We start from the raw sequence: 227,985 nt of genomic DNA on the forward strand, positions 1-227,985 counted from the left end.
CCGGTGGCGCCGCCGGGGGCCAGCCAGGCTTCGGCCTCGGCGGTGGCCGGGGCGGCGCCGGGGGCGGTGGCGGTGAGGGTCAGGGCCACCCGGTCGAGGGCGGGCGCGTCGGGCCAGGGTTCGCTCAGCCGGGCCCGCCGGCCGGGCAGCAGCTCGACGGGCAGGGCGCGGGCGGGCCGGCCGGCCGGCTCGTGCAGGGCGGCCTCGGCGCGCAGGGCGAGTGCGGGGGTGAGGGTCACGTTGCCCCGGTTGACCAGGGTGTAGTCCACCGTGGTGGCCGGGCCGTGACCGCGTACGGAGACGTCCTCGACGGTGAGGGCGGCCACGGCCGGGCCATCGACGCGCAGGTGGATCCGTACGCCCGTCTCCCGGCCGGGCCCGCCTGCGACGACGGCGGCGGGGTGGTCGCCGGGCGGGGCCGCGGCCGGCACGGTGACGGTGAAGGGGACCACCGCGCGGGTCCGGGGCGGGAGCCTGACGGTGGCGGAGCCGCCGAAGCTGATCCACGATCCCGCGCCGGAGGCCCCCGGCGCGGCGGGGCGCACGGCGAGGGCGCCGTCCGGGGCGTTGTCGGCGTCGGCCCCGCGCAGGGTGACGGTGTACTCGCGGTCGCCGGGGTTGTCGAGGGCGAGGCGGTCCTCCAGGACGGTGCCGGCGGGCCCCGCGAGGTAGAAGTACGGCCGCGCCGCACCGGGCCGGGCGGTAGCGGGCGCGGCGGTCCAGCCGGGCCCGGCAGGCTCAGCGGGTGCGGCGGGCCCGGCGGCGGTAGCGGGCCCGGCGGACACGGCCGCGGCCGGGGCGGCGTGGAGGGTGGCCGCGGCGAGGAGGGCGGCGGCGAGCAGCCTGCGGCCGCGTCGTGCGGGGATGGGGGGCACGGGCGGGCGCCTCCGTTCAGGGCCGGGTGCGCTGGGGCTGCCGGCCGCGCCGGGTCAGCCAGAGCACCCCGGCGGCGCCGGAGAGGAGGACGGTGGCGCCGAGGGTGCCGAGGGCGAGGGCGGAGTCGGCGGGGCCGGTCTGCGGGAGGGTGTCCCCGCCACCGCCACCGCCGTCGCCGCCGGTCTGCGGGGCGCCGCCGCCGGCGGCGGTGACGTCCGTCTCCAGGGACGGCTTGGGGCTGTTGCCCGGGTTGCAGGTGGTGGTGGTCCCCATGGCCTTGATGGTGAGGACGCCCGCGGTGAAGGTGACCTTGCCGCTCTTCTTCGGGGTGTAGGTGCCCGACAGGTCGGTGATCCTGATGGGGGTGTTGGCGGGCACGGCCTCGGGGTTGGGCGGGCCGGAGACCGGCACGGAGACCTTCTCGGCGCCGTCGGTCATGATCACGGCGCTGGGGTTCATCGCGCCCTTGCCGAGCTCGATGGGGCTGGAGGAGACGCCCTTCTGGAAGGACATCGTCAGCTTGTAGCCGTCGCCCTCCTTGACGGCCTTGATGTCGATGGGCGAGACCGCCGACTTGTCCCCGATCGGGGTCTGGCACTTGTACTCGACGTCGACCACGTCGGCGTGGGCCGCGGGGGCGGCGAGCAGGACCGCGGACCCGGCGAGCGCGAGCGCGAGCGCCGGCGCGAGTGCGGTGGAGCGTTTCCGGTCGGACACCTTCGTCTTCCCCTCGGGCCACAAGTTACTGACGACACATCAGATCGGTGGCACAAGGTACGCCCGGGACCTCACGGAGGGAAGACAAAGGGCGAACGGCACTTCGGGCGGTCCGGCGGCCGGCGTTCCGGCCGCCGCTCAGGCGGCGCGGACCCCCCGCTGCCAGACGGCGGAGACCAGCGGCACGCCCGGGCGGTAGGCGAGGTGGACGTGGCTCGGGGCGTCGAGGAGCGCCAGGTCCGCGCGGGCGCCGGGCGCCAGCCGGCCGATGTCGTTCCGGCGCAGCGCGCGGGCCCCGCCGGCGGTGGCGGCCCACAGCGCCTCGTCGGGGGTCATGCCCATGTCCCGGACGGCGAGCGCGATGCAGAACGGCATGGAACTCGTGTACGAGGACCCGGGGTTGCAGTCGGTGGACAGGGCGACCGTGGCGCCCGCGTCGAGCAGCCGGCGGGCGTCGGGCCACTGGGCGCGGGTGGAGAACTCGGCGCCGGGCAGCAGGGTGGCGACGGTGGTCCCGGCGGCCTGGGCGAGGGCGTCCACGTCGGCGTCGGTGAGGTGGGTGCAGTGGTCGGCGGAGGCCGCCTCGAGCTCCACGGCGAGCTGCACGCCGGGCCCGTACGAGAGCTGGTTGGCGTGCACGCGCGGGATCAGCCCGGCGGCGGCGCCGGCGGTCAGGATCGCGCGGGCCTGGTCGCCGTCGAAGGCGCCCTTCTCGCAGAAGACGTCCACCCAGCGGGCGTACGGGGCGCAGGCGGCCAGCATCTCGCCGGTGACGAGGCCGACGTAGCCGGCCGGGTCGTCGGCGTAGTCCGGGGAGACGATGTGCGCGCCGAGGTAGGTGACCTCCTCGGTGTGCTGGGAGGCGATGCGCAGGGCGCGGGCCTCGTCGGCGACGGTGAGGCCGTAGCCGGACTTGGTCTCGAAGGTGGTGGTGCCCTGGCGGCGGGCCTCGTCGAGGTGGCGCAGCAGGTTGGCCTCCAGCTCCGCGTCGGTGGCGGCGCGGGTGGCGGCGACGGTGGTGCGGATGCCGCCGGCGGAGTAGCTGCGGCCGGACATCCGGGCGTTGAACTCGGCGGTGCGGTCGCCGGCGAAGACGAGGTGGCTGTGCGAGTCGACGAACCCGGGGATGACGGCGCGGCCCTGCGCGTCGAAGGACGCGTCGGCGGCGGGGGCCGAGGCGGCGGGGCCGGTCCAGACGACGGTGTCGCCGTCGATGACGAGGGCGGCGTCCTCGATCAGGCCGAGGGGGGTGCCGTCGCCCTGGGCGGGGTCGTTGGTGACGAGGCTGCCGATGCGGGTGATCAGGGTGGTGGACACGGGGTTCCTCTCGGGGGGGGTCCGGCGTCAGTCGCGGACGGCGGCGATGGCGGCGGCCAGGGCCCCGGCCACGTCCCCGACCAGGGTGTGGTGACCGTCGCGGACCACGTGGCGGCCGGCGACCACCGTGTGGCGGACGTCGGCGGCCGAGGCCGCGAAGACGGCCGTCTCCGCGCCGAGCCGCGGCGGCGGGCCGGCGGTGCGTACGGAGTCCAGCGCGACGGTGGTGAAGTCGGCCAGGGCGCCCGTCTCCAGGCGGCCCGCGTCCGGGAGCCCGAGCGCGGCGTGGCCGTCCTCGGTGGCGGCGCGGAGCAGGGCGTTCGCCGTCCAGTGGCCCCGGGTGCGGCTGGCGAGGCGCTCGTTGAGCTCCATCGCGCGGGCCTCCTCCAGCAGGTCGATCACGGCGTGGCTGTCGCTGCCCAGCGACAGCGGGCTGCCCGCCCGCTGGAGCAGGCCGGCCGGGCCGATGCCGTCGGCGAGGTCGCGTTCGGTGGTGGGGCACATGCAGGTGCCGGTCGTGGTCCCGCCGAGGAGGGCGATGTCCGCGTCCGTCAGGTGCGTGTTGTGCACGCCGGTGGTGCGCGGGCCGAGGACGCCGTGGTCGGCGAGCAGCTGCGTGGGCGTGCGCCCGTGGGCGGCCTGGCAGGCGTCGTTCTCCGCGGTCTGCTCGGACAGGTGGACGTGCAGCGGGGCCCGCCGGTCCTGCGCCCAGCCGGCGACCGTGGCGAGCTGTCCGGCCGGGACGGCCCGTACGGAGTGGACCGCCGCGCCGATCAGCGCGTGTTCGCGGGGCTTGAGGGCGGAGACCCGTTCGGCCCAGGCGTCGGCGGTGCCGTCGGAGAACCGCTTCTGGTGCTCGTTCGGGGCCTCGCCGAAGCCGGAGGAGAGGTACGCGGTGTCGAGGAGGGTGATGCGGATGCCCGCCGCGGCGGCGGCCTCGATGAGGGCCTCGCCCATGGCGTTGGGGTCGGCGTACGGGGTGCCGCCCGGCGCGTGGTGGACGTAGTGGAACTCGCCGACGTTGGTGATGCCGGCCAGGGCCATCTCCGCGTACACGGCGCGGGCCAGGTCGTGGTAGCTCTCGGGGGTGAGGTTCTGGGCGACCTTGTACATGACGTCGCGCCAGGTCCAGAAGGTGCCCGAGCCGACCTGCACGGCGGAGCGCAGTGCCCGGTGGAAGGCGTGGCTGTGGGCGTTGGCGAGGCCCGGGAGGGTCAGGCCGCGCAGGACCTCCGCGCCGGGGGGCGGGGTGTCGGTCCCGGTGCGCAGGGCGGCGATGCGCCCGTCGGCGGAGACCTCCAGGGTGACGCCCGGCTCGACGGCTGCGCCGAGCCAGGCGTGCTCCAGCCAGTACGTCTTCAGCGGCATGCCAGGCCTTCCAGTACGTCGGCGAGTGCGAGGACTCCGGCGACGCAGTCGTCCTCGGCCGCGAACTCCCGCGGCGAGTGGGAGACGCCGGTGGGGTTGCGTACGAACAGCATCGCGGTCGGGACGGACGCGGAGAGGATCCCGGCGTCGTGTCCCGCGCCCGTGCCGAGGACGGGGACGGATCCGCCGAGGATCCGGTTGAGCTCGTCGCGCAGGGCGTGCTCGAACTCGACGACGGGGGTGAAGGACTCCCGTACGACGTTCAGGTCGATGCCGTCGCGGTCGGCGTGCTCGCGGGCGGCCTTCTCGACGGCCGTGACGACCGTGTCGAGGGTGGCCTGGTCGGCGGCGCGGGAGTCGAGCCAGCCCCGGACGAGCGAGGGGATGGCGTTGACGCCGTTCGGCTCGACGGAGATCTTGCCGAAGGTGGCGACGGCGCCGGCGAGGGCCGCCTCCCGGCGGGCGGCCAGGACGGTCTCCGCGTAGGTGAGCATCGGGTCGCGGCGGTCCACGAGGCGGGTGGTGCCCGCGTGGTTGGCCTCGCCGTGGAAGTCGAACCGCCAGCGGCCGTGCGGCCAGATCGCGGAGGCGATGCCGACGCGGTCGCCGGACAGGTCGAGGGCGCGGCCCTGTTCGACGTGGAGTTCGACGAAGGCGCCGATGCGGGAGAGGCGTTCGGGGTCGGCGCCGATGGAGCCGGGGTCGTACCCGGCGGCCTCCATGGCCTGCGGCAGGCTGACGCCGTCGGCGTCGCGCAGTTCGTACGCCTTCTCCTTGGTCAGCTGTCCGGCGGCGAGCCGGGAGCCGACGCAGGCCAGCCCGAAGCGGGCGCCCTCCTCGTCACCGAAGTTGGTGATGGCCAGGGGCCGGGTGAGGGCGGTGCCGCGGGCGCGGAGCTCGTCGAGGGCGGCGAAGGAGGAGACCACGCCGAGGGGGCCGTCGAAGGCCCCGCCGTCGGGGACGGAGTCCAGGTGGGAGCCGGTGACCACGGCGTCGCCCGCGAGGGGGTCGCCGAGCCAGGCCCACTGGTTGCCGTTGCGGTCCACCTCGTACGCGAGCCCGCGCGCCTCGGCCTGCCCCCGGAACCAGGCCCGGCAGTCGGTGTCGGCGCCGGTCCAGGCGTACCTGCGGTACCCGCCGCTGCCGCTGTCGCGGCCGATGGGCCGCAGCTCGTCCCACATGGCGTGGAAGGAGCCCCCGGCCCCGGCGGCCGGGCCCCCCGGGGCGGAGCCCCGGGGGGCGGGGGCGGAGCCCCCGGTTCGAGCGGAGCCCTCGGTCACGCGGAGTCACCCTCGCGCATCGGGACGCGGACGCCGCGCTCGTCGGCGACGTCCTCGGCGATGTCGTAGCCGGCGTCGACGTGGCGGATGACGCCCATGCCGGGGTCGTTGGTGAGGACGCGGCGGATCTTCTCGCCGGCCAGCGGGGTGCCGTCGGCGACGGTGACCTGGCCGGCGTGGATGGAGCGGCCCATGCCGACGCCGCCGCCGTGGTGGATGGAGACCCAGGAGGCGCCGGAGGCCACGTTGACCATGGCGTTCAGCAGCGGCCAGTCGGCGATGGCGTCGGAGCCGTCGAGCATGGCCTCGGTCTCGCGGTACGGGGAGGCGACGGAGCCGCAGTCGAGGTGGTCGCGGCCGATGGCCAGCGGGGCGGCCAGCTCGCCGCTCGCGACCATGTCGTTGAAGCGCTCGCCGGCCCGGTCGCGCTCGCCGTAGCCGAGCCAGCAGATGCGCGCCGGCAGGCCCTGGAAGTGGACGCGCTCGCCGGCCATCTTGAGCCAGCGGTGCAGGGACTCGTTCTCCGGGAAGAGCTCCAGCATCGCCTTGTCGGTCTTGGCGATGTCCGAGGCCTCGCCGGACAGGGCGGCCCAGCGGAAGGGGCCCTTGCCCTCGCAGAAGAGGGGGCGGATGTAGGCGGGGACGAAACCAGGGAAGGCGAAGGCGCGGTCGTAGCCGGCCAGCTGGGCCTCGCCGCGGATGGAGTTGCCGTAGTCGAAGACCTCGGCGCCGGCGTCCATGAAGCCGACCATGGCCTCGACGTGCCGGGCCATGGACTCGCGGGCGCGGGTGGTGAAGCCGGCCGGGTCCTTGGCGGCGGCGTCGGCCATGTCCTCGAAGTCGACGCCGACCGGCAGGTAGGACAGCGGGTCGTGGGCGCTCGTCTGGTCGGTGACGATGTCGATCGGCGCGCCCTCGGCCAGCATCTGCGGGAGCAGCTCGGCGGCGTTGCCGAGGAGGCCGATGGACAGCGGGCGGCGGGCGTCGCGGGCCTCGGTGGCCAGCTGGAGGGCGTGGGCGAGGCTGTCGGCCTTCACGTCCAGGTAGCGGTGCTCGATGCGGCGCTCGATGGCGCGCGGGTCGACGTCGATGCAGATCGCGACGCCGTCGTTCATCGTCACGGCCAGCGGCTGGGCGCCGCCCATGCCGCCGAGGCCGGCGGTGAGGGTGATGGTGCCGGCGAGGGTGCCGCCGAACTTCTTGGCGGCGACGGCCGCGAAGGTCTCGTACGTGCCCTGGAGGATGCCCTGGGTGCCGATGTAGATCCAGGAGCCGGCGGTCATCTGGCCGTACATGGTCAGGCCGAGGTGCTCCAGGCGGCGGAACTCCTCCCAGTTGGCCCAGTCGCCGACCAGGTTGGAGTTGGCGAGCAGGACGCGCGGCGCCCATTCGTGGGTCTGCATCACGCCGACCGGGCGGCCGGACTGGACCAGCATGGTCTCGTCCTGCTTGAGGGTGCGCAGGGTGCGGACCATGGCGTCGAAGGAGCGCCAGTCGCGGGCGGCCTTGCCGGTGCCGCCGTAGACGACGAGCTTGTCGGGGTGTTCCGCGACCTCGGGGTCGAGGTTGTTCTGCAGCATCCGGAGGGCGGCCTCCTGCTGCCATCCCAGGGTGCTGAGCTCGGTGCCTCGCGCGGCCCGTACGGGGCGGGGTCCTGACATGGCTGGTGCCTCCTCCGATGTTGGTCAATCCATTCACATCCTCGCCGCATGAATAGTTCCAGTCAACAGCTGCGGGCGGGTCGGCCTGATGATGGGATGGCGCCATGGCCGCAGACACGCACGCGCAGGGCGCCGCGCAGCGCCGCGACCGGGCCGTACGGGCCGCCGTGGAGCAGGGGCTGCTGGACCGCGAGCCGGTGGTCTGCCTGCTCGACGTGGCCGGTATCCGCGCCTCCGCCGCCGCCCTGACGGAGGCCTTCGCGGCCGCGGTGGCTCCCGGGACGCCCGTCCTGCACACCTTCGCCGTGAAGGCCGCCCCGCTGGTGCCCGTGCTGCGGCTGCTCGACGGCTGCGGGCTGGGCTGCGAGGCGGCCAGCCCCGGCGAGCTGGCGCTGGTGCGGGCGGCCGGGGTCCCGGCGGAGCGGACGGTGCTGGACTCCCCCGCGAAGACGGCGGCCGAGCTGCGCGGGGCGCTGGCCCTGGGGATCGCCGTCAACGCCGACAACCACCAGGAGCTGGAACGCCTCGACGCCCTGGTGGCGGCGGCCCCCACCCGCTCCCCCGTCGGGCTGCGGATCAACCCGCAGACCGGCGCCGGGTCCATCGGCGCCCTGTCCACGGCCACCGCCACCTCCAAGTTCGGCTTCGCGCTGCGCGATCCGGGGGCGCGCGAGCGGCTCGTACGGGCCTACGCGGAGCGGCCGTGGCTGACCCGCCTGCACATCCACTCGGGCTCGCAGGGCGTACCGCTGGAGCTGATCGCCGAGGGGGTGCGGGAGCTGCACGGGCTGGCCGGGGAGATCAACGCGGCGGCCGGGGAGCGCCGCGTCGACACCCTCGACATCGGCGGCGGGCTGCCGGTGGACTTCACCTCGGACGCGCACGCGCCCTCGTACGCGGAGTACGTGGCAGCCCTGCGCGCCGCCGTCCCGGCGCTCTTCGACGGCTCGTACGGGCTGGTCACCGAGTTCGGGCGGTCGCTGCTGGCCAAGCACGGGCTGGTGCTGGCGCGGGTCGAGTACACGAAGACCACCGGCGGCCGCCGCATCGCCCTGACCCACGCGGGCGTCCAGCTGGCCACCCGCACCGTGTACGCCCCGGCCGCCTGGCCGCTGCGGATCCTGGCGTACGACGCCCAGGGCGCCCCCAGGACCGGGCCGCCGCTCACCCAGGACGTCGCGGGCCCGGCCTGCTTCGCGGGGGACCTGCTGGCCGCCGCCCGGGAGCTGCCGGAACTCTTCCCGGGCGACGTGATCGCCGTCCCGGACACGGGCGCGTACGCCTTCACGGCCCACTACGGCTACAACAGCCTCCCCCGCCCGGCGGTCCACGGCTTCACGACCGACGGCCCGGGCGGCGGCCTCCGCTTCACCCTGGCCCGCCGGGCCCAGTCCCCGTCCGAGATCGTCGCGGAGGCGGGCGGAGACCACGCCGACGCCCTGCTGTAGGAACCCGGCCCGACGGCGTCCGGGACGCGGGGGCCCGGGGCGGCGCCCCCGGGGACGGGGGCCGAGGCGGAGCCCCGGGGAACGGGCGAAGGGTGGGTAGGGGACCCCGGGCCCGCGCAGCGGCCCCCGCCCCGCCCAGCCGCCCGGGAGGGCCACGGCCTACTCCACGAACAGCCCCCGCGCAGCGGCCCGCGCGTCGAAGTCCTCCAGCCGCGCCTGCGCGTCCGGAAGGGCGTCCGCCATCGCCTCCAGCAGCACCCGCCCCAGCAGCATCGGCGCGCACGCCGTGTCGAAGGCCAGCCCGGTGCCGACCGGTGCCGGGATCAGCAGGTCCGAGTGCCGGGCGACGGGCGCGAAGGCCGAGTCGGCGACCGTCACCGCCGTCAGCCCCGCCGCCCGCGCGTGCTCCAGGGCCTCCACCACCTCGCGCGGGTGCCGCGGCAGCGCGAAGCACAGCAGCGCCGAGGCCCCGGCCGCGGCGGCCGCGTCGATCCGGTCGGCGAGCATGGAGCCGCCCTCGTCGAGGAGGCGTACGTCCGGGTGCACCTTGGCCGCGAAGTACGCGAACCCGCGCGCCTGCGAGGACGCCGCCCGCAGCCCGAGCACCGGCAGCGGCGCCGAGGCCGCGAGCACCCGGCCCGCCTCCTCGACCGGGGCCGGGTCCGCGAGCATCGCCGAGAGCCGCTGGAGGTTCTCGATCTCGCCCTGCACGGCCTGCTGGTACTCGTTGTACTCGCCCTCGCGCGCCGGCTCGGGACGCCCGGCGGGCGCGACCTCGCGCAGGTGCCGGCGCAGCGCCGGGTACCCGTCGAAACCGAGGGCCACGGCGAACCGGGTCACCGAGGGCTGGCTCACCCCGGCCAGCTCGGCGAGTTCCACGCTCGACAGGAAGGGCACCTCCGCCGCGCCGCGCACCATGCAGTGCGCGATGCGCCGCTGGGTCGGCGTCAGCCGGTGTCCCTCGAACAGCCGTTGCAGCCGTGCGGCCGGGCTGTCGTTCATCGCCGCCCCCTCCGTCCCGTCCCCGGTGAGATATTCAGTCACCCTGCACTCTGCATGTGTCTATGCAGCTGGGCAAGCCGGTGCCCGCGATCCGGATACGGGGGCTACCCCCAGTGCGGGCCGCGGCGGCCCTTCCTACGGTGGCGGCATGACAGAGCTCAAGAAGGAACTCGCCGCGACGCTGGAGGCCCGGCGGGAGCTCGGGCCCGAGTACGAGGCCGCGCTCGTGGACTCCTTCGTGGACAAGGTCGACACCCAGGTCCGGCGCCGCCTCGCCGAGGAGCGGCTGCTCCAGGTGCGCGGCGGGACGGCCGGGCAGGGCCCCGCCGGATCGGTGAGCGCCTTCGGGGAGCGCTTCGGCTTCGCGATCGTCACGCTGGTGCTGGCGGTCCCGCTGTCGGCCATCGGCGTCACCCAGGGCATCGGCGGCCTGGTGGCCACCTGGGCGGGCATCGTGGGCGTCAACCTCGCCCACGCCGGCCGCCTGCGCCGCCCCGGCCGCGACCCGCGCGCCTGAAAGGTGACGGCCGGCCCGCCGACGCGCCCTTCGCGCAAACGGTACGGGGGCGACACGTGACGGCAGCACCCGCTTAACACGGCTGCGCCACAGTGGTGTCCGTCGGCAGGGGAGCCCGGGAGACCGGGAAGGCAGCGCACCCGGCCGGCACCTCGCACGGCGCCCGCGCGCCTCCGGAGCGGCTCCCGGAACGCGCCGGCGCCACGGACGCGGACGGCCCTGACCCGGCCCGTGTCCCGGGCGGGGACCGCCGTCGTCCCGCCCCCCGGTCCGCCGGGGGTGCGGCGGTCCCCGCCTTCTGCGCGACCGCGGGGAGGCGGCGGCCCCGTGGCCCGCCGCCTCCCCGACCGCGTACGCGGGGACCCCCGCCCGGTTCCTACTTGGCCGTCTTGGCCAGGAACGCCAGCAGGTCCTGACGGCTCACCACGCCGGTGGGCTTGCCCTCGACCAGCACGATCGCCGCGTCGGCCTCGCCGAGCACCGCCATCAGCTCGGACACCGGCTCACCGGAGCCGACCTGCGGCAGCGGGGCGCTCATGTGCTTCTCCAGCGGGTCGCCGAGCGAGGCCCGCTGCGCGAACAGCGCCGCGAGGAGCTCCTTCTCCACGACCGAGCCGATGACCTCGGCGGCCATCACGTCGGGGTGGCCCGCACCCGGCTTGACGATCGGCATCTGCGAGACGCCGTACTCGCGCAGCACCTCGATGGCCTGGCCGACGGTCTCCTCGGGGTGCATGTGGACGAGCGACGGGATGCCGCCCTCCTTGTCCGCGAGGACGTCGCCGATGCGCGCGGCGGGACCGGCCTCCTCCAGGAAGCCGTGCCCGGCCATCCACTCGTCCGAGAAGATCTTGCTGAGGTAGCCGCGGCCGCTGTCCGGCAGCAGGACGACGACCACGTCGTCCGGGCCCAGGCCCTCGGCGGCGCGCAGCGCGGCGACGACCGCCATGCCGCAGGAGCCGCCGACCAGCAGGCCCTCCTCCTTCGCCAGGCGGCGGGTCATCTGGAAGGAGTCCTTGTCGGACACCGCGATGATCTCGTCGGTGACGTTCGGGTCGTAGGCCGTCGGCCAGAAGTCCTCGCCGACGCCCTCGACGAGGTACGGACGGCCGCTGCCGCCGGAGTAGACGGAGCCCTCCGGGTCCGCGCCGATGACCTTGACCTTCCCGCCGCTGACCTCCTTGAGGTAGTTGCCGGTGCCGGAGATCGTGCCGCCCGTGCCGACGCCGGCCACGAAGTGCGTGATCTTCCCCTCGGTCTGCTCCCACAGTTCGGGACCGGTGGTCTCGTAGTGCGAACGGGGGTTGTTCGGGTTGCTGTACTGGTCGGGCTTCCAGGCGCCGGGCTCGCGCGCGAGGCGGTCGGACACGTTGTAGTAAGAGTCCGGGTGCTCGGGGTCGACGGCGGTGGGGCAGACCACGACCTCCGCGCCGTACGCGCGCATCACGTTGATCTTGTCCATGGACACCTTGTCAGGGCAGACGAAGATGCACTTGTAGCCCTTCTGCTGGGCCACGATGGCGAGTCCGACGCCGGTGTTGCCGCTGGTGGGCTCCACGATGGTGCCACCGGGCTTGAGGGCACCGCTCTGCTCGGCGGCCTCGATCATCCGGACGGCGATGCGGTCCTTGACCGAACCGCCGGGGTTGAAGTACTCGACCTTGGCCAGCACGGTGGCCTGCAGGCCTTCGGTCACGCGGTTGAGCTTCACCAGCGGGGTGTTGCCGACGAGGCTGATCATCGAGTCGTGGAATTGCACCATGTTCTCCAAGAAGGGGACTCCACGGGTTCTCCGGGAGGTCCGGCCAGAGTATGCGGAAAGGGATTGGCCGACCGGCAGTACGGGGCAGGTAGGTCAACACGACACAGGAGGTGGCTCCAACGGTGTCCAGGGCGAGGACGGCCCGCCGGATCGCGGCGGGGGCAGCGTACGGCGGTGGCGGTCTGGGGCTGGTCGGGGTCGCCGCGTTCGGGCTGGTGCTGGCGGAGGTGCAGTTCGCGAAGCGCACGGTGGGCAACGGGCTGGGTGATCCGCCGCGCGCGGACGGCCTGTACGGGAGCGAGTTCAACGGGCCGGAGATGAGCCCGGGCCCGCTGCGGATGGGCATGCTCGGCGACTCCACGGCGGCCGGGCTGGGCGTCCACCGGGCCCGCCAGACGCCGGCGGCGCTGCTGGCGTCCGGCCTGGCGGCGGTGGCCGAGCGGCCGGTGGAGCTGCGGAACGTGGCCCTGTCGGGGGCCATGTCGGACGACCTGGACCGTCAGGTGAGCCTGCTGCTGGACGGGCGCGGCCCGGCGCCGGACGTGTGCGTGATCATCATCGGCGCGAACGACGTCACCAAGCGGATGCCGCTGACGCAGTCGGTGCGGCTGCTGACCTCAGCGGTACGAAGACTGCGGCTCGCGGGCTCGGAGGTGGTGGTCGGGACCTGCCCCGACCTGGGCACGATCGAGCCGGTGTACCAGCCGCTGCGGTGGATGGCCCGCCGGGTGTCACGGCAGCTGGCGGCGGCGCAGACGATCGGGGTGGTCGCGCTGGGGGCGCGCACGATCTCGATGGGGGACCTGCTGGGCCCGGAGTTCGCGGCGAACCCCCGCGAGATGTTCGGCCCGGACTCGTACCACCCCTCGGCGGAGGGGTACGCGACGGCGGCGATGGCGATACTGCCGACGCTGTGCGCGGCGCTGGGGCTGTGGCCGGGGTCGGACCGGCTGGACGTGTCGCGGGACGAGGACATGCTGCTGGTGGCCAAGGCCGCCTCGGCGGCGGCGGGCGAGCCGGGCACGGAGGTCATCCCGGCCCGCGGGCCGTGGGCCCTCCTGAAACACCGCCGCCGCCGGCGCCTCCCGGAACCCGAGTCCCCCCAGCCGGCCCCCACCGCCGGGGCCCCCGCCGTCCAGGACGACCACCCCGCGTAACCCCTCCGGGGGCCGACCGGCCCTTGAGCGGGGCCCTGCCGCCGGACGAGGGCCGCTGCCGGCGGTGTCCCGCTGCGCGGGGCCGTCCCCTACCCGCCCTTCGCCCGTTCCCCGGGCTGCGCCCGGACCCCTCCTGGGGGCTCCGCCCCCAGACCCCCGCGCCTCAAACGCCGGCGGGGCTATGGATAGCCCCGCCGGCGTTTGAGGCGACGGGCGCGCAGCGCCCGTACGGGGTCAGGGGCGGAGCCCCTGGGAACGGTGGAAGGGCGGGTAGGGGACCCAGCCCCGCGCAACGGCCAACGACCCGCACCCGACCCACCGGCACCCGCCACCCGAACCGACCCCGCCCAGCGGGCCGCCGGACGGAGTCCGGCGCGGCGGCGCGAAGCCGGGGAGGCCGCCTGCGGCCGAGCCGTGCGAGCGGCGCGTGAAAAAGGCGACCGGCGTCACACGCCGAGGGCGGTGACCCCGACCGTACGGGGCGGTAACTTCGCTTGCGGTCCCGCAACGACGCACACCCCCTTGGAGCCCCGATGCCCGAAGCCGTCATCGTTTCCACCGCCCGCTCCCCCATCGGGCGCGCCGGCAAGGGTTCGCTCAAGGACGTGCGCCCGGACGACCTCACCGCCACGATCATCCAGGCCGCCCTCGCGAAGGTCCCCGAGCTGGACCCGCGCCAGATCGACGACCTGATGCTCGGCTGCGGCCTCCCCGGCGGCGAGCAGGGCCACAACCTCGCCCGTATCGTCGCCGTGCAGATGGGCATGGACTACCTGCCCGGCACCACGATCACGCGCTACTGTTCCTCCTCCCTCCAGACCTCCCGCATGGCGCTGCACGCCATCAAGGCGGGCGAGGGCGACGTCTTCATCTCCGCCGGCGTCGAGACGGTCTCCCGGTTCGCGAAGGGCTCCTCCGACGGCCTGCCGGATACCCACAACCCGCTCTTCGCCGACGCCGAGGCCCGTACCGCCGCCGTCGCGCAGAGCGAGGGCAGCAGCTGGCACGACCCGCGCGAGGACGGCCTGATCCCCGACGCGTACATCTCCATGGGGCAGACCGCCGAGAACCTGGCCCGTCTCAAGGGCGTGACCCGCCGGGACATGGACGAGTTCGGCGTGCGGTCGCAGAACCTCGCCGAGGAAGCCATCAAGAACGGCTTCTGGGCCCGCGAGATCACCCCCGTCACGACCCCGGACGGCACCGTCGTCAGCAAGGACGACGGCCCGCGCGCCGGCGTCACGCTGGAGGGCGTGGAGGGCCTCAAGCCCGTCTTCCGCCCCGACGGCCTGGTCACGGCCGGCAACTGCTGCCCGCTCAACGACGGCGCCGCCGCGCTCGTCATCATGAGCGACACGAAGGCGCGGGAGCTGGGCCTGACCCCGCTGGCCCGGATCGTCTCCACCGGCGTCACCGCCCTGTCCCCCGAGATCATGGGCCTGGGCCCGGTCGAGGCGTCCAAGCAGGCCCTGAAGCGGGCCGGGCTGACCGTCGGCGACATCGACCTCTTCGAGATCAACGAGGCCTTCGCGGCCCAGGTCATCCCGTCCTACCGCGACCTGGAGATCCCGCTCGACAAGCTGAACGTCAACGGCGGGGCCATCGCCGTCGGTCACCCGTTCGGGATGACCGGTGCCCGCATCACCGGCACCCTGATCAACAGCCTCCAGTTCCACGACAAGCAGTTCGGCCTGGAGACGATGTGCGTCGGCGGCGGCCAGGGCATGGCCATGGTGATCGAGCGACTGTCGTAGTCCCCGGCGGCCCCGGCGGTCACCGGATCGAGCGGGGCCCCCAGGCCCCGCAAGGGATCCTCCAGGTCAGTGCGCTCTACTGACGGCAGATCCAACCCCGTCGCGGCCGAGCTGTGACCGAATCTCCCCCAGGATGTGACCTTTGTCCTGGGGGATCGGCATTTGCCCAGGTCAGGAGCCATCCCCCTTGGTCCGCAAGGACGAAAGACCTGTCCATTTCATGACGTAATGCACTGCACGCCATTCACAGCACAGGACAAGCTGATGTAGGAAGTCGGGGGATCGAATCAACCAGGAGTTAGTCAGTGAGCGCCATGTCTCTTGCCCTGCTGCTGACCACGGCCGCTGCCACGGCCGTGGGCGCTGCTGCGCTGCACGCCGTCCACGGACTGCGCAAGCAGGTCACCGCCCTGCGCGGTGAGCTTGCGGTGCCGGCCCACCCGCGCGCCGCGACCGTCCCGCACGCCCGCGCCGCGGTGCAGTCCCCCGCCGCCGAGATACGAGCCGCCGTCGCCGAGGCCCTGGCCGAGGAGCGCGAGCGCGAGCTGGCCGAGGCGCGGGCCTTCTGGGCCGCGCAGGAGGCACGTGACGCGGCCGACGCCCCCTCGCTGCTGGGCGGCCTGCCCGGCCTCGGCGAGGACGGCCCGGTCTTCCTGCCCCGGCAGGCGGACATGGTCGGCCTCGAGCCCGTCCTGGGCGACGACCTCGCCGACGAGTACCCCGAGGATTCCGCCGAGCTGGCCGCGGCCCGCCGCCGCCACCCCTCGCACCCCGACTTCGTCCCGGTCCAGCCGAACCCCGGCGCCGACCACGAGCGCACCGTCAGCCGCCTGGAGGAGCTCGCGGAGGCCCGTACGGCCCTCGCGGACGTCCGCCCGGGCCCCCTGGGCACCCTGGACGTGTACGTGTTCACCGACGGCACCACGCTCTGCATGACCCCGGGCCACCGGGAGACCGCGGAGCGCCTCGCCGAGGCCCTGCGCTCGGGCACCGCACCGGTCCTGCTGGGCGGCTCCGGCATCTCCGGCGCCTACGCGCTGACCTTCTCCTGCGGTGACGGCGAGGACCCCGACAGCAACGTCTACATCCTCGCGGACCGGGTCATCGCATCGCTCTGACTTCCGCCCGCTCCACCAGCGCCACGGCCTCGTCCAGCATCTCGGACGGGGCCTTCGCGCCGTCCGGGCCCGCCGCGGGGTCGGCCGCGCGCAGCGCCTCGGCGAGGTCGAGGCCGGCCACCGCCACCTGGTCCCCCACGGTGAAGGGGCCCGCGTCGGGCATCACGCGCGCCGGAGCCGCCCCCTCGGGGTCCTCCAGCCGCTGGGCGCGCCGCGCGAGCTCACGGGCCAGCTCCAGGCCCTCCGCGGCCGCACCCCGCTGGAGCCGGCTCTGCGGGGCGGCGCGCAGCCGGTCGGCGAAGCGTTCCACGGCGGCGTTCAGGGCTGAGGTATCGAGCACCCGGGCGACCTTACGCGCCGTACCGGCACCATTGCCAACAGGCGAACTCTGCGGCACGGTGACGTGAAGAGAACAGCACGGCGACACCCCCCGGAGGCGCCCATGTCCGTAGAGTTCTCCGAGAAGACCCACCGCAACATGATCGAAAGAATCCCCCAGACCACCGGTCGTGAGATCTCCGACTGGCTCCGCACCGTGGACGAAGGCCCCTCCCTCGTCCGGTTCGAGGAGAAGGTCAGCTGGCTGCTCGGCGCGCACGAGCTGTCGTACGGCCAGGCCAAGGCGATCATCCACGAGTACGGCCTGCGCAGAGCCGCCCGCAGGTTCGGCTGACCGCACCGGCGAGCACCGTCCACCCCCTCACGGGCCCACCGGAGCCGATGGAACCCCGGACGCGGGAAGGCCCCGCGAGCGGACCGCTCGCGGGGCCTTCCCCTTTCGCTGCTGCCGGTACGACTAGTCGTCGCCGGAGAGGATCTGGAACAGGCGCAGCAGCTCCAGGTAGATCCACACCAGGGTCAGCGTGAGGCCGAAGGCCGCCAGCCAGGCCTCCTCGCGCGGGGCGCCGTACGTCACGCCGTCCTCGACCTGCTTGAAGTCCATGGCGAGGAAGCAGGCGCCGAGGACGACGCCCACGATGCCGAAGACGATGCCGAGCGGACCGCTGCGGAAGCCGAGGCCGTCACCGCCGCCGAACAGCATGAACAGCGAGTTCGCCAGCATGAGCAGGACGAAGCCGAGGGCCGCGGCCATCACGAAGCCCGTGAAGCGGCGGGTGACGCGGATCCAGCGCATCTTGTAGGCGACGAGCACCGCCGCGAAGACGCACATCGTGCCGAGCACGGCCTGGACGACCACGCCGGGGCTGATGTAGGTGCTGGCGACCATGGAGATCACGCCGAGGAACACGCCCTCGAACGCCGCGTAGCCGATGATCAGCGCGGGCGTCGGCTTGCGCTTGAAGCTCTGGACCATGGCCAGCACGAACGCGACGAGCGCCGAGCCGACGGCGACGCCGTACGACTTGCTCACGTTGGCCGGGTCGACGGGAAGGGCGATCCACGCGAGGGTCGCGGTGACGATCAGGGTGCCGAGCGTCATGGCCGTACGGGTCACGACGTCGTCGATGGTCATCGCGCTGCCGCGGACCGGGGCCGCCGGCATGCCGGTGGTCGGGTCGGTGGCGTAAGGATTCGTCGCGTACGGGTTGGTCGCGGTCCCGGCCTGCGCGTGCTGCGCCTCGAAGCCCGCGTAGCCGCCGTTGTCGCGGCTGAACCCCCGTCGCGAGAAGACCGGGTTACTGCTCCTCATCTCACTCCTCCATGGCCACCGTGCGCGGCCTTGCGTCAAGAGTAATGCGCTCGCAAAAAAAGCACCCTACTGCTGGAGGAGGATCTTAGGAGAAGGCGCGGCGGACCGCCGCCGATAAACGGAAGAGCCGCATGTGTGCCCGGAGCCGGACTTGAACCGGCACGGCCCGAGAGCCAGCGAGGTTTAAGCTCGCCGTGTCTGCCATTCCACCATCCGGGCAAGGCGCGGCGGGCCCCGTGGAAAATGCCTTGAACGCAGTGATGAGCCTATCCGGAACACCCCTGCCACCTGGGGGCTCTCTATCCGATGTTGTCTGATTTTATTGGCGATTGAGTGGCCGTCAGACCCGATAAGTCGCGGTCGGCCCCCTTCCGGAGGATGCGCCGCCCCGCCCCGGGATTGACCTGATTCCGCTGCCTCCGCGCCACCCCGGGCCACCCCCCGCGCCGGACCCGCGTGGACCGCCGCACCGTCCCCCTCGACGGCGTCCCCGTCATACCAGAGGAGGAGACGGCGCCGCCCGCGGTCAGACTCCAGTGGGCCGTCGAACGGGCACCTCGGCTGATCCCCGGCGGGGGTGCCCCCGGTGAGGATGGAACGGTCCCGCCCCACCGCAGAACCGTTCGACAGGAGCACCCACGTGACCGCCATGAACTACGCCCGGCAGCACACCGCACAGGCCGTGGCGGCCCGCGCCACGCAGCTCTCCAAGGTGTACGGCCAGGGCGAGACCCAGGTGGTCGCGCTGGACAACGTCTCCGTCGACTTCGCCCAGGGCCAGTTCACCGCGATCATGGGCCCCTCCGGCTCCGGCAAGTCCACCCTGATGCACTGCGTCGCCGGCCTGGACACCTTCTCCTCCGGCTCCGTCCGCATCGGCGACACCGAGCTCGGCTCCCTCAAGGACAAGCAGCTGACCCAGCTGCGCCGCGACAAGATCGGCTTCATCTTCCAGGCCTTCAACCTGCTGCCGACCCTGACCGCCCTGGAGAACATCACCCTCCCCATGGACATCGCCGGCCGCAAGCCCGACAAGCAGTGGCTGGACACCGTGGTGGACATGGTCGGCCTCTCCGGCCGCCTCTCCCACCGCCCCACCCAGCTCTCCGGCGGCCAGCAGCAGCGCGTCGCCGTCGCCCGCGCCCTCGCCGCCCGCCCCGAGATCATCTTCGGTGACGAGCCGACCGGAAACCTCGACTCCCGCTCCGGCGCCGAGGTCCTCGGCTTCCTGCGCAACTCGGTCCGCGAGCTCGGCCAGACCGTCGTGATGGTCACCCACGACGCCGTCGCCGCCTCCTACGCCGACCGCGTCATCTTCCTCGCCGACGGCCGCATCGTCGACGAGATGTACGCGCCCACCGCCGACGGCGTGCTCGACCGGATGAAGGCCTTCGACGCCAAGGGCCGCACCAGCTGACCCGGAGCGTGACCGCCCCGCTCCGCGGAGCCCCCGCAGCCCTCCTCACAGACCTCCAGCCCCAGGACTGAGATCCCCATGTTCCGTACCGCCCTGCGCAACGTGCTCGCGCACAAGGCGAGGCTGCTGATGACGGTGCTCGCCGTCACCCTCGGCGTAGCCTTCGTCTCCGGCACCCTCGTCTTCACCGACACCCTCGGCAAGTCCCTGTCCGGCCAGTCCGCCAAGAGCTACCGCGGCGTCGCCGTCTCCGTCACCTCGTACGGGCAGGCCCGCTCCGAGGACGGCCAGAAGGAGGGCGACCCCGGCATCAGCCAGCAGACCCTGGACAAGGTCAGGGCCGTCAAGGGCGTCGGCTCGGTCTCCGGCCGCGTCTCCGGCTTCGCCGGCGTCGGCGACGAGAACGGCAAGCTGATCGGCACCGGCTGGGCCAACAAGGGCTCCAATTACGCCCCCGTCAAGGACGGCAAGGACCCCCGCTACACGTTCACCGACGGCACCGGCCCGGTCAAGGACGACCAGGTCGCCCTCGACAAGGAGACCGCGGCCAAGGGCGGCTACAAGACCGGCGACAAGGTCCGCGTCGCCACCAACGGACCGGTCCGCGAGTTCACCCTCACCGGCGTCTTCACCACCGAGGACGGCGCCGTCAACGCCGGCGGCAGCCTGGTCCTCTTCGACACCAAGGTCGCCCAGGAGCTCTACCTCCAGCCCGGCTTCTACGACGAGCTCTCCGTCGCCGCCGCCCCCGACGCCTCCGCCGACCAGCTGCTCGCCGACATCAAGCCGCTCGTCGACGGCAAGACCACCAAGGCCCAGACCGGCGCCGCGCTCGCCGCCCAGCAGGCCAAGGACATCGAGAAGGGGATGAGCAGCATGAGCAACATGCTGCTCGCCTTCGCCGGCATCTCCCTCTTCGTCGGCATCTTCCTGATCTACAACACCTTCACCATGCTGGTCGCCCAGCGCACCAAGGAGCTGGCCCTGCTGCGCGCCGTCGGCGCCAACCGCGGCCAGGTCATGCGCTCGGTGCTCGCCGAGGCCCTCGTCGTCGGCGCCCTCTCGGCCGCCATCGGCCTGGCCGCCGGCGTCGGACTGGCGGCCGGCATGCGCTCCCTGATGGACACCATCGGCGCCAAGATCCCCGCCGGGGACCTGGTCATCGCCCCGGGCACGGTCATCGCCGCCCTGGTCATCGGCGTCCTCGTCACCACCGCCGCCGCCCTGCTGCCCGCCTGGCGCACCGGCCGGATCGCCCCGGTCGCCGCCATGGGCAGCGCCCACCTGCCGGCCTCCGCCAAGTCCCTCGTGGTCCGCAACGTCATCGGCTCCGTGATCAGCCTCGCGGGCGTCGGCGTCGTCTTCCTCGGCGTCTCGATGGGCGGCGACGGCCGCATGGTCATCGGCGGCGGCGCGGCCTTCCTGCTCATCGGCATGATCGTGCTGCTCCCGCTGCTCTCCCGGCCGGTCATCGCGGCCGTCCGCCCGGCCCTGCAGAAGGTCTTCGGCGTCCCCGGCAAGCTGGCCGCCCAGAACGCCGTGCGCAACCCGCGCCGCACCGCCGTCACCGCCGCCTCCCTGGCGATCGGCCTCACCCTCGTCACCACCATGTCCGTGCTCGGCGTCACCATGGGCAAGGCCATCGACCGGATGAGCACCGACAAGCTCAAGGCCGACTACAAGGTCACCATGTCCGGCGGCATCGGCGGCCTCGACAAGTCGGTCGTCGACGCCCTGGCCAAGGCCCCCGGCGTCAAGGCGGTCTCCCCGCAGGCCGCCGGCTACTTCAAGACCGGCGACACCTTCCGCGCCGCGTCCGGCGTCAACCCGGCCGCCATCGGCCAGGTCCTGAACATCAAGGTCCTCAGCGGCTCCCTGGACAGCCTCGGCAAGGGCGAGGTCGCCGTCGCCGAGAAGACCGCGAAGAAGCAGGACCTGACCGTCGGCTCCACCCTCCAGGCACAGTTCGAGGACGGCCAGAAGGCCAACCTGAAGGTCGGCGCCGTCTACGAGGACCTCGACGGGCTGCTGTCCCCCTTCGTCCTCGACAACAAGATCCTCGCGGCGCACACCGACCAGCAGCACATCCCCGAGGTCTACGTCAACACCGCCGGCGGCCAGTCCGCGGCGAGCCAGCAGGCCGTCATCGACGCCCTCGGCAAGAACCCGGCGATGACCGTCGCCACCCAGCAGGACATGCGCAACGAGATGGGCGGCATCATCAACACGATGCTCAACATCATGTACGGCCTGCTCGGCATGGCGCTGATCATCTCCGTGCTCGGCGTGGTCAACACCCTGGCGATGTCCGTCTTCGAGCGGACCCAGGAGATCGGCATGCTGCGGGCGATCGGCCTCGACCGGGCCCGGGTGAAGAACATGATCCGCCTGGAGTCCGTGGTGATCTCGCTCTTCGGCGCGGTCCTCGGCATCGGCATCGGCCTCTTCCTCGCCTGGGCTGTCGGCTCCACCCTGTCCAAGGCGGTGCCGAACTACGAACTGGTCCTGCCCTACGACCGGATCGGCGTCTTCCTCCTGCTGGCCGCCGTCGTCGGCGTCCTGGCCGCCATGTGGCCGGCCCGCAGCGCCGCCCGGCTGAACATGCTGACCGCCATCAAGACCGAGTAGCGGTACGGGCGTACGCGCCGCGCGGGACGCGCACGGGACGCCGTACGCAAGGGCCCCGGGGCAACACGCCCCGGGGCCCTTCCCGTTGCCCGGCCGCCGCTGTCCCCGGCGGCCGTACGGCGCTACGCGGGGCCCGTGCCCCACACGCGCGTCCGCAGCGGCATCCCCGAGGCACCCGCGCCCCCGGGGCGCACCGCCAGCACCTGGTTGACCCCCAGCCGGCCGTGCTCGAAGCCCAGCGCGGACGCCGCCATGTACAGCAGCCACACGCGGGCCCTGCCGGGCGAGGTGAGCCGGACGGCCTCGTCCCAGTGCCGTTCCAGGCGCGCCACCCAGGCCCGCAGGGTCAGCGCGTAGTGCTCGCGCAGCGCCTCCACGTCGCGGACCTCGAAGCCGGCCCGCTCCAGCTCGCCGACGGTGGTGCCGATCGGGGAGAGCTCCCCGTCCGGGAACACGTACGCGTCGATGAACTCGTCGATCTCGTACGCCTGCTCGTCCTGCTCGGGGGGCCGGCCGATCTGGTGGTTGAGCAGCCGGCCGCCGGGGGCCAGCAGGGCGTGCAGTATCCCGGCGTACTCGCGGTAGCGGGCGGAGCCCACGTGCTCGGCCATGCCGATCGAGGAAATGGCGTCGTACGGGCCGTCCTTGACGTCCCGGTAGTCCTGCACCCGGATCTCCACCCGGTCGGTCAGGCCCTCCTCGGCGATCCGCTTGCGGGCGTACGCGGCCTGCTCGCGCGAGAGCGTGATGCCGGTGACGCGCACCCCGTACTCGCGGGCGGCGTGCAGGGCCATGGAGCCCCAGCCGCAGCCGACGTCCAGGAGGCGCCGGCCCGGCTCCAGGGCGAGTTTGCGGCAGACCAGGTCGAGCTTGTCCCGCTGGGCGTCCTCCAGGGTGCCCTCCGCGGTCCAGTAGGCGCAGGAGTACACCATGGAGGGCCCCAGGACCCGCTCGTAGAAGTCGTTTCCCACGTCGTAGTGGTGGCTGATCGCCTCGCTGTCGCGCCGCTTGGAGTGGCGCGGCCCGCCGCCGCGGACGGCCTCCTCCGGCGGCGGCGCGGGCGCCGTCCACGGACGCGCCAGGGCCACGAGGTCGCGTACGGCGGCCCGTGCGGCCGGGTCGCGCAGCAACGCGGCGGTCCCGGCGGGGCCGGAACCGAGCCCGGGCAGGTACGGGCGCAGGGCCGCGAGCTTGCCCAGCCCCGAACGGGCCGGGACGGGGACGGGGGCGGGGCCCCGCCGCTCCCGCTCCCACAGCAGGCCGCCCACCCGGTCGAGCAGTTCGAACAGGTCGCCCTCGACGGTCAGGTCACCGGCGACCCAGGCGCGGGCGAGCCCCAGTTCGCCCGGCTTCCACAGGATCCGGCGCAGGGCGCGACGGTGTGCGATCACCAGCACCGGGCCGGTGGCCGGGCCGGCCTCGCTGCCGTCCCAGGCCCGTATCCGCACGGGCAGGGGGGCGCCCAGCAGGGTTTCGGCAACGGCTGCCAGCCGCGGCGCGGCGTCGGTCATCTCAGGCACCTCCAGGAGTTCCGTGGAACGACTTCCCACTTCCCCTCTGGGGCAATCACGGCCGGTTTGCCCGCTGGAGCGCCCCTCGACCGGGGCTCCAGCCGGCCGTGCACCTCCCCGGGCACGCCGAAGGGGCCGCCCGCACCACGGATGGCGGGCGGCCCCTTCGGGGTCGTGCTCGGTTTCCTGCCGGACCGGCCGGGGTCAGGAGGCCTTGGCCTTCTGCGCCGGTGCAGCGGCGGCGGCCGGAGCCGGCGCCGGCTTGGCGGCCTCGTAGAACTCCTCGCGGGGGGTCTCCAGGGCTCCGAGGGAGACGACCTCGCGCTTGAGGAACATGCCGAGGGTCCAGTCGGCGAAGACGCGGATCTTGCGGTTCCAGGTCGGCATGGCCATGCCGTGGTAGCCACGGTGCATGTACCAGGCGAGCCGGCCCTTGAGCTTGATCTTCATCTTGCCCATGACGATCATCGCGACGCCCTTGTGGAGGCCGAGGCCCGCCACCGCACCCTTGTTGGAGTGCGAGTACTCCTTCTGCGGGAAGCCCCGCATGCCGGAGACCACGTTGTCGCCGAGGACCTTGGCCTGGCGCAGCGCGTGCTGGGCGTTCGGCGGGCACCAGGCGTTCTCGACCCCGGCCTTGCGGGCGGCGACGTCCGGGACCTGGGCGTTGTCGCCCGCGGCCCAGATGTAGTCCGTGCCCTGGACCTGGAGGGTCGGGGCGGTGTCCACGTGGCCGCGCGGGCCCAGCGGCAGGCCGTAGCGGGCCAGCGCCGGGTTCGGCTTGACGCCCGCGGTCCACACGATGGTGCTGGAGTCGACCTCGAGGCCGTTCTTCAGCACCACGTGGCCGTCCACGCAGGAGTCCATGGAGGTGCTGAGGTAGATCTCGATGCCGCGGGACTCGAGGTGCTCCTTGCCCCAGGTGCCGAGCTTCGGCCCGACCTCGGGAAGGATCTTGTCCGCAGCGTCGACCAGGATGAAGCGCATGTCCTCGCGCTTGATCGTGGAGTAGTACTTCACGGCGTCGCGGGCCATGTCCTCGACCTCGCCGATCGTCTCGGCGCCGGCGAAGCCGCCGCCGACGAAGACGAAGGTGAGGGCCTTGCGGCGGACGTTCTCGTCCGTCGTGGACTCCGCCTTGTCGAGCTGCTCGAGGACGTGGTTGCGCAGGCCGATGCCCTCTTCGACGCCCTTCATGCCGATGCCCTGTTCGGCCAGGCCGGGGATCGGGAAGGTGCGGGAGACGGCGCCGAGCGCGATCACCAGGTAGTCGAAGGGCAGCTCGTACGCCTCGCCGACCAGCGGCGTGACGACGGCGACCTTGCGGTCCTGGTCGATGGTGGTGACCCGGCCGGTGAGAACCTCAGCCTTGGGCAGCACGCGTCGCAGCGGGACGACAACGTGCCGAGGCGAGATGTTGCCTGCGGCCACTTCGGGGAGGAAGGGCTGGTAGGTCATGTACGACCGCGGGTCGACGACCGTGACGGTCGCCTCGCCGTAGCGCATCTTCTTCATGATGCGCTTGGCCGCGTACAGACCTACGTACCCACCTCCTACTACGAGGATCCTGGGACGCTCCGTGGTGCTCATGGAATGAGTATCCAGCACCCCAAGGGGTGACGCTCGTGAGCCCCTTCACAAGGTGCCACAAGGTCTCTGCTACACTGCGCGGCCCGCGTGACCCAGATCATGAGGCGCAACGGGAACCAACGTATACGCGGAGTCGTTGTTCACCCGGTCTGAACTGGCCTCCAAGGCCCCAACCGGACTGGACCACTGGGTTTCGTCCTTACCTCTGATACGAAACCCGTCGCGGCCGCGCATCGCACAAACAGGTGCCGAAACGGCCCTGCGACCCCCGGAACGGCACCGAAGGGCCCCCTCGTTGACCCGGCAGGCCCTTTTTCCTTGTGAAGAACTTCACGAACCTCGTTCCCGGAGGGGCACTTCCGGCCGCCCCAGGGGCCCCCTGGCGCCCCCGCACTGCCGCCGCACCGGCCCCCCTCCCCCCGCCCACCAGCCACTCGTCGGGCGGAACACGATGTTCAGCCGCACGAGCGCACGACGCCCGCTGCACGGCCGCCGGGGAACCGGTCGAGGCGCCGGGAGGCGGGCGGGAACGCCGAGGGCCCCCGCGGTCCGCGGGGGCCCTCGTGGTCAGCGGGCTCAGGCCGCGGACCAGGCGATGCCGTCCAGGATGTCGTGCTCGGAGACCACGACCTCGGTGGCGCCGACGCGCTCCATGATCGCGAGCAGGACCAGGGCGCCCGCGCCGATCACGTCGACCCGCCCCGGGTGCATCACGGGGATGGCGGCGCGCTCGTCGTGGGTGGCGCTCAGCATGCGCTCGCTGATCTCGCGCACCTGCTCGTAGGAGATCCGGGAGTGGTGGATCGCCGACCAGTCGTACGCGTCCAGGCCGAGCGCGATCGCGGCGACCGTGGTCACCGAGCCCGCGAGGCCCACCAGGGTGCGCGCCTCGGCCAGCGGGACCGTCTCGGCGGCCAGGTCCAGGGCCGCCTCGATGTCGGCCCGTATGGCGGCGATCTGCGCCGCGGTCGGCGGGTCGGTGACCTCGCCGTCCACCACCAGGTGGCGCTCGGTCATCCGGACGCAGCCCACGTCGACCGAGCGGGCCGCCCGTACGCGGTCCTCCCCGACGACGAACTCGGTCGAACCGCCGCCGATGTCCACCACCAGGAACGGCCGTTCCAGGTGCTCGTGCGCGACGAGCTCCTTGGTGGCGCCGGTGAAGGAGAACTCCGCCTCCTGCTCGCCGGAGATCACCTCGGGCTCGACGCCGAGGATGTCCAGCACGCCGCGGACGAACTCGTCCCGGTTCTCCGCGTCGCGCGAGGCCGAGGTGGCCACGAAACGCACCCGCTCCGCCCCGAACTCCTTGATCACCCCGGCGTACTCTCGGCAGGCCGCGAAGGTGCGCTCCAGCGCCTCCGGGGCCAGCCGGCCGGTCTTGTCCACGCCCTGGCCGAGCCGGACGATCGTCATCCGCCGGTCGAGCTCGACGAGCTCGCCGGTGGCCGGGTCGCAGTCGGCGACCAGGAGGCGGATGGAGTTGGTACCGCAGTCGATGCCCGCGACCCGGGTCACGCGGCCCCCTCCCCGGGCTCCTCTTCCGTCTTCTCCCCGCACGGGGTGACGCAGGCGCCCTTGGCCCACCACTCCGGCAGCATGGCCAGCGCCTCGTCGCCGAACGGGTTCACGCCGGGGCCGGCGGCCAGCGAGTGGCCCACCAGCACGTGCAGGCACTTGACCCGGTCCGGCATGCCGCCGGCGCTCGGGAAGCCCTGGAGCACCTCGATGGCGTCGCGGCGCCGGATGTAGTCCTCGTGCGCCTTCTGGTAGGCGGCGGCGAGCTCCGGGTCCTCGGCGAGCCGGGCCTGCATCTCCTTCATGACGCCGTTGGCCTCCAGCGTGCCGATCGCGGAGGCCGCGCGCGGGCACGTCAGGTAGTACAGCGTGGGGAAGGGGGTGCCGTCGGGCAGCCGGGGTGCGGTCTCGACGACGTCCGGCTGGCCGCAGGGGCAGCGGTGCGCGATGGCGCGCAGCCCGCGCGGCGGGCGGCCGAGCTGCTGCTCGAACGCCTCGATGTCCGCGTCGGTCGGCTCGGTGCGGTCGGTCTGGGGCGGGGGCGTCTGCATGCCTGGAGGAAGTCTCTTCGTTCGGTCGTGCGTGATGGGTGGGTCAGTGGTTCATTCACCGGGGCGGTCGGCCTTGTCGACGCCGTCCCAGACGTTGGAGTACCAGGGGCGGTCGGAACCGTCCTGGCCGCCGCGGCGGTGCTCCGGGGCCGCGGCCCCGGGGTCGGTCATGATGTAGCCGATCTCCCCCGGGCGCAGGAAGTGCAGGTGCCTGCGCGCCTGCTGCTCCGCGTAGGCGGGGTCCTGCCAGCGGGCCTTTTCGTCGCGGAGCTGTTCGAGGCGCTTGCGCGCGGTGTCGGCGGCCCGCTGCTGGTCCGTGATCTCCGAGCGCTGGGACACGTACTGGCGCATCGGATACGCGAGGGCGACGACCAGCGTACAGAGGACGAGGACCAGCAGTGCCGCGCGGCCGGTGAGCCGGCTGCGGCGGATGTGCCGGCGGGACTGCGAGCGGTAGACGTGGGCCGCGGTCCGCTCGCCGAGCTGCTTGAGCCGGGTCGCCGTCGAGAAGGTGGAGAACCGATCCCGGTTCCCGGCCATGGCCCCGCCTCCCCTGTGCGCGCACTACGCAATACGTCCCCGCACACGGTACGGGACCGAGTGCGGGGACGTACGGAGGCTGCGACCCCAGGGGTGTCCCCCCGGGAGGTGCCGCCCTGAGGCGGTGTCAGCCCTTGAAGCGCGGGAAGGCGCTGCGGCCGGCGTACACGGCGGCGTCGTCGAGGATCTCCTCGATGCGCAGCAGCTGGTTGTACTTGGCGACGCGGTCCGAGCGGGCCGGGGCGCCGGTCTTGATCTGACCGCAGTTCACGGCGACGGCGAGGTCGGCGATGGTGACGTCCTCGGTCTCGCCGGAGCGGTGCGACATCATGCACTTGAAGCCGTTGCGCTGGGCCATCTCGACGGCGTCGAGGGTCTCGGTCAGGGAGCCGATCTGGTTCACCTTCACGAGCAGGGCGTTCGCGGAGCCCTCCTCGATGCCGCGGGCGAGGCGCTCGGGGTTGGTGACGAAGAGGTCGTCGCCGACGATCTGGACCTTGGAGCCCAGGCGGTCGGTGATGGTCTTCCAGCCGGCCCAGTCGTCCTCGAACAGCGGGTCCTCGATGGAGACGAGCGGGTACGCCTCGACGAGCTCGGCGTAGTAGTCGGTCATCTCGGCGGCCGAGCGGGACTGGCCCTCGAACTCGTACTTGCCGTCCTTGTAGAACTCGGACGCGGCGACGTCGAGCGCGAGCGCGATGTCCTTGCCCGGGGTGTAGCCGGCCTGCTTGATGGCCTCGATGATGAGGTCGAGCGCGGCGCGGTTGGACTCCAGGTTCGGGGCGAAGCCGCCCTCGTCGCCCAGGCCGGTGGAGAGGCCCTTGGTGTGCAGGACCTTCTTGAGGGTGTGGTAGACCTCGGCACCCCAGCGCAGCGCCTCGGAGAAGGACTCCGCGCCGATCGGGGCGATCATGAACTCCTGGATGTCGACGTTGGAGTCGGCGTGCGACCCACCGTTGAGGATGTTCATCATCGGAACGGGCAGCAGGTGCGCGTTCGGGCCGCCGAGGTAGCGGAACAGCGGCAGGTCCGAGGCCTCGGACGCGGCGTGCGCGACGGCGAGGGAGACGCCGAGGATGGCGTTGGCGCCGAGCGAGCCCTTGTTGTCGGTGGCGTCGAGGTCGAACATGGCCTGGTCGATCAGGCGCTGCTCGGTGGCGTCGTAGCCGACGAGCTCCGGCCCGATCTGCTCGATGACGGCGAGGACGGCCTTCTCCACGCCCTTGCCCATGTAACGGTTGGGGTCACCGTCGCGGAGCTCGATGGCCTCGAAGGCACCGGTGGAGGCGCCGGACGGAACGGCAGCACGGCCGGTGCTGCCGTCGTCGAGGCCCACCTCGACCTCGACCGTGGGGTTGCCTCGGGAGTCCAGGATTTCCCGGGCTACGACGACGTCGATGGACGGCACGAGCATCTCCTTCTGGGATGTGACGCTGGGTGTGCGGTGGCGTGTGGGCCGTGGGACGGCCTTGCCGACTAGAGCCTAACCGGCTCCGGGGTGTGGGCTGCCCGACCGCCCGGCTCCTGGGACGAAAAAGGGTCCGAATACCCGTCTTCCGGGACATAGGACCCTTGATTTCACGTGCTTGCCGGGGGAACGGGCAGCGGAAGCCGGTGTTCCGGTTCCGCAATGCGGTGACCGGCGGACGACACGCCGCCGCCCGGCGCGTGGGGGGATACGCGCCGGGCGGTGGGGATGCTGCGGGGTGCCGCGAGAGTTACGCGGACGTTCAGGCGAGCTTCAGCTTCTGACCCGGGAAGATCAGGTCGGCGTCGGACACGGTGTCCTTGTTGAGCTCGAAGAGCTTCTCCCAGCCGCCCTTGACCTTGTTGGCGTCGGCGATGGTGCCGAGGGTGTCGCCTTCCTTGACCGTGTAGGTGCCGTTGCCCGTCTGCGGGGTCTCGGCCTTCGGGGTCGACGGCTTGGCCGGGGTCCAGTTGCCGGAGCCGGCGCCGGAGCCCTTGGTCTCGGTCTCGGTCTTCGGCGCGGACGGCTTGGCCGGGGCGGGCTTCGCCGGGGCCGGCTTGGCCGGAGCGGGCTTGGCCGGGGCCGGCTTGGTCTCGGGCTTCGGCTTGGCCGGGGTGGTCGAACCGCCGCCGTTGTACGAGGAGTTGGACAGGCCGACGCCGCAGTGCGGCCACGCGCCCTTGCCCTGGCCCTTGAGGACCTTCTCGGCGATGGCTATCTGCTGGCCCTTGGTGGCCTGGTTGGCCTGCGCGGCGTACGACTTGCCGCCGTACGCGGCCCAGGTGGAGGCGGAGAACTGCAGGCCGCCGTAGTAGCCGTTGCCGGTGTTGATGGACCAGTTGCCGCCGGACTCGCAGGCGGCGACCTTGTCCCACTCGGCCGCGGTGGCGGCGCTGGCGGTACCGGCGGCCATCAGCGGGGCCGCGACGGCGACACCGGCGACACCGGCGAGCGTGACGATGCGGACGGCCTTGGAGCCGCGGCGGTGCTTGCCCTTGCCGGAAAGCAGCATGGATTTCTCCTCACCGACGCCTTCGAGGTGAGCTGTCGGGTTCGGGCGGATGAGTTGCCCGGTCACGCGGCGCGGCGCGTGTCTTCACCCCTAGCCGGTACGCGGGCCGTCTCTCAACGGCCCTTCCCGGCGCCTACCTTGGTTCCCCCGCTCCTGCCTTCGGCGCTTGCGCGACGACTGTTCCCTCCGTCCGCCGGCAGGATTCGGCGATGCGGTCGAAGGAGCCCGCGGTGGCGAGCGATTCAGAAGGTAGACAGGTCTCTCCCCGATGTTCAACGTGTGATTTTGGGGAGAAACCGGCCTACTTGCCTTCCTGAAGAGCACGTTTGTGCAGGTGAGAAGGGGGTTTGCAACAGTTCCGGAACGAGACACGCCAGTTGTCCGGAAGAGATGCATGTCTCATTTGGCGATAACGGACATTCAACTCTTAATGGATGTCCGAACTGCCCACTATTTCTTGGTTAGATCCAGGTTCTGTCCGGGCTTGATGAGGTCCGCGTCCCCACCGATGACCTGCTCGTTGGCCTTGTAGAGCTCGTCCCAACCGCCCTTGACGCCCTTGGCCTTCGCGATGTCCGAAAGGCTGTCGCCCGGCTTCACGGTGTAGACGGGCTCCGCGGCGGGTACTGACGCCGCGCCAGGCGCCCCCTGCACCTCGATGGCGGCCGGGCCGCGGTGCTTGCCCGAGCCGTCCGACGCCGCGCCGGACGGGGTGCCCGCCGTGGCGCCCGGGGTGGCCGGAGCGGTGGGCGTGGCGCCCGGGGCGGGAGTCGCACCCGGGGTGGCCGGAGCCGTCGGGGTGGCGCCCGGGGCCGTCGGGGTGCCCGGGGCCGTGGGCGTGCCCGGGGTGGGCGTGCCGGGGGTGGGCGTGCCCGGCGTCGGCGTGGGCGTGCCGGGCGTCGTGGGCTGGACCGTGTAGTCCGGCTCGGGCATGACGGGCAGTCCGCTGGAGGGGCCCAGCGGGTAGTCCGGCAGCCCGCTCGGGTTGGACGGGGTGCCCGGCGCCGGGGTCGGGGCCCCGAAGTCCGTGGAGGGCTTGCCCTTGCCCGCGTTCGGCACCGAACCGTCGGGGCGGCCCTTGGTGGGCGCGACGGGCGCGGGCTCCAGCTTGTCACCGGGGTCCACGTCGGGCGCGGGGCCCTGCTGGGTCAGCCCGGCCGAGGCGGAGCACAGCGGCCACGCCTGGGGGCCCTGGGAGGCCAGCACGCGCTCGGCGACCGCGATCTGCTGGGAGCGGCTGGCGAGGTCGGGGCGCTCCGCGTACGCGAGGCCGCCGGCGTTGCGCCACTGTTCCAGGGTGAACTGCAGGCCGCCGTAGGCGCCGCTGCCGGAGTTCGCGCTCCAGGTGCCGCCGCTCTCGCAGTCGGCGACCTTGTCCCACGTGGCGGTGTCGGCCGCGTTCGCACCTGTGGCGGCGAGCAGCGGCATGGCCAGCGCGGAGCCGGTGACTCCTGCGGTGACGACGATCGCGGGTACCTGGCGGGGGCGTCTGTGGCGGCCGTTCCCGGGAAGCATGAGGCTGCACCTTTCGCATAACGGCGGGGTAACGGCAGAACCTAGCCGCCTTCGAACGGATGTCACAAGTTCGGCGGTGGAACGGTGCGGAACTGACTTCCGGTCAGTCCGGCGGCCCCCCGCGCCCTCAACCGTTCGGGACTGTGAAGCGGACGGGGAGGGTGCGCAGCCCCCGCATGATGAGTCCGCCGCGCCAGCGCAGGTCCGTAGGGGGAATCGCAAGTTCCAGATCCGGCAGACGCTTCAGCAAAGTTCCGAGCGCCGTCTGCCCCTCGAGACGGGCCAGCGGAGCGCCGAGGCAGTAGTGGATCCCGTGGCCGTATCCGAGGTGTTGGTTGTCACTCCGGGAGAGGTCCAGGGTGTCCGGGTCGGCGAACCGCTCCGGGTCGCGGTCGGCCGCCGCGAGGACCACCAGCACGGGGTCCCCCGCCGCGATGTCCTGCCCGCCCAGGACCAGCGGCCGGGTGGCGAACCGCCAGGTGGCCAGCTCCACGGGGCCGTCGTAGCGCAGCAGTTCCTCGACACCGGTCTCCAGCAGCGCGCTCTCCCCGGCCGCGAGGGAGGCCTGGAGGCGCTCGCGCTGGTCCGGGTTCATGAAGAGGGAGTGGATGCCGTTGCCGATGAGGTTCACGGTCGTCTCGAAGCCGGCGAAGAGCAGGATGAAGGCCATCGCCGTGGCCTCCGCCTCCGTCAGATGGTCTCCGTGGTCACTTGCCCGGATCAGATCGGAGATGAGGTCATTGCCCAGATCGTCCCGCTTGCGGTGGATCAGTTCCCCGAGATAGGCCCGCATCTGCTTCACCGAGCGCGCGACCCCTCCGCGCGGCCCGCCGCCGTGCCGGATCATCATCCCGGCCCAGTCGCGGAAGTCGTCCTGGTCCTCCCGCGGTACGCCGAGCATCTCGCAGATGGCGTAGATGGGGAGCGGGAACGCGAACTCGTGGATGAGGTCCGCCTCCCCCCTGCCCGCGAACCGGTCGATCAGGCCGTCGGTCAGCTCCTGCACGCGCGGAGTGAACTCGGCCACACGCCGCGGGGTGAACGCCTTCGACACCAGCCGCCGCAGCCGGGTGTGGTCCGGCGGGTCGATATTCAGCAGGTGCGTCATCAGCTCCGCCTTGCGCTCCCCCGGGATCCCGGTCTTGCCCTTGGCGTGCGCCGGCTCCGCGTGGTGCGCCGGGTTCTTGCTCAGCCGCTGGTCCGCGAGGGCCTGGCGGGCGTCGGCGTACCGCGTCACCAGCCAGGCCTCCACCCCGCTGGGCAGCCGGGTGCGGTGCACCGGGGAGTTCTCGCGCAGCCAGGCGTAGGCCGGGTACGGGTCGGTGGCGAACTCCCAGTCGAAGAGCGTCGGCATCTCCGTACGGGACGGATCGGGCTGGGCGGCGGAGGTCTGATCGTGCACCCGTCGACCGTATCCCGGCTCGCCACCGGCCATCCCTTATGGCCGCTTCATCGCGGCTGTCCGCAGATCGGACATCACTTGACGTCAGGTTCTGCGACATTCCTACTTTCGGTTCTGTGGACGTGAGGATCTTGAAGAGCAGTTTCGCGGTGGTGGAGAGAAGGGCCGAACACGCGGTCAAGTACTTCTACTCCCACCTCTTCTGGCACAACCCCGGACTCCGCGAACTCTTCCCCTCCTCCGCCGAGGACATGGAACGCCAGCGCGACCGGCTCTTCGCCGCGCTCACCCACGTCGTCACCCACCTGGAGAGCGGGACCCTCGTCCCCTACCTACGCGACCTCGGACGCGACCACCGCAAGTTCCTCGTCGGCCCCGAGCACTACGCGGCCGTCGGCACCAGCCTGATCGCCGCCCTCGCCCAGACCTCCGGCGACGCCTGGACCCCGGCCGTCGAGAAGGCCTGGTACGAGGCCTACCAGGTCATCGCCGACACCATGACCGCCGGCGCCGCCGACAGCGACGAACCACCCTGGTGGGAGGCCGAGGTGGTACGCCACCTCCAGTACGGACAGGACATCGGCGTACTGACCCTCGCCCCGCGCACCCCGCTGCCCTACCGCCCCGGCCAGTACGTCAGCGTGAGCAGCACCCGCGTCCCCACCACCTGGCGCACCTACTCCCTCGCCAACGCCCCCCGCCCCGACGGCACCGTCGACCTGCACGTCAGCCGCATCGAAGGCGGCCGCCTGAGCACCGCCCTGGTCCGCGACGTCCTGCCCGGCGAGGTCCTGCGGCTCGGCGCCCCCGGCGGCCGGCTCACCCTGCGCCGCGAGGACCGCCCCCTCACCCTCATCGCCGCCGGCACCGGGTGGGCTCCCGTACGCGCCCTGCTGGAGGAACTCCTCCAGCACCCTCCCGACCACGACGTACGCCTCTTCGTCGTCGCCCGGGACGCCGCGCACCTCTACGACCGGCCCCTGATCGACCGGCACGCAGCCGCCTGCCGCTGGCTCGGCGTCACCTACATCACGCCCGCCCCCGGGCAGCACCGCAACCAGGCCACCGACCGGCTGGCGACGGCCCTCGGCAACCGCGCCCTTTGGCGGGAACAGGACGTCTACCTCAGCGGGCCGGCCCTGTTCGTCGAGGAGACCTCCCACCTCCTCCAGGAACTCGGAGCCCGCCCCGACCGCCTCTTCCACGACGCCGTCCCCGTCGCCGGCTCACAGCGCCCCCGCCCGCTGGGCTTCGGCGAGTGGTTCCTGCACCGGCCGTCCCCGCAGTGGCACAACCCCTCGGCCCGCGCCCCGCGCGACTAAACCGCGTCCTCGACACCCTCGGCCGCCCGGATCGCGTCCCGGTAGACGCGGGCCGCCGCGCGCAGCGCCGTCTCCGGGTCGGTCCCCGACGCCTCGGCGCGGGCCGCCAGCTCCAGCAGCTCGTACCCGATGCCCTCGCCCCGGGGCAGCTCCACCGCCACCCCGCCCGCACGCGCCCGCCCGGCGAGCTTGGCCGCCAGCGCCAGGCCCGGCTGGCCCAGCGGGATCCCGTCGGTGACCGACTCCCGCTGCTTCTCCACCGCCTTGGTGGCCTGCCAGTGGGCGCTGACGTCCTCCGGGGAGTCGGCCGTGGCGTCCCCGAACACGTGGGGGTGGCGCCGGATCAGCTTGTCGACCAGGTCACCCGCGACGTCGTCGATGGAGAAGGCCTGTGCCCCGTCCTCACCGCCGCCCGCCTCCTCGGCGATCCGCGCGTGGAAGACCACCTGGAGCAGCACGTCGCCCAGCTCCTCGCGCAGCGCGTCCCGGTCGCCGTCCTCGATCGCCTCCACCAGCTCGTACGCCTCCTCGATGGCGTACTTCACCAGCCCCTCGTGGGTCTGCCGCGAGGTCCAGGGGCACTCCCGCCGCACCCGGTCCATGACCTGCACCAGGTCCAGCAGCCGCGCCCCCGGCAGGTCGTACGAGCCGGGCAGCAGCTCCAGGTCGGGCATGGCGACCCGGCCCGACCCGGCCAGCCGGGCCAGACCGTCCGTCAGCCGCTGGTCGCCCTCCCCGGACGGCAGCACCACGACCGTCCGGCCCCCGGCACACGCCGCGACGAGCTCGTGCGCGTCCGGGCCCTCCAGCTCCACCTCGACCCCCGCCTCGCGCAGGTACGGCAGCTGCGGGTGGCCCGGGTCGGAGCACAGCACCCGGTCCGCGGCGTGCAGCACCTGCCAGGCCGGCCAGGACAGCAGCCCCGGGGCGACCCGGTGGCTGGCGGTCAGCAGGACGATCCGGCCCGTGGGCTCGGCGGGAGCGGCGGCGGAGGCGGAGGTGTCGTTCACCCCCCGAACCTACCTCCGCCCGCCCGCCTCAGGCTCCGGCGGGGGCCGCCTGCTCCGGACGGGTCCGCTGGGTGATCCACGGCGTCTCCTGGTCCCCGAGCAGGATCTGCTGCGCGTCCCAGTGCCCGTACCGCGGGTTGACCTCGATGTGCAGCGCCTTCGCCGCCTCCCCCAGCTTGGCCAGCGCCTTGTCCTGGCTGCCGTAGTGCGCGAAGAGCTTGTCCCGCAACAGCTTGAAGCGGGTGTCCGCCTCGATCTGCCCCGGCGCCAGCTGCGCCTGCTGCAGCGCGGCGTCCCGCAGCGCCTTCTCCCCGCCCAGCTGCTCCAGCTGCGCCTTGCGGACGTCCTGGACCTCCTTTGGGCTCACGCTCAGCCCGGCGTCCTCGGCGGCCCGCTCGAGGACGGCGCTCTGGATCATCTTGTTCAGCTTCAGCCGCTCCAGCCCGGCGGTCGCGCCGATCAGCTGCGCACCCTGCTCGGACGTGCTCTGCGCGGCGCGCACGTCGCCGACCTGGGCCTGGAGCGCCGAGGTGGTGATGCGCTCACCCCCGACGACGGCGGCGGTACCGGGCCGGGTCTCCCCGGAACACGCGGTCAGCAGGGGGGCCGCCGCGAGCAGGACGGCGGAGACGGAGAGCGCAGTGCGACGGTGCAAAGGAGCCTCCAGGGCCGGGAGATTGTGCTTCGGTGCACAAGGGCCTTGCGGTGATCGATGGTATGCAGTCAGGGTGGCCCGAGCCACCGGTTCGACCAACGATTCCGGTGGTGTTGGGGTACGAGTTCACCGTTCCTGGTGCCGTCGGCCGTCGTTCTCCCGGTCCCGGTGGGCCGGGCCGGCCGACTGCTTCCCCGAACAGTCTTGGGAAGCGGGGATCAGCACCGGGCGATCGCTCCGGCCCCAGCAGGTCTTCCGCCCTCGACGGGCATGCCTGTGGTCCTCGGCGGGCCGGCGGTCCCGCGCACCCTCGGCCAGGACGCGGTCTGGCCGGTAGCTCTCCGCCGCACGATCCTCCGGTCGTGTGCGGTCACACCTTGCCGACGCCGTATCCCGTGTCCGAGGGCGCGCCTGCCGATCGCCGCCGCGGCCGCGTGATGGCCGGTGACGACGGTGGTCTTCGACTGCTGCTGGAGCGGAGCCTTCCAGTACTGGCCGCCCCAGCGGGAGGTGTAGGCCGGATCGACCGCGACGACAACCAGTCCGGCGTGGTGGGCCATGCCCCGAAGCCGTTCGCGGAACCGGGCGGTTGGCAAGCCTGCGACGGTGCGGCGGAAGGCCTTGCCGCGTTTGCCCCGTCCCATTGTTTCGCGCCCGGTGGCCCAGGTCGCGCCGAAACCGAGGTTCTCGATGGCCAGGCCCGCACAGCCGTGGTCCCTGGCGAGTCCGATCAGTGTGCTGATCGCTGAGCGGAGCCCGTCACGCCGGGAGGCTGGTCCCGTGAGATCGGTGGGCACGCTGACGGGGGTGCCGACCGGGTTGCCGTGCACGTCCACGACACAGACCGCGAGGTGGCCGGCATTGAGGTCCACGGCCAGCAGCCGGGCGCTCCTGGCGGCCAGTTCGACGGGGGTGGGCAAGGCAGCCTTCGGGGCGGACCAGGAGGCGTCGAGGTACCAGCGGCCGCGTCCGGGGTCACGCACGATGTCGTAACGAACGGCCCGGTCGGCCGTGACGCGGTCGAGCCATTCGTCCCGGCGATGGCTGAACCTGACGGTGCAGGCGAGCCGGTAGCGGCCGCGCGGCGCGTTCGCCAGGTGCCTCCGCGGTTCGGGCAGGACGACGGCGACCGCACCGCCCGCCGGGTCGACGCTGATCGTGTAGTTGCCGTGCGGCTTTCCGGACTCGCCGTCGGCGGTCAGGAACATGCGCCGAGCTGTCCAGCGCTCCCGCCACTCGTTCTCGGTGAGACCCTCATCGACGAGGCCGTGCCGCGCCTTGGCCAGACGACGGCCGCCCACCACGATCGCCGGCCGCCCGGCCCCGATGCGCCGCTCCGCCTCGGCCAGGCGCGACGTGAGAACCTGCAAACGCCGCTGCTTCTGCGCGCGCTCCGCCTGGCTGGGATAGCCGCGGACTCCGTCCACCTTGCGCCCGCACGGCACTGCCAGACGGCTGCGGATCTTCGCGACCGCCCGGAGTAGGGCCGACCGTTCGTCCGCCAGGCGCCGCGAGGAGAGGCGGTACTGGTCCTCGCTGACGCGGGTGATGGACCCTGCCCATCGGGACGACGAGACCCTCGTCAACGCGCGCTTGCTTTCGGTCCGCCGGGTGTCCTTTCCCGACACGGACCCGATCCGCAGGCGGTGGGCCAGGTCCGCCCGCGCGTACCGGCCCAGATGGTCGCCCACGGCCAGCAGCACCTCCACATCGCGGGCTGACGGACGCAGACGGTCCCGGATGCGTGCACCCGCGGGTGCCGGCACCGTGAACGGATCGGCCAACGCCCGCAGCCGGTGTCTCTGCCGCCTCTCACCGCCGGCCACTTCCCCCTCCCCTCTCCGACGCCGCGTCCCGCACACGCCCTCCGGCCACAATGGCCTCTCCGGCCGGGTCCGGGCGGCCGTGCGTGCGCCGTTCACCCGTACGAGGCACCCGGCGCTCACGGGCCGAGAGGGCCGGATCAGCAGTCGGCCACCCGTCGGCCACCCCTCCGTCAACCGTTGCTGCGAGGATCTGACCACCATGTCGACATCGCAGCTCGCCCCGCGCCAGGTTCCCGGGCGTCCCGCCGACCGGCCCGTACGACGTTCCGGCCGGAAGGATTCACTCCTCGGGGCGGTGTTCGCCTCGCTCGTCACGGCCGTTGCCGTGTGCGGTGGGGACGCCGTCGCGCGGGTGTTCCCGTACGGGGGGCGCCATCGCAGCGTCAACGACCTCGGCAACCAGTTCGTGCCGTTCCACGCGCACCTGTGGGACCTGCTGCACGGGCGGGCCCGGGGCGGGCTGCTGTTCAACTGGCAGTCCGGGTACGGGACCAGCTTCCTGCCCGATCTCGGGACCTACCTGACGAGCCCCTTCGCCGTACTGGTGGCGCTGTTCCCGCGCGAGGACATCGACCTCGCGGTGTACGTGGTGACCGTGCTGAAGATGGCGGCCGCCGCGGCCGCGATGGCCTGGCTGCTGCGGACCCAGCGGCGCGGGCCGTGGTGGGCGGCGGGGCTGCTGGGGGCCTCGTACGCGCTGTGCGGGTGGTCGGTGATCGAGGCCGCCTACAACCCGATGTGGCTGGACGGGCTCATCGCCTTCCCGCTGCTGTGCCTGACCGGCGAGTGGGCGCTGCGCGGGCGGCGGCCGGTGCTCGGGGTGCTGGTCGTCGCGGTGGGCTGGACCGCCAACTTCTACACCGCGTACATGGCCACGCTCGGCGCGGCGCTGGTGCTGGTCGTGCGGGTGGTGCTGACCCGGCGGGAGGTGCGCGAGCGGGCCCTGGTGGTCGGGCGGGCGGCGGTGACGACGCTGCTGGGGATCGGGCTGTCGGCGCCGGTGCTGGTGCCGCTGTTCCTCAGCACGAAGCAGGCCTACCCGGGCTGGTCCAAGGAGTTCGGGCCGGTGCCGTGGTCCGACTTCTTCGCCCGCCTGCTGCCGGCCACCTACTCCTTCAACTCCCCCGCCGTGTTCGTCGGCACCGGGACCCTGCTGCTGGTGGCGGCGCTGCCGTTCCACCGGGCGCTGCCGGTCCGTACCCGCTGCTGGTGGGCGGGGCTGGTGGTGGCGGTGGCGCTGTCCCTGCAGTGGGAGCCGACCCATCTGCTGTGGCACCTCTTCGCCACCCCGAACGGCAGCGCGTACCGGCAGACGTTCGTGCTGGCCGGCATCGCGGTGATCGCCGCCTGGACGGGCCTCGCCGCGGGCGTGCCCGGGGTGCGGGCGCTCGCGGCGGGCGGCGGTCTGCTGACGGCGGCCGCGCTGTGGGCGGGTGGCAGCGCCCTGGTGACGGCGTGGGGGTACGCGCTGTTCGCGGGCGGGCTGCTGCTGGGCGTCGCCGCGTGGCGGGCGCTGGGCCGGCGCCGGCTGCGGCCGGCGGCCGCGGGGCTGCTCGCGGCGGTGCTGGTGGCGCAGGCCGCGGCGGCGACGGCGTACGGGCACAAGGGCAAGCTGGCCGGGCTGGACGACTACCCGTCCTGGGGCCGGGCGCACACCGCGCGCGCCCGCGCCCTGGCCGGGGCGGAGGGCTGGCCGGCGTACCGGACGGACGCGGGCCGGCCGGCGCTGTCGGGCAACGACCCGCTGCTGCTGGGCGGTGAGGGCGGCGCGTACTACAGCAGCCACACCCCGGACGTGTTCACGCGCACGATGACGGCGCTCGGCGCGGGCTCCACCTCGCGCGGGCGCAGCGTGCAGAGCCTGGACAATCCGGTGACGGACGCGCTGTTCGCGGTGGGCGCCCGGCTGAAGCCCGACGGCTCGGTCGCCCGGCCGGAGGCCCTGCCGCTGGTCACCGTCCAGCCGGCGGAGGCGGCCGGGGCGTACGGGGAGTCGCCGTTCGCCAACCAGGAGCTGCTGCTGGGCGCGAAGGTGTACGAGGACCCGGTCGCGCCCGGGGTGTGCCGGGCGGGGACGGAGGCGTTCCTGTGGGCGCCGGAGTACAACGCGACGGCCCGGCTGGCGGGCGGGCGCCCCTTCAAGCTGAACGGGAACCCGCCGAAGAACCGGGCGGCGCTCCAGTCGCTGGGGCTCTCGCGCGGGCCCGCCTCGAAGCTCGTCTTCGACCGCCCGGCCCCCGCCCGGTGGGCGCTGTCCTGCCTGGACGGCACCCGGCTGGGCGCGGCGGTGGCCGCGCTGCGGGCGAGGGCGGCCACCGGCGTGCGGGTCACCCCGTCGGGGCTGACCGCCACCCTGCCCCCGGGCAGCACGGGCACGGCGGTGGTGTCGGTGCCGGCCATCGCGGGCTGGAGCTGCGACGGCCGCCCGGGGCGATCCCGCCTCGGCCTGCTCGCCGTCCCGCTGGACGGCCGCACCACCACGGTGACCTGCGAGTTCAGCCCGCCGGGGCTGCCGGCCGGGGTGGCCGTGGCGGGGGTGTCCGTACTCGTGGCGGCCGGGGCGGCGCTGCGCCGCCGGCAGCGGGGCGCGGGCGCGGTGGTGTAGGGGTCCCCGGCGCGGCGGCCGGCGCGGCCGGCGCGGTCAGCGCACCTGGCCCAGCCATTGCAGGGTGCGCCGGATCTCCACCGGGAGGGGGTGCGCGGGGCCGTGGACGCGGTCGGCGTCGTAGAGGAGGCGGACCAGGGTGTCGTGGGCGGCGGGGCGGTCGCCGAGGGAGAGCAGCAGGTGCGCTATCCGCCGGCGGACCTCCAGCGGCAGGCCGGGGTCGGGGTTGGCGTAGTGGTTCTCGAACAGGGGCAGCAGCGAGCGGTACTCCGCGAGGGCCGCAGCGGGTTCGCCGAGCTGCTCCAGGCACTGGGCGGCGTCGTAGCGGAAGCGCAGCGACTGGGGGTCCCCGGCGGGGAACTGGTCGGCGAGGCGGCGCAGTTCGGGGAGGGCGCGGCGGTACTGGCCGTCGTCCATGAGGGTGGCGGCGTACTGCTTGCGCAGGCTGCGGACGACCGGGGAGTGCTCGCCGTGCTCGGCGGCGGCCGCGGGGAGGATGTTGCCGAGGATGTCCACGGCCTGGGTGAGCCGGCCCTGGTCCAGGAGCTTCCGGGCCTCGTCGACGGCGCCGGGGATGTCGGGGCGGGGCGGCGCCGGGGGCGCGGTCGGACGCGGGGGCACGGCGGCGGCCCGGTCGGGCCAGGGTGCCTGGGGGCGCAGGAAGGGCCGGGTCGGGTCGAGCGGGCCGGCCGGGTGGCGGCTGCCGGGGGCGGGGAGGAGCGGTACGAGGGCTTCGTAGACCTCCTGGGCGGAGCCGGGGCGGTCCTGGGGGTCCTTGGCGAGGAGGCGCAGCAGGACGGCCTCCAGTTCCGGGGGGATCTCCGGGCGCAGGGGGCGGACCGGGGCCGGGGGTTCGTAGAGGTGGCGGTGGAGGACGCCGAGGGCGGTGGTGCCGGCGAAGGGCACGCCGCCGCTGAGGAGTTCGTACAGCAGCACGCCGAGGGCGTACAGGTCGGTGTAGGGGCCGACGGCGCCGCCCATGGCCTGTTCGGGGGCCATGTAGGCGGGGCTGCCGATGGGTGAGCCGGTGCTGGTGAGGCGGGTGGTGTCGGTGTCCATCACGGAGGCGACGCCGAGGTCGAGGACGAGGACGGTCCCGTCGGGGCGGATCATCACGTTCCGCGGCTTGAGGTCGCGGTGGACGATCGGTACCGCGTGCACGGCGGAGAGCACCGCGCACAGCTGTGCCACGACGGCGACGGCCCAGGGCCAGGGGTAGGGGTCGTGCTCGGCGAGGTGGTCGGCGAGGTCGGAGCCCTCGACGTAGCCCATGACGAGGTACAGCTCGTCGCCGTCGCTGCCGGCGTCGTGGACGGTGACGAGGCCGGGGTGGTCGACCTGGGCGGTGACGCGGCATTCGCGTACGAAGCGGCGGCGCAGCTCCTCGGCGACGGTGCCGGGGCCGGCGACCTTGTCGGGGCGCAGCAGCTTGACGGCGACGCGGCGGTCGAGGCGGCGGTCGTAGGCGGTCCACACCTGGCCCATGCCGCCCTGGCCGAGGATGGTGGCGAGCTGGTAGCGCTCACCGATGAGGCGTTCGGGTTCGGTCACCGCTGCGGGTCCTGGAACGCCGTGCTGTTCGGGTCCTGGTAGGGGCCGCCGGGCTGCGGGGGCCGCGGCGGGTTCTGCTGGCGCAGGAGTTCGCTGAGCTCGTCGAGTTCGGCGCGGACCTGGCCGAGGCGCGGGGGTGTGGCGGGCTGCTGCGGGGGCACGGGCGGCTGGGCGCCCTGCTGTCCGGCCGGCGGGTAGCCGTAGCCGGGGGTGGTCTGGTGCGGGGGCTGCGGCTGGTGGGGGCCGGGCTGCTGGTGCTGGGCGTACGGGGCCTGCGGCGCGGACGGGTACCAGGGTGCGGGTGCCGGGGCGAGGGCCTTGGACTCGTGGTGCCTGATGTCGGCGACGAGGTAGTAGACGCAGATCGCGAAGCCGGTGAAGATCGAGCCACCGGCGCCGAGGTTGCCCTGCCAGCCGTCCGTCTTCTCGGTCGGGTCGAGCCCGATGAAGACGATCCACACGACGGACAGGACCAGGCTCAGCACGAGCAGGGCCCAGTCCAGGGACTTGCGGGTGAGGACGGCGAGCCGCAGCATCGAGCCCCAGGCGAAGAAACCGCAGCTGAGGACGGGCAGCGCCGTGAAGAGCACGCGCAGCGTCATCGCGGCCCCGGAGAGGGGCCGGTGGCCGTGGGGGCCTTGCTGCGGCGGGATGCCGGGGCCGTGCATCGGTGCTCCTGACGGGCCGTGCGGAAAGGTGACGGCTCGAAGCGTATACAGCGTTTCCGGCCGTTCGTGAGGGGATGGACCCAACCGTTGCAGGGTCGCAGCACGGTCACTGGGGTGTGACGCTGCCGTCCGAGAGTCCGTCGTAGAGGCCTTGTACGAGCTGCTCCCCCAGGCGTCCCGCCAGCCTCAGCGCGTCCTCGAACTCGGCGAGGGCCCGGAAGCGGGCTCCGTAGCGCCGCTGTTCGGCGGGGGGCAGCCGGGGCAGCTGGAGCCGGCGCACGTCGAGGCGGGTGGCGGTGGAGGCGTGGCTGCTGGCGCGGCGGGTGTTGGCGGTGCCGCGCAGGAACCCGGCGAGGAACCAGGGGTCGAGGGCGGCCGGGTCGGGGCGCAGCAGCTGGAGGTTGCGGCCGATGACGGCGCCGGCTCCGCTGGCGGGGTCCTCGGTGACGACGCGGGCGGCGGAGAGGGCGCCGACGACGGGGACGACGACGTCGCCGGGTTCGGCGAGGAGGGTCTCGGCGGTGTCGGGGCCGGGGGTGGCGGCGGTGCCGGAGGGGGCGGTTCCGGCGTAGACGTCGTACTCGGTGAGGACGGGCAGTCCGTCGGTGCCGGTGCCGGTTCCGGCGCGCAGCAGCAGGGCTCCGGCGCGGGCGAGTTCGCCGACGGTGGTCTGTGAGGGGGAGGCGGCCGCGGGCTGGGCGGGGGCCGGGCCGGTGCCGGCGGGGGTCGCGGGCGGCGGGGTGAGCCGGGCGGCGCGGGCGAGGGTGGCGTCGAGGCGGTCGCGTACGGCGGCCAGCTCGGCGAGGCCGCCGCCGGCGGCGGGCGGGGGCAGGTGGCGGGCGGGGGTGAGGTCGACGTCGTCGTCGAGGAGTTCGATGACGGGTACGACGCGGCTGACGCCGGGGGTCTCGGGGGTGGCGCCGGTGCGGTCGTACGCGGTCCAGGCGGCGAGGACGGCGTCGCGCACGTCGGGCCAGGGGGCCCGCGCCTGGGCCGGCCCGTCGGGGTCGAGACCGGCGGTGTCGAGGAGCAGCAGTCCGGCGGGGACGGCGGCGCCGGGGGCGGGCTTGCGCAGCACCCACAGCTGGAGCGGGATCCCGTACGGGGGTGCGGCGCCGGCGGGGAGGGAGACGACGGCCCGCAGGGCGCCGCGGCGCAGCAGGTCGGCGCGGATGCGGCGGCCGGAGCGGCGGGCGGCGGCGGCGGGCGGCATGAGCAGCACGGCGGTGCCGCCCTCGCGCAGGCGGGCCAGGGCGTGCTGGATCCAGGCGAGTTCGGATTCGGTGCGGGCGGGGAAGCCGTACTCCCAGCGGGGGTCGTAGGCGAGTTCCTCGTGGCCCCAGTTGCGTTCGTTGAACGGGGGGTGGCAGAGCACGGCGTCGACGGCGGCGTCGGGGAAGGCGTCGGCGCGCAGGCTGTCGGCGGCGGCCGCGCGGACCTGGGCGGAGCCGTGCAGGGCGAGGCGGAGCGCGGCGAGCGCGGCCAGTTCGGGGGAGGCGTCCTGGGCGTGCAGGACGGTGGCGCCGGCGAGGGCGCGCAGCGGGCTGCCGGTGCCGCAGGCGGGGTCGAGGGCGGTGCGGACGCCGGGTCCGGCGAGGCCGGCCATGAGGTCGGCGCAGCCTTCGGGGGTCAGGGTGTACTGGCGGGGGTTGGCCTCCAGGTGGCGGCCGAGGAGGAATTCGAAGGCCTGGCGGGCGCCGAGTCCGGCGGCGAGTTCGGCGACGGCCCGCAGCAGGGTGACGGCTCCGGCGGCGGGGCGCACGGTCACGGGGTGGCCGGCTCCGAGCCGGGCGGTGAGCGCTTCGTCCCGTACGGCGGGCAGCCGTTCGGCGAGCCGGTCGTCGGGGAGGGCGGCGAGCTCCAGCCACCGCGCGGGGCGGTCCCGTACGACGAGCAGTGCGGCGCCGGCTTCGACGAGGGCGGCGACGGCGCCGCCGGGGTGGGCGGTGACCTGCTGCCAGACGCGTTCGCGCAGGGGGACCTCGGCGAGCTTGCCCTGGGCCCGCAGCCACGCTTCGACTTCGGGCAGCGCGAAGGAGGGGCTGGTCTCGGTGCCGCCGACGGGCTTGGGGAAGCCGGGGTGGCGGCGTCGCCAGTTGCTCACGGCGGCCCGGCCGACCCCTGCGAGGCGGGCGATCTCGGCGGCGGTGACCTCGGGGACGTTCTCCTCCAGCATGCCGGGAGCATACCGGTGCACAGCCGGGAATCCACTTCACAGCGTGAATCCAATCCATGGTGTGAATCGTGTTGACTCGGTTCACAGCCTCTGTTGTGATGTTCCCGTCAACAAGCGGAGCACGCCGGCCGCCCCGAGAGATCCGAGACAGGAGCACACCCATGTCCCAGTCCTCCACCCCGCGCCCGCGCCACGGCCGAAGCGCCCGCCACCGCGTCCTCACGGGCGCCGGCGCGCTCGTCGCCCTCGTCGCACTCGCCGCCTGCACCGGGGGCGGCGGCACGAGCGGCTCCAAGGACACCGGCCCGAAGAAGCCGACCGCGGCCGGCAACAGCCCCAAGGCGGGCGGCGGCCAGACGGCCGGCGGCAAGACGAGCGCGAAGCCGTCCGAGCCGAAGAAGGACGGCAAGAAGGCGGCGATGCGCGGCAGCGGCACCTTCCAGGCCGGCTCGGACCTCCAGCCCGGCACCTACCGCACCACCGGCAACAAGGGCCTGGGCTGCTACTGGGAGCGCGCCAAGGACGCCTCGGGCGAGGTCGAGTCGATCATCGCCAACGACAACGTCACCGGCACCAGCTACGTGACCATCGAGGCGGGCGACAAGCTCTTCAAGTCCAACGGCTGCAACGACTGGGAGACCATCGACCCGAAGGCCGTCTCCGACGCCCCGAAGACCGAAGCCGCGGGCGACGGCGGCATGTTCAAGGTGGGCCTCGACCTCGCCCCCGGCACCTACAAGTCGAGCGGCCCCGCCGCGGGCTCGGCCGGCTGCTACTGGGAGCGCGCCAAGAACGCCTCCCACGACGTCGACTCCATCGCCGCCAACGACAACCCCACCGGCCCGGCCGTCGTGACCGTCTCCGCGCAGGACGGCTACTTCAAGACCACGGGCTGCGCGACGTGGAAGAAGTCCTGACTCCAGCGACGCCGGACACCCGCCGGATACCCTCCGGATCCTGAACGATCCCAGGGGGGGACCAGCTCATGCGCACCACCACCATGCCCGCGGCCGTGTCCGCGGCCGCGACCGCACTCGCCCTCGCGGCCCTGCTGACCGCCACCGGCTGCGGCCCGGCGGCCGGCCCGGCAGCGCGGTCGTCCGCGGCGTCCGCGAAGCCGGATCCGCTCGCGGGCAGGGACCCGGCCGCCGTCCTGCGCGCCGCGTACGAGGAGACGGCGAAGGCCGAGAGGAAGAACGCGGCCATCACGCGCACCATCGGCGACCGCGAGATCAGCGCGGCCCTGACCTTCGAGGGCGAAAGCGGCTGCTGGGGCAAGGTCACGGTCGCGCGCGCCGGAACCGGGGAGATCCTGATGGAGGACGGCCGGCTCTCCTTCAAGGGCGACGAGGGCTTCCTCAGGGACCACTTCAGGGACCCGACCGCCTCGTACCCCGACAGCGGCCAGGCGGCCTGGATCGACGCCAGGACCTCGGACCCCTCGGTCGCACACCTGCGCACCCTGTGCGCGGCGGCCCGGCCCGACCGGGCCTACCCGGCCGAGCCCACCGGCGTCCGCCGCGAGCCGGACGCCCGCCAGAACGGCAAGCCGGTGGCGGTGTTCAGGTCGAAGGCCCCCGACGGCGGCGAGATCACCGACCACGTCCTGCTGGACGCGGTGCCGTACCTGGTCAAGCACGCGCAACAGGGGCCGGACGCCGGCTCGGTCGAGTACACCGGCGTGCGCGGACCCGCCGGGACGGTGTCACAGACACCCCCTAGTCTCGGATCCTGAGTCGTAGTCACCGGTCCACGGGGGAATCCAGATGCGCAGCCGTACGAAGACCACCACGTCGGCACTGGCCGCCGCGGCCCTGATCGGCGGCGGCCTGGCGGCGTGCGTGCCCGCCGACGGCCGGGCCTCCGACGTCGGCGACCGGGCCCGCGCCTCCCAGTCGCCCGGAGCGTCCGCCTCCGGGCCCGCCTCGCCGTCGGCCACCTCGGACGCCAAGGGCGAGCGGGCACTGGCCGACCTGTCGGGGGCGGAGATCCTCACCCGGGCCGGCGAGGCCACCCGCAAGGCGCAGTCCCTGCACGTCACGGCCACCGTGGAGTACGAGGCCAAGCCGATGCGGATCGACCTCTCCCTCGACAAGAAGGGCAACTGCAACGGCGCCGTCCGCCTCGACGGCATGGGGAAGATGGACATCATCAAGTCCCCCGACCTCGTCCACTTCCGCGGCGACGCCGACTACTGGCGGGGCGCCGCCAAGCAGAAGCACGCCTCGCAGAAGCAGACGGACCAGATGGTCGCCGTGCTCGCGGACCGCTGGGTCAAGCTCCCCGCCACCGACCCGCGCGCCGCCCCGATGACCGGCAGCTGCAACCTCGGAAAGCTGACGGACGACCTCGGCAAGGGCAGCCCGCTCGCCCGCAAGGGGGAGACGGGCAGCGTCGACGGCACACCGGCGCTGTCCGTCACCTCCCCCGCCCGGCAGGGCACCCAGACCGACTGGGTCGCGACGCGGGGCACGCCGTACATCCTGAAGTCGTCGATCAGCGGCGACACGACCGGCGCCCTCACGTTCTCGGCCTTCGACGTCCCGGTCGACACCGCCTCCCCGAAGGACTCCGACGTCCTGGACCTCTCCAAGACGGGCGGCGCGGTGGGCGAATCGGTCTGACCCGCCCTCCCGCTCAGCCGCCTCCGGCCCGCCGGACGTGCAGGTGACCGCTGAGCGGGAACTCCGGCGGCGCCGCGGGAAGAACGGCGCGGAAGAGGTAGCCGCTCTTCTCCGCCACCCGGCAGGAGGCCCCGTTGTCCTCCTGGTGCAGCAGGTCGAGGCGTTCCAGCCCGGAGCCGGCGAAGGTCTCGAACGCCCAGACCGTCAGCGCCTCCAGGGCGCGCGGGGCGACGCCCCGGCCCCGCGCCGCGGCGGCCGTCCAGTAGCCGACCTCGGCCGAAGCGCCGTCCGGCACGGGCCGCTTGAGGACCGCACCGCCCACCAGCCGGCCCGGCCCGCCCCCGGGCCCGGCCTCCAGCACCGCGAAGGCGAACCGCAGGCCCGCCTCCCGGTCCCGCCGCTGCCGCGCCACCCAGCGCAGCCCGCCGGCCGCGTCGTCCAGGGGCTCGGCGGTCCAGCGCCGCAGGAACGGATCGGCGTACGCCTCCACCAGCGCGGGGACGTCGTCCTCGCGCCAGGGCCGCAGCGACAGGGCCGGGAAGTCCGCCGTCGCGGCGGACTCCAGGGTCGTCGACGTGTTCATCGGCCGATGATACGCACGGGCGCGCGCTACGAGCCGAGGATCGTGGTGAGGAACTCGCCCGTCCAGGCCAGCAGTTCGCGGCCGACCAGCGGCTTGCCGCCGACCTTCGCCGTCTTCGGCCGAGGCACCAGCACCTGGGAGGTGGCCGGCTTGAGGACCGTCCCCGGGTACAGGCGCTTGAGGCGCAGCTCCTGCGACTCGCGCAACTCCACCGGCCCGAAGCGGATGTTCGGCCCCTGGAGGGTGATGTCCCCGACCCCGCAGGCCCGCGCCAGCATCCGCAGCCCCGCCACCAGCAGCAGGTTCTCCACCGGCTCCGGGAGCTTGCCGTAGCGGTCCGTCAGCTCCTCCCGCACGGCCTTGATGTCGGCCTCGGAGTTCGCCGCCGCGATGGACCGGTACGCCTGCAGGCGCAGCCGCTCGCCGGGCGCGTAGTCGTGCGGGACGTGCGCGTCGACCGGCAGCTCGATCTTCACCTCCAGCGGCGGCTCCTCCTGCGCCCCGCCGCCCTCGACGGCGGCCCGGTAGTCGGCCACGGCCTCGCCGACCATCCGGATGTACAGGTCGAAGCCGACGCCCGCGATGTGCCCGGACTGCTCGCCGCCCAGCAGGTTGCCCGCGCCGCGGATCTCCAGGTCCTTCATCGCCACGTACATGCCGGCGCCCATCTCGGTGTGCTGGGCGATGGTGGCCAGCCGCTCGTGCGCGGTCTCCGTCAGCGGCTTCTCCGGCGGGTACAGGAAGTACGCGTACCCGCGCTCGCGGCCGCGCCCGACGCGGCCGCGCAGCTGGTGCAGCTGGCTCAGGCCGAAGTTGTCGCCGCGCTCCACGATCAGGGTGTTGGCGTTGGAGATGTCGATGCCGGACTCGACGATGGTCGTGGAGACGAGGACGTCGAACTTCTTCTCCCAGAAGTCGACCACGACCTGCTCCAGGGCCTGTTCCGACATCTGGCCGTGGGCCGTCGCGATCCGCGCCTCGGGCACGATCTCGCGCAGCTTCGCGGCCGCCCGGTCGATGGACTCGACCCGGTTGTGGATGTAGAAGCACTGGCCCTCGCGCAGCAGCTCGCGCCGGATCGCGGCGCCGATCTGCTTCTCCTCGTACGGGCCGACGAAGGTGAGCACCGGGTGGCGCTCCTCCGGCGGGGTGGTGATCGTCGACATCTCGCGGATGCCGGTCACCGCCATCTCCAGGGTGCGCGGGATCGGGGTCGCCGACATGGTCAGCACGTCGACGTTGGCGCGGAGCTTCTTCAGCTGCTCCTTGTGCTCGACGCCGAAGCGCTGCTCCTCGTCGACGATGACCAGGCCCAGGTCCTTGAACTTCGTCTCCTGCGAGAACAGCCGGTGGGTGCCGATGACCACGTCCACCGAGCCCTCCTTGAGGCCCTCCAGGGTGGCCTTGGACTCGGTGTCGGTCTGGAAGCGGGACAGCGCCTTCACGTTGACCGGGAACTGGCTGTAGCGCTCGGAGAAGGTCCCGAAGTGCTGCTGGACGAGGAGGGTCGTGGGGACCAGGACGGCCACCTGCTTGCCGTCCTGCACCGCCTTGAAGGCGGCCCGCACCGCGATCTCCGTCTTGCCGTAGCCGACGTCGCCGCAGATCAGCCGGTCCATCGGGACCGACTTCTCCATGTCCTCCTTGACCTCGGCGATGGTGGTGAGCTGGTCGGGCGTCTCCGCGTACGGGAAGGCGTCCTCCAGCTCGCGCTGCCAGGGGGTGTCCGGGCCGAAGGTGTGGCCGGGGGCCGCCATGCGCGCGCTGTACAGCTTGATCAGGTCGGCGGCGATCTCCTTGACGGCCTTCTTCGCCCGCGCCTTGGTCTTCGTCCAGTCGGCGCCGCCGAGCCGGTGCAGGGTCGGGGCCTCTCCGCCCACGTACTTGGTGACCTGCTCCAGCTGGTCGGTGGGGATGTACAGGCGGTCGCCGGGCTGGCCTCGCTTGGCCGGCGCGTACTCGACGAGGAGGTACTCGCGGGTGGCGCCCTGCACGGTGCGCTGCACCATCTCGACGTAGCGGCCGACACCGTGCTGCTCGTGCACGATGTAGTCGCCGACCTCCAGGGTGAGCGGGTCGATGGACTTGCGGCGCCGGGTCGGCATCCGGCCGAGGTCCTTGGTGGCGGTGCGCTGCCCGGTCAGGTCGGTCTCGGTGAGGACGGCCAGCTTCAGCGCCGGGTCCACGAAGCCGTTGTCGATCGAACCGCAGGCGACGTGGACGATGGAGGGCTCGAGCGCCTCCAGCCGGGGCTCCAGCCGGGCGGCGATGCCCTCGCCGCCGAGCACCTCGACGGTGCGGGCGGCCGGGCCGTGGCCCTCGGTGAGGTAGACGGTGTGCCAGCCGTCGGCGATCCAGCCCTTGGTGTCGGCGAGGGCGCGGGCGGTGTCGCCCCGGTAGGCCTCGGGGGCGTGCATGCCGAGCTTCAGCACGTCGCCGCCCGCCATGTCCTCGTCGCCTGCCGCGAAGGGGGACACCGACCACCACATCATGCCGATCTCGCCGGCGTGCTCGCGTACGTCCGCGATCCCGCGCAGCGAGGCGGCGCCGACGTCGATGGGTGCCTCGCCGCCGCCGGCGGTGGCCGCCCACGAGGCCATCAGGAACTCCTGCGAGGTCGCCACCAGGTCGGCGGCGCGGGTGCGGACCCGCTCCGGGTCGCAGACGACGGCCATCGCCCCGGCCGGCAGGACGTCGATGAGCAGCTCCATGTCGTCGACGAGGACCGGGGCGAGGGACTCCATGCCCTCGACCGCGATCCCCTCGGCGATCTTGTTGAGCAGTTCACCGAGTTCGGGGTGCTCCTCGGCGAGCGCCGCTGCCCGCTCGCGGACCTCGTCCGTGAGCAGCAGTTCGCGGCAGGGCGGGGCCCACAGGCCGTGCTCGGCGATCTCCAGCGAGCGCTGGTCGGCGACCTTGAAGTAACGGATCTCCTCGACCTCGTCGCCCCAGAACTCCACGCGCAGCGGGTGCTCCTCGGTGGGCGGGAAGACGTCGAGGATGCCGCCGCGCACGGCGAACTCGCCGCGCTTCTCGACCAGCTCGACGCGGGAGTACGCGGCCGCCGCCAGGGCCTCGGTGATCACGCCGAGGTCGGTGGTGTCACCCTGCCGCAGGCTCACCGGAAGCAGGTCCCCGAGCCCCTTGACCTGCGGCTGGAGCACGGAGCGGATGGGGGCGACGACCACCGAGACGGGCCCGGCCGCCGGGTCGTCCTTGCTCGGGTGCGCGAGCCGGCGCAGCACGGCGATCCGGCGGCCGACGGTGTCGCTGCGCGGGCTGAGCCGTTCGTGCGGCAGCGTCTCCCAGGCCGGGTAGTCGACCACCTCGTCGGGGGGCAGCAGGGAGCGCAGCGCGGCGGCGAGGTCCTCCGCCTCGCGGCCGGTGGCGGTGACCGCGAGGACGGTCCGGCCGGTGCGGGCGGCCAGCGCGGCGATGGCGAAGGGCCGGGCGGCGGGCGGGCCGACGAGGTCCACGTGCATGCGGTTGCCGTCCCCGGCCGCGGTGACCGCCTCGGCGAGGGCGGGATCCCGGGTGACGGCGTCGAGCAGTCCGTGCAGGCTCATGAGACAGGCTTTCCATCCGGTGAGGGGCGAGGGGTGCCGGGGGCAACGCGAAGGGCCCGACACGTGAACGGGCCGGGGGTTCCCACCCTATGACGCCGCTCCCCCGGCCGCGCGGGGCATTGCGGTCCCGCGGGGGCGTGGCGGGGACCGGGCGTCGTCCGCGGCGGGGGCCCGGGGCCGTCCCCGGCGGGGAACAGGGGGGCGGAGGGAGGCATTCCGGTCAGGGGTGAGAATCTGTCCGGATGCCGATATCCGGAAGCCCCCCGAGCACCGGCGACCGCATCACGGGCGACCGCGCCGGGCGGGCCGCGCGCCGGGCACCGTACGCACTCGCCGCCGCGCTGTTCCTCGCGTACGCGGTGCTCTCGGTGACCCGGTACCGGCGGATGGAGGAGGGCTCCTGGGACCTCGGGATCTTCGAGCAGGCGGTCAGGGCCTACGCCTGGCTCCGGCCGCCCCTGGTCGACCTGAAGGGGCCGGGCTTCAACATCCTCGGCGACCACTTCAGCCCGGTCATCGCCCTGATCGCCCCGCTCTACCGGGTCTTCCCGACCCCCGTCACCCTCCTGGTGGTGCAGGCGGCCCTGATCGCGCTGTCCGCGCTGCCCGTCACCCGCGCCTCGGCGAAGCTCCTCGGGCAGGCCCGGGGGCTCGCGCTCGGGGCGGCATACGGGCTGTCCTGGGGGATCCAGCGGGCCGTGGAGTTCGACTTCCACGAGATCTGCTTCGCCGTACCGCTGCTGGCCTTCGCCCTGGAGGCGCTGCTCGCGCGCCGCTGGCGGGCCGCCCTGGGCTGGGGGCTGCCGCTGCTGCTGGTCAAGGAGGACCTCGGGCTCACCCTGGCCGCCCTGGCCCTCGTCACCGCCTGGCGGGCCCGGCGCGCCGACCCGCGGGCCGCACGGCTCGCGGCGGCCGTCGCCGTGGCCGGGGCGGCCGCCGCGGCACTGGTGTTCACCGTGGTGATCCCCGCCTTCGCCGCCGACGGCTACGCCTACTGGGAGAAGCTCGGCGGGGGCGAGGGCGGGGCCGGCGGCGGCCCGCTGAGCGGCCTCGGCACGAAGCTGACCACCCTCGGCTGGGTGCTCGTCCCCACCACCGGGCTCCTGGCGCTGCGCTCCCCGCTGCTGCTGGTGGCCGTGCCGACGCTGGGCTGGCGGTTCCTGTCGGGTGACCCGCACTACTGGTCCACCGACTACCACTACAGCGCCGTCCTGATGCCGGTCGTCGCCCTGGCCCTGGCCGACGCCCTCGACACCGCCCGGCGCAGCCCCCGGCCGCGGGTGCGGGCGTACGCCCACCAGCTGCCCGGCGCCGTGCTCGCCGCCGCCCTCGCGCTGAGCGCGACCAGCCTGCCGCTGGCCCGGCTCGGCGAGCGGTCCGCGTACGCGAAGCCCGCGCGGGTGGCCGCCGTCGAACGGCTGCTGGCGCAGATCCCGGACGGGGTGCGGGTGGAGGCCGGCCACGGGCCGCTGACCCGGCTGACCTCGCGCTGCCAGGTGTACTGGATCGGCGGCACCGAGGGGGTGCTGCCGGCCTTCCTGGTCTACGACGCCTCCGACGGCGGGGCCGGCGACCCCGTCGCCTTCGCCGAGCGGCTGCACCCGGGGTCGCGCTTCGCGCTGATGGGCGAGGCGGGCGGGTACGTCCTGCTCCAGCGGATGCTGTGAGCGCCCGGGCCGCCGGGGCCCTGGTCTGCCGGCCCCTCGGCCCCTGGGCAGCTGAGCCGCCGGGCCGCCGGCGGACGACGCCGGCCCCGGGCCGTCCCTGCGGACGGTCCGGGGCCGGCGCGTTCCCCCGTGCTTCCCCCGTACGACCGCCCCGCTACTCGCTGGCGATCGCGTTCAGGACGTTCATCCGCCCCGCCCGGAAGGCCGGGACCAGTGCGGCGAACAGGCCCACCAGGGCCGAGCCGGCGAAGACGCCGATGATGGTCGGCCACGGGATCTCCAGCACCTTCAGCCCCTGGAGGGCGAGGAGCTGCTGGGCGGTGGCACCCCAGCCCATGCCCAGGCCGAGGCCCAGCAGGGCGCCGAAGAGGGCGATGACCACCGACTCCAGGCGGATCATGCGGCGCAGCTGCCGGCGGGAGAGGCCGATGGCGCGCATCAGGCCGATCTCGCGGGTCCGCTCGACCACCGAGAGGGCCAGGGTGTTCACGACACCCAGCACCGCGACGATGATCGCGAGGGCGAGGAGCCCGTAGACCATGTTGAGCAGCTGCCCGACCTGGTCCTTGAGGTCCTGCTTGTAGTCGGTCTGGTTGAGCACCTTGTACTGCGGGTACTCGGCCATGGCCGCCTTGAGCGCCGTGTACGCGCTGTCGGCCTGCCCCTTCTCGGCCTTGGCCAGCAGCATGAACGGGCGGGCCAGCCGGTCGGCCGGGACGTTGGCCTCGGCGGTCGCGGTGCTGATGTACTTCACGCCCTTGTCGAGGTTGCCCTCGTCCGAGGTGATCGCGGCGACCTTCAGCCTGGTGGTCTTGCCGCCGTTGAAGGCGACCGTCAGCTCGTCGCCGACCTTGACGTGGTGCTTGTCGGCGTAGAGGGAGCCCACCGCCATGGAGCCGGCCGCGTACGCGTCCTGGTGCGCGCCCGCGACCATCTTGCGGCGCACGTCCTGCGCGTACGTCGGGTCGGTGACGCTGAGCTGGTCCTGGGCGGACGTGCCGTCCGGGGCGGTGATCTTCGCCTCGACCTCGCGGTACGCGGTGACGTGGTCCAGGCCCTTGGTGGACCGCATGGCCTGCTCGGCCTGCGGCATCATCGGCTGACCGCCCTGCGAGGCGACGATGTAGTCCGCGCCGACGCTGCGGTCGAGCTCGTCGGTGGCGGAGGCCACCATGGAGGAGCCGACCACCGACAGGCAGGCGACCAGCGCCAGTCCGATCATCAGCGCGGCGGCCGTGGCACCGGTGCGGCGCGGGTTGCGCAGCGCGTTGCGCTCGGCGAGCCGGCCGACGGAGCCGAAGGGCCGCAGCACCGGGGCGGCGAGCACCCGGACCACGACGCCGGCCAGCAGCGGGCCGATCACGATGAAGCCGATCAGGCTGAACAGCACGCCGACGGCCAGCCACAGCGAGCCCGCGGAGGCCTTGTCGGCGGCCGCGGCGAGGAACAGGGCCGCCCCGCCGATGCCCGTGAGCAGCAGGCCGAGGGCCGCGCGGACCCTGCCGGCCTTCTTGTCGCCGGGGGTTCCGGCGTCGCGCAGGGCGGCCATCGGGGACACCTTGCCGGCCCGGCGGGCCGGGACGTAGGCGGCGACGACGGTGACGACGATGCCCAGGACCAGGCCGACGGCCGGGGTCGTCCACTTGACCGTCAGGTCGGCGGTGGACAGCCGCATGCCCATCTGGCCCATCAGCTTCATCAGCCCGACGGCCAGGCCCACGCCCGCCGCGACTCCCGCGAGGGAGCCGACGACGCCGAGCAGGAACGCCTCGATGAGGACCGAGCGGTTGATCTGGCCCCGGTCGGAGCCGATGGCGCGCATCAGGCCGATCTCGCGGGTGCGCTGGGCGACCAGCATCGAGAAGGTGTTGAAGATCAGGAAGATGCCGACGAGGAAGGCGATGCCGGCGAAGCCGAGCATCACGTACTTCATGACGTCGAGGAAGCCCATGTCCTTCTTGTTGGCGGCCGCGGCTTCCTTGGCGGTCTGGACCTTGTACGTGTCCGCGCCGACCGCGGCCGCCACGTTCTTCTTCAGCTGCTCGTGCGTCACGCCGTCCTTGGCGGTGACGTTGACGTGGGTGAACGTGCCCGGGGCGCCGAGCAGCTTCTCCTGGGCGGTGGCGGTGTCGAAGTAGACGATGGCCGCGCCCGGGTTGGTCACGGTGAAGGAGGCGATACCGCTGATCTTCGCCCGGACGTCACCGGTGACGGCGATGGTGCGCAGCTCGTCGCCGAGCCTCAGCTTGTGCTTGTCGGCGGTGTCGGCGTCGACCATCACCTCGGTGGGGCCGCGCGGGGCGTGGCCGGAGGTGATCTTCATCGACTTGAGCTCGTTGTCGTTCCAGTTGCCCGCGATGGTCGGGGCTCCGGTGGTCGACCCCATGTTCTCGTTCTTGGAGTTGACGACGGTGACGGCCATCGAGACGACGCCGCCCTCGGCGGACTTCACGCCCTCGGCGGCACGGACCTTCTCCACGACCGAGCCGGGCAGGGACTCCGGCCTGCCGCGGGCCGAGACCTCCTCGCCCTCCTCGGCTTCCTTGGGGCTGACGGTGACGTCGGAGCTGGTGACGGCGAACAGCTTGTCGAAGGTGGTGTTCATGGTGTCCGTGAACACCAGGGTCCCGCAGACGAAGGCGACCGACAGCAGCACGGCGACCGCGGAGAGCGCCATCCTGCCCTTGTGCGCGAGGAAGTTGCGCCGCGCGGTCTTCATCACGGTCACGAGGTCCGCCCGCGCGCGTCGAAGTCCTTCATCCGGTCGAGCACCTGGTCGGCGGTGGGCCCGTACATCTCGTCGACGATGCGGCCGTCGGCGAGGAAGATGACGCGGTCCGCGTAGGAGGCGGCGACCGGGTCGTGGGTGACCATCACGATGGTCTGGCCCAGCTGGTCGACGGACTGGCGCAGGAAGCCGAGGACCTCGGCGCCGGCCCGGGAGTCCAGGTTCCCGGTCGGCTCGTCGCCGAAGATGATCGCCGGGCGGGCCGCGAGGGCGCGGGCGACCGCCACGCGCTGCTGCTGTCCGCCGGACAGCTCGGTCGGGCGGTGCTTGAGGCGGCCCGCGAGACCGACCGTCTGGACGACCCGGTCCAGCCACTGCTGGTCCGGCTTGCGGCCCGCGATGTCCATGGGGAGGGTGATGTTCTCCAGGGCGTTGAGCGTCGGCAGCAGGTTGAACGCCTGGAAGATGAAGCCGATCTTGTCCCGGCGCAGCTGGGTGAGCTTCTTGTCCTTCAGGCCGGTGATCTCGGTGTCCTCCAGGTGGATCTGCCCGCCCGTCACCGTGTCCAGCCCGGCCAGGCAGTGCATCAGCGTGGACTTGCCGGAGCCGGAGGGGCCCATGATCGCGGTGAACTGGCCGCGGTGGATGTCCACGTCCACGTGGTCGAGGGCGACGACGCGGGTCTCCCCGGAGCCGTAGGCCTTGACGACCTGGCGCGCCCGGGCCGCGACGGAGTTCTGTCCCCCGCCGCTCCCGTGCCTGGTCTCGGTCATCGCCGTTGTCACGGTGCTGTCTCCCCTGTTGGTGTGCCTGTGCTCGTGCTCGTGCTCGTGCTTGTGCTTGTGCTGCCGGTGCGGCCGGCGCGTACGTGGCCGGTATGTGCGTGGCCGATATCCGTACGGCCGCCGTCGAAGTCTGCGGTGCGGGGGGTGCCGGGCGCGCTGGTGCCCATCGCCGTATCCACCGGGGGGTTAACCCCACCCCCACCCACCGGCGGACCCGCTCGTATGAACCAGTTAAGGACCTCGCGGGCCTTTCGGCCTCCTCCGCCGGGACGAACGTCCCCTGGGCCCAAATGCTGAGCCACCCCTAGGGGTTGTCCGCCCTGCGACGGACCTGGGGTAGGGGACACGGAGGGCCCGGGCGTCCGTGAGACGGGGATTCCGCCCGGAGCGGCCCGGTGAGATGGTGTTCCCCGCAGACGAGGGGAACACCGTGGAAGCAGGAGAAAACCGGGCGAAAGGCTCCACGGAAGCTTCCGCGGAGGGCACGGCGGACCCCGTCGGCCACCCCGGAGGAAGCCCGGGGGTCCCGGAGTCCGGCCCCGAGGCCGTGCCGGGTCCGGCCGGCCCCGGACGGCCGCCCACCCGGGTCGTGGTGGCGCTGATGCTGAACATGGCCCTGGTCGCGCTCGACAGCACGATCGTCTCCACCGCCGTCCCGCAGATCGTCGGGGACCTCGGCGGGTTCGCCGTCTTCTCCTGGCTGTTCTCCGGCTACCTCCTCGCCGTCACCGTCACCCTGCCCCTCTACGGCAAGCTCAGCGACACCTTCGGCCGCAAGCCCGTCCTCCTCTTCGGCACCACCCTCTTCCTGGCCGGCTCCCTGCTGTGCGCGTCCGCCTGGAACATGGCCGCGCTCATCGCCTTCCGCGTCGTCCAGGGGCTGGGCGGCGGAGCCCTGCAGAGCACCGTGCAGACCCTGGCCGCCGACCTCTACCCGCTGCGCGAACGCCCCCGCATACAGGCCCGGATGACCACCGTGTGGGCGAGCTCCGCCCTGCTCGGCCCGGCCCTCGGCGGGGTGCTGGCCGGGTACGCGGGCTGGCGCTGGACGTTCCTGATCAGCGTGCCGCTGGCCGGGCTGGCCCTCGGGCTGACCGCCCGCCACCTCGTGGAACCCGTACGCTCCCCAGGCCGCCGGGGCCCCGTGGACTGGGCCGGGGCCCTCGCCGTCTTCGCCTGCGGCGGGCTGCTGCTCTTCGCCCTGGTCCAGGGCGGCGTGGCCTGGCCCTGGCTGTCGGCGCCCTCGCTGGCGCTGCTGGGCGCGAGCGTGGTCCTGGCGGCGGTGGTCGTCCGGGTGGAGCGCCGGGCCGCGGAGCCGATCCTGCCCGGCTGGGTGTGGCGCCGGCGCACCATCGCCGCCGTGAACCTGGCGATGGCGGCGCTCGGGCTGCTGATGGTCGCCCCGATGGTGTTCATGCCGATGTACGCCCAGTCCGTGCTCGGGCTCGGGCCGGTCGGAGCCGGGCTGCTGACCGCCCTGATGACGCTGAGCTGGCCGCTGTCGGCCGCCCTCTGCCAGCACGTGTACCGGCGCATCGGCTTCCGCGACACCGCCGCCCTGGGCGTCGGGCTGGGCTCGGCGGTGCTGTTCGCCTTCACCCTGCTGCCGTACCCGGCGCGGCCGTGGCAGCCCGCGCTGGTGATGCTGCTGCTGGGCGCCGCCCTCGGGCTGTTCCAGCTGCCGCTGGTGGTCGGGGTGCAGTCCACGGTGGGCTGGGCCGAGCGGGGCACCACGACGGCCTCGGTGCTGTTCTGCCGCACCGTCGGGCAGAGCGTGGGGGCCGCGCTGCTGGGGGCGGTGGCCAACGCGACCGTCGCCGCCCGGCTGGCGGGGGCGCCGCTGCCGGGGCTGCCGGAGCGCCTCGACGACGTGTCGCGGGCCCTGGCGGAGCCGGGCGGGCTGTCGCCGGCCGCCGCCGAGCACCTGCGGGCCGCGGTGGCGGCCGCGGTGGAGCACATCTTCCTCGGCGCGACGGCCGCCGGGGTGGCGGCGGTGCTGGTGCTGCTGCTGGTGGCGCCGCGCAGGTTCCCGGTGCTGCCGGAGCACGACTAGCCGAGGTGCGCACACCCCGACCCGCGCGTCGGGTTGTCATGTTCGGGCCCAGTGGGTGACCCTCTTGCCCAGGACCGCATCCGGGGGGACGTATGGCATCCGCACTCTTCGCGCTCGCGTTACTGGCCGCCCTGGCCGGGCCGGTGGCCCTGCGCCTGCGCCGCAGGCCGGGCTTCGTCACCGGCCGCGACGGCCGGCTCTCCACCTCCACCACCCTGGCGCTGGCCTGGACGGTGCTCCTGGTCTGGCTGCTGCTCGCGATCCTCGCGTACGGGCTCACGGCGGGCGGCGGCGTCTCCTACTTCCGCGGCACCGGCTCCGGCTCCGACGGCCCGCTGTCGTCCCTGACCTCGGTGTACCTGCCGCTGCTCGGGGGCCCGTACGCGGCCCTGATCGCGGCGAAGGCGGTCGTCGGCTTCCGCCTGGAGAGCGGCAGCATGGCCAAGCCGGCCCCCAAGCCCACCCCCGGCGGCCGCCGCCCGCTGCGGGAGCTGATCGCGAACGACAGCGGCCGGACCGACCTGGTGGACCTCCAGTACGTGGCCCTGAGCGCGGTCACGATGCTCTACGTCGTCCTCTTCTTCCTCTCCGACGTGGGCGGCGGGCTCCCCCGGCTGCCCGGCGAGATCTGGGCGCTGACCGGCGCTCCGGCCGGGGCCTACCTGCTCAACAAGATGGCCACCCGCCCCAACCCGGTGATCACCGACGTCACCCTCACTCCCGAGGGGCTGCTGCGGGTGGAGGGCGGCGGTTTCACCGAGCCCCGCCTCACGGTGGACGGCACCCCGGTCGAGGCGACGCCGGATCCGGCGACGGGCGCCCTGACGGCCCGGCTGCCGCAGCCGGCGAAGCCGCCGTTCACGGTGGTGGTCGTCGCGCGCGGGCTGCGCAGCGACCCGTACCGCTACGAGGGCGCCCCGGCCCCCGCACCCGCACCGGCGGTGCCGGCGGCCCCCGCGCCCACACCCGTGGCACCGGCCCCCGCACCCGCGACACCGACGCCGACGCCGACGCCGACGCCGACGCCGACGGCATGACGGGGGCCCGGCACCCCCGGGTGCCGGGCCCCTCGTCCGTTCGTCAAGCCAAGATCAGCCGATCGTGCGGAACGGGGAGTCGAAGTAGTCGGACTCCTCCTCGGCGCTGTCGGAGGCGTCGCTGTCGGCCGGCTGCTGCACGGGGGCCTGGGCGGCGTCCTCGCGCTTGTCCTTCTCGCCCGGCTCGGCGGGCTTCGCCTGCTGGTCGGATTCGAAGGCGACGGCGGAGGCCTCGAAGTCGCCCGCCTTCTCACCCGGGCCCGCGGCCGCGACCGGCTCGCCCTCGCAGTTCTTGTTGTCGAAGAACAGGGCCACCTTGTCGGTCTCGTTGACGGCTTCCTCGATCGGGGCGTCGGTCACGGCCAGCGCGTGGCACTTGTCCTCGGCCAGGTCGCTCACCTGCCCGGTCTTGCTTTCGCCGTTCTGCTGGAAGCTGTAGCTGAGGGCCTTGCCGTCGTCCGCGAGGGCGGTGGCGGCGGCCGGCAGGACGAGGGTGAGGGCTCCGGCGAGGGCTACGGCGGTGGTGCGAAGACGCATGAGGGGGGTTCCGTTCTTCTCTTCCGCGGGCGGATGCCGGTCCGGTGGCATCCGGGAGGGAGCGTAGGAGCGCGACGCGTTGGAGAAACCTTTCCTCGAGGGGAGCGCGCCCCGAGGTTCACCCACCCTGCCCCCCCACGGGCTCAGCCCGCCTCCCCATCCGGGGGGATCCGGTTCACCCGCCATCCCTCGGGGGTCTCGGTCAGCGTCAGGGTCCCGATCCAGTCCATCCCGCCCTCGGGGTACTCCCATTCGGCCGGGTCCGCCAGCACCTCCGGCAGCGCCTCGCGCGGCACCACCCCACCCGGCTGGAAGCCCGGAGTGCCGTCGGGCGCGGCCCACGGGACCACCCGGCGCACCTCGATCCACCCCCGGTCGACGAGGTCGAGCAGGATCGGGGCCAGCTCGGCGGCCGACAGCTCCTTGTCCTCCTCGGCCAGGTCGCCCCAGACGCCGGGCAGGATGTCGATCTCGAAGGCGTTGATCATGAAGGCCCGCTGGCTCTCGGTCAGCGACTCCCACTCGCGGCTCACGCGCCCTCCCCCTTGTGCCGGGCGTAGTAGCGCGCCACCCGGGCCCGGTTGCCGCAGGCCGACGCCACGCACCAGCGGCGGCGCGGGTGCGCCGGCAGGAACAGCAGCACGCAGTCGGACGCCTCGCACTCGCGCACCGCCATCACCCGGGGGTCCGTCACCAGCTCCACCACGGCCTCCGCGAGCTCGGCGGCGAGCCGCTGCGCGGGGGCGGCCTCCCGGTACGGGGCCGCCGTCATGCCGGTCAGCGCGGTCCAGGCCAGCTCGGTGCGGGCCGGGGCGGCGGCGAGGACCTCGTTGAGCGCGGCCAGCGCACCGGACGGGGGCCGCTCACCGCGCCGGGCGGCGGCCAGCAGCGGCCCGGCCGCCTCCCGCACGGCGTGCGCGGCGGCCACCTCGGCCTCCCCGACCTCGGCGACGCGGCTCAGCCGCCCGGGCTCCTCGGCCAGCCAGGCGGCGAGTCCCGCCCGGTCGGCGATGAGGTCGCCGGCCCCGGCGGGCCGGGTGTTCAGCAGGTCGAGGGCGAGGGGCTCGCCCAGCAGCGGGAACAGGTTCACGCCGCTAATGCTAGCAACACCACTTGACCCATTAGCCGCAGCTGCCGCAGACTAATGCCACCGAAGCCCAAGGAGGCATGTGATGATCGCTCACCACACCGTCGACGTGGACGGCGTGACCGTCGCCTACCGCGAGAGCGGCCCGGCCGACGGCCCGGTCCTGCTGCTCCTGCACGGCTTCCCCACCGCCTCGCACCAGTTCACCCGCCTCATGGACGCGCTCGCCGGCACCCCGTACCGGCTGATCGCCCCCGACTACCCCGGCTTCGGCCGCACCACCGCCCCGCACGGGTTCACGTACACCTTCGACCGGCTCGCCGACATCGTGGAGGGCTTCACCGACGCCCTCGCCCTCGACCGCTTCGCCCTGTACGTCTTCGACTTCGGCGCCCCCGTCGGACTGCGGCTCGCCACCCGCCGCCCCGACCGCGTCACCCACCTGATCGTCCAGAACGGGAACGCGTACGACGAGGGCCTCTCCGACGCCGCCCGTGAGTTCGCCGGCCTGCGCCGCGAGGTCCCCGGCAACGAGGAGCGCGTCCGCGCCCTGTTCACCGAGGAGGGCACCCGCTTCCAGTACGAGACCGGCGTCGCGGACCCCGCCCTGATCTCCCCCGACAACTGGACCCTCGACGTCCACTACCTCGGGCTGCCCGGCCGCGCCGACGCCCAGGCCGACCTCGCCTTCGACTACGCCTCGAACTTCGCCCACTACCCCGCATGGCAGACCTGGCTCCGCACGGCCGCCGTCCCGGTCCTCGTCGCCTGGGGCGCCGGAGACCCCTTCTTCACCCCGGCAGGCGCCAAGGCCTACCTCCGCGACGCACCCCACGCCGAGGTCCACGTCTTCGAGGGCGCCGGCCACTTCGCCCTGGAGACCCACCTCGCCGAGATCGCCCCGCTGATCCGCGACTTCCTCACCCCCACAGCCGCCGCCCGGTGACGCCCCCGGGGTCGCGCACCGCGTACACCCCGGCCCCGCCCCCGTACGACGCGGCGACGACGGCGACACCGCCGTCCAGGGTCAGCGCCGTGAAGTCCGGGCGGCCGGCCCCGGCCCCGGCCCCGGCCCCGGCCCCGAGAACCGTTTCCGCACCGGCCCCCATGAGGTCCCACTCCGCCGACAACCGCACCCGCCGCCAGCCGCCCTCCCCACCCGGCGGCATCAACAGGAACGCACCGCCCTCCCCGAACAGCCCCTCGGCCACCGCGAGCCGGTACCAGCACTCGTTGAGCGACTCCACCAGCCGCGGATCCGCGTACCGGACGTAGACACCCCCGAAGACCTCCGCCGAGCCGTACCCGGCGACCGCCGCGACCACCCCCTCCGGCACCCCACCGGGCACCGCCGCGCCCCCGGCCCGCGTCCACACCCCGCTCACCGCTAGGACCGGAACCCCACGATCCCGAACCCCGGCCGCGCCTCGACCTGCCGCAGCCACCCCAGCACGTCCCCCACGGCCTCGGACACCTCGCTGTCCAGCAGCGGAACCTCCCCCCGCCGCTTGGTCTCCTCGAACTGCTCCAGCGCCTTCACGCAGTCCTCGTACGTCCACTCGCCGCAACCCGGCGTGTACGTCGACGGCAGGCCGCCCGGCAGGTCCGAGAAGTCGAAGTCCTCGACCGAAACGGCATCGATCTTCAAAGCGCGCAGCCCCGCGTCGACCATCCCCAGCCAGTCGCCCCGGTACGGGGAGAAGGAGGAGTTGTCGAGGAAGGACCCCGTCAGGTCACAGAGCCGCTTGTACGCGTACGCGTACTGGAAGGCGTGCTCCCGGTCCTCACTGAACGGCCCGCCGTGCACCACCGCGCGCAGCGCCTCGTACGCCGTCGGCGCGCCGCCCTCGATCTCCGAGTCGAACCAGTCGTCGTCATGCGCGAGATCGGCGGCGAACCGCTCCCGGACCACCTCCAGGAGCGCGTCGTCACGCGAGCCGACCAGCGCGTGGACGGCCTTCAGATCGAGCAGGTACACACTCAGCGAAGAACTCATACCGCGAGGCTAACGGCGCCCACTGACAACCCACTTGGCGGTGCCCCTCCCGCCCCGCGCCGACCCGGCGCGGCCGGCCCGCCACCGCGCGGAGCAGCCCCTACCCCTCCGCCGGCGCCCGGCCCGTCAGCGCCGCAAGGCTGGAGCGGACGTGGCTCATGTGGGCCCGCATCTCCTCCTGCGCCTCCTGGTGCTCCCGCAGGATCCGCTCCGTCTCGCGCACCGTCCGTTCCTCCCGGACCCGCGCCTGCGCCACCAGTTCCTCCGCCCGCGCCTGCGCGTCCTCCTGGCCGTGCCGGGCCGTCTCCTCCGCCTCGGCGTACCCGCGCCTGGCCTCGGCCAGCCGCGCCTCGGCGTACCGCTCCAGCTCCGCGTACCGCGCTTCCTGCTCGTCCGCCCGCGCCGCGAGCTCCCGTCCCGACGCGTCCCACCGCTCGACCTGCTCCTGCTCCCGCTCCGCGAGCAGCGCCCGCGCCCGGCGCCCCGCCTCCGCCAGTGCGGCCTGCGCCTCCGACCGCCAGGCCGCCGCGTCCTCGCGCGCCTCCGCCCGCAGCCCGTCCGCCTCCCGCTGCGCCCGCAGCAGCCCCTGCCGCGCCCGTACCTCGGTCTGTTCGCGCACCGCCTCCGCGTCGTGCCGCGCGAGCTCGGCCACCCGGTCGGCGTGCGCCTCGGCCGCACCCGCCGCCTCCGCCGCGTCCGCCCGCGCCTCCTCCCGCAGGACCTCCGCCTCCTCCTGCGCCAGTTGCAGGATCCGCCGCGCCCGCTCGCTCAGCTCGTCGTACGTCTGCGGGGCCAGCGCGGCCACCGCCGCCCGCAACCGCTCGGCCTCCGCCTCCATCTGACGGGCCAGCACGGTCAGCCGCGCCACCCGCTCCCAGGCCTCGTCCCGGCTGCCGGACAGCCGCGCGAGATACCGGTCGACTTCGTCCGTCCGGTAGCCACGACCGCGCACAGTCGCAAAGGGTGCAGTCATCCTGGGAGCGCCTCTCTCGCGGGGATTGCTGTCAAGGATGCGTCATTTGCTCGCAGAAGCCGGAATGGCCGGGCCGGGTCCCCCACACGAGGAGACCCGGCCCGGCCACACGCACGCTCACCGCGTCAGAGCAGTCCGTCCCACATCTGCTCCAGCAGCACCGACCACCAGCTCTCCGGCGAAGCCAGCGCCGCACTGTCCAGACCGGCCAGGTTCGCCTGGAAATCGACGGTCCAGCGCCCGGCCTGCTCCGGCGTCAGATGCTGGCGCAGCCGCCACATGTGACCCAGCATCGCCAGCGAACGCGCGAACTGCGGCAGGCTCGAGTTCACGAATTGCGGCGGCACCGGGGCCCCGCCGGGTCCGGCCTCCACCGGCACCGCCACTATGTGCGCCGTCCCGTACTGCACGCACAGCGCCTTGCCGAAGTCACTGCCGACGACCAGGTACGAGCCCGCGTCCGACGCCGGCTGCACCCCGCGCTGCGCCGCCAGCTCGGCCAGCGTCGGCACCGGCTGGCCCGGCACGGCCTGCGCCCAGAAGAACGGCCCGAAATCGACCGGCAGACCCGCCCACATCAGGGTCTGCGCCACGATCTCCGGCACGCCCTGGCGCGACACCGCCCGCTGGTCGAAACGGAACACCCCCTGCGGCCCGAAGGCACCCGCCAGCTCCTGCGCGATGGCGTCCATCGGGATCGCCGGCTGGAGCGGAACCTGCGGCAGCGGCGCCCGGACCGGCGCGGGGCGCGCCGGGCCGTCCGCCACCTGGTGCAGCTCACCCTGATGGGTGAGGAGGTGGCGCATGCCCTGCTGACGGCCCGCGTGGTCGGTCCCGTACGGGGCCACGCTCGTGATCCGCACCTGCGGCCAGGTCTCCCGGATCATCCGGGCGCAGTAGCCGCCGGGCAGCTCACAGGACGCCAGCTCGGTGTGCAGCTCCAGCACCTGCTGCGGCGGCACGTTCATCGCGCGCAGCTCGTACAGGATCTGCCACTCCGGGTGCGGCGTACCGGGCGCCGAGCGGCGGATCAGCTGCTGCTCGGAGCCGTCGGGCGCACGGTAGCGCAGCACCGCCTGGTAGCCGGGGCCGACCGTGGGCGCGCCGGACGGGGCCTGCGGCGGCTGTCCCGCTGGCCCGGGCGGCGGGCCGGGGGGCGTGCCGGGCGGGCCGGGCGGCTGCACCGCACCGGGACCGGCCAGCATGGTCGCGGCGTGGTGCGCACCGGCCCCGGGAGCGCCGGGAGCCCCAGGGGCGCCAGGGGCACCGGGAGCCCCGGGCGGACCCGGGGGCGCCGGCGGCTGCACGACGGCGGGACCGGCGAGCATCGTCGCGGCGTGGTCCAGCCCCCCGCCCGGCGAACCGGGAGCACCGGGAGCGCCGGGAGCGCCGGGAGCGCCGGGCGGTCCAGGAGGCGTCGGCGCACCGGGAGGCCCGGGCGGCTGCACCACACCGGGCGCCGCCAGCATGGTCGCGGCGTGGTGCGCACCGGCCCCGGGAGCGCCGGGAGCCCCAGGGGCAGCGGGCGCACCGGGAGGCGCGGGCGGAGCCGGAGGACCGGGAGGCGCCGGAGGACCGGGCGGCGCCGGCGGACCGGGCGGCTGCACGACGGCCGGGCCGGCGAGCATCGTCGCGGCGTGGTCCAGCCCCCCGCCCAGCGAACCGGACGCGCCGGGAGCACCGGGCGGCCCAGGCGGCGCCGGCGGCGCACCCGGAGTCCCCGGCGCACCCGGCGTCGTGCCAGGCGCGGCCAGCATCGTGGCGGCGTACGCCCCGCCACCGGGCGCCCCGGGCGCACCCGGAGCCCCGGGCGCACCAGCCGGCGGCACCGGCGGCGCCTGCGGGACACCGCCCGGCGGGGACACACGGGCCCGGCTCGTCGGCGCGTCGGCGATGGACCCGGCGTCCGCCGGAACCGCCACCGCCGGAGCCACGGTCGTCCTGGGCAGCTGGCTGCCACCCGCCATCAGCGTGGTCTTGGCCTCCGGGGCCACCCCCGAGGCGGAGGGCGCGTCGTCCAGGTCGGAGCCGGCCAGCGGCGGCGCGAACACCGTGGCGGGCAGCGGAACGGAGCCGTCCTCGGCACCGGAGTTCACGTCCGTCCCGGCCCACGGCGTGGAGCCGGCCGGCACCCCGTCGGTCGCGGCCGGCTCGTACGGAACCTCGCCCCCGCGCCCGAGCGGAACCGGACCCCCCGCACCGGAAGCGGCACCCGAACCCGCAGCGCCGACACCGGCACCGGCACCCGAGCCGGAAGACCCAGCCCCGGACCCAGAGCCCGCACCCGCGGCACCCGCCGGCGGGATCCCCGCCCGGTCCGCCGCCTCCTGCAGCCACTGCGGCGGCGTCAGCATGAACGACGTCTGCTCCGAGTCGATCCGCGGCGGCGGAACCGAAGCCTCGGCAGCCGCCGACGCGGCAGCGGCCCCGTACTCCTCCTCGTACCGCCGGATCACCTCACCCACCGGCAGCCCCGGCCACAAGGTCACCTCACCGCTGTCCCGCGCGATGACCAGCCGCTGCCGGCCGCCACCGGACACCGGACCGGCCACCCGGTCCTCGGCCCACACCACGAATCCGAGCCCGAACTCCCGCACCCGCACCTCACGGTGCTGGTACGCGGGCACGTCCCCGTTGATCCACTCCTCGGCGCGCTCCTGCGCCTGCGCGAACGTCACCACGACGCCGTCACCCCTCACCCATGCCGGCACCGGACACTGCAACCGAACGCGCGAATCCGCCGTCCACCATCAGACCGGCCACCGTCTCCAGCTCCGGCGGGTTACCCGCCAACCGCTCCAGGAAGGCATCGAAATCGGCACCGCACGGCAGCAACAGACGCTCCACCCGCTCCTGCACCGTCCAGCCGTCCCGGTCGCGCGCGTCGTCGTAGGGGGAGAACCAGACGGAGCCCACGCCCTCGCCCCTCACCTTCACCGCGAGCAGGCCGCCCTGTACGAACGCCACGCACAGGTAGTCCTTCGTCAGGTGGTCCCGCAGGCACTTGTTCACGTACACCAGGTCGTTGACCGCGGCCTCCTCACGCACCGTGAAGAACGGCTGGTCCACCAGCAGCCCCAGCTCCACCAGCAGTCCCGCGCCGACCGGCGCACAGCCGCCCGCCGCCTTCAGGAACGAGCGGTACGCCTCCGGCAGCCGGTAGCCGAGGTCCTCCTCGACGCCCTGCACCTGCGTCTCCGACACCGACACCAGGGCCTTCGGCAGCCCCAGGTGCGCCGGACGCGCCTCCTGCAGCGGCCGGGCCCCGCGCTTGTCGTGGTCCACGGGGGCCGTCGCCAGTCCGGCGTGGTGCCGCAGCAGCGCCTTCACCTCGACCGGGACCAGCTCCATCCGCCGCGAGCCCGCGACGTGGTGCCAGGTCCAGCCGTGCGGGGTCGCCACCGGACCGACCGTGTCCCACAGCGGGTGGCCGGCGGCGCGCATCGCCGCGTTGGCGGACACGAAGTCCGTCAGGCGCAGCTCGTCCACGCCGAAGCCCTCCGGGGGCTCGGCGATCTCCACGGCCGCGCGCGCGTAGCGCGAGAAGTCGGGATGACCGTTGCCGTCCATCCGCACCCCGTGGGGATGCCGCGCAGCCCGGACGGGGTCCGGGAAGTGCACGACCTGCCCCGAGTAAGCGGCGTTGGGTGGCGCGGCCTGCTGCCCGAGCCGACCTGTCGTCATGGCGGTAGCCCCCTGCTGGATCTGGCTGGTTCACCACAGCCTATGTGCTCCGGCAAGACCCTCCCCCGCCCCCGACCCACGGGTGCGCAGACGGGGCGGGAACATCCGAATTGATACGAATATTCGACCCCGCTTCCGCGCGACAGGTGACATTTGACAGGCTGTCCCGCAGCACGGGGGCGTGCGCGACAGCGACCACCACCGCCGCCACGGGAGGGAAGAGCAACCATGCAGACCGCGACCACACGGACCGTGACCACACAGACCGCGACCACACACGACGTGGCACCGCGCCCGGGCCGCCCGCAGCCGGCCGACACCGGCGCCGCCGGGGACCCCCGGCTGCGCTGGAGCGGCACCGGAGCCGCCCAGACCACGCCCGTGCTCCGCTTCCGCCGCGACGGCATCCTGCCCACCGTCGCCGCCGCCCTCTCCGTCCGCGGCGAGACCCTCACCGGCACCGCCGGCAAGGGCGACCAGCCGCCCGCCCTGCACCCGCTCGTCCAGGACTTCCACGACACCCTCACCAGCGGCCAGCGCGAACGCTTCACCGGCCGGTGTCCCGAGGCGATCCTGCTCTCCCGCCACCTCACCGCCGTCGAGGGCGCCCGCAGCAAGCGCGCCTCGCGCAAGCCGCTCTCCGCGAGCGAGGCGCGCCGCTCCCTCAAGCACGCCCGCATAACCGCCCGCCACATCCGCGAGGACGGCGACCCCCTGCACGGCACCTACGCGCCGCCCTGCCGCTCCTGCGACGCGCTCCTCAACCACTTCGGCGTTCGCCCCGTCGACCTCACCCACCCCGAGTAGCCACCATGACCGCGTCCTCCGCCTCCTACGACCGCTCCTCGGCCACCCGCTTCCCCGGACCCGTGGACTCCGCCCTGCGCACCGCCGGCTGGGAACCCGGCCGCTGGGACATCAAGCAGGCCGAATACTGGGCCGACGCCCTGCGCGACCACACCACCCCCGCCGGCCACCGGCACACGGTGTTCCCCGCCGCCGTCGAGGCCTGGGCCGAATTCGGCGGGCTCACCCTCCGCGCGCCCGGCCCGGGCCGCCAGATAGCCCCCACGGCCGTACGCGTCGACCCGCTGACGGGCCTCCACCTCGCCCGCACCTTCGCCGACCTCGGGCGCGCCCTCTCCACCCAGCTCAGCCCGCTCGGCGCCGGCACCGACGGCGGCTCCCACCTCGCCATCGACCTCGAAGGCCGCGTCTACCTCGTCGACCACACCGGCGACTGGTACCTCGGCTCCGGACTCGACGAGGCCCTCACCCTGCTGCTCACCGGCCTCCAGCCCGCCCGCCTCACCACCGGCTGACGGGCCCCGCCGTACCTACCGGGCCGGCAGCACCGCGGACACCTTGAACCCGCCGCCGTCCGTCGGCCCGGACACGAACACCCCGCCCAGTCCCACCACCCGCTCGCGCATCCCGAGCAGCCCGTTGCCCCCGCTGGGCAGATCGGCACCCCGCGCCTCCCCCTCGCACGGGCCGTTCTCCACCTGCATGGCCACCTCGCCCTCCCGGTGCGCCAGCCGTACGACGACCCGCGCGCCCGGAGCGTGCTTGTGGCAGTTGGTCAGGGCCTCCTGCACCACCCGGTACGCCGTCTGCTCGACCTCCGGCCGGTAGCCGCCGCCGTCGCCCTGCACCAGCACCTCCACGGCCATCCCGGCCGCCCGCGACTGCCCCACCAGCGCCTCCAGCTCCGCGAGCGTCGGCCCCTCCTCCAGCGCCACCGGCGCCGACACCCGCCGCACCGCCGGCTGCTTCTCCGGAGCCCGCAGCACCCCCAGCATCTCCCGCAGCTCGGTCAACGCCTGGCGCCCCATGTCACCCACCAGCGCCGCGTTCCGCACCGCCTTCACCGGGTCCTTCGCGGCCACCGCCTGCAGCGCCGCCGCGTGCACCACCATGAGCGACACCCGGTGCGCCACCACGTCGTGCATCTCCCGCGCGATGCGCGTCCGCTCCTCCTGACGGGCCCACTCCGCGCGCTCCTCCGCCCGGTCCGCCAGCAGCGACAGTTCCCGCTCCAGCGAGTCCGCCCGCTCCTGCAGGCTCTCCATCAGCCGGCGCCGCGCGCCCACGTACAGCCCGAGCAGCACCGGCGGCACGGTCAGCGCCACCGCCATGAACACGGACAGCACGATCACGAGCGTGCCGTCGGCCTCGACGTCCCCGCGGGTCTGCACGTACGTCACCACGAACGTCCCGGCCAGCGACATCGCGGCCAGCGTGGCCAGGATCCGGCGGGGCACCTCGCACGCCGCCAACGTGTACAGCCCCACCACCCCGAGGAGGAAGCCCATCGTGGCCGGCGTAACGGCGATCCCGACGAGCACCACCGCCACCGGCCGGCGCCGGCGCAGCACCAGGGTGGACCCCACCAGCGCCCCGAAGAGCACCCCGGCCCACACCGGCACCCCGGCCTCGCGCGCGGTCGGCACCCCCTCGAAGGCGCACTCGACGGCCGAGGCCGCCCCGAGCCCCACGTCGAGCACGGCCGCCCGCCGCCGCTCCCACCACCAGGGCCCGTCCCGGCCCGTCCCCTCGCGCCCATCCCCCGTACTGGTCATGCCGTCCAGCGTACGCAGCGGGCCCGGCACGGGGGCGGGCCGAAATCCCGTGAACCGGCCGAGGCCGAAAGGCACGCCCCGCACCGCCGCTCAGACCGTCGCGTCGAGGGGGCAGGGTGCGGCATAGTAGGAGCGATCAACTTGGACCGGGACGACCAGTTGTCCCTTTCGAGTTGATTGGCCATCCCCTGTGGTGTAATTGGCAGCACTGAGGCTTTTGGTGCCTTATGTCCGGGTTCGAGTCCTGGCGGGGGAGCTTGGCACACGCGGGTCCCGGCTTCACGGTCGGGACCCGGCCTCGTTTTCGGACTGTGACCCCCCGCTATCCTTCACGGGTCCACCCCCGAAGCCGAAGGGCCCACCCGTGAGCGCAACCCGCCCGGCAGCCGTCGTCGTACTCGCAGCGGGTGAGGGCACCCGCATGAAGTCGGCCACACCCAAGGTTCTGCACGAGATCTGCGGGCGCACGCTCGTCGGTCACGTGGTCGCGGCCTCCCGCGAGCTGGACCCGACCCATCTCGTGGTCGTCGTGGGCCACGCCCGCGAGCAGGTCGCCGCGCACCTCGCCGACGTCGACGCCGGCGTCCGCACCGCCGTCCAGTACGAGCAGAACGGCACCGGCCACGCCGTCCGCATGGCCCTGGAGGAGCTCGGCGACGACCGGCCGGCCGGCACCGTGATCGTCGTCTGCGGCGACACCCCGCTGCTCACCGGCGAGACCCTGCGCGCCCTCGCGGCCACCCACGAGGCCGACGGCAACGCCGTCACCGTGCTCACCGCCGAGGTCCCCGACTCCACCGGCTACGGCCGCATCGTCCGCGACCCGGCCACCGGCGCCGTGACCGCCATCGTCGAGCACAAGGACGCCACCGACGCGCAGCGCGCGATCCGGGAGATCAACTCCGGGGTCTTCGCCTTCGACGGCGAGCTGCTCGCGGACGCGCTCGGCAAGGTGCGCACGGACAACAGCCAGGGCGAGGAGTACCTCACCGACGTGCTCGGGATCCTGCGCGAGGCGGGCCACCGCGTCGGCGCGGCGGTCGGCAGCGACCACCGCCAGATCCTCGGGATCAACAACCGGGTGCAGCTGGCCGAGGCGCGCGCGCTGCTGAACGCGCGGCTGCTGGAGCGGGCGATGCTGGCCGGCGTGACGGTGGTGGACCCGGCGAGCGTGTTCGTGGACGTGACGGTCACCTTCGGGCAGGACGCGGTGATCCACCCCGGTACGCAGCTGCTCGGTGCGACGCACATCGGCGAGGGCGCCGAGGTCGGCCCCAACACCCGCCTGAAGGACACCCGCGTGGGCGCCGGCGCCCGCGTGGACAACGCGGTCGCGGACTCGGCGGTGATCGGGGACCTGGCTTCGGTGGGTCCGTTCGCGTACCTGCGCCCGGGGACGAACCTGGGCGTGAAGTCGAAGGCCGGCACGTACGTCGAGATGAAGAACGCGACGATCGGCGAGGGCACGAAGGTGCCGCACCTGTCGTACGTGGGTGACGCGACGATCGGTGAGTTCACGAACATCGGTGCGGCGAGCGTGTTCGTCAACTACGACGGCGAGCACAAGCACCACACCACGGTCGGCTCACACTGCAAGACGGGTTCGGACAACATGTTTGTGGCTCCCGTCACCATCGGGGACGGCGCCTACACGGCCGCCGGCTCGGTGATCACGAAGGACGTGCCGCCCGGCGCGCTGGCCGTGGCCCGTGGCCAGCAGCGGAATATCGAGGGTTGGGTGGCCCGCAAGCGTCCCGGCAGTGCGGCCGCGACGGCCGCGCAGTCGTCGGCGGAGAAGGACTCCGGCAGCCATTGAGGTGAACTGACCGGAAACAGGTACGCCCAGGACGGCGTACCGTGATAGGTGCACGCAATTCGGCTGGCTCACCGTGTGCGGGACGGACGCACACGGGGGCGAGCAGCTTTCACACGTCTGAGGAGACAGTGCTGTGACCGGGATCAAGACGACCGGCGAGAAGAAGCTGATGCTCTTCTCCGGCCGCGCCCACCCCGAGCTGGCCGAGGAGGTCGCGCACCAGCTCGGTGTCGGCCTCGTGCCGACCAAGGCTTTCGACTTCGCGAACGGCGAGATCTACGTCCGCTTCCAGGAGTCGGCTCGCGGCGCGGACTGCTTCCTGATCCAGAGCCACACGGCTCCGATCAACAAGTGGATCATGGAGCAGCTGATCATGATCGACGCGCTGAAGCGCGCGTCGGCCCGCTCCATCACCGTGATCATCCCGTCCTACGGCTACGCCCGCCAGGACAAGAAGCACAAGGGCCGCGAGCCGATCTCGGCCCGCCTGGTCGCGGACCTGCTGAAGACCTCGGGTGCCGACCGCATCCTGACGGTCGACCTGCACACCGACCAGATCCAGGGCTTCTTCGACGGTCCCGTGGACCACCTGTCGGCCCTGAACGTCCTCGCGGACTACGTGGGCGCGAAGGTGGACCGCACCAAGCTGACGGTCGTCTCCCCGGACGCCGGCCGCGTCCGCGTGGCCGACCGCTGGTGCGACCGCCTGGACGCGCCGCTGGCGATCGTGCACAAGCGCCGCGACAAGGACGTCGCCAACCAGGTGACCGTCCACGAGGTCGTGGGTGAGGTCAAGGGCCGCGTCTGCGTCCTGGTCGACGACATGATCGACACGGGTGGCACGATCTGCGCCGCCGCCGAGGCGCTGTTCGCGCACGGCGCGGAGGACGTCATCGTGACGGCCACGCACGGCATCCTGTCGGGTCCGGCGGCCGACCGCCTGAAGAACTCGAAGGTCAGCGAGTTCATCTTCACCAACACCCTGCCCGACCCGTCGGACCTGGAGCTCGACAAGATCACGGTCCTGTCGATCGCCCCGATGATCGCCCGCGCGGTCCGCGAGGTCTTCGAGGACGGTTCGGTGACGAGCCTGTTCGAGGAACAGCAGTAGGGCTCACTGCCGCACGGGTAGATCCTTTTGGGCGCGGCCTCCCCGCCGGGTACACTCGACGAGTTGCTCGGCGAGGGAGGCCGTACCTGTTTTCCGGTACGGATGCTCCGTTATCGACGCGCTCTTCGTAGCAGGCCGTTCCGGCCGGGTGACCTCTGTCCGTCTTTCGTCACCCCACGAGGAGTGAACATGTCCGAGATCAAGCTTTCCGCGAAGCTCCGCGACACCTTCGGCAAGGGCTCCGCCCGCCAGTCCCGTCGTGACGCCCTGACCCCGGGTGTCATCTACGGCCACGGCACCACCCCGAAGCACGTCGGCGTCGAGGCGCACGCCCTGATGATGGCGCTGAAGACCCCGAACGCGCTGCTCTCCCTGGACATCGAGGGTGACGGCACCGAGCTCGTCATCCCCAAGGCCGTCCAGCGCCACCCGCTGAAGCGCAACATCCAGCACGTCGACTTCCTGATCGTCCAGAAGGGCGAGAAGGTCACGGTCGAGGTTCCGGTCGTGACCGAGGGCGACCTGGCCGCCGGCGGCAACCTGCTGGAGACCCTGCTGGCGACCGTCGCCGTCGAGGCCGAGGCCACGCACATCCCGACCGAGGTCAAGGTCTCCATCGAGGGCCTGGAGGCCGGTGCCTCCATCCACGCCAAGGACCTGGTCCTGCCGGCCGGCACCACGCTGGCCGTCGACGGTGAGACCGCCGTCCTGCAGGTCGTCGCCCCGCAGGCCGAGGAGCCGGCCGCGGCCGCCGAGGGCGACGAGGCCTGAGCCTCGCCCCACCTCAGCAGTTGCTGACCGACCGCCGTCCGGCTCCACTGGAGCGGGACGGCGGTCGTTCTCGTTCACCGGCTTGTTCACGGGTTTAAGGAGCTTTTGATGTCGGACGACGCGGCGCCGTGGCTGATCGTCGGTCTCGGTAACCCGGGGGCGGAGTACGCCGGCAACCGCCACAACATCGGTTTCATGGTGGCGGACCTGCTGGCGGAGCGGATCGGCGGGAAGTTCAAGGCGCACAAGGCGCGCGCGCAGGTGGTCGAGGGCCGGATGGGCCCGCCGGGACCGCTGAACCGCCGGGTGGTCCTCGCGAAGCCGATGTCGTTCATGAACCTGTCGGGCGGCCCGGTGACGGCGCTGCGGGACTTCTACAAGGTTCCGCTGGAGCGGATCGTGGCCGTCCACGACGAGCTGGACATCGACTACGCGACGCTGCGGCTGAAGCTGGGCGGCGGCGACAACGGCCACAACGGGCTGAAGTCGATGACGAAGTCGATGGGCGCGGACTACCACCGGGTGCGGTGCGGCATCGGCCGTCCGCCGGGCCGGATGCAGGTCGCGGACTTCGTGCTGAAGGACTTCTCCTCCACGGAGCGCAAGGAGCTGGACTGGTTCGTGGACCGGTCGGCGGACGCGGTGGAGTGCCTGGTCCAGGAGGGCCTGGAGCGCGCCCAGTCGGCGTACAACTCCTGACCCCGGCGCGGGAACGAGAGGGGACACGGGGAAGCCCCCGCCGGACGGCGGGGGCTTCCTTCGTTCACGGGCCCGCGTACGGGCCCTCGTACGGGCCCGCGTCAGCCGGTGTTGCGCAGGCCGGCGGCGACACCGTTGACGGTGAGCAGCAGGGCCCGGGCCAGCAGCGGGTCGGGTTCCTCGCCGCGGGCGGCGGCCTGGCGCTGGCGGGCCAGGAGGGAGACCTGGAGGTAGGAGATCGGGTCCAGGTAGGCGTCGCGGACGGCGAAGGTCTGCTGGAGGGCGGGCTGGGAGTCGAGGAGCTGCTCCCCGCCGGTGATGCGCAGGACCTCGCGGACGGTGAGTTCGTGTTCGGCCCGGATGCGGTCGAAGACGTGCTTCAGCTCGTCCGGGACGAGGGTGTCGACGTAGTGGCGGGCGATCCGCAGGTCGGTCTTGGCCAGCGTCATCTCGACGTTGGACAGGAAGTTGCGGAAGAAGTGCCAGCGCTCGCCCATCTCCGCGAGGACGGTGTCCTGGCCGGCCTCGCGCAGGGCCTTGAGACCGGAGCCGACGCCGTACCAGCCGGGGACGATCTGGCGGGACTGGGTCCAGCCGAACACCCACGGGATGGCGCGCAGGCCGTCGAGGCCGGCGCCGGAGTCGGGGCGGCGGGAGGGCCGGGAGCCGAGGTGGAGGTCGGCCAGCTGGTCGACGGGGGTGGCCGCGAAGAAGTAGGCGGGGAGGTCGGGGTCCTCGACGAGTTCGCGGTAGGCGCCGTGGGCGGCGTCCGAGACGATCTCCATGGCCGCGTCCCAGCGGGTGAGGGCGTCGTCGGACTGGCGGGGGGCCGTGTGCAGGGCGGAGGCCTGGAGGGTGGCCGCGACGGTCAGCTCCAGGTTCTCGCGGGCCAGGGAGGGGACGAGGTACTTGTCGGAGATGACCTCGCCCTGCTCGGTGACCTTGATCTCGCCCTCGAGCGTGCCCCAGGGCTGGGCGAGGATCGCGTCGTGCGAGGGGCCGCCGCCGCGGCCGACGGTGCCGCCGCGGCCGTGGAAGAGGCGCAGGCGGACGCCGTGGCGGTGGGCCACGTCGCGCAGGCGCCGCTGGGCGCGGTGGATCTCCCACTGGCTGGTGGTGATGCCGCCGAACTTGCTGGAGTCGGAGTAGCCGAGCATGACCTCCTGGACGTCGCCGCGCAGGGACACCAGGCGGCGGTAGGAGGGGTCGGCGAGCATCTCGTCGAGGATGACGTCCGCGGCGCGCAGCTCGTCGGTGGTCTCCAGGAGCGGGACGATGCCGATCTTGGCCCAGCCGGCGTGGAGGTCGAGGAGGCCGGCCTCGCGGGCGAGGACGGCGGCGGCGAAGACGTCGTCGGCGCCCTGGCACATCGAGATGATGTAGGACTCGATGACCTCGGGGCCGAACTTCTCGAAGGCGTCCTTGACGGCGAAGAAGACGCCCAGGGTCTTCTGCCCGGCCGCGTCGAGGGGGGCCGGGGTGGGCGCGAGGGGGCGGCGGGAGCGGAGTTCCTTGGCGAGGAGCTTCTGCCGGTAGTCGCGCGGCATGTCGGCGTAGCGCCAGGACTCCTCGCCGAGCCGGTCGAAGAGCTGGCCGAGGGCGTGGTGGTGGGCGTCGGCGTGCTCGCGTACGTCCATGGTGGCGAGCTGGAGGCCGAACGCGGCCAGGGTGCGGATGGTGCGGTCCATGCGGCCGTCGGCGAACAGGGCGCCGCGGTGTTCGCGCAGGGAGGTCTGGATGAGGGTGAGGTCGGCGAGGAGCTCGGCGGTGCCGAGGTAGTCGCGGCCCTCCTCGTGGGGGGTGCCCTTGGCGAGGCGCTCGCGGGTGTTGAGGAGCTTCTGCCGGACGCAGGTCGCCTTCAGGCGGTAGGGCTCCTCGGCGTTCAGCCGCTTGTAGCGCGGGCTGATCTCGGGGAGGCGTTCCAGGTCGGCCTGGAGGGAGGCGAGGAGTTCCTCGGTGGCGCCGGCGATGCGGATGGAGTTGGAGAGCAGGCCGCGCAGGAAGTCGACGAGTTCGAGGGCGTCGGTGATGCCGTGCTCGTGCTGGAGGATCAGGACGTCACGGGTGACCTGCGGGGTGACGTTGGGGTTGCCGTCGCGGTCGCCGCCGATCCAGGTGCCGAAGGTGAGGGGGCGGGTGCCGGCGGGCAGCTCGACGCCGACGCGCTGGAGTTCGGCGGCCAGGTCCTCCAGGACGTCGCCGACGGCACCGGCGTGGAGTTCGTCGAGGTAGTAGATGGCGTTGCGGGCCTCGTCGGCGGGCTCGGGGCGTACGACGCGCAGTTCGTCGGTCTGCCAGACGAGGTCGATGTTCTCGGCGAGGCGCAGGTCGTGGCGGCGGCGGTCGCCGGCGCCGGAGACGGGCTCCTCGAGGAGGGCCGCGATGCGGCGCAGCTTGTTCAGGACGCTGCGGCGGGCCGCCTCGGTGGGGTGGGCGGTGAAGACGGGGCGGACGTTGAGGTTCTTGACCGTCTCGCGCAGGTGCTCGGGGTCGGCGTCCTTGAGCATGTCGGCGGTCCGGGCGAGGAGCCCGCCCTCGGCGGCCCGGTGGGCGCGCAGCTCCTTGCCGCGGTGCACCTGCTCGGTGACGTTGGCGAGGTGGAAGTAGGTGGAGAAGGCGCGCACCAGCTTGGCGGCGGTCTCCAGGTCGATGTCGCCGAGGAGGGCCGCGGCGGCTTCGCCGTCGGTGCGGGTCAGGGCGCGGACCCGTTCGACGAGGTCGAGGAGTTCCTGGCCTTCCTGGCGGACGAGGGTCTCGCCGAGGAGGTCGCCGAGGCGGCGGATGTCCGCGCGCAGCTCCGCGTTCGCCGTCTGCGCCGTCCGCGTGGGGGCGGAGGGGTCGGCGGGCTGGGTGACGGGGGCCTGGGCGGCCTGGTCAGCACTGCTCACAGGTGCGGCTCCTTGCAGTGTTCGAGCGCTACTGGGCTGTGGGCTCCCGGGGGGTGTGCGGCCGTGCCGGTGGCCGGTCGTGCTGCGCAGCCCGGGCTGCCCGTGCGGACCGCGCTGTCCGACGACACCAGGATAGGTGGATCGCCCCTGTGCCCCGGCAGAGCGCCCGCCCTTTGGACTCGGTTCGCGCGGGTGGCGTCGTCCTCGCATCGCCGTCGCGTCGTCCTCGCGGCGCCCCCGCGTCGTCACTGTTGCCGCGGGGGCCGTCTTTGCCATACTTACGCTGCCGTAGGTTACGGATCCGTAGGTCCGTGGCCCGGCGCCTGCCGGCTTCTCACCCCCCAGGGGAACCCCACCATGACCATGAGTCCCGGACTGATCGAGGAATCCTCGGCCGTTTCCGTGCCCTCCGCGACACGCGGTGGCGAGCAGAAGCGCTCCGTGGAGCAGATCGCGCTGCTGCTGTTCATCACCGTGCCGTTCCTGGCGCTGCTGGCGGCGGTGCCGCTGGTCTGGGGCTGGGGGGTGACCTGGCTGGACCTCGGCCTGATGGTGTTCATGTACTTCCTGGCGTGCCACGGGATCACCATCGGCTTCCACCGCTACTTCACGCACGGTTCCTTCAAGGCGAAGCGGCCGCTCAGGATCGCGCTGGCGGTCATGGGGTCGATGGCGGTGGAGGGGCCGCTGGTGCGGTGGGTGGCGGATCACCGCAAGCACCACAAGTACTCCGACCACGAGGGCGACCCGCATTCGCCGTGGCGGTTCGGGGACACGCTGCCGGCGCTGATGAAGGGCCTGTGGTGGGCCCACATCGGCTGGCTGTTCGACGAGGAGCAGACCGACCAGCAGAAGTACGCCCCGGACCTGGTCAAGGACCCGGCGATCCGGCGGATCAGCCGTGACTTCGTGTTCTGGACGGTGCTGTCGCTGGCGATCCCGCCGCTGGTGGGGGGTCTGGTGACGATGTCCTGGTGGGGCGCGTTCACGGCGTTCTTCTGGGGTTCCCTGGTGCGCGTGGCGTTGCTGCACCACGTGACGTGGTCGATCAACTCGATCTGTCACGCGGTGGGCAAGCGGCCGTTCAAGTCGCGGGACCGGTCGGGCAACGTGTGGTGGCTGGCGGTGCTGTCGTGCGGTGAGTCGTGGCACAACCTGCACCACGCGGACCCGACGTCGGCGCGGCACGGGGTGCTGCGCGGGCAGGTGGATTCCAGCGCCCGGCTGATCCGCTGGTTCGAGCTGCTGGGGTGGGCCTGGGACGTGCGCTGGCCGTCCGGGGCGAGGATCGACGCCCGGCGCAGGGAAAACACCCCGAACGCGGCATGATGGGGGACGTGGCGATCGACGGCAGCAGTACCAGCAGCGACAAGCCCAGGCGGGGACGCCGGGTCCGGATGACGGGCGCCGAACGTCGCCAGCAACTGCTGGACATCGGCCGCGCCCTGTTCGCGGAGAAGGGCTTCGAGGGCACTTCGGTGGAGGAGATCGCGGCCAAGGCCGGGGTGTCCAAGCCGGTGGTCTACGAGCACTTCGGCGGCAAGGAGGGCCTGTACGCGGTGGTCGTGGACCGCGAGATGCGGCAGCTGCTGGACGGGGTGACGGGCGCGCTGACGGCCGGGCATCCGCGGGAGCTGCTGGAGCAGGCCGCGTTCGCGCTGCTGGACTACATCGAGAGCTACACGGACGGTTTCCGGATCCTGGTGCGGGATTCGCCGGTGGCGCAGTCGACGGGCACGTTCGCGTCGCTGATCAGCGACATCGCCACGCAGGTGGAGGACATCCTGGGGCTGGAGTTCAAGGCGCGGGGCTTCGATCCGAAGCTGGCGCCGCTGTACGCGCAGGCGCTGGTGGGGATGGTGGCACTGACGGGCCAGTGGTGGCTGGAGACGCGGCGCCCGAAGAAGGCGGAGGTGGCGGCGCACCTGGTGAACCTGGCCTGGCACGGGCTGGAGAACCTGGAGGCGCGGCCGCGGCTGGTGGGCCACCGCAAGAGCTGAGGTCCGCGGAAGGCCGCGGGCACGACGGCGCCCCGTCACCGGGAGGTGTTTCTCCGGTGGCGGGGCGCCGTCGTACGGGGGCGGGCGGGCCGGGCGACCGGCCGGCCCTCGGTCCGTCAGCCGTCCGTGGGGCCGCCGGCGCCGGGGGCGTGGGGCTCCAGGAACTCGAGCCGGTTGCCCACGGGGTCGTGGGAGTAGAAGCGCCGGTGGCCCGGCAGGCCGTCGTCCCAGACGACGTCGGCGCCGCGTTCGCGGAGTCTGTCCGCGTACGCCTCGATGCCGGTCACCCGCAGCCCGGGGTGCGCCTTGCGGGCCGGCCGGAAGTCCTCTTCCACGCCCAGGTGCAGCTGTACGCCTCCGGCGGTGAACCAGCAGCCCCCGCGCGCGGCGAGGACCGGGGGTTTGGAGATCTCCCGCATGCCCAGGACGTCTTGGTAGTAGGCGCGCAGCTTGTCCTCCGATCCGGGGGGCGCGGCGAGTTGGACGTGGTCGACTGCGGTCAGCACGGTCATGCCTCCTTGTGGGCGACGGCGAAGATGCGGCGGAACGGGAAGACCGTGCCCCGGGGGCCGGGCGGGTAGGCGGCGCGCAGCGCCTCGCGGTATTCGGCGAGGAAGCGGTCGGCGGCCTCGCGGTCGTCGCCGAGGGCGGTGAGGACGGGCCGCAGGGCGGTGCCCTTGACCCAGTCGAGGACGGGGTCGGTGCCCTGGAGGAGCTGGGAGTAGGTGGTCTCCCAGACGTCGACGGCGCAGCCGAGTTCGGTGAAGCGGGCGAGGTACTCGGCGGGTTCGAGGATGTGGATGTAGCGGGCGCCGTGTCCGGCGAGGCGGTCGCGCCAGCGCGGGGTGTCGCAGAGTTCGGCGAGGAGCCGGTGGCTGGGGGCGGTGAAGTTGCCGGGGATCTGGAAGGCGAAGGTGCCGCCGGGGCGCAGGCCGTTGATCCAGGCGGCGAAGGAGCCGGGGTGGCTGGGCACCCACTGCAGGGCCGCGTTGGAGACGATCAGGTCGTAGGTCTCCTCGGGCATCCAGTCGGCGATGTCGGCGTGGCGGAAGTCGATCCGGCCGCCGCCGGGGGTGGGTCCGCCGTGTTCGTCGGTGGCGCGCTGGAGCATCTGCGGGGAGAGGTCGAAGCCGGTGATGCGGGCGTCGGGCCAGCGCTCGGTGAGGAGCGCGGTGACGTTGCCGGGGCCGCAGCCGAGGTCGGCGATGCGGGCGGGGCCGGTGGGGAGCTCGGGTATGCGGTTCAGCAGGTCGAGGAACGGGCGGGTGCGGTGACCGGCGTGGCGGAGGTACTGCTGGGGGTCCCAGACGGGTGCGGAGCCGTCCAGGGAGTGGTGGCGCACGGCCGGCGCGATATCGGAATGCATGTTCGAGCCTCCCTACTGGTGGGGCGGTCGGAAGCGGAAGCCGTTCCGGCCCCCTCCATGCCCCATGCTCGGCCAGAATATATCTCGATGTCAAGATTCTCGATTTGAAGAGACTTCATGTCGACAGACCCCTTACACTGATCGGCATGGAGGACGAGGTCGACCGACTGGTCGCGGCATGGCGGCGAGAGCGCCCTGACCTCGACGTGGAACCGCTCGAAGTGCTCAGCCGCGTCAGCCGGCTCGCGCGCCACCTCGACCGCGCCCGCAGGCTCGCCTTCTCCGAGCACGGCCTGGAGCCGTGGGAGTTCGACGTCCTGACCTCGCTGCGGCGCGCGGGCGCGCCCTACCAGCTCTCCCCCGGACAGTTGCTGACGCAGACGCTCGTCACCTCCGGCACGATGACCAACCGCATCGACCGGCTGGCCAAGAAGGGCCTCGTCGAGCGACTGCCCGACCCCAGCGACCGGCGCGGGGTGCTGGTCCGGCTGACGCCCGAGGGGCGCGACCGCGCCGACCAGTCCCTGGCGGGACTGCTGGCCCAGGAACGCGCGATCCTGGCCCAGCTCTCCACCACGCAGCGCGGCGAGCTCGCCGGGCTGCTACGCCAGTTGACCGCTCCGTTCGACAACATCCCCGGCTAGCTCCGCGGGGCGTACGCCGGCCCGCCGGGCCAGCGCCACCGCTGCCAGGGTGGAGTGCACCCCGAGCTTGCCCAGCACGTTCTGCATGTGCGTGCGGACGGTGTGCGGGGACAGGAACAGCCGCGCCGCGACGTCCTTGCGGCCCAGCCCCGCCACCATGCAGCGCAGCACCTCGTGCTCGCGCGGGGTGAGGGACTCCACGAGCCGCTCGCTGTCGCTGCGGTGCTTGCGGGCGGCGGTCAGCTCCCGCAGCACCCCGGTGAGCAGCGCGGGCGGCAGGTGGGTCTCCTCGCGCAGCACCCCGCGGATGACGGCCAGCAGCCGGGAGAGCGAGCAGTCCTTGGCCACCCAGCCCGAGGCGCCCGCCTGGAGGGCGAGCGCGGCCCGGCGCGGGTCGTCGCGCTCGGCAAGGACCACGGTGCGCACGCCGGGGTGCGCCACCCGGACGCCCGCGACGAGGGCGATCCCGTCGGCCGGCGGCGGGGCCGGGCCGGAACCCGCTTCCCGCTGGCCGGGCACGGCGCCCGACGCGGCCGCGCCGGCGCCGAGGTCGGCGTCGACGAGCAGCACGTCGTAGCGGCGGCCTTCCGCCACCGCGCGCTCCAGGCAGCGCGAGGCCGCGGGACCGCTGCCGGCCGCGGACACGTCCACGTCCGGCTCGGCCGCGAGCGCGGCTGCCAGAGACTCGGCGAAGATGCGGTGGCCGTCGACCACCAGGACCCGGATACGAACCACAGAACCCCCAAGGGTCGGGGAACGGACGACTACGGGTACGACGTCCGGCCAGGTGGCCCACAGCCGCCGCGGCCGCCGCCGCGACATCTGTGCACTACCCCGGACCGGACGCCGTACCCGGCGTGTCTCGACCCCTGAATCAACACCGGCCCCCACCGGTGTCACGCTCAGCGTAGAGCGGGCGGGGTCCCGCGGTTGGCCGAATAGCAGAAGTTTTTCGAGCGGTTTTCCGGTGGGACGGTCCGCAACGGCCTTGGTGATGGCTTGTTTTCAACCCTCCGGGCGGCACCGGCGGCGGAATTCCGACCGGCGCGTGCCGCAGGCAGTTGCACGGGGGGCATTTCACCCGGCGTACGCACGCCGGGCGCCCGCGCGCGGCGCCTGCCCGCCGCGCCCGGCCCTCACGCGCGCGCCCCCCGCACCGGTCGGTGCGGGGGGCGCGCGGCGGGGTCCGGCAGGGGACCGGGGGTCAGGAGCGGCGCTCGCGGGCGAAGTTCCAGGCGTCCGTCACGATGTTGGTGAGGTCCGAGCGGGTCGGGGTCCAGCCGAGGCGCTCGTGCGCCCTGCGGGCCGAGGCGACGAGGACCGCCGGGTCCCCGGCGCGGCGCGGGGCGACGACCTCGGGGATCTCCCGGCCGGTGACCTTGCGGACCGTCTCGATGACCTCGCGGACCGAGAAGCCGCTGCCGTTGCCGAGGTTGCACACCAGGTGCTCGCCCTCGGCGGCGACGCGCAGCGCGGAAAGGTGGGCCTCGGCGAGGTCGGCGACGTGGATGTAGTCGCGGACGCAGGTGCCGTCGGGGGTCGGGTAGTCGTCGCCGAACACCGAGATGGACTCGCGCTGGCCGAGCGCGACCTGGAGCACCAGCGGGATCAGGTGCGTCTCGGGGTCGTGGCGCTCGCCGAACTCGCGGTAGGCGCCGGCCACGTTGAAGTAGCGCAGCGAGACGGCGGCCAGGCCGTGGGCGGCGCACTCCCCCGCGATCATGTGGTCGACGGCCAGCTTCGAGGCGCCGTACGGGTTGGTCGGCGCGGTCACCGAGGTCTCCGTCAGCGCGCCTTCGGCCGGCTCGCCGTAGGTCGCGGCGGTGGAGGAGAAGACGAGCCGGCGCACGCCGGCCTCCCGCATCGCGGTCAGCAGGGCGAGGGTGCCGCCGACGTTGTTGTCCCAGTACTTGCCGGGGTTCACGACGGACTCGCCGACCTGCGAGGAGGCGGCGAAGTGCAGCACGGCGTCGTAGGACGGGTCCAGGTGGTCGGCGGCGTCCTGGATCCGGCCGTCGATCAGCGTGGCGCCGGCGGGGACGCCCTCGGCGAAGCCGGTGGAGAGGTTGTCGAGGATGGTCACCTCGTGCCCGGCCTCCAGCAGATGGGCGGCCACGACGCTGCCCACGTATCCGGCACCGCCGGTCACCAGGTACTTGCTCACTCGCACTCCTCTGTATCGCGTCCGTCGCGCAGGCACGCCGATGCGCGTGCTCTGGTGACTGGCTTACCGGATTCCGCGCTTCCGAGGAAATCGCGGCCCTCCGGCACGGTACCCGCCCGCGCGGACGGGTACCGCCGCCGCCGTCCGGCGGCCGGGACGCGGGCCTGGACGCGGGCCGGGACCGGTGTGCGCGTCAGGCCCCGGCCGGCCCGCCCGCGAAGTCCTGCGGCCGCTCCCGCACGGGCGGGGCAGCCCGGTCCAGCAGCCCGGTGCGCGCGGCCAGCGCGGCGGCCTCCAGCCGCGACCCCACGCCGAGCTTCATCAGTACCCGCTGCACATGCGTACGGGCCGTGCTCGGCGCGATGGCCATGCCGGCCGCGATCATCCGGGTGTCCTCGCCCTCCGCGACCCGGACCAGCACCTCGACCTCCCGCGGCGTCAGCAGCCGCAGCAGCCGGCTGCCCTCGTCGTCGGGCTGCGCCGAGGGGTTCAGCAGCTCCGCGAAGGCCCCCTGGAGCAGCTGCGGGGCGATGGCGACCTCTCCCGCCCGGGCCTTGGCCAGGGCCCGTTCGACGCCCTCGATGCGCTCGTCCTGGCGTACGTACCCCGAGGCGCCCGCCGCGAAGGCCGCGGCTATCCCGCGCGGGCTCGGTACGGGGCCCAGCACCACCACGGCGATCTGCGGGCGTTCCCGCTTGATCCGCACCACCGGTTCGAAGACGCCGGGCTCCGCCGGGGCGGCGGTGCCGAACAGGCACACCTCCGGGGCGCGGCCGATGACCAGTTCGGCGGCTCCGGCCGCCGGCGCGGCCGCCGCGAGCACGCGGTGCCCGCGCAGCTTCAGGGCCGAGGCGAGCGCCTCGGCCAGCAGACGGTGCTCGTCGACCACCATGACCCGTACGCCCATCAAGGCTCCCACCCCAGATCCTTCTGACCCGGCAAGCTACACGCTTGTTCGACGGGGCGTGCCGGTTACCGCGCGAAAGCCCCCGATCGGTGGGGACCGTCCGGGGGCTTTCGGCGTCGGGGCCGGGCGGGCGTCAGCTCGCCGCGAAGGAGACGAAGAGGAACTCGGGGTCGGCCTTCTCCGAGTAGGGCTTGCGCACCGTGGTCCGGGAGATGAACAGGCGCCCGTTGTGGTAGCGGAACTCCGAGTGGTCCAGCGAGAACGCCGTCTCCAGGCGCTGGCTGGTCTTGTCGACCGGGTTCTGCATGAGCACGGTCTCCTTCATCGTCTTGCCGTCGATGCTGACGACCTGGCCGCCGCCGTCGTACGGGGGGACCTTGTAGGCGATGATGTTGGGCCCGTCCATGCGCAGCGGGTACATGGTGTACTTCTCGCCCGCGTCGGCGCGGTCACTGGTGGCCTTGCCGGTCTCCAGGTCGAAGGAGACGATCTCGTTGGTGCGGCCGACGGAGGACGTGCCCTGGTGCTCGTACGTCGGCAGGTAGACCTTGCCGTTGCCGACGACCATCTTCGAGCACTGCTCGACCTCGGTGGCGGGGCACTTGGGGGCGTAGCTGCCGGAGGAGAGGCCGATGCGGGTCTTGAGCTGGCCGGCGTCGTCGAGGACGAACAGGTCGCTGACGTTGGTGGCGTTCTTGGCGGTGTTGCCGACGTTGGCGGCGACGATGAGCGGCTTGGTGGAGATGATGCCGGCCCACTCGATGCCCGCGGACAGCTTGTACTGGTACTTCGGCGCGCCGGTGGCGGGGTCGAGGGCCTGCGCGTACAGCGTCGGGCTGGAGCCGCGGCCGCACTTGCGCAGGACGGCGAGGGCCTCGCCGCCGGCGTAGCCCATGTCGTAGCAGCCTTCGCCGTCGGTCTTCGGGGTCCACAGGGACTTGCCGTCGGCGAGGTTCCAGGCGGCGCCGCCGTAGAGGCCGCCCGCGGCGACGGTCTGGCCGCTGATGGTGACCTCGCTGAAGGCGACCGGCTTGTCGCCGCCGGTGGCGGACTTGGCGTTGGCGGACCAGAGGAGCTTTCCGGTGTTCAGGTCGATGACGCCGACCTGCGTGCACTGGGGGTACTTCTTCTCGTTGGTCGCCATGCCCTCCTCGAAGAGGATGGCGGTCTTGTTGTCGCTGATGTGCTTGGTGGCGCCGCAGACGTTGGCGGGGAGCGGGAGCTCCCACTTCTTGCCGCCGTCGACGAGGTTGTAGCCGACGACCTTGGCCAGGTCGGACTTGGCGTAGGTGGTGTCGGTCAGCCAGGAGCCGTCGACGGAGACCACGTCGGCCGGGGCCGGGCTGGGCACGTTGACCAGCGTCTTCGACTTGGGGTTGGACGGGACCTTCTCGCTGCCGGGGGTGCCGGCGGGGGCCTTGTCGCCGTCGGGGGAGCCGCTGGCGCCGCTGGCGGCCGGCTTCCCTGAGCCGCCCTCGTCGCCGGAGACGTACCAGAAGCCGCCGCCGATGATGAGCGCCATGGCCACGACGGCCGCGCCGACGATCGCCAGCTGGTTGCGCTTGTCGTTGCCGCCGCCACCGGCGGGGGCGGCGGGCTGCGCCGGGGCCTGGAGGGTGCTGGGCTGCTGCGGGTAGCCGTAGCCGGGCTGCGTCTGGGGCTGCGGGGAGCCGTAGCCGGCCTGGGGGGACGGCACGGTGGGCGGCTGGGCGGGGGGCTGCGGGGGGCCGGCCGGCGGCGGGCCGCCGAAACCGCCGGAGGGCGGCTGGCTGGGGGGCGGCGGGGTACTCATCGCGTGCTACTGCCTCTCGGTGGGGCGCTCGGTGGGACGCTCGGTGGACTCGTTCACTTGCCGAAGACCATCAGGAGACGCTCCTCCGTGTTGTTGCCGTTCAGCCTGGTGGCGGAGGTGAAGTACCGGCCGTCCTCGAAGGCCCGGACCTGGAAGGTGACCATCCCGCTCTCGATGTTCGCGGAGGGGCCGGAGGGCATGCGCAGCAGCGTCTTGGGCTGGCCGCCCGCGGCCGGCAGGGAGACGATCTCGCCGGGTTCGCGCAGGGCGCCGGCGCGGTAGGCGATGAGCTGGCCGTTGGCCGCCTTGACCGGGTACCAGTTGCGCTTGTCGCCCGCCTTCTGGCGCCACTTGGCCTTGCCGGTGGCGAGGTCGAAGGCGACGACCTCGTTGTCGGTGCCCTTGCCGGTGGTGGTGCGCAGGTAGAGGGTGTCGCCGTCGACGACGGAGTTGCCGCAGCCCTGGAGGCTGTCGGCGGTGCTTGCGTTGCAGTTGGTCTCGAAGGAGCCTTCGGCGGACATGCTGGCGCGCTTCTTGCCGTCGGGCGTCAGGGAGATGATGGCCCGCTTGCTGGTGTCCGCGTTCTCGAGGTCCTTGTTGCTGATGTCGAGGACGATCGGGGAGACGGACAGGACGCTGGTGACGCGGAAGCCCTTGGGGAGCCGGTAGGACCAGGTCTTCTTGCCGGTGACCGGGTCGGCGTCCTGGATCTCGATGGTCTTGTCGTCGTCCATGCACAGGGCGACGGCGAGCAGCTTGCCGTTGCCGGCGGCGTAGTGGCTCGGCTGGCAGCCCTCGGGGGTGTTGCCGGAGAAGAGCTTGTCGCCGGTGGAGAGCTTGTGGACGGTGGTGTTGGCCATCCGGTTGACGACGAAGACGTCGCCGGTGAGGTTGATGGAGACGGAGGCGCCGCCGTCGAAGAGGTTCTCCTTGGCGAGCTCCTTGGTCCATCCCTCCTTGCCGGCCTTCAGGTCGAAGAGCTTCATCTGGTTGCAGGTGGCGTTGGAGCCCTCGCCGTCCTTGACGGCGAGGACGGTCTTGCCGTCGGCGGTGGTCTGGTCGGCCCAGCCGCAGATCTCCGTCTGGAAGTCGACCTTCCACTTCTCCTTGCCGTCGGTGACGGCGTAGGCGACGACGGACTTGCCGACGGTCTTGACGACGCTGTCGCCGACCACCCACATCGCCGGGGCGGGGATGCCCGTGTCGCCGCCGGCCAGGAGCTTGGCCGTCTTGAGCCACAGCGCCTTGTCCTCGCCGGGCTTGCGGCCCGCGTTGAGGTCGGTCTGCTCGCCCATGCCGTTGCCGCTGCCGTCGCCCTTGTCCACGGACGGGGAGCCGGCCGGCTTGGGGTCGGCGGGCCCCGAGGCCTGCGCGGCGGGCTTCTTGGGATCCCCGTCGCCGCTCAGGAAGGCGAACCAGGCGCCGGTGCCGAGTACGAGGACGCCCGCGACGGCCGCCGCGACGACGACCGCCCCCTTGCGCCGGCCGCCCGGTCCGCCGGGGGCCGGGGCGCCGGGGAGCGTGCCGGGCCCGGACGGCGGGTAGGCGTACCCGCCCTGCGGGACGGCGTGCTGCGGCACCGTCGGCGGCTGCTGCGCGTACGGGTTGGGTCCCTGCGGCGGGTACCCGTAGCCCTGCGGCGGAGGGCCGGGCAGGTGCCCGTAACCGGAAGGGGACGGCGGCTGGTTCGGCGGCTGGGGCGGCTCGGTCATCAGCGCATACCTTCGGGGTCGGGCGGTGCGGGCGGTCCGGGAGATCGAAAAGAACCGACTCTTTCTATCACTCGTGGCCGGTACGCACCGGGCCGGTCGCACCCCTGTTCCCAAGGGAGGACCGGCCCGTGACACGGCCGTTATGCGCCCGGCCGGTGTGTTCCGGGGCCCTTTCGGGCCTCCTGGCCTCAGGCCTCTTCGGCCAGTTCCAGCCAGCGCATCTCCAAGTCGTCGCGCTCGGCGATCAGTTCCCGCAGCTCCGCGTCGAGCTTGGCGACCTTGTCGTAGTCGGTGGAGTGCTCGGCGATCTGGGCGTGCAGGTTCGTCTCGCGGTCCGACATCTTGTTGAGCTGGCGCTCGATCTTCTGGAGCTCCTTCTTCGCGGCCCGCGAGTCCCCGGAGGACGTCGACTTGGCGGCGGCGGCCGGGGCCGGCGCCGGGGCGGCGGCCTCGATCATCCGCCGGCGGCGCTCCAGGTACTCGTCCAGGCCGCGCGGCAGCATCCGCAGGCTCGCGTCGCCGAGGAGGGCCATCACCGTGTCGGTGGTGCGCTCGATGAAGAACCGGTCGTGGGAGATCACGATCATCGAGCCGGGCCAGCCGTCGAGGAGGTCCTCCAGCTGGGTGAGGGTCTCGATGTCGAGGTCGTTGGTGGGCTCGTCGAGGAAGAGGACGTTGGGCTCGTCCATCAGCAGGCGCAGGATCTGCAGCCGGCGCCGCTCGCCGCCGGAGAGGTCGCCGACCGGCGTCCACTGCTTCTCCTTGGTGAACCCGAACTGCTCGCACAGCTGGCCGGCCGTCATCTCGCGGCCCTTGCCGAGGTCGACGCGGTCCCGGACGCGCTGGACGGCCTCCAGGACGCGCAGCGAGGGGTCGAGTTCGCCGACCTCCTGGGAGAGGTAGGCCAGGCGCACGGTCTTGCCGACGGTGACGGAGCCCTCGGCGGGCTGGGCCTCGCCCTGGGTGCGGGCGGCCTCGGCGAGGGCCCGCAGCAGGGAGGTCTTGCCGGCGCCGTTGACGCCGACGAGGCCGACGCGGTCGCCGGGGCCCAGGTGCCAGGTGAGGTGCTTGAGCAGGGTCTTGGGGCCGGCCTGGACGGTGACGTTCTCCAGGTCGAAGACGGTCTTGCCGAGGCGGGCGTTGGCGAAGCGCATCAGCTCGGACTTGTCGCGCGGCTCGGGCACGTCGGCGATCAGCTCGTTGGCCGCCTCGATGCGGTAGCGGGGCTTGGAGGTGCGGGCGGGGGCGCCGCGGCGCAGCCAGGCCAGCTCCTTGCGCATCAGGTTCTGCCGCTTGGCCTCTTCGGTGGCGGCGATCCGCTCGCGCTCGGCGCGGGCGAAGACGTAGTCGCTGTAGCCGCCCTCGTACTCGAAGACGTCACCGCGCTGCACGTCCCACATGCGGGTGCAGACCTGGTCGAGGAACCAGCGGTCGTGGGTGACGCAGACGAGGGCGGAGCGGCGGGCCTGGAGGTGGCCGGCCAGCCAGGAGATGCCCTCGACGTCGAGGTGGTTGGTGGGCTCGTCGAGGACGAGGAGGTCCTGGTCGGCCATGAGCAGCTTGGCGAGCGCGATGCGGCGGCGCTCGCCGCCGGACAGCGGGCCGATGACGGTGTCCAGGCCCTGGCCGAAACCGGGCAGGTCCAGGCCGCCGAAGAGACCGGTGAGGACGTCGCGGATCTTGGCGTTGCCGGCCCATTCGTGGTCGGCCATGTCGCCGATGATCTCGTGCCGGATGGTGGCGGCCGGGTCGAGGGAGTCGTGCTGGGTGAGCACCCCCATCCGCAGGCCGCCGCTCTGCGTGACACGGCCGGAGTCGGGCTCCTCCAGCTTGGCGAGCAGCCGGATCAGGGTGGTCTTGCCGTCGCCGTTGCGGCCGACGACGCCGATCCGGTCTCCCTCGGACACGCCGAGGGAGATGCCGTCGAGCAGGGTACGGGTGCCGTACACCTTGCTGACTGCCTCGACATTGACCAGATTGACGGCCATCAGACGCGCTCCAGGGAAAGGGTGTGGATCAGCCCCTCAGCCTAACCCTCCGGGCCGACGCGGAACGTTCCACCAGCCAGGCGCCCCCCACTGCCATGCCGATGGCGGCGGGCGCGGTCACCGGGAAGGCGATCAGGACGGCGGTGTGACCCTCCAGCAGGCCGCCGAGGCCGGTCATGGACAGGCCGAGGATCCCCAGCAGGCACAGGGTGGTGCCGAGGGCGGCGGCGGCCCCGCTGCCGCGGGCGCCCTCCGCGGTCCGGGCCCGGGCGGCGGGCGGGGCGGCGGGCGCGGCGGCGGTCACGGGGCGGGGCGCCTCGAAGCGGCGGAAGCAGGCCACGAGCGCGGCGGTGAGGGCGGCGGCGAGCAGGATCCGCGGCGGCACCTGCGCCCACCAGGCGGCGGTGGCCGGCTCGGGCAGCGCCAGGCCGGCGGCGAGCTGGGCGGCGTACACGCCGAGCATGGCGGTGAGGTGCCACAGGAACGCGGTCATGGCGACCCCGTTGGCGGTGACGACCCCGCGCCACACGCGCGGCCGGGCCAGCCAGGCCGTCGCGGGCCGCGCGAGCAGCTGGACGGCGCCGACCAGCCACATGCCGTGGCAGAGCAGGGCGAGGGTGGGCGGGGCCATGTTGGAGACCTTCTCCCCCGGCATCCCGACCATGGACAGCGGGTACGGACCGGCCGCCACCAGCAGCACGGCCCCGGCGAGCCCGGCGGCGCCGAGGAGCGCGGGACGGGTGATGCGGCCGTCGGCGCGCAGGAAGCCGAGCTGGTGCACGGCGAGCCAGACGAACGCGAAGTTCAGGAACTCCGCGTAGGGCACGCCGAGCGCGAAGCGCAGTACGTCGACCAGGGCGGCGGCGCCGGCCAGGGCCGCGAAGGCGCCCCAGCCCCAGCGGGCGTGCAGCCGCAGCAGCGGCGGGGTGAGGGCCACCATCGCCAGGTAGATCCCGATGAACCACAGCGGCTGCGTCACCATCCGCAGCGCGGCACCGGCCAGCCGGCCGCCGTCCGCCCCGGCGAGCTGCACGAGCAGGGCGAGCGCCGCCCAGACCAGGACGAAGACCAGGGTGGGCCGCAGCAGCCGCTGGAGGCGGGCGCGCAGGAAGGCCGCGTAGACGGGCCGGCCCTCGCCGCGGCGTTCCAGCGACCGGTACGACAGGGCGTGCGAGAACCCGCCGACGAAGAAGAACACCGGCATGACCTGGAGCCCCCAGGTGAGCACCTGGAGCGGGGGCACCAGCGCGAGCAGGTTCCCTATGCCGTCGGTGCTGACGGCGGCCATCAGCCAGTGCCCGCACACGACGGTGGCGAGCGAGGCGACCCGGAGCAGGTCCACGTACCGGTCGCGGGAGGCGGGCGTGGCGGCGGCCATGGCGCGTGCGCTGACTGTCATGCCCCTACGGTCGCGGCCGCGCCCGGTGCGCCGACAGGGCGCGGGTACTCATCCCCGCCCTAGGTACCCGGCGCCCTTCCCGCGCCGGGCGGCCCCGGGGCCCGGGCCGACGGGCGGGCCTCAGGAGACGGCCGTGGCCCCCGGTGCCGGGGAGGAGGTGACGCGCGTGGCGCGGCAGGTGCCGGAGGCCTCCAGGGCGGCGGCGACCGTCGCCGCGGACTCCGCGTCCCGGACCAGGAACGCCGTCGTCGGACCCGACCCGGAGACCAGCCCGGCCAGCGCCCCCGCGTCGGCGCCCGCCGCGAGGGTGGCGGCCAGCTGCGGGCGCAGCGACAGCGCGGCGGCCTGCAAGCCGTTCGAGCCGGGCAGTACGGCGGCCAGCGCGTCGGCGTCACCCGAGGCGAGGGCCGCGAGCAGCGCCGGGGAGGCCTCGGGCGCGGGCACGTCCGTACCGGCGGTCAGCCGGTCGAACTCCCGGAACACCGCCGGGGTGGACAGGCCGCCCTCGGCGACCGCGAACACCCAGTGGAACCGGCCGGCGTCCACGGGGGTCAGGAACTCGCCGCGGCCGGTGCCGAGCGCGGCGCCGCCCACGAGGCTGAAGGGGACGTCGCTGCCCAGTTCCGCGCAGATCCCCAGGAGCTCCTCGCGCGGGGTGTCCAGCTTCCACAGCAGGTCGCACGCCAGCAGCGCGCCGGCGCCGTCGGCGCTGCCCCCGGCCATGCCGCCGGCGACGGGGATGTTCTTCGCGATGTGGAGGTGGACGGCCGGCTCGATGCCGGCCCGGGCCGCCAGCAGCTCGGCGGCGCGGGCCGCCAGGTTGCTGCGGTCCAGGGGCACCTGGTCGGCGTCGGGGCCCTCGCAGGTCACCGTCAGCGCGTCGGCGGGGGTCGCGGTGACCTCGTCGAACAGGGAGACGGCCAGGAAGACGTTGGCCAGGTCGTGGAAGCCGTCGGGGCGGGCGGCGCCCACCGCCAGCTGGACGTTGACCTTCGCGGGGACGCGTACCGTCACGCTCACAGCGCGGGCCTCGGGGCGGCGGGCTTGTGCTCGGCGATCGCGGCGAACTGCTCCACGGTCAGGGACTCGCCGCGCGCCAGCGGGGAGACGCCGGCGCCGGCCAGCGCCTGCTCGGCGGCGGCGGCCGAACCGGCCCAGCCGGCGAGCGCGGCGCGCAGGCCCTTGCGGCGCTGCGCGAACGCGGCGTCGACGACCGCGAACACCTCGGCCTTCGAGGCGGTGGTCTTCACGGGCTCGGCGCGCCGGACGAGGGAGACGAGTCCGGAGTCGACGTTCGGCGCGGGCCAGAAGACGTTGCGGCCGATGGCTCCCGCGCGCTTGACGTCCGCGTACCAGGCGGCCTTGACGGAGGGGACCCCGTACACCTTGTTGCCGGGGCGGGCGGCGAGCCGGTCGGCGACCTCGGACTGCACCATGACGAGGGTCCGCTCGATGCTCGGGAAGCGGTCGAGCATCGTCAGCAGGACCGGCACGGCCACGTTGTAGGGGAGGTTCGCGACGAGCGCGGTCGGCGCCGGGCCGGGCAGCTCGGTGACGAGCATCGCGTCGGAGTGGACCAGCGCGAAGCGGTCCTTCTTGTGCGGCATCCGCGCCTCGATGGTGGCGGGCAGCGCGGCGGCGAGGATGTCGTCGATCTCGACGGCGGTCACCCGGTCCGCGGCCTCCAGCAGGGCGAGCGTCAGCGAGCCCAGGCCCGGCCCGACCTCCACGACCACGTCGTCCGGCCGCACCTCGGCGGTGCGCACGATCCGGCGCACCGTGTTGGCGTCGATGACGAAGTTCTGGCCCTTCTGCTTCGTCGGACGGACGCCGAGGACGGCGGCCAGCTCTCGGATGTCGGCCGGCCCGAGGAGGGCGTCGGAAGGGACCTGGGAGGTCTCGTGGGGCTGCTGCTCTGCGGTGCTCACCGCTCAAGCCTACGGCCGCAGTGCGGCCACGGACTCGCCCCCCGCTGCACGTAGAGCTTCTTCGCCCGGTACGTCTGCTCCGAGGCGGACGCGTCCTGCGGGCGGCCGCTGCCGCCGAGGGCCTGCCAGGTGCTCACGTCGAACTGGTAGAGGCCGCCGTAGGTGCCCGAGGGGTCGGTGGCGGAGGGGCGGCCGCCGGACTCGCACTGGGCCAGCGCGGACCAGTTGAGGCCGTCGGCGCCGGCCACGGAGGTGGGCAGCGGCTTCGTGCCGACCAGGACGCGCTGGCTGACGGGCTCCCGCACGACCTCCTCGGCGATCTTCCGGGGCTGCTGGCGGACCCCGTTGACGGTGCGCAGGGCGTAGGTGACCCGGCGCGCCCCGGGGCGGCCGACGCGGTCGACGACCTCGGTGCCGGCGAAGAGGCCGGGGTCCTCGACGCGTTCGGTCTCGTACGGGATGCGTTCCTCGCGGACCTCGCGGGTGCCGGTGATGCGCAGCACGGTGACGGTCTGGCCGTCGCGGGGGAAGGAGTCCGGGGGGACGGAGGTGGTGTCCTGGCCGTGGAGGGTGATGCCGGCCTGGTCGAGGGCCTCCTTGACGGTGGCGGCGTTGGTGCGGATGGTGCGTTCGCGGCCGTCGGCCATGAAGGTGACGCCGCGTTCGGTGCGCACGCCCAGGGTGAGGCCGGAGCGGGGGACGGTGGCGGTGCGGGGGGTGGAGAGGTAGGCGCCCTCGACGCGGACGCCGAGCTGGCGCAGGGCGCCGTCGACGGTGCGTGCGGTGGTCCACAGCTGGCGGGTGGTGCCGTCGAGGGTGAGGCGCAGGGGCCGGCCGTAGCGGACGACGACCTGTTCGCCGTCGTCGAGGGCGGAGCCGGGCGCGGGGGCGACGAGGTCGTGGGGGCCGACGCCGAGGCCTTCGGACGCGAGGAGTTCGTCGACGCTCCCGGCGAAGGTGTGGAGGGTGCGGGGCACTCCGTCGACGGTGAGCCGGACGGCCTTGTCGGCGGCGACGAAGGCGGTGGTGCCGCCGGCCAGGAAGGCGACGACGAGGGCCTGCGGGACGATGCGCCGCCAGCTGCCGCGGGCGGGGGCCGGGGCGGCGGCGCGGCCGGCCGGGGCGGGGGCCGGGGCGGGGGCCGGGGCGGGGGCCGGGGCGGCGGCGGGGGCCGAGCGCCTGCGGCGGCCGGATCCGGCGCCGGGCGGGCGGCCGGGGGCGGGGTCGGTGCCGGGGGCCAGGGCGGGCGGTGGCGGGGGTTCCGCGGTGGTGGCGCGGCGGCGGCCGCCGGAGGGGGCGGCGGCGCGGCGGCGGGCGGCCCGGCGGCCCTCGCCGCGGGGGCCGGGGACCTGCGGCTCGGGGGCGGCGGCGCCGTACGGGGCGGCGTACGCGTCGGCGTACGGCTCCTCGTGGGGCGGCGCGTCGTACGGGGCGTCGTACGGGTCCGCGTACGGGGCTTCGCGCGGGTCCGGGCCGGGTGGGGTGTCCGGCCACGGGGCACGGCGGTGACTGCCCTGCGTTTCGCTCACGTCGCTCGCTCCACTGGTCCGGCCCCCGGCTGCTCGGGCACGGCACCCTAGCGGCAGGGGGCGTCACGCACCAAAGCCGTTCGACCACCCAGCGTGTCGGGCGAACGCCTGCGCGAAGGAGGGTGTGAAGCGGGGGCGGAGCGGGGGCCGGCGGCCGGTCAGTAGTCGAAGGCGCGCGCGGTGTTGGCGGCGAGGGCGGTGGCCATGGCGTCCTCGTCGATGCCGCGGACCGCGGCCATGGCGCGGACCGTCAGCGGAATGAGGTACGGGGCGTTGGGCCGTCCGCGGTAGGGCGCGGGGGTGAGGTACGGGGCGTCGGTCTCCACCAGCACCAGTTCCAGCGGCGCCACCGCGAGGGCCTCGCGCAGCGGCGCGGCGTTCTTGAAGGTGACGGTCCCGGCGAAGGACATGTAGTAGCCGGCGGCCGCGCACTCGCGGGCCATCTCGGCGTCGCCGGAGTAGCAGTGGAAGACGGTGCGCTCGGGGGCGCCCTCCTCGCGCAGCACGCGCAGGACGTCGGCGTGGGCGTCACGGTCGTGGATGACCAGGGCCTTGCCCTGCCGCTTGGCGATCTCGATGTGGGCGCGGAAGGAACGCTCCTGCGCGGCCATGCCCTCGGGGCCGGTGCGGAAGTAATCGAGGCCGGTCTCGCCGACCGCCTTGACGTGGTCCAGCGCGGCCAGCGCCTCGATCTCGGCGAGCGCGTCGTCGAGCGCGGACTGGCCGCCCCCGGGGCGGGCGCCCTGGCGGGACCGACCTCCCCCAGCCCTAGGGGGCTGGGAGGTGCCCCCAGGGTCCCCGTGGACGATCCGGGGGGCCTCGTTCGGGTGGAGGGCGACGGCCGCGTGGACGTTGGCGTACGCGGCCGCCGTCTCGGCGGCCCAGCGCGAGCCCTTCACGTCGCAGCCCACCTGGACGACGGTGGTCACGCCCACGGACGCGGCCTTCGCGAGACCCTCCTCGACGGTGCCGGACTGCATGTCGAGGTGGGTGTGCGAGTCGGCGACAGCCACCCGCAGCGGCTCCGGCAGCGGGGGCGGTACGTCCTTCGACGCGGCCTTGGCGGCGGGGGCCGGAGAGGAGGGGGAAGGGCTGGGGCTCATGAGCCGATCTTATGACCGCTCGCGCGGCCGCACCCAAGCCCTTTCCCGCGCCCTGCCCGGTGGCCCTTCCCGCGGGCTACGGCCCTACGACCGCTTGAAGAAGGCGCGGAGGCGCGACAGCGGCCCGCGGCGCCCCTCGGACGCGTCCACGGCCACCGGCCCCGGCGAGTCGTGCGACGGCGTCCGGCGCTGCTTCGGCGGGCGGGGGGCGTTCTCGCCGGCCGGGACGGGGCCGGCGATCCCGGGGGCGATGCGGTGGTGGTAGAGCCGGTCGATCGTGCCGAGCACCGTGGAGACCTGGCCCGCGCGCATGATGCGTACGACGTGTCCGCCGCAGTTGAGGCAGGTCGGGTTCGACAGCGGGGAGGGCACCCGCTCCCCGTTCACCGTGTACATGATGAACGGCTCGCCCTTGCCGTCGACGTGGTGCTCTATCGCGTACGCCTGCTCCCAGCCGTAGCCGCACTTCATGCACGCGAACGAGTAGGCCTCGTGCACGGTCGGTACGCCGGAGGTGGGAACGGGTGCCGGTGCCGCGGCCGTGACGGGTACCGGGGTGTCTGCGATCTCACTCATGCCAGCTCCTCTGGTTCCACTGGTGCCATTGCCAGTGGACGCCTCTTCGGGCGGGAGCGCATCAGGCCATGTCCAGTAATGGACGGTCCTTGGCCGAGTCATGCCCAAAGGGGCCGGTGCGCGGTCTGAGCTTTGCTTTTCAGATTAGCTCTTTACCGTCTTACGGCATCTTTTGTGTCGCGTTCTTTGCCGCGACGACCGCGTCGAAGACCTCGCGCTTGGGTACGCCGGCCTCGGCCGCGACCGCCGCGATGGCCTCCTTGCGACGCTCCCCCGCCTCCTCGCGCACGCGTACCCGGCGCACCAGCTCCTCGTCGTCGACGTCACCGGGCGCGGCGGCGGGGGCGCCCTCCACCACGACGGTGATCTCGCCGCGCACGCCCTCGGCCGCCCACGCGGCCAGGTCGCCGAGCCCGCCGCGCTTGACCTCCTCGTACGTCTTGGTCAGCTCGCGGCACACGGCGGCCCGCCGGCCGGCGCCGAACACCTCGGCCATGGCCGCCAGGGTGTCGTCCAGCCGGTGCGGGGCCTCGAAGTAGACGAGGGTGCGCCGCTCGCCCTCCACCTCGCGGAGCCGGCCCAGGCGCTCGCCCGCCTTGCGCGGCAGGAAGCCCTCGAAGCAGAAGCGGTCCACCGGCAGCCCGGACAGCGCGAGCGCGGTGAGCACGGCGGACGGCCCGGGCACGGCCGTGACCTTGATGTCCTTCTCGACGGCGGCGGCGACCAGCCGGTAGCCGGGGTCGGAGACGGAGGGCATCCCGGCGTCGGTCACCAGCAGCACCCGCCGGCCGGCCTCCAGGGCCTCGACCAGTTCGGGGGTGCGGGCGGACTCGTTGCCCTCGAAGTACGACAGGACGCGCCCGGTGGTGTGCACGCCGAGCCCCTGCGTGAGCCGGCGCAGCCGCCGGGTGTCCTCGGCGGCGATCACGTCGGCCCGCTCCAGCTCGGCCGCGAGCCGGGGCGGGGCGTCGGCGAGATCGCCGATGGGGGTCCCGGCGAGGACGAGTACGCCGTGGGAGGAGGGGGCTTCGGCACCGCGGGGCTGTTCAGCTGTCACCGGCCCATCCTCTCATTGGGGCTCGTGGGGGCTGGGGCTCCACAGGGGCGTTCCCTACGATGATCCGGTGACCAGTACCGCGACGCCGCCGCCCAGCCCCGCGGGGGCCCCGCCCGTCCGGCCGGGCGGAGGCGACTCCGACTACGAGCCGCCCGTGTGGCTGCGCCGCCTGCGCGGGTTCGGCTACGCGCCGGCCGCACCGGTGACCGACGTCCGCACCCGCCTCGTGCCCCCGTACGCACGGCCGTCCGCGCAGCTGTGGACGGCGCTCGGCGTCCCCGAGCCGGCCCGGCGGACCTGGCAGCGGGTGATGGCCTGGGCGGGACCGCTGCTGGTCACGCTGGTGGCGGGGGTGCTGCGGTTCACGCACCTGGGCAGCCCCAAGGCGGTGATATTCGACGAGACGTACTACGCCAAGGACGCGTGGGCCACCATCAGGCAGGGCTACGAAGCCAGCTGGCCCAAGGATGTCGACAAGTCGATCCTGTCGAATCCCGACGCGGTACCGCTCCCCCTGGACCCCGGCTACGTCGTACACCCGCCCGTCGGCAAATGGGTGATCGGCCTCGGCGAGTGGATGTTCGGCTTCACCCCCTTCGGCTGGCGGTTCATGACCGCCGTGCTCGGCACCCTGTCGGTACTGATCGTCTGCCGCGTCGGCCGCCGTCTCTTCCGCTCCACCTTCCTCGGCTGCCTGGCCGGCGCGCTGCTGGCGGTCGACGGACTGCACCTGGTGATGAGCCGGACCGCCCTGCTCGACCTGGTCCTGATGTTCTTCGTCCTGGCGGCCTTCGGGGCGCTGGTCATCGACCGGGACAAGGCGCGCGCCCGGCTCGCCGCCGCCCTGCCCGTCGACGAGGAGGGCCGCGCCCGCCCCGACGTCACGGTCGCGGAGACCCTGAAGCTGGGCTGGCGCCCGTACCGGCTGCTGGCCGGCGTCTGCCTCGGCCTGGCCTTCGGCACCAAGTGGAACGGCCTCGTCGTCCTGGCCTTCTTCGGGATCCTCACCGTCCTGTGGGACGCGGCCGCGCGCCGCACCGCCGGCGCGGGCGCCCCGTACGCGGCGATGCTGCGCCGCGACGCGCTGCCCGGATTCCTGTCGACGGTGCCGGTGGCGATCGCCGTGTACCTGGCCTCCTGGACGGGCTGGATCCTCAGTCCGGACAACGGCAAGGGCGGCTACTTCCGCGACTGGGCCGCCAAGTACGACCAGGGCAGCGCGCTGTCCTTCCTCCCCGAGTGGCTGCGCAGCCTGTGGCACTACGAGACGGAGGTCTACAAGTTCCACGTGGGCCTGACCTCCGGCCACACCTACGAGTCGAACCCGTGGAGCTGGCTGGTCCTGGGCCGGCCGGTCTCCTACTTCTACGAGTCCCCCTCGCCCGGCACCGACGGCTGCCCGGCGTCCGAGGCCGGCAAGTGCGCCCGCGAGGTGCTGGCCCTCGGCACACCGCTGCTGTGGTGGGCGGGCTGCTTCGCGCTGCTGTACGTGCTGTGGCGGTGGTTCTTCCGCCGCGACTGGCGGGCGGGCGCCATCGCGTGCGCGCTGGGCGCGGGCCTGCTGCCCTGGTTCAACTACCAGGAGCGGACCATCTTCTACTTCTACGCGGTGGTCTTTGTCCCCTACCTCTGCCTGGCGGTGGCGATGCTGGTCGGCGCCCTGCTGGGACCGGCGGGCTCCTCGGAGCGGCGGCGCGCGGTGGGCGCCATCGGCGCGGGCGTACTCGTCCTCCTGATCATCTGGAACTTCATCTATTTCTGGCCGATCTACACCGGCCAGACCCTGCCCATGGACTCGTGGCGTGGCCGGATGTGGCTGGACACCTGGATCTGACCCGTTACTGAGAGGTAAGGTCTCCTCACAGGTTCTTTGAACATGTTCAGAGAACGGGGGCTCCTGGGGAGGGGACGCAGTGAACGGGGCGGCGAAGGGTGCCATCGTCGGCGGGGTGTTCCTCGCGATGGCCGGCGGTACCGCGTACGGGGTGTACGCGCTGGTCGGGGACGCCGGCGACGGCGGCGCGGGCGACCGCGCCACGACGAACAGGACGGCGACCGCCGCCAAGGGGGGAAGCGGGCCGGTCACCGAGAAGGAGGCCGCCGCCACCGCGAAGGCCTTCCTCGCGGCGTGGGCGGCCGGCGACGACGCCACGGCCGCCGCGCTGACCAACAACACCCAGGCCGCGCAGACCACGGTGGCCGACTACCGCGCCAAGGCGATGGTGTCCAAGGCCGTCATCACCCCCGGCGCGGCGGAGGGCGCCTCGGTGCCGTTCAAGGTCGAGGCCGAAGTCAGCCACCAGGGCACGGCCAAGCCCCTCGTCTACGACTCCCGCCTGACCGTCGTCCGCGGCACCGAGAGCGGCAAGCCGCTCGTCGACTGGCAGCCCTCGGTGATCCACCCGCAGCTCCAGAAGGACGAGAAGCTGCGCACGGGCACCCCGGCGAGCCCGCCGGTCAAGGCCGTCGACCGCAACGGCAAGGAGCTGACGCCCGAGCAGTACCCGTCGCTGCGGCCGGTGCTGGACTCGCTGCGCAAGACCTACGGGGAGAAGACCGGCGGCACGGCCGGCGTCGAGCTGTGGATCGAACCGGCCACCCAGGACGCGCCGAAGCGGAGCCTGCTGACGCTGGTGGAGGGCAAGCCGGGGGAGATCCGGACCGTCCTGGACGCCGACGTGCAGGCGGCGGCGGAGAAGGCCGTCGCCCAGCACCCGGAGGCGTCCGTGGTCGCCGTCCAGCCGAGCACCGGCGACATCCTGGCGGTGGCGAACCACCGCAGGGACGGCTTCAACGCGGCGATGCAGGGCCGGCGGGCGCCCGGCTCGACGATGAAGATCGTCACGGCGGCGATGCTGCTGGAGAAGGGCCTGGTGGCGGCCGACCGCCCGGCGGACTGCCCGCAGAGCGTCTCGTGGGACGGCAAGGTCTTCCACAACCTGAACAACTTCTCGCTGAAGGGCCAGCCCTTCTCGACCAGCTTCGCCAAGTCCTGCAACACGGCCTTCATCGGCCTGATCGACGAGGTGCGCGACAACGGGGCACTGCCGAGGGTGGCCAAGGAGGCCTTCGGGATCGGGCTGGACTGGAAGACCGGCATCCCGTCCCAGGACGGCAGCGTGCCGGTGACCTCCGGCCCGTCGGCGGCCGCGGAGTACATCGGCCAGGGCGCCATCCAGATGAACCCGCTGAACGTCGCGTCGATCACGGCGACCGCCCGGACCGGGGTGTTCCGCCAGCCGGTGCTGGTCAAGGCCTCGCTGGACGGGCGCACCCTGGCCACCGCCCCGCGCGCGCTGGCACCGGGGGTGTCGGCGCAGCTGGTGAAGATGATGAAGCAGGCCGCCGGCCCCGGCGGCACGGCGGCGGGCGCCATGTCCTCCGTGGGCGGCTCCGACAAGGGCGCGAAGACCGGCTCGGCGGAGGTCGACGGCGCGGCGGCCCCGGACAGCTGGTTCACGGGCTTCCGGGGTGATGTGGCGGCGGCCGCCATGGTCGAAGGCGGCGGTCACGGCGGCGACTCGGCGGGCCCCATCGTCGCCACGGTCCTGAACGCCTCCTGACGGGGGCCCGCACCGCACGAGGCCGCCGCCGGCGGGGCCGCGGCCCCGAGCCGGAGGACCACCGGCCCCGTCCCACTACCGCCCCCGGCCGCGCGGTACCCGACCACCCGGCCACCCGGCCCCGGAGGCCCGGCACACGGCCGCCGGAACAGCCCGCCGGGGGCGGAGCGGGGGCGGCCGGGGCGGGCGCGGCCGGGGCCAGGGCCGAGACGGCCGGGGCGGGCGCGGCCGTGTCGGGAGCGCGACGGCCGGGGCGGGCGCGGCTTGGGCGGAACCGGGACGGCCGAAGCCAGGGCCGGCGCGGCGGATGCCAGCGCCGGGGGCCGAAACGGCACACGCGGGCCGGCCGCGCGCGGGGAACGACCGGCGGGGCGGCACACCTGAGAGCTCCGGCCGCAGCCGGAACGGGGGATGCCGACGCCCGACCTCCCCGGGCCGGGGACGGGAGCCCGATGGCGGGGCCCGGGGTAAACGCGTGGCCCCGGCCCCCGCACAGCGCTAGCGTCCCGGCATGACGACCAGCACCCCGCACCCCCTCTTCGCCCGGGCCCTCACCGAGCTGGGCCTCGACCTCGACGTCCGCGCCTTCCCCGAAGGGACCCGTACGGCCGCCGACGCCGCCGCGGCGATCGGCTGCGAACTCAGCCAGATCGTGAAGTCACTGATCTTCGCGGCGGACGGGGTACCGGTCCTGGTCCTCATGGACGGCGCCTCCCGGGTCGACGTCGAGGCCGTGCGGCGTCAACTCGGCGCCGCGAAAGTCACCCGCGCCGACGCCGCGCTCGTCCGCGAGACCACCGGCTACGCCATCGGCGGCGTCCCGCCCTTCGGCCACCGCACCCGCACCCGGGTGCTGGCCGACCGCTCGCTGCTGGAGCACGACGTGGTCTGGGCCGCCGCCGGCACCCCGCACACCGTCTTCCCCATGGCCCCGAAGGAGCTCATCGAGCACGCCGCGGCCGCACTGGCCGACGTACGCGAAGGGACCTGATCAAGACGGGAGCCGCAGCCGCCGGTTCCGGCCGCCCCGCCCCCGCCCGCTGCCGTACGGCGTCAAAGGCAGGACCGCAGCGCCCGCACCAGCGCCTGCGCGCGCGGGTCGGCGGTGACCGACTTGGCGTGCGCGTTGGTGACGTAGCCGAAGCCGATCCCCGCCTCCGGGTCCGCGAAGGCCAGGGACCCGCCCCGCCCCGGGTGGCCGAAGGAGGCCGGCGACAGCAGCGGGGACGCCGCCCCGTGCAGCATGTAGCCCGGGCCGAAACGGGTGTTCACGACCAGCACCCGGTCCGGCCCGGACGCGAACTCCGTGCCGGCCAGCGCCGTGGTGGCGGGGGTGAAGATCCGCGCCCCGTCCTCCACCACGCCGATGGTCGCCCCGTAGAAGCGGGCCAGGGCGCGCGCCGTGCCGATGCCGGCGGAACCGGGGAGCTCGGCCCCCTGGTAGACGGGGTCGTTCTCGTCCGGCGCGGGGTCGATGGCCGCGAAGGCGCGCCGGGTGAGGGAGTCCGGGTCGGCGTACGCCTCGGAAACGTTTCTCCTCGGCCGGGTCTTCAACAGCCCCGCGCTCGCCGGCGGCTCCACCGGCGCCACCCGGCCCACCCGCGGCGCCTCGCTCTCCGGCAGGCCTATCCAGAAGTCCAGCCCCAGCGGCTCGGCGATCTCCTCCGCGAGGATCCCGCCGACGGTGCGGCCCGTCGCCCGCAGCACCAGCTCGGAGACCAGCCAGCTGAAGGTCTGCGCGTGGTAGCCGTGCTCGGCGCCCGGCTCCCAGAAGGCCCGCTGCGCGGCGACCGCGCGCGCCCCGCTCACCCCGTCGGCGGCCTGCGCCGTGGTGAGCCCCCGGTCCAGCGCGGGCACGCCGGCCTGGTGGGCGAGGAGGTGACGGACCAGGGTCTTCTCCTTGCCGCCGGCCTTGAACTCGGGCCAGTACGAGCCCACCGGCGCGTCCAGGTCCAGCAGTCCGCGCTGATGCAGGAGGAGCGGGACGGCGGCGGCCACACCCTTGGTGGCGGAGCGCACGATCGTCACGGTGTCCTCGGCCCAGGGCCCGGCGGCGTCGCCGTCGGCGTCCTTCGTGCCAGCCCACAGGTCGACGACCTTGCGGCCGTCCCGGTACACGGCCACGGCCGCGCCCCGGTCCCCGAGGACCTCGAAGTTGCGCGCGAAGGCGTCTCTGACGGGCTCGAAGCCCTCGGTCACCACACCCTGGATGTTCACGAGCAGGCCAACAACCAGCGGCCGCCCCTTATGCCGCGGACCGCGCCCGGCCGGCCCGCACCACACCCCGACACCACCAGCTAATGCCACACGGCAACGCGGCGGCATTAGCCGCCACGTCACGTCACCACCTGGCGAGCCGCCCTACGCCGCCGCCACCGACCGCGGGTCGAAGCCGAACGGCAGCTCCAGCCGGTGCTCCCGCATCAGCGCCTCGTCGCACAGCAGGTCGCGGGTGCGCCCGTCGGCGGCGATCACGCCCTCGCTCAGGATCACCGAGCGCGGGCAGAGTTCCAGCGCGTACGGCAGGTCGTGGGTCACCATCAGCACCGTCACGTCCAGCGACCGCAGGATGTCGGCGAGCTCGCGCCGCGAGGCCGGGTCCAGGTTGGAGGAGGGCTCGTCCAGGACGAGGATCTCCGGCCGCATCGCCAGTACGGTCGCCACCGCCACCCGCCGGCGCTGGCCGAAGGACAGGTGGTGCGGCGGCCGGTCGGCGAAGCCGGCCATGCCGACCAGTTCGAGCGCCTCGCGGACCCGATCCTCCAGTTCCGCGCCCCGCAGGCCGGCCGCCGCCGGGCCGAAGGCCACGTCCTCCCGCACGGTCGGCATGAACAGCTGGTCGTCGGGGTCCTGGAAGACGATGCCCACCCGTCGCCGGATCTCGGCGAGGTTCCGCTTCTCCACGGGCAGCCCGGCCACGCTCACCGAGCCGACCCCGCCGCCGAGGATGCCGTTGAGGTGCAGCACGAGAGTGGTCTTCCCCGCGCCGTTGGGGCCGAGCAGTGCGACCCGCTCCCCGCGGCCGACGGTGAGGTCGACCCCGAAGAGGGCCTGGTGCCCGTCGGGGTAGGCGTAGGCAACCCCGGACACCTCCAGGGAGGGCTCGGACGCAGCGGCGGAGGAGGAGGAAGGAGAAGGAGAAGGAGAAGGAGACGTCACAGCGTCCATCCCATCAGACAGACGGCCAGCGCCGTCACGGGCAGCACGGCCGAGTACGCCCACTGGGCGCGGGTGGCCGTGACGTCGTCGATCACCGGCATGGAGCCGGCGTAGCCGCGGCTGACCATGGCGAGGTAGACCCGCTCGCCGCGTTCGTAGGAGCGGATGAAGAGGGCGCCGGCCGTCTTGGCGAGCACCCCCCAGTGCCGGACGCCGCGCGCCTCGAACCCGCGCGAGCGGCGGGCGATGGACATGCGGCGCAGCTCGTCGGTGATGACGTCGCCGTACCGGATCATGAAGGAGGCGATCTGGACGAGCAGCGGCGGCAGCTTCAGCCGCTGGAGTCCCAGCAGCAGGGCGCGTAGTTCTGTGGTGGAGGCGAGCAGTACGGAGGCGGCCACGCCGAGGGTGCCCTTGGCCAGGACGTTCCAGGCGCCCCAGAGGCCGGAGACGCTCAGGGACATGCCGAGGACCTCCACGCGTTCGCCCTGGGACACGAAGGGCATGAGCACGGCGAAGAGGACGAACGGCACCTCGATCAGCATCCGCCGCAGCAGGAAGCCCGCGGGGATCCGGGCGGCCGCCGCGACGGCGGCGATGAGGACGGCGTACCCGGCGAAGGCCCACATGGCCTCGCGCGGGGTGGACACGACGACGACCACGAAGGCGAACGTAGCGGCGATCTTGCAGTGTGGCGGCAGCTCGTGCACGGGCGAGTGCCCGTGCCGGTAGAGCTTGTGCGCGTGGCCGGCTCCCATGTCAGCCGGCTGTCGGGGCGGCCGTGGACGTCGCGGTCAGGTCCTGCGCGCGACGGCGGCGCACGGCCCAGAACACGCCGGTGCCGACGGCGACGGTCGCGCCGACGCCGATGACGCCCGCGAGGCCGCCGGACAGCCGGGCGTCGGAAACGTCCTTGACGCTGTAGTCGGCGAGCGGGGAGTCCGCGGCGGCGTGTTCCTCGACCTTGGTGTCGATGCCCTTGTCGGCGGCGACCTTCTCCAGGCCGTCGGGGCTGGCGGAGGCGTAGAAGGAGACGAAGCCGGCCAGTACGAGGGCGGTGGCCAGGCCGGTCAGCCAGAGCTTGCGGGTGGAGCGGGCGGCGGCCGGCACCGGGGTGGCGGCGGGGGCGGGGGCGTCGACCAGTTCGCCGCCGACGCGCAGCTTCAGCGGGGCGGTCAGCCGGCGCGCGCCGTGCACCAGGTCGGGGCGTACGGCGATCACGGCGCCGACGGTCGCGGCGGTGATGGCGGCTTCGCCGATGCCGATGAGGACGTGGACGCCGACCATGGCGGTGATGACCTTGCCGATCGGGACGTCGGTGGTGCCGCCGAGGGCGTAGAGGGCGGTGAAGGCGGCGGCCGCGGCGGGCACGGAGAGGAGGGCGCCGGCGAAGGCGGCGACGGTGACCGAGCGGCGGCCGGCGGGCAGCAGCTTGAGGAGGCCGCGGAAGACGGCGTAGGCGACGACCACGGTCACCACGGCCATGTTGAGGACGTTGACGCCGAGGGCGGTGAGGCCGCCGTCGGCGAAGAGGATGCCCTGCATCAGCAGGACGACGGACACGCAGAGCACGCCGGTGTACGGGCCGACGAGTATGGCGGCGAGGGCCCCTCCGAGGAGGTGGCCGCTGGTGCCCGCGGCGACCGGGAAGTTGAGCATCTGCACGGCGAAGATGAAGGCGGCGACGAGGCCGGCCAGCGGGGCGGTGCGCTCGTCGAGCTCGCGGCGGGCCCCGCGCAGGCTGACCGCGACAGCGGTGGCGGCCGCTACTCCTGCGGCCACCGAGACGGGTGTGTTGATGAATCCGTCGGGCACATGCATGGAGTAGCTCCGCATCCTCTTTCTCGCACAAGTCTTTAACCGTTCAAGAGTAGTGCCCAGTTGCAAACCGTTGGCAAGAGCAGCCAGGTCACAAATAGATCCGTGCGGTTTCGTCGGAATGTGCGAGGCTGGACGGACAAACGGACTGAAATGTTCCGATTAGAGGAGTCTTGTCGATGTCAGCGACCGCCGAGAATCCAGCAGCCACCGCCACACCGACCGCCGTCGAGGAGCGGGTGCGTGCCCGCGTCATCACCGACGAGCCCCTCTACCGGGCCATTCCGGTGGCCCTGCGCTTCACCCCCGCCGAGCCGCTGGCCGTGCGCGTCGTCTTCCCCGCCGAACTGTCCCCCGAGGACACCGACAACGAGTGGGTCTTCCCCCTGGCCCTCCTGGAGGCCGGCCTGCTGGCCCCGTCGGGGAGCGGAGACGTACGCGTCTGGCCGTGCGGGCGCGTCCAGGTGGTGATCGAGTTCCACTCGCCCGAGGGAGTCGCCGTCCTCCAGTTCGACAGCGCCGCGCTGCGCCGCTTCCTGCGCCGCACGTACGCCACCACCCGGACGGCGTAGCGCAACGCCACCGGCCCCGCACCTGGGCTTCCAGGTACGGGGCCGGCGTTCGGCAGGTGTGACTTTCCGGGCCCAGGGTTGACGCCCGGCGTTGACGCGGGGCGTTGGCCAGAACCGGCGGTCCGGACCGCGGCCCGGCCGAGGCCGGGCCCGCGGTCCTCGCCCGCGGATCAGGCGTTGACGAGCGCGCGCTCCTTGTCGGGGTCCTCCGGCGAACCGGCGTCGGAGGCGGACTCGCCGAGGTGCTTGCGCAGGCTCTCGCCCTCCACGTCCACGTTGGGCAGGATCCGGTCGAGCCACTTCGGCAGCCACCAGGCCTTGTGACCGAGCAGCGCCAGCACCGCCGGCACGATGGCCATGCGGACCACGAAGGCGTCGAAGAGGACGGCGACCGCCAGGCCGAAGCCGATCATCTTGACCATCGAGTCGCTGGCGCCGAGGAAGCCGGAGAACACGGCGATCATGATGACGGCGGCGGCCACGACCACGCGGGCGCTGTACTGGAAGCCGGTCACCACGGCCTGGCCCGGCCGCTCGCCGTGGACGTACGCCTCACGCATGCGGGTGACCAGGAAGACCTCGTAGTCCATCGCCAGGCCGAAGACCACGCCCACCATGAAGATCGGCATCATCGACATGATCGGACCGGTCTGCTCCACGCCGAAGAGCGAGCCGAGCCAGCCCCACTGGAAGACCGCGACGACCGCGCCGAGGGCCGCCACCACCGACAGCAGGAAGCCGAGCGCCGCCTTGAGCGGGACCAGGATCGAGCGGAAGACCAGCATCAGCAGCAGGAAGGCGAGGCCGACGACGAGCGCCAGGTAGGGCAGCAGCGCGTCGTTCATCTTCTGCGAGAAGTCGATGTTCATCGCGGTCTGGCCGCTGACGAACACGTCCTTGCCGTTGCCCTCGCGGATCTTGTGGACCAGGTCCTCGGTCTCGGTGGAGGACGGCCGGTCCTTCGGGATCACGCTGACGATCGCGGCGTCCTTGGCCTCGTTCTGGAGCGGCGGCATCACCGCCGCCACCCCGTCCAGGCCCTTGATCCGGTCGGCGGTGCTGTCGGCCAGCGCCTTGTCACCGTCGACGACCACCATCAGCGGACCGTTGAAGCCGGGGCCGAAGCCCTCGGACAGCATGTCGTACGCCTTGCGCTGGCTGGTGGAGACCGGCTTGGAGCCGTCGTCCGGCAGGCCCATCTCCAGCTTGCTCGCGGGGATCGCGATCACGCCGAGGCCGATCACACCGGCCAGCAGCACCACGACCGGGCGGCGCAGCACGAAGCGCGCCCAGCGGGTGCCGCCGTTGGCCTTGGGCTCGGCGCCGGCCGGGCGGCCCTTGCCGAACAGCTTGCTCTTCTGGCCGGCGGGCAGCACCTTCCTGCCCGCGAAGCCGAGGATCGCGGGGACCAGCGTCAGGGCGACGAGCACCGCGATGACCACCGTTCCGGCGGCGGCGACACCCATCTTCGTCAGCATCGGGATGTTGACGACGGCCAGGCCCACCAGGGCGATGACCACGGTCAGACCGGCGAAGACCACGGCGGAGCCGGCGGTTCCGGCGGCGCGGCCGGCGGCCTCGTCGCGCTCGCGGCCCTCGGCGAGCTCCACGCGGTAGCGGGAGACGATGAAGAGCGCGTAGTCGATGCCGACCGCCAGGCCGATCATCATCGCGAGGGTGGAGGTGGTGGAGCCGAGGTCCAGGACGTTGGCGAGCGCGGTGATCGAGGACACGCCGATGCCGACGCCGATCAGCGCGGTCAGCAGCGGCAGCCCGGCGGCGACCAGCGAGCCGAAGGTGATGACGAGGACGATGCCGGCGATCAGGATGCCGATGGCCTCGCCGGAGCCCGTCTCCGGGGCCTCCATCAGCGCGTCGCCGCCGATCTCCACCTGGAGGCCGGCCTTCTGGGCCGCGTGGCCCGAGTCCTTGAGCGCCTCCCGGGTGTCGTCCTTCAGCTCCATGCCGCTGACCTTGTACTTCACGCTGACGTAGGTGGTGGAGCCGTCCTGGCTCACCGCCTTCGTCTGGTACGGGTCGTCGACGGTGGCGATCTGGGCGGCGCCGTCGCCGCTCTTCAGCCCGGAGATGAGCTTCTCGACCTCGGCCTTGGGGCCCGGGTCGGTGACCTTGGCGCCCGCCGGGGCCTTGACGACGATGCGGGCGGTCGCGCCGTCGGCGGACATGCCCGGGAACTTCTCGTCCAGCAGGTCGAAGGCCTTCTGGGCCTCCGTGCCGGGTATCGAGAACGAGCCGGAGGTGGGCGCGGAGGCCGTCGCGGCGCCGAAGCCCGCGGCGACGAGCAGCGCCACCCATACGAGGGCGACCAGGCCGCGGCGCCTGAAGGCGCCACGGCCGAGCCGGTAGAGGAAGGTGGCCACGTCGTGGTTCTCCCGTTTCAGGTCGTGGGATGGATCCGGGACGGATCTGGGCGTGGAAAGCCGGCCCGACGACGAGAGCGGCGTGTCAGGAGCAGCAGGAAGGACGTTCTGTACTTCTGGGGAGCTGTGCTCCGCGCGTTCGTGCGGCCGGGGAGCCGGCCGCGGGCGGAGCACCCGGGCGGGACGTCAGACGCCGAGGGCGGGGAAGACCACGGCGTCGATGAACTGGCCGAGGAAAGCCCGGTCGACGGACCGGTCCTCGATCAGCGGCAGTGCGATGAACGCCCCGATGAGCATGTGCGGCACGAAGTCCAGGGCCGGGCAGTCCGGCCGGATCTCGCCCCGCTCGACGGCGCGCCGCAGCATCGCCTGGAGACCGTTGATCTCCGGGTCGACGAGCAGGTCGCGCAGTGCCCGGTGCAGCTCCGGGCTCTCGTGGACGGCATGGGCCAGGCCCCGCATCAGCGCGGTGTCCTTGGCCATCTGCGCGTCGTCGGAGCGCTCGACCATCATCGCGAAGTCCCCGCGCAGGGTGCCCGTGTCGATCTCCCTCAGGGAGACCGGCTGGGTGCATCGCAGGGCCTTGGCGACCAGCTCAGGCTTGCTCCCCCACTGGCGGTAGAGGGTGGCCTTGCTGGACTTCGTACGGGCGGCGACGGCGTCCATGGTCAGCGCCTCGTAGCCGACCTCGCGCAGGAGGTCGAGGACCGCCCCGTGGAGTTCGGCTTCCCGTTCGGGGGTGATCCGGCTGCGTCGGGCCGACATGACGTCGGTCACCCGGCAACTCGCCTTCATCGCGACCTCCTCCGAACGAAACGGTTCCGTACTCTTCAGAGCCTACCTCCCCGCCTAACGAAACGAAACCGTTCCGTTTCGCTAGTGGGGTGGCGTGGGTCACGCGGCCGGCACACGCATGCGTCACCCACACGGGCGCCACACGGTCACCTGTACGAGTTGCCGGGCCCCTCCGGCACGGAAAGCATTGGGGGGTGAGTCACGACGTCGCGTACCTCCGCTTCCCGCACCTCCACGACGACCTGCTGTGTTTCGCCACCGAAGACGACCTCTGGGTCGCCCCCCTGGTCCCCGAGGGCCAGACCCCCGGCCGCGCCTGGCGCATCACCGTCGACCGCACCCGCGTCGGCCACCCGCGCTTCTCCCCCGACGGACGGCACATCGCCTTCACCACCTGGCGCAGCCTCGACCCGGAGATCCACCTCGCCCCCGTCGACGGCGGCCCCGCCCGCCGGCTCAGCCACTGGGGCTCCACCGACACCCGGGTCTGCGGCTGGGACCCGGACGGCAACATCCTGGCCGTCTCCTCGCACGGGCAGCCCTTCTCGTACTACTCGTGGGCCTACAAGCTGCCCACCGACGGCAGCCCCGGCGGCCGCCTCCCCTGGGGCCCGGTCTCCGACATCCAGGTCGCCGACGTCGACGGCGAGCACCGCAGCCTGCTGCTGACCGGCAAGCCCCCGCACGAACCCGCCTCCTGGAAGCGCTACCGGGGCGGCGCCACCGGCCGGCTCTGGCTGCACGGGCGACGGCTCCTGGAGGACATCGAGGGACACCTCGAATCCCCGATGTTCGTCGACGGCCGGATCGCCTTCCTCTCCGACCACGAGGGCATCGGCAACCTCTACTCCTGCCTGCCCGACGGCACCGGCCTGCGCCGCCACACCGACCACGACGAGTTCTACGCCCGGCACGCCTCCAGCGACGGCTCCCGCGTGGTCTACCAGTGCGCGGGCGACATCTGGCTCGTGGACTCCCTCGCCGAAGGGGCCTCGCCGCGCAAGCTGCCGGTCCGCCTCGGCGGCCCGCGCGCGGGGCGGCGTACGTACCAGGTGCCGGCCGCCAGCAACGTCGACTCGCTGTCCGTGGACACCACCGGCCGGGCCAGCGCCGTCGTCGTGCGCGGCAGCCTGTACTGGCTCACCCACCGCGACGGCCCCGCCCGCACCATCGCCGACACCCCCGGCGTGCGGGTCCGGCTGCCCGAGATGCTCGGCAGCGGCGGGCAGGTCGCGTACGTCACCGACGCCGAGGGCGAGGACGCGATCGAGATCGCCTACCTGCCCCGCGCCTCCGGCGACCGCGAGCCGCGCCGGCTGGCCTCGGGCGAGCTGGGCCGCGTCACCGAACTGCTGTCCGACCCCGACGGCGAGCGGCTCGCCATCGCCTCCCACGACGGACGGCTGCTGCTGCTCGACGCGACGGAGGAGTCCAGAGGAGAGGTCACCGAACTCATCCGGTCGATCAACGGCCCCGTCACCGACCTCGCCTTCTCCCCCGACGGCTGCTGGCTGACCTGGTCACACCCGGGCATCGGACGCTCCCTGCGGCAGATCAAGATGGCGAAGATCTCCGGCCCCGGCGCACCCGTCGTCGTCGACGTCACCAACGGCCGCTTCGAGGACGAGAACCCGGTCTTCACACGGGACGGCCGCTACCTCGCCTTCCTGTCCTGGCGCGGTTTCGACCCGGTGTACGACGTCCACACCGGCGACCTGTCCTTCCCGCTGGGCTGCCGCCCCTACCTGGTGCCGCTGTCCTCGGCCACCCCCTCCCCCTTCGCCTTCTCCCCCGACGGCCGGCCCGCCGCCGGCGGACTCGACCCCGTCGAGGGCGAACCGGACGAGGGCGACGGCACCGTCACGGTGGAAGTGGAGGGCCTGGAGAACCGGGTCACCCCCTTCCCCGTCTCCGCGTCGAAGTACTCGGCCCTCCACCCGGTGCACGGCGGCGGACTGGTCTGGCTGCGCTGGCCGATCTCCGGCGCGCTCGGCGAGACCTTCGCCAACCCGGCCGACACCAGCGGCAAGCCGACGCTGGAGCACTTCGACATGACCAAGGCGCGCAAGACGGAACTGGCGTCGGGGCTGGACTGGTTCGCGGTCAGCGGCGACGGCACCCGGCTCGTCGTCAACGACGACGGTGACCTGCGCGCCGTGCCGGCCACCGAATCGGGTGACGGCGACTCCACCGTCTACCTCGACCTGCGGCGCATCCTGCACGAGGTGGACCCGGCGGCCGAGTGGCGCCAGGCCTTCGAGGAGGCCGGCCGGCTCATCCGGGCGTACTTCTGGGAGCCGAAGATGTGCGGCATCGACTGGGACGGCGTGCTGCGCCAGTACCGGCCGCTCGTCGAACGCGTCGCCTCCCCGGACGAGTTCGCCGACCTGCTGCGCGAGGTCCTCGGCGAACTCGGCACCTCGCACGCCTACGTCTCCCCCGCCCGCCGCAACGAGGGCCCGCCCCACTACCAGCGGGCCATCGGGCTGCTCGGCGCCAACCTCGTGCACCGGGAGGAGGGCTGGGTGGTCAAGCGGATCCTGCCCGGCGAGTCCTCCGACTCCAAGGCCCGCTCCCCGCTCGCGGGCACCGGCATCCGCGACGGCGCCGTCCTCACCCACGTCGACGGCCGGTCCGTGGACCCGGTCGCCGGCCCCTACCCGCTGCTGTCCGCGGCCGGCGGCACCACCGTCGAGCTCACCTTCCGGCCCGCCGAGGGCGAGGGCCGCGCCCGGCGCGTCGCGGTCGTACCGCTGATCGACGAACGTCCGCTGCGCTACCAGGACTGGGTCTCCAAACGCCGCGCCGTGGTCCGCGAGCTCAGCGGCGGCCGCTGCGGCTACCTGCACATCCCCGACATGGGCGGCTCCGGCTGGGCGCAGTTCAACCGCGACCTGCGCATGGAGATGTCCCGGCCCGCCCTGATCGTGGACGTACGCGGCAACGCGGGCGGCCACATCAGTGAACTCGTCGTGGAGAAACTCACCCGTTCGATCCTCGGCTGGGACCTGACGCGCGACGCGCAGCCGGTCTCGTACGCCTCGAACGCGCCCCGGGGCCCGATCGTGGCACTGGCCGACGAGGCGACCTCCTCCGACGGGGACATGATCACCGCCGCGTTCAAGCTGCTGGGCCTGGGACCGGTGGTGGGCCAGCGCACCTGGGGCGGGGTGGTCGGGATGACCGGCCGGCACACCCTGGGCGACGGGACGGTCATCACCGTGCCGATGAACGCCGCCTGGTTCCCGGAGTACGGCTGGTCGGTGGAGAACCACGGCGTGGAGCCGGACCTCGCGATCCTGCGCACCCCGCTCGACTGGGCGGAGGGGCGGCACGCGCAGCTGGACGACGCCGTGCACCTGGCGCTGGAGCTGCTGGAGCAGGACCCGGCGGCCGTGCCGCCCGGCTACACCGACGTACCGGACCGCCGCCGTCCGAAGCTGCCGCCGCGGGAGTAGGCGTACGGGCCGCGGGAGTAGGCGTACGGGCGGCCCGTACAAGCGGCAGCGGCACGGCGGCGGTGCACGCGGAGCGGAACACGGCGGCGGTACACGCGGAAGGGGCGCGATCCGGACCTCCTCGGTCGGACCGCGCCCCTCGGCGCGTGCTGGGCCGTCGTTCCAGGACTCAGGTCCGGTCGTCGAGCTCGCCCCTGATGTCGTCGGCCGGCCGCTGGGACCTGGACCTCATGTCCTTCTTCTGCTGCTTGGCCTTCGCGGTGCGCTCGGACATCTCGCCCTCGGCTCCCTGCTTGGCCTGTTCGGCGCGTTCCTTGATCTCGTTGGCCTTGTCCTGGAACTGGTCCTTGATACCCATGCTTCTCACTCCGTACGGGGTGTCGGTGGTTGGGCCTCGACCAGACTGACATGCAGCGACAAAGCACGCATTTCGATCAGCGGTTGGCCGATCGCTCCTGTTCGTCGGCCGCCCCGCCCGCTCCCACGAGCCCCTTGGGGACCTCGGCGAGCCTCGGTTCGAAGCGCTTCATCTCGCGCTTGCCGCCCGCCGCGATGACCGCCGGCAGGTAGCCGCGGACGCCCTGCATGCCGCGCAGCCACCACTGCGCGTACACGTGCGCCGAGCGCCGCTCGATGCCGGCCACGATCCGGTCGACCGCAGGACCCAGCGGGTAGGTGCGGTTGGCGGGCCAGGGCAGCCGCCCGCGCAGCTCGCGCATGACCGCGTCCTGGTCGGCGCCGCGCACCATGTCGGTGTCGGTCCAGGAGAGGTAGCCGACGCCGACCCTGACGCCCTTGTAGCCGACTTCGGCGCGCAGGCAGTGCGCGAAGGCCTCGACGCCGGACTTGGACGCGCAGTACGCCGTCATCATCGGCGCCGGGGTGATCGCGGCGAGCGAGGCGATCTGGAGGAAGTAGCCGCGGCTCTCCATGAGGACGGGCAGGAAGGCGCGGGCGGTGACGGCCCCGCCGATCAGGTTGACCTCGATGACGCGGCGCCAGGCCTCGGGGTCGGACTCCCCGAACGGACCGCCGGCGGCGACGCCCGCGTTGGCGACGACGATGTCGACTTTTCCGAAGCGCTCCTTGACCTCCCGCGCGACCCGGGCCATGGCCACGTGGTCGGTGACGTCGGCGTGCCAGTGGTCGCTGTCGGTGTGCAGCCGTCCGGAGACCTCCTTGAGCGCCTCCGGCTCCAGGCCCACCAGGGCGATCCTGGCGCCGCGCGCGGACAGCTTGCGGGCGAGCAGTTCGCCGACCCCGCGGGCGGCGCCGGTGACGACGGCGACCTGGCCTTCCAGACTCCTGCGAGCGCTCACGCGGTCTTCTCCTTCTCTGCGTCGGATGCGGCGGCCACGACGGATACGGCGGATGGGGCGGATGGGGCGGATGGGGCGGATGGGGCGGATGGGGCGGATGGGGCAGTTGGGGCTGGTGCGGCGGACGGGGCGCGGAGGTAGCGGCCCGTCAGCTCGCGGACGGCACGGGTGACGGCCTCGGGGGCCTCGACGGGGGTCATGTGACCCATGCCGGTGAGTTCGGTCAGGCCCACGCAGTTCGGCAGCGCCACCGCCAGCCGCCGCGCGTGCACGACGGGGGTGAGCCGGTCGTCCCGGCCGGCGATGACCGCGGTCGGCACGGTCAGCCGGGCCAGTTCGGCGTCCAGGTCCAGCCCCGCCAGCACTTCGGACCAGGCGTGGCGTACGCCCGCCGGGCAGGCGTGCACGATGCGGGCGCAGGCCTCCACCCGGTCCGGGGCGGACCCGGGGCCCATGGTGGCGTACTTGAGCACCGTGCGGGCCACGGGCGTGACCGGCCCGAGGGGGGCGCGCGAGCCCAGCACGGCGCGGGTCGTACGGGTCCTCGCGCGCCCGGCGCGCAGCGGCAGGACGGTCGCCTCCGCGACCAGCCGCGAGCTGCCGGTGCTGCACAGCAGGGCGGCCGCGACGTGCTCGGCGAACTCGGGGCGGGCGGCGGCGGCCATGACGGTCATGCCGCCCATCGAGTGCCCGGCGACCACGGCGCGTTCGCCGGGGGCGAGGGTCGCCTTCAGCACGGCGGCCAGGTCGTCGGCGAGGGCGGTGGTGCCGTAGGTGGCGGCCGCCGGGCTGCGGCCGTGGCCGCGCTGGTCGTAGGCGACGACCCGGTGGTCGCGGGCCAGGTCGCGGATCTGCGCCGCCCAGAAGGCGGTGGAGCAGGTCCAGCCGTGGGAGAGCACGACGGCCGGGGCCCCTTCCGCGCCGTGCACCTCCACGTGCAGCCGGGATCCGTCGGCGGATACGGCGACCAGTTCGCGGGCCGCGGCCGGCGGCGCGTACCGGCCGGCGGTGACGTGGCCGGGGCGCCTCACGCGGCCCCCTCCTCGGCGGGGGCGGTGGCCGGGCCCGACACGGTGGCCGCGGAGGCGGCGGCGGGGGCGGCCGCGGCGGCGGGGGCCGGGACCCGGTCGCGCTCGCGGTCGCGTACGCGTAGGACCTCGTACTCGGCCAGGTCGACCGTCAACGTGGCGCGCCGGAACTCACCCGTCGTGCCCGGCCACACGGTGGTGTTGCGGCCCTGGGCGTCCAGGTACCAGCTGGTGCAGCCGCCGGTGTTCCACACCGTCCGCTCCATCCGCGTCTGGACGCGCCGGTTCCACTGGTTGACGGCGGACGGCCGGACCGCGAGCGCCGTGCGCCCGCCCGGGCCGCCGCCGTCGAGGAGGGAGAGCTGGCGCAGGTAGTCGGCCATGTAGTTCAGCTGGGACTCGATCATCAGGATCATCGAGCTGTTCCCGAGGCCGGTGTTCGGTCCGATGATCGTCATCCAGTTGGGGAAGCCGGCCGCGGTCGCCCCGCGCAGCGCCTGCATCCCGTCCTTCCACGCGTCCGCGAGGGTCTGTCCGTCGGCGCCCACCACCCGTTCGGCGATCGGCATGTCCGTGACGTGGAAGCCGGTGCCGAAGATGATCGCGTCCACCTCGGTCTCGGTCCCGTCGGCGGCGACGAGCACCGAGCCCCTGATCTCCTTGAGCCCGGAGGCGACCACGTCCACGTCGGGCCGGGCCAGCGCCGGGTAGTACTCGCTGGAGAGCAGGATCCGCTTGCAGCCGATCCGGTACGAGGGCGTGAGCTTGGCCCGCAGCTGCGGGTCCTTGATGGAGCGTGCCATGTTGGCCTTGGCCAGGGTTTCGATCAGCCCGAGCTGGTTGGGCCGTTTGGTGAACGCGCTGACCTGGAGCTCGCGGATCCCCCACAGCAGTCCGCGGCGGGCCGACTGGGTGAAGGGCAGCTGCCGGTGCAGCCAGCGCTCGGCGGTGCTGATGGCGCGGTCCGTGCGCGGCATGACCCACGGCGGGGTCCGCTGGAAGAGCGTCAGGCGGGCCGTCCGGGGGGCGATGGCCGGCACGATCTGGATCGCGGAGGCGCCCGTACCGACCACGGCGACGCGCTTGCCGCCGAGGTCGTAGTCGTGGTCCCAGCGGGCGGAGTGGAACACCTTCCCGGGGAACTCCGCGAGCCCGGGGATCTCGGGCGTCTTCGGGTCGGACAGCGGTCCGGTCGCCGACACCACGACATCGGCGGTCAGGGAGCCGGCCGAGGTCTCGATCTCCCAGCGCAGTTCCCGCTCGTCCCAGCGCATCATCAGGACCTCGTGGCCGAGCCGGATGTGCGGGCGCAGCCCGAAGGTGTCGGCGACCCGCTCCAGGTAGGCGCGGATGGCGGGCTGCCCGGAGAAGGTGCGCGGCCAGTCGGGGTTGGGGGCGAAGGAGAAGGAGTACAGGTGCGAGGGCACGTCGCAGGCGCACCCGGGGTAGCTGTTGTCGCGCCAGGTGCCGCCGACGGAGTCGGCCCGTTCCAGGACGACGAAGTCCGTGATCCCCTCGCGCCGCAGCCGGACGGCCGCGCCGAGCCCGCCGAAGCCGGACCCCACCACCGCCACCCGTACGTGCTCGCGCGCGCCCTTGCCGACCTTCCTGCCCCTGCCGACCGTGCTGCCGCCCATGCCCGCCGCCTTCCGCACCGCAATCCGAACCGCAACGTTGCCAGCAATCACTGGCACAATCGGGAGAGTAGAGCAGCTCCGTACCCATGGGTAGGGGTCGCGCCGGGAAAGTTACCGCGAGTACTCCTTACGGACGCCCCGCGGACCGGCCCCGGCATGATCCACAGGGCACCCCCTAGGCTGCGGGGGTGGACAGACCGGCGACGAGAGGGGCGCGGCCCGCCGTGGAAACCGTGGAGCCAGTGGAGCGCGAGGGCGGGCGCGAGTACCGGACGGAGGAGCTGGCCGAGGCGGCCGGCATCCCGGTGCGCACGCTGCGCTTCTACCGCGAGCGCAAGCTGCTCCCGCCACCACGCCGCGAGGGCCGCATCGCCTGGTACGACGAACGCCACCTGGCCCGGCTGCGCACCATCGCCGCCCTGCTGGACCGCGGCCACACCCTCGGCGGCATCGCCGAACTGACCGCCGCCTTCGAGAAGGGCCGCGACGTCGGCCAGCTCGGCGAACTGCTCGGCATCGGCGGTTCGGAGGAGACCCCGGTCCGGCTCTCGCCGGAGCTACTGGCCGACTACTTCGAGGGCGAGGTCACCCCGGAGAACCTGGCGGCCGCACTCGACCTCGGTTACGTCGCCACCGACGGCGAGGCGATCGTGCACGTCAGCCGGCGCCTGCTGGACGTCTCCTCCGCGCTGGTACGCGAAGGCGTGCCGCTGTCGGCGGTGCTGGAGACGGGCCGACGGGTCCGCGAACACGCCGACGCGCTGGCGGAGCTGTTCACCGGGCTGATCTCCGCCCACCTCGGGGAGGAGGCCGTCACCCGGCTGCGCCCGCTGGCCAAGAGCGTGGTCGAGGCGGAGCTCACCATGGCGATGGACCGCCTGCACCAGCGGCCGTAGCCGCCACGGGAACCGCCGGCTTGGGCACCGCCGGCTTGGGGCACCGCCGGCCGACGCCAGCACCGTGGCCGCCCGGCCGGCGCGCCCCTCAGACGCCCAGCTCGTAGACCACCGTCACCGGTGCGTGGTCCGACCAGCGCTCCGGGTGCGTCTCGGCACGCTCGACGAAGGCCTTCACGGCCTTCGCCGCCAGCCCCGGGCTCGCGACCTGGAGGTCGATGCGCCAGCCCGCGTCGTTGTCGAAGGCCCGGCCCCGGTAGGACCACCAGGAGTACGGCCCCTCCGTGTCCGGGTGCAGCCCGCGCACGACGTCGACGTACCCGGCCTCCGCGTACACCTTCCCCAGCCACTCCCGCTCCTCGGGCAGGAAGCCGGCGTTCTTGCGGTTGGTCTTCCAGTTCTTGAGGTCCGCCTCCTGGTGGCAGATGTTCCAGTCGCCGCACACCACGACCTCCCGCCCGTCGGCGGCGGCCCGCACCCTCAGCGCCCCGAGGTAGCCGAGGAACTCCTCCATGAACCGGTACTTCTCGTCCTGCTTCGCGGTGCCCGCCTCCCCCGAGGGCAGGTACAGGCTCGCCACGGTGACGCCGGGCAGGTCGACCTCGATGTAGCGCCCCGACGCGTCGAACTCGTCGCTGCCGAAGCCCACCCGTACGGCCTCGGGCGCGCGCCGCGTGTACAGGGCGACACCGGCCCGGCCCTTGACGGCGGCCGGCGCGAACACGGTGTGCCAGCCCTCGGGCTCCCGGGCCTCCGCGGGAATCTGCGCCTCCTCGGCGCGCACCTCCTGGAGGCACACGACGTCGGCGTCGGATCCGGCGAGCCACTCCACGAACCCCTTCTTGGCGGCGGCGCGGATCCCATTCACATTCACGGAGGTCACGGTGAGCATCCCTGCACCATAGCGGGAGGGATCCGTACGATATTCGAATGTCTCACGGTATAAACATCCGCGCCGTGCCGTACGACCACCCGGACGCGGCGGCGCTCGACGCGCAGGTCCAGGTCGAGTACCAGCAGCGCTACGACGGCGAGGGCGACGCCACCCACCTCGACCCGGCGATGTTCCTCCCGCCGAACGGCCTCTACCTGCTCGCCTACGACGACGCCGGCCACCCCGTGGCCAGCGGCGCCTGGCGCCGCCAGGAGAAGAACGACGAGGGCTACTCGGACGGCGACGCCGAGATCAAGCGCATGTACGTCGTCCCGCGGGCGCGCGGCCTGGGCCTGGCCCGCCGCATCCTCGCCGAGCTGGAGGCCGACGCACTCGCTGCGGGCCGCACCCGCATGGTCCTGGAGACCGGCGACAAGCAGCCCGAGGCCATCGCCCTCTACCTCTCCTCGGGCTACGCCCTGTCCGAGAAGTTCGGCTACTACCGCGACTACCCCTCCAGCCGCTGCATGGCCAAGCCGCTGCACGCCACCGCAAACGCCTGACCGACGCCGCCGGGCCCGGCGGCGCCGCCCGCGCCCGTCGGCCTCCGACCGCGCCCGTCGGCCTCCGACCGCGCCCGTCGGCCTCCGACCGCGCCGGCCCCGCGTCCGACCGCGCCGGCCCGGCCGCCGACCGGCACCGCCCGGCGTGCGGCGGGCGCCGCCGGGCCCCCGCGGGGCCGTTCCGCCGGTTCAGCGGCCGAGCCAGCCGGCCCCGTCCGCGCCCCACCGGGACGGCCCCCGCCCCCAGTCCCCGAACGGGCTCGCGGCGTACCGCAGCACCCCGTACCCGGAGTCCGCCTCGCGCAGCCACGGCTCCGGCGCGTACCCCGGCACCGCCGCCCCCGCGGCCGGCACCTCCCGCACCAGCCACGACGCCGTCCCGGCGAGGGAGAACCGCAGCGCCCGGCCGCCGCCCTCCGCGAGCGCCCGCAGCACGCCCGCGGCCAGCAGGTACCCCGTGCCGTGGTCCAGCGCCTGCGCCGGCAGCACCCCCGGCTTCCCGTCCTCGCCCGCGCACCGCGCGGCGATCCCGTACCCCGCCTGCACCAGCGAGTCGAAGCCCCGGCGCCCCGCCCAGGGCCCGGTCCAGCCCCACGCGCACAGCTGCGCCACCACCAGCCGCGGGAACCGCTCCAGCAGCTCCCGCGCGCCCAGCCCGAACCGCTCCAGCGCGCCCGGCCGGTATCCCGTCACCACCACGTCGGCGGTGGCCAGGAGGCGGTCCAGCTCCGCCCGGCCGGCCGCGTCCCCGAGGTCCAGCAGCGCGGATCGCTTCCCGAAGCCGGTGTCCGCGTGCGCGTCGTCCGCCTCGCGCAGTGACGGGGAGTCGATCCGCAGCACGTCGGCGCCCAGCAGTCCCAGCGTCCGCGTCGCGACGGGCCCGGCGATGACCCGGGTCAGGTCCAGCACCCGCACCCCGGACGCGGGCAGCGCGCCCGGCCCCGGTGGGCGGCCGCCGCCCGGGCCCCGCACCCACTCCACCAGCGGCCGCGGCTCCCCGTACTCCGGCGCCACCGCGACGGCGAGCCCGCCCTCCGCGTAGACGGCCTCCTGCGCCTCGACGGCGCTCCGGCCCGCGAGGGCCTCCCGCACCGCTTCCGGGGTCGCGGGCACACGGAGCGCCCGTACCAGGGCCGCCTGGTGGTGCGGGTAGTTGGCGTGGGTCCGCACCCAGCCGTCGGCCGCCCGCCAGAACCCGGACAGCGGCGCGAAGCTCACCGGCGCCCGGCCCTCGACCCGCAGGTGCCGCTCGCTGACGAACGCCGTGGCCACGGCGCCCTCGTCCACCGTGACCGCGGCCGCGTCCAGCGCCGTGCCCCCGGCCCGTACGGCGGCCAGCTCGGCCGCCGCCAGCCCGCACACCCCGACGCAGGCCCGCGCCAATTCCCGTACAGGCAGTGGACCCTCCAGCCCGCTCGGCCCCGTGAATCCGACCCGTCCCGCCAACTCGCCGTGCCCGCCCAGCGCTTCCCACGCCTGGGCGACGGCCCCGTCCCCGTTCACCATGCGGACCATTGTCGCGATGCCGTACGCCGCCCAACCAGCGGATTCCCGACGGATTTCGGCGGCGGCGCGGAAAGCAGGGGCCGGAAAACAAGGGCCGGGGAAACACGGACCCGGAAACGCCGAGATCCCGCCCGGTCTTTCGACCGGACGGGATCTCGTGACGATTCCCGGTAGCTATCCGAGAACTGTCGTCTGTGGACCTGTGGGGATTTGAACCCCAGACCCCCTCGATGCGAACGAGGTGCGCTACCAGACTGCGCCACAGGCCCTTGCGACGTGTGAAACATTAGCATCCCCGCGCGGGTGCTCCAAAACGCGTTGTCGGGAGGGTCCGCGCAGGTCACCCGTCACTCGTTGGCGGCGCGCGGCCGGTCGTCACTCTCGTACTGGTCGAAGAGCGGCGTACGGCCGAGGTCGCGGCCCCGGGGGCGGGGCGGGGCGGGCTGCACGACCGGACCCGGTTCCGCCGGCTTCGGTACGGCCGGCTGGGCGCGCAGGCGGGGGTCGGTCGGTTCGGCGGCGCTGGAGCGGGCCGCGCTCCACCCGTCCGGGTTGACCGGGCCGGTGGCGCGGGGGGCGACCGGGGCCGTCACGTACGTCGGCAGGGGGACCGGTACGGGCTCCCAGCTGTCGCCGCGGGCGGGGCCGCGCTCGCGCTCGCGTTGCTGGTCCACCCACTCGGCGTGGTCGGTCTGCTCGACGAGCGCCCGGCGCCCGGCCTCCTGCGGGGAGACCGGCGGGGCGGGGTCCGGTTCGGCGCCGCCGTCGGGTGCGGCGGGCTCGGGCTGCTGCCGGTGACGCTGGGGGCGGTTCTCGCGCAGGCTGCGGGCGGCCGCCTCGGCGCGCCGCCGGTCCATCGTGAACTCGTAGCGGCGCCGCTCCTGGACCCGCAGGTGCACGATGTAGGCGCTCAGCAGCAGGGCGGGGACGGCGGGGGCCCACAGGTAGCGGATCCCGCCGACGGCCGCGGCGACCGCGCCGCCGCTGAACGCGAGGAAGAGGAGTGCCGTGGTGCGCCGACGGCGGGCGAGCACCTGGAGGCGCTGCTGCCGGCGGACCCGTTCGGCCTCAACGGATCTCGGCTCGGCCCTGGTCGGAGGCACGCCGAAGGCCCGGGCGTCGGCGTCCACGGAGTTCACCGTTTCCGTCGCCGCTTCCGGGTCCGCGTGGGGCTGGGCCTCCGCCTGATCCTCACCGCGCTCACGCAGCCCCTTGGCGTAACGGCGCTCCATTCCCGCCCGGCCGGAAAGCAGCCGGATGGCAGTGGAGAAGCGTTCCGTCGGACGCGCTTCGTTCAGCTCGTCCTGCCTCCGGAGCCACATGGGCACCAAGTAGGCGGCCCAGGCCCCGACGATGACTGCGTAGATGAGGCCGCTGCTGCTCACACCTCACACCGTAGAGGGGCGCGCCCGGGAGGATCAGCCAATTGGGCCGGTGTGTCGCACGATCCGGCTGATATCACCGACTTTTTTTGTGATTCTTCGGATCAGGTTATGGGCGAATCGCTCAACAATTCGAACGCTTTTGCGATTACCTGCTTACGGGGTGGGTGTCGGCGGGGGACTTTCCCGCCTGCGCGTGCGGTGCCAGCGGCGCAGCAGCCCCTGCGGGACCTCCTCCGCCGTCAGCGCGAAGACCAGGTGGTCGCGCCACGCCCCGTCGATATGTAGATAACGCGGCCGCAGCCCCTCCTCGCGGAAGCCGAGCTTCTCCACGACCCGGCGGCTGGGACCGTTCTCGGGCCGGATGCACACCTCGATGCGGTGCAGCCCCACCTTCTGGAAGCAGTGGTCCACCGCGAGCGCGACCGCCGTCGGCATCACCCCGCGGCCGGCCACGTCCCGGTCCACCCAGTAGCCGACGTGGGCGGCGCACATCGAGCCCCAGGTGATCCCGGCGACCGTCAGCTGACCGACCAGCCGCCCCCGGTACTCGATGACGAAGGGCAGCATCCGGCCCGCGTTCGCCTCGGCCCGCAGGTGGCGGACCATCTGTCGATATGTCGGCCTGTGGATGACGGGCCCCCACGGCGCGGGCGGCGGGATCGTCGCCTCCCACGGCCGCAGCCAGTCGCGGTTGCGCTGGTTGACCTCGCGCCAGGCACGCTGGTCCCGCAGCTTTATCGGCCGGAGCGTGACATCGCCGTCCGCCAGCACCACCGGCCAGGAGGGGCCGTTCAGCTCGGGCTCCCGGGCGCCGCGTCAGGTCTGGGGTGGTCCCCGCCCCGGAGCTGGTCGACGGCGTGCGGCAGGATCCGCGACAGCACCGCGAGGCCGTCCTTCACCCCGCCCGTGGAACCGGGCAGGTTCACGATCAGGGTGCGGCCGGCCACGCCCGCCAGGCCCCGCGACAGGGCGGCGGTGGGTACCTTGGCCAGCCCCTCCGCGCGGATGGCCTGCGGGATGCCGGGCACCTCGTAGTCCAGTACGCGGGCGGTCGCGTCCGGGGTCCGGTCGGTCGGCGAGATGCCGGTGCCGCCGGTGGTCAGGATGACGTCGTAGCCGCCGGCCACTCCCTCGCGCAGCGCCTGCTCGACGGGGTCGCCGTCCGGCACCACGCGCGGGCCGTCGACCGTGAAGCCCAGCCCCTCCAGCGCCTCGGCCAGCAGCGGGCCGCCCTTGTCCGCGTACACGCCCTGCGAGGCGCGGTTCGAGGCGGTGACGACCAGGGCGCGCCCCGCCGTGGGCCGCGGGGCCGCGCCCGCCGGATCCGGCGCCGTGACCGCTCCGTGGCTGTGGCTGTGGCTGTGGACCTCGCCGCCGCGCGGGGGGTTCACGATCGGGTCCAGTCGCCGGACTTGCCGCCGGTCTTCTCCTCCACCCGCACGTCGGTGATGACCGCGCCCTTGTCGACGGCCTTCACCATGTCGATCACGGTGAGGCCGGCGACCGCGACCGCGGTCAGCGCCTCCATCTCGACGCCCGTACGGTCGGCGGTCTTGACCGTGGCGAGGATCTCGACGGCGTCGTCGGCGACCTTCAGGTCCACCTTCACCCCGGAGACCGCCAGCGGGTGGCACAGCGGGATCAGGTCGGGGGTCTTCTTCGCCCCCATGATCCCGGCGATCCGTGCGGTGGCGAGGGCGTCACCCTTGGGCACGCCCTCGCCGCGCAGCAGCTCGATCACCCGCGGCGAGACGAGGACGCGTCCGCTGGCGCGCGCCGTCCTGGTGGTGACGTCCTTCTCGGAGACGTCGACCATCCGGGCCGCGCCGGCCTCGTCGATGTGCGTCAGCCTGCTCTGCGTACTCATGTCTGCGTGCCGCTCCCGCTCCGGGCCCCCTGGAGCCTGGGGCCTGTGTGATGCAACACGCTACCCGCACCGGCGGCCGCTCAGCCGAGCAGGATCACTTCCAGCTCGGCCCCGGGCTCCACCGAGGTGACGTCCTCCGGTACGACCATCAGCGAGTCGGCGTGCGCGAGCGCGGCGATCAGGTGTGAGCCCGATCCGCCGACCGGGGTGACGGTGCCGGCCTCGGCGTCGTACTTCCCGCGCAGGAACTGGCGGCGGGCGGCCGGGGAGCGGAGCGGCTCGTCGGCCTTGAGCACAGCGCGCACACCGGGCCGGGACACCTCGGACTCCGGCAGACCCATGAGCGTCCGGATCGCGGGGCGCACGAACAGCTCGAAGGAGACGTACGAGGACACCGGGTTGCCGGGCAGCGCCAGCAGCGGGGTGTGGTCGGGGCCGATGGTGCCGAAGCCCTGCGGCTTGCCGGGCTGCATGGCGAGCTTGCGGAAGTCGACGCCGCCGCCGGCGGGCTCGTCGCCCTCGCCGGACCCGGCGGCGGTCAGAGCCTCCTTGACCACGTCGTACGCGCCGACGGAGACCCCGCCGGTGGTGACGAGCAGGTCGGCCCGGATCAGCTGGTCCTCGATGGCGGAGCGCAGGGTCTCGGCGTCGTCGGCGACCGCACCGACGCGGTAGGCGATGGCGCCGGCGTCGCGGGCGGCGGCGGCCAGCGCGAAGCTGTTCGAGTCGTAGATCGTCCCGGGGGTCAGCGCCTCACCCGGCTGGACCAGCTCGCTGCCGGTGGACAGGACGACCACGCGCGGGCGGGGCCGGACCCGCACGGTGCCGCGCCCGATCGCGGCCAGCAGTGCGATCTGCGGCGGGCCGAGGACGGTGCCGGCGGCGAGCGCGAGGTCGCCGGCCTGTACGTCGCTGCCGCGCGAGCGGACGTGCGCCCGGGCCTCGGCCGCGCGGTGGACGCGTACCTCGCCGGCCGCGCCCTCGGGTGCGGCGCTGGCCGGGGTCATCCCGGAGGCGGCGCCGCCGCCCGTGCCGCCGTCGGTCCACTCGACCGGGACGACGGCTTCCGCGCCGGGCGGCAGGGGGGCGCCGGTCATGATGCGGGCGGCCTGGCCGGGGCCGACGGTGGGCAGCTCGCCGCTGCCCGCCGCCACGTCGCCGATGACGGCGAGCACCGCGGGGAACTCCTCGCTCGCACCCTGGACGTCGGCCGTGCGGACGGCGTACCCGTCCATCGAGCTGTTGTCGAAGGGCGGCAGGGCGACGGGCACGGTGACGTCCTCGACCAGGACACAGCCCTGGGCGTCCAGCAGCTGGAGCTCGATGGGCTCCAGCGGCCGGACGGCGGCGAGTACGTCCGCGAGGTGCTCGTCCACCGACCACAGACGGTGCCGGCCGGTGTCCTGCGGTGCGGAACTGCTCAAGGTGCTACATCTCCTCCGTGACGTAACGGTGAAGCCAGGTGCGGAACTCCGGGCCCAGGTCCTCACGTTCGCACGCGAGTCGGACGATGGCCCGCAGGTAGTCACCCCGGTCCCCGGTGTCGTAGCGGCGGCCGCGGAAGACCACGCCGTGCACCGGGCCGCCCACGCTCTCGTCGGCGGCCAGCTTCTGCAGGGCGTCGGTGAGCTGGATCTCCCCACCGCGGCCCGGCTCGGTCTCCCGCAGTATGCCGAAGATCGCCGGGTCGAGGACATAGCGTCCGATGACCGCGTAGTTGCTGGGCGCCTCGGCGGGCTCCGGCTTCTCGACGAGGCCGGTGATCCGGACGACGCCGTCCTCGGCGGTCGGCTCGACGGCGGCGCAGCCGTAGAGGTGGACGCTGGACGGGTCGACCTCCATCAGCGCGATGACGGTGCCGCCGGTGCGGGCGTGGACGTCGACCATCTGCCGCAGCAGCGGGTCGCGCGGGTCGATCAGGTCGTCGCCGAGGAGGACGGCGAAGGGCTCGTCGCCCACGTGCGGCTCGGCGCACAGGACGGCGTGGCCGAGGCCGCGGGGGTCGCCCTGGCGGACGTAGTGCATGGTGGCCAGGTCGCTCGACTCCTGGACCTTCTTCAGCCGGTCGTCGTCACCCTTGGCGATCAGAGCCGATTCGAGCTCGTAGTTCCGGTCGAAGTGGTCCTCCAGGGCCCGCTTGTTACGACCGGTGATCATCAGGACGTCGTCCAGCCCGGCGGATACGGCTTCCTCGACGACGTACTGGATGGCCGGCTTGTCCACGACCGGGAGCATTTCCTTGGGGGTCGCCTTGGTCGCCGGGAGGAACCGAGTGCCGAGCCCCGCAGCCGGGATGACGGCCTTCTTGATCACTGGGTGCGACTGAGTCATGGGCAGAACGATAGTGGGTCGTACAGGAGACCCAGCGGGGTTCCAGTGAATATGCCCGACTTGATTCATATGTGAAAGGAATTGTGACGAGACTGTGGTAGAAAACCCGCCCGGGAACCACCCCTTCGTACCCGAAAAGGCCTCCCTGCGCCGGGAACTCCTGGCCGCCCGCCGCGCCTTGCCCCCCGAGGCCCGCGACGCGGCGGCCCGGGCCCTGTCCCGCTCCGCCCTCACCCTGCCCGAACTCGACGGCGCCCACACCGTCGCCGCGTACGTCTCCGTCGGCGCCGAGCCCGGCACCCGCGAACTGCTCGACGCGCTGCGCGCGGCCGGCAAGCGGGTGCTGCTGCCCCTGCTGCTCCCGGACAACGACCTCGACTGGGCAGCGTACGACGGCCCGGACAGCCTCGCCGAAGCCGCCCACCCGGGGAAGATGCGGCTGCTGGAGCCCTCCGGCACACCGCTCGGCCCGGACGCCGTGACCGGCGCCGACGCCGTGCTGCTGCCCGGGCTCGCCGTCGACGGGCGCGGCATGCGGCTCGGCCGCGGCGGGGGCTCGTACGACCGGGTGCTCGCCCGGCTGGAGCGGGCCGGCGCGCATCCCGCGCTGGTGGTGCTCCTGTACGACGAAGAGGTGGTCGCGCGGGTCCCGGAGGAACCGCACGACCACCCCGTCCAGGCGGTGGCCACCCCGTCGGGGGTGGTGCGCTTTACCGCGTGAGCGGCCGGGCGGCCGTCGCCGCGCTCACGGCTTGAGCGTCAGGGTGTCCACTGTCGACTTGTCGACGGCGCCCTTCGCGAACGGCCAGTCCAGCAGTTCACCCTTGGCCCACATGGACGTCTGGTCCGTGTACGTGCCGGCGTACGCGTGACCCGAGGCGCCGGTCAGGTTGATCCAGCGGGACTTGTCCAGGTCGCCGAGGTTGACGACCATCCGCATCGACGGCACCCAGGTGACCTCGTAGCCGCTGGAGGCGTTCCAGCCGGTCGCGTTGACGGTGGCCTCGCCGCCGCCCACATTCCACGGGCCGCGGTTGAGGAGCCACTGCATGAAGCCCGGGCCCTCCTTGCCGATCGTCTGGTTCTTCAGCGTCAGCTGGTGCAGCCGGCCCCAGCTCCACGTCGACTGGTCCTTGCCGAGCTTGGCGGTCAGCTCCCAGCGGGCGTCCTCCATGGCCCGGGCGAACAGCTCGTCGCGGGTCTTGATCGGCTTGTCGTGGACGGTCTTCGGGGTGGCGGTCCACCACGGCGACTTCTCGTCCTTGACCAGCCGGCGGACCACCTCGAACCAGCGGTCGCCGCCGTCCGGCTGCGCCGAGTCGGGGCCGCGCGTACCGCACTCGCGGACCGTCTTGGTGAGGTCGTCGTTCGGGCCGGTGCTCTCCTCGCTGACGTTCATGCAGCTGCCCTCGACCCGCAGCTCCTTCGGCATCTTGTCGCCGAAGGCCAGCTTGAGGATGTTGCGCCAGACCGCGTTGAAGTACGCGGCCGCCGCGGAGTCGGACTCCTGCGTGTAGTTCCAGCCTTCGAGCAGCTTCTGCGCCGAGCGCACGTCCGGGTCGGAGACCTGGATCTTGGCCAGCATCGGGGTCAGCAGCGCGGCGATCTCGCTGCTGTTGTCCATCTGCATGGTGCGCATGTCATCGGTGGAGATCTTGCCGCTGTCCTTGGTCTTCGCCTCGATGAGGTCGTTGATCCGCTGGCTCCGGGCGCCGTAGCCCCAGTCCGTGGTCAGGACGTACGGGTACTTGCCGGCGGCGGCGTTCGCAGCGCCGCCGCTGCCGCTGCCGGGGGCGGCGGCGCCGGCGGGGGCGGACTCGGTGACGGCCTGGTTGGCGGTGACGATGTAGCCGCGCGCCGGGTTGAGCTCCCAGGGCATCTCGTTCTGCGGGATGTAGCCGGCGTTGCCGTCCCGGCCGCCCTTCCAGGCGTACTTGGGGTCCCAGCCGGGCGCCGGCAGGCGGCCGTCGCCCTGGTTGCGGATCGGGATCCGGCCGGGGGCCTGGTAGCCGATGTTGCCGTTGGCGCCCTTGTTGTCGGCGTAGATCAGGTTCTGCGAGGGGACCTCGAAGTCGGCCGCGGCGGCGCGGAAGCTGTTGAAGTCCTTGGCCCGGTTCAGCTTGAACACGGCGTCCATCGACTTGCCCGGGTCCAGGGCGGTCCAGCGCAGGGCGACGGCGTAGCCGTCACCGCGGTCGGGGGCCGAGCTGGGAACGGGGGCGCGGGAGCCGACGGTCTCCAGGTCGTCGCTGCGGTCGGAGATCAGCGGCCCGTTGTTGGTGGTGCGGACGGTGATCTTCTTGCTCTTGCCGCCCGCGACCTTGATCTCCTCTTCACGGGTGGTGAAGGGGACGACCTTGTTGTCGTAGACGTAGCCCTCGGGACGGACCTGCTCCAGGTAGAGGTCGGTCACGTCGGCGCCGAGGTTGGTCATGCCCCAGGCGATGTCGGCGTTGTGGCCGATGACCACGCCGGGCATGCCGGAGAAGGTGTAGCCGGCCACGTCGTACTGGCACTGGGGCGAGGCGGCGCGGCAGTGCAGGCCCATCTGGTACCAGACCGAGGGCAGCTGCGGGGAGAGGTGCGGGTCGTTCGCGAGGAGCGGCTTGCCGGTGGTCGTGTACTGGCCCGAGACGACCCAGGAGTTCGATCCGATGCCGCTGCCGTTGGGGCCGAGGATGGCCGGGATCTCGTCCAGGGTCCTGGCGAGGGAGCCGAGCTGCGTGCGCAGGCCGGCGCTCGCACCCTGGGCGGTGGCGTTGTCGGCGAGGCCGGTGGGGCCCGTCGCCCCGTTGGGGGTGGCCTGCGAGCCGGCGCCGGGGGTGGTGCCGCCCGTGCCGGTACCGGTGCCGGTGCCGGTGCCGGTGGTGCCGTTGCCCGTGCCGCTGGTACCCGTGCCGGTGCCCCTGCCCGTGCCGGTCGAGCCGGAGCCCGGGGTGCCCTGGGGGGCGTACTTGCCGCCGGAGACGGTGCCGCCCTCGACGATCGGCTTGTTCCGGTCGAAGGGGTACGGCGGGTAGAGCTCGTCGATCTGCGCCTGCGAGAGCTTGTTCGTCATCAGCGAGCGGTCGATCTCGTCCTGCATGTTGCCGCGCAGGTCCCAGGCCATCGCCTTGAGCCAGGCCACCGAGTCCACCGGCGTCCACTGCTCCGGCTTGTAGTCGTCGGTCAGCTTGAGGGCGGCGTGCTCGACGGAGAGGTCCTTGCCGGACTTCCCCTTCAGGTAGGCGTTGACCCCGTCGGCGTAGGCCTGGAGGTACTTCTTCGTCTCCGGCGAGAGCTTCTTGTCGTACTCCTCCTGCGCCACGTGGCGCCAGCCGAGGGTGCGCAGGAAGGCGTCCGTCTCGACCTGGCCGGAGCCGAACATCTCCGACAGCCGGCCGGCGGTCATGTGGCGGCGGACGTCCATCTCCCAGAACCGGTCCTGGGCGTGCACGAAGCCCTGTGCGCGGAAGAGGTCCTCGTCGTTGTCTGCGTAGAGCTGCGGAATGCCGTGCTCGTCGCGCTTCACATCAACCGACCCGGTCAGGCCTGGGACCTTGAGGGAGCCGGTCGTCTGCGGGAAGGAGGCGCGCACGGTGTCCACGCTCCAGTACGCGCCGTAGCCGAGGCCCGCCAAGAGCGCCAGGACCATGACGAGCACGAGCAGGCGTGCGCGTCGTCCCTTCTTCTTGACGGAAGGTCCGGATTCATTGGCGGGCATCGCTGTCCTTAGAGGGGCAGGGTGGTCCTGGGATTGCTGGGAGCAACCATAGGCGCAGGACCGCCTCCGTTGATCCGCCAGGGGTCGAGGTCCGTAGGACAGGCGGCAACGGGCGTTTCACAATGTGGTTATCGCGTAAAGAGTCCGTCAAAGATTAGGTAAGGTAACGAAGTACTTGCCGAATGCGCCGCCGGGGGAACGATCCGCCAGGCGCGCTCTGAGGAAAGGGCCGCCCGCTGACTGTCCACACGCTCAATGAGCTCCTGCTGGTCTGTTCGCTCGTGCTGCTCGTCGCGGTGGCGGCGGTGCGCATCTCCTCGCGCAGCGGACTTCCCAGCCTGCTCATCTACCTCGGCATAGGCATCGCGATAGGCCAGGACGGCATAGGCAACGTCGTATTCGACAACGCCGAGCTGACCCAGGTCATCGGTTACGCGGCGCTCGTCGTCATCCTCGCCGAGGGCGGTCTGGGCACCAAGTGGAAAGAGATCAGACCGGCCCTGCCGGCGGCGGTGGTCCTGTCGCTGCTCGGCGTGGCGGTCAGCGTCGGGGTCACGGCGGCGGGCGCGCACTACCTGGTGGGCCTGGAGTGGCGCCAGGCGCTGCTGATCGGCGCGGTGGTCTCCTCGACCGACGCGGCGGCCGTCTTCTCCGTACTGCGCAAGGTCCCGCTGCCGTCGCGGGTGACGGGCGTGCTGGAGGCCGAGTCCGGCTTCAACGACGCCCCCGTCGTGATCCTGGTCGTCGCCTTCGCGGCGGTCGGACCGGTGGACGAGTGGTACGTGCTGCTCGGCAAGATCGCGCTGGAGCTCGCGATCGGCGCGGCGATCGGCCTGGCGGTCGGTTTCCTGGGGGCGTACGGGCTGCGGCACGTGGCACTGCCCGCCTCCGGCCTGTACCCGATCGCGGTGATGGCGATCGCCGTGACCGCGTACGCGGCCGGCGCGATGGCGCACGGCTCCGGATTCCTCGCGGTGTACCTGGCGGCGATGGTGCTGGGGAACGCGAAGCTGCCGCACTGGCCGGCCACGCGCGGGTTCGCGGACGGGCTCGGCTGGATCGCCCAGATCGGCATGTTCGTGCTGCTGGGCCTGCTGGTCACCCCGCACGAGCTGGTGCACGACTTCTGGCCCGCGGTGATCATCGGACTGGTGCTGACCATGGTGGCGCGGCCGCTGGAGGTCTTCCTCAGCCTGCTGCCCTTCCGGATTCCCTGGCAGGAGCAGGCCCTGATGTCGTGGGCCGGCCTGCGCGGCGCCGTGCCCATCATCCTGGCGACGATCCCGCTGGTGACCGGGATCGAGGGCAGCGACCGCGTCTTCAACATCGTCTTCGTGCTCGTGGTGGTCTACACGCTGGTGCAGGGGCCGACGCTGCCGTGGCTGGCGCGCAAGCTGAACCTGCGCGACAGCGACGAGGCGGCCTCCGACCTCGGGATCGAGTCGGCGCCGCTGGAGAAGCTGCGCGGGCACCTGCTGTCCTTCGCGATTCCGGCCGCCTCGCGGATGCACGGGGTGGAGGTCGGCGAGCTGCGGCTGCCCGCGGGGGCGTCGGTGACGCTGGTGGTCCGGGACGCGAAGAGCTTCGTGCCGGCGCCGTCGACGGTGCTGCGGCGCGGGGACGAGCTGCTGGTCGTGGCCACGGATCCGGTGCGGGACGCGGCGGAGGCGCGGCTGCGGGCGGTGGCGCGCGGCGGCAAGCTCGCGGGCTGGCTGGGGACCGGTGGCGGAACGTCACTCTAGGTGGCGGAGGGTGTCCGGCGCGCCGCTCGAGCGATCGTTTTTCGTTAGAGCGGCGTTCTAATTCGGCCGATTTCGCTGGCTTGTGACCGGGCATGCACCCATTTCATGGGGCGCGGAATGCGAAGTTCCAGTTAATCGCAGGTGAAGTCATGCCTTGTCACCGTAATCACAGGGCGTGGTAGTGGATTCCCCTGTACGATGAAGGCACACCACATCGAACCAACTCTGCCTGACGCAGAGCTGGCGCGACCGCAAAGCGGCCGTGGCTCCCTCCCGCAGTGGGCGCCCAGGTATCACTCGGTTCTGCGCAAGAGGACAGCTCTCGGGGCTCCCACATGTACGGGTGCGGTCGCTCACAAAGCGGCCCGCCGTCCGCAGACGGGGACGCTCTACCAGGCAGCGGAAAGGCCAGGCCGTGACATCCGCGGTCACGACCGACAAGTCCGTCCGACCCGGCTACGGGCAGCTGCTGCGCACGCCCGGTGCCCTCTCCTTCGTCCTCCCCGGCTTCGCCGCCCGCCTGCCGTTCGGCATGCTGACCATCAGCATCCTGCTGCTCGTCCAGCACGCCACCGGCTCCTACGGCGACGCGGGCATCGTCGCCGCCGTCACCGGCGTCTCCATGGCCCTCTTCGCGCCGGTCATGGGCAAGTTCACCGACCGCCGCGGCCAGAGCGCCGTCCTCGTGCCGGTCGTCCTCCTCCACGCCGCCGCAGTCTCCGCCCTGACCGCGCTGGCGCTCCTCGGCGCCCCGCTGTGGGCACTCGCGCTGGCCGCCGTCCCGGCCGGCGCCTCCGTCCCGCAGGTCGGCCCGATGGTCCGGTCCCGCTGGGCGGCCAAGCTGGAGGGCTCGCCGCTGCTGCCGACCGCCGCCGCGTTCGAGTCCGTCACCGACGAGTTCACCTTCGTCGTCGGCCCGGTGCTCGCCACCGCGCTGTGCACCGGCGTCCACCCGGCCGCCGGTCTGGCGACCGAGGCGGCCCTGACCCTGCTCGGCGGCCTGTTCTTCGCCGCGCAGCGCGCCACCGAGCCGAAGGTCGCCCCGCTCTCGGAGTCCGGCGGCGAGCACCAGTCCGCGCTGTCCTTCCCGGGCCTGCGCGTCCTGATCGTTGCCTTCATCGGCATCGGCGCCGTCTTCGGCGGCATGCAGGTCTCGCTCGCCGCCTTCTCCAACGAGATCGGCAACCCGGGCGCCAACGGCGTGCTCTACGGCATCTTCGCGGCCGGCAACATGATCGCCGGCATCACCATGGGCGCCGTCGCCTGGAAGATCGGCCCGCGCCGCCGCCTGATCCTCGGCTACATGGGCCTGACCGCCGCCGCCTCGGTGCTGTGGGCCGCGCACTCGATGATCCTGCTGGGCGCGCTCGGCCTGGTCGTCGGCCTGTGCATCGCCCCCGCGCTGATCACCGGCTACACGATGATCGAGCAGCTGGTCCCGGCCGCCTCGCGGACCGAGGCCTTCACCTGGCTGACCGGAGCGGTCGCGTTCGGGCAGGCCGCCGCCGTGACCCTGGCCGGCCGACTGACGGACGCGCACGGGTCCTCGTACGGCTTCCTGGTGCCGCTGGTGGCCACGGCCCTGGCCCTGGTCACGCTGGTGGCGCTGCGCGGGAAGCTGGCGCCGAAGGCGCCGAGCCGGATCGTGAACTCGTCCGCGCCGGCCGCCGCATCGGGCGCCCGCAACGCGGCGAACGAGCGTGGGATCGGTCACCGCACGCCTGTGACGGTGGACTGATCCGCCGGAATACGTCACCATGGAGCGTCGTTAGCACTCATTGAGTGAGAGTGCCAGGAGGAAATTCGTGCCGACCTACCAGTACCAGTGCACCGAGTGCGGTGAGGGCCTTGAGGCCGTGCAGAAGTTCACCGATGAAGCACTGACCGTGTGCCCGAACTGCGACGGACGCCTGAAGAAGGTGTTCTCCGCGGTCGGCATCGTCTTCAAGGGCTCCGGTTTCTACCGGAACGACAGCCGTGGTGCCTCGTCGAGCAGCACCCCTGCCTCGAAGCCGTCCTCGTCGTCCACGACGACGTCGACCGCTGCCGCCGCCCCTGCCGCTTCGACCTCCTCGGCGACTTCGAGCACGGGCAGCAGCTCCACCTCGGCTGCCTGATCCCGCAGTACGTCTTCCGTTTTCCGCAAGGCCCCGCCGCCCTCTTGGGCTGCGGGGCCTTGCGCGTGCCCCGTTAGGGTGAGGCCATGGTGAACGCAGAGATCGGTGTAATCGGCGGGTCGGGCTTCTACTCCTTCCTCGAGGACGTCTCCGAGATCCAGGTGGAGACGCCGTACGGGTCTCCGAGCGACTCCCTGTACGTGGGCGAGCTGGCCGGGCGCCAGGTGGCGTTCCTGCCGCGGCACGGGCGCAGCCACACCGTGCCGCCGCACAAGATCAACTACCGGGCCAACCTGTGGGCGCTGCGCTCCGTCGGTGTCCGCCAGGTGCTGGGTCCCTGCGCGGTGGGCGGCCTGCAGGCGGAGTACGGGCCCGGCACGCTGCTGGTGCCGGACCAGCTGGTCGACCGTACGAAGGCGCGCGTGCAGACCTTCTTCGACGGTGAGCCGCTGCCGGACGGGACCGTTCCGAACGTCGTGCACACCACCTTCGCCGACCCGTACTGCCCGGTCGGGCGGTCGGTGGCGCTCGCGGCGGCGCGGGGGCGCGAGTGGGAGCCGGTGGACGGCGGCACCATGGTCGTCATCGAGGGGCCGCGGTTCTCGACGCGGGCGGAGTCGCGCTGGCACGCGGCGGCCGGCTGGTCGGTGGTCGGCATGACCGGGCACCCGGAGGCGGTGCTCGCTCGCGAGCTGGGGCTCTGCTACACCTCGATGGCTCTGGTCACGGACCTGGACGCGGGCGCCGAGACGGGTGAGGGCGTCTCCCACACGGAGGTCCTGAAGGTGTTCGGCGAGAACGTCAGCCGACTGCGGGAGGTCCTCTTCGACGCGGTGGCGGCGCTGCCGCAGACCGGGGACCGCGACTGCCTGTGCACCCACGTCCACGACGGCTGGGACCTGGGCATCGAACTGCCGTAGCGGCGGCTGAGGGCCGGTGGAGCCCTTGGGGGGCTCCACGGCCGAAGGAATTTTCCCGGCGGTGTCACGTTCCGCGGGGCTGTCCTGTCTCCATGGCGTAGGGGTCACCGGGACCCCCGAGCCGGAAGAGGCCGTCATGCCGCGCATCTCGCTCACCCCGCCGCGCACCCTGCTCACGCGCATCGGCGCCTGGTACTCGCGCCGCACCTACGGCAAGGTGCTGGACCCGGGCCAGGCGTACGGGCACAACTCGCGCGTGCTGTTCTCGTACGTGCGCATGGAGCAGCAGGCGGCGAAGTGGAACACGCTCGACGCCGGCCTCAAGCACCTGGCGGTGATGGCTTCGGCCGCGCGTATCAACTGCTCGTGGTGCATGGACTTCGGCTACTGGGAGGGCCGTGAGAAGGGGCTCTCGCCGGAGAAGATCGAGCGGGTGCCGCGGTGGCGGGAGTCGCGCGAGGTGTTCACCGAGCTGGAGCTGCTGGTCATGGAGTACGCCGAGGCGATGACCGAGACCGAGCCGTCGGTCACGGACGAGCTGGCGGCCGAGTTGATCGGCCGGCTCGGTGAGGCGGCGTTCGTCGAGCTGACGGCCATGGTCGCACTGGAGAACTGGCGTTCGCGGGTCAACAGCGCCTTCGGTCTGACCAGCCAGGGGTTCTCGGAGGCCTGCCAGGTTCCGAGCGGGCGCTGACACCTGAGGGTGACGGCGTTGTCCACAGCCTGGGGATTGTCCACAGGCCGGAGCGGACGCCGGCGCGGCGGCGGATCGTGAGGAAGGTCCGGGCAGTGGGCCCGGACGCCGGACCACGACCAGCTTGGCGGTGCCCATCATGTCCAGGACCTTTCCCCCGTCCCCCGTTTCCTCCTCCCCGCCCGTTTCCCCCGCTTCCCCCGCGTTCCCCGCTTCCGCGGACTCCCGTCCCGTCTGCTCTTCCACGTGTCCCCCGGCGCGGCCGGTGCCTCCCTTTCCCCCGCTCCGGGTGGGCCGGGGCGGAGGCCGCCTGCGGCGGGCTGTGCGCCGCAGGCGTCGGGTCGCCTCGGCCGGGCTGGCCGTGGTGGCGGCCGCCCTGGCGGTGGGCGGGACGGAGGCCCGGGCGTCCCGGGGCGCGCCCCCTCCCGCGCCCGTGGTGAAACCGGCGCCCGCGGCGGTGCGGATGGTGTCGGCACCCGTGCGCATCGCGGATGCCGGGACGGTGCGGCTGTTGCGTCCCGGTGACCGGGTCGACGTGGTGGCGGCGGAGCGCACCGGGGCGCCCCGGGTGGTGGCGGCGGGTGCGCGGGTGGCTGATGTGCCCGCCGTGGACGCGGGTGTGGGGGACGGCGGGGCTCTGGTGGTGCTGTCGGTGCCCCGGGACACGGCGCGTGCCCTGGTGGGGGCGGGTGCTGTGGCGCGGTTGGCGGTGACGGTGTGCTGATTCGCACTGAGGAGCAGTCAAGTCGCTCTGGAGGGGGCGCTGATTGGACACGCCGTGGCGTGCCTGCCGTAGTTTTCGGAACCGTTGGCTCCGTCTATAGCAGGCACAAGGAAAGGCTCAGTGGTGAGCGAGAAGAAGAAGGAGAGCGTACTGGCGGGCTTCAAGGCCTTCCTGATGCGCGGGAACGTGGTCGACCTGGCCGTGGCCGTGGTCATCGGCGCGGCGTTCACGAACATCGTGAACGCCATCGTGAAGGGCATCATCAGCCCTCTCGTGGGCGCCATCGGCACCAAGAACCTGGATGTCTACACCTCGTGTCTGAAGGCACCCTGTGGGGTCGACGCGAAGGGCGAGCCGACCGGCGTCAACATCATGTGGGGTTCGGTGCTGAACGCCGCGCTCAGCTTCCTGATCACCGCGGCGGTCGTGTACTTCCTGATGGTCCTGCCCATGGCGAAGTACCTCGCCAGGGTGGAGGCGCGCCGCAAGGCGAAGGAGGGCGTGCAGGAGAGCATGGAGATCACCGAGCTGGAGGTGCTCAAGGACATCCGCGACGTCCTGGTCGCGCAGCGGAGCGGGAACGGCGAGGGCACCGTCCGGGCGCAGGGGACGCCGGGGGCGCGCGACGCCTTCTGACGGCGGGCGCCGAGGGTCAGATGTGGTGCGGGGGCTTCTCGTCGAGGAAGCGGGCCAGGTCGGCCGCGCTGCCTCCGGCGGGCGGCCGCTCGCCCCAGCCGCGGTCGGTGTCGTCCGAGGACTGCTGGTCCAGCGGGTCGTCGAAGACGAGCTTCGGCCTGGGCTTCGGCTTCGTCGTCTCGGGCGTCGCCCCGGCTGCGGGCTTCGGGGACTGCGGGTCGGGGGCGGGGGCGGTGCTCATGCCCCAAGGGTACGGCCGCCCGCGCCCCCGGCCCCGGTCTGTGTCACGGCCGCTGCCGCTGCCGCTGCCCGGGTCAGCTGGGGGCTTCCGCGCCCTTGCGGGCGTAGAACCACCAGCAGACCGCGAGGCAGGTCGCGTAGAAGCCGATGAACAGCCACAGCGCGTGGGTGACCGCCACGGCGGCGAACATCGCGGGGATGAAGAAGAAGCCGTAGGCGGCGATGGCGGAGGAGAAGCCGGTGACGGCGCCCGCCTCCATCTCCGACTGCTTCAGCGCGGCCGCCTGCGCCTCGGGTCCCTGGCCCTGCGCTTGGCGCATGTGCTGCTCGCGGAAGATCACCGGGATCTGCCGGAAGGTCGAGCCGTTGCCCAGTCCGGAGAAGGCGAAGGCCGCCAGGAAGCCGGTGAAGAACGCCCAGAAGTTTCCCTGGTCGCCGCCGGACGGCAGCGCGAAGATCACGACCACCAGGGACGCCGCCATGCCGACGAAGGACAGCATGGTCACCCTGGCGCCGCCGAACTTGTCGGAGAGCCAGCCGCCCGCCCAGCGCATGAGCGCGCCGATGAACGGGCCGATCCAGGCGTAGGTGGTGGCCTGGTAGCCCTGCGTCTCGAAGTTGTTCTTGATCAGCAGGGGCAGGCCGGCGGCGAATCCGATGAAGGACCCGAAGGTGCCGACGTAGAGCCAGGTCATCAGCCAGTTGTGCTTGCGCTTGAAGATGACCTTCTGCTGGCTGAAGGGGGCCGCGGCCACCTTGAGGTCGTTCATCAGGAACCAGGCCAGCAGCGCCATGATCACCAGGAGCGGAACCCAGAGGAAGGCGCCGTTCTGGAGCCAGATGTCCGTGTTCTCCTTCGCGTCGTGCTGCGGGCCGCCCGCGGGGGCGCCGAGGACGGCGGCGGTGACCACCAGCGGGGCGACCAGCTGGACGACGCTCACGCCGAGGTTGCCGAGGCCGCCGTTGAGGCCGTTGGCACTGCCCTTCTCCCGCTTGGGGAAGAAGAAGCCGATGTTGGCCATGGACGAGGCGAAGTTCGCGCCGCCGATGCCGCAGACGGCCGCGATCAGGGCCAGCTCCCAGTAGGGGGTGTCGGTGTCCTGGAGGGCGAAGCCCAGCCACAGCATGGGGACGATCAGGATGAAGGTGCTGAAGGCGGTGAACTTCCGCTCGCCGAAGATCGGGCCGATGAAGGTGTAGAGGATCCGGAAGGTGCCGCCGGTGATGCCGGGGATGGCCGTCAGCCAGAACAGCTGCGACTTGGAGAAGCCGAAGCCGACGTCGTTCAGCTTGACGACGGTGACCGACCAGACCTGCCAGACCACGAAGCCGAGCATGAGCGCCGGGATGGACACCCAGAGGTTGCGCTGGGCGACCCGGCGGCCGGTGGCCTGCCAGAAGGCCTCGTCCTCGGGGCGCCAGTCACCGATGAGGGCACCGGGCTTGTAGGTCTCGGCGCGGTGCGAGCGCACCGCGGACGGGGTGGGCGTGGGTATCGACATGGTCATCGGTCCTTCGGGTCGAGGAGCCACAGGGCGATCACGACGAGGAAGGACAGGACCAGGAATCCCGCCCCCCACCAGGCCGTGCCGGTGTTGCCCTTCATCCACTCGTTGACGGTGACGGTCAGGGCCCAGAGCTGCCCGATCACGACCGTGAGGGCCAGGGCCAGCCGGGCGTTGAGCTTGGAGGAGCGCTCGGGTTCCTGTTCGGTGCCGGCGCCCGGGCCGGGGCCGGTGTGCCGGACGCGCGGGTCGCCGTAGCCGCTGGTGGCGCGGATCTGCGGGTACCGCTCGTGGACCGGCCGGTTCAGCCGGGGCTGGGTGCTCCCCGGGCGGTACGCGGGGCGGGGAGGGAGCTGTGCGTCGCTCATGTGCGCCTGCTTTCGTCGGCGCGGGCCGGACCGGGGCAGCCCAGGCGCTGTGCCGTCTCGGGCTGGGAGTCGCCGAACTGCCGGCACAGGGCTTCCTTGGCGGGCTCCCCGGAGCGGGCTGTGGCGACGGCCCAGACGCTGCCGTCGCTCCGCTCGGTCAGGAAGATCCTCGGGAGTGGGCGGGGTGGCGGCCCCGCGGTGACCTCACCGGTGCGGGCGTCGAAGACGCCTTCGTGGCAGGGGCAGTACAGCTCTCCTTCGGGCCCGCGGTCCTCGCGCCAGAGCACGGCGCAGGCCAGGTGGGTGCAGACGGCGGAGTAGGCGACGAGGCTGCCGTCGCCCAGGCGGATGGCGAGGGCCCGGTCCTCGTCGCCGGGGAACCTGAAGGCCACGGACTCGCCCGGTGCGAGCTGGTCGGTGACCTTCTTGGCTTCGGGCATCGTCTCGCTGTCGCCGTGACGGTGGAGGATGCCGGAGGCGACTGCGACCCCTCCGACGGCCAGGCCGCCGGAGACGGTGGCGACGATCCGCAGGTAGTCGCGGCGGGTGGTGAGGGAGTCGGCGCTGATCCGGTCCCGCAGCTGGTCAGCGGCCGCGTCGCCGCCGCCGGCGTCCGGGCCCGGTCCGGAGCCGGGTGCGGGCTGCTGGGTCACGCTCATCGGACATCCACCCCATTCACCTCCACGACGGGCAGTCCGCCGGGAACGGGCCACTGGACCTTGTCTGCGGGGACGACCATCGCCACGCCGGTGGAGACGACCACGTCGCCGAAGGCGAAGGAGTCGGCGACCTGGACGCCGGGGCGTTCGGCCTGGAGCTCTTCGAGCGTTCCGTAGAAGAGGGCCCCGGTCGGGCAGACGGTGGCGCACATGGGGGCGAGGCCGTAGGCGGTGCGGTCGTAGCAGAGGTTGCACTTCATCTGGAGCTTCGCCTGGAGGTCGATCTTCGGGACGCCGAAGGGGCAGGCGTTGACGCAGTTGGCACAGCCGATGCAGCGTGTGGTGTCGGCCTGTTGGACCACGCCGTCCGCGGTCACGAGGATGGCGTCGGCGGGGCAGACCTCCGCGCAGGGCGCGACGGGGTCCTCGCAGTGCATGCAGACGGTGGGGAGCGAGGCGACGGACTGGCCGGGGTCGGTGTAGTCCAGGTGGATCATCGACTTGCCGCGGTGCGAGTCGCATTCGCGGCAGGCGGAGACGCAGGCCTGACAGCCGATGCAGCGGCCGGGGTCGATGAAGATCGTGCGGCCCATCATGGCGGCGTCAGCTCCTCTCCGCCGTGCCACGGCCCTGTGAGGACGTGGGGGGCAGGGGGTCGGTGCGGGAGACCTGGGTCTCCGGGTAGGCCTGGCGGCCGGGGGCCGTGGGCGGTGCGGGGACCTCGTCGACGCGTTCGGCCGCCTCGATGCGGGCGGCGCACACCTTGTACTCGGGGATCTTCGAGCGGGGGTCGAGGGCGTCGATGGTGAGGGCGTTCGCGGCCGTCGGGACGGGCCAGTGGTAGGGGATGAAGACGGTGTCGGGGCGGATGGCCTCGGTGACGAGGGCCGGGAAGACCTCGCTGCCGCGTCGCGTGACCACCCGGACGGGGTCACCGTCGCGGAAACCGTGGGAGGGGTGCACCTCCACCCAGGGGCGCGGTGTCTGTTCGACGAGGGCGCCCAGCCGGCGGGTCTGGTTGCCGGACAGGAAGTGGGCGACGGTGCGGCCGGTGGTGAGGGAGAGCGGGAACTCCTCGGTGTAGGCGTCCATGGGCGGGTGCCATTCGACGACCTGCATGTGGATCTTGCCGTCGGGGTGGTAGGTCCTGCCGTCCTCGAACAGGCGGGGCGTTCCGGGGTGCTCGGTGGACGGGCAGGGCCAGGCGATGCCTCCGGTCGCTTCGAGCCGCTCGTAGGTGATGCCGTAGTAGTCGTTGACGGTGCCGGCGGAGGCGATGCGGAGTTCCTCGAACACCTCGCGGGAGCCGGCGAAGTCGAACTTGTCGCCGACGCCGAGGCGTCTGGCCAGTTCGCACATCACCCAGGTGTCGGTGCGCACCCCGGCGGGCGGCTCCTGGGCCTTGTTGTGCTTGACCACCCGGGCTTCGGTGTTGGCCATGACGCCCTCGTCCTCGGCCCAGACGGTGACCGGGAAGACCACGTGCGCGTTGGCGGCGGTCTCGGAGAGGAAGAAGTCGAACTGGGCGTGGAAGTCGAGGGTGTCGTAGCCCTGCTTGACCGCCCCGTAGTTGGGGAGTGAGACGAACGGGTTGTTGCAGATGCCGATCAGACCGCGGATCTCCTGCCGCTGCATCTGCCAGACCATTTCCATCATGGAGGTGCCGGCGGGCGGGAGGTCGGCCTCGTCGATGCCCCAGATCCGGCAGATCTGGCGGCGGTGCTCCTCGTTCATGATGGAACGGCCGCCGGGCAGGAGGTCGGCTTTCTGGCCGTGTTCGCGGCCGCCCTGGCCGTTGCCCTGGCCGGTGATGGTGCCGTAGCCGGCGCCCGGTTTGCCGAGGTTGCCGGTGGCCACGCACATGTTGATGACGGACAGGCAGTTCTCGACGCCCTGGGAGTGGTGTTCGATGCCGCGGGCGTGGAAGGCCATCGCCTTGTCCGCTCCGGCGAACATGCGGGCGACCTGGACGATCTGGGAGGCGGGGATGCCGCAGATCTCGGCGGAGCGGGCGGGCGGGTATGCCTGGACGGTCTTCTTGACCTCGTCCCAGCCGGTGGTGTGGGCCGCGAGGTACGCCTCGTCGGTGAGGCCTTCTTCGACGATGACGTGGAGCACGGCGTTGAAGAACGCCGAGTCGGTGCCGGGTTTGACGGGGACGTGGACGTCGGCGGTGCGGGCGATGGCCGTCTCGCGCGGGTCGATGACGATGAGCGTCGCGCCGCGGTCGCGGGCGCCCCAGACGTACTGGGTCATCACGGGGAAGCACTCCCCCACGTTCGACCCGGCGATCAGCAGGCAGTCGGTGAGGAGGATGTCGGAGAAGGGGTTGGCGGCGCGGTCGATCCCGAAGGCGAGCTTGTTGGCGCCGGCGGCGCTGACCATGCAGAGGCGGCCGTTGTAGTCGACGTGCCTGGTCTTGAGGGCGACCCTGCCGAACTTGCCGACGAGGTAGGTCTTCTCGGAGTAGAGGCTGGCGCCGCCGAGCAGCCCGAAGGCGTCGTTGCCGTGGGCGGCCTGGATGCGCCGGATCTCGGAGACGGTGAAGTCGAGGGCCTCGTCCCAGGAGGCCTCCTTGAACTCCTCGTAGCGGGACCGGCGCATCAGGGGCGAGGTCAGCCGGTCGGGGTGGTTGACCTGCTGGTAGGCGTTGATGCCTTTGGGGCACAGCCGCATGCGGTTGATGTCGTGGTTGCGGGGTTCGACGCCGAAGACCTTGCCGGCGTTGTCGACGCGCAGGTACATGCCGCACTGCACGCCGCAGAAGCAGCAGTGGGTGGGGACGAGGGTCTCGCCGTTCTGGTCGGCGTGCCACCGGTCGGCGGGGATGCCGCCGGCGTCGCGGAAGTTGCGGGTGCCGGGGGGTGCGATGGCCGGGTCGAGGGGCAGGGGTGCCGGCTTGGCGGGGTCCGTCGCGGTCACTTGAAGCCCTTCTTGACGTGGGTCAGGTAGGCGTGGCCGCGCAGGACCCGCTTGCAGCGGGGGCAGTATTCGGCGAAGGCGTGGAAGTCGAGCCGGAGGTCCTGCATCGTGCCGCGCAGGTTCTCCACGTACGGGGTGGTGTCGATGGGTTCGCCGCAGCGCTTGCAGGCGAAGATCTCCTCGTCCTGGCGGGCGGTGTACTTGAAGAGCTGCATGCCGACCGCCGCCGGCCGCTGGACGATGTGGAAGAACTTCCCGAAGGGGATGTAGATGAGCGTGAAGACCACCGAGACCATGTGGAGGATCGCCAGGAACTCGTAGCCGCCGCCGTGCAGGAAGATCGACGAGAAGGTGAGCAGCAGGCCGGTCACCGAGATCACGATGAGGCAGATCAGCGGGAGCAGGTCGTAGGCGAAGCGCTGGCCGGTGATGGCGCCGCGGTCCTTCATGCGGCGCCACAGGAAGTACGAGGCGCCGGGGATGACGAGGACGGCGGCGATGTCCAGGCCGTGGAACATCAGCCAGCCCAGGACGTCGAGCGAGTTGAAGCCGACGACTTTGAAGCCCCAGATCCGCATCTCGTAGCCGGGTCCGGATCCGCTGTCGGAAGTGAACGTGAACCAGCCCCAGGTGAGGGGGAAGGTGATCGCGGCGGCGAGCAGGCAGCCCCAGAAGATCAGCTGGTGGGCGGCCCAGCGGGCGCGGGAGCGGGCGCCGAGGAACTTCTGGAAGCCGAGGTAGGTGGCGGTCATCTTCGGGAGGGCGGTGGGTGCCTTCTTGAAGTTGGCGGCCGAGAAGAAGCTGCCGAAGCCCTTCTTGAAGAGGCGGCGCGCGCCGGGTGCGGACACCCAGACCGTGTACCGGTAGGCCACGCCGAAGGCGAGGAAGACCGTGGCGACGGCGTACGGCAGCAGGGCGGAGTCGAAGTCCCGCAGGAGGCGGCTGCCCAGCACGATCGCGGCGATGAGCAGGAGGGAGACGGCGACGCCGGCCGCGGTGGCGCGTGCGGTGACGGACCGTCCGGCCTGTGGCGGGTTCTCGGGCGGCCCGGGGGGTGGGGGCGGGGCTGCGACGAGTGCTTCTGTGGGCTCGGACACAGCACCACGCTAGGTGGTCTATGCCGATTCAGCCCGTTATGCGGAGCTTGGGGTTGCTCCGAACGGGTCATGCGGCCTTCAGCCCGTGCGCCGCGAAGACGGCCTTGGCCTCCTCCACCTGTGCGGGGGTCGGCGACGGGGTGTCGTGCAGGGTGAAGGGCATGTCCAGGGCGTCCCACTTGCTCTCGCCGAGCTTGTGGAAGGGCAGTACGTCGACCCGCGACACGTTCCCGAGGCCGCCGGCGAAGGCGGCGACCCCTTCGACGTTCTCGCGCGCGTCGGTGAGTCCGGGCACGAGCACGAACCGCAGGTGCACCTCCTTGCCGAGGTCGGCGAGGCGGCGCGCGAAGTCCAAGGTGGGCTCCAACGGCCGGCCGGTGACCTTCTTGTAGGTGTCGCGGTCCCAGGACTTGATGTCGAGCAGTACGAGGTCCACGTCGCGCAGCAGCGCGTCGCTGGCCCGGGAGCCGAGGAAGCCCGAGGTGTCGAGGGCGGTGTGGAGGCCCAGGTCGTTCTTCATGCGGTGCAGGATTTCGCCGGCGAAGACGGGCTGGAGGAGGGGTTCGCCGCCGGAGATGGTGGCGCCGCCGCCGGAGGCGGAGATGAACCGGGTGTACTTGCGGGCTTCGGCGATGACGGCGTCGGCCGAGGTGCGCCGGCCGCTGCGCATCCGCATGGTGTCGGGGTTGTGGCAGTACAGGCAGGTCAGCGGGCAGCCGGCGAGGAAGGTCACGAAGCGGGTGCCGGGGCCGTCGACTCCGGTGGACAGGTCCCAGGAGTGCACCGAGCCCTCGCTCGGGCGCTGCGTCGCGGCGGCGGCCAGGGTCCGCGCGGGGGTGGCCGGGGGCTGCTCGGTGGCGGCCGGGGGGCGGGTGGCGCTGACGACGGGGGCGTTCTCGGGGCCGACGGGGAGGCTCGTACCGAAGTAGACGGTCATGGCAGGTGCTCCAGTCGTGTTCCGGCGTGTCGAGTGCGTGCGGTGTGTGCCGGGGGCGCTGCGTGCGTGCTGTGCGTGCGGCGTGGCCGGTGGGGTGCGTGGCTCGGGGCCGGAGTGAGGGCCCGGCCCCGGGCCGCGCGGTCTGCGGTGGCGCTACAGCGCGCCGTGGAAGGTGCGGTTCAGCACGTCGAGCTGCTGTGCCCGGGTGAGCCGCACGAAGTTCACCGCGTAGCCGCTGACGCGAATGGTCAGCTGCGGGTACTTCTCGGGGTGCTCCATGGCGTCCATGAGGGTGTCGCGGTTCAGGACGTTGACGTTCATGTGGAAGCCGTCGACGGCCATGTAGCCGTCGAGGACGCCGGCGAGGTTCCTGATCCGCTCCTGCGGGGTGCGGCCGAGGCCGTCGGGGGTGACGGTGTTGGTCAGCGAGATGCCGTCCTCGGCGGCGGCGTAGGGGAGCTTGGCTACCGACAGGGCCGAGGTGACGTAGCCGTGGGTGTCGCGGCCGTTCATCGGGTTGGCGCCCGGGGAGAACGGTTCGCCGGCCCGGCGTCCGTCCGGGGTGTTGCCGGTCTTCTTGCCGTAGACCACGTTCGAGGTGATCGTCAGCACGGACTGGGTGTGCTCGGCGCCCCGGTAGGTCTCGTGCTTGCGGATCTTCCTCATGAACTCCTCGACGAGCCAGACGGCGATCTCGTCGACGCGGTCGTCGTTGTTGCCGTACGCCGGGAACTCGCCTTCGATGGCGTAGTCGGTGGCGAGGCCGCTCTCGTCGCGCACGGCGGTGACCCTGGCGTGCTTGATGGCGGACAGCGAGTCGGCTGCGACGGACAGGCCGGCGATGCCGCAGGCCATGGTGCGGCGCACGTCGCGGTCGTGCAGCGCCATTTCGAGGCGCTCGTAGGCGTAGCGGTCGTGCATGTAGTGGATGACGTTGAGGGCGTGGACGTAGGTCTCGGCGAGCCATTCCATCTGCTCGTCGAACTTGGCCATGACCTCGTCGTAGTCGAGGACGTCGGAGGCCGGCAGGCCGGTCCGCGGCCCGACCTGGGCGCCGGACTTCTCGTCCCGGCCGCCGTTGATCGCGTAGAGGAGGGTCTTGGCGACGTTGACGCGGGCGCCGAAGAACTGCATCTGCTTGCCCACCGGCATGGCGGACACGCAGCAGGCGATGGCGGTGTCGTCGCCGAAGCGCGGCCGCATCAGCTCGTCGGATTCGTACTGCACCGAGGAGGTGTCGATGGAGACGCGGGCGCAGAACTCCTTGAAGCCCTGCGGAAGCCGCGGCGACCAGAAGACCGTCATGTTGGGCTCGGGGGCCGGGCCGAGGTTGTAGAGGGTCTGGAGGTAGCGGAAGGAGGTCCTGGTGACGAGCGGCCGGCCGTCCTCTCCCATGCCGCCGATGGACTCGGTGACCCAGGTCGGGTCGCCGGAGAACAGCTCGTCGTACTCGGGGGTCCGCAGGAAGCGGACGATGCGCAGCTTGATGATGAAGTCGTCGACGAGTTCCTGTGCCTGTTCCTCGGTGAGGACGCCGGCCTCGATGTCACGCTGTAGATATATGTCGACAAAGGTGGAGGTGCGTCCCAGGGACATGGCGGCGCCGTTCTGCTCCTTCACGGCGCCGAGGTACGCGAAGTACAGCCACTGGATGGCTTCGCGGCCGGTGGTGGCGGGTCCGGAGATGTCGTAGCCGTAGGAGGCGGCCATCGCCTTGAGTTCGGACAGTGCGCGCATCTGCTCGGCGAGTTCCTCGCGCAGGCGGATCGTCTCCTCCAGCGAGCGGTTGCCGGCGGGGAGGGAGTTCAGCTCCTCCTTCTCGTCCTTCTTGCGGGCGATCAGGCGGTCGACTCCGTAGAGGGCCACGCGGCGGTAGTCGCCGATGATGCGCCCGCGGCCGTACGCGTCGGGGAGGCCGGTCACGATGCCGGCCTTGCGGGCGGCGCGGATCTCCGGGGTGTAGGCATCAAAGACGCCCGCGTTGTGGGTCTTGCGGTATTCGGTGAAGACCTTCTCCAGGTCCTCGGAGACCGGGTAGCCGTAGGTCTCCAGGGCGCCGGCGACCATCCGCCAGCCGCCGTAGGGCATGATCGCGCGCTTGAGCGGGGCGTCGGTCTGGAGGCCGACGATCAGGTCCTTGTCGCGGTCGATGTAGCCGGGGGCGTGTGCGGTGATCGTCGACGGGATGTCGTGGGCGACGTCGTAGATGCCCCTCTCCCGCTCTTCCGGGAACTTGTCGGTGATCGCCTTCCACACCGCGGTGGTGCGCTCGGTGGGGCCGGCGAGGAAGGAGCCGTCGCCTTCGTACGGCGTGTAGTTCTGCTGGATGAAGTCGCGGACGTCGATGGCGTCGCGCCAGAGGCCGCCCTTGAACCCTTCCCAGGCCTGGCCGTTCTTCGTGGTCTCCACAGGGGTGGCAGTCATCACCGGCACCTTCTCCGAGTCGCCTCATTGCTTGGGTCCATTCCACGCCTTTTGATCGATCATTTGGTGCCGCGATGGTCCTGAGCTGAGGCCCGAAGGTCCTCCGAGGGTGCCGAGCCGGCCGCTGGCACCACCTTTGAGCTGGCCGTTCTCACGGGACCTAAGTCCGTAGTGCGCTTGTGAATCGATTCACAAGAATGGGGAGTGGGAGCCCGGAAAGTCAGAAAAGCAGCATTTCTGCGGCGCCTGTGGATGACGCGACGCACGTCGTGAACGGGCCCGGCAGCATGAAGGAAGTCAGCGCGAGCGCGAGAGGAATGAGGCGGAGATGAGCAGTGACGTGATGGCGGGTTACCAGGGGTTGTCCTGCGCGGTGCCGGACGGCCCGGACGGGCCGGCCAGCCCGCCGAGGAAGAGGAGGAGGAAGAGGTACGCGGCCCAGCGCGCCGGCGGCCGCGGAGGGCTCGCGGGAGCGGTGGGCCCGGCCTCTCCGGCGGCGGGGCGGTGCGGATGCCGGCTCTCAGCGCCGTCCGGACCGGCGGAGGCGCCCATGGCGGTGGAGACGGGGGACTCGGTGATACGGCAGCAGGCGGCGGTGCAGGGCGGGTGACGGCGCCCGCCGGGTCCGGGTCGTGGCCGGCGGATGGCGGCGGGGGCCGACGGATGGCGTGAGCCGGGCTCGCCCCCTCCGTGCCCCCTCCCGCCCGGCGGCCCACCCGGGGTCAGCCGCCTGACGCCCGCGAGGCCGGGACCCGACGCAGGGCGCGAAACGGGAACCGAGTACGGGACTTTCGCGGGGGCAGGAGGGGCAGGTCCGGCGTCTGGGGGTGAAGCCCGATTCCGTGGACTGGACCCGGCGCCCGGGGGCAAAGCCCGACGCCACGGACGAGGCCCGGCGCCGCGGGCGTGACCCGACGCCCCGGATATGGGTCCGAGGCGCCGGGGTGGGCGGGAAGCCCGGGGCGAGGGTCTGGGGCCTCGGGTTCGCGGGACGCCCAGGGCGAGGGTCCGGGGCCTCGGGTTCGCGGGACGCCCAGGGCGAGGGTCCGGGGCCTCGGGTTCGCGGGACGCCCAGGGCGAGGGTCCGGGGCCTCGGGTTCGCGGGACGCCCAGGGCGAGGGTCCGGGGCGTCAGGGTTGGCGGGACGCCCGAGGGCAGGGGTGCGGCGGCCCGCTTCGCGGGAGCCCGAGGGCTGGGGCGGGGCCTCCCGCTTCGCCCCGGCCTGAGGGCAGGGGCCGGGGCGTCGGGCTTCGGGGAGCGCCAGGGGGCGGGAGCGTGGCTGGCGGGCGGGGTGGTGCTGGGCGGGTTAGCTGGGGGCTTCGGCGTTCTTGCGGGCGTAGAACCACCAGGTCACGACCACGCAGCTGGCGTAGAAGGCTACGAAGCCCCACATCGCGCTGGTGACGGGGAAGTTGGCGAACATCGCTGGGATGAAGAAGAAGCCGTAGGCGGCGATGCCGGCGGTGAAGCCCGTCACCGCGCCGGATTCGATCTCCGCCTGCTTGAGGGCGGCCGCGTACTGCGGGGTGCCCTCCGTCAGGCCCTTCAGGTGCTGCGCCCGGAAGATGACCGGGATCTGCCGGAAGGTCGAGCCGTTGCCGATGCCCGAGAAGAAGAAGGCGGCCAGGAAGCAGAGGAAGAAGCCTTGGAACGAACCGTGGTCAGAGCCCGAGGGCAGGAAGTTGATGACACCGATGATCGATGCGCCCATGCCCACGAAGGAGAGGATCGTCACCCGGGCGCCGCCCAGCTTGTCGGCGATCCAGCCGCCCGCCCAGCGCGCCAGCGCGCCCAGGGCCGGGCCCATCCAGGCGTAGGTGGCGACCGAGTACGCGGGGAAGGTGGTCTTGATGAGCAGCGGCAGGGCTGCGGCGAAGCCGATGAAGGAGCCGAAGGTGCCGACGTAGAGCCAGGTCATCAGCCAGTTGTGCTTGCGCCGGAAGATGATCTTCTGCTGGCTGAAGGGGGTGGAGGCGACCTTGAGGTCGTTCTGTCCGAACCAGGCGACCGCGGCGAGGACGACCAGGACCGGGATCCAGACGAAGGCGGCGTTCTGGAGGTAGATCTCCGAGCCGTTCGCCTTCTTCTGGCCCGCTCCGATGGCCAGGACGGAGGAGGTGATCAGGATGGGGGTGAGCAGTTGGACCACGGAGACGCCGAGGTTGCCGAGGCCGCCGTTGATGCCGGTGGCGTTGCCCTTCTCCTGCTTCGGGTAGAAGAAGCCGATGTTGGCGAGGGAGGAGGAGAAGTTCGCGCCGCCGATTCCGCAGAGGGCGGCGATGGCGACCATGGTGGTGTAAGAGGTGTCCGGGTCCTGCACGGCGAAGCCGAGCCAGAGCAGCGGGATGACCAGGACCACCGTGGAGAGGGCCGTGAAGCGGCGCTGGCCGACCATCGGGCCGAGGAAGGTGTAGAAGATGCGGGCGGTGCCGCCGGTGATGCCGGGGACGGCCGTCAGCCAGAACAGCTGCGACTGGGAGTAGCCGAACCCGACGTCCTTCAGGTTGGTCGCCGTGATGCTCCACACCTGCCAGACCACGAAGGCCACGAGCAGGGCGGGGACCGCGATCCACAGGTTTCGGGTGGCGACCTTCTTCCCGGTGGAGTGCCAGAAGGCGGGATCCTCGGGGGTCCACTGCGTGATGGTGCGGCCCGGGCGGTACTGCGCCGGGTCGGCGAGGACCTGTGGCGCTTGCTGCGTGGCGGAACTCATGGCGTGGTCCTGAACATCGAGACGGGTCCTGACGCATCCAGGCTCCGTCCCGGGGGGCGGGGGGCGGCAGGGGCGAACGTCGTGCGGGTGGCGGGACCTTGTCCCGCCGGGCGTGGTCCCTTCGTCTCGGGGCCGGGCTGGGCGGCCCGCTACGAGTCCGCCCGGGGTACCCGGGGGGCGTCGGCCGCGCGCCTCGCCGGTCGGGGGGTCGGGCCCTGGTGTGCTGGACGGTATGACGTACGTACCGATGACCGCCCGCAGCCGCGACGAGGGGCACCGGACGGCGACCTCGCTGGAGCTGTTCTTCGACCTCTGCTTCGTCGTGGCGATCGCCCAGGCGGGGGCCCGGCTGGTGCACGCGCTGGCGGAGGGCCATCCGGCGAGCGGGGTGGTCGGTTACTTCTTCGTCTTCTTCGGCGTGTGGTGGGCGTGGATGAACTTCACGTGGTTCGCCTCCGCCTACGACTGCGACGACGTGCCGTACCGGGTGGCGACGCTGGTGCAGATCGCCGGTGTGCTGGTCTACGCGGCGGGGGTGAGCCGGGCCTTCGACGACAACGACTGGACGGTGGCCGTCATCGGCTACCTGATCATGAGGGTGGCGCTGACGGCGCAGTGGTTGCGGGCGGCGGCCGGGGAGAGCGGTGCGGCGCGTTCGGCGGCACTGAAGTACGCGGCGGGGCTGGTGATCTGTCAGGTGGGCTGGGTGGGGCTGCTGTTCGTCCCGGAGGCTTGGAAGCGCTGGCTGTTCCTCGTGCTGGTGGTGGCCGAGCTGCTGGTGCCGGTGCTGGCCGAGCGGGAGCACCAGACACCCTGGCACGCGCATCACATCGTGGAGCGGTACGGCCTGTTCACCATCATCGTGCTGGGCGAGACCATCGCGGCGAGCACGGTGGCGGTGGAGTCGGCCCTGAACGAGCACGAGGCGTTGGGCGAGCTGCTGCCCATCGCGGCGGGCGGGCTGTTGATCGTCTTCGCCGCGTGGTGGATCTACTTCGCGGTGCCGATGCACGAGCGGCTGAACACCAACCGGGAGGCGATCCCCTGGGGCTACGGCCATCTGCTGATCTTCGCTTCGGGTGCGGCGATCGGTGCGGGCATCGAGGTGGCGGTGGAACACGCGGTGGGGCAGGCGCACATCTCGCAGGTCGCCGCGAACGCGGCCGTGACCGTCCCGTCGGCGCTGTTCCTGCTGATGGTGTGGTTGCTGCACTCGCGGCACTTCAAGCGGGGTGCGGCCCAGCAGCTGGTGCTGCCGGTGTCCGCGCTGGCGCTGCTCGCCTGTACGTGGGCGGGCCCGTACGCGGTGCTGTACGCGGGGCTGGTGGCGACGGCCGCGGTGGTGGTCGGCATGACCCTGGCGGTGCGCGGCGGGCAGTTCGAGCGTGTGGGCGCGGATGTCTGAGGCCGCGGCCGTCACCCCCACGCCCCCGGACGCGTTCAGCAGCTCAGCGCAACGGCTACAGGAAGAGACAGCCCCCATGACACTCCCCCCACAACGGCACGGCTCCGGTACCGATCCCGGAGGGGAACTGGCCGAGCCGGGTTTCTGGCAGCGGCCTCCCGATCAGCGGCTCGCGGTGTTCGCCCGGCTGCGTGCGTTGGACTCCCCCGTGTTCGTCCCCGAGGGGGGCGGTCACTGGGCGCTGGTGCGCCACGCCGACGTGCAGGAGGCGAGCCGGCTGCCGAAGGTGTTCGCGAGCGCGCCGGGGGTGACGACGCCGGAGCCGGCCCGGTGGGTGCGGGCACTGTTCGGGGACTCGATGGTCAATCTGGACGGCCCGGACCACGCGCAGCTGCGGAAGATCGTGCAGCGGGCGTTCACGCCGCGGCTGCTGGCGGCGGCCGAGGAGGACATCCACGCGGTGGCGGCCCGGATCGTGGACGACGTCCTGGCCGAGCGGCCGGACGAGTTCGTCTCGGCGGTGTCCTCGCGGCTTCCGCTGGAGGTCATCTGCAACATGATGGGCATCCCGGAGCACTACCGTGCGGAGATCGCGGACCGGGTCAACCACGCGTCGGAGAACATCGGTGTGGAGCGCGGGCTCGCGGCCCGGCTGCGGATGCCCGGGCGGGGGCTGCGGGCCCTGGCGCGGATGCAGCGGATGGTCGCGGGCATCGGGCGGGAGCGGCGCAGGAACCCGACCGACGACCTGATCTCGGCGCTGGTGTGCGCGAACGTGGACGGGCAGGCGCTGGGGGCGCGCCAGCTGGGCGCGTTCTTCAGCCTGTTGATGGTGGCGGGGGTGGAGACGACCCGCAATGCCATCAGTCACGGGCTGAGCCTGCTGACGGACTTCCCGGAGCAGCGGGACCTGCTGTTGTCGGACTTCGAGAAGTACGCGGACGGTGCGGTGGACGAGATGATCCGGCATTCGACGCCGATCATCCAGTTCCGCCGGACGGTCACCGCCGAGCACACGCTGGGCGGGCATCTGTTCCGGCCGGGGGACAAGGTGGTGCTGTACTACGCGTCGGCCAACCGTGACGAGGCGGTGTTCCCCGATCCGGACGCGTTCGACATCACCCGCTCGCCGAACCCGCATCTGGGTTTCGGTGGCGGCGGACCGCACTTCTGCCTGGGCGCGCATCTGGCCCGGGTGGAGATGAAGGCGCTGTTCCGGGAGCTGCTCACGCGGCCGGTGGGGCTGCGGGCGGTGGGGCTGCCCGACCTGGCGGGCTCGAACTTCGACAACCGGGTCCGCTCGCTGCGGTTCGCCTTCGAGCATCCGGCGTGAGGGGCCGGCCGCCGGGCAGGCTGGGAGCCCGGCGGCCGGAGCACGGCGGCCGCCGCAGGCGCGGCGGCGGCTGCCGTGGGCAGTGGCCGGCTCGGGGTGGGCCGGCCTGGGGTGGCCGGCTCGGGGTGGGCCGGCCTGGGGTGGCCGGCTCGGGGTGGCCAGCGCCGGGTGTCCGGTCAGCGCTGCAGGCTCTGCACGGTGACGAGGCAGTGGGCGCACTCGGTCAGGACTTCTTCGTCGCCGGCGAAGGCCTTCAGCTGCTCGGCGCTCACCGGCTGGCCGGGGACGGCCTCGGGCCACGCACGCGTGGCGAACAGGAAGTACACCTGGCCGCCGTCGTTGGCGGCCTCGACCCACTCGTCCGGGGCGGTGCAGGTGGCGTTCAGGCCTGGCAGGGTCAGGGCGATCTGGTTGTCCGCGAGGAGGACCTTCACGTCGAACTTCTGCGGGTTCACGGTGCCGTCCGCGACCTCGACGCCGATCGGCAGGCCCATCCCCTCCAGCAGCGCGCGGGCGGCCGCCTCGCCCGCTTCCCGGCCTCCCGGCCCGTCACCGAGCGTGTAGGCGAGGAGGTAGGGGAGCTTGTGACCCTCGGCGGGGTCGCCGATCCAGGCGAGCACGGAAAGGGTGCCGAGCTGCCTGCGGTCGGTTTCGGCTTGCGTAGAAGTCATGCGCGCACCTTAGTGCTCCGGCGCCGGGCCCTTTCACGGCCTTTCACCCGCGCGGGCTAGACCGACCAGAATCCCCCTCCGGAATTCGGCTGCATGTTCGCGTCCTGGTACTGGACCCGCACGATCTTCTGGTTTTCCGGAATTTCGAACACGACCCATCCTTCGGCCCGCTCGCCGACCGCGAGGGAATCGAAGACGAGTGGTTTGCCGGTGGTCAGTTCGCCGGTGCGCACCACCGGGTGGCGCTTGCCCGCGCCGTCGTACGCCCACATGCGCCCGAGTGCCCCGTACGAGGCCCCGCCGACGTTGACGAACGACATCGAGGCGGCCACCCAGCGCTTGCCGGCGGGCGGCTGGTAGTTCGGTTCGACGCTGACCGCCGGGTCCACGAACGCGTTCAGCACCGCCTGGAGGTGGCGGCCCACCTCGTGGCCTTGCACCCGTACGGAGTCACCCACATGGGCGTCCTTGGCCGCGCCGGGTGCCGCGCCGGCCCGGTCCTGGGCGGCGGGGTCCTCGTCGGCGCCGGGCGCCCCGTCGTCGACGGGGACGGCGGGGGCGGCGGCGGGGGCGAGCGCGGCGCCCTCGGGGGCGCTCTGGCAGGCGGTGGCGGTGAACAGCAGGAAGGGCATCAGAGCGGTGGCGGCGAGGACGGAGACCGAGGTGGAGACGGAGGCGGGCTGGCGCATGCGGGAACCCCTTCGGGGATCTTCGGGGCGGGGAGTATTTCCGGCCAGTCTCACGCGCCCGAGCGGGGAATTGCACACACCGACACGAGCACGCGGAACGAGTCGCCCGCCAATTGCCAGCACAATGCGTTCCGGTGGATTCCCGCCGCCCGCACCATCCGCACCCACCTGGAGGAAGAATGCGCACGCCCGCCCGCCGAATGACCCTGGGGGCCTTCTCCGCCCTGGCCGCGACGGCCCTGTTCACGGCTCCCGCCCACGCCACCGTTTTCAATCAGGGAATTTCCGTACAGTCGGAAGCTCACATCGCCGGGGACGGTTCCATCACCCTTTCCGGCACCTACCACTGCGAGGCCTCGTCACCCTCGGGAGCGGTTCAGATCAAGGCCACCGTCATCCAGGACGCCACCCGGCTGAGCATCGGCGCGGGCGAGGTCGTCTGTGACGGCGCCGAGCACGCGTGGGTGGCCGGCAGCCCGCTCACCGGCGGCATCCACCCGGGCACCGCGCGGGCCGTGGCCGAGCTCCAGGAGATCCACATGTCGGGTCTGATGCCCCGCGCCATCGACACGGTCGCGCTGGACGAGCAGGTCATCCAGGTCGTCGCGCAGCCGTAGCGGGGAGCGCGGCCGGGCGCGCGGGTGCGGTGGCCGCCGCTACCGGCACTCGGGCGCGACGCCCGTCATCGACATGAACGCGACCGTCTGGCATCCGGGGCCCGTGTGCGGACGTCCCGTCGTCCAGTCGACGACCGCCCGGCCCCCGGCCGCCAGCAGCAGGACCGCCAGCGTCGCCGCGATCCCCGTGACCGCGCCCCTGGTCAGGCGGCGCACCATACCCCCATCGGCAGCGGGGCGCCCTGGAAGACCGGCGCGTCCCGCACAACCAGCATCCGTTCCATGGCGGCATCATCACCCCGCCTCCCGCATATCGCCACCCGGGGTGACGGGCCGCTCACGCGGCGCGCCCGCGCGCCCGTCACCCCGTGCCGCGCGGGGTGCCCCCGGCGTCGAACTCGCACCAGACGGCCTTCCCGTCGCCCCGGGACTCCACTCCCCAGTGCGTGGCCAGGGCGTCCACCAGCAGCAGCCCGCGCCCCGTGGTGGCCGCCTCGCCCGGGGTGCGCCTGCGCGGCCACACGCTGGAGCGGTCCTTGACCCACAGCCGGATCCGCCGCACCGGCTCGGGCAGCACCTCCATGGTCAGCACCGCCCCGCCGTCGGTGTGCAGCAGGGCGTTGACCAGCAGCTCCCCCGCGGCGAGCTCGACGTCGTCGGCGAGTTCCGCCATGCCCCAGTCGCGCAGGGCCTGCCGCAGGGCGTAGCGGGCCTCGGACAGGCCCTCGGGGTCGGCCTGGTGGACGTACTGGTGGATGCGCGGCGCCCGGTGGGTGCCGGGGTCCGGGGCGCGGCGCAGGACGAGCAGGGCCACGTCGTCGCCGGAGCCCCAGCGTTCCCAGAGCCGGTCCAGGAGGTGGTCGGCGAGGGCTCCGGCGCCCTGGGGGCCGCTGCGTACGGCGTGGGCGAGGGCGTCCATGCCGGCGGTGATGGTGGTGCCGGGTTCCTCGACGAGCCCGTCGGTGCACAGCACGAGCGTCTCGCCGGGGACCAGGTCGAGGCGGGTCTCGGGGAAGTCCTCCTGTTCGAAGACGGAGGCGAGGCCGAGGGGGAGGCCGCCGCGGACGTTGGGCCAGCCGGTTCGGCCGTCCGTGTGGCGGATCAGCGGGCCGAGGTGGCCGGCGCGGACGGCCCGTACGCCTCCGGTCTCCAGGTCCACCTGTGCGTACATGCAGGTGGCGAAGCGTTCGGTGTCGAGTTCGGCGAGGAAGCGGGAGGCGCGGGCGAGGACGGTGGAGGGCGGGTGTCCCTCGCCCGCGTAGGCGCGCAGGGCGATGCGGAGCTGGCCCATGATGGCGGCGGCGTGGGTGTCGTGGCCCTGTACGTCGCCGACGACGATGCCGACGCGGTCGCGGGGCAGGGCGATGACGTCGTACCAGTCGCCGCCGACCTCGCGCCCGCTCCAGGCGGAGTGGTAGCGGACGGCGATCTCCCCGCCGGTGATGTCGGGGATGCGGCGCGGCAGCATGGCGGCCTGGAGGCCGGTGGCGAACTCGCGTTCCTGGTCGAAGAGGAGCGCCCGCTGGAGGGACTGGGCGACGATGCCGGCGAGGCCCAGGCACAGGTTGCGTTCCTCGGGGCTGAACTCGGTGCGCCGCCGGTAGAAGAGCACGAGTCCGCCGATGGCCTTGGCCTGGGCGATCAGGGGGAGGTAGGCGGCCGCGTCGTAGTGGATGCGGCGCAGGTAGTCGGCGAGCAGGGGGAACTCGCCGGCGAGTTCGGTGAGCGAGGTGACGAAACGTGCCTGCCGGCTGAGGATGGCCTGGGAGAGCGGGAGGGATCCGTCCAGGCGGGTGAACTTGCGTTCGCTGAGGATCTCCAGGGTCTCCCCGCTCAGCGCGATGATCTTGATGGTGCCGTTCTCGACGAGGCCCAGCGCCAGCCCGTCCGCGCCGAGCCGCTCCAGCGCGCCGGCGCCGGTCAGGGCTGCCGTCACGTCGTCGACGGTCACCGCCCGCGACAGGGCCTCGGTGGTGCGCTGCACGATGGCGGCCTGCTGGACGCGGGCGCTCTCCAGCCTCCGCAGCACCGTCGCGTGGGCGAGCTCGGCGGTGGCGTCCCGGACGATCCCGGCGATCCGCAGCGGCCGGCCGTCGTCGTCGCGCAGCACCCGGCCGGTGGTGTGGGTCCACTGGTCGCGGCCGTCGCGCCGGCGCACGGTGAAGTACGAGCCGTACGTGGACCCGCCGGCCTCCAGCACCGCGGTCACGGTGTCCGAGAGCCGGGCCGCGTCGTCGGACGGGATCCGCGCGCCGAGGGCCTGCGGGGTGCCGTCGAACTCGGCCGGCTCCAGGTCGAAGACGGCCAGGCCGGCCTCGTCCAGGCTGAGGCTGCCCGCGTCCAGGTCCCATTCGAAGCTGCCCATGCCGTTGAGCGCGAGCCGCTCCCCCGGGCCCGTCACCAGCCCTGGGGCACCGCGTTCCGGTTCTTCGCGCTCCGCCGCTGCCACGAGAGACACACCACCTAACGGCCTGGCCAGCACGGCTGGGAGATGAGCCGCTCCCACTCCTCGTCAGGATGCCCCGGAAGGGTGCGCCCGGCCTCCCGCCACCGCTTGACGAGGGAGAGGTAGATCGAGGGCTGGTCGCCGGCCCCGAAGTGGCCGGCGGACCGCCACCCGTACGACGCCCCGGCCGCGCCCCGGGGCGGCTGGCCGGCGGCGGACCGGGGCGGCTGGGCCGCCGCCCGGCCCGTGGTCTGCTCCCCGCGGCTGGCGGGGATGCGCACCCAGCCACGGCCGCCCTGTGCTCGCTCCGCGCCCATCGCGGACCCCTCTCAGGTGGATCTCAGCGTAGATACGTCTCCGGTCGCCCGGCGGCGGCCCGGACCGGCCGGGACGCGCCGGAGGAGCCCGGCAGCGGACCCCGGGCGCCGAGGCGCTTGCGGACTCCCTTCACCAGTCTCCCCGCCGTGAACCCCGCACCGTGCACGAATCGCATGGAAGGTCCGAATGAGGGAGCCGTCAGCAGTCCCGCGAAGAAAAGACCCGGCCACGAGGACTCGAAGCCCGCGCTCAGCTCCGGGGTGCCGCTGCCGCCCACGGTGGCCAGCGCGGCCCGCAGCCGCGCGTCGAGCAGCTCCAGCCGGTCCAGCCGCGGGGCGAACCCGGTCGCCGCGATGACGTGCGCGGTGTCCAGGACGACGGACTCCCCGGCCGCCGTGGTCAGCCCGAGCCGGGTACGGCCGCCCACCGCCACCGCCCGGGTGAGCCGGTGCCCCATGAGCACGGGCACCCGCCGCTCGAAGCGGTCCCGCAGCCACCACGCCCCGGCGGGCCCCAGGGCCGTGGCGGCGATCCGCTCGCGCGTCGGCGCGGGCAGCCGCCGCACCGCCCACGGCAGCTCCGACCACACCCAGCTGCGCCAGCCGGTGCCGAGCCCGCTGTGCGGGTCGCGCAGGGCCCGGGCCAGCGGGCGTTCCAGCGGCTGCGGGACGGCGTTCCAGTTCAGCCGGGACCGCCGGGCCACCAGACACGGCCGGGCCCCCGCCTCCGCGAGCAGCGCGGCCGTCTCCAGCGCGGCCTGCCCGGCGCCCAGGACGGCCACCTCGTGCCCGGCGAAGCGGGACAGGTCGCGGTGGCCGCTGCTGTGCGAGTAGTGGCCCGGGGGAAGCTCGCGCAGCGCCTCGGGGTAGTGCGTGAAGGGCATCACCCCGACGGCGAGGGCCACCGTACGGGCGAGCAGCGGCGGCCCCTCGGCGGTGCGGACGAGGAAGCCGTCGCCCTGGGGGGTCACCTCGGTGACGGTGGCCTCCTCCACCTCGGGCAGGCCGGCGTGCCGGGCGAACCACAGCCCGTACGCGCTGAAGGTGGCGATGGGCAAAGGGGTGGCGTGCTCGGCGGGCAGGCCGCGGGTGGCGCAGTAGTCGGCCAGGGTGTAGCGCCCGCCGGGCGCGGAGAGGTTCGAGGACCAGGGCTCCGACTTCAGGTACATGCCCTCGGGCATGTGGTCCCGCCAGGACGCCATGGGCCGGCCCAGCACCCGTACCCCGAGCCCGGCCGCCGCCGCGTGCGCGGCGACCGACAGCCCGTACGGCCCGGCGCCGACCACCACGAGATCGTCCGTCCGCCTCACGGCCACTCCTTCCACCAGATCGCCACCGAGTCACCGCTTCACCACGTCACCGCGCCGCGGCGCCGGAACACGACGCCGCGTCACATGTCACGGCGTCACCGCACCACTGCCTCACGCCCGCCACGCGGAGCCACCACATCTCCCGGCGTCCCCGCGTCCCGCCGAGTCACGAGGTCACCCCGTCACCCCGTCACCCCGTCACCGGCTCACCAGCTCGTCCGGCTCCGCCGAAGCCCCCGGCGGGGCCTGGCCCACGGCCGGTCCCGGCGGCTGGGACCGCGGCCACGACCGTTCGCCGCCGCGCTGGCGCGGCGCCCGCACCGCGCGGACCGTACGCCGCCCCTGCGCGGGGACGCCCCGCAGGGCGCGGGCCCCCTTGCCGAAGCCGCGCCCCAGGAGCGCGCCCAGCATCGCCAGGAACGGCCACAGGTCGTCGAGGGCGAACCAGGCCGCCTCCACCCGCCCCCGCTCCCCGCGCGGCAGCACCCGCACCGGGCCGGGCCGCGCGTCGCGGCCCCGCTCCCCGCACGCGCTCCCCGCCGGGCCCGCCGCAGCGGGCGTGCCGGGGGCACGGCGCGGCAGCGTGCGGCCCCGTACGGCGGCCAGCAGCGCGTAGTTCTCCGCGACGAAGACCCGCCCGGGCCCGCCCGCCGGAGCCGGCACCCGCTGGCCCGTCAGGTCCAGGTACACGGCCTGGACCACGTCCAGCCCCGAGTCGTCGGCGAACAGCCTGAACTGCGCGCCGGGCCGGGGATTGAAGTCCACCAGCCGGAACGTGCCGCACTCGTCCCGCCGGAAGTCGAGGTCCAGGATCCCCTGGTAGCCGAGCCGTTCGGCCAGCCGCAGCGCCGATTCCTCCACCGCCGGGTCCGGCAGCCAGCGCCCCACCGCCGTCAGCCCGGTCCGCACCGGCCAGGACAGCTCCTTGCGGCCCGAGCCGGCCAGCAGCGGCCGCCCGTCGCGGGCGAAGGCCCCGTGGAAGAACCAGTCGGTGTCCGGCCCGGCGGGCAGGAACCGCTGGAGCAGCAGCCGGCTCCCGGCCTCGGCGGAGCGTTCGTACAACCGGCGTGCGTCGGCGGCCGAGTTGACGAGGGTGGTGCTGCGCAGCCCGGCACCGGCCGGCAGCAGCCAGGGCCGGCTCCACTTCGCCACCACCGGCAGCCCCAGCCGCCACGCGGCGCGCGCCGCCTCGGGTCCGCTCGCCGGGATCACGGTCTCCGGGTGCGGGACGCCCCAGCGGGCGCACAGCCGCGAGAGCTCCGCCTTGTCCGCCACCCGGGCGGGCAGGTCGTCGGGCTGATGGGGGATCCGGAAACGGTCCGTCAGCATCGGCGCGACCCGGGACACCGCGATCGCGCTCATGTCGTCCATCGCCACGAGCACCGCCGGCCGGCCGATCCGCTCCGACACGCCGACCAGGCACTCCAGCAGCGCCTCGGGCGCCTCCGGATCCAATCCGCCCTCAGGACCGGCGTGCACGGCGCGCAGATAGCGCGAACGCCCCACGGGACCTCCCCCGGCTTCGACGACGGCATGGACCTCCACGCCCTTGCGCCCCAGGGATCTGACGGCGCCGAGGGTTCCGTGGTGGAACGGATTCCGGTCGAGTCTGAGCAGAACAGCGGGCACATGGCCGTCGAACGCGTTCATGGGAACGGTGTCTTTCACCTAGTCGGACCAAGCGGAGAGGATGCGCACCTGCGAATGGGCTACCCAGCGGCCACCGGACAGGCCATTCGTCAGATCTGATGTCTAACGTCTTTTACAAGCACACCGGTTCGCGAAAGCTCGGGAGACGCCATGCCCAGACCACGCCACCGCCTGGTGAGCACCTGCGTCGGTACGGTCACGGCCGGGCTGCTCGCCACCGGCGCCGCGCTCGCCGCCCCGGACGACGAGCCCCCCAAGGGTTCCGACACCGCCATGGGCGCCTACCTCGGCTACGGGCCGCCCGGGGTCGCCCGCATCCCCTACCTGTCGCACTGGCTCGGCGGCAGGGAGATCCGGGTCGGGCACACCTATCTCCCCGGCGACCAGTGGCCGGGGATCGAGGGCGGCGTGAACTTCCTCGCCGACTGGGCCGAGTGGCGCCGGGCCGAGGACGACCGGATGTTCGTGCTCAACGTGCCGATGCAGGCCCGCAACGAGGACCGGGTGCCCGACTGGCAGGTGGTCCAGCTGATCCGGGCCGGCGCGGAGGGCCAGTACGACCGGCACTTCCGCAAGCTCGCCGAGCGGCTGGTGGCGCTGGGCGTCCCGGACACGGTGATCGTGCTCGGGTGGGAGATGAACGGCACCACGTACACCCACCGCTGCGGTCCCGACCCGGAGCACTGGAAGGCGTACTGGAAGCGCATCGTCAACACGATGCGCTCCGTCCCCGGGCAGCGGTTCAAGTTCGATTTCGCCCCCAACCGGGGGACGGACGCGATCGGCTGGACCAAGTGCTACCCGGGTGACGACGTGGTCGACATCATCGGGATGGATTCGTACGACCAGGGGCCGGGCCGGACCTTCGACGAGCACGTCCGCCAGCCGTACGGGCTCCAGCAGCACGTCGACTTCGCGAAGGCACACGGCAAGCAGATCTCGTACCCGGAGTGGGGGCTGTTCCGGAACGGGGACAATCCGGAGTACCTCCGGCAGATGCTGAAGTGGATCGACCAGCACAAGCCGCTCTACCACACCATCACGGACTACTGCCCGCACGGTGTCTGGCGGTGCAAGCAGAACCCGCAGTCGGCGAAGGTCTTCCGCGAGGCGCTGGGCGAGCAGAAGCCGTCCGAGCCGACCCCGCAGGTCCCGACGCCGCCCGTGGTCCCGACGCCCCCGGTGGTGCCGACTCCGCCGGTGGTCCCCAAGCCGGACCTCCCGACGCCCCAGGTCCCGACGCCGCATTTCCCGACCCCACAGGTCCCGAAGCCGGAGGCTCCCAAACCGGACGCCCCCAAGCCCGAGCTCCCGAAGCCGGAGGCCCCCAAGCCCGAGCTCCCGAAGCCCGAGCTCCCGAAGCCCGAGGCCCCCAAGCCGGAGGCCCCCAAGCCGGAACTCCCGAAGCCCGAGGCCCCCAAGCCCGACGTGCCCGCGCCGGTGGACCCCGCGCCCGTCGACCCGGCGCCGGCTCCCGTCGAGCCCCCGCCGGCCGTCCCGGAACCGGTGCCCGTCACCCCGTCGCCGGACATCACCGTCCCGCCCCCGCTCCCGCCCGAACCGGCCCCCTCGGTGCCCGCACCCCCCGTGCTGTCCCCGAGCCCCCTCGCACCCCGGCCCCAGCCGACGCAGCCGACCACGCCCAAGCCCACGCCCCGGCCCGAACCGAAGCCCCAGCCCAACGACAGCAGGCAGTGGTGCCTCCCGCTCGACTTCGGCGAGTGGCTGAACAGCCTCCTCGGCGGTCACCAGTCCGTCTGCTTCCGCTTCGACTGGGGCAAGGACTCCGGCTTCTGGCCGTTCTAGACGGGTCATCGGACCCGCAGCTCGTTCAGCCGCGCCCGCCAGTCCCGGGCGGCCGGCAGCGCCTCGCGCAGCGCGTCCACCGCCCGCTCGCGCCCCGTGATCTGCGACTCGTACAGCCGCAGCAGGGGCGCGAGCGCGTGCGTGGCCAGCAGCAGGCGCTGGTTGACCACCGTCTCGGGCCGCCAGTGGTTCTTGTACGGCTCGTTGCCACGCAGGAAGCTCACCACCGGCCGGCCCTCCTGAAGGGCCCGGCCGGCCTCGTAGCGCAGCAGCAGCGTCGCCACGTCCACCTTCCGCTCGCGCAGGTCCGGGTCGGCCCCGTACAGGTAGCCGCCGCTCAGCGCCGCCGACAGCAGCGTCACGTTGGCGGCCACCACCTTCCCGTCCAGCCGGAACTCGGTGAGCCGGCCCTCCCCCGCCCGCACCATCCGCCGGGTGGCCCGGGTCAGGTGCTCGGCGAAGCGCGGCCGCAGGTGCTCGGGGGTCACCCCGCGCCCCCGCCACTGCTTCTCGTGGAGCCGCAGCAGGGTGCGCACGGCCTGCGGCACCTCCCGCTCCGTGACCTCGTGCTCCTCGATCCCGGCGGCGTCGGTCTTGCGCAGCTTGGCCCGTACGCGCTGCGCGCCGGAGGCCGGCATCCGCTTGACGAGCTGGTCGAAGGGGAGCGCGGGCAGCTCCATGCAGGTGGAGTCGGCGACCTTGGCGCCGACCCCGGGCCACGCCTCGTACAGCGCCTCCGCGGCGGCCCCGGGGCGGACCTCGCGCAGGTCGACGACGGCGGAGCGGGCGGCCCGGTGCAGCCCGTTGGCCAGGGCCGGGACGACCTGGCCGGCGTACTCGGCGGCGACGAGCACGTCGAAGTAGTCGGTGATGGGCCCGCCGAGCGGCACCAGCCGCGGCAGCGGCCGGTGTACGAGCATCAGCGCGGCCGCGCCGACGAGCTCCTCGCCGCGCCGCACGAGCAGGACCCGGAGCCGGCCGTCCTTCCCGTACGACAGCCACCAGGAGTGCAGCCAGGCGTGGCTCTGGAAGGGGGTGGCGGTGGGGCAGTTCCGGACGAGCCGGTTCCAGGACTCCTCCAGCGCGGCGAACTGCCGGGAGTCTCGGCACAGCGTCACCGTCAGGGCCCCGGTGGAGCCCCGCGTCATCGCACGGACTCCTTCTCCTTGGTCTCGGTGTGCTCGCCCTGGGCGGGCAGCGAGGCGTACTCCTCCGCCACCGGCCGGCCCGTCCCGCGCTCCTTGCGGCGGGCCGGGCGGGCCAGCAGCCACAGCCCGCCGAGGAGCCCGCCGGCGCACAGTCCGACGGCTCCGCTGATGGCGGCCGACGGGGAGGCCGGGTCGCTGGGCGCGACGGCCTGGTTGAACAGCAGCAGTTGCACGCCGGTGTTCTTCGCGGCCTGGTTGCTGCTCAGCGAGAGGGCGTCGGCGACGGCGTTGGCGACGTCGGCGGCCTCGGAGGGGCTCTTGGAGGTGCCGGTGATGGCGATCATCGGGGAGTCTGGGGAGGTCTCGGCGCGGACCTGGGTGCGCAGCCGCTGGGCGCTGATGCCGGCGCGGGGCTGGGCGTAGGCGAGGGTGGAGCTGCTGGTCGCGATCCGGCCGTAGGCCTGGGCGAAGCCGAGGGCGGTGGCCGGCTCGGTGGTCTCGTTCGGTACGGCGACGACGTAGCTGGTGGCGGCGTACTCGGGGGCCTTGAGCACCCCGTACGCGCCGCCCGCGGCCAGTCCGAGCAGGGCGCAGGCGGGCAGCGGCCACCAGGCGGGCGGCGGCAGGAGCCGGCGCTTGCGCTCGGAGCGGTGGTCGGACTTCTTCTGGTCGGGGGTGTCGGCCATGTGCGGTGCCTTCCTGGGTGGAGGGGGGTTGGTGCGGTCCCGGCCGTTCCCCCGGCCGGGGTGGAGCGAGGGGGTCAGCCGTCCCCGCCGGGTTCGGCGAGGGCCGGCCCCGCCTGGGAGGCCGCGGCCGTCGGGCCGGGAACGGCCGGGCCGGATCCCGTCGGGCCGGGCGGGGCGGGTGTTGCGCCGGGCCCGGGCACCGGTGTCTGCCGCTCCCCCGGCGCGGACAGCGCGAGGGCGTACACGTCCAGCAGTTGCGCGGCGGTGCGCGTGATGTCGTACCGGCGTACCACCGGGGGCGGCGGGAGCCGGCGCGCGCCCGCTTCCATGTGCCCGCGCAGCGCGGCGACCAGTTCCTCGGTGCCGGAGCCGATCCGCCGCGCCCCCGGGGCCTGCACGGCGGGGAGGTCGTCGATGGCGGGGCAGGTCACGTGCAGCACGGGCAGCCCGGCGGCCAGCGCCTCGACGACGGCGAGCCCGAACGCCTCCTCCCGCGACGGGGAGACGAACACGTCCATGGCGGCCAGCAGGGCGGGGATCCCGGGGGTGCGCCCGTCGGGGCTGTCGCCGAGCGGGTCGCGCTCGCCGAGCAGGTGGATCCGGCTCTGGGCGCCCAGTTCGGCGGCGAGCAGCCGCAGCGCGGCCCGTTCGGGGCCGTCCCCGGCCAGCAGCAGGTGTGCGCCGGGGAGTGCGGCGACGGCCCGGACGAGTACGTCGAACCGCTTGCCCGGCACCAGCCGCCCCACCCCGCCCACCACGAAGGCGCGTTCGGGCAGCCCGGTCCGGGTCCGGGCGGCGCGGCGTACGCCCTCGTCGAAGCGGAAGCGGGCGGCCTCGATCCCGTTCGGGACCACGTGCACCCGGGCGGCGGGCACGCCCCACCCCTCCAGCCGGGCGGCGACGGTCCCGGACACGGCGACGGTGGCCGCGCCGAGCCGCTCGCTCGCCAGGTACAGGGCGCGCACCCCGCCGGTGAGCGGCCGGCCCTCGATCTCGCCCTCGCCGAGGGAGTGCTCGGTGGCCACGGTGGCCGGGACGCCGGCGAGCCGGGCCGCGAGGCGCCCGTAGACGCAGGCCCGGTAGAGGTGGGTGTGGACGAGGTCGTAGCGGCCGCGGCGGATGAACCGGACCAGCTTCGGCAGGGCGCCGAGGTCGCGGTTGCCGCGCATGCCCAGGTGCACGACGCGGACCCCGTCGGCGCGCAGCCCGTCGGCGACGGGTCCGGGGTTGGTCAGCGTCAGCACGTCGCAGGGCATCGGCATGTGCCGCAGCAGCAGCCGCAGTTGCTGCTCGGCGCCGCCGACGCCCAGGCCGGTGATCACGTGCAGGGCCCTCAGGCCCTTGAGGTCCTCGGCGCCGCCCAGGTCCTTGACGCCCTTGACGCCCCTGACGCCCTTCACCGCAGCACCCGCCCGCGCAGCTCCCGCACCTGGTGCCGCAGCCGCTTGACGCGCAGCCGTGCGGCTCCGTCGGCCTGGCTGACGTGGGTGCGGGGCAGGGCGTGGCGGCCGGTGAGCCGGCCGGGGGAGATCGCGCAGGCGTAGTCGTAGCCGGCGGCGCGGGAGGCTTCGACGACCCGGGCGTCGAGGTGCCCGTACGGGTAGCAGAAGCCGTCGGGGAGGGTGCCGGTCAGCTCGCGGATCAGCTCGCGGCTGCCGCGCAGCTCCTGCTGGAGTACGTCGTCGGGGGCGGCGGTGAGGTCCTGGTGGAGCAGGCCGTGGGAGCCGATCTCCTGGCCGGCGGCGGCGACTTCGCGGATCTGCTCGGCGGTGAGGAGGGGCTTGCGGGGGCCCAGCGGGTCCCAGACGTTGTCGACGCCGAGCCGGCCGGGCAGCACGAACAGGGTGGCCGTGCAGTCGTGCCGGCGCAGCAGGGGCAGGGCGCGGGTCAGGAAGTCGGTGTAGCCGTCGTCGAAGGTGAGGCCGACGAGGCCGCGGCCGCGTCCGGCGGCGCGGGCCCGCAGCAGTTCGCCGACGCCGACGCCGCGCAGCCCGCGGGCGCGCAGCCACAGCAGCTGGGCCTCCAGGGCGGCGGGGGTGACGGTGATCCCGTACGGGTCCTCGGCGGGGTCGGTGAACTCGGTGACCGAGTGGTACATCAGGACCCACGGGGCCGGGCTCCGGCGGGCGGGGCCCGTCACGGCGGCGGGGGCCGTGTCGGTGTCAGCGGGCATTGCGGAACCTCTGGGTGAGCTGGGTGATCCGGTTGGCGGTGTGGGTGCCGAGCTGGGCGATCTGGCCGGGCAGGGCGGTGATCTCCAGCGCCCGTATGGCCATTCCGGTGGCTCCGAACATGGCGGGGACGAGCAGGCAGCCGAGGGCGGCGCTGACGAGCGGGTCGGCGATCATCGGGCCGGCGAGCCAGCCGGTGCCGCAGGCGGCGGCGGCCGCGACGGCGAGCCGGCCGATGCTGACGGCGACGCGGCGGACCTGGATGGCGATGATGCGGGAGCCGAGGCCGGTCAGGAGCAGCGCGGCGGCGGTGGAGATGCCGGCGGCGTTGGCCGCGGCGATGCCGTAGGTGCCCCACCAGCCGACGGCGAGGGCTCCGGCGACGATGTTGACGAGGAGTCCGGCGGCCATCGCGAGCGCCGGGAACCAGGTCGGGCGGGCGGTCGAGAAGAAGGGCCGGGACAGGGCGCCGACGAGGCAGTGGCCGAGCAGGCCGGCTCCGTAGACCCGCATCGCGGAGGCGGTGGCGAGGGTGTCCTGGTGGGTGAAGGCGCCGCGTTCGAAGAGCACCTGGATGATCTGCGGGGCGTAGCCGATGACCAGGGCGGTGCCCATGAGGACGGCGAGGGAGGCCAGCGCCAGGTCCTGCTCCACCCGCCTGCGGGCCTTCTCGCGTTCCCCGCCGGCCATGGCCTGGGCGACGACGGGGAAGGTGACGGTGCAGATCATCAGGGACAGCACCATCGGCATCTGCGCGACCTTCTGCGCGTAGTTGAGGTGCGAGATGGCGCCGGGCGGGAGGGAGGCGGCGAGGAAGCGTTCGACGAGTACCTGCGACTGCCGGAAGACGGCGAAGAAGATGACGGGGGCGATGACCCCGAAGGCGATGAGGGTGGGCCGGTCGCGGTCGCGCTGGCTGCGCGGGGCGCCCTTGGCGCGGCTGGGGGCGAAGCCGACGTTGCGGATGAAGGCGGGGAGCTGGACGAGGACCATCAGCAGCCCGCCGGCGGCGACTCCGGCGGCGGCCGCCCGGACGCCCCACAGGGTGTGGAGGGCGACCATGGTGCCGATGATGCCGACGTTGTAGGAGACGTAGATCGCGGCGGGCGGCAGGAACGAGCGGTGGGCGCGCAGGGCGGCGCTGAAGTACCCGGCGATGCCGAAGGTGATGACGGTGAGGGCGGTCATCCGGGTGCACTGGACGGCGAGTTCGGGGTCGGGCAGGCCGGGTGCGAGGACGCCGACGACGAGCGGTGCGGCGACGATGAGGACGGAGGCCACGGCGGCGAGGAACACGGCGAGCCGGGGCAGGGTCGCGCCGACGAGGAGCCGTACGGGGTCGGCGGCGCGGGCTTCGCGGCGGGTGAGGCCGGCGCGGCTGGCGGCTCGGCGGGCGAGGGCGTGGCTGAAGGCGGGGACCATCAGCAGGGCCATGGCGTCCTCGATGAGGAGCGTCGAGGCCATCTCGGGGACGGTCCAGGAGATGAGGAAGGCGTCGCTGTCGTGGCCGGCGCCGAAGAGGTGCGCGATGGTCTGGTCGCGTACGAGTCCGAACACGGCTCCGGCGGCGGTCAGTCCGGCGGTGACGGCGGCGGCCTTGGCGAGGAACCGGCCGAGGGGCGCGGTGCCGCCGCCGCTCTCACCGGTGCCGCCCGTGCCGGGCCGCGCGTCCCCGCGCACGCCGGCCCGCCCGGCCCGCCGTACTCCGTCAGGCACCGCGCCCGCTCCTTGGCCGCGCACCGCGCCCTGTTCGGCCGGGGTGCCGGCCCGGCGCGGGCCGTCGTATCCCGGTGCCGCCGCGGGCGGGCCCGCAGGGGTTCCGGGATCCGGCGCGCCCGGGCCGGGGGCCGGGTCCGGGGTGGTGCGGCCGCGGCCGGCCGGGGGGACGGCCGGGGCGGTACCCGCGGAGCCCGCGGCCGCGGCGACTTCGGTCGCCGCGGCCGCGGGCCGCCGCCAGGGAGTCGTGTCGGTCACCGGCCGGCCGGTCCCTCGGCGGCCAGCGGGCCGCTCCCGGGCGCGGAGCCGGTGTCCGTGGCGAACCCCGGGGAGGGCAGGGCCCACCACGCCGCGAGTCCGATGATCACGCCGGTCAGCACGGTGGAGGGCCCGCCGATGTCCGCGTACAGGAAGTCGGTCAGCTGCCACACGAACAGCCCGGTCGCGATCAGCCCGCAGTCCCGCACGGCCCGGTCGGTGCCCACCGCGCACCGCCGCAGCCCGGCGACCAGCAGCGCGGCCCAGCCGCCCGCCAGCGCGAGCAGGCCGATCAGGCCCTGCTCGCTGAGGATGAGGAGGTACATGTTGTGCGGGGACAGCAGCGGCTGCTTGATGAAGGCCTGGCCGGCGCCGGCGGTGTCGCTGCCGGAGGACAGCCCCAGCGAGGAGTGGCCGTCGCGGTGCGCGGGGAAGCCCTTGAGGCCCACCCCCGCCACCGGGCGTTCCCGCCACATCGACTCGGCGGCGGCCCACATGGTGTAGCGGTCGGTCACGGACTGGTCGGGGGCGCTGGAAACCTGGGTGATGGAGGTGAGCCGCTCGGCGACCATCTCGGAGCCGACGCCGAGCCCGCCGACGAGGACGACGCCCAGCGCGGCCAGCGCGACGAGCACCCGCAGGGCCCGCCGGATCCCGGCCATGGCCATGACCAGCACCGCCGCCCCGAGGGTGGCGATCCAGGCACCGCGGCTGAAGGACAGCACCAGCGGCACCACCAGTACGAGGGCGCAGGCCCCGGCGGTGCGGCGGATCCGCCGGGGCAGTCCCGGGGCGAGCGCGGCGGCGGTGGCGACGACGAGGCCGTACGCGACGACGGTGGCCATGCCCATCACGTCGCCGGGGCCGAAGGTCCCCACGGCGCGGACGTTGGCGCCCTGGTACGAGGCGCCGGTCTGGGTGGCGTACTGGACGACGCCCACGGCTCCCTGGACCAGGGCCAGGACGACGAAGCAGCCGGCGGCGATCCGGAACTCGCGGGCGTCGCGCACCAGCAGCACCACGGCCGCCGGGACGAGTACGAAGACCTGGAGGTAGCGCACGAAGCCGGGGAGGGCGGCGTACGGGTCGCCGGCGGTCATCGTGGACACCGCGAGCCCGACGCCGGGGGCGCCGAGCACGAGCACGCCGAGCGGGCTCAGGGTCCGCACCCGGCCGCGCAGGGCCTGGATCCCGCAGACGAGGACGAGCAGCAGCGAGGCGGCGTCGGCCGGGCCGACCTTGCCGGAGGCGGTCGCGTCGCCGGCGGGGAGCGGGGCGAGGAGGAACAGGACGGTCGCGGCGAGGGGCAGCAGCGGCCAGTGGCGGCGCAGCGCGCCCGTGTCGAGGGCGCGTACCGGGGCGGTCGCGGTGAGGGTCATACTCAGCTCCCTCCCAGCCGGAAGCGGAAGAAGGAGGCGGCGGTGCGGGCCAGGATCCACAGGTCCTGCCACAGCGACCAGGTGTCGATGTAGTGGTTGTCGAAGCGGGCCCGGTCCTCGATGGAGGTGTCGCCGCGCAGTCCGTTGATCTGGGCGAGGCCGGTGATGCCGACGGGCATCCGGTGGCGTGCCTCGTAGCCGGGGTGGACGGTGCTGAACTTGGCTACGAAGAAAGGCCGTTCGGGGCGCGGGCCGACGAGGCTCATGTCACCGCGTACGACGTTCCACAGCTGGGGGAGCTCGTCCAGCGAGGACTTGCGCAGGAAGGAGCCGACGCAGCTCATGCGGCGGTCGCCGGCGACGGTCCAGCGGGTGGCGGACTCGTGCTCGTCGGCGCGCAGGGTGCGGAACTTCAGCAGGGTGAAGGGGCGTCCGTAGAGGCCGACCCGCTCCTGCCGGAAGATCACCCCGGGTCCGTCGGAGAGCCGGACGGCGAGGGCGCAGAGGCCCATGACGGGGGCGGCGGCGAGGAGGGCGAGGGCGGCGAGGCAGGAGTCGATGGCCCGCTTCGCGGCGCGTTCCAGGGGCCGCGAGGGGCGCGGCAGCAGCGGCTGTACGGCGTATCCCCACAGCTGGTCGGCGGGCTGCGCGACGCGCATGCCGGTGACCTTGGCGGTCCCGGCGGGGTCGGCGAGCCAGAGCCGGCAGCCGTGGTCGTGGAAGAGCCGGACCAGGGAGGCGGTGCGTTCGTCGGCCTCGGGGGGACAGGTGAAGACGGCGTGCCGGACGGTGTTCTGGATGACGGCGCGGCGTACGTCCTCGTGGGTGGCGAGGACGGGGAGCTGGCCGGGCTCCCCGCCGGCGGGGGCGGCGGTGTCGGCGATCCCGACGGGGCGCAGTCCGTACTCGGGGCGGCCGTGCAGGGCGGCGGCGACGGCGCCGGTGCCCTCGCCGGGGCCGACGACGAGCGCCGAGACGGGCCGTCGTACGGCGGCGCGGCGGCGGAGCTGGTTGACGAACCCGCGTCCCGCGCAGGCCAGTACGACCTGGAGGCCGATGGCGCCGAGGAGCGCGCTCCAGGCGAGGGCGCGCTGGGGTGCGGCGGCGGCGAGGAGGGCGGCGGCCCCGGCCCAGAGCACGGCGGCGCGTCCGGCGAGGGCGGGCAGTTCGCGCAGTGCGGAGGGGGCGAGGCGGGGCCGGTAGAGGCCGGCCTGTGCGTGCAGGGCGGTGAGGAGGGCGGCGGCGGGCAGGACGGCTTCGGGGGGCAGGGTGCCGGCGGGCAGGGTGGTCGCGGTGACGGCGGCGGCGAGCGCGTCGGCGGTCAGCAGCGCGGTGACGCCTTCGTGGCGGCGGGCCCGCTGCGGCCGGACGGCGGCGCGGGCCCGGTCGGCGCGGGGTCCGCGCGGGGGGTGGATGGCGGTCACGGCACGGCGGGCTTCGGCGGGAGCCGCGGGGGCGAAGGCGCTGCCGCCGGCGTGCCCCGTGCCGCCCTGCCCGGTGTGCCGGGCGGGTGCGCTGTCCATCGTCATCGGCTGATGCGCTCCTGGTTCAAGGGCCGGGGCCTGCCCAGCAGTTCGTGGTACAGGCCGGTGACCGCGTCCGTGGTCCGCCGCACGTCGAACTCGGTCCGGGCGTGTTGCTGGGCCTGCTCCCCGAGTTCGGTGAGCAGCCGCGGTTCGGCGAGCAGCCGTCCCAGGGCCTTGGCCAGTGCCGTCGGGTCCTCCGGCGGTACCAGGCAGAGCCGTCCCTGGCCTGGCGGCAGGCTCTCCCGGGCACCGCTGACGTCGGAGACCAGGACCGGGCGGCCGCAGGCCATGGCTTCGAGCGGGGCGAGCGCCATGCCTTCCCACCGCGACGGCAGTACAACGAGATCGGCGGCGCGAAGCCACGGTCGGATGTCGGCGGCGGCCCCGGCGAAGTGGACGCCGGGGGGTGCGGTGCGGCGCAGCCGTTCGGCGTCGGGGCCGTCGCCGACGAGGGCGAGGCGGGCGTCGGGGACGGCGCCGAGGACTTCCGGCCAGGCGCGCAGCAGGACGTCCTGGCCCTTCTGGGGGCAGAGCCGGCCGATGCAGACGGCGAGGGGTCCGCCGTCGGGCAGCCGCAGTGCGGTGCGGGCTTCGGCGCGGCCGCCGTCGCGGCCGCGGGCGGGGTGGAAGCGGGTGAGGTCGACGCCGTTGCGGATCACGGCCCAGCGGGCGGTGATCCCTTCGGACTCGCCGGCCCGGCGTTCGGCCTCGCTGACGCAGAGCACCCGGTCGGCCCAGCGGGCGCCGAGGCGTTCCCAGCGCAGCGCGAGGGCGGCGGTGGTGCCGCTGACGGCGTCGAAGGACCAGGCGTGGGGCTGGAAGACGGTCGGCAGGGAGCCGCGTACGGCGAGGCGTCCGGCGAGTCCGGCCTTGGCGCTGTGGGCGTGCAGCAGGTCGGGGCCGAGGCGCCCGACCAGCCGGGCGGCGCCGAGGACTTCGGCGGGCAGCCCGGGTCCGGGGGAGCGTCCGGCGCGCCAGGTGTGCACTTCGGCTCCGGCGTCGCGAGCGGCGTCGGCGAGCTGTCCGCCGCGCGGGCAGCCGACGAGGACGCGCAGGCCGGCGGCGGTCTGCGCCCGTGCGAGGTCGGCGACGACGCGGGCGACGCCTCCGTCGACGGGCTGGACGAGGTGGAGGACGGTGAAGGGGGAACCTGGAGCGGCCTGTGACGGGTCCGGCGAAGGGTCCGGCATCGGGTCCGGCGAGGGGTGGTTCGGCACGTGGAGTGGTCTCCTGCGTTCAGCGGCGCGCGTCTGTCTGAACGAAGAGCACACCGAGGAATTGACCTTGGCTTTCGCCCGCGAACTTGAAGCTCAGGCTGCGGGCGCCACCGGACAGGGCGGGACTCAGGTCGAACACGTCCGCGTCATATCCGAGATTATTCATATGTTCGGGCTGTCGCACGAACGAGGGACGTCCGAATTCCGTGATCGTGGAATTCATAACATCATTAAAAGGATTTTCTGAATCACTGACGTTGACCCGTCGGCCACTGTCGGCGGTCACGGTGAGTGAGTCCCCGAGGGCTCCCCGGTCCCCGTCGTAGGCGACCACCCCGGCCTTCCCGGACGCGCCGGGCGCCACGTCCAGGCCGGCGACCTCCACCGTCTCCCCCGCCGCCTCGCCGGCGCCGGCGGCCAGCGACTCGAAGCCGTCCCACACCGAGACGCGGCGCAGCGGCTCCTGCGGGTGCTCGTACGCGACGACCAGGGTCCAGCCGCCCCAGGCACCCACCTCCGAGTGGCCCATGGCCACGTTGAGCTGGGCCACGGTCCACATCCCCGCCCCGCCCTTGCGCACCATCGGGGTGACGTCGGCCGAGGCCTGGTACGCGTCGCTGCCCTGGTCGGTGTGGTGCCCGATCACGGTGTCGGCCAGCACCGCCTTGTACGCGCCCCCGGGCTCGGCGACCAGCACCCGCCCGTTGTCCTCCGGCGGCTTCTGCTCCCCCACCCGCAGGTTCCCGCCCCAGTACAGGCGGGCGTACGAGACCTTCGCGCCCTGCGGGACCTTGAGCTCGGCCCGGGTGGAGTTGTAGGTGTCCGGGTCCTTGTCGACCTCGTCGTAGAACATCTCGAAGTCGCCGTTGACCCCCGCCGCGCCCTTCTTGACCTCGGCGCACGGCTCGGCCTGGTCGGTCTCCTCGCGGCGGCAGCTGATGGCGGAGTTGGAGGCCCTGACCAGCCCGCCGTGCTGGACGGCCTGGTAGCGCTGCGTGAAGGGCACCCGGGGCAATTCGCGCGCCCCGGCGGCCACCGCGGCACCCGCCTGGGGCAGGTGTGCGGAAAGTGTGAGGCAGGACAGCAGGCCGAGTGTGCCGAGGATTCTGCGGGAGGAACCCATGACCCTGTCTCCATTTTCGATCAAGGGGACAAAACAGGAGTGAACTTTGTCAGAAATCGGGCTGGAAATCACGTCGGACTCGCTCGTACGGCCTTTTGGGCGATAGCACGCACCCTCTCCGTGGGCGGGTCGTTATGCCGGTGCACCATCGTTCGAACCGAAAGGAAATACGGAGATGAAGAAGAGGCTGATGCGCGGCAGCACCGTGGCGGTCGCGGGCGCGGCGATGCTGATGGGCGGCGCGGGCCTCGCCTCCGCGCACGGCGGCGCCTCGGCGGACGGCGTCGCCGCGGGTTCCCCCGGTGTGGTGAGCGGCAACCTGGTCCAGGTCCCCGTGGACGTCCCGGTGAACGTCTGCGGCCTCACCGTCAACGTGATCGCGCTGCTGAACCCCACGTTCGGCAACACCTGCGTGAACGCCTGAACGTCAACCGCACCGCCCGAAACGGCGGCATCCGGGTGAAGCCACGCAACCCGAGCCGGGCCGAGGGCGTTGATCCGGGTGCTCCAGTACCGGGCAATCCTGCAAAAAAGGGACGATAATGATCAAGAAGTTTGCGGCCGGCGCAGCGGTTGCCGCCACCACCGTGGGCCTCGGCGCCGCCATGGCCCCGCAGGCGATGGCTGTCGGGAACGACAACGGCATCAACACCGTCAACGGCAACAACTCGGCGCAGATCTACGGCAACCAGGCCACCTACGGCAACATGAGCCCGCAGATGGCGCTGATCCAGGGCTCCTTCAACAAGCCCTGCATCGCCCTCCCGGCCAAGGTCAACGCGCAGTCGATCCTCGCGCTCATCAACGTCGGCGTCCAGGACATCCCGGTCCTGTCCAGCCCGCAGAACCAGCAGTGCACCGAGAACTCCACCCAGGCCAAGGGCGACGAGGCCCTCTCGCACATCCTGGACAACATCCCGATCCTCTCCGGCAACGTCTCCGCCGGCAGCTGATCGCGCAACACCCCGAGCGAGGCCGTCGCACCCCCGGGTCGCGGCGGCCTCGCCGCATGCCGGGGCCACGCAATTCCGGTCCCTTCCGATGCCCCCGATTAACGGTCCGAATTCACGGCGGGAGCGGTATTGATCGGGCCCGATCGGCTCGGATCGACCGCCTTGGGCATCGGAGTGAATTACGCGGGAACCCCGGGAAATTCCCGGTTTCTTTTCCCGGACCCACTCGTTGTTGTTTTTGCAGCGGATACACCTCTGCGGGAAGGATTGGAAAAGAAAATGAAGCACAAGAAGGCAGTGGTGCTGGCCGCCGGCGCGATGATGGCCGCCGGTGTCGCCTCCCCGGCCATGGCCGACGCGGGTGCCAGCGGGGTCGCGAAGGACTCCCCCGGCGTCCTCTCCGGCAACCTCGTGCAGGTTCCCGTGCACATCCCGGTGAACATCTGCGGCAACACCGCCCAGCTGGTCGGCCTCCTGAACCCGGCCTTCGGCAACACCTGCGTCAACGCCTGACGTAGCCCTCGGCCCGCGAGGGCGGGGCAGACCTCCTCGGGGTGGCCTCGGAGTGCACGGCGGTGCACTCCGAGGCCACCTTCGATTCAGTACCGGCCCACGCGCCGGTGGACAGGGAAGGACCCATGCGACAGGTACTGAGCCGACAGGTACTGGGCAAGGGGGTGCTCACCGCTGCGGCCGCATCGAGCCTGCTGTCGATCGCGACCGGCGCGGCCTGCGCGCATCCAGGGGCGATGGCCGAGGCCTCGCATTCGCCGGGTGTGCTGTCCGGCAACAGCGTCTCGGTACCGATCACGGTCACACCGAACCTGTGCGGCAACAGCGTGGACGGAGGTGCGGCCCTCAACCCCTCGATGGGGAACACCTGCGTCAGCTCCACCGGATCCCACGCCGGTGACGACGGCGGCCGCGACTACGAGCGGTACCTGAGCCCCGAGCACCGAGCGGCCTTCGAGCGCTACCTCGACGAGCAGCAGGGCGGCCGGCACGCGCTGCCCCGCCAGCGCCACGAGGAAGAGCGCCGGTACGAGGAACCCCGCGCGCACGCCCCCAAGCACGCCGCCCCGCGCCACGAGGCGCCCCGCCACGAGCTCCCCGCGCCGCCCCGCCACCACCAGGACGGCGGCGACGAGGGCGGCTACGGCGGGAACGGCTCCGGGGACAACGGCGAGGAGTGCGACGACCACCCGCCCCAGCAGCCCCCGCACGCGGAGCACCCGGCGCCCCACCCGGCACCGCACCCGGCACCACCCGCCCCGGCGCCGCAGCACCCGAAGCCCAAGCCGGAGCCCCGGCCCGCCCCCCATCCCGAGCCGAAGCCCGGCCCCGTGGCGGAGCACCCGGCCCCCGCCCCGGCCCCGGTCCCCGCCCCGCAGCCGGCACCCCAGCCCGCTCCGGTGCCGGCTCCCCCGCCGCAGCCCGCCCCGGTCCCCGCGCCGGCGCCCGTCCAGGAGGTGCCGCAGCCCGAGGAGCAGCCCCACACCCTCCCCGCGCCCGTCCCGGCGGCCCCCGCCGCGGAGGTCCCGGCCCCGCGTCCGCCGCACGGCAGCCAGCCGCAGTGGCCCGCGCCCGCGCCGCTCCCCGTCCCGGAGGTCGTCCGCCCGGCGGACCAGCCCCCGGCGGCCCCGGCCGGCGACCTCCCGGTGCACCTGCCCCCGGCGGCCGCTCCCGCCCCGGCACCGGCCCCCGAAGCGGCCCCGCCGGCCCACGTCCCGGCTCCGGCCCGGGCGGCCGCTCCGGAGCTGGCGGCCACCGGAGCGGGCGAGGTCTCGGCGATGGCGGCCCTCGCCTCGGCCCTCATCCTCGGCGGCTCGATTCTGTACCGCAGGTCCCGTATCGGCTGAAACCGGCTGAGACCGACTGACCGGGAATACCGGTAATCAGAAGAAATGCAGGCCGGAGAATCCCCTCTCGGATTCTCCGGCCGCTTCCGTGCGCCCGGCCCCGCGTTTCCGCAGCGGCCGGTAATCGTTAGCCAGGTCGAAAGCGGCGCGAGGGTCGCCGCAGGCACCTCTGTCCACGAAGAGAAAAGGATTTTCGATAATGAAGCTTTCCAAGGCCGCCGCTGTCGTCGCCGGCTCCGTCGCCGCGCTCGGGGCGGCGGCCCCCGCCTTCGCGGCGGAGGCGCCCGCCGGTCCCCCCATGAGCCTGTCGGCCGGATGGAACACGGCGCTCAGCGCCGTCGAGCCCGTCGTCGCCTCGTCTCCCGAGACCGTGGGCATGGCACTCGCCGAGCAGGGTGAGACCGTGAGCAAGGTCGTCGGCGCCGCCGATGGCGTGAACAAGCTCCGCAACAACGCCCCCGGCGAGCTGCTGGGCCTGGCGAACGGGGCCACCAAGGTCTCCCCGCTGCTCGGGGGCGTACAGCTCAACGGCGGCCAGCACTGAGCTGCCCGGGAACGACTGTGGGCGCCCCCGGCGATGCCGGAGGCGCCCACAGTCGTGTGGTGCGGACTGACGCGTGCGTCAGTCGTTGATGCAGACGTTGCCGAACGCGGGGTTCAGCGCGCCGATGATGCTCACGGAGTTGCCGCACACGTTGATCGGAACGTGGACGGGGACCTGGACCAGGTTGCCCGAGAGGACACCGGGGGAGCCCACGGCCGCGCCCTCGGCGCCGGCGTCGGCGGAGGCGGCACCGGCGGCACCGGCGACGGCGAGACCAGCGGAGGCCAGGGCCACAGCGGCCTTCTTGGCAGCAGTGTTCATGGGAAGTGCACCTTCTCTTCGATGTCCTGCCCCGATCCGGGGCTCACAGGAAGCGAAACGGTCCAGCTTCCCCGACGACACGGCCACGACCCGAAGTGAACCCGAACCAGACCTGTTCAGCCCAATAGTCGTAACCATGCCGACGGCCTGACCCCGCCGTCACCGCCTAGCTGCGGACGGGAATGTCGGGGATGTCGGGCACATCCGGGATGTCGGGCAGTTCGGGGATCACCCCGGTGGCCGGCAGGGCCGGGGCTGCCGGAGTGGCCGGGATCGCCGGGACGGCCGGGATCGCCGGGAGGTTGACCGACGGGAGGCCCTCCGGGAGCTTGATCTCGGGGAGCTTGATCTCCGGCAGCTTGATCTCGGGGAGCTTCACCCCGCCCAGCAGGCCCGTGAGGGAGTTCAGCAGGTCTCCCAGGGTCTTGGTCAGGCCGGCGAGGAGGTCGTCGATCGGGCCTGCGGCGACCTGCTCGGGGACGGCCTGCCTGACCTCCTCCAGCCGGTCGATCCGCTCCTGCACGGCGGCGGCCCGCTCTTCGACGGCCGCCGCGGCGCCGCCGCCGTCGGCGGCCACCGCGGGGGCGGCCGCGCCGGACAGTATGACGACGGCGAGGGCCGACGGGACGAGGACGCGGAGGCGGGACGGCTTCGTGCGCATGGGGGCTTCCTTCGGGTGGTCGCGAAAGCGGACGGGAACAATCCGATTCCTCACCCACCGTGCGGACGCCGTCTACGGAGCGCAACACGATCTTGAGCGCGGGGGCGGCCACTGGGGGCTGCGTACGGGCTTCGCGCAGGCGTCCGCAGCCGTCTCACCCGGACCGGGGAAAACGCCGCCCCGAACGGGCCGATCGAGTGAAGGAGCGGAACCAACCCCGCGGAGGGCCGGTTGATCAGGGCGCTCCACAAGCGGGCACTCGTGCGACAAAAGGATCAATGATGCTCAAGAAGATCATGGCCGCCGCCGCGGTCACCGCCGCCGCCGTCGGCGCGGGCGCCGCTCCCGCCATGGCCATCGGCAACGACAACGGGATCAACACGGTCAACGGCAACGGTGCCCAGCAGATCTACGGCAACCAGAAGACCACCGGCGACATGAGCCCCCAGCTCGGCCTGGTCCAGGGCACCCTCAACAAGCCCTGCATCGGCCTGCCCGCGAAGGTCAACGCCCAGTCGCTCATCGCCGCGCTCAACATCGGCGTCCAGGACATCAACGTCCTGTCCAACCCGCAGAACCAGCAGTGCACCGAGAACTCCACCCAGGCCAAGGGTGACGAGCCGCTCTCCCACATCCTGAGCAACATCCCGGTCCTCTCCGGCAACGGCTCGATCGGCAGCTGACCTCCTCCGCTCGACCCCTTCCGGGCGGGGCGCGCACCGGCGCCCGTGGAGCGAAGTGACGCGGTGACGAAGTGACGAGGGCCCCGGCGGCGTCCAGCCGCCGGGGCCCTTGGTGCGCCTACGCCCCGCGTCGCCGGCTCAGCCCGTCCAGAAGTCCCACCAGCGGGTCAGGACCAGCATCCCGATCACGCCGGTGTGCACGGCGGGCGGCGCCCAGGCGAAGTCGGTGAACAGCGCCCGCAGCGGGCCGGGCGCGGGCAGGTCGCCGGTGCGGACGTTGCGGGCGGTGACGGCCCAGAACATCAGCAGGGTCGCCACCCACGCGAGGCAGCACCACAGGCACAGGGCGTTGATCTCGTACAGCGACTGGACCATCAGCCAGGCGCAGAAGCCGGTGCCGAAGAGGGTCCCGGCGTTCAGTCCCAGCCAGAACCAGCGCCGGTGGCGGGCGCCGGCCAGCAGGCCCGCGCCGACGCAGACGACGACGGCGTAACCGGCCAGCCCGAGCATCGGGTTGGGGAAGCCGAAGGCGGAGGCCTGCTCGCTCTGCATGACGCTGCCGCAGGACACCACGGGGTTCAGACTGCAGGCGGGCTTGAAGTCCGGGTCCTCCAGCAGGAGGAACTTGTCCAGGGTGATCACCCAGGAGGCGAGCAGTCCGGCCGCCCCGGTGACCACCAGCAGCCAGGCCAGCCCCCGGGAGGCGCCCGGTTCGCCCTCGGGGCGGATGCGGGGGCGGCCCTGCTGGCGGGGGACGCCCACTGTGTTCGTTGCCATACCGCCCATGCTCCCGCGCAATGTGACGGACCGCCGCGAACCCGGGCCATCCGTACCCAACTTGACCTGAAGGTGTGGCGGGAACCCCTGATGCTTCCCGGACGTTTTACCGAATCCCGGACGTGATGTCAGCACCAGGGGCTACGTTGTGCTTCCGCGAAGTGACAAGCAGCGACGGCCTGGAGACCCACCTTGAGCGATCCGTACGAGACAACCGAGGCGCACCTCGAGCGACTCCTGGGCCGCGCCCTCAACTCCTTCGACCTGCCGGACAGGTTGGTCGAGCGCCTCGGCACGGCGCTCGCCCACAGTTCTTCGCTGTACACCACCCACCACAGCCCGTCGGCGGGGCTGTGGCGGGAGACCCACCGGCACACCTACCTGCTGCCCGACGGGGAGGCGGCGTCCCTGTGGGAGCTGGCCTACCGGCTCGGGGGCGACCGCGGCACCCGGCACGAGGTGTTCGAGAGCAAGGACGGGCTGGGGCTGGCGGTGGCCCGGCTGTTCGGGGAGTCCCCGGCGGATCCGGTGCTGCCCGAGGCCCCCGGGCCGGGCGACGGGGAGGGGGACGGCGACGACGGCCTGGAGGGTGATCTGGCGGTGCTGAGCGCGCTGTTCGCGGCTCCCTCGCCCCAGCAGCGCCGCCGCGAGTACACGGTGGAGCAGTCCGCCGACCACGCCCGTCGGGTGCTGCGCCGCGCGGAGAACGCCGACCGGCCGGGCGAGGCGGTGGCGGTGCTGCTGCGCTCGGCGTACGCGCACCACATCACGCAGGCGTTCGGCGGCCGGCAGTGCCTGGCCGACGGGCGGGACGCCGGTTTCAGCCTGTACGAGCACGCCTTCGTACTGCTGGACGGGAGCGAGTTCAGCCTGTGGGAGGTCGAGCACACGGCGACTCCGGACGGGCGGCACATGTGCGAGGTCTACGACAGCGAGGCCGCCGCGCGCGGGGCGATGGAGGTGCGGGCCCGGGTCCGCTGACGCGGGGCCGCCGGCGGCGGACGGCCGGCGGTCAAGGTCGCGGTGGCCGTCGCGGTGGCCGTCGCCGTGTCGGCCGCGGTGGCCGTCAGCCGGCCGACAGCGGGAGGTCCAGCGGCAGGTCCCGGGTGATGCGGACGGACTCGGGGCGCAGGTCCGCCGGGCCCGGCATGACGCTCCCCGGCAGCTGTACGGCGGCCGCGCCGTGGGCGAGGGCCGCGGCGAGGGCGGCGGGGCCGTCGCCCCCGGCGGTCAGGAAGCCCGCGAGGGCGGCGTCGCCGGCCCCGACGTCGCTGCGGACCGCCGTGACGGGGGCCGTGCCGTGGTGGGCGCCGTCGGCGGTGACCAGGAGCTGCCCCTGCGCGCCGAGGGAGGCCAGGACGGCGCCGGCGCCGCGCCTGACGAGTTCCTCGGCGGCCTTGACGGCGTCGCCGAGGGTGGACAGTGGGCGGCCCGCGGCCTCGGCGAGCTCGGCGGCGTTCGGCTTGACGACGTCGGGGCGGGCGGGCAGGGCCGCCGCCAGGGCGGGGCCGGAGGTGTCCAGGGCGACGCGGGCCCCGGTCTCCCGGGCGCGGGCGACGAGTTCGGCGTACCAGCGGTGGTCCAGGCCGGGCGGCAGGCTGCCGCAGCAGGCGACCCAGTCGGCCCCGGCGGAGCCGCGGACGGTGTCGAGCAGGAGGCCGGACTCCTGGGCGGAGAGCTCCGGGCCGGCCGCGTTGATCTTCGTGAGGGTGCCGTCCGGTTCCACGACGGCGATGTTGGAGCGGGTCAGGCCGGCGATGGAGACGGCGGTGACGTCCACACCCTCGGCGGTGAGCAGCTCCAGGAGCAGGGTGCCGGCGGAGCCGCCCAGCGGGAGGACCGCCGTGGTGGAGCCGCCCCCCGCCGCGACGGCCCGGGAGACGTTGACCCCCTTGCCGCCCGGGTCGACCCGCTCCCCCGCGGCCCGGAGCACCGCGCCGCGATCCAGCGAGGGGACCTCGTAGGTCCGGTCGAGGGAGGGGTTGGGGGTGACCGTGAGGATCATTGCGAGCCGCCTGTGGATTCGTGTCCGTTCGATACCTGATTCCGCCGCTTCGCCCGACCCTATGCAGGGAACCGGGGGAGAACAAAGAAAAACGGACATGCCCGCTCGGGGAGCGGGCATGTCCGCACGTCCCGGCCGCGGCCAGGGGCGGGCCGTCAGTGGGCGCCCTCCACGGCTCCCTCGCGCTCCGACATCGGGATCTGCCGACGCGGCAGCACGAACATCACCGCGAAGATCACCACGAGGACCGCCACGACCCACCACAGCGCTCCGCGGAAGGCCTCCGCGTACGGCACCCCGAAGATCCGGTCGTCCTCGATGGACCCGAAGAAGACGACGGAGGTCAGCGCGAGGCCGAGCGCGTTGCCCGTCTGGCCGGTGGTGTTGATCAGGCCGGACGCGGAGCCCGCGTGCTCGCGCGGCACCTGGGACAGGATGGTGTCGTTCAGCGGGGCGACGATCAGGCCCATGCCGACGCCCATCACGATCAGGGGGGCGGCCATCTGCCAGGAGCTGATCCCCATGCCGTAGCGGTCGGCTTCCCAGATGTACAGGAGCAGGCCCGCGGCCATGACCAGCGCGCCGGCCTGGAGCACCTTGCGGCCGAACCGCGGGACGAGCTTCTCGACCGAGACGCCGGCCGCGACGGAGACGGCGATGGAGAAGGGGATGCCGGTGCTGCCCGCGTGCAGCGGGGTCCAGCCCAGGCCCATCTGCATGTACAGCGTCCAGACGAGGAAGAAGATGCCGGTCGCGAGGCCGAAGGCCAGCTGGACCGTGATGCCGCCGGCGAAGCTCTTGATCCGGAAGAGGGAGAGCTCGACGAGCGGGGACCCGTCCTTCTTGATCTTGTGCTTCTCGTAGCCGATGAAGACGGCGAAGACGACCGGCGACGCGATCATGCAGGCGAAGCCCCAGAGCGGCCAGTCGTTCTCCCGGCCCTGGGTGAGCGGGTAGATCAGCATGACCAGCGCGAGCGTGGCGAGGACGACGCCCACCAGGTCCAGGCGCAGGGCCTTGGGGGCCTTGGACTCGGAGATGAACGCGCGGCCCATGAGCACCGCGGCGATGCCGACGGGCAGGTTGATCAGGAAGATCGTGCGCCATTCGAGGCCAAAGAGGTCCCACTCGGTGAGGAGCGCGCCGAGCATCGGCCCCGAGACCGCTCCGAGTCCGACGATCGCGCCGAACATGCCGAAGACCTTGCCGCGCTCGTGCGGCGGGAAGGTGACGTGGATGATCGCGAGGACCTGCGGGACCATCAGGGCCGCCATGGCGCCCTGGAGGAGGCGGGAGGCGACGAGCATGGCCGGGTCGGGCGCGATGCCGCAGAGCAGCGAGGCGACGGTGAAGCCGGCGACGCCGACGAGGAAGAGGCGCTTGCGGCCGTAGATGTCACCGAGACGGCCGCCGGTGATCAGGCCGGCGGCGAAGGCGAGCGCATAGCCGGCGGTGATCCACTGGATGGCACTCGTCGACGCGCCGAAGTCCTGGCGCATGCTGGGTATCGCGATGTTGACGATCGTGACGTCGACCAGGTCCATGAAGGACGCGGTCATCACGATGGCGAGCGCCAGCCAGCGGCGGCGGTCGCCCGGGGCGGCGGCGTCGTCGCCGGGGGCGGCTGGTGCGGGTGCTGCTACGGCGGGTGCGTTCCGCTCTTCTGGGACGGGCCCGTTCTCTCTTTCGGGCGATGCCATGGACGTCTCGGTGCTCATGGAGGCAAACCTAGACGGCATGTAGGCCAGGACGTGTCCTACTTACCTGGCTATCTTGAAGTATGAACGACACCCCCGCCCGGCTGCTCACCCTGCTGTCCCTGCTCCAGACCCCGCGCGAGTGGCCGGGCAGCGAGCTGGCGCAGCGGCTCGGGGTGAGCCCGCGGACCATCCGGCGGGACATCGAGCGGCTGCGGGACCTGGGATACCCGGTGGAGGCCACGCTGGGCGCGGTCGGCGGCTACCGGCTGGTGGCGGGGGCGGCGATGCCGCCGCTGCTGCTCGACGACGAGGAGGCCGTGGCCATCGCCGTCGGGCTGCGGGCGGGGGCCGGGCACGCCGTCGAGGGGGTGGAGGAGGCGTCCGTACGCGCCCTCGCGAAGCTCGAGCAGGTCCTGCCGGCGCGGCTGCGGCACCGGGTGGGCGCCCTGCAGTCGGCGACGGTCGCGGTGACCCGGGGCGACGGGCCGAGCGTGGACCCGCGGACGCTGACGGCGATGGCGGGGGCGGTGGCGGGGCCGGAGCGGCTGAGGTTCGCGTACCGGGCGCGGGACGGGGTGGACTCGCGCCGGCTGGTGGAGCCGTACCGGCTGGTGAGCACCGGGAGCCGCTGGTACCTCGTCGCCTACGACCTGGAGCGGGAGGACTGGCGCACCTTCCGGGTGGACCGGGTGAGCGAGCCCTTCGCGACGGGGGCCCGGTTCACGCCGCGGCCGCTGCCGATGGAGGCGGCCGAGTTCGTCCGGCGCGCGCTGCGGGGTGAGCGGACGTACCCGGTCGACGTGTCCTTCGCCGCGCCGCCCGAGGAACTGCCGGCGTGGCTGCGCGAGGCGGCCGCCCCGGAGGCGGGCGGGGCGCGGGTGCGCTTCGAGAGCGGGGACGCGCCGGAGTGGCTGGCGGCCCGGATGGCGCTGACGGGGCTGGACTTCACGGTGCGCGGGCCGGACGCCCTGGCGGAGGCGGCCGGGGCGCTGGGTGCGCGGCTGACCCGGGCGGGGGCCTGAGGGGGGGTCCGGGCGGGGGCCTGAGGGCGGCCGGGCAGGGACCTGAGGGCGGTCCGGGGCAGGGGGGGAGCCCCGGCGCCTGGGGGGGGGTGGCACCGGGGCTCGTCCGGGAGGGAGCGGGGGCGCGCGGGCGGCGGGCCGGTCAGGCCACGGCGTCGAAGCCGGTGTCGCGGGCCATGCGCTTGAGCTCCAGCAGGGCGTGCTTCTCGATCTGGCGGATCCGCTCGCGGGTCAGGCCGTGCTGCTTGCCGACCTCGGTCAGGGTCCGCTCGCGGCCGTCCTCGATGCCGTAGCGCATCTTGATGATGGAGGCCGTGCGCTGGTCGAGCTTGCCGAGGAGGTCCTCCAGCTCCTCGCTGCGCAGCAGGGACAGCACGGACTGTTCGGGCGAGATCGCGGAGGTGTCCTCCAGCAGGTCGCCGAACTGGGTGTCGCCCTCGTCGTCGACCGACATGTTGAGGCTGACCGGGTCGCGCGCCCAGTCCAGGACGTCGCCCACGCGCTTCTCGGTGGTGTCGAGTTCGGCGGCGATCTCGGCGTGCTCCGGGTCGCGGCCGTTCTCGCGGTTGAACTCGCGCTGGATGCGGCGGATCCGGCCGAGCTCCTCCACGAGGTGGACGGGGAGGCGGATGGTGCGGGACTGGTCCGCGATGGAGCGGGTGATGGCCTGGCGGATCCACCACGTGGCGTACGTGGAGAACTTGAAGCCCTTGGCGTAGTCGAACTTCTCGACGGCCCGGACCAGGCCGGCGTTGCCCTCCTGGATGAGGTCGAGCAGGGGCAGGCCGCTGCGGGGGTAGCGGCGGGCGACGGCCACGACCAGGCGGAGGTTGGACCGGATGAAGACTTCCTTGGCGCGCTCGCCTTCGGCGGCCAGGGCTTCCAGCTCCTCGCGGGCGGGCATCTCCCCGTCACGCTCTATCTCGCCGTCGAGGATCTGCCGGGCGTACACGCCCGCCTCGATGATCTGCGAGAGCTCCACTTCCCTGGCGGCGTCGAGCAGCGGGGTGCGCGCGATCTCGTCGAGGTACATGCCGACCAGGTCGCGGTCGACGATTTCCCCGCCCGCAGCGCGGGCGCTGCTCGTGGACTGACGACGGGCGACGGCGCGGGTTGCCATGCGTGCTCCCTTGCGATGCGATGAATCGGTCGCGGTGCGTCCTCGGACACTCTTCCGAGTGCCCGCTTCCGAAAGGAAACAACGACTGGAATCGGGACAGAATTCCCACGCTGGTCTCCCTTTTGCGAGATCTTGCAGTATCCTGCCCCGCCACCCCCCGGACCGGGGGACGGCGATCTCCTGCGAGAACCCGGGAACGCGCAGGTCAGGCCGGTCCTGAGGGCCGGCGCCGAGGTACCCGCGGAGCCGTGCGGCGACGGCGTCCGTGAGACGGCCGTCACATCCGGCACTCCCGGTTCGAGCCGGGGCGGTGCCACCCGCGGGGGCGTTCCCACCCTGAAGACGGGCCGCGCCCGCTCCTGGTTGCCTGGACCGGCGATCGAATCGCTGAAAACAAGACAAGGTGCGGCAAGGCGCCCTATATCACCCCAAGGCGGCGAACGCGTGTCGTACGTGCGCCCGTCCGGGTGATTCGGCCCTCGTCCGGGTGAAGCGCGGGCATATTCCTACGGCATGCCCCGTTCCGGCCGTAGCGTGCCGGGGGTGATCGCACACATCCCGCGGCCGTCCCGCACCGCGGCGCCGACGAGCGCCCGTCCCGAGGCAGACCCCCATCTCGACAAGGCCCTCTGGCGGGCCTGGCAGGCCATCGACCCGCCCGAGACGTTCCGCGTCGAGATCGTGGAGGGGCTGATCGAGATGTGGCGGGTGGGGCGGCCGTTCACGCACGCCCTCACCGCGAACCGGCTGCGGTCCCGGCTGGCCTCCCACCTGGACGGGGGCCCGTACGCCCCCTACATGGCGATGTACGTGGTCGGCGGCTACCAGGCCTGGGCGCCGGACGTGCTCCTCGCCCCGGACGACCTCACCGGGCACGCCGCCCGGGGGGAGCTGGGCATCAAGGCGTCGAGCGTGCCCCTGGTGGCCGAGGTCGTCGCCCCGGGCCCGCAGGACGTCGCGCGGGACCGGGTCCGCAAGCGCCGCGCGTACGCCCGGGCCGGGATCCCGGTCTACGTGATCGTCGACGACTACGACGGCCACGGCACGGTCAGCGTGCTGACCGGCCCCGTCCCCGACGAGGCGCGGTACGCGGGCGAGGTGCGGGCCCCGTACGGGACCTCGGTGGTCGTGCCCGAGGGGCCGGCCCGGGGCTTCGTGATCGGCGAGCAGGTCACCGGGCCCGCCCGCGTCCCCTAGGCGGCCCGGCCGGGTGCGGCACCGAACTGGACGGAGCGCTTCGACAGGCCCATCCAGAAGCCGTCCACCGGGGTGTGCTGGGCGGCGAGGTCGGATCCGGCGGCCCCGAGGGTGACGAAGAGCGGGGCGAAGTGCTCCGTGCGGGGGTGGGCCAGGCGGCCCGCCGGGGACTTGGCCTCGAAGTCGAGCAGGGCGTCGACGTCCTGCGCGGCCAGCGCCTCGCGGCCCCAGTGGTCGAACTCCGCCGACCAGCCGGGCACTCCCGGCCCGGTGTGCCGCAGCGCGGCCAGGTTGTGGGTGAAGAAGCCGCTCCCGACGATCAGGACGCCCTCGTCGCGCAGCGGGGCCAGCTTGCGGCCGATGTCCATCAGCCGGGCCGGGTCCAGCGTGGGCAGGGAGATCTGGAGGACGGGTATGTCGGCCTCCGGGTACATCTCGACGAGCGGGACGTACGCGCCGTGGTCCAGGCCGCGGTCCGGGATGTCCTGGACCGGGGTGCCGGGCGCCTTGAGCAGGGCGCGCACCGAGGCGGCGAGCTCCGGGGCGCCCGGGGCCCCGTACCGCACCCGGTAGTAGTGCTCGGGGAAGCCCCAGAAGTCGTAGACGAGCGGGACGGCCTCGACGGCGCCGAGCGCCAGCGGGGCCTCCTCCCAGTGCGCGGAGACCATCAGGATCGCGCGCGGCCGGGGCAGGGCCGCCGACCAGGCGGCGAGCTCGGCCGGCCAGAGCGGGTCGTCGGCGAGCGGCGGGGCCCCGTGGCTGAGGTACAGCGCCGGCATGCGGGAGGTCTCGGTGGTCACGGGGGCGCTCCTCGGGCTGGGTCGTGGGTGCGTGCGGTGCGGGGTCCCTCGAAAAGACTAACCCCGTCTCGTTCAAATTTGAACGAGACGGGGTGGTCAGTCATTCCCGCACGCGGTACCGCCCCGTCAGTGGGCGATCACCGGAACCTTGAACTCGGCGTCCTCGCCGGCGCCCGAGCCGGAGGCGACCGGGCCGCCGTGGCCCGGACGGCCGGTGTTGATCAGCGTGAACGCGATGGCCGAGCTGGCGACGAGGATGCCGACGGCCCACCAGATCGCGGACGAGTAGCCCTCGACCATGGCCTGCGCCTGCACCAGCTTCCCGGCCGGGCCGCCCGCCGCGGCCTCGGCCGCGTGGTCGGTCAGGTAGGCGGTGGTCGCGGACGCGGCGATGGTGTTCAGCAGGGCGGTGCCGATCGCGCCGCCCACCTGCTGCGAGGTGTTGACCATGGCCGAGGCCACGCCGGCGTCGGCCGGGTCGACCCCGTACGTCGACAGGGACATGGCCGGCATGAAGGCCGTGCCCATGCCGAGGCCCAGCAGCAGCTGCGCGGGCAGGATCAGCGCCGGGTAGGAGGAGCCGACCTCCAGCTGCGTCAGCATCAGCATGCCGGCGCCGGCGAGCAGGAAGCCGGGGCCCATCAGCAGGCGCGGGGCGACCCGGGTCATCAGGCGGGCGCCGATCTGGGTGGAGCCCGTGATCATGCCCGCGATCATCGGCAGGAAGGCGAAACCGGTCTTGACCGGCGAGAAGCCCTTCACGACCTGGAGGTAGTAGGTGAGGAAGAGGAACAGGCCGAACATGGAGATGACGGCCAGGCCCAGCGAGAGGTAGACACCGCCGCGGTTGCGCTCCAGCAGGACGCGCAGCGGCAGCAGCGGGGACTTCACCCGGGACTCGACGAACACGAAGGCGGCGAGGAGCAGCGCCGAGGCGACGAACATGGCCACGGTGACCGTGTCCGACCAGCCGGCGGACTCGGCGCGGGTGAAGCCGTAGACGAGGGCGACCAGGCCCAGGGTCGAGAGGATCACGCCGGGGACGTCGAGGCGGGCGCTGTTGCGCGAGCCGGCCGCCTCGCGGATGACCAGCCAGGCGCCGACGGCCGCGACGACCGCGAAGGGGATGTTGACGAAGAAGGTCCAGCGCCAGTTGAGGTACTCGGTGAGGAACCCGCCGAGGATCAGGCCGACGGCGCCGCCGCCGCCCGCGATCGCGCCGTAGATGCCGAAGGCCTTGGCGCGCTCCTTGGCGTCGGTGAAGGTGACCGCGAGCAGGGAGAGCGCGGCCGGGGCGAGCAGCGCGCCGAAGGCACCCTGGAGGGCGCGGGCGCCCAGCATCATGGCCTCGCCGGTCGCGGCGCCGCCGAGGGCGGAAGCCAGGGCGAAGCCGACCAGGCCGACGACGAAGGCGTTCTTGCGGCCCCACTTGTCGGCGATGCGGCCGCCGAAGAGGAGCAGGCCACCGAAGGCCAGCGCGTACGCGGTGATGACCCACTGGCGGTTGCCGTCGGAGATGCCGAGGTCGGTCTGGGCGGAGGGGAGGGCGATGTTCACGATGGTCGCGTCGAGGACGACCATCAGCTGCGCCAGGGCGATGAAGACCAGGGCCTTCCAGCGGCTGGGGTCGACGGCAGCCGGCGCGGTGCTCGCGGCTGTTTTCGGCATGGGGGTACCCACTTCACTGTGCGGATGACTGAAAAATTACTGAATGTCGGAAAACGAAGTCTGGGGCTGACGAATGGGGCTGACGAAGTCCCGGGCTGACGAAGTCCTGGGCTCTGGGAGGTCTCAGTTCCGGGGCATGCGCCTCAGGTCGTCCAACGTGGCCGCCGTGCCGGGCAGTTCGGACCGGGCCGGGGCCCGCAGGCCGTCCAGGAAGAGCTGGAGGTGGCGGTGGACGAACCGCTCCACGCCCAGGCAGTCGGTCCCCGGCAGGGGGCGGCTGAGCTGGGACAGCGCGACCATCAGGTCGCCGACGCCGATGTCGGCGCGGAGCAGGCCGCCGCCCTGGCCGGCGTCCACCAGCCGCTCCACGGCCGCCTCCAACGCGGCGCGGGCGGCGAGGAGTTCGGGGTGTTCGTGATCGAAGCCCGCCGCGAGCATCGGACACAGGGCGCCGATCCGCTCGTCGGCGGCGCCGTGCGTGAAGCGGCAGAGCGCCGCGAAGGCGTCCGGTTCCTCGGCGAGCGCGTCCTCGGCCAGGGCGGTGACCCGGTCCATCACGTAGAGCACCACGTGGTGGACGAGGGCCGCCCGGTCGGGGAAGTGCCGGTACAGGGTGGCGTTGCCGATGCCGGCCCTGCGGGCGATCTCGTCGAGGGGGGCTTCCGCCCCGAACTCGACGAACGCCTCGCGCGCGGCCACCAGGATCCGCTCCCGGTTGCGGACGGCGTCGGCGCGGGGCTTCGGGACCCGTCCGGGCGCCGCGGGGGCGGGACTCTTCATTCCGGTGCCTCCTGGGGCGCGGGATCCGGCGGATCCGTGTCTGCGGCCCCGCCAACCGGGGAGCCGGTCCCCGCTTCGTGGGACTCTCGTTCAAACGGGGATCCAGTCCCCGGTTATTTCACTCGTGAGTGTGAGCTGCGCCACACTCCCAGGAGGGGCTTTTGCCCCGGTCGGATCACATTCGGCGGCTTTCGACGCGCGGGCGTGTCGCAATCGTCGGAGGGTGAGCCCACAGAGAGCAGTCCGGACCCGGCCGGCTGCCGCGGACCGAAGGCGATCTCCATGCCGCAGACCCGCCGCCGGATACGCAGACCCTGTCGCACCAGCGCGTTCATCGGCCTCACCGCGCTGGCCCTGGGCGTCACCGCCACCGCCAGCGGCGGGATATCCGGCCGCGGCCAGTCGGCCGCCGGCCCCGTCGCCACCAGCGCCGAATCCGTACTGGCACCCTGCCGGATCACCGGGACCATGGGCGTCCAGATGTCGGAGGGCCTGCCCACCCCGCCGGGGTACTCCCGCTCCACCGGCGAGGTCCGCGCGCTGAACCTGATGATCGACTTCCCGGACGCCAAGGGCGAGGGCACGGCCATGGACCGGCTGGCGGAGTTCTTCCCCCAGACCTCCGACTGGTTCCGCACCAGCTCCTACGGCCGCCTCAACTACCGCGCCGAGTCACCGGTGCGGGACTGGCTGCGGATGCCGATGCCGTTCGCGGCGTACGGGATCGAACGCGGGTCCCCGTACGAGCCCGGCTACCGGCAGCTCGTCGAGCACATCGCGAAGGCCGCCGACGCCGAGGTGGACTTCAGCCGGTACGACCTGGTCAACATCCTGGTCACCCCGAACGCCGGCCCGTCCGCCCTGGACACCGTCCTGTCGGTCACCTTCTCCGGCAACGGCGAGGCGCCCATGGCCGACGGGGTCCCGCTCGCCAACACGTCCTTCGTCTACAGCCGCCAGGACGACGGCTCCGGCTCCTACCGGGAGACCGGCTACCGGGTCCTCCCCCACGAGAACGGGCACGTCTTCGGACTGCCCGACCTGTACACGGCCGAGGGCGGCGGCACCGTCGGCCACTGGGACATCATGAGCGAGGACTGGGGCGCCAACAACGACCTCCTCGGCTGGCACAAGTGGAAGCTGGGCTGGCTCGACAGCAGCCAGATCAGCTGCGCCTCCGCCTCCGGCACCAGTGACCACGTCCTGTCCCCGCTGGCCGTCGAGGGCGGCATGAAGCTGGCCTTCGTCCCGCTCTCCGAGAGCGCCGGCTACGCGGTGGAGGTGCGCACCCGCGCCGGCAACGACGAGGCCGTCTGCAAGCCCGGCGTGCTGATCTACAAGGTCGACTCGGACGTGGACACCGGGCGCGGGCCGGTGACCGTCTCCGACAGCGCGAGCGGCAGCGGCGGCTGCACGCGGCGGCCCAACGTGCACGCCGAACTGTCGGACGCGCCGTTCCGGCCGGGCGAGACCTTCACCGACGAGAAGTCGGGCATCACCATCGCCGTGGTGGGCGAGCTCCGCAACGGCCGCTACCAGATCCGCGTGACCCGGCCCTGACGCCCGTGCCCGTGCACTGACGCCCGGCCCCGTGCCCTGACGCCCGGCCCCCTGCCCGCTCTGCCCGCTCCGTCCGCCCGTCCACCCCGTCCGCCCTGTCCGCTCCGTCCGCCCCGTCCGCCCCGTCCGCCCGTCCGCCCTGCCGGCCAGTCCGGCCCGAGGAGGCCCTCCGTGACCGTGACCCCCACCACCCCCGAGGAACGCCTGGCGGCGGCCGGGCTGGAACTCCCGCCCGCCCCCGCGCCCGTCGCCGTGTACGTACCGGCGGTGGTCAGCGGGCACTACGTCCACACCTCCGGCCAGCTGCCCATGACCGGCGGCGCCCTGCCCGTCACCGGCAAGGTCGGCGCCGGGGTCACCCCTGAACAGGGCAAGGAGCTCGCGCGGCAGTGCGCGCTGAACGCCCTCGCCGCCGTCGCCTCCGTCGCCGGGGACCTGTCGGCCGTCAAGCGGGTGGTGAAGGTCGTCGGCTTCGTCGCGAGCGCCCCCGACTTCACCGGCCAGCCGGGCGTGGTCAACGGCGCGAGCGAGCTGCTCGGCACGGCCTTCGGCGACGCGGGCATCCACGCCCGGAGCGCGGTCGGGGTGGCGGTGCTGCCGCTGGACGCCCCGGTCGAGGTCGAGATCACCGTGGAGCTGCACACGCCGATGGGGGTGTGAGGCCGGCCCGCGCGGAGGCAGAACCTCCGGCGCGCCGGGCGCGTCACCCGGGGCATGACCCCGTACGTGACACCCCGCCGCCGGGGAGCCGCGGCCCGGCTCCGCCCTCCCCGCGGGGGCGCGGTCGCGGCCCTCGCCGTCCTGACCGCCCTGGTCCTGGTGGCACACCCCTGGCTGCCCGGCGGGCCGGCGCACGGCAACCCCCGCAGCCTCGTACAGACCTTCCTGCCCTGGACCGCCCTCGCGGTGCCCGCCCTGCTCGCCGCCGCCCTGCTGCGCCGCTCCCGGGGCGCCCTGGCCGCCGTACTGCTGCCCGCCCTGGCCTGGGCGTGGGCGTACGGGCCCGCCCTGGGCGACGGCTCGCGGGGCGGGCCGGCCGACTTCAGCGTCGTCACGCACAACGTCGACGACGCCAACCCCGACCCGGCGGGCACCGCCCGCGCCGTCGCCGCCTCGGGGGCGCAGCTGATCGCCCTCCAGGAGCTGACGCCGCCCGCGCTGGACGCGTACGAGCGGGAGCTGGCCGCGAGCCACCCGTACCACGTGGTGCGGGGCACGGTCGGGCTGTGGAGCACCTTCCCGCTGCGGGACGCGGACGCCACCCCGATCGTGCCGTGGCGGCTCCTGCTGCGCGCCACCGCCGACACCCCGAAGGGGCCGCTCACCGTGTACGTGGCCCACCTGCCCTCCGTCCGGCTGGGCACCGGCGGCTTCGCCACGGAGAACCGCGACGAGGCCGCCCGCAACCTCGCCGCCCGGCTGCGGGAAGGGCCGGGCGGGCGGACCCTGCTGGTCGGGGACTTCAACGGCACCACGGACGACGGCGCGCTCGCCCCGGTGACGCGGGGCTTCACCGCCGCGCAGGAGGAGGCGGGCGCCGGCTTCGGCCTCAGCTGGCCGGCCCGGTTCCCGGTCGCCCGGATCGACCAGATCCTGCTGCGGGGCGGGCTGACCCCGGTCTCGGCGTGGACCCTGCCCGCTACCGCGAGCGACCACCTGCCGGTGGCGGCGTCGCTGCGGTACTGACCGGCAGGGCGCGCAGCGCGTGGAACCTGAAGGTGGTGGTCCACGCCAACTCGGTCGCCGGCACGGCGAGTCGGAGCTCCGGCAGGCCGTGCAGCAGGGCGCCGAGGCCGAGGGTGAGCTGCGTGCGGGCGAGGGCCGCGCCGAGGCAGTAGTGGAGCCCGTTCCCGAGCGCGAGGTGGGCCTTGTCGGCGCGGGTGACGTCGAAGCGGTCCGGGTCCGGGTACCGGGCGGGGTCGCGGTGGGCGGCGCCGAGCGAGAGGAGCACGGTGTCGCCGACGGGGACGCGTACGCCGCCGATCTCGACGGGCTCGGTCGGGAAGCGGCGGATGGCGGTGTGGTTGGCGAGGGAGTGGCGCAACAGCTCCTCGACGGCCTCGGGCATGAGCTCGGGCTTCCGCCGCAGCAGGTCCGCCTCCTCGGGATGGGTGAGCAGGGTGAACAACCCGTTGCCCAGCAGGTGCTGGACGTTCTCACTGCCCGCCATGAGGATCAGGAAGGCGAGCGAGACGAGTTCGTCCTCGCTCAGCCGGTCGTCGACGTCGCGGGCGGCGATCAGGCCGGACAGGACGTCCGCACCCGGCGCGGCGCGCCGCTCGGCGACCAGTGCGGTGAAGAACCGGTGGATCTCCCCGACGGCGCGGGCGAGTTCCTCGCGGCCGGCCGGGTCGAGCATCGTCAGGACCCACCCGGAGAACCGCTCACGGTCCGCCTCCGGGACGGCGAAGAGGTCGCCGATGACCTTCAGCGGGAGCGGCCTGGCGAACTCGGCGACCACGTCGGCCGTCCCGTCCTCCGCGACCCGGGCGGCGAGCCGGCCGGCGAACAGGTCCACCGCGGCCCGGATCGACGTGCGCATCCCCTCGACGTGCCGGGGCGTGAACCCCTGCGCGACCAGCCGGCGCAGCCGCAGGTGGTCGTCGCCGTCCATGTTGAGCAGGTTGGCGTCGAGCGCCGGCGGCAGCGCGAACCCCTTGAACCCGTCCCCGGCGTGCCGCTTGTCCACCGACAGCCGCGGATCGGCGAGCCCCCGGCGCACGTCGGCCTCGTGCGTGACCAGCCACACCGCCGACCCGTCGGGCAGCGCGACCCGGTGCACGGACCCCTGCGCGCGCAACCGCGCGTATACGGCGTACGGATCGTCCCGGAACCCCTCCCCGAACGGCTGCGGCAGAACCCCCACGTCAACGCCCCCGGCCACGACACCCCCACCCCTCGCCGACGGCCCCGCGCACGCCGGATCATGGACCCAGGTTAAGAGGCGCCACCCGCACCCCACGATCCGCTAGGCTGTTGAGCGGTCAGCCGAGGACCGGGCCGCAACACCGGGCCGGGTCCGGGCAGTCCCGCCTTCGTAGCTCAGGGGATAGAGCACCGCTCTCCTAAAGCGGGTGTCGCAGGTTCGAATCCTGCCGGGGGCACGTGTGCGGAGACCCCCAGTCCGGTGTGGCTGGGGGTCTTCGGCGTTCGGGGCGGCGGGGGGTCAGCTGAGGCCTCTGCTGCGTTCGCCGATGCGGTCGCCCTGGGGGGTGCCGGCGCGCTTGAGGGCCGCCTTGGTGTGGGCGCCGCCCTTCACCTTGCTGCGGACCGGGCCCTCGAAGCCGTGGGCCTGGGTCCGGGGCTGCTGGAGGCGGTCCGTCGCCTTCGCGATGGCCGTCTGGACGTCCTGCTTCTTCTCTTTGCTCATCCCGTCGTCAACTCCCTCGGGAAGCACCCAATCGGTTCACATCGGATTAATGGGATCGTATGCATAGATTAGGCCCGATGCACCTGGATCAGGGGGCGGGGAAGGGGACCGGCTGTTCCGGGCACGGCGTGCCGCGCGGGAGCTGGTACTTCGCCGAGACCCGGTACTCCCCCGGCGCCGGGGCCAGCAGCTCCGTCCAGACGTCCCCGGCGGCGTCCGGGGCCGCCTTGGACAGGCAGCCGGACGTGTTCGCGTCCCGGGGCGGCGCTACGGGCTTCCCCGCGCCGTCCACCAGGCCCAGCCACGGGGAGTGCGGGATCCGCACCAGTACGCGGCCGGGCGCCGAGACCTCCAGCACCAGCTGGTCCGCGCCCGCCCGGACCACCCGCGCGGGCCCCGAGACCAGGCTCGCGGGGGCGTCCACGCGCAGCAGCCGCCAGTTCTCGTCGCCCCACACCTGGCTCAGGTACGGCAGGCCCCCGCGCACGAGCGCCGCCTCCGCCTCCCCGCCCGAGTCGGGCTTGTCGGCGGGCAGCACCACGTAGTGCACGGCCCAGCGGTCCAGCCAGTCCCGGTAGCTCTCGGCGGTGAGGGTGTCGTCGTAGAAGAGCGGGTTGCGCTCGAGGTCGGCCTGCCGGTTCCAGCCGCGCGCGAGGTTCACGTACGCGGGGAAGGCCGAGGACTCGCGGTGGCTGCTGGCGGGGACCACCTCGACCCGGCCCCGGTCGGCGCCCGCCTTGCCGAGCTGGTCGACCAGCGGGGCCAGCTCGCGGTTCCAGGCGGCCACCGGGGTGGTGCGGACGACGTCGGTGACGCTGTTGGTGGTGATCCAGGCGGTGAGCCCGGCGAAGGCCAGCAGCAGGGCGTACCGGCGCCGGGTGCGCGGGGCCGCGTACGGGAGGGCGGCGAGCAGCACCGCCCCGCCGAACAGCATGACCAGCCGGGTGACGTTGGAGCCGACCTGGGAGTCGATCGCCCAGGTCAGGAACACCCCGAGGGCGTACACGGCGGCGGCCGTCCGGACCGTCCGCCATGTTTTCGGGACGAGGAGGGCGACGGCCAGGCCGAGGAGGAACGGCAGGCCGGCCGAACCGATCCTCATCGGCTGCGTCCCCGAGAAGGGGAACAGCCACGCCGACAGCCCCACGACCGCCACCGGGGCCAGCCCGAGGGCGTACGCGCCCGGCCGCCGCCGGCTCAGGAACAGCGCGGCCGCGACCACCCCGAGGAAGAGCCCCGCCACCGGGCTCGCGGCGGTCGCCAGCCCGGCCAGCGGCGCCGCGACGGCGGCCTTGGCCCAGCGCCGCCGGGCCCACCTGCGGGGCCAGCAGAAGACGGCGGCGACGGCCCCGAGCGCGAAGAGGGTGCCGAGCCCGAAGGTGACCCGGCCCGAGAGGGCGTTGCACAGCAGCCCGTAGACCCCGGCCAGGGCCGGCCACAGGGGGCGCCGGACGGCTCCGCGGCAGCGGGTGAGGATCAGCGCGAGGAGCCCGGCCGAGGCGGTGCCGGCGATCATCATGGTGGTCCGGACGCCGAGCACGTGCATCACGTACGGCGACACCACGCTGTACGAGACCGGGTGCATGCCCCCGTACCAGGCGAGGTTGTACGCCGTGTCGGGGTGCCGGCCGACGAACTCCGCCCACGCGTCCTGCGCGGCGAGGTCCCCGCCGCTGTTGGCGAAGCAGAAGAACCAGACGACGTGCAGGGCCGCCGCCGCGGCGGTCGCCACGAGCACCGGGTGGCGGTGCGCCCAGCCGGGCGTGCGGCGGGGCGGGCGCGCGGGCGCGCCGGGGCCGCGCGGCGGCTCCGGCCGGCCGGCCGGCGCCCCCGTCTGCTGCTGCTCGGCTGTGGTCACGGACGACACCCTCTCGTACGACTGCCAGGACGTGGCACGGCGCCCCGGGGTTGCCCGGGGCGCCGCGCCGCGCCCGCCAGTCGTCAGCCGATCCGGGTCAGCTTGCTGCCGAAGCCCGGGGTCTCCAGCGCGCGCTGGAGCGCCACCGGCACCTTGACCTGGCTGGCGCCGTCGCCGACGGTCAGCACGCCGACCTGGGTCCCGGCCTTCGCCGACTCGGGGATCGCGGTGCCGCCGTCGCCGAGCTTGATGTCCACGGTCAGCGAGGACCAGCCGACGGCCTGGACGTCGGCGGTGGCGACGACCGGGGTGTGACCGCCGAGGCCGTCGTCCACGTAGCCCACGACCTGCCCCTTCTTCACGACGGGCGCGCCCTGGACCTCCTTCTGCGTGGCGATCAGCAGGGAGCGGCTCTGCGCGATGACGGTGTCGATGATCGGCGGCTTGTGCTGCCCGAGGACGGCGCCGACGAGCAGCTGGTTGGTGTCGCCGACCTTCTTCTGCGCGGCGAAGAGGAGGTTTCCGCCGGCCTTGGTCGTCGTACCGGTCTTGATGCCGAGGGAGTCGTTGAACGGGACCAGACGGTTCCAGTTCTGCCAGACCTTGCCGGTCTGGTCGGTCCAGGCGGGCATGCGGGTGATGTCCACCAGCGCCGGGATCTCGACGATCTTCAGGCCCAGCTTCACCTGGTCCTCGGCGGTGGAGACCGTGGTGGCGTCCAGGCCCGAGGGGTCGGTGTAGGTGGTGTTGGTCATGCCGAGTTCCTTGGCGGTGTCGTTCATCTTCTTGACGAACGCCTCCTGGGAACCGGAGTCCCAGCGCGCGAGGAGCCGGGCGATGTTGTTGGCCGACGGGATCATCAGGGCGGCGATCGCGTCGTACTCGGAGATCTTCTCGCCCTCCTTGACCGTGTTGAGGGTGGACTCGTTGTCCGACTTGTCCTTCTGGCCCTCGGTCTCGGCGGTCTTGTCGACGTCGATCATCGCGCCCTTCTCACCCTTCTTGAAGGGGTGGTCGCGCATGATGATGTACGCCGTCATCGACTTCGTGACGCTCGCGATCGGCACCGGCTTCTGCTCGCCGGAGCTGCCGATGGTGCCGAGGCCGGCGGCGGCCATGGAGGCCTGGCCCTCGGTCGGCCAGGGCAGGTTCGGCGCCCCGCCGGAGAAGGTGTACGTGGCCTTCGCGGTCAGCTTGAGCTTCGGCGCGGGCAGCGGGCGCACCAGCTGCACGACGGCGAGCACGATGACGAGGAGCAGCACGAGCGGGGCGTAGATCTTGACCCGCCGGACCACGTTCCGCATCGGGGTGGGCGGCGGGGGCGGGTTGTTGGTGAGGTCCGCCAGCATGTCGAGCGGCGGCCGGGGCGGCAGCGGCTGCTGGGTGGTCCGCTCGCTGGGGTCCAGGCTGGGCCGGGCCGGCGGGGGCGGCGGCGGGGTGGGCCGCACCGGGGGCTTGGCGGCCGGGGCGGCCTCGCCCTCGCCGCGCAACGGTACGAAGGTGCTGACGCGGCGGTCGCTGTCGCCCTTGCCCGCGGCGCCGGTGCCTGCGGCGCCGGGCGTGGGGGAGGGCTTCCCGGGCGCGGCGGTGCCGGGGCCTGCGGCGCCGGGGCGGTCCGTGCCGGGCTTGGCCGTGCCGGTGCCTGCGGGGCCGGGGCGGTCGGTGCCGGGCTTGGCCGTCTCGGGCTTCGGGGCGGCGGACTTCCCGGTGTCCGGCTTGACCACGCCGAACGCGGTGGTGCGGGTGTCGGCGGCGGGCTTGCCGGCCGGCTTCCCCTTCTCCGCGTCGGGCGAAGCGGAACCGGGCTTCACGGCGCGGAAGACGGCGGTGCGCTCACTGTCGGAGTCCGCCGGGGGCGCGGCGGGCTTCCCGGCGGCCGCCGAGCCGGAACCCGGCTTCACCGCACGGAAGACTGCGGTGCGCTCGCTGTCGGAGTCCGCCGCGGGTGCGGCCTGCTTCTCCGCCTTCTCCGCCTTCTCCGCGTCCGCGGACGGCTTTTCGGGCGCGGAACCGGAACCCGGCTTCACGGTACGGAAGACGGCCGTGCGCTCGCTGTCGGCGGCGGCCGTACGCGGGTCCCGGCCCGGCTTCGCGGCGGACTTCTCCGCGTCCGCGGACGGCTTCTCGGCTTCGGCCGAAGCGGAACCCGGCTTCACGGTACGGAAGACGGCCGTGCGCTCGCTGTCGGCGGCGGCCGTACGCGGGTCCCGGCCCGGCTTCTCCGCCTCGGGAGCGGGGTCCGACGTCACGACACCGAACGCGGTGGTGCGTACGTCCCCCGACGGCTTCGCGGCAGCGTCAGGCTTCTCCGCCTCACGAGCGGGGTCCGGCTTCACCGCGCCGAACGCGGTCGTGCGGACGTCCCCGGACGGCTTCGCCGAACCCGAACCCGGCTTCTCCGGCTCCGGAGCGGGGTCCGGCTTCACCACGCCGAACGCGGTCGTGCGGACGTCCCCCGACGGGTTCGCGGCAGCGTCAGGCTTCTCCGAGGGCGCCGAAGCGGAGGCCGGCTTGTCCGCCTCAGGGGCGGAATCCGGCTTCACCGCGCCGAACTCGGTCGTGCGTACGTCGCCGGACGGCTTCGCGGAAGCGGAACCCGGCTTCTCCGGCTCCGGAGCGGGGTCCGGCTTCACCACGCCGAACGCGGTGGTCCGTACGTCCCCCGACGGCTTCGCCGAAGCGGAACCCGGCTTCTCCGGCTCCGGGGCGGGGTCCGGCTTCGCCGTGCCGGACGCGGTGGGGCGGGCGTCGCCGGACGGCTTCGCGGGAGCGGAGGGCTCCTCGGAGTCCGCCGAAGGGGAGGCCGGCTTCTCGTCGTCCCGCGGAGCGGACTGGCGGACCACGCCCGCCGCCGGGGTCTTCGGGTCCACCCGACCGGGGGACGGGCGTGACGGGGCGGACCCGGAACCGGACTCCGCGTCCTCCGTCCGCTCACCCGGCTCGTCCGCCGCGACCCACGCCGCCACGGCCTCCTTCAGCGGGTCTCGCGGCTGGAAGACCGACAGCCTCGGGTCCTGCTCCCCGGACGCTCCTTCATCTACCGACTTGTCGGGGGACTCGCCCGCCACCGTTCCTCCTCGATCGCTGTCCGGTCACTGTCCGAACCGTCTAACAGTGTCCCGTCTAGGGGGCATCGCCCAACCGCTAGACGAGAACGACATAGCTACTGGTTCCCGCCCAAAGCGAACAGGCACTCTCGACAGATGAATGTGAGAGGCGTCACCCTGTCACTCATCCACGCGGGGAGGCATGGATGGGCAGGAGCCGCAGAACAATTCCGGAGGAGCTTCTGCTGCTCGCTTTGGACCCGGCCACGGGTACCACGGCGCAGCCGCAGTCGCTCGACCTCGGCCTGGCCGGGGCACAGCTAGTGGAGCTGGCTCTGGCAGGACGGATAGCCCCTGACGGGGATCGTATCGCCGTGGTGATGCCACGGCCGACAGGAGATCCGACTCTGGACTCCGCACTGGAACTGCTGCGCAGGCGCGGCAGCCCGGTACGGGCCGTCCACTGGATCGGCGGACCCCGGCTGGGGCTCCGCCAGATTTACCTCGCGCACCTGGAGCGCTGCGGCATGGTGCATGCCGTCGCGGGACAGATGTGCGGGGTGCTGCCGACGACTCGCTACCAGGCGACCGACACGGCGATCAGCCGGGAGATCCGTGCCCGGCTCGACAACGCGATCCGCACCGGCGTACCGCCGGACCCGCGGACCGCGGCGCTCGCCGCGCTGGCCCACGCGGTCGGTCTCGGCAAGCACCTGTACCCCGGCAACGAGGGGCGGTCGTCCAGGTCCCGGCTGCGGGACCTGATCCGGCACGACCCGATGGGCGGTCTCGTCGCGCACGCCGTGATGGACGTCCAGAACGGCGTGGCCGCACAGCCGCGCCGTGACCGCGCCGCGCTGCCGCAGCCGCAGCCGGCCGTCCGGGCCACGGCGAGCGGCGCTGTTCCGCTGCAGCCGCGCCGGACGGGTGCGATGGCCCGCGCGGCCGCGCACTGAACCAGGGGTACGCGTACGACCCGCACGGCCCGCCACACCCCTTGACCCACCGGCGGGGCACGACCCACGGAAACGCTGATCCACCGATCCACGGATCCGCAGCTCCACCAGATCCGCCAGATCCACCAGATCCACCGACACCGCGGCCGGAGGTCCCCCAAGACCCGGTCCCGGAGCCGCCCGCGCGGGGTGGCGAGGCCGACGAGACGGCTTCGCCACCCCGCGTGCCGCTTTCCCGCGTTCCCCAGCGCCGTCGCACCCTTCGGTGGCACTCTGCTGAACACCAGACACTCAGCGAGACAGCGACAGAAGAAGGCGGAGGTGCCGTCCACGTGGCGTCCAATGTCAATCCCACCGTCCGACGCCGCCGACTGGGCATGGAGTTGCGCAAACTCCGCGAGGACAAGGGCATGACGGCCGAGCAGGTCGCCGAGCGCCTCCTCGTCTCCCAGTCCAAGATCAGCCGTCTGGAGAACGGCCGCCGGTCCATCAGCCAGCGCGACGTCCGCGACCTGTGCGAGGTGTACGAGGTCGAGGACCCCCGGCTCGTGGACTCCCTCATGCAGATGGCCAAGGACTCCCGCCAGCAGGGCTGGTGGCACGCCTTCGGCGAGATCCCCTACAGCGTCTACATCGGCCTGGAGACGGACGCGGCGAGCCTGCGCACCTACGAGCCCCAGATGGTGCCCGGCCTGCTCCAGACGCCCGAGTACGCCCAGGCGCTCATCCGCGGCGCGCTGCCCGAGACGGCGCCGGCCGATGTGGAGAAGCGCGTCCAAGTGCGCATGCACCGCCAGAAACGGCTGTCCGAGACGGAGAACAACAACCCGGACGTCGGCCCGCTGCGCCTGTGGGCGGTCATCGACGAGGCGGCGCTGCGCCGGCACGTGGGCGACCCGCAGTTGATGGTCCGGCAGCTGGAGTTCCTGATAGAGCAGTCGCAGCAGCCGTACATCACCGTGCAGGTGATGCCCTTCACGATGGGCGCCCATCCGGGAATGAACGGGCAGTACGCGATTCTGGAATTCCCGGACGCCTCGGACTCGACGGTCGTCTACATCGAGGGCGTGACGAGCGACCTGTACCTGGAGAAGGCCAACGACGTCCAGAAATACAGCGTGATGTACGAGCACCTGCGCGCCCAGGCCCTCAACGTGGACCAGACCCGGCAGTTCATCTCCGAGATCATCGAACAGCACGCGGCGAAGGCGAACTGAGCGCCGGGGGCCAGCACGGTACACCGTCGATCCCCGGCCACAGAAGGCCTGAATGGAATATGCCACCCGGTCGAGTGAATGCTCCCTTCGGCCATCGGGAGCTGCCGGTAGCGTCGATCACGTCGGCCTGGGAAATCCCCGGCCGGCACGCAACCGGAACTACTCGCTGAACCGGAGAAGAACATGGCTATTCGTCAGGGCGGCACGGAAAACTGGACCAAGTCCTCCTACTCCGGCGGGAACGGTGCCTGCGTCGAGGTCAAGTCCCCCGTCACGCAGGCCATCGCCGTCCGCGACTCGAAGGTGCAGGACGGTCCGTCCCTCACCTTCGCGCCGGGCTCCTGGACTTCCTTCGTCACCGGTGTGGTCGAGGGCGGACTGGGGCGCCTCGCCTGAACCGTCGGAACCCCCCACACAGCAGAACCCCGTACGGAGCCCTCTCGACCGGCCCGCCGTCCTGGCCGAGGGGGCTCGGCCGTGTCCCGCACCGCTCGGCCGTCGCCTCCGACCGCCGCCCGCCGTCAGCCGCCCTCCGACCGCCGTCAGCTGACCGCCGTCAGCGCAGCCGGTCCACGTACCGGTCGGTGCCCGGCACCGTCGGGACGAACGGCGCGACCAGCTCCACCCGCCCCAGCCCCGACTCGGCGACCTCCGCGTCCAGCCCCTCGAAGCGGTCCCAGCAGGTGCGCGGGTCGGCCTCCAGGAACCACAGCAGCGTGAGCCGGGTGTCGACCCCCTCGACCTGCTTGACGTAGGTCATCCGGTCGCCGGGCAGCGGCGTCGGCCGGAAGACCGTCACCATCGCCGCCGGTGAGCCGTGCAGCCGGCGCGGCAGCGCCCTGGAGCGCAGCCACTCCAGCAGCTCCGCCCGCCGCCCGGGCCCGTCGGCGTCGACGACCTGGAGGACCAGCCCGGCGTACGGGTGGTCGAGCGCGTGGAAGTCCCGGGGGCCGGCCGCCCCGTCGCGGTAGACCGTGGCCTCGTGGTCCTGGAAGGCCGTGAAGACGTGCGTGCGGTCCTGGTAGACCCGGCCGTCGCGGCCCAGGCGCTTGTTGATGCCGACGGTCCACTTCATGTGCTCGTCGTAGCGGCCCTCGGTGACCCAGTACGTCGACAGGTAGCAGCCCGCGGTGACGGGCTGGGCGACCGCCGACTTCTCCGGGTAGCGCAGCTCCTGGAGATCGCGGGTGGCCACCCAGCGCCTGCCGGCGTACATCCAGGGCATGGCCATGGCGCCGGCGTAGTAGTGGTCGTCCTCGTACCAGCGGTTGTACGCGTACTCGTGGCCCGGGTGCGGTTCCACCATGGTGATCAGGGCGTGGCCGGGGCGGACCCCGTACGGGCCGACGGCCGCGAGCTCCGCGTAGTCGCCGGCCCGGGTGTCCTCTCGTTCCCGCTCGTCTCTCGTCATGGCACCGGTCTATCTGATGTTCCGTCAGTTGTGGAGGGTGCGTGCGGTGTTCACCCCTCGGAAAGGTAGGTGCCCTCTACAGCTTTCGCCGTTAGGCTGCGGCCACCCGCCACCGAAGGAGCCGACCCATGCCCCCGAGCAGCACCGCCTCCACCCCCGCCGCCGGACTCCCCGCCTTCGCCGCGCGGGCGCGCGGTGTGGCCGGCTCGCCCGTACGGGAGATCCTCGCGCTCACCGAACGCCCCGGGGTGATCTCCTTCGCCGGCGGCCTGCCCGCGCCCGAGCTCTTCGACACCGAGGGCCTGCGCGCGGCGTACGACACCGTCCTGAGCGGCGCGGGAGCGGCCCGCGCCCTCCAGTACTCCACCACCGAGGGCGCCCCCGAACTGCGCTCGGCCGTCGCCGCCCGGGCCGCCGCGCGGGGCCTGGCCACCTCGGCGGGGGACGTCCTGGTCACCACCGGCTCGCAGCAGGGGCTCACCCTCCTCGCCGCCACCCTCCTGGAGCCCGGCGACACGGTGCTCGTGGAGAACCCCACCTACCTGGCGGCCCTCCAGTGCTTCGCCCTGGCCGGGGCCCGCGTCATACCCGTGCCCTGCGACGGGCAGGGCCTGCTGCCCGACGCCCTCGCCGAGATCACCGCCCGGGAACGGCCCAAGCTGCTCTACACGATCCCCACCTTCCAGAACCCGACCGGCCGCACCCTGCCCGGGGACCGCCGGGCCGAGGTGGCCCGCACCGCGGCACGGCTCGGGCTGTGGCTGGTGGAGGACGACCCGTACGGCGACCTCCGCTACGAGGGCGCCCACGAGCCCTGGATCGCCGCCCACCCCGGCGCCGAGGACCGCACCGCCCTGCTCGGCAGCTTCTCGAAGGTGATGGCCCCGGGGCTGCGCCTGGGCTGGCTGCGCGCACCCGCCGCCCTGCTCCGCGCGGCGGTCGTCGCCAAGCAGGCGGCGGACCTGCACACCTCGACGGTGGACCAGCTGGCCGCCGCCCACTACCTCGGCGCCCGGGACCTCGACGCCCACGTGGCGCGGGTCCGGGACGCCTACCGCGCCCGGCGCGACGCCCTCCTCTCGGGGCTCGCGGAGGCGCTCCCGGCGGGCTCGGAGTGGAACCGCCCCGAGGGCGGCATGTTCGTGTGGGCCCGCCTCCCCGAGGGGTACGACGCGGGGTCCCTGCTGAAGTCCGCCGTCGGGCACGACGTGGCGTACGTGCCCGGGGCGCCCTTCTTCACGGGCACCCCGGACCCGCGCACGCTGCGGCTGTCCTTCACCACCCACACCCCGCAGGAGATCGCCGAGGGCCTGGACCGGCTGCGGCGCGCCCTCGGCTAGCCGGCCGCGTACAGCTCCTCGATCTCGGCCGCGTAGCGGCGGGCGACCTCCGCGCGGCGCAGCTTCAGCGTCGGGGTGAGGGTGCCGGCGCCGACCGACAGCTCCTCGTCCAGGACGCGGAAGGCGCGGATGCGGGCCGGGCGGGAGACGGTGGCGTTGGCGGCGGCGACGGCCTCCGCCACCAGCTCCCGTACCGCCGGGTGCGCGGCCGGGGCCGGGCCGAGGTCGAGGGACTCACGGGCGGCCCAGGCGGCGACCTCCCCGGCGTCCAGGGTGATCAGGGCCACCGGGTGGGGGCGGCGGTCACCGATCAGGACCGCGCGCGAGACGAGGCGGGAGGCGGCCTGGACGGCGAACTCCACCTCGGTCGGCGTGATGTTCTTGCCGGCGGAGGTGATGATCAGCTCCTTCTTGCGGCCGGTGAGGGAGAGGAAGCCGTCGGCGTCCAGTTCGCCCAGGTCCCCGGTGCGCAGCCAGCCGTCCGGGTCCAGGGCGCCGGCCGTCGCGTCCGGGTTCGCGTGGTAGCCGGGGAAGACCATCGGCCCCCGGGCGAGCACCTCGCCGTCCGGGGCGATCCGCACCTCGCAGCCCGCCACCGGCCGGCCCACCGTGCCGTACCGGACGGCGCCCGGGTGGTTGAGGCTGATCACCCCGGCCGACTCGGTCATCCCGTAGCCCTCGAACACCCGTATCCCGCAGGCGCGCAGGAAGTCGAGGGTGGCCGGGGCGATCGGGGCGCCGCCGGTCAGGGCCCACCGGAGCCGGCCCCCGAAGGCGGCCCGGACCAGGGCGTAGAGGGAGCCCTCGGCCGCCTCCCACGCCGGGCGCAGCTCCGCGGGCAGGGCCCCGTCGGCGGCGAGCACGCCGAGCCGGACGGCCTCCTCGAAGCGTTCCCGGCCGCCGTCGCGGCCCTCCGCCAGCCCCAGCACCACCGCGTGGACCTTCTCGAACAGCCGGGGCACCGACGGCAGGTGGGTGGGCCGGGCCTCGGCGAGTTCGGCCACCACGTCCTCGATCCGGCCCCCGAAGTAGCACAGCTCCCCGCCCTGCAGCAGGGTGGTGAACTGGATCAGCTGCGCCAGCAGGTGCGCCAGCGGCAGGTAGAGGTACGTCGAGTCGCCGGGCCCGCCCTGGACGAGCGGGAGGGTGGCGTCCTGGACGGCGCCGAGGTTGGCGTGGGTGAGCCGGCAGCCCTTGGGCAGGCCCGTGGTGCCGGAGGTGTAGACGATCGCGGCGTCCGCCGCGGGGGTCACGGCGGCGGCCCGCGCGGCCAGCCGGGCGTCGGCGGCGGCCGCGTCGCCCGCGCTTGCGGTGTCCGAAGCGCTCGCGGGGTCCGAAGCGGCCGCGCCGCCCGAAGCGCTCGCAGGGTCCGCGCTCGCGCCGCCCGCGCTCGCGCCGCCCGTACTCGCGGCGGCCGTACTGGCGACGGCCGTACTCGCGGCGGCCGAGCTCGGGGCGCCCGTACTCGCGGCGGCCGAGCTCGGGGCGCCCGTACTCGCGCCGCCCGTACTCGCGCCGCCCGCGCTCGCGGCGGTCGTGCTCGCGGCGGTCGGCGGGATGCCGGGCGCGGCCATGCGGACGACCGCCCGCAGCGCCGGCAGTTTCGGGCGCAGCGCCTCCACCCGGGCCGCCTGGGCCGCGTCCTCGCAGACGGCCACCACCGCCTCGGAGTCGGACAGCACCCAGGCCAGCTCCTCCTCCCCCGCCGTCGGGTACACGGGCACCAGTACCGCGCCCGCCGCGAGGATCCCGAAGTGGGTGTACGTCCACTCGGGCCGGGTCTCCGCGAGCACCGCCACCCGCTCCCCGGCCCGGACGCCCAGCCCGAGCAGGCCGCGCCCGGCGGCGCGTACGGCGGCGCCGAGTTCGGCGTACGTACGGCTCTCCCAGCCGTCGCGGCCCGGGCCGCGGAAGCGGAGCGCCGGGGCGTCCCCGTACCGCTCCTCGGTCCACTGGGTGAACACCGCCAGCGTGCTCGGACGACCGTCCATCGCTTGCCCTCCCGGGATAGGTGACCCCCGATGGTGGGCACGCCCGGACCCGGTCCGGCATGACCGGAAGCGTCACCCCCGCTGACCGCGCCGCTCATTGGGGCTACCTTCGAAGCCATGGGGAGGCGGACGGTCACCGTGCACCACGTGCGGGCCGTGCTCGCGGGGGCGCGGCGGGCCGGCTGCGACCTGGTGCCACTGCTCCAGGAGGCCCAGATCCCGCCGCTGCTGCTCGGAGACGACCGGGCGCGGGTCACGCCCGCGCAGTTCGCACGGCTCTTCCGGGCCCTGTACCGGACCACCCAGGACGAGTTCCTCGGGCTGTCGGCCGTGCCGAGCCGGCCGGGGACCTTCGCGATGATGTGCCACGCCTGTCTGGGCTGCCGGGACCTGGGCGCGGCCGTGGAGCGGGCGGCGGCGTTCTACGGGCTGTTCCCGGGCGGCCCGGAGCTGGCCCTGGAGACCGGGGGCGGGGAGGCCCGGTTCACCGTCCGCAACGACTTCGACGGGGACGAGGAGCGGTTCCTGACGGAGTGCGTCCTCGCGATCTGGCACCGGCTGTGCAGCTGGCTGGTCGGACGGCGGATCCCCCTGGTCCAGGCCGCGTTCGCCTATCCCCCGCCGCCGCACCGGGACGAGTACGACGCCCTCTTCGACTGTCCGGTGCGCTTCGGGGCCGGCCGCACGGAGGCCGTGTTCGACGCGCGCTGGCTGACCGCGCCGCTGGTACGGGACGAGGCCGCGCTCGACGCGATGCTGCGCCGGGCCCCCTTCGACCTGCTGTCGCGCCCCGAGTACGGGACCACGGTCGCCGAGCAGGTCCGCCGGACCCTGACCCGGCGGCTGTGCGGCTCGCCGCGGCTGCCCGAGCTGGGCGAGGTGGCGGCGCGGCTGGCGGTGTCCCCGGCGACGCTGCGGCGCCGGCTGCGGCAGGAGGGAACCTCCTTCCAGCAGCTCAAGGACGACGTGCGGCGGGACGCGGCGATAGCGGGCCTGGCCGAGGGCGGCGAACCGATCGCGGAACTCGCCGCCCGCCTGGGCTTCTCGGAGGACACCGCCTTCCACCGCGCGTTCCGCCGCTGGACGGGAACGACCCCGGGCACGTACCGAACCACCTCCGGCGGCTGACGGCCGCACGGCCGCCCCGGCCCGGCCGGTGTCCCGGCCCGGCGAGACCTGGGGCCGAGCGGCGGGGCGGGGTGGGGTGGGAGGGCGGGTCAGGAAAGGTGAGCTTTCCGGTCAGCGACATGCCGACCGGTCGGTCACTACCTTCGCCTCACCTGCCCCCACCCCCACGCCCTTTGGGAGACCCCCCATGCGCATGCGCAGCAGCAGCACGGTCCTGGCCGCCGCCGTGGCCGCCCTCGGCTTCCTCGCCCAGGTCCCCGCCGCCACCGCCGAGGAGGCCGCGGCCGACGGTGGCCGCCCCGGCGACGTCGTCGGCAGCGCGCCCTCCGCCTTCCACCCGCTGCCCGGCCAGCCGACCGGCACCAGGGCCTGGAAGGTCCACTACCGCTCGACCACCGCCGACGGCGCCCCGAACGTGGTCTCGGGCACCGTCATCGTCCCGCAGGACGGCCGCACCGGCCCGCGCCCGCTGATCACGTACGCCGTCGGGACGGTGGGCCTGGGCGACTCCTGCGCGCCGAGCGCGAACCTGCCGAACGGCACCGCCATGGAGGCCAACCTCATCCAGCAGTACACCCAGCGCGGCTGGGCCGTCGTCGTCACCGACTACGAGGGCCTCGGCACCCCCGGCGTCCACACCTACACGGTGGGCCCCTCGGCCGGCCACGCCATGCTCGACGCCGCCCGCGCCGCGATCCGGCTGCCCGGGACGGGCCTGTCCGCCGACACCCCGGTCGGCATCGTCGGCTACTCCCAGGGCGGCCAGGCCAGCAGCTGGGCCGCCGAGCTGCAGGGCTCGTACGCCCCCGAGCTGAAGGTGAAGGGGACGGCGACCGGCGGTGTCCCCGCCGACCTGCTGAAGGTGGCCGCCTCCAACAACGGCTCCTACGGCTCCGGCCTGATCTTCATGGCCGCGGCCGGCCAGGACGCGGCCTTCCCCGAGCTGGGGCTCGACTCGTACCTCAACCCGGCGGGCCGGGCGCTGGTGGCCGGGATGAAGGAGAACTGCGTGGCGGTCGACGCCGTCGCCGGCTCCTTCAAGCGGATCTCCGACCTGACCACCCGCGACCCGCTCGCGCAGCCCGACTGGCAGGCCCGCCTGAACCAGAGCCGGCTGGGCCGGACCGCCCCGGCGGCGCCGGTGCTCCAGTACCACGCGCTCGGCGACGAGCTGATCCCGTACGCGGTGGGGCGGCAGCTGCGCGCGGAGTGGTGCGCGCGGGGTGCGGACGTCCAGTTCGACACGATCGTGCTCGGTGAGCACGTCAGCGGGGTGATCACGCACTCCCCGGCGGTCGGGAACTGGCTGGCGGACCGCTTCGCGGGCCGCGCCACCCGCCCCGACTGCTAGGGCCTGAGCCGCCGCCCGGCCCGCCGGTTCAAGCCCAGCCGGTTCACTCCCCGGCGGTTCACTCCCCGGCGGGGCAGGAGCGCGTCCCGCCAGGCAGCTTCCCCGCGATGAGGAACTCGTCGACGTAGCCGCGTACGCAGGCGGAGGAGCCGTAGCCGGTGTGTCCGTCGCCCTTGTGGTCGATGATCACCGCCGAGCCGAGCCGGCGGGCCGTCTCCTCGGTCCACTCGTACGGGGTCGCCGGGTCGCCGCGCGTGCCGACGAGGAGCATCCGGGGCGCGCCCGGGTGATCGATGCGGCGGATGAAGTCGGTGCCGGCGGGGCGGCCGTAGCAGGAGAGCACGGTCATCAGCTGGCCCGGCCCGAACACGGGGGAGGTGCGGTGGAACTCGTCGCGCAGGTCGCGGATCTCCTGCTCGACGGCCTCCGGACTGGCCTTGTCGTTGCTCCGGTCGGGGTCGTCGGCGCAGTTGACGGCGGTGAGGGCGGCCGCGGCGTTGTCGTCGGGGATCCGGGTCGGGCCGTCGGGGGGCGGCGGTTCGTCCGGGCCGCCGAGTTCCATCAGCGGGACCGGGTCGCGGTCGCGCTCGACGCGGGCGAGGGCCTGGGCGAGGTCGGGCCACAGGCTCCGGGAGTACAGGGCGGACCCGATGGCCCCCACCGCGTCCTGGCCGGTGAAGTGGGAGCCGTCGTGCCCGACCAGGGGGTGTTCGTCGAGCCGTTCTACGAGGGCCTCGACCTTCTCGCGGGCGGTACGGGTGTTGGTGCCGTAGACGCAGTCGTACTGGTGGGCGCACCAGCTGAGGAAGTTCTCCAGGGCCCGCTGCTGGCCGCGGGCGGAGACGAGGGCCTGCTCGGTGAGCGGTTCGGTGAGGGTGTCGACCCCGTCGAGGACCATCCGGCCGGTCCGCCGGGGGAACTGGGCGGCGTAGACGGCGCCGAGCCGGGTGCCGTAGGAGAAGCCGAGGTAGTTGAGCTTCTCGTCGCCGAGGGCCTCGCGGATGCGGTCCATGTCGCGGGAGACGTTGACGGTGCCGATGTACGGGAGCACCGGCCCGGAGTGCAGGGCGCACCGCTCGGCGACGGCGCGGAGGGCGGCCAGCTGGGAGGCGGCGTCGCCGGGCACCTCGTCGCCGGTCTCCTGGGAGCCGCCGCAGGAGACGGGGGTGCTGAGGCCGACGCCGCGGGGGTCGAAGGCGACGAGGTCGTAGCGTTCGCCGAGCTTCGCGAAGGGCTTGGGGTCGGCGGCGAGGGAGGCTATGCCGGGGCCGCCGGGGCCGCCGAAGTTCAGCAGGAGCGAGCCGAGGGGCCGTCGGCCGGGGGCGGTGGCGGGGAGGCGGGCCACGGCTATTCGGGTGGTGCCCTTGGCGGGGTGGGCGGGGTCGAGGGGGACGGTCACCTCCGCGCACCGCATCTCCGCGGGCACGCGTTCGAGGGGGCAGTCCCCCCAGTGCAGGGGCGCAGGGGTCGCCGCCGGGGTGACCGAGGGGGCGGCGGGGGCCGCCGGGGCGGCGGTGAGGGAGGCGGCCAGCACCACCGCGGAGGCCGCGCAGGCGCTTCCGGTGGCCGTACGCAGACGCGGACGGGTACGGGGACGGGGACGGGGCATGCGCCCTCCTCGGGTCGCCCCCCGGACCGGTCGGCCCAGCTCACCATAAGCGGGCCCCGCCGCCCCCGCCCCTCGGGCCGCCCGCCCTGGACGGCGTACCTCTCAGGCGGTGCGGGGCGCCCGGTACAGCTCGTCGATCTCCCTCTCGTAGTCCCGGGCGATGGCGCCGCGCCTGAGTTTCAGCGAGGGGGTCAGGTGGCCGCGTTCCTCGGAGAACTCCCCCGGGAGGACGGTGAAGCGGCGGATGGACTCGGCCCGCGACACCAGCTTGTTCGCCTCGTCCACCGCCCGCTGGAGCTCCGCCAGCAGCTCCGGGTCGGTGACCAGCTCGCGGACCGGCACGCCCTGCTTCTTGTGCATCTGCCGCCAGTGCGCGAGGCCGTCCGGCTCCAGGGTGACGAGGGCCGCGATGTAGGGGCGGTTGTCGCCGATCACCAGGCACTGGCCGACCAGCGGGTGGGCGCGCAGCCAGTCCTCCAGGGGCGCGGGGGCGACGTTCTTGCCGCCGGAGGTGATGATCAGGTCCTTTTTGCGGCCGGTGATGGTCAGGTACCCGTCGGCGTCGAGTTCGCCGATGTCCCCGGTGGCCAGCCACTCCCCCGGCGGGTGGGCGGCGACGTTCCAGTACCCGGCGAAGACGTGCCGGCCGCGCAGCAGCACCTCCCCGTCGTCGGCGATGCGCACCGCCGTCCCCGGCAGCGGCCAGCCGACGGTGCCGAGGCGGGGGCGCTGGGGCGGGGTGACGGTCGAGGCCGCCGTCGTCTCCGTCAGTCCGTAGCCCTCGAATACGTCGATCCCCGCGCCGGTGTAGAAGGCGGCGAGGCGCCGGCCGAGGGGGGAGCCGCCGCTGAGGACGTAGCGGACCCTGCCGCCGAGGGCGGCCCGGATGCGGCGGTAGACGAGCGGGTCGTACAGGGCGCGGGCGGCCCGCAGGCCCATCCCGGGCGTCTTCCCCTCCACCGTCTCCCCGTACCGCTGGGCGATCCGCGCGGCGCGGTCGAAGGAGGCGGCCCGGCCCGTCTTCTCGGCGGTGGCGCGGGCGGTGTTGTAGACCTTCTCCAGGACGTAGGGGATGGCGAGCAGGAAGGTCGGCCGGAAGCCGGCGAGGTCGGCGAGCAGTTCCTCGGTGGCGATGCTCGGCGCGTGGCCCAGTTTGACCCGGGCGCGCAGGCAGCCGACGGCGACCATCCGCCCGAAGACGTGCGAGAGCGGCAGGAACAGCAGGGTGGAGGCGGGGTCCTTGCTGGCGGAGCGGAAGACGGGGTGCAGCAGCTCGACCGCGTTGTCGACCTCGGCCTGGAAGTTGCCGTGGGTCAGCACGCAGCCCTTGGGGGTGCCGGTGGTGCCGGAGGTGTAGACGAGCGTGGCGACGGATCCGGGCGTACGGGCGGCCCTGCGCGCGTGCACGATCGCGTCGGGCAGGTGCTCGCCGGCCTTGACGAGCCGGGCCAGCGCGCCCGTGTCGAACTCCCACAGGTGCGCGAGCCCGGGGAGGTTGGCGCGCTCGGCGCTGATCAGGCGGGCCTGGACGGTGTCCTCGACGGCGCAGGCCACGGCTCCGGAGTCGTGGATGATCCAGCGGGCCTGGACGGCGGAGGAGGTCGGGTAGATGGGTACGGTCACCAGGCCCGCGGCCCATCCGGCGAAGTCGAGCAGGGTCCACTCGTAGGTGGTCCGGGCCATGATGGCGAGGCGGTCGCCCTCGGCGAGCCCTTCGGCGATGAGCCCCTTGGCGACGGCGAGGACCTCGCGCGCGAACTCGGCGGCGGTGACGTCGCGCCAGGTGCCGTCGCGCTCCTTGCGGGCGAGGACGGCCTCGCGGGGGGCCTCGCGGGCGTTCTGGAACGGTATGTCCCCGAGGGAGCCGCCGGCCGCCGGCCCGACGAGCGCCGGCACGGACACCTCGCGCACCACGCCGCCGACGATCGTCTTGACGGGCTCGACGGGCTCGACGGCATTGACGGCATTGACGGGCTTCGGCTGGCCTGCGTCCACGGCGTTCTCCTCGGTCATCCCGCTGTTACCGGCGGTAATGTACGCACGCCCCCACGCCGGGGACCACCCCCCGTACACCATCTCCCCGCCGGCTCCACACCCCGTCGACGGCGCGCACACGCCGGCCCCGCATGCCCGGAACGCCTGCGTCAGCCGGCGCCGAAAGGGGAGAATCCCGCTGGGCCCACCCCCCACCCCTAGGAGCAGCCGGTGTCGCCTTCCCAGGAAATCGAGTTGACGCTCACTCCCGCCCAGGCCGCCGAAGGGGTGCTCGTATCCGTCCCCCTGCCGACCGGCCCCCAGCGCCTGCGCATACCCCCGGCCCGCAACGGCGACCTCGTCCGGGCCCGCGTCGGCGACACCGAAGTCCTCCTGCGCATCCGCGTGTCGGGCCCGCCGGCCCCGCCCCCGGCCGCGCCGCAGCCGGCCCCGTCGGGCAAGAGCGGGGCGCTGGGCTGCCTGGCGGCGTTGGCGGTGGTGGCGGTGGTCGTCAGCCTCGTCATCGCCAACTCCGACGACGACTCGACCCCCACGGCCTCCGCGAGCCCGACCTACACCCGGTACACCCCGCCGACGTACAGCCCTCCCACCTACACCCCGCCCACGTACCGCCCGCCGACCTACACCCCGCCGACGTACACCCCTCCCACATACGACCCCGCACCGGCCCCGCCGCCCACCACGGAGGCGCCCCCGAGCCCCTTCGACACGGGGACCTGCCTCAACGGCCAGCTCCCGGACTCCACCACCGCCCAGACGGTCCACGGCGTCAAGGAGGTCTCCTGCTCGGCCTCCGACGCGCACTACCGCGTCATCCAGCGCTTCCCGGGCACCCACGACATGAGCCGCTGCGACGCCAACCCCCGTACCGAGTACGGCTTCTCGTACCAGTACACCCTCAACGGCAGCGTCATCAACGAGTACGTCTACTGCCTGGTCGGCATCGGCTCCTACTCCCGCGCCTGACCCTTCCCGGCCACCCGCCGCCACACCCACACGGCACCACCGACGACGACGGCGGCCACCACCCCACCGACCGCCTCCGGCACGGCGGCGAGCAGCAGTTCCTGCACCACGGCCATCCCAACCTCCTTCACCCGATCCCCCGGACGGGGGCCTGAGGAGACCCTCGCCCGTTTGCGCCGGGTCCCCACCCGGGCAGGGACGCCCTGGGACGGCGGGCCGCCGCCACCAGCGGGGATCCGCCCGGGCCGGGGACCATCGGATCCGCCCAGGGACAACGAGGGGGAACATGGGGTCCGACACGGGGGCGTGGCAGCGCTACGGGGCCTTCCTGCGCACCCAGGCCGCCGAGGCCGGCATGGGCCCGCGCGACGTCGAGCAGGCCTTCAGGGAGGCGGCCGTACGGGAACCGGACCGCCACATCGGCGAGATGAAGTGCTCCAAGTCCCACATCGACCGCATCTACAGCGCCCAGGCGAAGCCCAGTCCGCCACTGGAGTTCACCCTCCAGTTCCTGCGCATCGCCAACAAGGCCGCCCGCCTGACCCAGCAGGAACACGCCCGCCGCTGCGAGGAGGCCCGTTCCCTGCTCCGGGCGGCCATGGCCCCACCTCGGCCGGCGTCCGACGAGAACGACGCCGCCTCCCTCCGCCACCAACGGGACCTCGCGCTCACGCAGCGGGACCTGGCCCTGGTCCAGCGCGACCTGGCCGAGGCCACCGGCACCGAGACCCGCCTGCGCTACGCCCTGCGCGACGCGGAGTTCCTGCTCCTGACCCTGTTCCAGATCACCGGCGCGCTGCGCGAGATCATCGCCGGGAACGACGTCCGCGCCCTCCGGGCCGCCGACGCAAGCGAACTCGCCCGGCTACGCGACGAGACCCGCCAGGCGGAGACGTACAAGACGACGGCACAACAGGAAGCGGACCGCGTCATCGCCCGCAGGCTCACCCTCGAACAGCTCTGGGACCGCGCCCGCGCCGACCTCCAACGCCTCTCCCAGCACCCGGACATCTCAGAACTCGCCTTCACCCCCCACCCCCCGGGCGGCCCGCCCACCCCGATGCCGCCGGCCGACCTGTTCGCCCAGCCCGCCCTGGACGACATCGCCGCCGCACTGACGAAGGCGCACGAGGTCAACACCCGTGAGGAGGAGTCCGTCCGTGCGCTGCGCAGGACCTTCGTGGACCAGGACGGCTTCCTGGATCGCGATGGCGAGTTGGACGTCCTCCTGGCTTCGACCCGCCTCAACGACCCCGAAGCGCGCCACTCGGTCATCGACGCGCTCGCCAGCAGCTGGCGTCACAGCGAGGCCGCCAGGGAGGCCGTCATCCGTCTGGCCGCCGATCCGGACCCCACGGTCAGGAGATATGCGGGCGAGGGAATGGCAGACGGGTGGGCCGGCGACCCGGTCGCCCGGGACGCACTGCTGCGGATGGCCCGCGACACCGACGCCCGCGTTCGGCAGTCCGCCGTCCATGCCCTGAGCGGCGGATGGAGTGGCGACCCCGTCGCCCGTGACACCATCCTGCAACGAGCCTCGGATCTGAGTCCGGAGGTCCACAAGAGCGTGGTGATGGCACTCTCCCGAGGATGGCCCGGGGATCCTACCGCTCTGGGCACCGTTCTCCTCTTCGCGGACGCCCGGGAGCCATCCGTCCGCGAGGCGGTTCCGAAGGCGCTCTCGGACGGATGGCCCGGCGAGCAGTCGGCATGCGAGACCCTTCGGCGGCTCACGGCGGACGGGGACGTGGATGTCCGCCGCCGGGCCATCCGTGCGCTGGCCTCGGGCTGGGCCGGGGAACCCATGACCCTGCGCGCCGTACGAGCGGCGGCCTCCGACAGGGACGCGGACGTACGCACAGCCGCCGCCCATGCCCTCGTGACCGTCCGAAACGAAGATCCCGCCGCCAAGACGTTGGTCCTGCAACTGGCCCGCGACGGGGAGGCAGAGGTTCGCCAGGCTGCCGCCCACGCGCTCCACAGGGGCTGGAGCAGCGACGAGGAAGCCCGGCACATGCTTCTGCAGCTGGCGCGGGACCCCAGCCCGAAGGTACGCGAGGACGCACTCGGCTCGCTCGCCACCGGTTGGCCGAACGACCAGACGAGCCGGCATGCCCTGGTCCAACTCGTCCGCGATGAGAGCGCAGATGTCCGCCGCCAGGCGGCCGCCTCTCTCGCAAGGGGCTGGGCCGGTGACCCCTTCGCGCGAGAAGCCGCGATCCACCTCACAGCTGATGGCGACCCGATTGTCCGCCGTTCGACAGCGGAGGCGCTGGCCGACGGCTGGCCGGGGACCCCTGAGGCGTTGGCCGCCCTGCTGGATCTGAGCTTCGACCAAAGCGCGGACGTGCGCCAGGGCGTCGCCGACGCCCTGGGCCAGGGCTGGCCACGAGACCTCGCGAGCGGGGCGGCGTTGCTGCGGCTGGTACACGATCCGAGTGCGGACGTCCGGCGATCCGCCACCCAGGCCCTCGGCATCGGCTGGGGAGGGATCCGAAGCGCCCTGGACACAATCATCCTGCTCGCTGACGACTCCAGCCCGCCGGTTCGCGAGGCCGTCGCGACCGCCCTTGCCGAGGGCTGGGCCCCGGACGCCACGGCACGCAGCGTGGTCCTGCGACTGGCGGACGACGGCGATGCGGATGTCCGCCAGCAGGCCGGCTTGGCACTGGCGAAAGGCTGGCCTGGTGATCCCACAGCCCTGAGGGCGCTCTCCAGGTTGCTCGATGACACCGATGGGGCCGTCCGGCAGCGGACCGCCCACGCGCTTGCGAGGGGGTGGGCCGGAGATCCCACAGGCCGTGACGCCGTACTGCAGTTGACCGACGACCCGGACATGCTCGTCCGTCGGCTCTCGGCCGATGCGCTGGCCGCCGGCTGGCCCGACGACCCCACCGCCCGGGGCGCCGTCCTGGAGCTGACGCACGACGTGAGTGACGAGGTCAGGGCATGGGCTGCTGACGCCCTCGCGGAGGGCTGGCCCGGCGACCCCGAGTCGCGTGACCGTGTCGTGGAGCTGCTGGCCGACAGGGCCTGTCGGCTGTACGTCACCAGCTCGCTGGCGGAGGGCTGGTCGGGCGACCCGATCGCCCTGGCCGCCGTCCTCCGGCTAGTGACCGACCGGGATGCCGACGTCCGTGAGACGGCCGCCGGGGCGCTCGCCTATGGGTGGGCCGGCGATGCGGCGGCCGAGGAGGCATTGCGGCGGCTCGCGGCCGATCCGGCGCCCGCCGTGCGGCGGGCCGTCGGGGAGGCGCTCAAGGAGCGGGAGGCTACTGCCAGCGGTACGGCTTGATGCTCGGGTCGTAGGAGCAGGTGACCGTGGTGCCGTTCGTGGCGCGGGCCGTGCGGCCGCGGTCGGCGTTCGGGCAGAACTGGCCGTCCACCACCGGGTGGCCGTTGGAGGTGCAGGCGTAGCCGCTCTTGCCGTCCGGGCAGGCGGTCATGGAGCCCGATGTGCTGCCGCCCGTCGTCGTGGACGGCTTGGTCTTCGACGGGGCCGGGGCCTCGGTGGTGGGCGGCGGGGTGTGGGACGGGTCGTTCTTCTCGTCCAGGTAGCCGTGGTGGCTCACCGAGCAGTCCGCCTGCTTCGACGCCAGGTTGAGGGTGACGTCGGCGGTGGGCGGGAGGGGATCGGCCGCCTTCGGGGTGGTGGTGCACACGTACCAGGTGTCGTGCGCGTCGGGGAGGACGACGTCCGTGTGCAGGGCCGTGATGGTGATGCGCGTGACCGACACGGACAGGGCCGCGAGCGCCTCCCGGGATGCCTGGGCGGTGCGGCCCGTCAGGTCCGGCATGGACGGGGCAGCTGTGGAGGGCGCGGCCGTCGGGGTGGTGGTCGGTGAAGGGGCGGCCGTTGCCGCCGTGTTGGCCTTCGGGGCGGACTGCGCGGCGCCTCCGCAGCCGGTGAGGGCGAGGACGCCGAGGGCGGCGACGGGGGCGAGGAGCCGGGATATCCGCACGGTGGGGGTACTCCTGGGGCGAAGCGGCCGGATGGCCGGATGGCGGGCCGTCAGGATGGCATGCTCACGGCCACTCCGCCCCGGATTCCGCTACTCCACCCGGCTCGCGAACGCGCCCAAGCGGCGGCATTCCGCGACCGTCGCCGTCAGCGGGCGCTCGCGCAGGATCCGGCGGGCGCGGTGTTCGCCGAGGCTCGTCGCGTACCAGGGGGCGTCGGAGGCGTGCCGCAGGTCGGCCTCGATGCCCATCAGGGCGCAGGAGCGGCGGGGTTCGGGGAGGCGGTCCAGGTAGGGGGCGGCGTCCGAGGAGAGGTCGCGGAGGTAGGCGAGGTCGAGCTTGTTGTCCTGCTGGTAGCGGGTCACGTTGTACTCGGCGATGATCCCGTCCGGTGAGGCCAGCCCGAAGGCCAGCACCGTCGCCGCCGCGCCGGCGACCACCGCGCGGGCCAGCCACCGGCCGCCCGCGACCCCGGCCGCCATCAGCAGCACGATGACCAGGCCCAGCCACAGCTCCATGGTGACCACCGACAGCCGCAGCCGCGTCAGTCCGTACGCGTCCACGTACAGGTCCATGCGCCGCACCGCCGACGCGACCACCACCAGGGTCAGCAGGCACAGCGTCCCCAGCACCGAGCGGACCAGGCGCCGGTCGCCGGCCCCGCCGCGCGGGGCCCAGCGCAGTGCGAGCGCGATGACCGCGAGGACGAACACCGTGGCCCAGAGCAGCTGCCAGAAGCCCTGGCGCGCGTACTCGGCGTACGTGAGGCCCGTGCTCTCCAGCACCTTGTCGTAGCCGCCGAACAGCACCGCCAGCTGCACCGCGTTGAACCCGGCGAAGAGCAGGTTCAGCACGATCAGCGGCAGGCTCCACTCCACCCGCGAACGCGCCTTCCACTGGCGGGGCTTGACCCGGTCCCAGCGGTGCGGGGCGGCGGCCGTGCGGGCGGCGGCGAGGGCCAGGACCGCGCCGAGCAGGAAGAGAAGGAACCTGAACGGGCCCTCCCCGACGGACACGTCGGGCAGCAGGCCGCCGAGCAGGTCCGCGAAGGCCGCGTCGGCGGAGGCGAACAGACCCCCGAACACGAGCAGCAGGGCCGCCGCGACCAGCGCCGCCTTGACCACGGACAGCCAGCGCTCACGGCCCGCCCCGCCGCCGCGCGAGCGCAGTCCGGCCCAGGCCCAGCCGACGCCGGTGACGGCGCTGTCGAGGAAGCCGAGCGGGGCGAGCAGGACGCCGGGCCAGCTGCGGGTTCCGTGGAGGGTCAGCGCGGCCAGCAGTACGGCGCCGAGGATCGCCAGGGTGGAGGGCCAGGCGGAGTCCCGCAGCGCCGGAACGGCGAGCAGCGCCACGCAGCCGGCCGCCCACAGCAGGCTCCAGGGGCGGGCCTTGCGCCCGGCGGCGCGGGCGGCGGCGTACGCGGCGACCATGGCGGGCAGCACCGCGAGCAGCAGGCCGGGGCCCATGCCGTCGCCGAGGACGACGGCGGTGGTGAGGCCGGCGGCGAGCACGGCGACGAGGGTGGCGGTGTGGATCGGCGCGGCCTCGGCGGGCCGGATCCGGCGCCACATGGAGTTCGCGGCCCGCGCGGCGGCCTCCTCCCGGGCCTGCTGCTGGCGCAGCCGGAGCTGTTCCATCTGCCAGAAGTGCCAGGCGGCCGGGTCGTGCCCGGCAAACCCGGGCGCGATCGGCGCCACGGGAACCGGGCCGGCGGCCGCCGGAGCCTGGGCAGTGGGTGCCGCGCCGTGCCCCCCAGACCCGTGAGCCGGGCCGGCAGACGCCGGAGCCGGGTTGGCGGCCGCCAGAGCCTGGGCGGCAGCCCCGGGGGCCTGGGCGGCAGGCGCCGACATCTGGCCGGCGGTTGCCGGAACCTCACCGGCAGGCGCCGGAGCCTGACCGGCAGACGCCGACGCCCGGGCGGCAGGTGCCGGAGCCGGGGCGGCGGCCGCCGGAGCCTGGCCGGCAGACCCGGGAGCCTGAGCGGCCGAAGCCGACATCTGGCCGGCAGTTGCCGGAGCCTCACCGGCAGGCGCCGGAGCCTGACCGGCAGACGCCGACGCCCGGGCGGCGGCCGCCGGCGGAGCCTGAGCGGCAGGCGGGGGCGTCTGACCGGCGGGGGCCACGGGCGCCGGGGCCTGGGCGGTCTGCGGGGCCGGCGGCTGGGCGGGCTGTGGGGCCTGGGCGGGCCCGGCCGCCTTCGCCTCCTCGGCGTCGCCGGCGTTGGCGGCGTTGTCGGACATGAGTCCCTCCCCTGTTGCGGAGCCGTCAGCGTAGGCCCGCGCCCCCAGGTTTTGAACACATTCAACTCCCCCTGTGGCAGGACCGTGACAGACCGACGGGTCGGCCCGGCCCGCGACTTCCGGTCGACACCCCCGGGGGCGAGGGGTTACATGGAAGGAACGGACTGCCTCCGGGGCCGAACCTCGCGCGCCGCGCGCTCGCCCCCGTGTACCGCTCCGGCCCGCGTGGGCCGCGTACCGCCGCCCGGCGTCGTCCCCCGCGGCGCGGCCCACCTCGCGGCTCCCGCCCCACAGGTGAGGAACGACATGAACCAGCGCACCCGTACCGCCCTCGTCATCCCCCTCGCGGCCTGTTCGCTCGCCCTCGGGCCGGTGACCGCCGCCTGGGCCGCAACCCCGCACGCCACCCCGCACGCCGCCCCCACGGCCCAGTGCTTCGTCGAGCCCAAGGCCGGAGACGCGACCAAAGTGATCGTCACCGGGCAAGGGTTCGACAAGGCCAAGGGCAAGGCCACGGTCGACCAGACCGACGGCGACGGCGGAGCGCTCGTCACCGTCGGCATCGACGGCAAGCTCACCGCGGCAGACCTGCCCGCCGGCAAGTACACCGTCTCCCAGCAGAACGGGGCCTCGGCGACCTGCCTGTCCGGCCAGGCAGCGCAGGACGCGGTCAACCAGAACTTCATCGACAGCGAGCGCAAGCGCGGCACCCGTGAGGGCTTCACCGACGGCAAGGAGCTCGCCCAGGCCGGCGTGTGCGACGCGAAGCCCGAGCCCAAGGTGAAGAACCTCCAGGGCCTGACCGCCGACAACGAGGCCAAGAAGAAGGCGGAGGAGGCCTACAAGGCCGCCTACAGCGCCGCCTTCGGCGCCGCGCTCAACCGGTACTGCACCGACTGACCGAGCCCCGCCCCCACCCCGCGCAGCGTCGTCGCCCGGCCCCCGTAGGGTGCCCGGGTGACGACGCACCTCCCCACCTGCTCCTGCTGCGGTGACGCGCTCCCGGACGGGCAGCGCCTCGACTTCGGCTTCAACCTCCCCGAAGCCGCCTTCGGGCTCCCCGAGGAGGCCCTGCACCGACTGGGCGTCCGCGCCCTGCTCCGGGTGGACGGGGCCGGCTCCTTCATCCGCTGCCTGCTGCCCGTCCGGCTGAGCCGGGACACCGAACTCGTCCTCGGCGCCTGGGTGCAGGTCGACGACGCGACCCTGCGGCGGGCCCACGAGCTGTGGGAGGAGCCCGGGTACGCGGAGTTCGCCTTCACGGGCACGTTCGCCAACCGGATCCAGCCCTGGGCCGAGGCCCTGTTCGGCGCCGAGGTCACCGCCCGCGTCGCCGACCCGGACGAGCTGCCCGTCGTCACCGGCGTACGCCACCCCGTGGCCGCCCGCGTCCTGACGGAGGTCTGGGACCGGGACGAGGTCCTCAGCCGCTTCCCGTCCCCGCTCCCGGTCGACGTGCGCACCGACCTCGGCGACGGCTGGTCGGTGGTCCGCACCGCCGGGCTCACCGCGTCCTTCGCCGACGGCTACGACCGCTTCACCGGCCCGACCCGCAGCGCGGCCGTCAGCCTCAAGCGCGACGACGTCCCGGGCCGCGCCCCGGCGGACTTCCTCGCCGCCCTGCTGTCGGGCGCCCCCGACACCCGGCCCGCCCAGCGGCTGCGCGAGGAACTGCCCGGCGGCGGCCTGCGGTACGCGTTCTGGCTGACCCCGCAGGACAGCGGCCGCCCGCGCCACGAGCTGTACGGGTTCACCCTGCACCCCTCCGGCAGCGGTGCCGGGATCTCCTGCAGCCACCAGGACCCCGACGGCCTGGTCTGGGCCCAGCGGATCTGGCGCTCCCTGGCGTACGAGGGGATCAGCTGACCGGGTCGCCGAACCACCGGGACAGGGGGGCGAGGAGTCCGGCCGGGTCCTCGCCCGCCCAGGCCACGTAGCCGTCCGGGCGCAGCAGCACCGACGGAGCGCCCCGCTCCGCCCCGGAGTCGGCGACGTGGTCGACCCGGTCCTCCCAGCCCGCCACCGACAGCCCGCCGGTCCGGTCGAGGAGCAGGCCCCGGCCGCCGCGCATCAGCTCGTACAGCCGCCGCCCCGTCCCGAGGGTGACGTCCCGCATCCGGCGGCCCAGCAGCTCGTGGCCGTCGCCGTCGCCGAGGTCGTAGCGTACGCCGACCGCGGAGGTCAGCTCGGTCACGTACCGGTTGACCTCCTCGAAGTCCAGCAGCTTCGAGAACAGCTCCCGCAGCGCCACCGCCCCGGCGGTGTTCTCCAGCAGCGCGGTCTGCGCCCGGGTGTTGGCGATGACGGCCGCGCCCACCGGATGCCGTTCGGCCTCGTACGTGTCGAGCAGCCCGGCCGGGGCCCGGCCGCCCACCTCGGCGGCGAGCTTCCAGCCGAGGTTGAACGCGTCCTGGACGCCGAGGCTGAGCCCCTGGCCGCCCGTCGGCGGATGGACGTGCGCCGCGTCGCCCGCCAGCAGCACCCGCCCCACCCGGTAGCGCTCGGCCTGCCGGGTGGCGTCGCCGACCCGGGACAGCCAACGCGGCGAATGCGCCCCGAAGTCGGTGCCCGCGTGGGCCCGCAACCGCTCCTTGACCTCGTCGAGGGTCGTCTCGGCCGTACGGTCCTCCGCCACCCCGTCGGCGGGGACGATCACCCGGTAGACGCCTTCCCCCATGGGGATGATCCCGAACCGGACGTGGACCTTGCGCACCTTTGCCGTCACGGCGGCCACCGTCTCCGGATCCTCGGCCAACTCCATGTCCCCGAGCAGCGTCTCGACCTTGGCTGGCTCCCCCGGGAAGCCGACGCCGAGCAGCTTGCGCACCGTGCTGCGGCCCCCGTCGCAGCCGACGAGGTAACGCGCCCGCAGCCGCGTCCCGTCGGACAGCTCGACGTCCACCCCGTCGGCGTCCTGCCCCAGCCCCACGACCTCGCAGCCGCGCCGGACCTCGGCGCCCAGCTCCACCGCCCGCTCGGTCAGCAGCCGTTCGGTGACGGTCTGCGGGGTGGCGAGGCCGTACGGGTGCGCGGTGTCCATCAGCTCCGGCCGGAGCTTGAGCAGTCCGCCGAAGTCGGCGGTCCGGTACGGCTCGCTGACCTCGAGGAACCGGTCCAGCAGCCCCCGCTGGTCCAGCATCTCGACGCTGCGCACCTGCATCCCGCGCCCGCGGGACTGCCCGGCCGGCTCGGTGAGCCGTTCGAGCACGACCGTCCGCACCCCGGCGAGGCGCAGCTCGGCGGCCAGCATCAGGCCGGTGGGCCCACCGCCCGCGATGACCACGTCGATCGTGTCGATGGCGTCGATGGCGTCGCTCTTCTTCAACTGCTCCCCGTTTCCCCAGGTCATGGCTACGAGTGGGGATTCTGGAGCATGACGGGGGCCTTGCGGCAAGACCCCCGTCGGGCTATAACTTGATCATGGCGAGGTGCTCATGAGCTCCTCGCCATTGCCGTTTCCCCGGCAGGGATCAGCGCTTGAGCAAGAAGCTGAAGTCCCCGGAGAGCTTCCCGCCCAGCCGGACCGCCGAGACGAGCTTCCCGGCCGTGATCAGCCGCTCGACCTCGGCCCGCGGAAGACCGCACCCCTCGGAGATCAGCCGCACCGGCCGGACCGGGATCCGCGCCGCGAAGCGCACCGAGACGTCGATCACCTCGCGGTCCAGGTGGTCCGGTCCCCCGGTGTCGAGGCGCCAGGCGCCGTCCCAGTCGAGGGCTACGCGATTGCGGCGCCGCAGGACCGGATCCTGGAGCAGCTCGGCGGCCAGGCCCGGGTCGTTGTCGTGCATCCGGTCCAGCAGCTCGGGCCGTACGGAGCGCACGTGCGCCCGCTCCAGGACCGTGAGCTTGGCCGTGTCCCCACAGCCGGTGCAGAGGACGAGCAGCCAGGCGTCGAGGAGCTTGTGGTTGGCGTTGACGCGGAACTTGCCGTTCGCCCGGAAGGACCCCGACGCGCACGAGTGGCATCGGCGGAGGACGGCAGGAAGGCAGGTGGGAGCGACCACCCAGGTATTGAGCACAGAAGTACACCGGTTCCAGTGAGAAGACCGCAGCAGAAAGGAGCGCGGCGCACAGGCGCGACGCGCGACGAATCAGCACTCGGGGGGTCTCACACGGTGTACAACGGAACGCCCTTGTCTCGACGACGTGTTCGGCAGGAGGGTAACGGCGCCCGGAAGTGCGGCTCCACTGGTTTTCTCTAGGCGGCGAGCGGACCTTCGGGAGGGCAGTCGCGGCAGCGGCCCGGTCCGGGGGCGCGGAAGGCGCGTTCGCAGCCGTCGCAGTTCTGCCACGGGTCCGGTCGCCGGGCGGCGTTCACGGCGGGCGGCGGGGCCGTCGGCATGCGCGGCGGGATCCCCGCGCGCAGCCGGTACCCGATCACCGCCGCCGGGCTGCGCATGTCGGCCGGCAGATCCGCAGCCAGGGCGTGCCGGACGGCCTCCGGCTCGGCCCCCCGGTCCAGCCAGGCGGCCACCCCGGGCGCGAGGCGCCGTACGTCCCGCTCGGCCAGCAGCAGCCGGGGGTCGTCCCCGCGCAGCCGGGCGAGCAGGTCGGCCGCGTCCTGCCTGGCGGCGGGTTCGGGGGCGGGGGCCTCCGGAGGGGGAGCGGGTGCGGGCTCCGGCTCCGGTACGGGGGCCAGGTCGGCCGGCGGTGGGGGCGGCGGGTCGTCCCCCGGCGGGACGGTGCCGCGCGGCTGGTTGTAGGACACCGTCCGGGTCGCGAGCCTGCCCTCGGGGGTCCGTACGCAGGACCGCTCCAGGTATCCGGCCGCCTCCAGCTCCCGCAGCGCGGCGGCGATCCGGATCTCCCCCTCGGGGAAGCGGGCGGCGAGCGCCTTGATGCCGATCCCGCTACCGGCGGCCAGCGACTGGATGTGCACCGCGAGCCCGATCGCCACCAGCGACAGGGCCTGGTGCTGGGCGAGGTGGTTGCCGATCACCACGTAGTGACCGGTGTGCGGCACGTTGACGTGGATGACACCTGATGGAATGGACCCGCCTCGAACGCGGGACGACGTGCGCGTGCGCACGCTAGGGTTCTTGAACGCCATTGGGAAGGTACTGCTTCCTCGTTGGTCAGGCCCTCGCCCGGGATGCCAGTCCCGGCGGGGGCCGTCTCATGTCTGATGTTGTGCGGCGAGCATATGCCCGGCAACCACCCCGAAATCCAGCCCAGTTGGCACGGTTCACCCGAGCGAGTGAGCGCGGGGGTTGGGGGGGTGGGTTGGTGGGTTTTACCCCGGTACTTAAAGGATGTCGAGGGTCGCCGGGTCCCGGTGGCCCACGTCCCGGATGAGTACGCGGACCGGCGGATCCTGAGTACGGCGGCGCAGGTGGGACGCCCCCTCAGCGGCTTGGCTGGGGCCATGCGACACGAGAGCAAGAACACCGCACTGGCGTGGACCACGGCCCTGGCACTGGCCCTGGTCCCGGTGGCCTTCGTCTTCGGCGCCCTGGGCGGGATGGCCGAGCAGGTCCACCCCGAGGCGGTGGCCGTGCTGAAGGTGTTCTGGCTCGCTTCCTGGACGGCCACCCCGCTGCTCGCCCTCGCCGGCTGGCTGCTCCGCCGACGCCCCGCCCTTGCCGGAGCCGGTCGCTGGACGGGCTGGATCGCGGTGGTCCCGGTCCCGGTCACGATCCTGCTGGCGTCCCGGCTGTAGGCAGGTCGACCTCCGCCCACACCGCCTTGCGCGGCGGCGGCCCCTGCTCCACCCCCCACCGGTCGGCGAGCGCCTCCACCACCGCCAGGCCCCGGCCCCCTTCCGCGCGGGCGTCCGCTTCGCGGAGAACCGGGATCCGGTCCCGGCACGTGTCCACCACCTCGATCCGCAGCACGTCGCCGCCCAGGCTGAGCACCACCAGGAAGTCCCGCCCGGCCACCCGCCCGTGGGTCACGGCGTTGGCCGCCAGCTCGGCCACGATCAGCGCGGGCCCGTCCGTCGGCAGCCCCCACGCCCGCAGCTTCTCGACGGCGAGCTGCCGGGCCTGCCGGGCGCCACGGGGTGTGGCGGGCAGCTGGACGCCGAACTGATGTGCAGAGCACCAGATTTGAGTAGTCACGTCACCCAGCGTGGGGCGGCATGGCTACCGTGAGAAGCGTTAACGCCGGTGCGTCCGGGGTTTGTCCGGTGCTTGTCCGGCGCTGTCCGGGCTGTCCTGAAAACCTTTCGGGCATGGGGCGTTGAGGAAATTCGGTGCGTCGGAGGTGGGGCACGCATGGCGGTTGGGACGGAAGACGCGGGCTGGGAAGTCGACCCGGAGGACGAGCAGGGGATCGCGGTCCTGGCAGCGCTCGGCCGCCAGCTGAAGGCCTGGCGGGAAAAGGCGGGAATGAAGGCAGCCGCCTTCGGGGTGGAGATCGGGTACGGCGAGGACCAGGTCCGCAAGGTCGAGGGCGGCAAGCGGATCCCGCGCCCGGAGTACCTGGACAGGGCGGACGAAGTCCTGCGGGCGGGTGGGCAGATCTCTGCGATGAAGGAGGACACGGAGCAGGTCCGCTACCCCAAGAAGGTGCGGGACCTCGCCAAGCTGGAGGCGAAGGCCGTGGAGATCGGGGTGTACAGCACCCACGTTATCCACGGACTGCTCCAGACTCCGGATCACGCTCGGGCCCTCTTTGAGATGCGGCAACCCGCCTATGTACGGGACGAGATCGAGACCTACGTGAGCGCACGCATGGCCCGCCGATCCGTCTTCGATCGCAAGCCGGCCCCGTCGCTCACCTTCGTCCAGGAAGAGGCGTCCCTGAGGCGTCCCATCGGAGGCACAATGGCGTGGAGGCGGCAACTCGAACGTCTGCTGGAACTGAGTCGCCTGCGACACGTGTCGTTCCAGGTAATGCCGGCAGACCGCGAAGTGCACGCCGGGATGGACGGCGGAATCGAAGTGCTGAAGTTCATGGACGGCACTGCGGTGGGCCGCTCGGAGGGCGCGTTCGGCGGACGGCCGGTTTCGGATCCGAGGCAGCTCAGGATCCTCGAACTCCGCTATGGCATGATCCGAGCCCAGGCGCTGACACCCCTGGAGTCTCGTGACTTCGTCGAAGAACTGCTGGGAGAGACATGATCCACAACCCCGGGTTGGTCTGGTTCAAGAGCAGCTACAGCAGCGGCAGCGAAGGCGACTCCTGCGTCGAAGTGGCGCACGCTTGGCAGAAGAGCAGCTACAGCGACAGCAGCGAAGGCGACGACTGCGTCGAGGTGGCCTCCACCCCCACCACGATCCACGTCCGCGACTCCAAGGACACCGCCCTCCCCCACCTCACCTTCGGTCCCACCGCCTGGACCGGCTTCCTTGCGGCACAATGACCCCTTGCACGCACAGTAGTTGACGTTTCGGCCAGGGGGCGGGATGCAGCCGGGGGCACAGCTGGCCGGGCGGTACCGGCTCGTCGAGCGGCTCGGGCAGGGCGGGATCGGCGAGGTGTGGCGGGCCCAGGACGTCGAGCTGGACCGGGCCGTGGCCGTGAAGGTGCTGCTGGAGTTCGACGCGTCCGAGGAGCTGCTCGGCCGGTTCCGCCGCGAGGCGTCCATCGGGGCGCGGCTCCAGCATCCCGGGATCACCGTCGTCCACGACATCGGCCGCCACGGCGACCGGCTGTTCATGGTGATGGAGCTGCTGGAGGGGCAGGACCTCTCCCGGCTGCTGGCCCGCACCCCCGGTGTCGGCCTGCCCCTCCCCCAGGTGCTCGACCTCGCCCTCCAGACGGCCGAGGCCCTTTCCGCCGCGCACGCGCAGAAGGTGGTGCACCGGGACCTGAAGCCCGGGAACCTCTTCCTCCTCGCCGACGGCCGCCTCAAGATCTGCGACTTCGGCATCGCCCGCACCGCCGACGCCACGGGCGGTCTCACCGTCACGGGCCGGGTGTTCGGGACGCCGTCGTACATGGCCCCCGAGCAGTGGCGGGGCGAGCACGTCGACGGGAGCTGCGA

The 227,985-nt window shown here is 73.3% G+C and carries 194 protein-coding genes, 4 tRNA genes and 1 riboswitch (2 of these 199 only partly in view); of the genes, 73 read left to right on the forward strand and 125 right to left on the reverse strand.

Annotated elements, in window-relative coordinates; translation table 11 throughout:
• The 6 genes from D1J60_RS14040 to hutU all read right to left on the reverse strand — a co-directional run.
• A protein-coding gene (locus tag D1J60_RS14040; protein WP_125821325.1) for a hypothetical protein crosses the window boundary here: on the reverse strand, positions 1-875 show its 5' portion. It extends 184 nt beyond the left edge of the window; only the first 875 of its 1,059 coding nucleotides appear in the window; its start codon is at positions 873-875; its stop codon lies off the left edge, out of view.
• A gap of 16 nt (positions 876-891) precedes the next feature.
• Positions 892-1,593: an LPXTG cell wall anchor domain-containing protein gene (locus tag D1J60_RS14045; RefSeq protein WP_125821326.1), complete on the reverse strand. Its 702-nt coding sequence runs from the start codon at positions 1,591-1,593 to the stop codon at positions 892-894.
• A gap of 138 nt (positions 1,594-1,731) precedes the next feature.
• Complete coding sequence (hutI, locus tag D1J60_RS14050; protein ID WP_125821327.1) at positions 1,732-2,910, reverse strand: imidazolonepropionase; 1,179 nt, start codon at positions 2,908-2,910, stop codon at positions 1,732-1,734.
• A 27-nt stretch (positions 2,911-2,937) separates the two neighbouring features.
• The gene (locus D1J60_RS14055; protein WP_125821328.1) at positions 2,938-4,278 is read right to left on the reverse strand and encodes a formimidoylglutamate deiminase; all 1,341 of its coding nucleotides are present in this window, start codon (positions 4,276-4,278) and stop codon (positions 2,938-2,940) included.
• Positions 4,269-5,459 (reverse strand): allantoate amidohydrolase, encoded by a 1,191-nt coding sequence (locus tag D1J60_RS14060; RefSeq protein WP_241253560.1) that lies wholly within the window; start codon positions 5,457-5,459, stop codon positions 4,269-4,271. The genes D1J60_RS14055 and D1J60_RS14060 overlap by 10 nt, the downstream gene beginning before the upstream one ends.
• A gap of 95 nt (positions 5,460-5,554) precedes the next feature.
• Positions 5,555-7,219 (reverse strand): urocanate hydratase, encoded by a 1,665-nt coding sequence (gene hutU / locus D1J60_RS14065; protein WP_125597948.1) that lies wholly within the window; start codon positions 7,217-7,219, stop codon positions 5,555-5,557.
• 104 nt (positions 7,220-7,323) lie between these two features.
• On the opposite strand from hutU, the gene D1J60_RS14070 reads away from it, so the two are divergent.
• A complete protein-coding gene (locus tag D1J60_RS14070) occupies positions 7,324-8,667 on the forward strand; it encodes a diaminopimelate decarboxylase (protein ID WP_125821330.1) in 1,344 nt (447 codons plus the stop codon).
• Between the two features lie 159 nt (positions 8,668-8,826).
• Here D1J60_RS14070 and D1J60_RS14075 read toward each other — a convergent pair whose 3' ends face one another.
• Entirely contained in the window at positions 8,827-9,669 is an 843-nt protein-coding gene (locus D1J60_RS14075; RefSeq protein ID WP_125603246.1) for a MurR/RpiR family transcriptional regulator, read from the reverse strand.
• A gap of 148 nt (positions 9,670-9,817) precedes the next feature.
• Here D1J60_RS14075 and D1J60_RS14080 point away from each other — a divergent pair, with 148 nt between their 5' ends.
• On the forward strand, positions 9,818-10,186 hold the full coding sequence (locus D1J60_RS14080; RefSeq protein ID WP_125821331.1) for a hypothetical protein: 369 nt from the start codon (positions 9,818-9,820) through the stop codon (positions 10,184-10,186).
• A gap of 376 nt (positions 10,187-10,562) precedes the next feature.
• On the opposite strand, the gene D1J60_RS14085 is transcribed toward D1J60_RS14080, so the two are convergent.
• On the reverse strand, positions 10,563-11,945 hold the full coding sequence (locus D1J60_RS14085) for a cystathionine beta-synthase (protein WP_125603253.1): 1,383 nt from the start codon (positions 11,943-11,945) through the stop codon (positions 10,563-10,565).
• Between the two features lie 113 nt (positions 11,946-12,058).
• Between D1J60_RS14085 and D1J60_RS14090 the strand changes: the two genes are divergently transcribed.
• The 3 genes from D1J60_RS14090 to D1J60_RS14100 all read left to right on the forward strand — a co-directional run bounded on the left by D1J60_RS14090 (position 12,059) and on the right by D1J60_RS14100 (position 15,977).
• Entirely contained in the window at positions 12,059-13,105 is a 1,047-nt protein-coding gene (locus tag D1J60_RS14090) for an SGNH/GDSL hydrolase family protein (RefSeq protein ID WP_125821332.1), read from the forward strand.
• A 533-nt stretch (positions 13,106-13,638) separates the two neighbouring features.
• A complete protein-coding gene (locus tag D1J60_RS14095) occupies positions 13,639-14,859 on the forward strand; it encodes an acetyl-CoA C-acetyltransferase (RefSeq protein ID WP_125603249.1) in 1,221 nt (406 codons plus the stop codon).
• A gap of 314 nt (positions 14,860-15,173) precedes the next feature.
• The gene (locus D1J60_RS14100; RefSeq protein ID WP_206436641.1) at positions 15,174-15,977 is read left to right on the forward strand and encodes a hypothetical protein; all 804 of its coding nucleotides are present in this window, start codon (positions 15,174-15,176) and stop codon (positions 15,975-15,977) included.
• Here D1J60_RS14100 and D1J60_RS14105 read toward each other — a convergent pair.
• A complete protein-coding gene (locus D1J60_RS14105) occupies positions 15,961-16,317 on the reverse strand; it encodes a hypothetical protein (protein WP_125821334.1) in 357 nt (118 codons plus the stop codon). The genes D1J60_RS14100 and D1J60_RS14105 overlap by 17 nt on opposite strands.
• Positions 16,318-16,419: 102 nt before the next feature.
• On the opposite strand from D1J60_RS14105, the gene D1J60_RS14110 reads away from it, so the two are divergent.
• Positions 16,420-16,650, forward strand: coding sequence for a DUF4287 domain-containing protein (locus tag D1J60_RS14110; protein WP_007264509.1), 231 nt, complete (start codon positions 16,420-16,422; stop codon positions 16,648-16,650).
• 123 nt (positions 16,651-16,773) lie between these two features.
• Here the strand turns inward: D1J60_RS14110 and D1J60_RS14115 are convergent, their stop codons facing one another.
• The gene (locus tag D1J60_RS14115) at positions 16,774-17,628 is read right to left on the reverse strand and encodes a Bax inhibitor-1/YccA family protein (protein WP_125821335.1); all 855 of its coding nucleotides are present in this window, start codon (positions 17,626-17,628) and stop codon (positions 16,774-16,776) included.
• Positions 17,629-17,764: 136 nt separating this feature from the next.
• A tRNA-Leu gene (locus tag D1J60_RS14120) sits at positions 17,765-17,847 on the reverse strand.
• Positions 17,848-18,277: 430 nt separating this feature from the next.
• Here D1J60_RS14120 and D1J60_RS14125 point away from each other — a divergent pair.
• Both D1J60_RS14125 and D1J60_RS14130 read left to right on the forward strand, forming a co-directional pair.
• Positions 18,278-19,045 carry an ABC transporter ATP-binding protein gene (locus D1J60_RS14125; protein WP_125603645.1) on the forward strand — a complete coding sequence of 256 codons (768 nt, stop codon included), beginning with the start codon at positions 18,278-18,280 and terminating at the stop codon, positions 19,043-19,045.
• Positions 19,046-19,123: 78 nt separating this feature from the next.
• The gene (locus tag D1J60_RS14130; RefSeq protein WP_125821336.1) at positions 19,124-21,673 is read left to right on the forward strand and encodes an ABC transporter permease; all 2,550 of its coding nucleotides are present in this window, start codon (positions 19,124-19,126) and stop codon (positions 21,671-21,673) included.
• Positions 21,674-21,795: 122 nt separating this feature from the next.
• Here the strand turns inward: D1J60_RS14130 and D1J60_RS14135 are convergent, their stop codons facing one another.
• The 9 genes from D1J60_RS14135 to D1J60_RS14175 all read right to left on the reverse strand — a co-directional run bounded on the left by D1J60_RS14135 (position 21,796) and on the right by D1J60_RS14175 (position 32,732).
• A complete protein-coding gene (locus D1J60_RS14135; protein ID WP_125821337.1) occupies positions 21,796-23,184 on the reverse strand; it encodes a cyclopropane-fatty-acyl-phospholipid synthase family protein in 1,389 nt (462 codons plus the stop codon).
• A 204-nt stretch (positions 23,185-23,388) separates the two neighbouring features.
• On the reverse strand, positions 23,389-24,774 hold the full coding sequence (locus tag D1J60_RS14140) for an NAD(P)/FAD-dependent oxidoreductase (protein WP_125821338.1): 1,386 nt from the start codon (positions 24,772-24,774) through the stop codon (positions 23,389-23,391).
• A 576-nt stretch (positions 24,775-25,350) separates the two neighbouring features.
• Positions 25,351-26,292: a Ppx/GppA phosphatase family protein gene (locus D1J60_RS14145; protein ID WP_125604123.1), complete on the reverse strand. Its 942-nt coding sequence runs from the start codon at positions 26,290-26,292 to the stop codon at positions 25,351-25,353.
• A complete protein-coding gene (locus D1J60_RS14150) occupies positions 26,289-26,843 on the reverse strand; it encodes a DUF501 domain-containing protein (RefSeq protein WP_125821339.1) in 555 nt (184 codons plus the stop codon). The genes D1J60_RS14145 and D1J60_RS14150 overlap by 4 nt, the downstream gene beginning before the upstream one ends.
• 51 nt (positions 26,844-26,894) lie before the next feature.
• Positions 26,895-27,383, reverse strand: coding sequence for a septum formation initiator family protein (locus tag D1J60_RS14155; RefSeq protein WP_007264518.1), 489 nt, complete (start codon positions 27,381-27,383; stop codon positions 26,895-26,897).
• Positions 27,384-27,510: 127 nt separating this feature from the next.
• Positions 27,511-28,797, reverse strand: a complete 1,287-nt coding sequence (gene eno, locus D1J60_RS14160) for a phosphopyruvate hydratase (RefSeq protein ID WP_045947571.1) — start codon at positions 28,795-28,797, stop codon at positions 27,511-27,513.
• Positions 28,798-29,113: 316 nt separating this feature from the next.
• Positions 29,114-29,863, reverse strand: coding sequence for a transglycosylase family protein (locus D1J60_RS14165; RefSeq protein ID WP_125604125.1), 750 nt, complete (start codon positions 29,861-29,863; stop codon positions 29,114-29,116).
• Positions 29,864-29,865: 2 nt separating this feature from the next.
• Positions 29,866-30,038: riboswitch (cyclic di-AMP (ydaO/yuaA leader) on the reverse strand.
• A gap of 275 nt (positions 30,039-30,313) precedes the next feature.
• Positions 30,314-31,378, reverse strand: coding sequence for a transglycosylase family protein (locus tag D1J60_RS14170; RefSeq protein ID WP_125821340.1), 1,065 nt, complete (start codon positions 31,376-31,378; stop codon positions 30,314-30,316).
• Positions 31,379-31,505: 127 nt separating this feature from the next.
• Complete coding sequence (locus tag D1J60_RS14175; protein WP_125604489.1) at positions 31,506-32,732, reverse strand: cytochrome P450; 1,227 nt, start codon at positions 32,730-32,732, stop codon at positions 31,506-31,508.
• A 170-nt stretch (positions 32,733-32,902) separates the two neighbouring features.
• Between D1J60_RS14175 and D1J60_RS14180 the strand changes: the two genes are divergently transcribed.
• Entirely contained in the window at positions 32,903-34,102 is a 1,200-nt protein-coding gene (locus D1J60_RS14180; RefSeq protein WP_241253259.1) for a globin domain-containing protein, read from the forward strand.
• Here D1J60_RS14180 and D1J60_RS14185 read toward each other — a convergent pair.
• From D1J60_RS14185 to D1J60_RS14195, 3 genes are all read right to left on the reverse strand, one after another.
• A complete protein-coding gene (locus D1J60_RS14185) occupies positions 34,099-35,112 on the reverse strand; it encodes a nucleoside triphosphate pyrophosphohydrolase (protein WP_125821341.1) in 1,014 nt (337 codons plus the stop codon). The two genes, D1J60_RS14180 and D1J60_RS14185, sit on opposite strands and share 4 nt — an antisense overlap.
• A 28-nt stretch (positions 35,113-35,140) precedes the next feature.
• A complete protein-coding gene (locus tag D1J60_RS14190) occupies positions 35,141-35,767 on the reverse strand; it encodes a SurA N-terminal domain-containing protein (protein ID WP_125821342.1) in 627 nt (208 codons plus the stop codon).
• Positions 35,768-35,985: 218 nt separating this feature from the next.
• Positions 35,986-37,551, reverse strand: a complete 1,566-nt coding sequence (locus D1J60_RS14195; RefSeq protein ID WP_241253260.1) for a hypothetical protein — start codon at positions 37,549-37,551, stop codon at positions 35,986-35,988.
• Between the two features lie 241 nt (positions 37,552-37,792).
• On the opposite strand from D1J60_RS14195, the gene D1J60_RS14200 reads away from it, so the two are divergent.
• A complete protein-coding gene (locus tag D1J60_RS14200) occupies positions 37,793-40,198 on the forward strand; it encodes a YfhO family protein (protein WP_241253261.1) in 2,406 nt (801 codons plus the stop codon).
• A gap of 36 nt (positions 40,199-40,234) precedes the next feature.
• On the opposite strand, the gene D1J60_RS14205 is transcribed toward D1J60_RS14200, so the two are convergent.
• The 3 genes from D1J60_RS14205 to D1J60_RS14215 all read right to left on the reverse strand — a co-directional run bounded on the left by D1J60_RS14205 (position 40,235) and on the right by D1J60_RS14215 (position 44,593).
• On the reverse strand, positions 40,235-41,749 hold the full coding sequence (locus tag D1J60_RS14205) for a serine/threonine-protein kinase (RefSeq protein WP_125821343.1): 1,515 nt from the start codon (positions 41,747-41,749) through the stop codon (positions 40,235-40,237).
• Complete coding sequence (locus D1J60_RS14210; RefSeq protein ID WP_125821344.1) at positions 41,746-42,417, reverse strand: hypothetical protein; 672 nt, start codon at positions 42,415-42,417, stop codon at positions 41,746-41,748. The genes D1J60_RS14205 and D1J60_RS14210 overlap by 4 nt, the downstream gene beginning before the upstream one ends.
• A gap of 106 nt (positions 42,418-42,523) precedes the next feature.
• Positions 42,524-44,593, reverse strand: a complete 2,070-nt coding sequence (locus tag D1J60_RS14215) for an N-6 DNA methylase (RefSeq protein ID WP_125821345.1) — start codon at positions 44,591-44,593, stop codon at positions 42,524-42,526.
• A 161-nt stretch (positions 44,594-44,754) separates the two neighbouring features.
• On the opposite strand from D1J60_RS14215, the gene D1J60_RS14220 reads away from it, so the two are divergent.
• From D1J60_RS14220 to D1J60_RS14230, 3 genes are all read left to right on the forward strand, one after another.
• On the forward strand, positions 44,755-45,510 hold the full coding sequence (locus D1J60_RS14220; protein WP_125821346.1) for a hypothetical protein: 756 nt from the start codon (positions 44,755-44,757) through the stop codon (positions 45,508-45,510).
• Between the two features lie 68 nt (positions 45,511-45,578).
• Complete coding sequence (locus D1J60_RS14225; RefSeq protein ID WP_125821347.1) at positions 45,579-46,328, forward strand: hypothetical protein; 750 nt, start codon at positions 45,579-45,581, stop codon at positions 46,326-46,328.
• 31 nt (positions 46,329-46,359) lie between these two features.
• A complete protein-coding gene (locus D1J60_RS14230) occupies positions 46,360-47,217 on the forward strand; it encodes a hypothetical protein (RefSeq protein WP_125821348.1) in 858 nt (285 codons plus the stop codon).
• Positions 47,218-47,230: 13 nt separating this feature from the next.
• Here D1J60_RS14230 and D1J60_RS14235 read toward each other — a convergent pair whose 3' ends face one another.
• The gene (locus D1J60_RS14235; RefSeq protein WP_125821349.1) at positions 47,231-47,800 is read right to left on the reverse strand and encodes a GNAT family N-acetyltransferase; all 570 of its coding nucleotides are present in this window, start codon (positions 47,798-47,800) and stop codon (positions 47,231-47,233) included.
• A gap of 26 nt (positions 47,801-47,826) precedes the next feature.
• Positions 47,827-51,366: a transcription-repair coupling factor gene (mfd, locus tag D1J60_RS14240; RefSeq protein ID WP_125821350.1), complete on the reverse strand. Its 3,540-nt coding sequence runs from the start codon at positions 51,364-51,366 to the stop codon at positions 47,827-47,829.
• Between the two features lie 242 nt (positions 51,367-51,608).
• On the opposite strand from mfd, the gene D1J60_RS14245 reads away from it, so the two are divergent.
• Positions 51,609-53,033, forward strand: coding sequence for a DUF2079 domain-containing protein (locus D1J60_RS14245; protein WP_125821351.1), 1,425 nt, complete (start codon positions 51,609-51,611; stop codon positions 53,031-53,033).
• A gap of 154 nt (positions 53,034-53,187) precedes the next feature.
• Here D1J60_RS14245 and D1J60_RS14250 read toward each other — a convergent pair whose 3' ends face one another.
• Together D1J60_RS14250 and D1J60_RS14255 are read right to left on the reverse strand one after the other, a co-directional pair.
• Positions 53,188-55,761 carry an FtsX-like permease family protein gene (locus D1J60_RS14250; RefSeq protein WP_125821352.1) on the reverse strand — a complete coding sequence of 858 codons (2,574 nt, stop codon included), beginning with the start codon at positions 55,759-55,761 and terminating at the stop codon, positions 53,188-53,190.
• A complete protein-coding gene (locus tag D1J60_RS14255) occupies positions 55,758-56,546 on the reverse strand; it encodes an ABC transporter ATP-binding protein (protein ID WP_125599730.1) in 789 nt (262 codons plus the stop codon). The genes D1J60_RS14250 and D1J60_RS14255 overlap by 4 nt, the downstream gene beginning before the upstream one ends.
• A 547-nt stretch (positions 56,547-57,093) precedes the next feature.
• Between D1J60_RS14255 and D1J60_RS14260 the strand changes: the two genes are divergently transcribed.
• Together D1J60_RS14260 and D1J60_RS14265 are read left to right on the forward strand one after the other, a co-directional pair.
• On the forward strand, positions 57,094-58,599 hold the full coding sequence (locus D1J60_RS14260; RefSeq protein ID WP_241253562.1) for an MDR family MFS transporter: 1,506 nt from the start codon (positions 57,094-57,096) through the stop codon (positions 58,597-58,599).
• A 92-nt stretch (positions 58,600-58,691) separates the two neighbouring features.
• On the forward strand, positions 58,692-59,636 hold the full coding sequence (locus D1J60_RS14265; protein WP_241253262.1) for a hypothetical protein: 945 nt from the start codon (positions 58,692-58,694) through the stop codon (positions 59,634-59,636).
• 54 nt (positions 59,637-59,690) lie between these two features.
• Here the strand turns inward: D1J60_RS14265 and D1J60_RS14270 are convergent, their stop codons facing one another.
• The 3 genes from D1J60_RS14270 to D1J60_RS14280 all read right to left on the reverse strand — a co-directional run bounded on the left by D1J60_RS14270 (position 59,691) and on the right by D1J60_RS14280 (position 61,263).
• Positions 59,691-60,173 carry a hypothetical protein gene (locus D1J60_RS14270; RefSeq protein ID WP_125606180.1) on the reverse strand — a complete coding sequence of 161 codons (483 nt, stop codon included), beginning with the start codon at positions 60,171-60,173 and terminating at the stop codon, positions 59,691-59,693.
• Between the two features lie 143 nt (positions 60,174-60,316).
• Positions 60,317-60,706 carry a hypothetical protein gene (locus tag D1J60_RS14275; protein ID WP_125821353.1) on the reverse strand — a complete coding sequence of 130 codons (390 nt, stop codon included), beginning with the start codon at positions 60,704-60,706 and terminating at the stop codon, positions 60,317-60,319.
• The gene (locus tag D1J60_RS14280) at positions 60,703-61,263 is read right to left on the reverse strand and encodes an ABATE domain-containing protein (RefSeq protein WP_241253263.1); all 561 of its coding nucleotides are present in this window, start codon (positions 61,261-61,263) and stop codon (positions 60,703-60,705) included. The genes D1J60_RS14275 and D1J60_RS14280 overlap by 4 nt, the downstream gene beginning before the upstream one ends.
• A gap of 82 nt (positions 61,264-61,345) precedes the next feature.
• Here D1J60_RS14280 and D1J60_RS14285 point away from each other — a divergent pair, with 82 nt between their 5' ends.
• On the forward strand, positions 61,346-62,206 hold the full coding sequence (locus D1J60_RS14285) for an alpha/beta hydrolase (protein WP_164720899.1): 861 nt from the start codon (positions 61,346-61,348) through the stop codon (positions 62,204-62,206).
• On the opposite strand, the gene D1J60_RS14290 is transcribed toward D1J60_RS14285, so the two are convergent.
• The 5 genes from D1J60_RS14290 to D1J60_RS14310 all read right to left on the reverse strand — a co-directional run bounded on the left by D1J60_RS14290 (position 62,181) and on the right by D1J60_RS14310 (position 67,913).
• Positions 62,181-62,645, reverse strand: a complete 465-nt coding sequence (locus D1J60_RS14290; protein WP_125821355.1) for a hypothetical protein — start codon at positions 62,643-62,645, stop codon at positions 62,181-62,183. The two genes, D1J60_RS14285 and D1J60_RS14290, sit on opposite strands and share 26 nt — an antisense overlap.
• Positions 62,646-62,647: 2 nt before the next feature.
• Positions 62,648-63,256, reverse strand: a complete 609-nt coding sequence (locus tag D1J60_RS14295) for a hypothetical protein (protein ID WP_125821356.1) — start codon at positions 63,254-63,256, stop codon at positions 62,648-62,650.
• Positions 63,257-63,356: 100 nt separating this feature from the next.
• A complete protein-coding gene (locus D1J60_RS14300; protein WP_125821357.1) occupies positions 63,357-64,229 on the reverse strand; it encodes a cellulose-binding protein in 873 nt (290 codons plus the stop codon).
• Positions 64,230-64,354: 125 nt separating this feature from the next.
• On the reverse strand, positions 64,355-66,910 hold the full coding sequence (locus D1J60_RS14305) for an SUKH-4 family immunity protein (RefSeq protein WP_125821358.1): 2,556 nt from the start codon (positions 66,908-66,910) through the stop codon (positions 64,355-64,357).
• Between the two features lie 7 nt (positions 66,911-66,917).
• Positions 66,918-67,913, reverse strand: a complete 996-nt coding sequence (locus tag D1J60_RS14310; protein WP_125604335.1) for an SMI1/KNR4 family protein — start codon at positions 67,911-67,913, stop codon at positions 66,918-66,920.
• 282 nt (positions 67,914-68,195) lie between these two features.
• Between D1J60_RS14310 and D1J60_RS14315 the strand changes: the two genes are divergently transcribed.
• Both D1J60_RS14315 and D1J60_RS14320 read left to right on the forward strand, forming a co-directional pair.
• Positions 68,196-68,720, forward strand: coding sequence for a YwqJ-related putative deaminase (locus D1J60_RS14315; RefSeq protein ID WP_125604341.1), 525 nt, complete (start codon positions 68,196-68,198; stop codon positions 68,718-68,720).
• A gap of 5 nt (positions 68,721-68,725) precedes the next feature.
• Positions 68,726-69,235: an SUKH-3 domain-containing protein gene (locus tag D1J60_RS14320; protein WP_125604337.1), complete on the forward strand. Its 510-nt coding sequence runs from the start codon at positions 68,726-68,728 to the stop codon at positions 69,233-69,235.
• 15 nt (positions 69,236-69,250) lie between these two features.
• On the opposite strand, the gene D1J60_RS14325 is transcribed toward D1J60_RS14320, so the two are convergent.
• The gene (locus tag D1J60_RS14325; protein WP_125821359.1) at positions 69,251-70,495 is read right to left on the reverse strand and encodes a histidine kinase; all 1,245 of its coding nucleotides are present in this window, start codon (positions 70,493-70,495) and stop codon (positions 69,251-69,253) included.
• Positions 70,496-70,679: 184 nt separating this feature from the next.
• Between D1J60_RS14325 and D1J60_RS14330 the strand changes: the two genes are divergently transcribed.
• From D1J60_RS14330 to pth, 5 genes are all read left to right on the forward strand, one after another.
• Positions 70,680-70,751 (forward strand) — tRNA-Gln (locus tag D1J60_RS14330).
• A gap of 108 nt (positions 70,752-70,859) precedes the next feature.
• Entirely contained in the window at positions 70,860-72,311 is a 1,452-nt protein-coding gene (gene glmU, locus D1J60_RS14335) for a bifunctional UDP-N-acetylglucosamine diphosphorylase/glucosamine-1-phosphate N-acetyltransferase GlmU (protein ID WP_125821360.1), read from the forward strand.
• 133 nt (positions 72,312-72,444) lie between these two features.
• Entirely contained in the window at positions 72,445-73,422 is a 978-nt protein-coding gene (locus tag D1J60_RS14340) for a ribose-phosphate diphosphokinase (RefSeq protein ID WP_125603935.1), read from the forward strand.
• Between the two features lie 189 nt (positions 73,423-73,611).
• Positions 73,612-74,193 carry a 50S ribosomal protein L25/general stress protein Ctc gene (locus D1J60_RS14345; protein ID WP_164720900.1) on the forward strand — a complete coding sequence of 194 codons (582 nt, stop codon included), beginning with the start codon at positions 73,612-73,614 and terminating at the stop codon, positions 74,191-74,193.
• A 108-nt stretch (positions 74,194-74,301) separates the two neighbouring features.
• The gene (pth, locus tag D1J60_RS14350) at positions 74,302-74,892 is read left to right on the forward strand and encodes an aminoacyl-tRNA hydrolase (protein WP_125603933.1); all 591 of its coding nucleotides are present in this window, start codon (positions 74,302-74,304) and stop codon (positions 74,890-74,892) included.
• Between the two features lie 101 nt (positions 74,893-74,993).
• Here the strand turns inward: pth and ppc are convergent, their stop codons facing one another.
• Positions 74,994-77,687, reverse strand: coding sequence for a phosphoenolpyruvate carboxylase (ppc, locus tag D1J60_RS14355; RefSeq protein WP_125824023.1), 2,694 nt, complete (start codon positions 77,685-77,687; stop codon positions 74,994-74,996).
• A 450-nt stretch (positions 77,688-78,137) separates the two neighbouring features.
• On the opposite strand from ppc, the gene D1J60_RS14360 reads away from it, so the two are divergent.
• Together D1J60_RS14360 and D1J60_RS14365 are read left to right on the forward strand one after the other, a co-directional pair.
• On the forward strand, positions 78,138-79,109 hold the full coding sequence (locus tag D1J60_RS14360; RefSeq protein WP_206436524.1) for an acyl-CoA desaturase: 972 nt from the start codon (positions 78,138-78,140) through the stop codon (positions 79,107-79,109).
• Entirely contained in the window at positions 79,106-79,780 is a 675-nt protein-coding gene (locus tag D1J60_RS14365) for a TetR/AcrR family transcriptional regulator (protein WP_125821362.1), read from the forward strand. Before D1J60_RS14360 ends, D1J60_RS14365 begins: the two co-directional genes overlap by 4 nt.
• Positions 79,781-79,896: 116 nt before the next feature.
• Here the strand turns inward: D1J60_RS14365 and D1J60_RS14370 are convergent, their stop codons facing one another.
• Together D1J60_RS14370 and D1J60_RS14375 are read right to left on the reverse strand one after the other, a co-directional pair.
• Positions 79,897-80,286 carry a VOC family protein gene (locus tag D1J60_RS14370; protein WP_125816705.1) on the reverse strand — a complete coding sequence of 130 codons (390 nt, stop codon included), beginning with the start codon at positions 80,284-80,286 and terminating at the stop codon, positions 79,897-79,899.
• 2 nt (positions 80,287-80,288) lie between these two features.
• The gene (locus tag D1J60_RS14375) at positions 80,289-81,146 is read right to left on the reverse strand and encodes a trans-aconitate 2-methyltransferase (RefSeq protein WP_125821363.1); all 858 of its coding nucleotides are present in this window, start codon (positions 81,144-81,146) and stop codon (positions 80,289-80,291) included.
• A gap of 146 nt (positions 81,147-81,292) precedes the next feature.
• Between D1J60_RS14375 and D1J60_RS14380 the strand changes: the two genes are divergently transcribed.
• On the forward strand, positions 81,293-81,790 hold the full coding sequence (locus tag D1J60_RS14380) for a MarR family transcriptional regulator (protein WP_125603002.1): 498 nt from the start codon (positions 81,293-81,295) through the stop codon (positions 81,788-81,790).
• Here D1J60_RS14380 and D1J60_RS14385 read toward each other — a convergent pair.
• The 13 genes from D1J60_RS14385 to rsmI all read right to left on the reverse strand — a co-directional run bounded on the left by D1J60_RS14385 (position 81,749) and on the right by rsmI (position 97,945).
• Positions 81,749-82,525: a response regulator transcription factor gene (locus D1J60_RS14385; RefSeq protein WP_125603001.1), complete on the reverse strand. Its 777-nt coding sequence runs from the start codon at positions 82,523-82,525 to the stop codon at positions 81,749-81,751. The two genes, D1J60_RS14380 and D1J60_RS14385, sit on opposite strands and share 42 nt — an antisense overlap.
• A 469-nt stretch (positions 82,526-82,994) precedes the next feature.
• The gene (gene galE / locus D1J60_RS14390) at positions 82,995-83,954 is read right to left on the reverse strand and encodes a UDP-glucose 4-epimerase GalE (protein WP_125603000.1); all 960 of its coding nucleotides are present in this window, start codon (positions 83,952-83,954) and stop codon (positions 82,995-82,997) included.
• Between the two features lie 193 nt (positions 83,955-84,147).
• Positions 84,148-84,861, reverse strand: a complete 714-nt coding sequence (locus D1J60_RS14395; protein WP_125603005.1) for a LuxR C-terminal-related transcriptional regulator — start codon at positions 84,859-84,861, stop codon at positions 84,148-84,150.
• A gap of 133 nt (positions 84,862-84,994) precedes the next feature.
• The gene (locus tag D1J60_RS14400) at positions 84,995-86,557 is read right to left on the reverse strand and encodes a PQQ-binding-like beta-propeller repeat protein (RefSeq protein WP_277607495.1); all 1,563 of its coding nucleotides are present in this window, start codon (positions 86,555-86,557) and stop codon (positions 84,995-84,997) included.
• Between the two features lie 149 nt (positions 86,558-86,706).
• On the reverse strand, positions 86,707-88,365 hold the full coding sequence (locus tag D1J60_RS14405) for a PQQ-binding-like beta-propeller repeat protein (RefSeq protein WP_125821365.1): 1,659 nt from the start codon (positions 88,363-88,365) through the stop codon (positions 86,707-86,709).
• 188 nt (positions 88,366-88,553) lie between these two features.
• Positions 88,554-90,353: an ABC-F family ATP-binding cassette domain-containing protein gene (locus D1J60_RS14410; RefSeq protein WP_125821366.1), complete on the reverse strand. Its 1,800-nt coding sequence runs from the start codon at positions 90,351-90,353 to the stop codon at positions 88,554-88,556.
• 28 nt (positions 90,354-90,381) lie between these two features.
• A complete protein-coding gene (locus D1J60_RS14415; RefSeq protein WP_125821367.1) occupies positions 90,382-91,752 on the reverse strand; it encodes an acyltransferase family protein in 1,371 nt (456 codons plus the stop codon).
• A gap of 120 nt (positions 91,753-91,872) precedes the next feature.
• On the reverse strand, positions 91,873-92,772 hold the full coding sequence (locus D1J60_RS14420; protein WP_125821368.1) for a 4-(cytidine 5'-diphospho)-2-C-methyl-D-erythritol kinase: 900 nt from the start codon (positions 92,770-92,772) through the stop codon (positions 91,873-91,875).
• A complete protein-coding gene (rsmA, locus tag D1J60_RS14425; RefSeq protein ID WP_125603519.1) occupies positions 92,769-93,680 on the reverse strand; it encodes a 16S rRNA (adenine(1518)-N(6)/adenine(1519)-N(6))-dimethyltransferase RsmA in 912 nt (303 codons plus the stop codon). The genes D1J60_RS14420 and rsmA overlap by 4 nt, the downstream gene beginning before the upstream one ends.
• On the reverse strand, positions 93,677-95,209 hold the full coding sequence (locus tag D1J60_RS14430; protein ID WP_125821369.1) for a resuscitation-promoting factor: 1,533 nt from the start codon (positions 95,207-95,209) through the stop codon (positions 93,677-93,679). Before D1J60_RS14430 ends, rsmA begins: the two co-directional genes overlap by 4 nt.
• A gap of 158 nt (positions 95,210-95,367) precedes the next feature.
• Entirely contained in the window at positions 95,368-96,312 is a 945-nt protein-coding gene (locus D1J60_RS14435) for a TatD family hydrolase (protein ID WP_241253264.1), read from the reverse strand.
• A gap of 84 nt (positions 96,313-96,396) precedes the next feature.
• Positions 96,397-96,888, reverse strand: a complete 492-nt coding sequence (locus D1J60_RS14440; RefSeq protein WP_241253265.1) for a hypothetical protein — start codon at positions 96,886-96,888, stop codon at positions 96,397-96,399.
• Between the two features lie 160 nt (positions 96,889-97,048).
• Positions 97,049-97,945 carry a 16S rRNA (cytidine(1402)-2'-O)-methyltransferase gene (rsmI, locus tag D1J60_RS14445; RefSeq protein ID WP_125821370.1) on the reverse strand — a complete coding sequence of 299 codons (897 nt, stop codon included), beginning with the start codon at positions 97,943-97,945 and terminating at the stop codon, positions 97,049-97,051.
• A gap of 67 nt (positions 97,946-98,012) precedes the next feature.
• Between rsmI and D1J60_RS14450 the strand changes: the two genes are divergently transcribed.
• The 3 genes from D1J60_RS14450 (at position 98,013) to D1J60_RS14460 (ending at position 102,499) form a co-directional block, all read left to right on the forward strand.
• Positions 98,013-99,779, forward strand: coding sequence for a phospholipid carrier-dependent glycosyltransferase (locus D1J60_RS14450; RefSeq protein WP_125604138.1), 1,767 nt, complete (start codon positions 98,013-98,015; stop codon positions 99,777-99,779).
• Positions 99,780-99,858: 79 nt separating this feature from the next.
• Positions 99,859-101,508 carry a penicillin-binding transpeptidase domain-containing protein gene (locus D1J60_RS14455; RefSeq protein WP_125821371.1) on the forward strand — a complete coding sequence of 550 codons (1,650 nt, stop codon included), beginning with the start codon at positions 99,859-99,861 and terminating at the stop codon, positions 101,506-101,508.
• 511 nt (positions 101,509-102,019) lie between these two features.
• Positions 102,020-102,499, forward strand: coding sequence for a YbaK/EbsC family protein (locus tag D1J60_RS14460; protein WP_125606117.1), 480 nt, complete (start codon positions 102,020-102,022; stop codon positions 102,497-102,499).
• A 62-nt stretch (positions 102,500-102,561) separates the two neighbouring features.
• Here the strand turns inward: D1J60_RS14460 and D1J60_RS14465 are convergent, their stop codons facing one another.
• The 4 genes from D1J60_RS14465 to D1J60_RS14480 all read right to left on the reverse strand — a co-directional run bounded on the left by D1J60_RS14465 (position 102,562) and on the right by D1J60_RS14480 (position 106,488).
• On the reverse strand, positions 102,562-103,725 hold the full coding sequence (locus D1J60_RS14465) for a serine hydrolase domain-containing protein (RefSeq protein WP_206436525.1): 1,164 nt from the start codon (positions 103,723-103,725) through the stop codon (positions 102,562-102,564).
• A 144-nt stretch (positions 103,726-103,869) separates the two neighbouring features.
• A complete protein-coding gene (locus D1J60_RS14470; protein WP_241253266.1) occupies positions 103,870-104,676 on the reverse strand; it encodes an ABC transporter ATP-binding protein in 807 nt (268 codons plus the stop codon).
• On the reverse strand, positions 104,664-105,425 hold the full coding sequence (gene cbiQ / locus D1J60_RS14475) for a cobalt ECF transporter T component CbiQ (protein ID WP_125605163.1): 762 nt from the start codon (positions 105,423-105,425) through the stop codon (positions 104,664-104,666). The genes D1J60_RS14470 and cbiQ overlap by 13 nt, the downstream gene beginning before the upstream one ends.
• A 1-nt stretch (position 105,426) precedes the next feature.
• Complete coding sequence (locus tag D1J60_RS14480) at positions 105,427-106,488, reverse strand: energy-coupling factor ABC transporter permease (protein WP_125821373.1); 1,062 nt, start codon at positions 106,486-106,488, stop codon at positions 105,427-105,429.
• A 176-nt stretch (positions 106,489-106,664) separates the two neighbouring features.
• On the opposite strand from D1J60_RS14480, the gene D1J60_RS14485 reads away from it, so the two are divergent.
• Positions 106,665-107,057, forward strand: a complete 393-nt coding sequence (locus tag D1J60_RS14485) for an SsgA family sporulation/cell division regulator (RefSeq protein ID WP_125821374.1) — start codon at positions 106,665-106,667, stop codon at positions 107,055-107,057.
• A gap of 170 nt (positions 107,058-107,227) precedes the next feature.
• On the opposite strand, the gene D1J60_RS14490 is transcribed toward D1J60_RS14485, so the two are convergent.
• On the reverse strand, positions 107,228-109,438 hold the full coding sequence (locus D1J60_RS14490; RefSeq protein ID WP_125821375.1) for an MMPL family transporter: 2,211 nt from the start codon (positions 109,436-109,438) through the stop codon (positions 107,228-107,230).
• A 186-nt stretch (positions 109,439-109,624) separates the two neighbouring features.
• Entirely contained in the window at positions 109,625-110,203 is a 579-nt protein-coding gene (locus tag D1J60_RS14495) for a TetR/AcrR family transcriptional regulator (RefSeq protein WP_125824027.1), read from the reverse strand.
• Between the two features lie 224 nt (positions 110,204-110,427).
• On the opposite strand from D1J60_RS14495, the gene D1J60_RS14500 reads away from it, so the two are divergent.
• Positions 110,428-113,691 (forward strand): S41 family peptidase, encoded by a 3,264-nt coding sequence (locus D1J60_RS14500; RefSeq protein WP_125821376.1) that lies wholly within the window; start codon positions 110,428-110,430, stop codon positions 113,689-113,691.
• 169 nt (positions 113,692-113,860) lie between these two features.
• Here the strand turns inward: D1J60_RS14500 and D1J60_RS14505 are convergent, their stop codons facing one another.
• The 4 genes from D1J60_RS14505 to D1J60_RS14520 all read right to left on the reverse strand — a co-directional run bounded on the left by D1J60_RS14505 (position 113,861) and on the right by D1J60_RS14520 (position 117,675).
• Entirely contained in the window at positions 113,861-114,049 is a 189-nt protein-coding gene (locus tag D1J60_RS14505) for a hypothetical protein (protein ID WP_125821377.1), read from the reverse strand.
• A gap of 76 nt (positions 114,050-114,125) precedes the next feature.
• A complete protein-coding gene (locus D1J60_RS14510; protein WP_125821378.1) occupies positions 114,126-115,010 on the reverse strand; it encodes an SDR family oxidoreductase in 885 nt (294 codons plus the stop codon).
• Positions 115,007-116,041 carry an alpha/beta hydrolase gene (locus D1J60_RS14515; protein WP_125821379.1) on the reverse strand — a complete coding sequence of 345 codons (1,035 nt, stop codon included), beginning with the start codon at positions 116,039-116,041 and terminating at the stop codon, positions 115,007-115,009. Before D1J60_RS14515 ends, D1J60_RS14510 begins: the two co-directional genes overlap by 4 nt.
• Positions 116,038-117,675: an NAD(P)/FAD-dependent oxidoreductase gene (locus D1J60_RS14520; protein WP_125821380.1), complete on the reverse strand. Its 1,638-nt coding sequence runs from the start codon at positions 117,673-117,675 to the stop codon at positions 116,038-116,040. Before D1J60_RS14520 ends, D1J60_RS14515 begins: the two co-directional genes overlap by 4 nt.
• 224 nt (positions 117,676-117,899) lie before the next feature.
• On the opposite strand from D1J60_RS14520, the gene D1J60_RS14525 reads away from it, so the two are divergent.
• Entirely contained in the window at positions 117,900-118,571 is a 672-nt protein-coding gene (locus tag D1J60_RS14525) for a MerR family transcriptional regulator (protein ID WP_241253267.1), read from the forward strand.
• 88 nt (positions 118,572-118,659) lie between these two features.
• Here D1J60_RS14525 and D1J60_RS14530 read toward each other — a convergent pair whose 3' ends face one another.
• Positions 118,660-119,463, reverse strand: a complete 804-nt coding sequence (locus D1J60_RS14530; RefSeq protein WP_125821381.1) for an exodeoxyribonuclease III — start codon at positions 119,461-119,463, stop codon at positions 118,660-118,662.
• 38 nt (positions 119,464-119,501) lie between these two features.
• Between D1J60_RS14530 and D1J60_RS14535 the strand changes: the two genes are divergently transcribed.
• Positions 119,502-120,008 (forward strand): GNAT family N-acetyltransferase, encoded by a 507-nt coding sequence (locus tag D1J60_RS14535; protein ID WP_125599697.1) that lies wholly within the window; start codon positions 119,502-119,504, stop codon positions 120,006-120,008.
• 189 nt (positions 120,009-120,197) lie between these two features.
• On the opposite strand, the gene D1J60_RS14540 is transcribed toward D1J60_RS14535, so the two are convergent.
• The 8 genes from D1J60_RS14540 to galU all read right to left on the reverse strand — a co-directional run bounded on the left by D1J60_RS14540 (position 120,198) and on the right by galU (position 127,097).
• Positions 120,198-121,514: a CoA transferase gene (locus D1J60_RS14540; RefSeq protein WP_125821382.1), complete on the reverse strand. Its 1,317-nt coding sequence runs from the start codon at positions 121,512-121,514 to the stop codon at positions 120,198-120,200.
• 195 nt (positions 121,515-121,709) lie between these two features.
• Positions 121,710-121,783: transfer RNA gene (locus D1J60_RS14545), tRNA-Ala, on the reverse strand.
• 78 nt (positions 121,784-121,861) lie between these two features.
• Entirely contained in the window at positions 121,862-122,899 is a 1,038-nt protein-coding gene (locus tag D1J60_RS14550) for a hypothetical protein (protein WP_125821383.1), read from the reverse strand.
• 153 nt (positions 122,900-123,052) lie between these two features.
• On the reverse strand, positions 123,053-123,673 hold the full coding sequence (locus D1J60_RS14555; RefSeq protein ID WP_125600580.1) for a GNAT family protein: 621 nt from the start codon (positions 123,671-123,673) through the stop codon (positions 123,053-123,055).
• A 17-nt stretch (positions 123,674-123,690) separates the two neighbouring features.
• A complete protein-coding gene (locus D1J60_RS14560) occupies positions 123,691-124,182 on the reverse strand; it encodes a MogA/MoaB family molybdenum cofactor biosynthesis protein (protein ID WP_125600586.1) in 492 nt (163 codons plus the stop codon).
• 104 nt (positions 124,183-124,286) lie between these two features.
• Positions 124,287-124,766: a cyclic pyranopterin monophosphate synthase MoaC gene (gene moaC, locus D1J60_RS14565; RefSeq protein ID WP_125821384.1), complete on the reverse strand. Its 480-nt coding sequence runs from the start codon at positions 124,764-124,766 to the stop codon at positions 124,287-124,289.
• 80 nt (positions 124,767-124,846) lie between these two features.
• Positions 124,847-126,190, reverse strand: a complete 1,344-nt coding sequence (glp, locus tag D1J60_RS14570) for a gephyrin-like molybdotransferase Glp (RefSeq protein ID WP_206436526.1) — start codon at positions 126,188-126,190, stop codon at positions 124,847-124,849.
• A 4-nt stretch (positions 126,191-126,194) separates the two neighbouring features.
• Complete coding sequence (gene galU, locus D1J60_RS14575; protein ID WP_125600574.1) at positions 126,195-127,097, reverse strand: UTP--glucose-1-phosphate uridylyltransferase GalU; 903 nt, start codon at positions 127,095-127,097, stop codon at positions 126,195-126,197.
• Between the two features lie 94 nt (positions 127,098-127,191).
• Here galU and D1J60_RS14580 point away from each other — a divergent pair, with 94 nt between their 5' ends.
• Entirely contained in the window at positions 127,192-127,818 is a 627-nt protein-coding gene (locus D1J60_RS14580; protein ID WP_125821385.1) for a 5-formyltetrahydrofolate cyclo-ligase, read from the forward strand.
• A gap of 24 nt (positions 127,819-127,842) precedes the next feature.
• Here the strand turns inward: D1J60_RS14580 and D1J60_RS14585 are convergent, their stop codons facing one another.
• The gene (locus D1J60_RS14585; protein WP_125821386.1) at positions 127,843-130,800 is read right to left on the reverse strand and encodes a penicillin acylase family protein; all 2,958 of its coding nucleotides are present in this window, start codon (positions 130,798-130,800) and stop codon (positions 127,843-127,845) included.
• 281 nt (positions 130,801-131,081) lie between these two features.
• Between D1J60_RS14585 and D1J60_RS14590 the strand changes: the two genes are divergently transcribed.
• The 7 genes from D1J60_RS14590 to mscL all read left to right on the forward strand — a co-directional run bounded on the left by D1J60_RS14590 (position 131,082) and on the right by mscL (position 137,633).
• A complete protein-coding gene (locus tag D1J60_RS14590) occupies positions 131,082-132,542 on the forward strand; it encodes a potassium/proton antiporter (protein WP_241253269.1) in 1,461 nt (486 codons plus the stop codon).
• 415 nt (positions 132,543-132,957) lie between these two features.
• Positions 132,958-134,280, forward strand: a complete 1,323-nt coding sequence (locus D1J60_RS14595) for an MFS transporter (RefSeq protein WP_125821387.1) — start codon at positions 132,958-132,960, stop codon at positions 134,278-134,280.
• Positions 134,281-134,347: 67 nt separating this feature from the next.
• Positions 134,348-134,659 carry an FmdB family zinc ribbon protein gene (locus D1J60_RS14600; protein WP_125600558.1) on the forward strand — a complete coding sequence of 104 codons (312 nt, stop codon included), beginning with the start codon at positions 134,348-134,350 and terminating at the stop codon, positions 134,657-134,659.
• A gap of 86 nt (positions 134,660-134,745) precedes the next feature.
• Complete coding sequence (locus D1J60_RS14605; protein ID WP_125600555.1) at positions 134,746-135,579, forward strand: S-methyl-5'-thioadenosine phosphorylase; 834 nt, start codon at positions 134,746-134,748, stop codon at positions 135,577-135,579.
• 136 nt (positions 135,580-135,715) lie between these two features.
• Positions 135,716-136,273 carry a carboxymuconolactone decarboxylase family protein gene (locus D1J60_RS14610; protein ID WP_125600552.1) on the forward strand — a complete coding sequence of 186 codons (558 nt, stop codon included), beginning with the start codon at positions 135,716-135,718 and terminating at the stop codon, positions 136,271-136,273.
• Positions 136,274-136,412: 139 nt separating this feature from the next.
• Complete coding sequence (locus D1J60_RS14615) at positions 136,413-136,997, forward strand: hypothetical protein (protein ID WP_241253270.1); 585 nt, start codon at positions 136,413-136,415, stop codon at positions 136,995-136,997.
• A gap of 123 nt (positions 136,998-137,120) precedes the next feature.
• Positions 137,121-137,633, forward strand: coding sequence for a large conductance mechanosensitive channel protein MscL (mscL, locus tag D1J60_RS14620; protein ID WP_125603259.1), 513 nt, complete (start codon positions 137,121-137,123; stop codon positions 137,631-137,633).
• 16 nt (positions 137,634-137,649) lie between these two features.
• Here mscL and D1J60_RS14625 read toward each other — a convergent pair whose 3' ends face one another.
• From D1J60_RS14625 to D1J60_RS14670, 10 genes are all read right to left on the reverse strand, one after another.
• Positions 137,650-137,874 (reverse strand): hypothetical protein, encoded by a 225-nt coding sequence (locus tag D1J60_RS14625; RefSeq protein WP_125821389.1) that lies wholly within the window; start codon positions 137,872-137,874, stop codon positions 137,650-137,652.
• A 73-nt stretch (positions 137,875-137,947) separates the two neighbouring features.
• Entirely contained in the window at positions 137,948-139,375 is a 1,428-nt protein-coding gene (locus D1J60_RS14630; protein WP_241253271.1) for a NarK family nitrate/nitrite MFS transporter, read from the reverse strand.
• Between the two features lie 2 nt (positions 139,376-139,377).
• On the reverse strand, positions 139,378-139,746 hold the full coding sequence (locus D1J60_RS14635; protein WP_125821390.1) for a hypothetical protein: 369 nt from the start codon (positions 139,744-139,746) through the stop codon (positions 139,378-139,380).
• The gene (locus D1J60_RS14640; RefSeq protein ID WP_125821391.1) at positions 139,743-140,405 is read right to left on the reverse strand and encodes a Rieske (2Fe-2S) protein; all 663 of its coding nucleotides are present in this window, start codon (positions 140,403-140,405) and stop codon (positions 139,743-139,745) included. The genes D1J60_RS14635 and D1J60_RS14640 overlap by 4 nt, the downstream gene beginning before the upstream one ends.
• The gene (locus tag D1J60_RS14645; protein WP_042801027.1) at positions 140,402-141,001 is read right to left on the reverse strand and encodes a 4Fe-4S dicluster domain-containing protein; all 600 of its coding nucleotides are present in this window, start codon (positions 140,999-141,001) and stop codon (positions 140,402-140,404) included. The genes D1J60_RS14640 and D1J60_RS14645 overlap by 4 nt, the downstream gene beginning before the upstream one ends.
• 7 nt (positions 141,002-141,008) lie before the next feature.
• Entirely contained in the window at positions 141,009-143,327 is a 2,319-nt protein-coding gene (locus D1J60_RS14650; protein ID WP_125821392.1) for a molybdopterin oxidoreductase family protein, read from the reverse strand.
• On the reverse strand, positions 143,324-144,424 hold the full coding sequence (locus D1J60_RS14655) for an MFS transporter (protein ID WP_125821393.1): 1,101 nt from the start codon (positions 144,422-144,424) through the stop codon (positions 143,324-143,326). The genes D1J60_RS14650 and D1J60_RS14655 overlap by 4 nt, the downstream gene beginning before the upstream one ends.
• 67 nt (positions 144,425-144,491) lie before the next feature.
• Entirely contained in the window at positions 144,492-145,361 is an 870-nt protein-coding gene (gene pflA, locus D1J60_RS14660) for a pyruvate formate-lyase-activating protein (protein ID WP_125821394.1), read from the reverse strand.
• Between the two features lie 153 nt (positions 145,362-145,514).
• A complete protein-coding gene (gene pflB, locus D1J60_RS14665; RefSeq protein WP_125821395.1) occupies positions 145,515-147,785 on the reverse strand; it encodes a formate C-acetyltransferase in 2,271 nt (756 codons plus the stop codon).
• A gap of 1,306 nt (positions 147,786-149,091) precedes the next feature.
• The gene (locus tag D1J60_RS14670; RefSeq protein WP_125821396.1) at positions 149,092-150,498 is read right to left on the reverse strand and encodes an MFS transporter; all 1,407 of its coding nucleotides are present in this window, start codon (positions 150,496-150,498) and stop codon (positions 149,092-149,094) included.
• A 232-nt stretch (positions 150,499-150,730) separates the two neighbouring features.
• Here D1J60_RS14670 and D1J60_RS14675 point away from each other — a divergent pair, with 232 nt between their 5' ends.
• Positions 150,731-151,903: a low temperature requirement protein A gene (locus D1J60_RS14675; protein WP_241253272.1), complete on the forward strand. Its 1,173-nt coding sequence runs from the start codon at positions 150,731-150,733 to the stop codon at positions 151,901-151,903.
• A gap of 76 nt (positions 151,904-151,979) precedes the next feature.
• On the forward strand, positions 151,980-153,236 hold the full coding sequence (locus D1J60_RS14680) for a cytochrome P450 (protein WP_125604953.1): 1,257 nt from the start codon (positions 151,980-151,982) through the stop codon (positions 153,234-153,236).
• 176 nt (positions 153,237-153,412) lie between these two features.
• Here the strand turns inward: D1J60_RS14680 and D1J60_RS14685 are convergent, their stop codons facing one another.
• Both D1J60_RS14685 and D1J60_RS14690 read right to left on the reverse strand, forming a co-directional pair.
• Complete coding sequence (locus D1J60_RS14685; RefSeq protein WP_125821398.1) at positions 153,413-153,907, reverse strand: DUF5949 family protein; 495 nt, start codon at positions 153,905-153,907, stop codon at positions 153,413-153,415.
• A gap of 56 nt (positions 153,908-153,963) precedes the next feature.
• Complete coding sequence (locus tag D1J60_RS14690; protein ID WP_125821399.1) at positions 153,964-154,596, reverse strand: DUF4352 domain-containing protein; 633 nt, start codon at positions 154,594-154,596, stop codon at positions 153,964-153,966.
• 179 nt (positions 154,597-154,775) lie between these two features.
• Between D1J60_RS14690 and D1J60_RS14695 the strand changes: the two genes are divergently transcribed.
• Positions 154,776-155,213, forward strand: a complete 438-nt coding sequence (locus tag D1J60_RS14695; RefSeq protein ID WP_125821400.1) for a DUF6299 family protein — start codon at positions 154,776-154,778, stop codon at positions 155,211-155,213.
• A gap of 39 nt (positions 155,214-155,252) precedes the next feature.
• On the opposite strand, the gene D1J60_RS14700 is transcribed toward D1J60_RS14695, so the two are convergent.
• The 5 genes from D1J60_RS14700 to D1J60_RS14720 form a co-directional block, all read right to left on the reverse strand.
• Positions 155,253-155,432, reverse strand: a complete 180-nt coding sequence (locus D1J60_RS14700) for a hypothetical protein (protein WP_125821401.1) — start codon at positions 155,430-155,432, stop codon at positions 155,253-155,255.
• A gap of 142 nt (positions 155,433-155,574) precedes the next feature.
• Positions 155,575-157,662 carry a SpoIIE family protein phosphatase gene (locus D1J60_RS14705; RefSeq protein WP_164721060.1) on the reverse strand — a complete coding sequence of 696 codons (2,088 nt, stop codon included), beginning with the start codon at positions 157,660-157,662 and terminating at the stop codon, positions 155,575-155,577.
• A gap of 14 nt (positions 157,663-157,676) precedes the next feature.
• A complete protein-coding gene (locus D1J60_RS14710) occupies positions 157,677-157,976 on the reverse strand; it encodes a hypothetical protein (RefSeq protein WP_125821403.1) in 300 nt (99 codons plus the stop codon).
• A 23-nt stretch (positions 157,977-157,999) separates the two neighbouring features.
• Positions 158,000-159,286 (reverse strand): NAD(P)-binding domain-containing protein, encoded by a 1,287-nt coding sequence (locus D1J60_RS14715; RefSeq protein WP_125821404.1) that lies wholly within the window; start codon positions 159,284-159,286, stop codon positions 158,000-158,002.
• A gap of 198 nt (positions 159,287-159,484) precedes the next feature.
• Entirely contained in the window at positions 159,485-160,936 is a 1,452-nt protein-coding gene (locus tag D1J60_RS14720) for an ATP-grasp domain-containing protein (RefSeq protein WP_125821405.1), read from the reverse strand.
• Between the two features lie 150 nt (positions 160,937-161,086).
• Between D1J60_RS14720 and D1J60_RS38850 the strand changes: the two genes are divergently transcribed.
• Positions 161,087-162,742 (forward strand): glycosyl hydrolase, encoded by a 1,656-nt coding sequence (locus D1J60_RS38850; protein WP_347147188.1) that lies wholly within the window; start codon positions 161,087-161,089, stop codon positions 162,740-162,742.
• Positions 162,743-162,747: 5 nt separating this feature from the next.
• On the opposite strand, the gene D1J60_RS14730 is transcribed toward D1J60_RS38850, so the two are convergent.
• The 9 genes from D1J60_RS14730 to D1J60_RS14770 all read right to left on the reverse strand — a co-directional run bounded on the left by D1J60_RS14730 (position 162,748) and on the right by D1J60_RS14770 (position 174,038).
• Positions 162,748-163,890 (reverse strand): GNAT family N-acetyltransferase, encoded by a 1,143-nt coding sequence (locus tag D1J60_RS14730; RefSeq protein ID WP_125821406.1) that lies wholly within the window; start codon positions 163,888-163,890, stop codon positions 162,748-162,750.
• Positions 163,887-164,576 (reverse strand): lipopolysaccharide biosynthesis protein, encoded by a 690-nt coding sequence (locus tag D1J60_RS14735; RefSeq protein WP_125603319.1) that lies wholly within the window; start codon positions 164,574-164,576, stop codon positions 163,887-163,889. Before D1J60_RS14735 ends, D1J60_RS14730 begins: the two co-directional genes overlap by 4 nt.
• Positions 164,577-164,650: 74 nt before the next feature.
• Positions 164,651-165,913: a glycosyltransferase gene (locus tag D1J60_RS14740; RefSeq protein ID WP_125824031.1), complete on the reverse strand. Its 1,263-nt coding sequence runs from the start codon at positions 165,911-165,913 to the stop codon at positions 164,651-164,653.
• A 59-nt stretch (positions 165,914-165,972) separates the two neighbouring features.
• Complete coding sequence (locus D1J60_RS14745; protein ID WP_125821407.1) at positions 165,973-166,749, reverse strand: polysaccharide deacetylase family protein; 777 nt, start codon at positions 166,747-166,749, stop codon at positions 165,973-165,975.
• Entirely contained in the window at positions 166,739-168,427 is a 1,689-nt protein-coding gene (locus tag D1J60_RS14750; protein ID WP_241253563.1) for a lipid II flippase MurJ, read from the reverse strand. The genes D1J60_RS14745 and D1J60_RS14750 overlap by 11 nt, the downstream gene beginning before the upstream one ends.
• Before the next feature lie 290 nt (positions 168,428-168,717).
• Positions 168,718-170,100, reverse strand: a complete 1,383-nt coding sequence (locus tag D1J60_RS14755; protein WP_241253273.1) for an O-antigen ligase family protein — start codon at positions 170,098-170,100, stop codon at positions 168,718-168,720.
• 2 nt (positions 170,101-170,102) lie between these two features.
• Entirely contained in the window at positions 170,103-171,623 is a 1,521-nt protein-coding gene (locus D1J60_RS14760; protein WP_125824034.1) for a sugar transferase, read from the reverse strand.
• Between the two features lie 2 nt (positions 171,624-171,625).
• Positions 171,626-172,816, reverse strand: a complete 1,191-nt coding sequence (locus tag D1J60_RS14765; protein ID WP_125824035.1) for a glycosyltransferase family 4 protein — start codon at positions 172,814-172,816, stop codon at positions 171,626-171,628.
• 46 nt (positions 172,817-172,862) lie between these two features.
• Positions 172,863-174,038, reverse strand: a complete 1,176-nt coding sequence (locus D1J60_RS14770; protein ID WP_125821408.1) for a DUF3344 domain-containing protein — start codon at positions 174,036-174,038, stop codon at positions 172,863-172,865.
• A 103-nt stretch (positions 174,039-174,141) separates the two neighbouring features.
• Between D1J60_RS14770 and D1J60_RS14775 the strand changes: the two genes are divergently transcribed.
• From D1J60_RS14775 to D1J60_RS14795, 5 genes are all read left to right on the forward strand, one after another.
• Entirely contained in the window at positions 174,142-174,390 is a 249-nt protein-coding gene (locus D1J60_RS14775; protein ID WP_125821409.1) for a chaplin, read from the forward strand.
• A gap of 118 nt (positions 174,391-174,508) precedes the next feature.
• A complete protein-coding gene (locus D1J60_RS14780) occupies positions 174,509-174,919 on the forward strand; it encodes a rodlin (RefSeq protein WP_125603605.1) in 411 nt (136 codons plus the stop codon).
• Between the two features lie 279 nt (positions 174,920-175,198).
• Positions 175,199-175,432 (forward strand): chaplin, encoded by a 234-nt coding sequence (locus D1J60_RS14785; RefSeq protein ID WP_125819553.1) that lies wholly within the window; start codon positions 175,199-175,201, stop codon positions 175,430-175,432.
• Between the two features lie 125 nt (positions 175,433-175,557).
• A complete protein-coding gene (locus D1J60_RS14790) occupies positions 175,558-176,778 on the forward strand; it encodes a chaplin (protein ID WP_125821410.1) in 1,221 nt (406 codons plus the stop codon).
• A 199-nt stretch (positions 176,779-176,977) separates the two neighbouring features.
• Positions 176,978-177,322 carry a hypothetical protein gene (locus D1J60_RS14795; RefSeq protein ID WP_125821411.1) on the forward strand — a complete coding sequence of 115 codons (345 nt, stop codon included), beginning with the start codon at positions 176,978-176,980 and terminating at the stop codon, positions 177,320-177,322.
• Between the two features lie 78 nt (positions 177,323-177,400).
• On the opposite strand, the gene D1J60_RS14800 is transcribed toward D1J60_RS14795, so the two are convergent.
• Together D1J60_RS14800 and D1J60_RS14805 are read right to left on the reverse strand one after the other, a co-directional pair.
• The gene (locus D1J60_RS14800; protein ID WP_125605056.1) at positions 177,401-177,643 is read right to left on the reverse strand and encodes a chaplin; all 243 of its coding nucleotides are present in this window, start codon (positions 177,641-177,643) and stop codon (positions 177,401-177,403) included.
• A 166-nt stretch (positions 177,644-177,809) separates the two neighbouring features.
• A complete protein-coding gene (locus D1J60_RS14805) occupies positions 177,810-178,304 on the reverse strand; it encodes a hypothetical protein (RefSeq protein ID WP_125821412.1) in 495 nt (164 codons plus the stop codon).
• A gap of 281 nt (positions 178,305-178,585) precedes the next feature.
• Between D1J60_RS14805 and D1J60_RS14810 the strand changes: the two genes are divergently transcribed.
• On the forward strand, positions 178,586-178,987 hold the full coding sequence (locus D1J60_RS14810) for a rodlin (RefSeq protein WP_125821413.1): 402 nt from the start codon (positions 178,586-178,588) through the stop codon (positions 178,985-178,987).
• Between the two features lie 138 nt (positions 178,988-179,125).
• On the opposite strand, the gene D1J60_RS14815 is transcribed toward D1J60_RS14810, so the two are convergent.
• Entirely contained in the window at positions 179,126-179,764 is a 639-nt protein-coding gene (locus D1J60_RS14815; RefSeq protein ID WP_125821414.1) for a vitamin K epoxide reductase family protein, read from the reverse strand.
• 192 nt (positions 179,765-179,956) lie between these two features.
• On the opposite strand from D1J60_RS14815, the gene D1J60_RS14820 reads away from it, so the two are divergent.
• Positions 179,957-180,745, forward strand: a complete 789-nt coding sequence (locus tag D1J60_RS14820; protein WP_125821415.1) for a DUF6227 family protein — start codon at positions 179,957-179,959, stop codon at positions 180,743-180,745.
• A gap of 85 nt (positions 180,746-180,830) precedes the next feature.
• On the opposite strand, the gene pfkB is transcribed toward D1J60_RS14820, so the two are convergent.
• Together pfkB and D1J60_RS14830 are read right to left on the reverse strand one after the other, a co-directional pair.
• Positions 180,831-181,769, reverse strand: coding sequence for a 1-phosphofructokinase (gene pfkB, locus D1J60_RS14825; RefSeq protein WP_125821416.1), 939 nt, complete (start codon positions 181,767-181,769; stop codon positions 180,831-180,833).
• A gap of 155 nt (positions 181,770-181,924) precedes the next feature.
• Positions 181,925-183,487, reverse strand: coding sequence for an MFS transporter (locus D1J60_RS14830; protein ID WP_125821417.1), 1,563 nt, complete (start codon positions 183,485-183,487; stop codon positions 181,925-181,927).
• Between the two features lie 62 nt (positions 183,488-183,549).
• Here D1J60_RS14830 and D1J60_RS14835 point away from each other — a divergent pair, with 62 nt between their 5' ends.
• Entirely contained in the window at positions 183,550-184,491 is a 942-nt protein-coding gene (locus D1J60_RS14835) for a YafY family protein (protein ID WP_125821418.1), read from the forward strand.
• A gap of 142 nt (positions 184,492-184,633) precedes the next feature.
• Here the strand turns inward: D1J60_RS14835 and D1J60_RS14840 are convergent, their stop codons facing one another.
• Positions 184,634-185,611: a sigma-70 family RNA polymerase sigma factor gene (locus D1J60_RS14840; protein ID WP_125603666.1), complete on the reverse strand. Its 978-nt coding sequence runs from the start codon at positions 185,609-185,611 to the stop codon at positions 184,634-184,636.
• Between the two features lie 543 nt (positions 185,612-186,154).
• On the opposite strand from D1J60_RS14840, the gene D1J60_RS14845 reads away from it, so the two are divergent.
• Positions 186,155-186,808 carry a Uma2 family endonuclease gene (locus D1J60_RS14845; protein ID WP_125821419.1) on the forward strand — a complete coding sequence of 218 codons (654 nt, stop codon included), beginning with the start codon at positions 186,155-186,157 and terminating at the stop codon, positions 186,806-186,808.
• On the opposite strand, the gene D1J60_RS14850 is transcribed toward D1J60_RS14845, so the two are convergent.
• The 3 genes from D1J60_RS14850 to D1J60_RS14860 all read right to left on the reverse strand — a co-directional run bounded on the left by D1J60_RS14850 (position 186,805) and on the right by D1J60_RS14860 (position 190,056).
• Positions 186,805-187,587, reverse strand: a complete 783-nt coding sequence (locus tag D1J60_RS14850; RefSeq protein WP_125824036.1) for a class III extradiol ring-cleavage dioxygenase — start codon at positions 187,585-187,587, stop codon at positions 186,805-186,807. The genes D1J60_RS14845 and D1J60_RS14850 overlap by 4 nt on opposite strands.
• A gap of 147 nt (positions 187,588-187,734) precedes the next feature.
• Positions 187,735-189,276: an MFS transporter gene (locus D1J60_RS14855; protein ID WP_125821420.1), complete on the reverse strand. Its 1,542-nt coding sequence runs from the start codon at positions 189,274-189,276 to the stop codon at positions 187,735-187,737.
• A 123-nt stretch (positions 189,277-189,399) separates the two neighbouring features.
• On the reverse strand, positions 189,400-190,056 hold the full coding sequence (locus D1J60_RS14860; protein ID WP_125821421.1) for a TetR/AcrR family transcriptional regulator: 657 nt from the start codon (positions 190,054-190,056) through the stop codon (positions 189,400-189,402).
• Positions 190,057-190,338: 282 nt separating this feature from the next.
• On the opposite strand from D1J60_RS14860, the gene D1J60_RS14865 reads away from it, so the two are divergent.
• The 3 genes from D1J60_RS14865 to D1J60_RS14875 all read left to right on the forward strand — a co-directional run bounded on the left by D1J60_RS14865 (position 190,339) and on the right by D1J60_RS14875 (position 193,302).
• Positions 190,339-191,616 carry a M6 family metalloprotease domain-containing protein gene (locus D1J60_RS14865; protein ID WP_125603662.1) on the forward strand — a complete coding sequence of 426 codons (1,278 nt, stop codon included), beginning with the start codon at positions 190,339-190,341 and terminating at the stop codon, positions 191,614-191,616.
• Positions 191,617-191,793: 177 nt separating this feature from the next.
• Entirely contained in the window at positions 191,794-192,276 is a 483-nt protein-coding gene (locus D1J60_RS14870; RefSeq protein ID WP_007264664.1) for a RidA family protein, read from the forward strand.
• Positions 192,277-192,330: 54 nt separating this feature from the next.
• Complete coding sequence (locus D1J60_RS14875) at positions 192,331-193,302, forward strand: endonuclease/exonuclease/phosphatase family protein (RefSeq protein ID WP_125821422.1); 972 nt, start codon at positions 192,331-192,333, stop codon at positions 193,300-193,302.
• Here the strand turns inward: D1J60_RS14875 and D1J60_RS14880 are convergent.
• Positions 193,256-194,482, reverse strand: coding sequence for a cytochrome P450 (locus tag D1J60_RS14880; protein ID WP_241253274.1), 1,227 nt, complete (start codon positions 194,480-194,482; stop codon positions 193,256-193,258). The genes D1J60_RS14875 and D1J60_RS14880 overlap by 47 nt on opposite strands.
• A gap of 165 nt (positions 194,483-194,647) precedes the next feature.
• Between D1J60_RS14880 and D1J60_RS14885 the strand changes: the two genes are divergently transcribed.
• A tRNA-Arg gene (locus D1J60_RS14885) sits at positions 194,648-194,720 on the forward strand.
• A 62-nt stretch (positions 194,721-194,782) separates the two neighbouring features.
• Here D1J60_RS14885 and D1J60_RS14890 read toward each other — a convergent pair.
• The 3 genes from D1J60_RS14890 to D1J60_RS38635 all read right to left on the reverse strand — a co-directional run bounded on the left by D1J60_RS14890 (position 194,783) and on the right by D1J60_RS38635 (position 199,912).
• Positions 194,783-194,986 carry a hypothetical protein gene (locus D1J60_RS14890; protein ID WP_241253275.1) on the reverse strand — a complete coding sequence of 68 codons (204 nt, stop codon included), beginning with the start codon at positions 194,984-194,986 and terminating at the stop codon, positions 194,783-194,785.
• Positions 194,987-195,074: 88 nt separating this feature from the next.
• Positions 195,075-196,724, reverse strand: a complete 1,650-nt coding sequence (locus D1J60_RS14895; RefSeq protein WP_241253564.1) for an MFS transporter — start codon at positions 196,722-196,724, stop codon at positions 195,075-195,077.
• A gap of 203 nt (positions 196,725-196,927) precedes the next feature.
• The gene (locus tag D1J60_RS38635; protein WP_277607496.1) at positions 196,928-199,912 is read right to left on the reverse strand and encodes a hypothetical protein; all 2,985 of its coding nucleotides are present in this window, start codon (positions 199,910-199,912) and stop codon (positions 196,928-196,930) included.
• 185 nt (positions 199,913-200,097) lie between these two features.
• Between D1J60_RS38635 and D1J60_RS14905 the strand changes: the two genes are divergently transcribed.
• The 3 genes from D1J60_RS14905 to D1J60_RS14915 all read left to right on the forward strand — a co-directional run bounded on the left by D1J60_RS14905 (position 200,098) and on the right by D1J60_RS14915 (position 202,460).
• Complete coding sequence (locus tag D1J60_RS14905; RefSeq protein WP_125821424.1) at positions 200,098-200,847, forward strand: GPP34 family phosphoprotein; 750 nt, start codon at positions 200,098-200,100, stop codon at positions 200,845-200,847.
• 332 nt (positions 200,848-201,179) lie between these two features.
• Entirely contained in the window at positions 201,180-202,064 is an 885-nt protein-coding gene (locus D1J60_RS14910; protein ID WP_125821425.1) for a helix-turn-helix transcriptional regulator, read from the forward strand.
• A gap of 183 nt (positions 202,065-202,247) precedes the next feature.
• Positions 202,248-202,460 (forward strand): DUF397 domain-containing protein, encoded by a 213-nt coding sequence (locus tag D1J60_RS14915; protein WP_125601481.1) that lies wholly within the window; start codon positions 202,248-202,250, stop codon positions 202,458-202,460.
• 160 nt (positions 202,461-202,620) lie between these two features.
• On the opposite strand, the gene D1J60_RS14920 is transcribed toward D1J60_RS14915, so the two are convergent.
• Complete coding sequence (locus D1J60_RS14920) at positions 202,621-203,475, reverse strand: hypothetical protein (RefSeq protein ID WP_125821426.1); 855 nt, start codon at positions 203,473-203,475, stop codon at positions 202,621-202,623.
• Between the two features lie 128 nt (positions 203,476-203,603).
• Between D1J60_RS14920 and D1J60_RS14925 the strand changes: the two genes are divergently transcribed.
• A complete protein-coding gene (locus D1J60_RS14925; protein WP_125821427.1) occupies positions 203,604-204,815 on the forward strand; it encodes a PLP-dependent aminotransferase family protein in 1,212 nt (403 codons plus the stop codon).
• Here D1J60_RS14925 and D1J60_RS14930 read toward each other — a convergent pair.
• The gene (locus D1J60_RS14930; RefSeq protein ID WP_125821428.1) at positions 204,812-206,806 is read right to left on the reverse strand and encodes an AMP-dependent synthetase/ligase; all 1,995 of its coding nucleotides are present in this window, start codon (positions 206,804-206,806) and stop codon (positions 204,812-204,814) included. The two genes, D1J60_RS14925 and D1J60_RS14930, sit on opposite strands and share 4 nt — an antisense overlap.
• A 117-nt stretch (positions 206,807-206,923) precedes the next feature.
• Between D1J60_RS14930 and D1J60_RS14935 the strand changes: the two genes are divergently transcribed.
• The gene (locus tag D1J60_RS14935; RefSeq protein ID WP_125821429.1) at positions 206,924-207,934 is read left to right on the forward strand and encodes an AraC family transcriptional regulator; all 1,011 of its coding nucleotides are present in this window, start codon (positions 206,924-206,926) and stop codon (positions 207,932-207,934) included.
• A gap of 187 nt (positions 207,935-208,121) precedes the next feature.
• Positions 208,122-209,285, forward strand: a complete 1,164-nt coding sequence (locus tag D1J60_RS14940; protein ID WP_125821430.1) for a lipase family protein — start codon at positions 208,122-208,124, stop codon at positions 209,283-209,285.
• Positions 209,286-209,343: 58 nt separating this feature from the next.
• Here the strand turns inward: D1J60_RS14940 and D1J60_RS14945 are convergent, their stop codons facing one another.
• On the reverse strand, positions 209,344-210,894 hold the full coding sequence (locus D1J60_RS14945; protein WP_125821431.1) for an alpha/beta hydrolase: 1,551 nt from the start codon (positions 210,892-210,894) through the stop codon (positions 209,344-209,346).
• 102 nt (positions 210,895-210,996) lie between these two features.
• On the reverse strand, positions 210,997-212,907 hold the full coding sequence (locus D1J60_RS14950) for an AMP-dependent synthetase/ligase (RefSeq protein WP_125821432.1): 1,911 nt from the start codon (positions 212,905-212,907) through the stop codon (positions 210,997-210,999).
• Positions 212,908-213,123: 216 nt separating this feature from the next.
• Here D1J60_RS14950 and D1J60_RS14955 point away from each other — a divergent pair, with 216 nt between their 5' ends.
• Complete coding sequence (locus tag D1J60_RS14955) at positions 213,124-213,855, forward strand: hypothetical protein (protein ID WP_241253276.1); 732 nt, start codon at positions 213,124-213,126, stop codon at positions 213,853-213,855.
• Here the strand turns inward: D1J60_RS14955 and D1J60_RS38640 are convergent.
• Complete coding sequence (locus D1J60_RS38640) at positions 213,840-213,971, reverse strand: hypothetical protein (RefSeq protein WP_277607497.1); 132 nt, start codon at positions 213,969-213,971, stop codon at positions 213,840-213,842. The two genes, D1J60_RS14955 and D1J60_RS38640, sit on opposite strands and share 16 nt — an antisense overlap.
• Before the next feature lie 170 nt (positions 213,972-214,141).
• Between D1J60_RS38640 and D1J60_RS14960 the strand changes: the two genes are divergently transcribed.
• On the forward strand, positions 214,142-217,150 hold the full coding sequence (locus tag D1J60_RS14960) for a HEAT repeat domain-containing protein (protein ID WP_125821434.1): 3,009 nt from the start codon (positions 214,142-214,144) through the stop codon (positions 217,148-217,150).
• Here D1J60_RS14960 and D1J60_RS14965 read toward each other — a convergent pair.
• Both D1J60_RS14965 and D1J60_RS14970 read right to left on the reverse strand, forming a co-directional pair.
• The gene (locus D1J60_RS14965; protein ID WP_125821435.1) at positions 217,128-217,817 is read right to left on the reverse strand and encodes a hypothetical protein; all 690 of its coding nucleotides are present in this window, start codon (positions 217,815-217,817) and stop codon (positions 217,128-217,130) included. The genes D1J60_RS14960 and D1J60_RS14965 overlap by 23 nt on opposite strands.
• Positions 217,818-217,907: 90 nt before the next feature.
• Positions 217,908-219,512 carry a DUF4173 domain-containing protein gene (locus D1J60_RS14970; protein ID WP_241253277.1) on the reverse strand — a complete coding sequence of 535 codons (1,605 nt, stop codon included), beginning with the start codon at positions 219,510-219,512 and terminating at the stop codon, positions 217,908-217,910.
• Between the two features lie 849 nt (positions 219,513-220,361).
• Between D1J60_RS14970 and D1J60_RS14975 the strand changes: the two genes are divergently transcribed.
• Together D1J60_RS14975 and D1J60_RS14980 are read left to right on the forward strand one after the other, a co-directional pair.
• Entirely contained in the window at positions 220,362-220,955 is a 594-nt protein-coding gene (locus tag D1J60_RS14975) for a hypothetical protein (RefSeq protein ID WP_125821437.1), read from the forward strand.
• Between the two features lie 57 nt (positions 220,956-221,012).
• A complete protein-coding gene (locus D1J60_RS14980) occupies positions 221,013-221,921 on the forward strand; it encodes a DUF2199 domain-containing protein (RefSeq protein WP_125821438.1) in 909 nt (302 codons plus the stop codon).
• Here D1J60_RS14980 and D1J60_RS14985 read toward each other — a convergent pair.
• The 3 genes from D1J60_RS14985 to D1J60_RS14995 all read right to left on the reverse strand — a co-directional run bounded on the left by D1J60_RS14985 (position 221,914) and on the right by D1J60_RS14995 (position 225,018).
• Positions 221,914-223,404 carry an FAD-dependent monooxygenase gene (locus D1J60_RS14985; protein WP_125821439.1) on the reverse strand — a complete coding sequence of 497 codons (1,491 nt, stop codon included), beginning with the start codon at positions 223,402-223,404 and terminating at the stop codon, positions 221,914-221,916. The genes D1J60_RS14980 and D1J60_RS14985 overlap by 8 nt on opposite strands.
• Before the next feature lie 121 nt (positions 223,405-223,525).
• A complete protein-coding gene (locus D1J60_RS14990) occupies positions 223,526-224,074 on the reverse strand; it encodes a DUF1062 domain-containing protein (protein ID WP_125821440.1) in 549 nt (182 codons plus the stop codon).
• Positions 224,075-224,253: 179 nt separating this feature from the next.
• Positions 224,254-225,018, reverse strand: a complete 765-nt coding sequence (locus D1J60_RS14995; protein WP_125821441.1) for a helix-turn-helix domain-containing protein — start codon at positions 225,016-225,018, stop codon at positions 224,254-224,256.
• Positions 225,019-225,420: 402 nt separating this feature from the next.
• Between D1J60_RS14995 and D1J60_RS15000 the strand changes: the two genes are divergently transcribed.
• Complete coding sequence (locus D1J60_RS15000; RefSeq protein WP_241253278.1) at positions 225,421-225,714, forward strand: hypothetical protein; 294 nt, start codon at positions 225,421-225,423, stop codon at positions 225,712-225,714.
• On the opposite strand, the gene D1J60_RS15005 is transcribed toward D1J60_RS15000, so the two are convergent.
• The gene (locus D1J60_RS15005) at positions 225,686-226,123 is read right to left on the reverse strand and encodes an ATP-binding protein (protein WP_125821442.1); all 438 of its coding nucleotides are present in this window, start codon (positions 226,121-226,123) and stop codon (positions 225,686-225,688) included. The genes D1J60_RS15000 and D1J60_RS15005 overlap by 29 nt on opposite strands.
• A gap of 147 nt (positions 226,124-226,270) precedes the next feature.
• Between D1J60_RS15005 and D1J60_RS15010 the strand changes: the two genes are divergently transcribed.
• The 3 genes in view from D1J60_RS15010 to D1J60_RS15020 are tightly spaced (at most 43 nt apart) and all read left to right on the forward strand, a layout consistent with a single transcriptional unit that may run on beyond the window.
• Entirely contained in the window at positions 226,271-227,119 is an 849-nt protein-coding gene (locus D1J60_RS15010; RefSeq protein WP_125817594.1) for a helix-turn-helix transcriptional regulator, read from the forward strand.
• Positions 227,116-227,361: a DUF397 domain-containing protein gene (locus tag D1J60_RS15015; RefSeq protein WP_206436528.1), complete on the forward strand. Its 246-nt coding sequence runs from the start codon at positions 227,116-227,118 to the stop codon at positions 227,359-227,361. The genes D1J60_RS15010 and D1J60_RS15015 overlap by 4 nt, the downstream gene beginning before the upstream one ends.
• 43 nt (positions 227,362-227,404) lie before the next feature.
• A protein-coding gene (locus D1J60_RS15020) for a serine/threonine-protein kinase (RefSeq protein WP_125821443.1) crosses the window boundary here: on the forward strand, positions 227,405-227,985 show its start. Its footprint extends 1,384 nt past the window's final position; 581 of the gene's 1,965 nt are visible here — the first part of the coding sequence; the start codon lies at positions 227,405-227,407; its stop codon lies beyond the right edge, outside the window.

Source organism: Streptomyces sp. W1SF4 (genome assembly GCF_003950035.1).
GTDB classification, from domain to species: domain Bacteria; phylum Actinomycetota; class Actinomycetes; order Streptomycetales; family Streptomycetaceae; genus Streptomyces; species Streptomyces racemochromogenes.

Excerpts from the sequence above, each read along its gene's own strand:
- D1J60_RS14405 (WP_125821365.1), bottom strand. The coding sequence starts at position 88,365 with ATGACCGAGCCGCCCCAGCCGCCGAACCAGCCGCCGTCCCCTTCCGGT.
- pfkB (WP_125821416.1), bottom strand. The coding sequence starts at position 181,769 with ATGATCCTCACGGTCACCCCCAACCCCTCCCTCGACCGGACCTACGAG.
- D1J60_RS14170 (WP_125821340.1), bottom strand. The coding sequence starts at position 31,378 with ATGCTTCCCGGGAACGGCCGCCACAGACGCCCCCGCCAGGTACCCGCG.
- D1J60_RS14130 (WP_125821336.1), top strand. The coding sequence starts at position 19,124 with ATGTTCCGTACCGCCCTGCGCAACGTGCTCGCGCACAAGGCGAGGCTG.
- D1J60_RS14225 (WP_125821347.1), top strand. The coding sequence starts at position 45,579 with ATGCGCACCACCACCATGCCCGCGGCCGTGTCCGCGGCCGCGACCGCA.
- D1J60_RS14440 (WP_241253265.1), bottom strand. The coding sequence starts at position 96,888 with ATGAGTGAGATCGCAGACACCCCGGTACCCGTCACGGCCGCGGCACCG.
- D1J60_RS14930 (WP_125821428.1), bottom strand. The coding sequence starts at position 206,806 with ATGGACGGTCGTCCGAGCACGCTGGCGGTGTTCACCCAGTGGACCGAG.
- D1J60_RS14695 (WP_125821400.1), top strand. The coding sequence starts at position 154,776 with ATGCGCACGCCCGCCCGCCGAATGACCCTGGGGGCCTTCTCCGCCCTG.
- D1J60_RS14670 (WP_125821396.1), bottom strand. The coding sequence starts at position 150,498 with ATGAGTTCCGCCACGCAGCAAGCGCCACAGGTCCTCGCCGACCCGGCG.
- D1J60_RS14790 (WP_125821410.1), top strand. The coding sequence starts at position 175,558 with ATGCGACAGGTACTGAGCCGACAGGTACTGGGCAAGGGGGTGCTCACC.
- D1J60_RS14380 (WP_125603002.1), top strand. The coding sequence starts at position 81,293 with ATGGAGGACGAGGTCGACCGACTGGTCGCGGCATGGCGGCGAGAGCGC.
- D1J60_RS14520 (WP_125821380.1), bottom strand. The coding sequence starts at position 117,675 with ATGGGCGGCAGCACGGTCGGCAGGGGCAGGAAGGTCGGCAAGGGCGCG.
- D1J60_RS14345 (WP_164720900.1), top strand. The coding sequence starts at position 73,612 with ATGTCCGAGATCAAGCTTTCCGCGAAGCTCCGCGACACCTTCGGCAAG.
- D1J60_RS14780 (WP_125603605.1), top strand. The coding sequence starts at position 174,509 with ATGATCAAGAAGTTTGCGGCCGGCGCAGCGGTTGCCGCCACCACCGTG.
- D1J60_RS14155 (WP_007264518.1), bottom strand. The coding sequence starts at position 27,383 with ATGGCCGGGAACCGGGATCGGTTCTCCACCTTCTCGACGGCGACCCGG.
- D1J60_RS14800 (WP_125605056.1), bottom strand. The coding sequence starts at position 177,643 with ATGAACACTGCTGCCAAGAAGGCCGCTGTGGCCCTGGCCTCCGCTGGT.
- D1J60_RS14075 (WP_125603246.1), bottom strand. The coding sequence starts at position 9,669 with ATGAACGACAGCCCGGCCGCACGGCTGCAACGGCTGTTCGAGGGACAC.
- D1J60_RS14795 (WP_125821411.1), top strand. The coding sequence starts at position 176,978 with ATGAAGCTTTCCAAGGCCGCCGCTGTCGTCGCCGGCTCCGTCGCCGCG.
- D1J60_RS14615 (WP_241253270.1), top strand. The coding sequence starts at position 136,413 with ATGTCCAGGACCTTTCCCCCGTCCCCCGTTTCCTCCTCCCCGCCCGTT.
- D1J60_RS14100 (WP_206436641.1), top strand. The coding sequence starts at position 15,174 with ATGTCTCTTGCCCTGCTGCTGACCACGGCCGCTGCCACGGCCGTGGGC.
- D1J60_RS14630 (WP_241253271.1), bottom strand. The coding sequence starts at position 139,375 with ATGTCGATACCCACGCCCACCCCGTCCGCGGTGCGCTCGCACCGCGCC.
- D1J60_RS14645 (WP_042801027.1), bottom strand. The coding sequence starts at position 141,001 with ATGATGGGCCGCACGATCTTCATCGACCCCGGCCGCTGCATCGGCTGT.
- D1J60_RS14395 (WP_125603005.1), bottom strand. The coding sequence starts at position 84,861 with ATGGGCGTACGGGTCATGGTGGTCGACGAGCACCGTCTGCTGGCCGAG.
- D1J60_RS14540 (WP_125821382.1), bottom strand. The coding sequence starts at position 121,514 with ATGGTGAACGGGGACGGGGCCGTCGCCCAGGCGTGGGAAGCGCTGGGC.
- moaC (WP_125821384.1), bottom strand. The coding sequence starts at position 124,766 with ATGAGTACGCAGAGCAGGCTGACGCACATCGACGAGGCCGGCGCGGCC.
- pflA (WP_125821394.1), bottom strand. The coding sequence starts at position 145,361 with ATGACCGTCTACTTCGGTACGAGCCTCCCCGTCGGCCCCGAGAACGCC.
- D1J60_RS14605 (WP_125600555.1), top strand. The coding sequence starts at position 134,746 with ATGGTGAACGCAGAGATCGGTGTAATCGGCGGGTCGGGCTTCTACTCC.
- D1J60_RS14865 (WP_125603662.1), top strand. The coding sequence starts at position 190,339 with ATGCCGCAGACCCGCCGCCGGATACGCAGACCCTGTCGCACCAGCGCG.
- D1J60_RS14535 (WP_125599697.1), top strand. The coding sequence starts at position 119,502 with ATGTCTCACGGTATAAACATCCGCGCCGTGCCGTACGACCACCCGGAC.
- D1J60_RS14140 (WP_125821338.1), bottom strand. The coding sequence starts at position 24,774 with ATGAGCACCACGGAGCGTCCCAGGATCCTCGTAGTAGGAGGTGGGTAC.
- D1J60_RS38850 (WP_347147188.1), top strand. The coding sequence starts at position 161,087 with ATGCCCAGACCACGCCACCGCCTGGTGAGCACCTGCGTCGGTACGGTC.
- D1J60_RS14915 (WP_125601481.1), top strand. The coding sequence starts at position 202,248 with ATGGCTATTCGTCAGGGCGGCACGGAAAACTGGACCAAGTCCTCCTAC.
- D1J60_RS14080 (WP_125821331.1), top strand. The coding sequence starts at position 9,818 with ATGACAGAGCTCAAGAAGGAACTCGCCGCGACGCTGGAGGCCCGGCGG.
- D1J60_RS15010 (WP_125817594.1), top strand. The coding sequence starts at position 226,271 with ATGGCGGTTGGGACGGAAGACGCGGGCTGGGAAGTCGACCCGGAGGAC.
- D1J60_RS14200 (WP_241253261.1), top strand. The coding sequence starts at position 37,793 with ATGTCGACATCGCAGCTCGCCCCGCGCCAGGTTCCCGGGCGTCCCGCC.
- D1J60_RS14755 (WP_241253273.1), bottom strand. The coding sequence starts at position 170,100 with ATGACCCTCACCGCGACCGCCCCGGTACGCGCCCTCGACACGGGCGCG.
- D1J60_RS14300 (WP_125821357.1), bottom strand. The coding sequence starts at position 64,229 with ATGACTGCACCCTTTGCGACTGTGCGCGGTCGTGGCTACCGGACGGAC.
- D1J60_RS14860 (WP_125821421.1), bottom strand. The coding sequence starts at position 190,056 with ATGAAGAGTCCCGCCCCCGCGGCGCCCGGACGGGTCCCGAAGCCCCGC.
- pth (WP_125603933.1), top strand. The coding sequence starts at position 74,302 with ATGTCGGACGACGCGGCGCCGTGGCTGATCGTCGGTCTCGGTAACCCG.
- D1J60_RS14055 (WP_125821328.1), bottom strand. The coding sequence starts at position 4,278 with ATGCCGCTGAAGACGTACTGGCTGGAGCACGCCTGGCTCGGCGCAGCC.
- D1J60_RS14495 (WP_125824027.1), bottom strand. The coding sequence starts at position 110,203 with ATGTCGGCCCGACGCAGCCGGATCACCCCCGAACGGGAAGCCGAACTC.
- D1J60_RS14530 (WP_125821381.1), bottom strand. The coding sequence starts at position 119,463 with ATGCTCACCGTGACCTCCGTGAATGTGAATGGGATCCGCGCCGCCGCC.
- D1J60_RS14640 (WP_125821391.1), bottom strand. The coding sequence starts at position 140,405 with ATGAGCGTGACCCAGCAGCCCGCACCCGGCTCCGGACCGGGCCCGGAC.
- D1J60_RS14635 (WP_125821390.1), bottom strand. The coding sequence starts at position 139,746 with ATGAGCGACGCACAGCTCCCTCCCCGCCCCGCGTACCGCCCGGGGAGC.
- D1J60_RS15000 (WP_241253278.1), top strand. The coding sequence starts at position 225,421 with ATGCGACACGAGAGCAAGAACACCGCACTGGCGTGGACCACGGCCCTG.
- hutU (WP_125597948.1), bottom strand. The coding sequence starts at position 7,219 with ATGTCAGGACCCCGCCCCGTACGGGCCGCGCGAGGCACCGAGCTCAGC.
- D1J60_RS14115 (WP_125821335.1), bottom strand. The coding sequence starts at position 17,628 with ATGAGGAGCAGTAACCCGGTCTTCTCGCGACGGGGGTTCAGCCGCGAC.
- D1J60_RS14875 (WP_125821422.1), top strand. The coding sequence starts at position 192,331 with ATGACCCCGTACGTGACACCCCGCCGCCGGGGAGCCGCGGCCCGGCTC.
- D1J60_RS14125 (WP_125603645.1), top strand. The coding sequence starts at position 18,278 with ATGAACTACGCCCGGCAGCACACCGCACAGGCCGTGGCGGCCCGCGCC.
- D1J60_RS14165 (WP_125604125.1), bottom strand. The coding sequence starts at position 29,863 with ATGCTGCTTTCCGGCAAGGGCAAGCACCGCCGCGGCTCCAAGGCCGTC.
- D1J60_RS14365 (WP_125821362.1), top strand. The coding sequence starts at position 79,106 with ATGATGGGGGACGTGGCGATCGACGGCAGCAGTACCAGCAGCGACAAG.
- D1J60_RS14060 (WP_241253560.1), bottom strand. The coding sequence starts at position 5,459 with ATGTGGGACGAGCTGCGGCCCATCGGCCGCGACAGCGGCAGCGGCGGG.
- D1J60_RS14735 (WP_125603319.1), bottom strand. The coding sequence starts at position 164,576 with ATGGCCGACACCCCCGACCAGAAGAAGTCCGACCACCGCTCCGAGCGC.
- D1J60_RS14325 (WP_125821359.1), bottom strand. The coding sequence starts at position 70,495 with ATGACCAGTACGGGGGATGGGCGCGAGGGGACGGGCCGGGACGGGCCC.
- cbiQ (WP_125605163.1), bottom strand. The coding sequence starts at position 105,425 with ATGGGAGCCGGCCACGCGCACAAGCTCTACCGGCACGGGCACTCGCCC.
- D1J60_RS14835 (WP_125821418.1), top strand. The coding sequence starts at position 183,550 with ATGAACGACACCCCCGCCCGGCTGCTCACCCTGCTGTCCCTGCTCCAG.
- D1J60_RS14435 (WP_241253264.1), bottom strand. The coding sequence starts at position 96,312 with ATGAGCCCCAGCCCTTCCCCCTCCTCTCCGGCCCCCGCCGCCAAGGCC.
- D1J60_RS14760 (WP_125824034.1), bottom strand. The coding sequence starts at position 171,623 with ATGGACAGCGCACCCGCCCGGCACACCGGGCAGGGCGGCACGGGGCAC.
- D1J60_RS14585 (WP_125821386.1), bottom strand. The coding sequence starts at position 130,800 with ATGCCCGCCAATGAATCCGGACCTTCCGTCAAGAAGAAGGGACGACGC.
- D1J60_RS14720 (WP_125821405.1), bottom strand. The coding sequence starts at position 160,936 with ATGAACGCGTTCGACGGCCATGTGCCCGCTGTTCTGCTCAGACTCGAC.
- D1J60_RS14710 (WP_125821403.1), bottom strand. The coding sequence starts at position 157,976 with ATGGGCGCGGAGCGAGCACAGGGCGGCCGTGGCTGGGTGCGCATCCCC.
- D1J60_RS14700 (WP_125821401.1), bottom strand. The coding sequence starts at position 155,432 with ATGGTGCGCCGCCTGACCAGGGGCGCGGTCACGGGGATCGCGGCGACG.
- D1J60_RS14470 (WP_241253266.1), bottom strand. The coding sequence starts at position 104,676 with ATGGACGCTGTGACGTCTCCTTCTCCTTCTCCTTCTCCTTCCTCCTCC.
- D1J60_RS14945 (WP_125821431.1), bottom strand. The coding sequence starts at position 210,894 with ATGCCCCGTCCCCGTCCCCGTACCCGTCCGCGTCTGCGTACGGCCACC.
- D1J60_RS14215 (WP_125821345.1), bottom strand. The coding sequence starts at position 44,593 with ATGCTGGAGGAGAACGTCCCCGAGGTCACCGCCGCCGAGATCGCCCGC.
- D1J60_RS14775 (WP_125821409.1), top strand. The coding sequence starts at position 174,142 with ATGAAGAAGAGGCTGATGCGCGGCAGCACCGTGGCGGTCGCGGGCGCG.
- D1J60_RS14375 (WP_125821363.1), bottom strand. The coding sequence starts at position 81,146 with ATGCATTCCGATATCGCGCCGGCCGTGCGCCACCACTCCCTGGACGGC.
- D1J60_RS14230 (WP_125821348.1), top strand. The coding sequence starts at position 46,360 with ATGCGCAGCCGTACGAAGACCACCACGTCGGCACTGGCCGCCGCGGCC.
- D1J60_RS14685 (WP_125821398.1), bottom strand. The coding sequence starts at position 153,907 with ATGACTTCTACGCAAGCCGAAACCGACCGCAGGCAGCTCGGCACCCTT.
- D1J60_RS14975 (WP_125821437.1), top strand. The coding sequence starts at position 220,362 with ATGAACCAGCGCACCCGTACCGCCCTCGTCATCCCCCTCGCGGCCTGT.
- D1J60_RS14110 (WP_007264509.1), top strand. The coding sequence starts at position 16,420 with ATGTCCGTAGAGTTCTCCGAGAAGACCCACCGCAACATGATCGAAAGA.
- D1J60_RS14270 (WP_125606180.1), bottom strand. The coding sequence starts at position 60,173 with ATGCGTCTTCGCACCACCGCCGTAGCCCTCGCCGGAGCCCTCACCCTC.
- D1J60_RS14625 (WP_125821389.1), bottom strand. The coding sequence starts at position 137,874 with ATGAGCACCGCCCCCGCCCCCGACCCGCAGTCCCCGAAGCCCGCAGCC.
- D1J60_RS14460 (WP_125606117.1), top strand. The coding sequence starts at position 102,020 with ATGACGACCAGCACCCCGCACCCCCTCTTCGCCCGGGCCCTCACCGAG.
- D1J60_RS14920 (WP_125821426.1), bottom strand. The coding sequence starts at position 203,475 with ATGACGAGAGACGAGCGGGAACGAGAGGACACCCGGGCCGGCGACTAC.
- D1J60_RS14295 (WP_125821356.1), bottom strand. The coding sequence starts at position 63,256 with ATGAGTTCTTCGCTGAGTGTGTACCTGCTCGATCTGAAGGCCGTCCAC.
- D1J60_RS14265 (WP_241253262.1), top strand. The coding sequence starts at position 58,692 with ATGGCATCCGCACTCTTCGCGCTCGCGTTACTGGCCGCCCTGGCCGGG.
- D1J60_RS14785 (WP_125819553.1), top strand. The coding sequence starts at position 175,199 with ATGAAGCACAAGAAGGCAGTGGTGCTGGCCGCCGGCGCGATGATGGCC.
- D1J60_RS14840 (WP_125603666.1), bottom strand. The coding sequence starts at position 185,611 with ATGGCAACCCGCGCCGTCGCCCGTCGTCAGTCCACGAGCAGCGCCCGC.
- D1J60_RS14690 (WP_125821399.1), bottom strand. The coding sequence starts at position 154,596 with ATGCGCCAGCCCGCCTCCGTCTCCACCTCGGTCTCCGTCCTCGCCGCC.
- D1J60_RS14135 (WP_125821337.1), bottom strand. The coding sequence starts at position 23,184 with ATGACCGACGCCGCGCCGCGGCTGGCAGCCGTTGCCGAAACCCTGCTG.
- D1J60_RS14360 (WP_206436524.1), top strand. The coding sequence starts at position 78,138 with ATGACCATGAGTCCCGGACTGATCGAGGAATCCTCGGCCGTTTCCGTG.
- D1J60_RS14485 (WP_125821374.1), top strand. The coding sequence starts at position 106,665 with ATGTCAGCGACCGCCGAGAATCCAGCAGCCACCGCCACACCGACCGCC.
- D1J60_RS14925 (WP_125821427.1), top strand. The coding sequence starts at position 203,604 with ATGCCCCCGAGCAGCACCGCCTCCACCCCCGCCGCCGGACTCCCCGCC.
- D1J60_RS14850 (WP_125824036.1), bottom strand. The coding sequence starts at position 187,587 with ATGCCGGCGCTGTACCTCAGCCACGGGGCCCCGCCGCTCGCCGACGAC.
- D1J60_RS14765 (WP_125824035.1), bottom strand. The coding sequence starts at position 172,816 with ATGCCGGACCCTTCGCCGGACCCGTCACAGGCCGCTCCAGGTTCCCCC.
- D1J60_RS14935 (WP_125821429.1), top strand. The coding sequence starts at position 206,924 with ATGGGGAGGCGGACGGTCACCGTGCACCACGTGCGGGCCGTGCTCGCG.
- pflB (WP_125821395.1), bottom strand. The coding sequence starts at position 147,785 with ATGACTGCCACCCCTGTGGAGACCACGAAGAACGGCCAGGCCTGGGAA.
- D1J60_RS14245 (WP_125821351.1), top strand. The coding sequence starts at position 51,609 with ATGCCGATATCCGGAAGCCCCCCGAGCACCGGCGACCGCATCACGGGC.
- D1J60_RS14805 (WP_125821412.1), bottom strand. The coding sequence starts at position 178,304 with ATGCGCACGAAGCCGTCCCGCCTCCGCGTCCTCGTCCCGTCGGCCCTC.
- D1J60_RS14505 (WP_125821377.1), bottom strand. The coding sequence starts at position 114,049 with ATGGGTATCAAGGACCAGTTCCAGGACAAGGCCAACGAGATCAAGGAA.
- D1J60_RS14890 (WP_241253275.1), bottom strand. The coding sequence starts at position 194,986 with ATGAGCAAAGAGAAGAAGCAGGACGTCCAGACGGCCATCGCGAAGGCG.
- D1J60_RS14960 (WP_125821434.1), top strand. The coding sequence starts at position 214,142 with ATGGGGTCCGACACGGGGGCGTGGCAGCGCTACGGGGCCTTCCTGCGC.
- D1J60_RS14150 (WP_125821339.1), bottom strand. The coding sequence starts at position 26,843 with ATGCAGACGCCCCCGCCCCAGACCGACCGCACCGAGCCGACCGACGCG.
- D1J60_RS14830 (WP_125821417.1), bottom strand. The coding sequence starts at position 183,487 with ATGAGCACCGAGACGTCCATGGCATCGCCCGAAAGAGAGAACGGGCCC.
- D1J60_RS14745 (WP_125821407.1), bottom strand. The coding sequence starts at position 166,749 with ATGCCCGCTGACACCGACACGGCCCCCGCCGCCGTGACGGGCCCCGCC.
- D1J60_RS14810 (WP_125821413.1), top strand. The coding sequence starts at position 178,586 with ATGCTCAAGAAGATCATGGCCGCCGCCGCGGTCACCGCCGCCGCCGTC.
- D1J60_RS14480 (WP_125821373.1), bottom strand. The coding sequence starts at position 106,488 with ATGCATGTGCCCGACGGATTCATCAACACACCCGTCTCGGTGGCCGCA.
- D1J60_RS14320 (WP_125604337.1), top strand. The coding sequence starts at position 68,726 with ATGACCGCGTCCTCCGCCTCCTACGACCGCTCCTCGGCCACCCGCTTC.
- D1J60_RS14940 (WP_125821430.1), top strand. The coding sequence starts at position 208,122 with ATGCGCATGCGCAGCAGCAGCACGGTCCTGGCCGCCGCCGTGGCCGCC.
- galU (WP_125600574.1), bottom strand. The coding sequence starts at position 127,097 with ATGACTCAGTCGCACCCAGTGATCAAGAAGGCCGTCATCCCGGCTGCG.
- eno (WP_045947571.1), bottom strand. The coding sequence starts at position 28,797 with ATGCTCGTGCCGTCCATCGACGTCGTCGTAGCCCGGGAAATCCTGGAC.
- D1J60_RS14095 (WP_125603249.1), top strand. The coding sequence starts at position 13,639 with ATGCCCGAAGCCGTCATCGTTTCCACCGCCCGCTCCCCCATCGGGCGC.
- D1J60_RS14675 (WP_241253272.1), top strand. The coding sequence starts at position 150,731 with ATGACGTACGTACCGATGACCGCCCGCAGCCGCGACGAGGGGCACCGG.
- D1J60_RS14855 (WP_125821420.1), bottom strand. The coding sequence starts at position 189,276 with ATGCCGAAAACAGCCGCGAGCACCGCGCCGGCTGCCGTCGACCCCAGC.
- D1J60_RS14220 (WP_125821346.1), top strand. The coding sequence starts at position 44,755 with ATGTCCCAGTCCTCCACCCCGCGCCCGCGCCACGGCCGAAGCGCCCGC.
- D1J60_RS15015 (WP_206436528.1), top strand. The coding sequence starts at position 227,116 with ATGATCCACAACCCCGGGTTGGTCTGGTTCAAGAGCAGCTACAGCAGC.
- D1J60_RS14285 (WP_164720899.1), top strand. The coding sequence starts at position 61,346 with ATGATCGCTCACCACACCGTCGACGTGGACGGCGTGACCGTCGCCTAC.
- D1J60_RS14310 (WP_125604335.1), bottom strand. The coding sequence starts at position 67,913 with ATGACGACAGGTCGGCTCGGGCAGCAGGCCGCGCCACCCAACGCCGCT.
- D1J60_RS14680 (WP_125604953.1), top strand. The coding sequence starts at position 151,980 with ATGACACTCCCCCCACAACGGCACGGCTCCGGTACCGATCCCGGAGGG.
- D1J60_RS14815 (WP_125821414.1), bottom strand. The coding sequence starts at position 179,764 with ATGGCAACGAACACAGTGGGCGTCCCCCGCCAGCAGGGCCGCCCCCGC.
- D1J60_RS14950 (WP_125821432.1), bottom strand. The coding sequence starts at position 212,907 with ATGACCGAGGAGAACGCCGTGGACGCAGGCCAGCCGAAGCCCGTCAAT.
- D1J60_RS38640 (WP_277607497.1), bottom strand. The coding sequence starts at position 213,971 with ATGGCCGTGGTGCAGGAACTGCTGCTCGCCGCCGTGCCGGAGGCGGTC.
- D1J60_RS14070 (WP_125821330.1), top strand. The coding sequence starts at position 7,324 with ATGGCCGCAGACACGCACGCGCAGGGCGCCGCGCAGCGCCGCGACCGG.
- D1J60_RS14210 (WP_125821344.1), bottom strand. The coding sequence starts at position 42,417 with ATGCACGGCCCCGGCATCCCGCCGCAGCAAGGCCCCCACGGCCACCGG.
- mfd (WP_125821350.1), bottom strand. The coding sequence starts at position 51,366 with ATGAGCCTGCACGGACTGCTCGACGCCGTCACCCGGGATCCCGCCCTC.
- D1J60_RS14410 (WP_125821366.1), bottom strand. The coding sequence starts at position 90,353 with ATGGCCGTCAATCTGGTCAATGTCGAGGCAGTCAGCAAGGTGTACGGC.
- D1J60_RS14235 (WP_125821349.1), bottom strand. The coding sequence starts at position 47,800 with ATGAACACGTCGACGACCCTGGAGTCCGCCGCGACGGCGGACTTCCCG.
- D1J60_RS14175 (WP_125604489.1), bottom strand. The coding sequence starts at position 32,732 with ATGCCGACGCTCTTCGACTGGGAGTTCGCCACCGACCCGTACCCGGCC.
- D1J60_RS14905 (WP_125821424.1), top strand. The coding sequence starts at position 200,098 with ATGGGCAGGAGCCGCAGAACAATTCCGGAGGAGCTTCTGCTGCTCGCT.
- D1J60_RS14730 (WP_125821406.1), bottom strand. The coding sequence starts at position 163,890 with ATGACGCGGGGCTCCACCGGGGCCCTGACGGTGACGCTGTGCCGAGAC.
- D1J60_RS14610 (WP_125600552.1), top strand. The coding sequence starts at position 135,716 with ATGCCGCGCATCTCGCTCACCCCGCCGCGCACCCTGCTCACGCGCATC.
- D1J60_RS14415 (WP_125821367.1), bottom strand. The coding sequence starts at position 91,752 with ATGACAGTCAGCGCACGCGCCATGGCCGCCGCCACGCCCGCCTCCCGC.
- D1J60_RS14985 (WP_125821439.1), bottom strand. The coding sequence starts at position 223,404 with ATGACCTGGGGAAACGGGGAGCAGTTGAAGAAGAGCGACGCCATCGAC.